The sequence below is a fragment of the Hydrogenophaga sp. GW823-FHT04C09 genome (genome assembly GCF_058796355.1).
Genome location: NZ_JBXAIO010000005.1, coordinates 275082 through 462446, shown reverse-complemented (window position 1 = coordinate 462446; position 187365 = coordinate 275082). Strand labels below are relative to the sequence as shown.

General features: G+C 64.8%; 168 protein-coding genes and 3 pseudogenes (1 of these 171 cut by a window edge). 77 read left to right on the top strand and 94 right to left on the bottom strand.

The window, feature by feature from the left end; genetic code table 11:
• The 10 genes and pseudogenes from AC1Q9M_RS16990 to AC1Q9M_RS16945 form a co-directional block, all read right to left on the bottom strand.
• A pseudogene (locus tag AC1Q9M_RS16990) lies at positions 1-74 on the bottom strand (GTP-binding protein); the annotation flags it as partial.
• 150 nt (positions 75-224) lie between these two features.
• The gene (fusA, locus tag AC1Q9M_RS16985; RefSeq protein WP_291116159.1) at positions 225-2327 is read right to left on the bottom strand and encodes an elongation factor G; all 2103 of its coding nucleotides are present in this window, start codon (positions 2325-2327) and stop codon (positions 225-227) included.
• 91 nt (positions 2328-2418) lie between these two features.
• Complete coding sequence (gene rpsG / locus AC1Q9M_RS16980) at positions 2419-2889, bottom strand: 30S ribosomal protein S7 (RefSeq protein ID WP_137918320.1); 471 nt, start codon at positions 2887-2889, stop codon at positions 2419-2421.
• A gap of 157 nt (positions 2890-3046) precedes the next feature.
• Positions 3047-3424, bottom strand: coding sequence for a 30S ribosomal protein S12 (gene rpsL, locus AC1Q9M_RS16975; protein WP_068169701.1), 378 nt, complete (start codon positions 3422-3424; stop codon positions 3047-3049).
• 133 nt (positions 3425-3557) lie between these two features.
• On the bottom strand, positions 3558-4685 hold the full coding sequence (locus AC1Q9M_RS16970; RefSeq protein WP_444688143.1) for a D-alanyl-D-alanine carboxypeptidase family protein: 1128 nt from the start codon (positions 4683-4685) through the stop codon (positions 3558-3560).
• 94 nt (positions 4686-4779) lie between these two features.
• Positions 4780-5403 (bottom strand): alpha/beta hydrolase, encoded by a 624-nt coding sequence (locus tag AC1Q9M_RS16965; RefSeq protein ID WP_382322839.1) that lies wholly within the window; start codon positions 5401-5403, stop codon positions 4780-4782.
• A 6-nt stretch (positions 5404-5409) separates the two neighbouring features.
• Positions 5410-5748, bottom strand: coding sequence for a (2Fe-2S) ferredoxin domain-containing protein (locus AC1Q9M_RS16960; protein WP_382163155.1), 339 nt, complete (start codon positions 5746-5748; stop codon positions 5410-5412).
• The gene (locus AC1Q9M_RS16955; protein WP_382322838.1) at positions 5745-6866 is read right to left on the bottom strand and encodes a VanZ family protein; all 1122 of its coding nucleotides are present in this window, start codon (positions 6864-6866) and stop codon (positions 5745-5747) included. Before AC1Q9M_RS16955 ends, AC1Q9M_RS16960 begins: the two co-directional genes overlap by 4 nt.
• A 4-nt stretch (positions 6867-6870) precedes the next feature.
• Positions 6871-7299, bottom strand: coding sequence for a CopD family protein (locus AC1Q9M_RS16950; protein ID WP_382325839.1), 429 nt, complete (start codon positions 7297-7299; stop codon positions 6871-6873).
• Between the two features lie 267 nt (positions 7300-7566).
• Positions 7567-8691, bottom strand: a complete 1125-nt coding sequence (locus tag AC1Q9M_RS16945; protein WP_492434732.1) for a hypothetical protein — start codon at positions 8689-8691, stop codon at positions 7567-7569.
• 246 nt (positions 8692-8937) lie between these two features.
• Here AC1Q9M_RS16945 and hemB point away from each other — a divergent pair, with 246 nt between their 5' ends.
• Together hemB and AC1Q9M_RS16935 are read left to right on the top strand one after the other, a co-directional pair.
• Entirely contained in the window at positions 8938-9939 is a 1002-nt protein-coding gene (gene hemB / locus AC1Q9M_RS16940) for a porphobilinogen synthase (RefSeq protein WP_492434730.1), read from the top strand.
• A gap of 20 nt (positions 9940-9959) precedes the next feature.
• Positions 9960-11069 carry a magnesium transporter CorA family protein gene (locus AC1Q9M_RS16935; protein WP_382322835.1) on the top strand — a complete coding sequence of 370 codons (1110 nt, stop codon included), beginning with the start codon at positions 9960-9962 and terminating at the stop codon, positions 11067-11069.
• Positions 11070-11073: 4 nt separating this feature from the next.
• Here AC1Q9M_RS16935 and AC1Q9M_RS16930 read toward each other — a convergent pair whose 3' ends face one another.
• Genes AC1Q9M_RS16930 through AC1Q9M_RS16915 form a run of 4 tightly spaced genes read right to left on the bottom strand, consistent with a single transcriptional unit; the run spans position 11074 to position 13953 of the window.
• Positions 11074-11724, bottom strand: coding sequence for a glutathione S-transferase family protein (locus AC1Q9M_RS16930; protein WP_382322834.1), 651 nt, complete (start codon positions 11722-11724; stop codon positions 11074-11076).
• A 5-nt stretch (positions 11725-11729) separates the two neighbouring features.
• A complete protein-coding gene (locus AC1Q9M_RS16925; protein WP_382322833.1) occupies positions 11730-12635 on the bottom strand; it encodes an amidohydrolase family protein in 906 nt (301 codons plus the stop codon).
• A gap of 4 nt (positions 12636-12639) precedes the next feature.
• A complete protein-coding gene (locus AC1Q9M_RS16920) occupies positions 12640-13323 on the bottom strand; it encodes a dienelactone hydrolase family protein (RefSeq protein WP_492434729.1) in 684 nt (227 codons plus the stop codon).
• Between the two features lie 30 nt (positions 13324-13353).
• Positions 13354-13953 carry a 2-hydroxychromene-2-carboxylate isomerase gene (locus AC1Q9M_RS16915; RefSeq protein ID WP_492434727.1) on the bottom strand — a complete coding sequence of 200 codons (600 nt, stop codon included), beginning with the start codon at positions 13951-13953 and terminating at the stop codon, positions 13354-13356.
• A gap of 96 nt (positions 13954-14049) precedes the next feature.
• On the opposite strand from AC1Q9M_RS16915, the gene AC1Q9M_RS16910 reads away from it, so the two are divergent.
• The 3 genes from AC1Q9M_RS16910 to AC1Q9M_RS16900 are packed head-to-tail and all read left to right on the top strand — an operon-like array spanning position 14050 to position 15942.
• Positions 14050-14799: an SDR family oxidoreductase gene (locus tag AC1Q9M_RS16910; RefSeq protein WP_492434749.1), complete on the top strand. Its 750-nt coding sequence runs from the start codon at positions 14050-14052 to the stop codon at positions 14797-14799.
• A 1-nt stretch (position 14800) separates the two neighbouring features.
• A complete protein-coding gene (locus tag AC1Q9M_RS16905) occupies positions 14801-15292 on the top strand; it encodes a MaoC family dehydratase (protein ID WP_444687974.1) in 492 nt (163 codons plus the stop codon).
• Positions 15293-15321: 29 nt separating this feature from the next.
• The gene (locus tag AC1Q9M_RS16900; RefSeq protein ID WP_382163174.1) at positions 15322-15942 is read left to right on the top strand and encodes a MarC family protein; all 621 of its coding nucleotides are present in this window, start codon (positions 15322-15324) and stop codon (positions 15940-15942) included.
• Here AC1Q9M_RS16900 and AC1Q9M_RS16895 read toward each other — a convergent pair.
• From AC1Q9M_RS16895 to hpaR, 10 genes are all read right to left on the bottom strand, one after another.
• Positions 15931-16938, bottom strand: a complete 1008-nt coding sequence (locus AC1Q9M_RS16895; protein ID WP_492434724.1) for a 2-dehydropantoate 2-reductase — start codon at positions 16936-16938, stop codon at positions 15931-15933. The two genes, AC1Q9M_RS16900 and AC1Q9M_RS16895, sit on opposite strands and share 12 nt — an antisense overlap.
• 4 nt (positions 16939-16942) lie before the next feature.
• Positions 16943-17737: a class II aldolase/adducin family protein gene (locus AC1Q9M_RS16890; protein WP_492434722.1), complete on the bottom strand. Its 795-nt coding sequence runs from the start codon at positions 17735-17737 to the stop codon at positions 16943-16945.
• A 12-nt stretch (positions 17738-17749) separates the two neighbouring features.
• Complete coding sequence (locus tag AC1Q9M_RS16885) at positions 17750-18568, bottom strand: aldolase/citrate lyase family protein (protein WP_492434720.1); 819 nt, start codon at positions 18566-18568, stop codon at positions 17750-17752.
• 17 nt (positions 18569-18585) lie between these two features.
• Positions 18586-19413: a 2-oxo-hept-4-ene-1,7-dioate hydratase gene (gene hpaH, locus AC1Q9M_RS16880; protein WP_492434718.1), complete on the bottom strand. Its 828-nt coding sequence runs from the start codon at positions 19411-19413 to the stop codon at positions 18586-18588.
• Positions 19414-19417: 4 nt separating this feature from the next.
• Positions 19418-19864: a 5-carboxymethyl-2-hydroxymuconate isomerase gene (locus AC1Q9M_RS16875; RefSeq protein WP_382163184.1), complete on the bottom strand. Its 447-nt coding sequence runs from the start codon at positions 19862-19864 to the stop codon at positions 19418-19420.
• A gap of 11 nt (positions 19865-19875) precedes the next feature.
• Positions 19876-20799: a 3,4-dihydroxyphenylacetate 2,3-dioxygenase gene (hpaD, locus tag AC1Q9M_RS16870; RefSeq protein WP_382322824.1), complete on the bottom strand. Its 924-nt coding sequence runs from the start codon at positions 20797-20799 to the stop codon at positions 19876-19878.
• A gap of 312 nt (positions 20800-21111) precedes the next feature.
• Positions 21112-22587: a 5-carboxymethyl-2-hydroxymuconate semialdehyde dehydrogenase gene (hpaE, locus tag AC1Q9M_RS16865; RefSeq protein ID WP_492434715.1), complete on the bottom strand. Its 1476-nt coding sequence runs from the start codon at positions 22585-22587 to the stop codon at positions 21112-21114.
• An 8-nt stretch (positions 22588-22595) separates the two neighbouring features.
• Positions 22596-23369, bottom strand: a complete 774-nt coding sequence (locus tag AC1Q9M_RS16860; protein ID WP_492434713.1) for a fumarylacetoacetate hydrolase family protein — start codon at positions 23367-23369, stop codon at positions 22596-22598.
• Entirely contained in the window at positions 23366-24016 is a 651-nt protein-coding gene (locus tag AC1Q9M_RS16855; RefSeq protein WP_492434711.1) for a fumarylacetoacetate hydrolase family protein, read from the bottom strand. The genes AC1Q9M_RS16860 and AC1Q9M_RS16855 overlap by 4 nt, the downstream gene beginning before the upstream one ends.
• The gene (gene hpaR / locus AC1Q9M_RS16850; protein WP_382322820.1) at positions 24013-24504 is read right to left on the bottom strand and encodes a homoprotocatechuate degradation operon regulator HpaR; all 492 of its coding nucleotides are present in this window, start codon (positions 24502-24504) and stop codon (positions 24013-24015) included. Before hpaR ends, AC1Q9M_RS16855 begins: the two co-directional genes overlap by 4 nt.
• Before the next feature lie 78 nt (positions 24505-24582).
• Here hpaR and AC1Q9M_RS16845 point away from each other — a divergent pair, with 78 nt between their 5' ends.
• Positions 24583-25644: an NAD(P)H-dependent flavin oxidoreductase gene (locus AC1Q9M_RS16845; protein ID WP_492434709.1), complete on the top strand. Its 1062-nt coding sequence runs from the start codon at positions 24583-24585 to the stop codon at positions 25642-25644.
• Here the strand turns inward: AC1Q9M_RS16845 and AC1Q9M_RS16840 are convergent.
• The gene (locus AC1Q9M_RS16840; RefSeq protein WP_492434707.1) at positions 25619-26698 is read right to left on the bottom strand and encodes a hypothetical protein; all 1080 of its coding nucleotides are present in this window, start codon (positions 26696-26698) and stop codon (positions 25619-25621) included. The two genes, AC1Q9M_RS16845 and AC1Q9M_RS16840, sit on opposite strands and share 26 nt — an antisense overlap.
• Positions 26699-26727: 29 nt before the next feature.
• On the opposite strand from AC1Q9M_RS16840, the gene radA reads away from it, so the two are divergent.
• The 9 genes from radA to rfbC all read left to right on the top strand — a co-directional run bounded on the left by radA (position 26728) and on the right by rfbC (position 34321).
• Positions 26728-28104 (top strand): DNA repair protein RadA, encoded by a 1377-nt coding sequence (gene radA / locus AC1Q9M_RS16835; RefSeq protein WP_492434705.1) that lies wholly within the window; start codon positions 26728-26730, stop codon positions 28102-28104.
• Between the two features lie 60 nt (positions 28105-28164).
• Positions 28165-28599: a glycerate kinase gene (locus tag AC1Q9M_RS16830; protein ID WP_492434703.1), complete on the top strand. Its 435-nt coding sequence runs from the start codon at positions 28165-28167 to the stop codon at positions 28597-28599.
• Positions 28600-28651: 52 nt separating this feature from the next.
• Positions 28652-29602, top strand: coding sequence for a branched-chain amino acid transaminase (locus AC1Q9M_RS16825; protein ID WP_291116073.1), 951 nt, complete (start codon positions 28652-28654; stop codon positions 29600-29602).
• Between the two features lie 10 nt (positions 29603-29612).
• Positions 29613-29819, top strand: a complete 207-nt coding sequence (locus AC1Q9M_RS16820) for a zinc-finger domain-containing protein (protein ID WP_382322817.1) — start codon at positions 29613-29615, stop codon at positions 29817-29819.
• Between the two features lie 108 nt (positions 29820-29927).
• Positions 29928-31001 carry a dTDP-glucose 4,6-dehydratase gene (gene rfbB / locus AC1Q9M_RS16815; RefSeq protein WP_492434701.1) on the top strand — a complete coding sequence of 358 codons (1074 nt, stop codon included), beginning with the start codon at positions 29928-29930 and terminating at the stop codon, positions 30999-31001.
• Positions 31002-31081: 80 nt separating this feature from the next.
• A complete protein-coding gene (locus tag AC1Q9M_RS16810) occupies positions 31082-31936 on the top strand; it encodes a Wzz/FepE/Etk N-terminal domain-containing protein (RefSeq protein WP_492434699.1) in 855 nt (284 codons plus the stop codon).
• A gap of 14 nt (positions 31937-31950) precedes the next feature.
• Complete coding sequence (rfbD, locus tag AC1Q9M_RS16805; RefSeq protein WP_492434697.1) at positions 31951-32865, top strand: dTDP-4-dehydrorhamnose reductase; 915 nt, start codon at positions 31951-31953, stop codon at positions 32863-32865.
• Complete coding sequence (gene rfbA, locus AC1Q9M_RS16800) at positions 32862-33761, top strand: glucose-1-phosphate thymidylyltransferase RfbA (protein WP_492434695.1); 900 nt, start codon at positions 32862-32864, stop codon at positions 33759-33761. Before rfbD ends, rfbA begins: the two co-directional genes overlap by 4 nt.
• 2 nt (positions 33762-33763) lie before the next feature.
• Positions 33764-34321, top strand: a complete 558-nt coding sequence (rfbC, locus tag AC1Q9M_RS16795) for a dTDP-4-dehydrorhamnose 3,5-epimerase (RefSeq protein WP_492434747.1) — start codon at positions 33764-33766, stop codon at positions 34319-34321.
• Here the strand turns inward: rfbC and AC1Q9M_RS16790 are convergent.
• The 14 genes from AC1Q9M_RS16790 to AC1Q9M_RS16725 form a co-directional block, all read right to left on the bottom strand.
• Positions 34301-34966, bottom strand: a complete 666-nt coding sequence (locus AC1Q9M_RS16790) for a CatB-related O-acetyltransferase (protein ID WP_492434693.1) — start codon at positions 34964-34966, stop codon at positions 34301-34303. The genes rfbC and AC1Q9M_RS16790 overlap by 21 nt on opposite strands.
• 11 nt (positions 34967-34977) lie before the next feature.
• The gene (locus AC1Q9M_RS16785) at positions 34978-36249 is read right to left on the bottom strand and encodes a hypothetical protein (protein ID WP_492434691.1); all 1272 of its coding nucleotides are present in this window, start codon (positions 36247-36249) and stop codon (positions 34978-34980) included.
• Between the two features lie 35 nt (positions 36250-36284).
• Complete coding sequence (locus AC1Q9M_RS16780) at positions 36285-37574, bottom strand: hypothetical protein (protein ID WP_492434689.1); 1290 nt, start codon at positions 37572-37574, stop codon at positions 36285-36287.
• A complete protein-coding gene (locus tag AC1Q9M_RS16775) occupies positions 37571-38833 on the bottom strand; it encodes a lipopolysaccharide biosynthesis protein (protein ID WP_492434687.1) in 1263 nt (420 codons plus the stop codon). Before AC1Q9M_RS16775 ends, AC1Q9M_RS16780 begins: the two co-directional genes overlap by 4 nt.
• Positions 38830-39486, bottom strand: a complete 657-nt coding sequence (gene hisH, locus AC1Q9M_RS16770) for an imidazole glycerol phosphate synthase subunit HisH (RefSeq protein ID WP_492434685.1) — start codon at positions 39484-39486, stop codon at positions 38830-38832. The genes AC1Q9M_RS16775 and hisH (AC1Q9M_RS16770) overlap by 4 nt, the downstream gene beginning before the upstream one ends.
• Complete coding sequence (gene hisF, locus AC1Q9M_RS16765; RefSeq protein WP_492434683.1) at positions 39486-40250, bottom strand: imidazole glycerol phosphate synthase subunit HisF; 765 nt, start codon at positions 40248-40250, stop codon at positions 39486-39488. Before hisF ends, hisH (AC1Q9M_RS16770) begins: the two co-directional genes overlap by 1 nt.
• A gap of 4 nt (positions 40251-40254) precedes the next feature.
• Positions 40255-41004, bottom strand: coding sequence for an acylneuraminate cytidylyltransferase family protein (locus AC1Q9M_RS16760; protein WP_492434681.1), 750 nt, complete (start codon positions 41002-41004; stop codon positions 40255-40257).
• Positions 41005-41036: 32 nt separating this feature from the next.
• A complete protein-coding gene (locus AC1Q9M_RS16755; RefSeq protein WP_492434679.1) occupies positions 41037-42329 on the bottom strand; it encodes an N-acetyl sugar amidotransferase in 1293 nt (430 codons plus the stop codon).
• Between the two features lie 79 nt (positions 42330-42408).
• Positions 42409-43464 (bottom strand): nucleotidyltransferase family protein, encoded by a 1056-nt coding sequence (locus AC1Q9M_RS16750; RefSeq protein ID WP_492434677.1) that lies wholly within the window; start codon positions 43462-43464, stop codon positions 42409-42411.
• A 17-nt stretch (positions 43465-43481) separates the two neighbouring features.
• Positions 43482-44147 carry an acetyltransferase gene (locus AC1Q9M_RS16745; protein WP_492434674.1) on the bottom strand — a complete coding sequence of 222 codons (666 nt, stop codon included), beginning with the start codon at positions 44145-44147 and terminating at the stop codon, positions 43482-43484.
• Complete coding sequence (gene neuB / locus AC1Q9M_RS16740; RefSeq protein ID WP_492434672.1) at positions 44144-45223, bottom strand: N-acetylneuraminate synthase; 1080 nt, start codon at positions 45221-45223, stop codon at positions 44144-44146. The genes AC1Q9M_RS16745 and neuB overlap by 4 nt, the downstream gene beginning before the upstream one ends.
• Positions 45220-46383, bottom strand: a complete 1164-nt coding sequence (gene neuC, locus AC1Q9M_RS16735; protein ID WP_492434670.1) for a UDP-N-acetylglucosamine 2-epimerase — start codon at positions 46381-46383, stop codon at positions 45220-45222. The genes neuB and neuC overlap by 4 nt, the downstream gene beginning before the upstream one ends.
• A complete protein-coding gene (locus tag AC1Q9M_RS16730; protein ID WP_492434668.1) occupies positions 46380-47531 on the bottom strand; it encodes a LegC family aminotransferase in 1152 nt (383 codons plus the stop codon). The genes neuC and AC1Q9M_RS16730 overlap by 4 nt, the downstream gene beginning before the upstream one ends.
• 5 nt (positions 47532-47536) lie before the next feature.
• On the bottom strand, positions 47537-48517 hold the full coding sequence (locus tag AC1Q9M_RS16725; protein ID WP_492434666.1) for an NAD-dependent 4,6-dehydratase LegB: 981 nt from the start codon (positions 48515-48517) through the stop codon (positions 47537-47539).
• Between the two features lie 590 nt (positions 48518-49107).
• Here AC1Q9M_RS16725 and AC1Q9M_RS16720 point away from each other — a divergent pair.
• Genes AC1Q9M_RS16720 through AC1Q9M_RS16680 form a run of 9 tightly spaced genes read left to right on the top strand, consistent with a single transcriptional unit; the run spans position 49108 to position 60130 of the window.
• A complete protein-coding gene (locus AC1Q9M_RS16720) occupies positions 49108-50265 on the top strand; it encodes an N-acetyl sugar amidotransferase (RefSeq protein ID WP_492434664.1) in 1158 nt (385 codons plus the stop codon).
• A complete protein-coding gene (hisH, locus tag AC1Q9M_RS16715) occupies positions 50262-50876 on the top strand; it encodes an imidazole glycerol phosphate synthase subunit HisH (RefSeq protein WP_492434663.1) in 615 nt (204 codons plus the stop codon). Before AC1Q9M_RS16720 ends, hisH (AC1Q9M_RS16715) begins: the two co-directional genes overlap by 4 nt.
• 4 nt (positions 50877-50880) lie before the next feature.
• Positions 50881-51657 carry an AglZ/HisF2 family acetamidino modification protein gene (locus AC1Q9M_RS16710; protein WP_492434662.1) on the top strand — a complete coding sequence of 259 codons (777 nt, stop codon included), beginning with the start codon at positions 50881-50883 and terminating at the stop codon, positions 51655-51657.
• A complete protein-coding gene (locus AC1Q9M_RS16705; protein ID WP_492434661.1) occupies positions 51654-53807 on the top strand; it encodes a bi-domain-containing oxidoreductase in 2154 nt (717 codons plus the stop codon). Before AC1Q9M_RS16710 ends, AC1Q9M_RS16705 begins: the two co-directional genes overlap by 4 nt.
• 1 nt (position 53808) lies before the next feature.
• On the top strand, positions 53809-55455 hold the full coding sequence (locus AC1Q9M_RS16700) for a heparinase II/III family protein (RefSeq protein WP_492434660.1): 1647 nt from the start codon (positions 53809-53811) through the stop codon (positions 55453-55455).
• Complete coding sequence (locus AC1Q9M_RS16695; protein ID WP_492434659.1) at positions 55452-56648, top strand: glycosyltransferase family 4 protein; 1197 nt, start codon at positions 55452-55454, stop codon at positions 56646-56648. Before AC1Q9M_RS16700 ends, AC1Q9M_RS16695 begins: the two co-directional genes overlap by 4 nt.
• Positions 56645-57607, top strand: coding sequence for a UDP-glucose 4-epimerase family protein (locus AC1Q9M_RS16690; protein WP_492434658.1), 963 nt, complete (start codon positions 56645-56647; stop codon positions 57605-57607). The genes AC1Q9M_RS16695 and AC1Q9M_RS16690 overlap by 4 nt, the downstream gene beginning before the upstream one ends.
• Positions 57604-58164 (top strand): sugar transferase, encoded by a 561-nt coding sequence (locus AC1Q9M_RS16685; RefSeq protein WP_492434657.1) that lies wholly within the window; start codon positions 57604-57606, stop codon positions 58162-58164. The genes AC1Q9M_RS16690 and AC1Q9M_RS16685 overlap by 4 nt, the downstream gene beginning before the upstream one ends.
• A 52-nt stretch (positions 58165-58216) precedes the next feature.
• Positions 58217-60130, top strand: coding sequence for a polysaccharide biosynthesis protein (locus AC1Q9M_RS16680; protein ID WP_382322790.1), 1914 nt, complete (start codon positions 58217-58219; stop codon positions 60128-60130).
• A gap of 316 nt (positions 60131-60446) precedes the next feature.
• Here the strand turns inward: AC1Q9M_RS16680 and AC1Q9M_RS16675 are convergent, their stop codons facing one another.
• Entirely contained in the window at positions 60447-61700 is a 1254-nt protein-coding gene (locus AC1Q9M_RS16675) for a HAMP domain-containing sensor histidine kinase (protein WP_382163266.1), read from the bottom strand.
• Positions 61697-62416 carry a response regulator transcription factor gene (locus tag AC1Q9M_RS16670; RefSeq protein ID WP_382163268.1) on the bottom strand — a complete coding sequence of 240 codons (720 nt, stop codon included), beginning with the start codon at positions 62414-62416 and terminating at the stop codon, positions 61697-61699. Before AC1Q9M_RS16670 ends, AC1Q9M_RS16675 begins: the two co-directional genes overlap by 4 nt.
• Before the next feature lie 87 nt (positions 62417-62503).
• Here AC1Q9M_RS16670 and AC1Q9M_RS16665 point away from each other — a divergent pair, with 87 nt between their 5' ends.
• On the top strand, positions 62504-64033 hold the full coding sequence (locus AC1Q9M_RS16665; RefSeq protein WP_492434656.1) for a class I adenylate-forming enzyme family protein: 1530 nt from the start codon (positions 62504-62506) through the stop codon (positions 64031-64033).
• A gap of 3 nt (positions 64034-64036) precedes the next feature.
• On the opposite strand, the gene AC1Q9M_RS16660 is transcribed toward AC1Q9M_RS16665, so the two are convergent.
• Positions 64037-65419 carry an AmpG family muropeptide MFS transporter gene (locus AC1Q9M_RS16660; protein WP_492434655.1) on the bottom strand — a complete coding sequence of 461 codons (1383 nt, stop codon included), beginning with the start codon at positions 65417-65419 and terminating at the stop codon, positions 64037-64039.
• A 62-nt stretch (positions 65420-65481) separates the two neighbouring features.
• Between AC1Q9M_RS16660 and AC1Q9M_RS16655 the strand changes: the two genes are divergently transcribed.
• Complete coding sequence (locus AC1Q9M_RS16655) at positions 65482-66348, top strand: M48 family metallopeptidase (protein WP_382322788.1); 867 nt, start codon at positions 65482-65484, stop codon at positions 66346-66348.
• Between the two features lie 2 nt (positions 66349-66350).
• Here the strand turns inward: AC1Q9M_RS16655 and AC1Q9M_RS16650 are convergent, their stop codons facing one another.
• The 8 genes from AC1Q9M_RS16650 to AC1Q9M_RS16615 form a co-directional block, all read right to left on the bottom strand.
• Positions 66351-66989 carry an MBL fold metallo-hydrolase gene (locus tag AC1Q9M_RS16650; RefSeq protein ID WP_382322787.1) on the bottom strand — a complete coding sequence of 213 codons (639 nt, stop codon included), beginning with the start codon at positions 66987-66989 and terminating at the stop codon, positions 66351-66353.
• Between the two features lie 101 nt (positions 66990-67090).
• The gene (locus tag AC1Q9M_RS16645; protein ID WP_382322786.1) at positions 67091-68026 is read right to left on the bottom strand and encodes a PDR/VanB family oxidoreductase; all 936 of its coding nucleotides are present in this window, start codon (positions 68024-68026) and stop codon (positions 67091-67093) included.
• A 32-nt stretch (positions 68027-68058) separates the two neighbouring features.
• Positions 68059-68805 carry an ABC transporter ATP-binding protein gene (locus AC1Q9M_RS16640; protein WP_492434654.1) on the bottom strand — a complete coding sequence of 249 codons (747 nt, stop codon included), beginning with the start codon at positions 68803-68805 and terminating at the stop codon, positions 68059-68061.
• The gene (locus AC1Q9M_RS16635) at positions 68802-69563 is read right to left on the bottom strand and encodes an ABC transporter ATP-binding protein (protein WP_382322784.1); all 762 of its coding nucleotides are present in this window, start codon (positions 69561-69563) and stop codon (positions 68802-68804) included. Before AC1Q9M_RS16635 ends, AC1Q9M_RS16640 begins: the two co-directional genes overlap by 4 nt.
• A complete protein-coding gene (locus AC1Q9M_RS16630; protein ID WP_382322783.1) occupies positions 69560-70582 on the bottom strand; it encodes a branched-chain amino acid ABC transporter permease in 1023 nt (340 codons plus the stop codon). Before AC1Q9M_RS16630 ends, AC1Q9M_RS16635 begins: the two co-directional genes overlap by 4 nt.
• On the bottom strand, positions 70579-71454 hold the full coding sequence (locus tag AC1Q9M_RS16625; RefSeq protein ID WP_382322782.1) for a branched-chain amino acid ABC transporter permease: 876 nt from the start codon (positions 71452-71454) through the stop codon (positions 70579-70581). The genes AC1Q9M_RS16630 and AC1Q9M_RS16625 overlap by 4 nt, the downstream gene beginning before the upstream one ends.
• A gap of 6 nt (positions 71455-71460) precedes the next feature.
• Positions 71461-72549, bottom strand: a complete 1089-nt coding sequence (locus AC1Q9M_RS16620; RefSeq protein WP_492434653.1) for a Rieske 2Fe-2S domain-containing protein — start codon at positions 72547-72549, stop codon at positions 71461-71463.
• Between the two features lie 15 nt (positions 72550-72564).
• Positions 72565-73743, bottom strand: a complete 1179-nt coding sequence (locus AC1Q9M_RS16615; RefSeq protein ID WP_382322780.1) for an ABC transporter substrate-binding protein — start codon at positions 73741-73743, stop codon at positions 72565-72567.
• A gap of 123 nt (positions 73744-73866) precedes the next feature.
• Between AC1Q9M_RS16615 and AC1Q9M_RS16610 the strand changes: the two genes are divergently transcribed.
• Positions 73867-74346: a MarR family winged helix-turn-helix transcriptional regulator gene (locus tag AC1Q9M_RS16610; RefSeq protein WP_382322779.1), complete on the top strand. Its 480-nt coding sequence runs from the start codon at positions 73867-73869 to the stop codon at positions 74344-74346.
• A gap of 23 nt (positions 74347-74369) precedes the next feature.
• Here the strand turns inward: AC1Q9M_RS16610 and AC1Q9M_RS16605 are convergent, their stop codons facing one another.
• Positions 74370-75005, bottom strand: coding sequence for a LysE family translocator (locus tag AC1Q9M_RS16605; protein ID WP_382322778.1), 636 nt, complete (start codon positions 75003-75005; stop codon positions 74370-74372).
• 15 nt (positions 75006-75020) lie between these two features.
• Positions 75021-75812, bottom strand: coding sequence for an exodeoxyribonuclease III (locus AC1Q9M_RS16600; RefSeq protein ID WP_382163282.1), 792 nt, complete (start codon positions 75810-75812; stop codon positions 75021-75023).
• A gap of 10 nt (positions 75813-75822) precedes the next feature.
• Here AC1Q9M_RS16600 and pyrE point away from each other — a divergent pair, with 10 nt between their 5' ends.
• A complete protein-coding gene (gene pyrE / locus AC1Q9M_RS16595) occupies positions 75823-76539 on the top strand; it encodes an orotate phosphoribosyltransferase (protein ID WP_382163284.1) in 717 nt (238 codons plus the stop codon).
• Between the two features lie 13 nt (positions 76540-76552).
• Positions 76553-77254, top strand: coding sequence for a DUF4124 domain-containing protein (locus tag AC1Q9M_RS16590; protein WP_382322777.1), 702 nt, complete (start codon positions 76553-76555; stop codon positions 77252-77254).
• Positions 77255-77257: 3 nt separating this feature from the next.
• Here the strand turns inward: AC1Q9M_RS16590 and gatB are convergent, their stop codons facing one another.
• Genes gatB through gatC form a run of 3 tightly spaced genes read right to left on the bottom strand, consistent with a single transcriptional unit; the run spans position 77258 to position 80500 of the window.
• The gene (gene gatB, locus AC1Q9M_RS16585; RefSeq protein ID WP_492434652.1) at positions 77258-78712 is read right to left on the bottom strand and encodes an Asp-tRNA(Asn)/Glu-tRNA(Gln) amidotransferase subunit GatB; all 1455 of its coding nucleotides are present in this window, start codon (positions 78710-78712) and stop codon (positions 77258-77260) included.
• Position 78713: 1 nt separating this feature from the next.
• A complete protein-coding gene (gene gatA / locus AC1Q9M_RS16580) occupies positions 78714-80204 on the bottom strand; it encodes an Asp-tRNA(Asn)/Glu-tRNA(Gln) amidotransferase subunit GatA (protein WP_492434651.1) in 1491 nt (496 codons plus the stop codon).
• The gene (gene gatC, locus AC1Q9M_RS16575; protein ID WP_444687950.1) at positions 80201-80500 is read right to left on the bottom strand and encodes an Asp-tRNA(Asn)/Glu-tRNA(Gln) amidotransferase subunit GatC; all 300 of its coding nucleotides are present in this window, start codon (positions 80498-80500) and stop codon (positions 80201-80203) included. The genes gatA and gatC overlap by 4 nt, the downstream gene beginning before the upstream one ends.
• A gap of 269 nt (positions 80501-80769) precedes the next feature.
• On the opposite strand from gatC, the gene AC1Q9M_RS16570 reads away from it, so the two are divergent.
• The 4 genes from AC1Q9M_RS16570 to mrdA all read left to right on the top strand — a co-directional run bounded on the left by AC1Q9M_RS16570 (position 80770) and on the right by mrdA (position 85441).
• A complete protein-coding gene (locus tag AC1Q9M_RS16570) occupies positions 80770-81813 on the top strand; it encodes a rod shape-determining protein (RefSeq protein ID WP_066269288.1) in 1044 nt (347 codons plus the stop codon).
• Between the two features lie 60 nt (positions 81814-81873).
• Positions 81874-82818 (top strand): rod shape-determining protein MreC, encoded by a 945-nt coding sequence (mreC, locus tag AC1Q9M_RS16565; protein ID WP_492434650.1) that lies wholly within the window; start codon positions 81874-81876, stop codon positions 82816-82818.
• The gene (gene mreD, locus AC1Q9M_RS16560) at positions 82815-83345 is read left to right on the top strand and encodes a rod shape-determining protein MreD (RefSeq protein WP_291118056.1); all 531 of its coding nucleotides are present in this window, start codon (positions 82815-82817) and stop codon (positions 83343-83345) included. The genes mreC and mreD overlap by 4 nt, the downstream gene beginning before the upstream one ends.
• A gap of 134 nt (positions 83346-83479) precedes the next feature.
• Positions 83480-85441: a penicillin-binding protein 2 gene (mrdA, locus tag AC1Q9M_RS16555; protein WP_382322772.1), complete on the top strand. Its 1962-nt coding sequence runs from the start codon at positions 83480-83482 to the stop codon at positions 85439-85441.
• A gap of 9 nt (positions 85442-85450) precedes the next feature.
• On the opposite strand, the gene AC1Q9M_RS16550 is transcribed toward mrdA, so the two are convergent.
• Both AC1Q9M_RS16550 and AC1Q9M_RS16545 read right to left on the bottom strand, forming a co-directional pair.
• Positions 85451-85945, bottom strand: a complete 495-nt coding sequence (locus tag AC1Q9M_RS16550) for a TspO/MBR family protein (protein ID WP_444687949.1) — start codon at positions 85943-85945, stop codon at positions 85451-85453.
• Positions 85946-85968: 23 nt separating this feature from the next.
• Entirely contained in the window at positions 85969-86730 is a 762-nt protein-coding gene (locus tag AC1Q9M_RS16545) for a sulfite exporter TauE/SafE family protein (protein WP_444687948.1), read from the bottom strand.
• Positions 86731-87006: 276 nt separating this feature from the next.
• On the opposite strand from AC1Q9M_RS16545, the gene AC1Q9M_RS16540 reads away from it, so the two are divergent.
• Together AC1Q9M_RS16540 and AC1Q9M_RS16535 are read left to right on the top strand one after the other, a co-directional pair.
• Positions 87007-88371, top strand: a complete 1365-nt coding sequence (locus AC1Q9M_RS16540; RefSeq protein ID WP_492434649.1) for an ammonium transporter — start codon at positions 87007-87009, stop codon at positions 88369-88371.
• 17 nt (positions 88372-88388) lie between these two features.
• Positions 88389-88694, top strand: a complete 306-nt coding sequence (locus AC1Q9M_RS16535) for a hypothetical protein (protein WP_382163301.1) — start codon at positions 88389-88391, stop codon at positions 88692-88694.
• 91 nt (positions 88695-88785) lie between these two features.
• Here AC1Q9M_RS16535 and AC1Q9M_RS16530 read toward each other — a convergent pair whose 3' ends face one another.
• Complete coding sequence (locus AC1Q9M_RS16530) at positions 88786-90444, bottom strand: GMC family oxidoreductase (protein WP_444687945.1); 1659 nt, start codon at positions 90442-90444, stop codon at positions 88786-88788.
• 129 nt (positions 90445-90573) lie between these two features.
• Positions 90574-92091, bottom strand: coding sequence for a CoA-acylating methylmalonate-semialdehyde dehydrogenase (locus AC1Q9M_RS16525; RefSeq protein WP_382163304.1), 1518 nt, complete (start codon positions 92089-92091; stop codon positions 90574-90576).
• A 112-nt stretch (positions 92092-92203) separates the two neighbouring features.
• Between AC1Q9M_RS16525 and AC1Q9M_RS16520 the strand changes: the two genes are divergently transcribed.
• Positions 92204-93154: a LysR family transcriptional regulator gene (locus AC1Q9M_RS16520; protein WP_291118037.1), complete on the top strand. Its 951-nt coding sequence runs from the start codon at positions 92204-92206 to the stop codon at positions 93152-93154.
• A gap of 4 nt (positions 93155-93158) precedes the next feature.
• Here AC1Q9M_RS16520 and AC1Q9M_RS16515 read toward each other — a convergent pair whose 3' ends face one another.
• The 4 genes from AC1Q9M_RS16515 to AC1Q9M_RS16500 form a co-directional block, all read right to left on the bottom strand.
• Positions 93159-94223: an OmpA family protein gene (locus tag AC1Q9M_RS16515; protein ID WP_492434648.1), complete on the bottom strand. Its 1065-nt coding sequence runs from the start codon at positions 94221-94223 to the stop codon at positions 93159-93161.
• A gap of 20 nt (positions 94224-94243) precedes the next feature.
• Positions 94244-97351: a hypothetical protein gene (locus AC1Q9M_RS16510; protein ID WP_492434647.1), complete on the bottom strand. Its 3108-nt coding sequence runs from the start codon at positions 97349-97351 to the stop codon at positions 94244-94246.
• 14 nt (positions 97352-97365) lie between these two features.
• On the bottom strand, positions 97366-105798 hold the full coding sequence (locus tag AC1Q9M_RS16505; protein ID WP_492434646.1) for a DUF7933 domain-containing protein: 8433 nt from the start codon (positions 105796-105798) through the stop codon (positions 97366-97368).
• A 511-nt stretch (positions 105799-106309) separates the two neighbouring features.
• On the bottom strand, positions 106310-107227 hold the full coding sequence (locus AC1Q9M_RS16500; RefSeq protein ID WP_382163321.1) for a LysR family transcriptional regulator: 918 nt from the start codon (positions 107225-107227) through the stop codon (positions 106310-106312).
• Between the two features lie 83 nt (positions 107228-107310).
• Between AC1Q9M_RS16500 and AC1Q9M_RS16495 the strand changes: the two genes are divergently transcribed.
• Complete coding sequence (locus tag AC1Q9M_RS16495; protein ID WP_492434645.1) at positions 107311-108051, top strand: sulfite exporter TauE/SafE family protein; 741 nt, start codon at positions 107311-107313, stop codon at positions 108049-108051.
• A gap of 58 nt (positions 108052-108109) precedes the next feature.
• On the opposite strand, the gene AC1Q9M_RS16490 is transcribed toward AC1Q9M_RS16495, so the two are convergent.
• Genes AC1Q9M_RS16490 through AC1Q9M_RS16480 form a run of 3 tightly spaced genes read right to left on the bottom strand, consistent with a single transcriptional unit; the run spans position 108110 to position 110344 of the window.
• A complete protein-coding gene (locus AC1Q9M_RS16490) occupies positions 108110-108790 on the bottom strand; it encodes a hypothetical protein (RefSeq protein WP_492434644.1) in 681 nt (226 codons plus the stop codon).
• Positions 108787-109884, bottom strand: coding sequence for an extracellular catalytic domain type 1 short-chain-length polyhydroxyalkanoate depolymerase (locus tag AC1Q9M_RS16485; protein ID WP_382322761.1), 1098 nt, complete (start codon positions 109882-109884; stop codon positions 108787-108789). The genes AC1Q9M_RS16490 and AC1Q9M_RS16485 overlap by 4 nt, the downstream gene beginning before the upstream one ends.
• Before the next feature lie 40 nt (positions 109885-109924).
• A complete protein-coding gene (locus tag AC1Q9M_RS16480; RefSeq protein WP_382322760.1) occupies positions 109925-110344 on the bottom strand; it encodes a CopG family transcriptional regulator in 420 nt (139 codons plus the stop codon).
• A 170-nt stretch (positions 110345-110514) separates the two neighbouring features.
• On the opposite strand from AC1Q9M_RS16480, the gene AC1Q9M_RS16475 reads away from it, so the two are divergent.
• The 3 genes from AC1Q9M_RS16475 to AC1Q9M_RS16465 are packed head-to-tail and all read left to right on the top strand — an operon-like array spanning position 110515 to position 112524.
• Positions 110515-111660: an AI-2E family transporter gene (locus AC1Q9M_RS16475; RefSeq protein WP_382325822.1), complete on the top strand. Its 1146-nt coding sequence runs from the start codon at positions 110515-110517 to the stop codon at positions 111658-111660.
• Between the two features lie 11 nt (positions 111661-111671).
• Positions 111672-111881: a hypothetical protein gene (locus AC1Q9M_RS16470; protein WP_492434643.1), complete on the top strand. Its 210-nt coding sequence runs from the start codon at positions 111672-111674 to the stop codon at positions 111879-111881.
• A 1-nt stretch (position 111882) separates the two neighbouring features.
• Positions 111883-112524, top strand: a complete 642-nt coding sequence (locus AC1Q9M_RS16465) for a Pr6Pr family membrane protein (RefSeq protein WP_492434642.1) — start codon at positions 111883-111885, stop codon at positions 112522-112524.
• Here the strand turns inward: AC1Q9M_RS16465 and AC1Q9M_RS16460 are convergent.
• Positions 112505-113392, bottom strand: a complete 888-nt coding sequence (locus AC1Q9M_RS16460; protein ID WP_492434641.1) for a LysR family transcriptional regulator — start codon at positions 113390-113392, stop codon at positions 112505-112507. The two genes, AC1Q9M_RS16465 and AC1Q9M_RS16460, sit on opposite strands and share 20 nt — an antisense overlap.
• A gap of 101 nt (positions 113393-113493) precedes the next feature.
• Between AC1Q9M_RS16460 and AC1Q9M_RS16455 the strand changes: the two genes are divergently transcribed.
• The 5 genes from AC1Q9M_RS16455 to AC1Q9M_RS16435 all read left to right on the top strand — a co-directional run bounded on the left by AC1Q9M_RS16455 (position 113494) and on the right by AC1Q9M_RS16435 (position 117856).
• Positions 113494-113922 (top strand): tellurite resistance TerB family protein, encoded by a 429-nt coding sequence (locus AC1Q9M_RS16455; protein WP_382322755.1) that lies wholly within the window; start codon positions 113494-113496, stop codon positions 113920-113922.
• Positions 113919-114311, top strand: a complete 393-nt coding sequence (locus AC1Q9M_RS16450) for a hypothetical protein (RefSeq protein WP_382322754.1) — start codon at positions 113919-113921, stop codon at positions 114309-114311. Before AC1Q9M_RS16455 ends, AC1Q9M_RS16450 begins: the two co-directional genes overlap by 4 nt.
• Before the next feature lie 132 nt (positions 114312-114443).
• Positions 114444-115916, top strand: a complete 1473-nt coding sequence (locus tag AC1Q9M_RS16445; protein WP_444687933.1) for a UbiA family prenyltransferase — start codon at positions 114444-114446, stop codon at positions 115914-115916.
• A 19-nt stretch (positions 115917-115935) separates the two neighbouring features.
• Entirely contained in the window at positions 115936-116298 is a 363-nt protein-coding gene (locus AC1Q9M_RS16440; RefSeq protein ID WP_382163338.1) for an SMR family transporter, read from the top strand.
• A gap of 10 nt (positions 116299-116308) precedes the next feature.
• Positions 116309-117856, top strand: a complete 1548-nt coding sequence (locus AC1Q9M_RS16435) for an ArnT family glycosyltransferase (protein WP_492434640.1) — start codon at positions 116309-116311, stop codon at positions 117854-117856.
• A gap of 107 nt (positions 117857-117963) precedes the next feature.
• On the opposite strand, the gene alr is transcribed toward AC1Q9M_RS16435, so the two are convergent.
• Positions 117964-119079 carry an alanine racemase gene (gene alr, locus AC1Q9M_RS16430; RefSeq protein ID WP_382322751.1) on the bottom strand — a complete coding sequence of 372 codons (1116 nt, stop codon included), beginning with the start codon at positions 119077-119079 and terminating at the stop codon, positions 117964-117966.
• A 212-nt stretch (positions 119080-119291) separates the two neighbouring features.
• Here alr and lplT point away from each other — a divergent pair, with 212 nt between their 5' ends.
• Positions 119292-120563, top strand: a complete 1272-nt coding sequence (lplT, locus tag AC1Q9M_RS16425; RefSeq protein ID WP_382163344.1) for a lysophospholipid transporter LplT — start codon at positions 119292-119294, stop codon at positions 120561-120563.
• 110 nt (positions 120564-120673) lie between these two features.
• Here the strand turns inward: lplT and AC1Q9M_RS16420 are convergent, their stop codons facing one another.
• Positions 120674-121870: a hypothetical protein gene (locus AC1Q9M_RS16420; protein WP_382163345.1), complete on the bottom strand. Its 1197-nt coding sequence runs from the start codon at positions 121868-121870 to the stop codon at positions 120674-120676.
• 170 nt (positions 121871-122040) lie between these two features.
• On the opposite strand from AC1Q9M_RS16420, the gene AC1Q9M_RS16415 reads away from it, so the two are divergent.
• Positions 122041-122526 carry a glutathione peroxidase gene (locus AC1Q9M_RS16415; protein WP_382163347.1) on the top strand — a complete coding sequence of 162 codons (486 nt, stop codon included), beginning with the start codon at positions 122041-122043 and terminating at the stop codon, positions 122524-122526.
• On the opposite strand, the gene AC1Q9M_RS16410 is transcribed toward AC1Q9M_RS16415, so the two are convergent.
• A complete protein-coding gene (locus AC1Q9M_RS16410; RefSeq protein WP_492434639.1) occupies positions 122456-123649 on the bottom strand; it encodes an acyltransferase family protein in 1194 nt (397 codons plus the stop codon). The two genes, AC1Q9M_RS16415 and AC1Q9M_RS16410, sit on opposite strands and share 71 nt — an antisense overlap.
• 150 nt (positions 123650-123799) lie before the next feature.
• Here AC1Q9M_RS16410 and AC1Q9M_RS16405 point away from each other — a divergent pair, with 150 nt between their 5' ends.
• Positions 123800-124699 (top strand): LytTR family DNA-binding domain-containing protein, encoded by a 900-nt coding sequence (locus tag AC1Q9M_RS16405; RefSeq protein ID WP_382322748.1) that lies wholly within the window; start codon positions 123800-123802, stop codon positions 124697-124699.
• 394 nt (positions 124700-125093) lie between these two features.
• Here AC1Q9M_RS16405 and glcF read toward each other — a convergent pair whose 3' ends face one another.
• The 4 genes from glcF to AC1Q9M_RS16385 form a co-directional block, all read right to left on the bottom strand.
• Entirely contained in the window at positions 125094-126326 is a 1233-nt protein-coding gene (gene glcF / locus AC1Q9M_RS16400) for a glycolate oxidase subunit GlcF (RefSeq protein ID WP_382322747.1), read from the bottom strand.
• Positions 126327-126342: 16 nt separating this feature from the next.
• Positions 126343-127443, bottom strand: coding sequence for a glycolate oxidase subunit GlcE (gene glcE, locus AC1Q9M_RS16395; protein ID WP_444687927.1), 1101 nt, complete (start codon positions 127441-127443; stop codon positions 126343-126345).
• 74 nt (positions 127444-127517) lie between these two features.
• Positions 127518-127742, bottom strand: coding sequence for a hypothetical protein (locus AC1Q9M_RS16390; RefSeq protein ID WP_382163356.1), 225 nt, complete (start codon positions 127740-127742; stop codon positions 127518-127520).
• 59 nt (positions 127743-127801) lie between these two features.
• Positions 127802-128590: an IclR family transcriptional regulator gene (locus AC1Q9M_RS16385; RefSeq protein ID WP_492434638.1), complete on the bottom strand. Its 789-nt coding sequence runs from the start codon at positions 128588-128590 to the stop codon at positions 127802-127804.
• 115 nt (positions 128591-128705) lie between these two features.
• Between AC1Q9M_RS16385 and AC1Q9M_RS16380 the strand changes: the two genes are divergently transcribed.
• On the top strand, positions 128706-130130 hold the full coding sequence (locus AC1Q9M_RS16380) for an FAD-dependent oxidoreductase (RefSeq protein ID WP_492434637.1): 1425 nt from the start codon (positions 128706-128708) through the stop codon (positions 130128-130130).
• Between the two features lie 35 nt (positions 130131-130165).
• On the top strand, positions 130166-131125 hold the full coding sequence (locus AC1Q9M_RS16375) for a Bug family tripartite tricarboxylate transporter substrate binding protein (protein WP_444687925.1): 960 nt from the start codon (positions 130166-130168) through the stop codon (positions 131123-131125).
• On the opposite strand, the gene AC1Q9M_RS16370 is transcribed toward AC1Q9M_RS16375, so the two are convergent.
• Complete coding sequence (locus tag AC1Q9M_RS16370; protein WP_492434636.1) at positions 131122-131643, bottom strand: DinB family protein; 522 nt, start codon at positions 131641-131643, stop codon at positions 131122-131124. The genes AC1Q9M_RS16375 and AC1Q9M_RS16370 overlap by 4 nt on opposite strands.
• 58 nt (positions 131644-131701) lie before the next feature.
• Here AC1Q9M_RS16370 and AC1Q9M_RS16365 point away from each other — a divergent pair, with 58 nt between their 5' ends.
• The gene (locus AC1Q9M_RS16365; protein WP_492434635.1) at positions 131702-132340 is read left to right on the top strand and encodes a TetR/AcrR family transcriptional regulator; all 639 of its coding nucleotides are present in this window, start codon (positions 131702-131704) and stop codon (positions 132338-132340) included.
• Between the two features lie 69 nt (positions 132341-132409).
• Here the strand turns inward: AC1Q9M_RS16365 and amt are convergent, their stop codons facing one another.
• On the bottom strand, positions 132410-133828 hold the full coding sequence (gene amt / locus AC1Q9M_RS16360; RefSeq protein WP_444687923.1) for an ammonium transporter: 1419 nt from the start codon (positions 133826-133828) through the stop codon (positions 132410-132412).
• Between the two features lie 32 nt (positions 133829-133860).
• On the bottom strand, positions 133861-134199 hold the full coding sequence (locus AC1Q9M_RS16355) for a P-II family nitrogen regulator (RefSeq protein ID WP_291124926.1): 339 nt from the start codon (positions 134197-134199) through the stop codon (positions 133861-133863).
• 333 nt (positions 134200-134532) lie between these two features.
• Here AC1Q9M_RS16355 and AC1Q9M_RS16350 point away from each other — a divergent pair.
• Positions 134533-134760: pseudogene (locus tag AC1Q9M_RS16350) on the top strand (magnesium chelatase domain-containing protein); the annotation flags it as partial.
• A 221-nt stretch (positions 134761-134981) separates the two neighbouring features.
• Here the strand turns inward: AC1Q9M_RS16350 and gmtX are convergent.
• The 7 genes from gmtX to AC1Q9M_RS16315 form a co-directional block, all read right to left on the bottom strand.
• Positions 134982-135656 carry a gamma-mobile-trio protein GmtX gene (gene gmtX, locus AC1Q9M_RS16345; RefSeq protein ID WP_492434634.1) on the bottom strand — a complete coding sequence of 225 codons (675 nt, stop codon included), beginning with the start codon at positions 135654-135656 and terminating at the stop codon, positions 134982-134984.
• Positions 135657-139004, bottom strand: coding sequence for a gamma-mobile-trio integrase GmtZ (gene gmtZ, locus AC1Q9M_RS16340; protein WP_492434633.1), 3348 nt, complete (start codon positions 139002-139004; stop codon positions 135657-135659).
• Positions 139005-139039: 35 nt separating this feature from the next.
• On the bottom strand, positions 139040-140515 hold the full coding sequence (gene gmtY, locus AC1Q9M_RS16335; protein WP_492434632.1) for a gamma-mobile-trio recombinase GmtY: 1476 nt from the start codon (positions 140513-140515) through the stop codon (positions 139040-139042).
• On the bottom strand, positions 140512-140874 hold the full coding sequence (locus AC1Q9M_RS16330) for a hypothetical protein (protein WP_492434631.1): 363 nt from the start codon (positions 140872-140874) through the stop codon (positions 140512-140514). Before AC1Q9M_RS16330 ends, gmtY begins: the two co-directional genes overlap by 4 nt.
• Positions 140875-141130: 256 nt before the next feature.
• The gene (locus tag AC1Q9M_RS16325) at positions 141131-141685 is read right to left on the bottom strand and encodes a hypothetical protein (protein ID WP_492434630.1); all 555 of its coding nucleotides are present in this window, start codon (positions 141683-141685) and stop codon (positions 141131-141133) included.
• Positions 141686-142165: 480 nt separating this feature from the next.
• Positions 142166-142756 carry a hypothetical protein gene (locus AC1Q9M_RS16320; RefSeq protein ID WP_492434629.1) on the bottom strand — a complete coding sequence of 197 codons (591 nt, stop codon included), beginning with the start codon at positions 142754-142756 and terminating at the stop codon, positions 142166-142168.
• A 160-nt stretch (positions 142757-142916) separates the two neighbouring features.
• Positions 142917-144293 (bottom strand): DNA cytosine methyltransferase, encoded by a 1377-nt coding sequence (locus tag AC1Q9M_RS16315; protein ID WP_492434628.1) that lies wholly within the window; start codon positions 144291-144293, stop codon positions 142917-142919.
• A 404-nt stretch (positions 144294-144697) separates the two neighbouring features.
• Here AC1Q9M_RS16315 and AC1Q9M_RS16310 point away from each other — a divergent pair.
• Together AC1Q9M_RS16310 and AC1Q9M_RS16305 are read left to right on the top strand one after the other, a co-directional pair.
• Positions 144698-145845 (top strand): IS3 family transposase gene (locus tag AC1Q9M_RS16310; RefSeq protein WP_492434627.1). Its coding sequence is split into 2 segments (ribosomal slippage): positions 144698-144959 and positions 144959-145845, totalling 1149 coding nucleotides; the frame shifts between segments, so codons are not numbered across the junction.
• Positions 145846-148078: 2233 nt separating this feature from the next.
• The gene (locus AC1Q9M_RS16305) at positions 148079-148690 is read left to right on the top strand and encodes a hypothetical protein (protein WP_492434626.1); all 612 of its coding nucleotides are present in this window, start codon (positions 148079-148081) and stop codon (positions 148688-148690) included.
• A gap of 122 nt (positions 148691-148812) precedes the next feature.
• Here the strand turns inward: AC1Q9M_RS16305 and AC1Q9M_RS16300 are convergent, their stop codons facing one another.
• Positions 148813-149352 carry an HAD domain-containing protein gene (locus tag AC1Q9M_RS16300; RefSeq protein WP_492434625.1) on the bottom strand — a complete coding sequence of 180 codons (540 nt, stop codon included), beginning with the start codon at positions 149350-149352 and terminating at the stop codon, positions 148813-148815.
• Positions 149353-150073: 721 nt separating this feature from the next.
• On the opposite strand from AC1Q9M_RS16300, the gene AC1Q9M_RS16295 reads away from it, so the two are divergent.
• Positions 150074-150484 (top strand): hypothetical protein, encoded by a 411-nt coding sequence (locus tag AC1Q9M_RS16295; protein ID WP_492434624.1) that lies wholly within the window; start codon positions 150074-150076, stop codon positions 150482-150484.
• Positions 150485-150805: 321 nt separating this feature from the next.
• Here AC1Q9M_RS16295 and AC1Q9M_RS16290 read toward each other — a convergent pair whose 3' ends face one another.
• Complete coding sequence (locus AC1Q9M_RS16290) at positions 150806-152167, bottom strand: S8 family peptidase (RefSeq protein ID WP_492434623.1); 1362 nt, start codon at positions 152165-152167, stop codon at positions 150806-150808.
• A 298-nt stretch (positions 152168-152465) separates the two neighbouring features.
• Positions 152466-153290: a DNA/RNA non-specific endonuclease gene (locus AC1Q9M_RS16285; protein ID WP_492434622.1), complete on the bottom strand. Its 825-nt coding sequence runs from the start codon at positions 153288-153290 to the stop codon at positions 152466-152468.
• 969 nt (positions 153291-154259) lie between these two features.
• Between AC1Q9M_RS16285 and AC1Q9M_RS16280 the strand changes: the two genes are divergently transcribed.
• Positions 154260-155249, top strand: a complete 990-nt coding sequence (locus AC1Q9M_RS16280) for a hypothetical protein (protein WP_492434621.1) — start codon at positions 154260-154262, stop codon at positions 155247-155249.
• Positions 155250-155321: 72 nt separating this feature from the next.
• Positions 155322-155507: a hypothetical protein gene (locus AC1Q9M_RS16275; RefSeq protein ID WP_492434620.1), complete on the top strand. Its 186-nt coding sequence runs from the start codon at positions 155322-155324 to the stop codon at positions 155505-155507.
• 2 nt (positions 155508-155509) lie between these two features.
• Here the strand turns inward: AC1Q9M_RS16275 and AC1Q9M_RS16270 are convergent, their stop codons facing one another.
• On the bottom strand, positions 155510-156055 hold the full coding sequence (locus AC1Q9M_RS16270) for an ImmA/IrrE family metallo-endopeptidase (RefSeq protein WP_492434619.1): 546 nt from the start codon (positions 156053-156055) through the stop codon (positions 155510-155512).
• Positions 156052-156474 carry a helix-turn-helix domain-containing protein gene (locus tag AC1Q9M_RS16265; protein WP_492434618.1) on the bottom strand — a complete coding sequence of 141 codons (423 nt, stop codon included), beginning with the start codon at positions 156472-156474 and terminating at the stop codon, positions 156052-156054. Before AC1Q9M_RS16265 ends, AC1Q9M_RS16270 begins: the two co-directional genes overlap by 4 nt.
• A 159-nt stretch (positions 156475-156633) precedes the next feature.
• On the opposite strand from AC1Q9M_RS16265, the gene AC1Q9M_RS16260 reads away from it, so the two are divergent.
• Genes AC1Q9M_RS16260 through AC1Q9M_RS16250 form a run of 3 tightly spaced genes read left to right on the top strand, consistent with a single transcriptional unit; the run spans position 156634 to position 159510 of the window.
• Positions 156634-157758, top strand: coding sequence for a multiubiquitin domain-containing protein (locus AC1Q9M_RS16260; RefSeq protein WP_492434617.1), 1125 nt, complete (start codon positions 156634-156636; stop codon positions 157756-157758).
• Positions 157755-159128 (top strand): ThiF family adenylyltransferase, encoded by a 1374-nt coding sequence (locus tag AC1Q9M_RS16255; RefSeq protein WP_492434616.1) that lies wholly within the window; start codon positions 157755-157757, stop codon positions 159126-159128. Before AC1Q9M_RS16260 ends, AC1Q9M_RS16255 begins: the two co-directional genes overlap by 4 nt.
• Positions 159129-159132: 4 nt before the next feature.
• Complete coding sequence (locus AC1Q9M_RS16250) at positions 159133-159510, top strand: ubiquitination-like system serine protease family protein (protein WP_492434615.1); 378 nt, start codon at positions 159133-159135, stop codon at positions 159508-159510.
• Between the two features lie 279 nt (positions 159511-159789).
• On the opposite strand, the gene AC1Q9M_RS16245 is transcribed toward AC1Q9M_RS16250, so the two are convergent.
• Positions 159790-161337 (bottom strand): tetratricopeptide repeat protein, encoded by a 1548-nt coding sequence (locus AC1Q9M_RS16245; RefSeq protein WP_492434614.1) that lies wholly within the window; start codon positions 161335-161337, stop codon positions 159790-159792.
• Between the two features lie 713 nt (positions 161338-162050).
• Here AC1Q9M_RS16245 and AC1Q9M_RS16240 point away from each other — a divergent pair.
• The 5 genes from AC1Q9M_RS16240 to AC1Q9M_RS16220 all read left to right on the top strand — a co-directional run bounded on the left by AC1Q9M_RS16240 (position 162051) and on the right by AC1Q9M_RS16220 (position 168510).
• A complete protein-coding gene (locus AC1Q9M_RS16240) occupies positions 162051-163934 on the top strand; it encodes an LTA synthase family protein (protein ID WP_492434613.1) in 1884 nt (627 codons plus the stop codon).
• A gap of 564 nt (positions 163935-164498) precedes the next feature.
• Positions 164499-165533: a porin gene (locus AC1Q9M_RS16235; protein WP_492434612.1), complete on the top strand. Its 1035-nt coding sequence runs from the start codon at positions 164499-164501 to the stop codon at positions 165531-165533.
• Between the two features lie 58 nt (positions 165534-165591).
• A complete protein-coding gene (locus tag AC1Q9M_RS16230; RefSeq protein WP_492434611.1) occupies positions 165592-166122 on the top strand; it encodes a CzcE family metal-binding protein in 531 nt (176 codons plus the stop codon).
• 318 nt (positions 166123-166440) lie between these two features.
• Complete coding sequence (locus AC1Q9M_RS16225; protein ID WP_444687897.1) at positions 166441-167121, top strand: heavy metal response regulator transcription factor; 681 nt, start codon at positions 166441-166443, stop codon at positions 167119-167121.
• A 15-nt stretch (positions 167122-167136) separates the two neighbouring features.
• Positions 167137-168510: a heavy metal sensor histidine kinase gene (locus AC1Q9M_RS16220; protein WP_492434610.1), complete on the top strand. Its 1374-nt coding sequence runs from the start codon at positions 167137-167139 to the stop codon at positions 168508-168510.
• Between the two features lie 11 nt (positions 168511-168521).
• Here AC1Q9M_RS16220 and AC1Q9M_RS16215 read toward each other — a convergent pair whose 3' ends face one another.
• Together AC1Q9M_RS16215 and AC1Q9M_RS16210 are read right to left on the bottom strand one after the other, a co-directional pair.
• Positions 168522-168806 (bottom strand): CopK family periplasmic copper-binding protein, encoded by a 285-nt coding sequence (locus tag AC1Q9M_RS16215; RefSeq protein ID WP_492434609.1) that lies wholly within the window; start codon positions 168804-168806, stop codon positions 168522-168524.
• Positions 168807-168933: 127 nt separating this feature from the next.
• The gene (locus AC1Q9M_RS16210; protein WP_492434608.1) at positions 168934-170286 is read right to left on the bottom strand and encodes a tetratricopeptide repeat protein; all 1353 of its coding nucleotides are present in this window, start codon (positions 170284-170286) and stop codon (positions 168934-168936) included.
• Positions 170287-170901: 615 nt separating this feature from the next.
• On the opposite strand from AC1Q9M_RS16210, the gene AC1Q9M_RS16205 reads away from it, so the two are divergent.
• The 4 genes from AC1Q9M_RS16205 (at position 170902) to AC1Q9M_RS16190 (ending at position 174771) form a co-directional block, all read left to right on the top strand.
• Positions 170902-171891, top strand: a complete 990-nt coding sequence (locus AC1Q9M_RS16205) for a porin (RefSeq protein ID WP_492434607.1) — start codon at positions 170902-170904, stop codon at positions 171889-171891.
• 294 nt (positions 171892-172185) lie between these two features.
• On the top strand, positions 172186-172872 hold the full coding sequence (locus AC1Q9M_RS16200; protein WP_492434606.1) for a heavy metal response regulator transcription factor: 687 nt from the start codon (positions 172186-172188) through the stop codon (positions 172870-172872).
• Positions 172869-174203 carry a heavy metal sensor histidine kinase gene (locus AC1Q9M_RS16195; RefSeq protein WP_492434605.1) on the top strand — a complete coding sequence of 445 codons (1335 nt, stop codon included), beginning with the start codon at positions 172869-172871 and terminating at the stop codon, positions 174201-174203. Before AC1Q9M_RS16200 ends, AC1Q9M_RS16195 begins: the two co-directional genes overlap by 4 nt.
• A gap of 223 nt (positions 174204-174426) precedes the next feature.
• Positions 174427-174771, top strand: a complete 345-nt coding sequence (locus tag AC1Q9M_RS16190; RefSeq protein ID WP_159597256.1) for a CzcE family metal-binding protein — start codon at positions 174427-174429, stop codon at positions 174769-174771.
• Positions 174772-174874: 103 nt separating this feature from the next.
• Here AC1Q9M_RS16190 and AC1Q9M_RS16185 read toward each other — a convergent pair whose 3' ends face one another.
• The gene (locus AC1Q9M_RS16185; RefSeq protein WP_492434604.1) at positions 174875-177349 is read right to left on the bottom strand and encodes a heavy metal translocating P-type ATPase; all 2475 of its coding nucleotides are present in this window, start codon (positions 177347-177349) and stop codon (positions 174875-174877) included.
• A 333-nt stretch (positions 177350-177682) separates the two neighbouring features.
• On the opposite strand from AC1Q9M_RS16185, the gene AC1Q9M_RS16180 reads away from it, so the two are divergent.
• Positions 177683-178738 (top strand): porin, encoded by a 1056-nt coding sequence (locus AC1Q9M_RS16180; RefSeq protein ID WP_492434603.1) that lies wholly within the window; start codon positions 177683-177685, stop codon positions 178736-178738.
• Between the two features lie 159 nt (positions 178739-178897).
• On the opposite strand, the gene AC1Q9M_RS16175 is transcribed toward AC1Q9M_RS16180, so the two are convergent.
• Positions 178898-179650 carry a TorF family putative porin gene (locus AC1Q9M_RS16175; RefSeq protein ID WP_382160179.1) on the bottom strand — a complete coding sequence of 251 codons (753 nt, stop codon included), beginning with the start codon at positions 179648-179650 and terminating at the stop codon, positions 178898-178900.
• 557 nt (positions 179651-180207) lie between these two features.
• On the opposite strand from AC1Q9M_RS16175, the gene AC1Q9M_RS16170 reads away from it, so the two are divergent.
• The 7 genes and pseudogenes from AC1Q9M_RS16170 to AC1Q9M_RS16140 form a co-directional block, all read left to right on the top strand.
• The gene (locus tag AC1Q9M_RS16170) at positions 180208-180882 is read left to right on the top strand and encodes a YkgJ family cysteine cluster protein (protein WP_492434602.1); all 675 of its coding nucleotides are present in this window, start codon (positions 180208-180210) and stop codon (positions 180880-180882) included.
• Positions 180883-180918: 36 nt separating this feature from the next.
• Positions 180919-180987: pseudogene (locus AC1Q9M_RS16165) on the top strand (SEC-C metal-binding domain-containing protein); the annotation flags it as partial.
• A gap of 60 nt (positions 180988-181047) precedes the next feature.
• A complete protein-coding gene (locus AC1Q9M_RS16160) occupies positions 181048-182991 on the top strand; it encodes a methyltransferase domain-containing protein (protein ID WP_492434744.1) in 1944 nt (647 codons plus the stop codon).
• Between the two features lie 393 nt (positions 182992-183384).
• Entirely contained in the window at positions 183385-183726 is a 342-nt protein-coding gene (locus tag AC1Q9M_RS16155; RefSeq protein WP_492434601.1) for a CzcE family metal-binding protein, read from the top strand.
• Positions 183727-183977: 251 nt separating this feature from the next.
• Positions 183978-185237, top strand: a complete 1260-nt coding sequence (locus AC1Q9M_RS16150) for a TolC family protein (RefSeq protein WP_492434600.1) — start codon at positions 183978-183980, stop codon at positions 185235-185237.
• Between the two features lie 7 nt (positions 185238-185244).
• Positions 185245-186549 (top strand): efflux RND transporter periplasmic adaptor subunit, encoded by a 1305-nt coding sequence (locus AC1Q9M_RS16145; protein ID WP_492434599.1) that lies wholly within the window; start codon positions 185245-185247, stop codon positions 186547-186549.
• A gap of 10 nt (positions 186550-186559) precedes the next feature.
• On the top strand, positions 186560-187365 hold the 5' portion of the coding sequence (locus tag AC1Q9M_RS16140) for an efflux RND transporter permease subunit (protein ID WP_492434598.1). It continues 2392 nt past the right edge of the window; only the first 806 of its 3198 coding nucleotides appear in the window; it begins with the start codon at positions 186560-186562; the stop codon falls past the right edge of the window.

The following is a 187365-nucleotide window of genomic DNA, read 5'->3' as shown; positions in this document are numbered from 1 at the left end:
TTGCCATGGTCCACGTGACCAATCGTGCCCACGTTCACGTGCGGCTTGGTCCGCTCAAATTTCTCTTTTGCCATTTTCAATTCCTAAAGAACAAACCCGTGTCACGGTTTAAGGTCTGCACCACACTGCTGGATCGCCCCGCACGGGAACAGGGCGGCGCATGGTCGCAGACCGGCTGATCAATTGGGGACAGCGCGCCCGAAAGCGCCCCACCCCCAAGGTATTTACTTCGCGCGTGCAGCCACGATGGCTTCGGACACGTTGCGCGGCGCTTCGGAGTAATGCTTGAACTCCATCGTGTACGTGGCACGGCCTTGCGACATCGAGCGCAGCGTGGTCGAGTAGCCGAACATTTCGGACAGGGGCACTTCGGCCTTGATGGCCTTGCCGCCGCCCACCATGTCTTCCATGCCCTGCACCATGCCGCGACGGCTGGACAGATCGCCCATCACGTTGCCGGCGTAGTCTTCAGGCGTTTCCACTTCCACGGCCATCATGGGTTCCAGGATGACCGGGCTGGCCTTCTTGCAACCTTCCTTGAAGCCGAAGATGGCGGCCATCTTGAACGCCATTTCGGACGAGTCCACGTCGTGGTACGAACCGAAGTGCAGCGTGACCTTGACGTCCACGACGGGGAAGCCCGCCAGCACACCGGCGTTGAGCGCCTCGATCACGCCCTTTTCCACCGCCGGGATGTACTCGCGCGGCACCACGCCGCCCTTGATGGCGTCCACGAATTCGAAGCCCTTGCCGGCTTCGTTGGGTTCGATCTTGAACACCACGTGGCCGTACTGACCCTTACCGCCCGACTGGCGCACGAACTTGCCTTCGGCTTCGTCCACGCTCTTGCGGATGGTTTCGCGGTAAGCCACCTGGGGCTTGCCGACGTTGGCTTCCACGCCGAACTCGCGCTTCATGCGGTCGACAATGATTTCCAGGTGCAACTCGCCCATGCCAGAGATGATGGTCTGGCCGGACTCTTCGTCGGTCTTGACGCGGAACGAAGGATCTTCGGAAGCCAGGCGTTGCAGCGCAATGCCCATCTTTTCCTGGTCGGCCTTGGTCTTGGGTTCCACGGCCTGCGCAATCACGGGCTCGGGGAAGACCATGCGCTCGAGCATGATGATGGCGTCCGGATCGCACAGGGTCTCACCCGTCGTCACGTCCTTGAGGCCCACGCAGGCAGCGATGTCGCCGGCGCGGATTTCTTCCACTTCCAGGCGGTTGTTCGCGTGCATCTGCACGATACGACCGATGCGCTCCTTCTTGCCCTTGACCGGGTTGTAGACCGAGTCGCCCTTCTTGAGCACGCCGGAGTACACGCGCACGAACGTGAGCTGGCCCACGTACGGGTCGGTCATCAGCTTGAACGCCAGGGCGGACAGCTTCTCGTCGTCGGACGCCTTGCGCGAGGTGGGCTCCTCGTTGTCATCGGTGCCGCCCACGGGAGGAATGTCCACTGGCGAGGGCAGGAAGTCGATCACGGCGTCGAGCATGCGCTGCACGCCCTTGTTCTTGAACGCGGTGCCGCACAGCATCGGCTGGATTTCGGTGGCCAGCGTGCGCGCACGGATGCCTTGCTTGATCTCGGCTTCCGTCAGGTTGCCTTCCTCAAGGTACTTGTTCATCAGCTCTTCGCTGGATTCGGCGGCGGCCTCGATCATTTTCTCGCGCCATTCTTCGGCTTGCGCCTGCAGTTCGGCCGGGATGTCCTGGAACTCGAACTTCATGCCTTGGGACGCCTCGTCCCAGATGATCGCCTTCATCTTGATGAGGTCGACCACGCCCTTGAAGTTGTCTTCGGCACCGATCGGGATCACGATCGGCACCGGGTTGGCCTTCAGGCGCAGACGCATCTGGTCATAGACCTTGAAGAAGTTGGCGCCGGTGCGGTCCATCTTGTTGACGAACGCGAGGCGGGGCACCTTGTACTTGTTGGCCTGACGCCAGACGGTTTCCGACTGCGGCTGCACGCCGCCCACGGCGCAGTACACCATGCAGGCGCCGTCCAGCACGCGCATGGAACGCTCCACCTCGATGGTGAAGTCCACGTGGCCGGGGGTGTCGATGATGTTGAAGCGGTGCTCGGGGTAGGACAGGTCCATGCCCTTCCAGAAGCAGGTGGTGGCAGCCGAGGTGATCGTGATGCCACGCTCCTGCTCCTGCTCCATCCAGTCCATGGTGGCGGCGCCATCATGAACTTCGCCGATCTTGTGGTTCACACCGGTGTAGAACAGGATGCGTTCGGTGGTGGTGGTCTTGCCGGCATCGATGTGCGCGGAAATACCGATGTTGCGATAACGCTCAAGGGGCGTGGTGCGGGACATGGAAATACTCCGAAAAGGGGACGAGCCCGCTCCCCTGATTCAGGGAATGCGGGCTCTCGGTTCTGGATGCTCTACTGGACGGCAGCCCGGATCAGAAGCGGAAGTGGCTGAAGGCCTTGTTGGCTTCGGCCATGCGGTGCACTTCATCACGCCGCTTCATGGCGCCGCCACGGCCTTCGGTGGCCTCGATCAGCTCGTTGGCCAGGCGCAGGGCCATGGACTTCTCGCTGCGCTTGCGGGCAGCCTCTTTGATCCAGCGCATGGACAGGGCCAGACGACGCACGGGCCGGACTTCGACCGGCACCTGGTAGTTGGCACCGCCCACGCGGCGGGACTTCACTTCCACCATGGGCTTGACGTTGTTGATGGCGACCGAGAAGATTTCGACCGGATCTTTGCCGCTCTTCTTCTCGATCTGCTCCAGCGCACCGTAAATGATGCGCTCGGCGACTGCCTTCTTGCCGCCTTCCATGATCACGTTCATGAACTTGGAGAGCTCGACATTGCCGAACTTGGGATCCGGCAGGATTTCACGTTTAGGGACTTCGCGACGACGTGGCATTTTTTCACCTCATATTGCTTCAGTTGGCACCTTTTCAGGGGCCGCGAGAGTCATGCAAAAACTCTCACTTACTCGACCCGCACGGACCATTCCGTGTTGTGGGCCACTGCGCTTGAACCACCTGCCAGGCGGAACAAACACCGGAAATTTCGAACGATCAGGCCTTCTTGGGGCGCTTGGCACCGTACTTGGAGCGCGACTGCTTGCGGTCTTTCACGCCTTGCAGATCGAGCGAGCCGCGCACGATGTGGTAACGCACACCGGGCAAGTCCTTGACACGACCGCCACGGACCAGCACGACGCTGTGTTCCTGGAGGTTGTGGCCTTCACCGCCGATGTAGGAGATCACCTCAAAACCGTTGGTCAGGCGCACCTTGGCAACCTTGCGCAGAGCGGAGTTGGGCTTCTTGGGGGTCGTGGTGTACACACGGGTGCACACACCGCGACGCTGCGGAGAGTTTTCCATGGCCGGGCTCTTGGATTTGGTCTTTTCGACCTCCCGGCCGTGGCGCACGAGTTGATTGATGGTTGGCATTAAAACGTCCCTAAACGTTTGAAAAAAGCGAAAACGAAAACTCCTCGGAAGATTCCGAAAAGCCCTCTACTGTAGCACGTGGCCGATTTTCTGACAACGCGAGCCCTTCAGAAGGGCCGTGGAGCTCGAAGCGTCACTGGATCCAGAGGCGGATCGCGTCCCACGCGCGGCCGAAGATGCCGCTTTCCTCGACCGTCTCGAGCACGGTCAACGGGATTTCAGCCACCGTGGCGCCGCTGGCGGTGGTCACGCGCAGCGTGCCGACGGACTGCCCTTTCATCAGGGGCGCCACCAGCGGATCGGGGCGGACCACCTCGGACTTGAGCTTGGCGCCCTCGCCCGCGGGCACCGACACAACCACGCCTTCGGCCCGGCCCAGGCGGACCTGATCGGCCTTGCCCTTCCAGATGCGGGGCGTCGCCACCGGCTGACCAACGGGGATCAGGCGCACGGCGTCGAACGCGGTGTAGCCCCAGTTGAGCAGTTTCTGGCTTTCGGCGGCGCGGGCGTTTTCGCTGGATGCACCCAGCAGCACGCTGATCAGGCGCCGCTGCCCTTGGGCACCCTCACCCAGGCCTGGCACCTGCCGGCGCGCGGTGGCGACCAGGCAATAGCCGGCCGCGTTGGTGTGCCCGGTTTTTAGGCCGTCCACGCTCGGGTCGCGGAACAGCAGCAGGTTGCGGTTGGTGTCGTTGGCGGCGGGCGTGCCCGGGTAGCGGTAGCGCTGGATGGCGTAGTACGGCACGTACTGGGGGAAGTCGGCCATCAGGCGCGTGGCCAGCGTGGCCAAGTCGCGCGCGGTGGTGGTATGACCGGCTTCGGTGAGGCCTTCCACGTTGCGGTAGGTGGTGGACGCCATGCCCAGGGCCTTGGCCTGTTCGTTCATGAGCTGCACGAAGCGTTCGACCGACCCGGCCACGCCCTCGGCGAGCGCCACCGTCGCGTCGTTGCCCGACTGCACGATCATGCCCTTGATCAGATCCTCCACCGGCACCTGCATCTTGGGGTCGATGAACATGCGCGATCCGGGCATCTTCCAGGCGCGCTCGCTCACGCCAAAGGTCTGGGTGAGGCTGATCTTGCCGGCCTTGAGCGCGTCAAACACCAGGTAGGCAGTCATGAGCTTGGTCAGCGACGCGGGCTCGACCGCCTGGTCCGGGTCCTTGGAGGCGAGCACTTGGCCGGAGGTCGCGTCCAGCAGCAGGTAGGCGCGCGCGGCCACCTCGGGCGGGGCGGGCATCTGCGCCAGCGCGGGCACCATCACACCGAGGGACAGGCACAACAGAAAACGGGAAAAGAGACGACGCAACAAAATCCGGTCCTTCAAAGGGGAAAACAAGAGAACCCGCGAGCGGTCAGGCCCGCAGGTGACGCAGCACCAGATCCCGCAACAACGGGAGCTGGCCGTGGAAGAAATGGCCGCCACCGGGCACCACCAGCACCGGCAGCGATTGGGGGCGGGCCCAGTCCATGACGGACGACAAGGGCACCGTGTCGTCCTGCTCGCCATGAACGACCAGCGTGCGGGCATGAAGTTCCGCCGCCACCGGCGCCACCTCGAAACGGCTGGCCGCGGTCCCGATCAGCACCAGGTGCTGAATGTCCCGCGAGTCGTGCAGCCGGGCGGCGGCATGGCTGGTCACGAAAGAGCCGAACGAAAAGCCGGCCAGGCACAGCGGGCCGCTTGGCGCCTGCGCCTCGATCACCGCCATCAGATCGTCGAGCTCGCCGCGCCCTTCGTCGTAGACACCCTCGCTCTGGCCGACTCCGCGAAAGTTGAAGCGCACCGCGGTCCAGCCGGCTTGCACGCAGGCCCGCGCCAGCGTCTGGACCACCTTGTTGGTCAGCGTGCCACCGTGCAAGGGATGGGGGTGGGCAATCACGGCGGTGCCTCGCGCCGCTTCCGTGGGGCGGTCGATCGCCAGCTCCAGCTGGCCCGCGGGGCCAACGATCGACAGAAACTCGGTTTGTGCGTTCATCGCGCCTCAGCGCCCCACGTCCGGTGGCGTCAGCAGGCGTTGCACCACCACACCGTCGCGCAGGTGCGATTGCACGATTTCATCGATGTCGTGCTCATCCACGTAGCTGTACCAGACCGCCTCCGGGTACACGACGGCGATCGGGCCGCCGGCACAGCGGTCCAGGCATCCTGCCTTGTTGACGCGCACCTTGCCCGCGCCCGACAGGCCCAGCGCCTTGGCCTGCGACTTGCAGCGATCGAATGCGGCCTGCGCCCGGTGCTGGGCGCACGAGGCTTCGCCGCCTTCTCGCTGATTGAGGCAGAAGAAGATGTGCCGCTCGTAGTAGGACTTGTTTTCGCTCATGGCGGAATTTTAGTGGTCCGCTCCGAGGCCAGCGGTGCACGCGCGACCACGCGCAGGCCGAAGATCAGGGCGGCGAAGGGCCACAGCCAGCCCAGCCACTGCGAAATTCCGTGGAAACGGATGAAGCGCCCCTGCTCCCAGACTTCCAGCGACTGCGCGAAGTAGGGGCTGTCGGGCGCGAGGTTGAGGAGCGTCAGCGACACCGCCAGGGTCAGCAGCATCACCACGTTGCACAACCGGCGCGGGAGCCCCAGCATCGCCAGGCCCAGCAGCACCGCCATGACCAGGCCCATGGTGGCCTGCGGACTGACCCACGCCCAGGCATGGGATGGCCCATAGGTGAGGGCGGCCGACAGGCCCGCCGCGCCCGCCGCGGCCAGAAAGAACATCAGCAGGAAGAAGACCCGGCGCAGCACCGATCGCATTTCGGCAAACCCCATCAGCAAAGGCGACAGCAAGCACAGCGAAATGCAAAAGGCCTCGGCCAGCGGGCTGAGCGGGTCGGGAGCTTCCAGGCGCACGGGCACCCAGGTCAGAAAAGGGGTGTCCTCCAGCAAGAGCACCAGGCCAGCCTCCAGCCGATCCCAGACCTGACCCAGACCAAACGGCACCGACAGCGGGTAGAGCAGCGCAAACGGCCAGAGCGCCAGCAGCACCAGGCTGCCGTGGGCCGAGGGCTCGAACCAGTTGGCGCGAAACTGGCTCCAGTGGCGCAGCACCCCCAGGCGCTCCAAGCCCCAGGCACAGGCGGCGCCGAGGGCCGCGCCAGCGCTGTTGAGCACGAAGTCGACATTGGACGGCACCCGCATCGGCAGGTAATTCTGCAGAGTCTCCACCGCCAGGGACAACAAGGCCGACACCCCGAACGCCAACCACCAGGACCACCGCCCCCAGCCCGATCGCAGCATCGCCAGGCTCAACAAAAAACCCAGGGGGGCATAGCCCAGCAGGTTGGAGGCCACATCAAAACCGGTCCAGTACTGCGGCAGCGGCGCCCACAGGAAGGCCAACGGCGACACGCCCTGCACACGCCATCCCGTGAAGGGGTACAGGCTGGCGTACACCACCACACCAGCAAACAACAGTGCCAGCGGCCAGGCGGAGGAGCGGGTTTTCAAAGCGTCAGAAGGGCTTGACCACCACCAGCACCACCACGGCCACCAGCAGGATCACAGGCACTTCGTTGAACCAGCGGTACCAGACGTGGCTGCGCCGCTGGGTACCTTTCACGAACCGGCGCAACAGCAGGCCGCAGGCATGGTGATAGCCCAGGATGAGGACGACCGCGGCAAGCTTGGCGTGCATCCAGCCGTTGCCCGCCCCCCGGCCAATGCCGTAGCCCAGCCAGAGCCACAGCCCCAGGGCCAGGGCCGGCACCGCCAGAATGGTGGTGAAACGCATCAGCTTGCGCGCCATCAGAAGCAGGCGCTCACGCTCCGCGACGCTCTCGGGAGGCACCATCGCCAGGTTCACGAAGATGCGCGGCAGGTAGAACAAGCCGGCAAACCAGCTGGCCACGAAAACGATGTGGAAGGACTTGACCCAGAGCATCCGGGCAGTGTAGCCCCGGGGCTTCAGGGAACGGGTCGAGGCGGGCAAATCGCCAGAATTGACAGGGCAAAAAAAACCCGGCCTTTCGGGCCGGGTCAGGAAGCCTTTTTGCTGTCACACACTAAGGCACCCGCTCAGGGAGGAAAAGCGGGGAGCCGACCTTTCGGCAAGCTCGACAGAAATATTACACCAAGAAGGGGCGGAAACCAAGAGGACCTGTCAGTTCTGACATTGTTCTGTTCGATTTTTTGTTGTAGGCGGAACAGGTCACATCATTTTGGCGAGTTCAAACATCACCGCCGTGCCCAGGGCTTCGCGGATGTTACCCCGCCCCACCTTGGCCATGGAGAACTCACCAAAGCCCGACATGTCGAACGATCTGTCGTCCGGCGAGATCTCGACGAAGGGGAACTCCAACACTTCGCGCAGCAGTTCGCGGCGGAACTGATCGAAGCCTTCGTCCTTGATCCCGGCATCCACGACGATGAGGTTGGGCATGCGGGAGAGGATCGCCTCGCGCGCCTGCCGGAAGTCGACCACGCTGTCCGAACCGATGCCGATCTCGCGCAAGGCGTCGCGCACATCGGCGCGGATCTGCAACGTGGGCGAGATGGTCAGCACATACACGCCGGACAGCGATTTGAACATCGAGGAATGGTCGTCCGAGAGGTCCACGGCCGAGATGCCGTCCACCGCCTGCACCGTGCGGCTGAACAGGGCGGTGAAGTTCACGCCATCGTCGGTGACCTGGCGGTCGATTTCGATGCCGCCGGCCGCGAGCGCGATCTGGCGCACCAGCAGCCAGCTCAGGCTGTCCGCCGACGCGTGGCTCGACGGGGGTGCGCCGTCGTTGGAGACGCGCAACTGCAACCGGGCGTGCCGCGGCCAGGCATTGGTGTCCATGCGAACGTCCATGCGACTGCCGAACGGCAGCCCCCAGTCAAGCACGGCGTTGACGAAGGTGTGGGCCACGGTCGGGTCCACCAGCACCTCGACCGGCTTGAGCTTGCGCCGCATCTCGATGCCCAGCACGGCAAATTCCTTCTTGCGCTCCTGCAGCACGCCTTCCACGAGGTCGGCCATGCCCACCTTTTCATGCGATTGCCGGATGCGCCCGCCATAGAAGCGGTGGATCTGCTGCGCGCTGACGCCGGACTGCTTGATGCGCTCGGCCGGGATGCTCAGCGCCCGGTGCTCCTGCCGGCTGATGGTGCCCTTGCTCAGCAGGAGATCGATGGTGTTCTGCAGTGCACTCACCCCTTCCGTGACCTGATCGGCCAAGCCGGACAACAGGGTCGGCCAATGCTCGTCCAGCGACCACGACTCGGGCTCACTGGCGCTGGGCTTGGTGTTGGCAAAGCTGTGCGAAGAGGGCTTTTTGGTGGTCAACATGGGCGGACTGGTGGTGCGCAGGGTCTCCCGCGGATCAGTAACAAGATGTGTTGACTGAAGAATAGCGGCTGACACGCCGGATGGTGAGCACTCGGAGACCAGTATTTTCTTCTTACCGTGGAGTTCACCACACCTGCGGCGCATTTTCGGGCGCCCAGCCCCCTGTCAACTTTCCCAGTTCAGCCGGGCAAGCCGCGTCGCGGCGGCCTTCACACGGCGAAAAGGGGCGTTTGCCACAATACGCGCATGCACGCCCCCGCCCCCTACCCCCACAGCCGCCCCCGCCGCCTGCGCCGGGATGCCTTTTCCCGCGACCTGGTGCGTGAGCACCGCCTCAGCCCGGCCGACCTGATCTACCCGGTGTTCGTGCTGGATGGCCAGAACCGGCGCGAAGCCGTGGCCTCGATGCCGGACGTGGAGCGCCTGAGCCTGGACCTGCTGTTGCCAGTGGCCGAGGACTGCGTGGCGCTGGGCATCCCGGCCATGGCGCTGTTCCCGGTGATCGACCAGTCGCTCAAGACGCCGGACGGCCAGGAGGCCCTGAATCCGGACGGGCTGGTGCCGCGCGTGGTGCGTGAGCTGAAGAAGCGTTTCCCGCAGCTCGGTGTGATGACCGACGTGGCGCTGGACCCCTACACCAGCCACGGACAGGACGGCGTGCTCGACGAGCACAACTACATCCTGAACGACCCCACGGTGGAGATCCTGGTGAAGCAGGCCCTGACGCAGGCGCAGGCGGGCGTGGACATGGTCGCCCCCAGCGACATGATGGACGGGCGCATCGGCGCCATCCGCACCGCGCTCGAGGCCAACGGCCTGGTGCACACGCGCATCATGGCCTACAGCGCCAAGTACGCCAGCGCCTTCTACGGCCCTTTCCGCGACGCGGTCGGCTCCGCCACCAACCTGGGCAAGGCCGACAAGAAGGTTTACCAGATGGACCCGGGCAACTCCAACGAAGCCCTGCGCGAGGTGGCGCTGGACCTGGCCGAAGGCGCCGACATGGTGATGGTCAAACCCGGCATGCCCTACCTGGACATCGTGCGCCGGGTCAAGGACGAGTTCGGCGTGCCGACCTTCGCCTACCAGGTCAGCGGCGAGTACGCCATGCTCAAGGCCGCCGCCCTCAACGGCTGGCTGGACCACGACGCGGTGATGATGGAAAGCCTGCTGGCCTTCAAGCGCGCGGGCGCCGACGGCGTGCTCACCTACTTCGCGCGCGACGCGGCGCGCCTGCTGCGCGGCTGACACCAGGCACCCACCCCACCATGCGCATCTTCCACGTCCTGCCCGGCTCGGTGAACGAATCCGGCGCCCTGCCCATGGTGTTGCCGGAGAAAGGCTACATCTGGATCGCCTGCGGGCGGCGCGAGTTCGAGCTGGAACAGGGCGCGGTGCAGTCCACCCTGCAGGTGCTGTGCGGCATGACCCTGGTGGACCTGCACATCGCCGACCTGCTGAACAACCAGCTGCCCTCGCACTACGACTACACCTCGCAGTACGACATCCTGGTGTTCCGCCGGCTGGCCGCCGGCCACAGCGAGACCGACCTCGCCCACCCCGGCGAGGTGCTCACCCAGTCCGTCAAACGCGGCGGCCCGCCCGTGCTGCGGCGCATCGACACCAGCCCGGTGGGCTTCGCGGTGTTCGACCGCGTGCTGCTCACGGTGCACCCCGTCGGCTGCCAGGCGCTGGAACAGTACGCCACGCGGCTGCTCTCGGCCGCCACCGCCGCTTCGCGCGCGGCCGGCGTGCACCTGCCGCCCAGCCCGGCCGACCTGATGCTGCGCATCGTCAACCAGATGGTCGACGGCTACCTCGCGCTGCGCCGCGAGCTCACGCGCCAGCTCGACCACTGGCAGACCGAACTGCTGATGCCCAAGGCCCGCTTCAGCAACTGGGGCTCGCTGCTGGACGCGCGCATCTCGCTGCACCAGCTCGACGAGATCTGCGAGGACCAGCGTTCCGCCATCCAGGACTGGAACGAGAACCTCGCCACCTGGGAGCCGACCGACGCGATCGGCGGGCAACGCGGGCTGGAGCTGCTCAAGGTGCGTTCGCGCGATGTGCTCGAGCACATCGAGCGCGTGGTGCACCACGTGCGCCGGCTGGAGCAGAACGCGGAAACCGCGGTGCAGATGCACTTCTCGGCGCAGAGCAACCGCACCAACGACATCATGCGCACGCTCACCGCACTGACCGCCATCTTCCTGCCGCTGAACCTGATCGCGGGCATCTTCGGCATGAACTTCCAGTTCATCCCGCTGCTGCACCAGCAGACCGGCTTCTGGTGGGCCATCGGCTCCATGGCACTGACCGCCGTGGTGCTCGGCGTGCTGTTCTGGCGCAAGCGCTACCTGGTGCGCACAAGCCGCTGAAGCCTCACACGTAAGGCGGCGCCAGGCCCTCATTGGCCAGCACCCGCTGCACCGATGGCCTTGCCAGCATGCGCTGCAGGTACGGGCCCAGGTGCTGACGGTCCCGCGCCGGCGCGCTGGGGAAGTTGCGCGTCCAGCGGCACAGCGTGAACACGTAGGCATCGAGCAGCGTGAACTGCTCGCCCATGAACCATGGACCGCCACGGCGTTCGATTTCGGCATCCAGCTGGTTGAGCAGCGGCCCCACGCGGGCCTGGGCGTTGCGCTGCACTTCCGCGGCGACCTCGGTGTGCCCGGTATCGGCCCAGCGCTCGGGGTAGAAGTAGACGATGAGCGTGGCCTGCAGCGTGTTGGTCAGCCACATGAGCCACTTGTAGGCATGGGCACGGTCGCGCGTGTCCATGGGTGGCATCAACGCGGCCTTCGGGTGAGTGTCGCTCAGGTGCAGGCAGATCGCGGCCGTTTCATACAGCACCAGATCACCGTCGACCAGCACCGGGATCAGGCCGTTCGGGTTGAGCGCGAGGTAGGCCGGCGTCTTGTGCCCACCGTTCTGTTTGTCGACCAGCACGCGCTCGTAGGGCACGCCGATTTCTTCGAGCAGGATGTGCGGCACCATGGCGGCGCTGCTGGGGGCGAAGTGCAGTTGGATCATGGGATTCAAGGGGTGGGTGGGGGCACGCCAAAGAGCTTCGCGCCATTGTCCCAGGCGATGCGCCGCGCCACGTCGGCCGGCAGCCCGCCCAGCCAGGTGCGGTAGCCCTTCATGAGCTCGTCGTAGTACAACCAGCGCTGGTTGATCCAGGTGTCCGAGCCGATCAGGAAACGGTCCGGGTACTTGAGCAGCAGCGCGCGCCATTCGGGACAGAGCTGGCCGTCGGCGCAGGTCAGGCCGGGGCGGTACGACAGCTCGCCCACCAGGCGCGGGTAACGCGCGAAGAGTTCGTCCACCCGCGCCACCGGCGTGCCACCGATGCCGGTGTGGGCCCAGATCAGGAGCGACCTGCGGCCCTTGGAAGGCGTGTTGGCCATCAGCAAGTCGATCGCCGCATCGTCCACGTGCGCGAGGATGGCAAGGTCCTTCTCTTCGGCCAGGGCCATGAGCTGTTTGGCCACCGGGCCATTGGCGTTGGCGCTGTCGTACAGGTGGAATTCGCCCAGGCCGCGGTAGGGCCCGGCGGGCGTGCCGCGCTGGAGTTCGGCGTTGACCATTTCGACGATGGTGGGGTCGCGGAACCAGTTGTTGTAGTCGGCGCGGTCGCGGTACAGGCGCACGAAGGGCACGACCGCGACACCGGCCTTGCGCGTCTGCTCGCGCGCGCTGGCCAGCGCCTTGGTGCCGTCGTTGGGCCGCGAGTTGGCGACGATGGCGCGCACCCCGTTGCGCTGCATGCGGTCGAGCACATCGGCCATGGGGTGCGGGCAGCCCGGGGCCGGTGTGTCGTGCGTGCAGGCTTCGTTGTTGTAGTGCAGGTGCGCGTCGAACAGCGGGCCGCTGTAGTCGGCGGCCGCCACGCCCGCGCAGGCCCCGATCAGCAGCCCCAGCGATGCCGCGGCGCGCCACACGGTGTCAGCCCAGGTGTTGCGCGAAGAAAGCCAGCGTGCGCTCGCGCGCCAGCTTGGCCGCCGCCTCGTTGTACGAGCCGCGCTGGTCGCAGTTGAAGCCGTGGTTGGCGTCGTACACGTGCACCGTCACGCCGGGCTGGGCCTTCTTGAAGGCCTCCACCGTGTCGAGCGGAACCCAGTGGTCCTGCGCGCCGAAATGCACCATCACCGGTACGGTGGGCCGGCGCTCGAGCTCCGCACCCACCGTCATGCCGCCACCGTAGTACGGCGCGGCGGCGGACAGTCCCTGCAGCGCGCTGGCCGAACGCCAGGTGAGCAGGCCGCCCCAGCAGTAGCCGAGGATGCCGACCTTGCCGGCCTGCGCCGCGTGCTGGATCGCGGCCTGGATGTCGGGCATCACGCCCGGCGCCGGCAGGCCTTCCACGGCGGCCTTGAGCTCCATGCCGGCCTTCATGTCGGCCTCGGTGTAGCCGAGTTCCACACCGGGCTTGGCGCGGTGGAAGGTGTGCGGCGCGACCACGAAGTACCCATCGGCCGCGTAGCCGTCGGCCACCGAGCGGATGTGCGAGTTCAAGCCGAAGATTTCCTGCAGCAGCACCAGGCCGCCCTTGGCCTTGCCGCTGGGCTGGGCCACGTAGGCCGGGCATTTGAAGCCGTCGGCGGAGGTGAGTTCGATCGTCTGACCCATGGTGTTTCTCCTGTTGTCGGGTTGAAAAAGTCAGGCGCGCAGCCGGCGCGCCACGAAGTCGAGGCGGTCCTGGCCCCAGAACAGTTCACCGTCGATGACGTAGCTGGGCGCGCCGAACACGCTGAGGTCGATGGCGGCCTGCGTGTGCCCGTCGTAGCGCGCCTGCACCTCGGGCTGCCGGGATTGCGCCAGCCGCGCGGCATCCAGACCGGTCTCGGCCAGCAGGGCCGCCAGCGTGGCGTCGTCGGCGATGTCGCGCTGCTGTGCCCAGACGGCGGCCAGCACCGCGCCGGTCAGGCGCATCGCGGCCTCGTCGCCGTCGTGCTGGGCCGCGGCGGTGATCAGCCGCGCGGCGGGGTCGCCCGCCACGGGAAAGAAGCGGGGCTCGGGGTGGAGCGGGATGTCCAGCGCCTCGCTGAAGCGGCGCAGCTCGAGCAGGCGGTAGGCCTGGCGCTGCGGCGCGCGCTTCTGCAGGGGCAGCCCGCCGGACAGCGGGAAGATCTTGCCCAGGTCCATGGGCCGCACGCGCACGGCCGTGCCGGTCTCGCGCAGCAAGGCCGCAAAACGCGCGTGGCCCAGGTAGGCCCAGGGGCTTTGCGGGACGAAGTAATAGTCGACTGTGCGACGCATGTCGGTCTCCTGTCGCTGTTGTAATGGCAAGCTCGGTGGCGAGCCCGTGTTGTACGCGATGCCACCACATTCTGCAGGAGACGGGTTATGGCTGAGATGACAGGCCGGGCGCTGCTGGTCACCGGGGGCGGGCGCGGCATCGGCGCGGCCACCGCCCGGCTGGCCGCGCGGCAGGGCTGGGCGGTGGCGGTGAACTACACCGCGAACTCGCTCTCGGCCGACGAGGTGGTGCGCGCGATCCGCGCCGAGGGCGGCACGGCCATGAGCGTGCAGGCCGATGTGGCGGACGAAGAGCAGGTGCTCGCGATGTTCGCGAAGATCGACGCCAAGCTCGGCCGCCTGCACGGCCTGGTGAACAACGCGGGCGTGGTCGACGTGACGGCCCGCGTGGACGAGATGAGCGTGGCGCGCTGGCGCCGCATGTTCGACATCAACGTGATCGGCTCGATGCTGTGCGCGCGCGAGGCGGTGCGCCGCATGAGCACGAAACACGGCGGCGAAGGCGGGTCCATCGTGAACCTCTCCAGCGCGGCCTCGCGCCTGGGCTCGGCCGGCCAGTACGTGGACTACGCGGCGGCCAAGGGCGCGATCGACGCCTTCACCATCGGCCTGGCGCGGGAAGTGGCCAGCGAGGGCGTGCGCGTCAACGCGGTGCGCCCGGGGCTGATCGAGACCGGGATCCACGCCTCGGGCGGCCTGCCCGACCGGGTGCGCGACCTCAAGCACCAGGTGCCCATGCAGCGCGGCGGCCGGGCCGAGGAGGTGGCGCAGGCCATCGTCTGGCTGCTGTCCGACGCCGCGAGCTACACCACCATGACCCTGATGGACGTCTCCGGAGGACGCTGACATGACCACGACACACACGAACACATCGCACATCAAGTACTGGTGGGAAGACCTGCAGGTCGGCGAGACGCGCGACCTGGGCACCATCACGCCGACCGAAGAGGAGACGGTGGCCTTCGCGCGCCAGTTCGACCCCCAACCCTTCCACCTCGACGCCGAGGCCGCCAAAGCCTCGGTGTTCGGCGCGCTCAGCGCCAGCGGCTGGCACACCTGCGCCATGGCGATGCGGCTGATGGTGACCAACTTCCTCAACGAAAGCTCCAGCCTGGGCTCGCCCGGCCTGGAGAGCGTGAAGTGGCTCAAGCCGGTGTTCCCGGGCGACACGCTGCGGTTGCAGCACACGATCCTGGAAAAACGCCCCATGAGCAAGCGCCTGGACGTGGGCTTGGTGCGCACCACCTGGGAGATGTTCAACCAGCACGGCGACAAGGTGCTGTACATGGAGGGCTACGGCATGTTCCGGCGACGCGAGCCTGGCCAGCCGGCCGCCTGATCAGGCGGCCATGCCCCACAATCCTGGGCATGGATTTCAAGCCACTCATCACCCTGCTGGCGATCGTCAACCCGCTGGCGATCGTGCCCTTCTTCATCCACTACACGCAGGGCTTCTCGCGCCAGCAGCGGCAGCGCACGGTGATGATCTCGGCCTTCAGCGCCTTCGCGGTGATCGCCACCTGCGCCGTCATCGGCCTGCAGATCCTGGAGTTCTTCAGCATCTCGCTGGCGAGTTTCCAGGTCGGCGGCGGCATGCTGCTGCTGACCTCGGCACTGTCCATGCTCAACGCGCGGCCGGCGGAAGCCAAGGCCACCGACCAGGAACTGAGCGACACTTCGGCACGCACCTCCATCGCGGTGGTGCCGCTGACCATCCCGCTGCTCACCGGGCCGGCCACCATGTCCACCGTGGTGATCTACGCCGACCAGGCCAAGACCTTCTTCCAGCACGCCGCGCTGGTGGGGTATGGCGTGGTGATCGCCCTGGCCACCGCCATCTGCTTCACCCTGGCCGAGCCGATCGCGCGCTTCCTGGGCCAGACCGGCATCAATGTGATGACGCGTCTGATGGGCCTGATCCTGGCGGCGCTGTCGGTCGAGGTGATGGCGACCGGCCTGGTGAAGCTGTTTCCGGCGCTACTGGGCTGAGGGGTAGAGGTCCAGCGTCTGAGCCTGCAGGCGCGAGAGGCCCAGCAGCGCGTCGGTGAACGGTGTGGGCACGCCGGTGAGCTGGCCGAGTTCGCGCACCACGGTCACCAGGGCGTCGAGCTCCACTGGCTTGTGCGCCTGCACGTCCTGCAGCATCGAGGTCTTGAACGCGCCGAGCTTGAGCGTGACGGCATGGCGGTCTTCGGGCTGCTGGTCGATCGGAATGCCGATGCGCGCACCGATGTCCTTGGCCTCCAGCATCACGCGGCTGATGAAGTCGCGCACCAGTGGGTCGCCGAGGATGCGGTCGGTGGTGGCGCCGGTGAGCGCGCTCACGGGGTTCACCGTCATGTTGCCCCAGAGCTTGTACCAGACGTCTTTCTGGATCTGCGGCGACACCGTTGCGTTGAGCCCGGCGCGCCGCAGCAGCTCGGCCAGGGCCGCCACCCGCTCGCTGGACTCGCCCGAAGGCTCGCCAAGAATGAGGCCGTTGCCGAAATGGTGGCGGATCACGCCGGGCGCGTCCACCGAGCAGCTGGCGTGCACCACGCCGCCGATGACGTGGCGCGCCGGGATGCAACGTTCGATCTCGCCCTCGGGGTCCACCGTTTTCAGGCGCGTGCCGGCGCGCTCGCCGCCAAAGCCGTTGAAGAACCACCAGGGCACGCCGTTCATGGCGGTGAGCACCACGGTGTGGCGGCCGATCAGCGGCGCGATGCCGCGCGCGAGGTCGGGCAGCGAGGGCGCCTTCACGGCCACGATCACGAGGTCCTGCACGCCCAGGGTCACGGCGCTGGCGGCGGCCTGCACCGGCGCGCCCTGCAGCTGGCCGTCCTGGTGCAGCTGCAGGCCATCGCGCTGCAGGGCCGCGAGCGTCTCGCCGCGCGCCAGCGCGCTCACGATGCAACCGGTGTGCGAGAGCCGCACGCCGAGCCAGCCGCCGATGGCGCCCGCGCCGACGATGGCCACGCGCTGAAAGTCAGGGGAAGAGGTCAAGGGCTCACTCCAGGTAGCTGCGGTCCAGGCGGTTCACCTGCCGGACCAGCGCGTCGAACACGTCACGGCCGGCGCCGTGGTGGGGGTTGAACTGCAGCGCGTCGCGCGTGCATTTTTCGGCAACGGCCTCGGGCACCGGCAGGGCCGCCTGCGCACCGCCCATCGAGAACGTGGCCATCTGGATTTCGCAGGCGCGCTGCAGCGTCCAGAGGATGGCGAAGGTCTGCGGCACGGTGGCGCCCCAGGCCAGCAGGCCGTGGTTGCGCAGGATCACGGCCGGGCGGTCGCCAATGCTCTTGAGCAGGCGCGGTGCTTCGTCGGCGTGGATGGTGATGCCTTCGAAGGTGTGGTACGCCACCATGCCGTGCAGCTGCGCGGTGTAGAAGTTGGTCTGCTGCAGGCCGTCCTTCAAGCAGGCGACGGCCACGCCGGCGGTGGTGTGGGTGTGCATCACGCAGTGCGCACCGGGCAGGCCGTCGTGGATGGCGGCATGCACCGTGAAACCGGCCGGGTTGACCGGGTGCGGCGAACCGTCGAGCACGTCGCCCTGCAGGTTGATCTTCACCAGGTTGCGCGCGGTGACCTCGCTGTAGTGCAGGCCGAAGGGGTTGATCAGGAACTGCTTGTCCTCACCGCAGACGCTGGCGGGTAGGCGCAGCGTGATGTGGTTGTAGATCATCTCGGTCCAGCCCAGCATGGCGAAGACGCGGTAGCAGGCGGCGAGCTCGACGCGCGCGGCCCATTCGTCCAGGTGCATGCCGGCGGGCGTGGTAGTGGTGGTGGGCAGGGCGGCGTTCATGGGGGTGGTCTCCTAGTACACACTGCCCTTGGCCCGGGCAGGCACGGCGGGCGCATCGGTCTTGAAGCGCGCGGCCAGGGCGCTGGTCTGGCGCGCGAGGATCTGGGTGTCCAGCCCCACGGCCACGAACACCGCGCCCAGCGCGAGGTAGTGGCGCGCCTGGGCCTCGTCGGTGGTCAGGATGCCGGGCGCCTTGCCGGCGCGCAGGATGCGCGCGATGGCGTCCTCGATCGCGGCCTGCACCTCGGGGTGGCCCGGGTCGCCCACGTGGCCGAGCGAGGCGGAGAGGTCGGCCGGGCCGATGAAGACGCCGTCCACCCCGGGCGTGGCCGCGATGGCGTCGAGCTGCTGCAGGGCCTCGCGTGTCTCCGCCTGCACCAGCAGGCAGACCTGGGCGTTGGCCTCTTTCGCGTAGTTCGGGTAACGGCCCCAGCGCGAGGCCCGGGCGCCGGCCATGCCGCGCACGCCGCCCTGGCCGTCGTTCTGCGGGTAGCGGCAGGCGCGCACCAGCTGGGCCGCCTGCTCGGGCGTGTCCACCATGGGCACCAGCAGGGTCTGCAGGCCGACGTCGAGGTACTGCTTGATGATCGCCGCATCGCCCACGGGCACGCGCGCGATGGCGTGCGAGCCCGGGTAGGCGGCGATGGCCTGGGCCTGCGACAGCAGGTCCTGCAGGTCGTTGGGCGAATGCTCGCCGTCGATCAGCAGCCAGTCGAAGCCGGCACCGGCGCAGATTTCCGCGCTGTAGGGGTTGGCCAGGCCGAGCCAGAAGCCGATTTGCGCGCGGCGCTCGGCGAGCGCCTGTTTGAACGGGTTGACGGGGGTTTGCATGGGGTGGGGAGAGAAATTCAGACGAACTGGAAACGAAGGCTGCCGAGCGGGCCGTAGTCGGCCTCGAACAGGTCGCCCTGGCGGGCCGCGACCGGCCGCGTGAACGAGCCGGCCAGCACGATCTGACCGGGCTGAAGCGATTCGCCCCAGGGCGCGAGCTTGTGCGCGAGCCACGCGATGCCGACCGCCGGGTGGCCCTGCACGCCGGCGGCCAGCCCGGTTTCTTCCACCACGCCGTTCTGCCGAAGGATGGCACCGCACCAGGGCAGGTCGAGGGTGAAGGGGTCGGCGCGGTAACGCAGGTCCCCGTCGCCGATCACGATGCCGGCGTTGGCCGCGTTGTCGCTGATGGTGTCGAACACCTTGCGCATGACCTTGGTGTGGCGGTCGAACTGCTCGATGCGCGCATCGATGATCTCGATGGCGGGCGTCACGTACTCGGTGGCCGCGAGCACGTCTTCCACCGTCACGTCCTTGCCCTGCAGGGGCGACTTGAGCACGAAGGCGAGCTCCACCTCCACGCGCGGCGCGATGAAGCGCGACGTCGGGATCTGCAGCACCTCGCCCGCCGAGGCGGTGAAGCGCATGCTGTCGAGCAGGGTGCCGTAGTCGGGCTCGTCGATCTGGCTGGAGATCTGCATGGCGCGGCTGGTGAGGCCGATCTTGTGGCCGATCACCTGCTTGCCAGCGGCCACCTGCAGGCCCACCCAGGCCCGGCCGACGCGGTAGCCGTCGTCGACCGTCATGCCGGGAAAGCGTTTGGAGAAGTGCTCCAGCGGCACGCGGCTGCGTTCCGAAGCGTCGAGCTCGGCCGCGAGCTGCTGGATGAGGGTGTCGTCGAGCATGGGGTCAGCTCCGGTTGAACAGCGGGTGCAGGGAACTGGTCTTGGCGTCGAACACCTCGTGGCCCTCGTCCACCTGCACGGTGATGCCGATGGCGCGCGTGGCGAGCTGCACGGCGAAATGCGCCTTCACCACGGCCTGCAGCGCCTCGCCCACGCGCTGGTGGGTGACGGCGCTGCGGCCCTGGGCCATGCGCACGTTCATGTAGACGAAGGCGTAGTCGCCCCCCAGGCCGGCGGCGATGCCGGCCGCGCCGCCGTCCGAGATGGCGCTGTGCGCCGCCGGGTAGGCCAGCACGCGCGTGCCACCGGTGGGGAAGACCTGCTTGTCGGCCTCGTCGCGCACCGCGAGCATGGCGTCGCACAGCTCGCGGCAGAGCGCGCCCATGTCGGTGCCGCCTTCGCTGGCGGGCTTGTCGAGGTTGGGGGTGTAGAGGATGACGAGGTGCGGCATGGGTGGCGTTCTCAGAGTCGGGAGACGGCCTGGTATCCCTTGGCCGACGAGGCCTGTGCGGCGGGGATGGCCGCGCCGGTCTGCGGCGTGACGGGGAAGACGGCGTTGATCTGGCCGGTGCCGGAGGCGCCGAAGTACGGGGTGATGACCTCGGCCTGGCCGTCGTAGTCGCTCCAGCCGAGGGCGCCGAGCATCATGGCGGTGTCGTGCATGAAGCCTTCGCCGTGGCCCTTGGCGGCGTACTCGGGCAGCATTTCGCAGAAGGCTTTCCACTCGCCCTGCTCCCACATCTCGACGACGCGGCGGTCGAGCGTTTCGAGGAAGGGGGTCCAGATCTTGAAGGCGAAGTCGGGCGCGAGGCCGTTCTGCGCGAAGCGGTGGCTGAGGGAGCCGCTGGCGAAGAAGGCGACGGTGCCGTCGTAGTGGTCTTCGACGGCCTTGCGCATGGCCCAGCCGAGGCGCGCGCTGTCGTTGAGGTAGTGCGACTGGCACAGCGCCGAGACCGAGACGGCCTTGAAGTGCTGGTCGGCGTTCATGTAGCGCATGGGCACGAGGGTGCCGTATTCGGGGCCGAGGGTGGTGGCGTCGTGGGCCAGGGTTTCGACACCGTGTTGGTTGCACACCTTGGCGAGCAGCTGGCCGAGTTCGGGGTTGCCCGGGATCTCGAACGGCATGTTGCTGATGAAGTGGGGCAGCTCGTTGCTGGTGTAGGTGCCCTGGAAGTGGGGCGCGCAGTTGAGGTGGTAGCTGGCGTTGACGAGCCAGTGGGTGTCGAAGACGACGATGGTGTCGACACCGAGTTCGCGGCAGCGGCGGCTGATTTCCACGTGGCCGTCGATGGCGTCCTGCCTCGTGCCCTTTCTCGGGCCGTCGAGTTCGCTCAGGTACATCGACGGGACGTGGGTGATCTTTGCGACGAGTGCTAGTTTGCCCATGATCGGTCCTCTGGTTTTTTGTAGATGCTCCGTGGGTTTGCCAGTGGGGGTGGCCGCCTCCGCTCATGTCCTCCGGTCTGGGCTGCGCCCAGCCCTCCCCCTTTACTTCGCTGCGGCGGCCACCCCCACTGGCAAACCCACTGCGGACCGCGCGCTCGACGGAGCTTGTGTGCCAGCGCCGTTTCGGATCGGGCGGGCAGGGCGTTCTGCGCAGCGGGGTAAAGGAGGAGACGGCACCAGCCGTCGGGGGACACCCGCGGAGCAGAGCGCCCTGCTCGTTCGATCCCGCCCACCCGTTGGAGCGAAAGCATTTCAGACACCCCAGTGGGGAATGTGATGAGACCCGAGGGACACAGCGACGTTCTTGGGCTCCAGGAACACCTCATAACTCCAGGTACCCCCTTCGCGCCCCGTGCCGCTCGCCTTGGTGCCACCAAACGGCTGGCGCAGATCCCGCACGTTCTGCGAGTTGACGAAACACATGCCCGCCTCCACGGCCGCCGCCACCCGGTGCGCACGCCCCAGGTTCTCCGTCCACACATAGCTCGAAAGACCGTACTGGATGTCGTTCGCCAGCTCGATCGCATGCGCCTCGTCGCGGAACGGAATCAGGCATGCCACCGGGCCGAAGATTTCCTCCTGCGCGATGCGCATGCGGTTGTCCACGTCCGCGAACACCGTCGGCCACACGTAGTTGCCCTTGGCCACGCGCGAGGACAGCTCCGGCGCGTACGACGGCCGGTCCAAGCCGCCGCACAACATCGTGGCGCCCTCCTTCGGGCCCAGCTCGATGTAGCTGCGCACCTTGGCCAGGTGCGCCTGGCTGATCATGGGACCGACGATGGTCTTCTCGTCCAGCGGATCGCCCACCGTGATGCGCTTGGCGCGCTCCACGAACTTCGCCACGAAGTCGGCGTAGATGCTCTGCTGCACCAGGATGCGGCTGCCCGCCGTGCAGCGCTCGCCGTTGTTGCTGAAGATCATGAACACCGCCGCGTCCAGCGCACGGTCCAGGTCCGCGTCGTCGAAGATCACGAATGGGCTCTTGCCGCCCAGCTCCATGCTGAACTTCTTCAAGCCCGCGCTCTGCACGATGCGGTTGCCCGTGGCCGTGGAGCCAGTGAAGGAGATCGCGCGCACGTCCGGGTGCGCGCACAGCGGCTCGCCCGCGTCCTTGCCGTAACCGTGCACCACGTTGAGCACACCCGCCGGAATGCCGGCCTCCAGCGCCAGCTCGCCCAGGCGCGCGGCCGTCATGGGCGACAGCTCGCTCATCTTCAGCACCGCCGTGTTGCCGAACGCCAGGCAGGGCGCGACCTTCCAGGTCGAGGTCATGAAGGGCACGTTCCACGGGCTGATGAGCGCGCACACGCCCACCGGGTGGAACAGCGTGTAGTTCAGGTGCGTGGGCGTGGGGTAGGTGTGGCCATCCACCCGCGTGCACATCTCGGCGAAGTAGTGGAAGTTGTCGGCCGAGCGCGGCACCAGCTGCTTGCCGGTCTGCGCGATCACCTGGCCACAGTCGTTGGTTTCGGTCTGCGCGATCTCGGGCACGTTCGCCGCGATCAGCTCGCCCAGCTTGCGCATGAGCTTCGCGCGCTCGGTGGCCGGCAGGCCAGCCCATTTCGGGAACGCGTCCTTCGCGGCCTGCACGGCGGCGTTGATTTCCGCCGCGCCGCCCGCGCTGACCTCGGCCAGCACGTCCTGCGTGGCGGGGTTGAGGGTCTCGAAGCTCGCGGCGCTGGCCACGGCCTTGCCGTTGATGAGGTGCTGGATCGTCGTCGTCATGCTGCGGTTCAGGGGTGTTGGGTGATGGTGTTGACGAGGTCGCCGATGCCTTCGATGGACGTGACGATCACGTCGCCGGGCCGGCAGTCGACCACGCCGTCGGGCGTGCCGGTGAGGATGAGGTCGCCGGGTTGCAGCGTCATGAAGGCGCTGAAGTACTCGATCAGCGTGGGCACGTCGAAGATCATGTCGCGCGTGCTGCCCTGTTGCGTCACCTCGCCGTTGACGGTGGTGCGCAGCGCGAGGTTCATCGGATCGGGCACGTCGGCCGCGTCCACCAGCCAGGGGCCGATGGGCGTGCAGGTGTCGCGGTTCTTGGCGCGCAGGTTGGGTCGGTACCAGTTTTCCAGCACGTCGCGGATGACGTAGTCGTTCGCCACCGTGTAGCCGCCCACGAAGTCCAGGGCGTCGGCCCTCTTCACCCGCTTGGCGGTGCGCCCGATCACCACCGCGAGCTCGCACTCGTAGTGCATGAAATCCACGCCGGGCGGGCGCCGCGTGAAGCCGCGGTGGCCGGTGAGCGAGGCCTCGCCCTTGACGAAGGCCAGCGGTTCCTCGGGCGCCTTGAAGGCCAGTTCCTTCGCGTGGTCGGCGTAGTTCAGGCCGAGCGCGAGCACGGTGCGCGGGCGCTGCGGCGGCAGGGGCTGCAACGGTGGCAGCCAGACCACGTCGTCAAAGGCCACGCGGCGGCCTTTCAGGGCCGGTGTGAGCAGTTCGAGCTGGCCGTCGGACTCGATGGCGTCGTGGACCGCGCCGGCCCAGGCGATGCGGGCGCTCTTCATGCGGCCACCTCCTGTGTGAAGCTGTGCAAGGTGGGCGCGAAGCCCGGGGCGGTGATCTCCACCGTGTCGCCCGGGTGCACCAGCGGGCGCGTGCCGTCGGCCAGGCAGTCGGAGCCCAGCATCAGCACGTCGCCCGGCCGCAGGGTCATGAACTCGCTCACGTCGGCCAGCAAGGTGGCGGCGTCGCGCAGCAGTTCGGCCAGGACCGTGGTCTGGCGGTGCACGCCGTTGATGTGCAGTTCGATCTGCAGATCGACCAGCCCGGCCAGGCCTCCGAGCTGTGCGATGGGCACGCACTCGGCGCCCACGCCGAGGAAACCGTCGACGCAGCGCGCCTTGACGGGCGGGCGGTAGTAGCTCTCGTGCGCGATGGCCACGTCGTTGAACAGCACCGCGCCGAGCACGCTGCCCTCGCCCATCACCAGGCCGAGCGAGGCCGCCACCTGCACCGCCGCACCGGCGGGCAGCGCGATGGCCTGGCCATGGGGCGTGAAGGTGTTGGCGGTCTTGACGTAGAGCACCGGCGCTTTCGGCGGCGCCTTGTAGGGCGCCTCGTGCATGCGCGGCGCCCACAGCGCGTGTTCGCGCTGGAAGTTGAGCAGGGTGCCGTAGACCGTGCCGGCCGGCATCCAGGGAATCGGGTTCATGCGGCGTCGTCCTCCAGGCCATCGGCCTCTTCGGTGTTCAGGGGTTGTTCGAGCGCGATCACCTCGTCGAGCAGGGCGTAGAGCTGCGCCAGCCGGGCCTTGCCCAGGCGCTGCTCCATCCAGGCGTAGTGCGCCTCGATGGTGCTGGAGAGGCCCTTCACCAGCTTGAGCCCCGCTGGCGTGGCGCGCACCACGGTGCGCCGCGCGTCCTGCGGGCAGCGGCTGCGCGCGATCAGGCCGTCGCGCTCCATGCGGGTGAGCACGCCGGTGAGGCTGGGGCCGAGCAGAAAGGCCTCGCGCGCCACGCGCCCGGTCTCCACCCCGCCAGGCAGCTGCGCGTGTTCGCCCAGCACGCGCAGCACGCGCCACTGCTGGTCGGACAGGCCGTACTGGCGCAGGCTGGGCCGGGTGTGCAGCATCACGGCCTCGCGCGCTTCGAGCAGCAGGCGCGGCAGGTTGCGGTGGATGAAAGGGGTGGTGTCGTCCATTTATTTAATATATTAAATGATTATTCTGGAAACAAATCAAGGGTTTACCCGGAACGGCGGCGCGGTGAGAATGCGCGCATGAACGCACTCACTGCCCTGCTCGGTACGGAATACCCCTTGATCCAGGCGCCGATGGCGGGCGTGCAGGGCGCGGCCCTGGCGGTGGCGGTGAGCAACGCGGGCGCGCTGGGCTCCCTGCCCTGCGCCATGCTTTCGCCCGAGGCGATGGACCGCGAGCTGACGGCACTGGCCTCCGGCACCGAGCGGCCGTTCAATGTCAACTTCTTCTGCCACGCGCCGCCCGAGGCCGAAGAAGCGCGCGAAGCGGCGTGGCGCGCCTGGCTGGGCACCTACTACCGCGAAGCGGGGCTGGACATCGATGCCGTGCCGACCGGGCCGGGCCGCGTGCCATTCAACCGCGCGGCGGCCGACATCCTCGAACGCTTCCGGCCCAAGGTGGTGAGCTTCCATTTCGGCTTGCCCGACCTGGACCTGCTGGACCGCGTGAAGGGCTGGGGCAGCGTGGTGCTGTCCTCAGCCACCACGGTGGAAGAGGCGCGCTGGCTGGAGGCCTTCGGCGTGGACGCCATCATTGCCCAGGGCGTCGAGGCCGGCGGCCACCGGGGCATGTTCCTCACCGACGACCTCACGACGCAGGCCGGCACTTTCGCGCTGCTGCCGCAGATCGTGGCGGCCGTGGGCGTGCCGGTGATCGCGGCCGGCGGCATTGCCGATGCGGCGGGCGTGGCCGCGGCCATGGCGCTGGGCGCCTCGGGCGCGCAGGTGGGCACGGCTTTTCTGTGCTGCCCCGAGGCCACCACCAGCGCGCTGCACCGCGCGGCGCTGCAGAGCGAGGCGGCGCACCACACCGCCCTCACCCACCTGTTCACCGGTCGCCCGGCGCGCGGCATCGTCAACCGCGTGATGCGTGAGCTCGGCCCCATGAACCCGGTCGCGCCGGCCTTCCCGCTGGCCACGGCGGCCATGGCGCCGCTGCGCGCGCATTGGGAGGCCAAGGGCAGCGGCGACTTCTCACCGCTGTGGTCGGGTCAGAACGCGAGTGGCTGCCGGGAGGTGCCTGCGGCGGAGCTCGTGCAGGAACTGATTCAGGGGTTCACGCCAGATCGCGCTGCGCGTTGAGCCAGCGCTTGAGCCGCGCGGGATCCTCCGCCTGCTCGAGGTCGCGCGCCAGCTGAGCCAGGGCGCCCTCCAGCGCGCGCGTCTCATCGATCCGGCTCTGCAACAAGGTGTTGGCGTTGGTTGACACGCCCTCTGGCAGATCGAACTCGTCCGACAGCGCGCTCTGCCGCGCGGCGCGCTCGCGCTCCAATGCCGCCACCTGGGCCTTGAGCAAAAGCGTGAGCGAGGCCAGGCGCTCGTCGGACAGCTGCTGCCCGGCAGCGGGGTCGGCGAGCTCGGCGCGGGCCTGGATCTGCAGCAGCGCGACCAGGTCGCGTTGTTCGTAGGCGGCGTTGGCCTCGCTCATCAAGGCCGTCTTTCGCAACCGCGCCTGCGGGTCGGTCTCGCGGTCGGGGTGCAGGGCACTGGCGAGCTGGCGGAACAGGCGGCGCAACAAGGTGTCGGCATCGTGCTGCCCGGTCTGGCGCGCCGCGGCGCCAGGCTTCTTGCGTTCGCGCCGGGCTTGCGCGGCCCCCCGGCGCTGCTGCTGCGCATCCGCCTGAGAACGCCGCAGGCGCTCCATGCCGGCGTGCAGCAGTTCTTCGGCGCTGAGGTTCTGGCCCTCGTCGTCCAGTGGCTCGCCCAGCACCGCCTCCAGGCGCTGGCGCAGCGCATCGGCCGAGTCCTGTTGGAGTTGCGCCAGGGTGCGTGGGCTGTGGCGGTCGTGCAGTTCACGCATCGCGGCGTCCCCCGCTTCGGCCAGGGGGCGCACCAGGCGGCGCAGCAGCGCGCGCGCGGTGTCGGCCTGCACGCGGCTCAGCAGCTTGCCTTGCAGTTGACCGTCCAGCGCCAGGGCCAGCGCGCGCTGGTCCCGGGCCAGCTGCCGGCGCAGTGGGTCGACCGCCTGGTGGCGTTCCTGGCGGTGCTGCTGCGCGAGCGCATCCATCTCGGCCAGCTGGCGCTTGAGTTTGTCGATGCGGGTGAGTTGCAGGTTGTAGGCGCGCGCGGCGGCCGACAGCGCTTGCGCGCCGGGAGGCAGCACTTGCAGGGCGGCGGCGGGAACAGGTGGGGACATGAGGGTGTCGACTATATTTGCCCGGCACCATGGCCAAAGACAAAACCCAATACATCTGCAACGAATGCGGCGGCACCAGCCCCAAGTGGCTGGGCAAATGCCCGCACTGCAACGCCTGGAACACCCTGGTCGAATCGGTCGCGGAATCGACCGCCCCGGCCAAGAACCGCTTCGCTTCGCTGGCGAAGACGGCCGAGGTCACCACCCTGGCCGACATCGAGGCCACCGACGTGCAGCGCACGCCCACCGGCCACGACGAGCTGGACCGCGTGCTGGGCGGCGGCATCGTGGAGGGTGGCGTGGTGCTGATCGGCGGCGACCCGGGCATCGGCAAGTCCACGCTGCTGCTGCAGGCGCTGGACTCGCTGCAGCGCACCGGCCTGAAGACGCTCTACGTGACCGGCGAGGAAAGCGGCGCCCAGGTGGCCCTGCGTTCGCGCCGGCTCGGGCTGGACGGCTCGCAGGTCAGCGTGCTGGCCGAGATCCAGCTCGAGAAGATCCTGGCCACGCTGGACGCAACGCGGCCCGCCATCGCGGTGATCGACTCGATCCAGACCGTGTACTCCGAGCAGCTCACCTCGGCCCCGGGCTCGGTGGCGCAGGTGCGCGAGTGCGCGGCCCACCTCACGCGCGCGGCCAAGGCCAGCGGCACGGCCATCGTGCTGGTCGGCCACGTGACCAAGGAAGGCGCCCTCGCCGGCCCGCGCGTGCTCGAGCACATGGTGGACACGGTGCTGTATTTCGAAGGCGACACCCACAGCAGCTTCCGCCTGATCCGCGCGATCAAGAACCGCTTCGGCGCGGTGAACGAGATCGGCGTGTTCGCGATGACGGAAAAAGGCCTCAAGGGCGTGAGCAACCCGAGCGCGATCTTTCTCTCGCAGCATTCCGAGCCGGTGCCCGGCAGCTGCGTGATGGTGACGCTGGAGGGCACGCGGCCCATGCTGGTGGAGATCCAGGCACTGGTGGACAGCGGCGGCCCCAGCCCCCGGCGCCTCTCGGTCGGCCTGGACCGCGACCGCTTGGCCATGCTGCTGGCGGTGCTGCACCGCCACGCGGGCGTGGCCTGCATGGACCAGGACGTGTTCGTCAACGCGGTCGGCGGCGTGCGCATCAGCGAGCCGGCGGCCGACCTGGCGGTGATGCTGGCCATCACCTCCAGTCTGCGCGGCAAACCGCTGCCCAAGGGCTTCCTGGCCTTCGGCGAGGTGGGCCTGGCGGGCGAGGTGCGCCCCGCGCCACGCGGCCAGGACCGGCTCAAGGAAGCCGCCAAGCTGGGTTTCAGCGTGGCCGTGGTGCCCAAGGCCAACCTGCCGCGCAAGAACGACAAGGCCTTCGAGGGCCTCACGGTGCACGGCGTGGACCGGATCGAGGAAGCCATGGAACTGGCGCGCAGCCTGGCCTGAGCCGGGCCCTCCGTACTTGCCGCAAACGGCCCGCCCCGGCCAGCAACGACAATCCCCTTTATGCGATTCCAGAAACTGCTTTACCTCGCGGCCGGCCTGGGCCTGCTGTATTTGTCGCACCGCACCTACGGCTGGCCCGGGGTGGCCGCCGTCGGCGGCGGCCTGACCATGTGGCTGCTGCTGCACTTCACCCGCCTCATGACGGTGCTCAAGCGCGCGTCCGACCGCCCCATCGGCTACGTGGACAGCGCGGTGATGCTCAACGCCAAGCTCAAGCCCGGCGTCACCCTGATGCACGTGATAGCCATGACCCGCTCGCTGGGCGAGCGGTTGTCCGAAGAAAGTGTGCAACCCGAGGTCTACCGCTGGCGCGACAACGGCGACTCGACCGTGACGGCGGAATTCCTCAACGGCAAGCTGCAGGGCTGGAAGCTGCACCGCCCCGCCACGGATGAGGCCCCGGCGGCACCGGAGGGTGGCAGCCCGACACCGTAAAATCATGGGTTTGGCAGCCGGACTGCCCCACGAACAACCCAAGGACCCCCACATGAGCCCCATCGTTCCCTCGATGTCCGACCGCGACGGCAAGATCTGGATGGACGGCCAGATGGTGGATTGGCGCGACGCCAAGATCCACGTGCTGACCCACACCCTGCACTACGGCTGTGGCGCCTTCGAGGGCGTGCGCGCCTACAACACCCAGGGTGGCACCGCGATCTTCCGGCTCGAGGAACACACCGAGCGCCTGTTCAACAGCGCCAAGATCCTGCGCATGAAGATCCCGTTCACGCAGGACGAGGTGAACGAGGCCCAGAAGGCCGTGGTGCGCGAGAACAAGCTCGAGAGCTGCTACCTGCGCCCGCTGACCTGGATCGGCGACAAGAAGCTGGGCGTGTCGCCCAAGGGCAACACCATCCACCTGATGGTCGCGGCCTGGGCCTGGGGCGCCTACCTGGGCGACGAAGGCCTCAAGCGCGGCATCCGCGTGAAGACCAGCAGCTACACCCGCCACCACGTCAACATCACCATGACGCAGGCCAAGGCGGTGAGCAACTACAGCAACTCCATCCTGGCCAACATGGAGGCCACCGACGAGGGCTACGACGAGGCCCTGCTGCTGGACTCCAGCGGCTTCGTGAGCGAAGGCGCCGGCGAAAACATCTTCGTGGTGAAAAACGGCGTGATCTACACGCCCGACCTCTCGGCCGGCGCGCTCAACGGCATCACCCGCAACACGGTGTTCCACATCGCCAAGGACCTGGGCCTGGAGATCGTGCAGAAGCGCATCACCCGCGACGAGGTCTACATCGCCGACGAGGCCTTCTTCACCGGCACCGCGGCCGAAGTCACCCCGATTCGCGAACTCGACCGCATCGAGCTGGGCAAGGGCGACTACGTGGGCAGCCGCGGCCCCATCACCGAGAAGATCCAGAGCGCGTTCTTCGACATCGTCAACGGCCGCAACCCCAAGTACGCCCACTGGCTGGCCAAGGTCTGAGGAACACGCCATGAGCAAAGCAGCCGTCGAACTCAAGGCCTCCGACCTCAACGCCCATGGAGGCGTGTTCTGCCCCAGCCCGCTGGCCGACATGAAGCTGTGGAACAGCCACCCCAAGGTCTACCTGGACGTGGCCGTCACGGGCGAGGCGAAGTGCCCCTACTGCGGCACGGTGTACCGCCTGAAGGCGGGCGAGACCGTTTCACACGGTCACTAAACGAACACGGCGGCCGCCCGGAAGCCCCGGGAGACCGAAGATAATGCGGTGGGCCAGGCACCCTTGACGGGCGCTTGAAGACCAACCCCCAAGGGACAGGGACAACCGATGATTCTGGTCACTGGTGGCGCCGGCTTCATCGGCGCCAACTTCGTGCTCGACTGGCTGGCGCTCCACGATGAGCCGGTCATCAACCTCGACAAGCTCACCTATGCCGGCAACCTGGAAACCCTGGCCAGCCTGCAGGGCGACGCACGCCACGTGTTCGTCCAGGGTGACATCGGTGACCACGCCCTGCTGACCCGCCTGCTGGCCGACCACCGGCCGCGCGCCGTGATCCACTTCGCTGCCGAGAGCCATGTGGACCGCTCCATCCACGGCGCGGAAGACTTCATCCAGACCAATGTGGTGGGCACGTTCCGCCTGCTCGAAGCGGTGCGTGCCCATTGGAGCGGCCTGCCCGAGGCCGACCGGTCGGCCTTCCGTTTCCTGCACGTGAGCACCGACGAGGTGTATGGCAGCCTGGCGCCCGGCGCGCCCGCCTTCACCGAAACCCACGCCTATGAACCCAACAGCCCCTACTCGGCCAGCAAGGCCGCCAGCGACCACCTGGTGCGCGCCTGGCACCACACGCACGGCCTGCCGGTGCTGACCACGAACTGCAGCAACAACTACGGGCCCTTTCACTTCCCCGAAAAGCTGATCCCGCTGATGATCGTGAACGCGCTGGCGGGCAAGCCCCTGCCGGTGTACGGCGACGGCCTGCAGGTGCGCGACTGGCTGTATGTGAAAGACCACTGCAGCGCGATCCGCCGCGTGCTCGACGCCGGCACGCCGGGCCAGACCTACAACGTGGGTGGCTGGAACGAGAAGCCCAACATCGAGATCGTGCACACCATCTGCGCCCTGCTCGACGAACTGCGCCCTCGCGCCGGCGGTGGCTCGTACACCGCGCAGATCACGCACGTGAAGGACCGCCCCGGGCACGACCGCCGCTATGCCATCGACGCGCGCAAACTGGAAGCGGAACTCGGCTGGAAGCCCGCTGAGACTTTCGAGACCGGCATCCGCAAGACCGTGCAGTGGTACCTGGACCACGCCGACTGGGTGGCGCACGTGCAGAGCGGGGCTTATCGGCAGTGGGTGCAGACGCAATATGGCGCAGCGGCCACGCCAAGCTGAGCCGGTTCGTCGCAGAATTGACGCCCGCCCCCCATCCACAACAACAACTCCGAACCACGCAGCATCCCGCAATGAACCGTGTGAACACCCCCATTCAGCCCCCCGACAGAGATTCCATCGATCTGGCCGACATTCTTCTGACGCTTGCCGAAAACGCGAGGTTGCTGGTGATTGGCCCCATCGTGGTGGGAGCCCTGGCGTTTGGACTGGCGCATCTGTTGCCGCAGAAGTTCGAGAGCACCGCCATTCTGAAAGCCGAACCTGCCGTTGCCACCTACATGACCTCGGCGTCAGTGCTGGACTCTGCGCTGCGCAAACTGGGTTATTTGAAGGATTTGGACGAAGACGAAGCCGAGGATGCTCGCATTCGATTGATGGGTCGGGTGTCCGCCCAGGCGGGCAGAAATGACCAGATGATCACGCTGAGGGTCACGGGAACATCGCCCGAAGCTGCTCAGCGCATGGCCAGTGAAATCCTCAATCAGACGTTCGAAGGCTCCAAACCCCGGGAGAACGAACTCAAGCGGCTCACGGCTGAAAAGGACATCCTCTCCCAGCAGGTGGTGGAACTGGTAGCCACCAGCAAGGCGGCTCAAAGGATCCTGGAAAAGGGCACCGCAACGGACAACCTGGGCTCGGTAGCGGCATCGATTGCCGCCATTTCGAGCAACCTGATCCGGGTTCAGGAGGGCATTCACAAGGTGGAGCAAAAAATGACGGGCCTGACCTCGGATGATCTGATCCAGTCACCAACCCTCCCCAGAAAGCCTTACGCGCCCCGCAAGCCACTGGTGGCGGTGCTTGCCCTCCTGGCCTCGGGCCTGTTTCTGCTGATTTTCGTCTTCATTCGGCAGAGCTGGAGAACGTCTCCGTCCATGGACCAGCATGCAGCGCGCTTGAACGCCATCAAGCGCAAGTACCGACTCGGGCGATAGCACCCAACAGGGCCATGGGAACCGTTCTTCTGCTGGGAGCCCATGGCCAGGTGGGCTGGGAACTGCAACGCAGCCTGGCTCCATTGGGGGACGTGGTGGCGCTCGGTCGTCACGGCCGCGAAGGCCTCTGTGGCGATCTTCTGGACTTGGAAGGTCTGCGCCAATCCATCGATGCACTGCGCCCCACCATCATCGTCAACGCCGCAGCCTACACAGCCGTGGACAAGGCCGAGCAGGAGCCCGAATTCGCCCACGCCGTCAATGCACGCGCACCGGGTGTGTTGGCCGCAGCGGCACAGGAGGTCGGCGCGTTGCTGGTGCACTTTTCCACCGACTATGTGTTCGATGGCAGCGGCCAGACGCCCTGGACCGAAAACGCGCCTGCCCAGCCGCTGAGCACCTATGGGCAAACGAAACTGGAGGGCGAGCAGTGCATCCGGGCGAACTGCGAACGCCATCTGATCTTCCGCACCAGTTGGGTCCACTCCGCGCGTGGCAACAATTTCGCCAAGACCATGCTGCGCCTGGCCCAGGAACGCGAGCAACTGCGGGTCATTGACGATCAAATCGGTGCGCCCACTGGGGCCGAGTTGATCGCCGACGTAACCGCTCACGCGGTCCGGCAAGCCTTGCAGGACACCCAGCTCACGGGCCTCTACCATCTAGCCGCAGCGGGGGAAGTGTCCTGGCACGGTTATGCCCGCTTCGTGCTGGACACCGCACGCGAACTTCAACCCACGCTCGCCCTGCGCGTGCGGGAGATGGTGCCGATTCCCACCAGCGCCTATCCCACACCCGCACGCCGCCCGCTCAATTCGCGCCTGGACACGAGCCACTTGCGCCGAACTTTCGGTCTGAGCTTGCCCCCCTGGCAGGCGGGTGTCCGACGTATGCTCGCGCAAACCCTCGCACCCACGACCCACCCATGAATCAGCAGCGCAAAGGCATCATCCTCGCCGGTGGATCCGGCACCCGCCTGCACCCGGCCACGTTGGCACTCAGCAAGCAATTGCTGCCGGTGTACGACAAACCGATGATCTACTACCCGTTGACCACACTGATGCTGGCAGGGATCCGTGAGGTTCTGGTCATCAGCACACCACAGGACATCCCCCGCTTTCAACAGCTGCTTGGCGATGGCCAGGCATGGGGCATGAGCCTGCAGTACGCCGTCCAGCCGCGCCCTGAAGGATTGGCACAGGCGTTCGTCATCGGTGCTGCCTTCCTTGGGAACAGCCCCAGTGCACTGGTGCTGGGCGACAACATCTTCTATGGCCATGACTTCGGCTCACTGCTGAAGAAAGCCCATGAACAAGCGGAGGGGGCCACTGTCTTCGCCTACCACGTGAATGACCCCGAGCGGTACGGCGTGGTCGCTTTCGATGCCGAGGGCCGGGCCCGGAGCATCGAAGAAAAACCGGCAAAGCCCCAAAGCAACTACGCCGTCACCGGCCTGTATTTCTATGATGCCCAGGTCGTGGAGATCGCCCGAGCGGTCACCCCCAGCGCCCGGGGAGAGCTGGAAATCACCGCCGTGAACCAGGCCTACCTCGAACGCGGCAAGCTCAATGTGCAGATCATGCAACGGGGGTACGCATGGCTCGACACAGGTACGCACGACAGCCTGCTGGAGGCGGGGCAGTTCATCGCCACCCTGGAACACCGCCAGGGTCTCAAGATCGCCTGCCCGGAAGAAATCGCCTGGCGAGCGGGCTGGATCGACGACGCGCAACTGCATCGCCTGGCCACCTCGCTGCAAAAGAGTGGTTATGGACACTACCTGGGCAGGCTCCTCAGCGACCGGGTGTTCGGGGGCCGCGCATGAGCCTGAAGGTCACGACCACTGACATCGACGGCGTGTTGTTGCTGGAACCACGGGTGTTCGGCGACGAGCGGGGCTTCTTCCTGGAGAGCTTCAACCAAGGCGCATTCAACGCGGCCACTGGCCAGGACGTGCAATTCGTTCAGGACAATCATTCGCGAAGCGGCAGGGGCGTGTTGCGCGGCCTGCACCACCAGCTGCCGCCACAGGCGCAAGGAAAGCTGGTTCGCGTGGTGCACGGCAGCGTGTTCGATGTCGCCGTCGACATCCGCCGAGGCTCTCCCACCCACGGCCGCTGGGTCGGCGTGGAGCTCAGCGCCGACAACCATCGGCAATTGTGGATTCCGCCTGGCCTGGCCCACGGGTTCCTGGTCGTCAGCGAGTCTGCCGACTTTCTCTACAAGACAACGGCTTACTACGCGCCCGCCCAGGAAAGATCCATTGCCTGGAACGACCCGGATCTGGCCATTGCATGGCCGGATCTGGGGCAGGATTTCATCATTTCCGACAAGGACCGGGCCGCACCGACAATGCGCCAGCGATCAGGCAACATCGACGGCTGAAGGCGCTGGCCGCTTCTCGGCGGCTTCGAGAAACGCCGGCACGTCGTTGGAGAGGTGCCCGAGCGAACGCAGCGCCTCTTCCGGCCATGCCCACCACCGGGTCGCCTCGAGCCGTCGTACCGTGTCCTCATCAAAACGGTAGCGCAGCACCCGCGCTGGGTTGCCGGCCACAATGGCATACGGCGGCACGGATCTGGTCACGATCGCTCCCGCGCCGATCACGGCGCCATTGCCCACCTGCACCCCGGGCAATACGATGGCCGAATGCCCGATCCACACATCGTGGCCGATCACGACCCGCTTCACCGACTCGCGCGTGTGCTCGGAAAACTTGGCCTTCACGCTGTCGCGTCCAGCATAGAACACGGGCGACATACCCACCCATTCCATCGGATGGCGACCGCCCCCGATCACGACGCGGTTGGCGATGGAGCTGAAGCCTCCGATGTCGGCATGCTGGATATCGCAGTCGTAGCCGCAGAAACTGTGGCGATCCATCGTGGCGTGATAGAAAAGCGTGCCGGACTCGAGTTTTGAGGTCGGATGGACCGACCCCGACTGGACAGCCCGGAACCTCAGCTTCTTGAGCAGCTTGTAGAGCAACCGTTCCACCTTCACGACGCCCTGCGACCACGGATTCGCCATCGGGTGCCTCCCTACGAAGAAGAAGCCGTGGCCGACAGGCGCACGGGCTGTTGGGCCGTCGATTCAAACAGGGGGCGGTCCAGCAGCCAGATGTAGGTGGCCACCATCCAGAAAAAGTAGTTCGTCACGATAGCGCCCGACTGCGAAAGCCCCAGCAACGGAAAGGAAAGAATCGCCATGATCTTCAATCGCTGGTTGGAGGTATTCTGCCGCCCGAACATCCTCATCCAGGCCCAGCACAAGGCCCAGGCATACCAGATCAGGACAGGGTAGCCGAAGTCCACGACGAACTGCAGAATGGCATTGTGAGGACTTTCCGCGCCACCGAGACGGTACTCGGGCAGCGAAAGCACGAGCCAGGAACCTCCAGCACCCAGGCCGAGCCCCCCGGAACGAAAATACTCCATCAGGACAAAGATGGTCGCGTCCGTCCGGTTGCTGATAGACCCCCACATCTCGGAGGAAGCCTCGAGCGAAAAGATCCGACCCAGGGGGGCGAACACAAGATCGTCCAGGGTGTAGAACTCGTTGGAGAAGCTGAGTGGCACGTCCCTCACGGCATGCAGCAGCAGCGCGCCGGCGATGGCCAGCAGGGAAAAGAAAGCGGCCCAGACAAACCTCGGCACCCGCGTCCTTCGCACCACGCCGAACATCACGAACACGGGCAGGGACACCAACACGAACGACATCAAAGCCGCCTTGGAATCGTTGATGTACAGGATCAGAACCACGAAGCCCACCATCGCGATGCGCAGCCACGGCGACCAGCGTTCCCTCACGAGCGCAAACCAGCCCATCATGCACAGCACCACCGCCAGATCGTTCTGGTTCCAGAAGAAGGCGCGCACCGAGCCATCGCCGCTCTCGTCCAGGTACAGATTCGGATAGAAGTTGCCCCACGCCATCTCGACCAGCAGATTGGCCACCACAAACCCGAAGAACACCACGATGAAGCGTTCGAACCGCCACTCGAATCTATCGTCGATCTTGCGCAGGAAAATCACCAGGGCGACCAGGTTGAAGATGTAGAAGAAATGAACGAGCGACGGATAGAGCTGCGAGAAGTCAGCGCGGTATGCCGATGCCAGGGCATAGGAGTGAACCGCAAAAAGGACGAACGCGGCGATGACCATGCCCGCCAACCTGGGCGCCATCAGGATCACCAACAACAACCCGACGGGCGCCATCAGGCGGTAGAGCGTCCAGGGGTTGCCCAATTCAGGTCGCAGCACGGCATTGCCGATACCCGCCAGCAGCACCATATAAATGAATACGCGCATCATGGTTGTGAAGGTTCGTTGGGCTGATGCAGGGCGCTTCAAGGCATGGCTTCGCTCGCCCGGTCCCCGAGGAAGCAGACCAGCCCGTCGAGATTCAGAATCGTCTCGTCCGCGTCGAAGGCGATTTCAGGATGGATGCGCTCGCCCCGGATGAGCAGCTTGCGCCCCTTGAAGGTGGGGTCTATCTGGCTGGTGGAAAAGAAGGAGCCATAGACCGTGCCCGGCAAGCCGTTCACGTCCTCCAGACGCGCCAGCGCGACGAAGCCGCGCGGCGCCCCCTGCTTGTCGCTGTTGGGATGGCGGCGATAGAGCAGGGTCACCCGCGGGTCATTCGCATAGGCATCGGCCAGGCGTTGGACCACGGTGGCCTCGTTGCTGGCGATGATGTCGCTGATGCCGACAAACACCTGGCTGAGAAAGACGAAGCGGACACCGGGCACCGGTGTGCCGTCCTGGCTCGGCGCTTCGACCGGCCGCTGCGCAGATGTCTTGTCATTCAGGCGGCGCAGGCGGTACTCACAGGGACGCGTTGCCAGGTAGTACTGCTGCTGGCGCAGCGTCAGCACATCGAAGGTCTGGTAGGCGTGTGCGGGGTAGTACTTTCCCACGCCGTGCGCGCTGTTGACCACCTTCACGGGATAGCGCGCAAGCATGCGGCAGAAATCCAGGCTACCGATATCGAATTCATCGGACAGCTGCACCAGGCGCACACCCAGGCCGACGATGCCCTGGGCATGCCGCAACTGGGCCCGCGACTCCAGCCTGAGCAGGGACATCATGTCGCGACGCACCAGCAGCCGCCACACATCCCCCGGCAGGTAGGGGTTGCCATCCAGCTTGAACCTGCGGCCCGTGTGGCGGAGCTGCCGGAGGTAACGCAACTGCCTGCGCAGGTTCAGGGGGAAGGGGTGAATGCCACGAAGGACGCCCGGCTCATCGGGGTCGAATACCAGTTCGATGTCATCCACGTATCCTTTCCGGTAGATCCGGATATCGCCACGGCGAATGCCCCCGTTGGCCAGGAGGCCCAACCAATGAAAGAGCCAATGGGCCGACACCTTGAGAAGGGCCTGCACGACCTGCCGAGGGCTCAGCCTCTGGGCCAGCACGTCTTCCAGGGACTCGGGCAGCGGCAGCCGATCCTCCAGATACCCAGCGGAATCCGCATGAAAGCGTGCGGCCTCGCCCTCATAGAACGTGGAAGCGTAGCGATAGGACCAGTTGATTCGACGATGGAACCGGTAGCGAGACTCCGCAAAGCCGCGGCAGGCTTGAATCAGACGGTGCGCGAAGACCGAGGACTCGCGCAACAAGGGGATTTCGGTCATTTCTTGATGCTTCCCGCAAGACGCCAGGGCATGGGCACGGCCCGTGACGCCACCAGCCAGACCAAAAGAAACATGATGAGGTTGTTGATGAGGAAAGAGGCTCCGGCACCCTGCAAACCGTAGGCTCGCGTCAAGGCGAAAGATACCAGCACGCCGCCCACCGCGGTTGCCCCCGTCACCATGGAAAGGCGACCGGTCCGCTCCACGAAGAACAGGTAGTTGACCTGGGTGTAATACATGCCCTGGCACACGAACCCGGCGACCATCCAGGGAATCAGCGTCCTGGCGTCGGCGTACTCGGGCGCGACCAGATGATCAAAGAGAAGGTGGGCGGCGAGCGCCAGAAGCGCGCCACACACCACCAGCAGCAGGAAGATCTGGTAGGTCCGTCGGACGATCATTCGGCGGACCCCTTCATCGTTGCGGGCGAGCTGCTGGAACAGCCAGGGGGCCAGCGCCTTGTTCAAAGGTTCGATCAAAGCAATCATCGCCATACCGAACTGCATTGCCACCATATAGATGCCCAGGCGCTCCGTTCCCAACATCGAGGTGACCACCAGACGATCCATGTAGGTGATGGCAGTGCCCGCCACGATGTGCGGCACCAACGGGCCGCCGAAGCGCAGCATGTCGCGAACCCACGCCCTTTCAACCCTCGCGCCCACCCTTCCCTGCGCAGCGCAGTACGCCCATCCCATCAGGGCACTGGCCGCAAGGGCAATGGTGTAGGAATAGGTGCGCGCGCTGGCATCGGCGGCGACCAGGAACAACAAGGCCAGGCACAGGCCCAGTTCGATCGACCCCTGCAACACCCGGGATTGAAGGTAGCGCCAGGGCTGGGAAGAGGACTGGAAGATCGCCAGAAAGACGAAGTTCAGATTGAGAAACAGAGCGGCCACGACCGCCAGGAGCACCTCAGGCAGCGACAGCCCGAGCGAGCGCTCGAGCAAGGGATGGGCAAGGCCGACCACCGCGAACGCCGCCACATGCAGCACACCCAGCGTGCCAATGACACTGGACACGGCGGTCTTGAATCGGTCCGCCGCGGTCTTGAAGAACCTGACGGCCACGAATCCATGGGCGCTCAAACCCACGAGATTGCCCAGCAGCGCGGCCAGGATCAAGAAGGAAGTCACCTCGCCGAACTGGGTCGGCGTGAGCTGCTTGGTCAGCAGCGGCAACAGCAAAAAGGGCGTGACGCCGGCCACCGCGAACGCGCAGGCATAGATGACCAACGCCCGGCGCACGGGTTGCGTCATACGCCGTTGTTCTGCTGAAGGAATGCCCTCATGATGGCCATGCCGGCCTCGCCGCTCTTCTCGGGATGGAACTGCAAGCCCGTGATGTTGTCCTTGCGGATGGCTGCGGTGATGCGGTGGCCGGCGAAGCCGTAGCTGGCCAGCAGGTGATGCGGATCACGAGGCACCACGTGGTAGGAGTGCACCAGATAAACCGCGCGCTCCCCCAGGTCTGCCAGACAGCTCCCGGCATGGGCTTGCGGATCCGGATATTGAAGTTGCGCCCATCCGATGAAAGGCACCTTCAGGGCATCGCCATTCACGGCGGTCCTGGGAATGGCCGCGACGTCGCCAGGAATCAGGTCGAGCCCGGGATGGTGGCCGAATTCATCGCTGGCCGTGGCCAGCATCTGCATGCCGAGGCAGATGCCGAGCAGAGGCTTGCCCGATCGGGCAAAGGCCAGCAAGGGCTCGACCAAGCCTCGCTCCTGCAGGCCTCTCATGCCGTCCTGGAAAGCCCCCACGCCGGGCAGGATCACACGATCGGCACGGGCCAGATCGGCCGGATCGCCGCTGATGAGGATGTCCTCACCGCCATTGACTTCCACCGCGCGCTGCACGCTGTAGAGATTGCCGACACCGTAGTCGATCACCATGATGCGGTTGCTGCTCATCACGCCTCCCTCACGGGGATGTCGAGTTCCCCGGCCATGGTCCTTAGATCGGCAAGCGTCGCCCGCCCATAGTGCAAGGCATCGGCAAACGCCACCGCATCGGCACCCGCCTGCACGACTTCACCCAAATGGGACTTCTGCCCATATCCGCCACTGGCGATCACCGGCACGTCGACGGCCTGCGAGACCGCCTCCACCAGCTGGTTGTCAAACCCCTTTCGCGTCCCCTCGCAATCGATGGAGGTCAAGAGAATCTCACCCGCCCCCAGCTCCACGCCCCGGCGGGCCCAATCGACGGCACTCAAGCCCGTCTTCTCGCGGCCACAATCGGTGTACACCTCCCATTGGCCGGCCGACTGCCGTTTCGCCTCGATGGACAGCACCATGCATTGGGAGCCAAAACGACGCGCCACCTCCTGGATGAGCTCCGGGCGCTTGACTGCCGCCGTATTGATGGCCACCTTGTCCGCGCCAGCGCGCAGCAAATCCCGCACATCGTCGATGCTGCGAATGCCACCACCCACGGTCATGGGCACGAAGACATCGTGCGCCGTGCGGCGCACGATGTCGGTGAGTTTGGAACGACCGTAAAGGCTGGCGACGATGTCCATGTAGATCAGTTCGTCGGCACCTTGTTCGTAGTAGCGGCGCGCATACGCCTGCGGATCGCCGATCACCCGAAGGCCTTCAAGGTGAACGCCCTTGATCAGGTTCTCTCCCTTGACGTCGAGTCGGGCGATCAGCCGAATCAGTTTTTTGTCCATCGGTTCAATTGCTCAAAGATTGACTGCTGCCATGAGGAGAAGCGCCGGTGATGGTGGCATCCTCCACTTGGCGGCGAAAGGCCTGAAAATCGTCGGCCGTGTCGATGTCGATGGAGCGGTCACGTGGCATCTGGTAGCCCACCGTTCCCTCCCCCACAAAGCTGCCCTGAGCCAGCAGCCAGTCCACGCGCGCCAGGTAAATGGCGCCATTGAGGGCATGGACCACGGGCAGGTCCTGGCGCCGGCTGACACCTTCCGGTGGAGAGATCAGACCAACCAGCTGGTCATTGTCTCCGACACGGTACATCCAGTAAGGCGACTGCTCGACCTCCGAGACCGACACACAGCTGGGCGCCTGGCGCGACTGCATGAGGTCGAACGCGGCATCGATGTCCGCGCCGGTGCGCAGGGGCGAGGTCGGCTGAAGCAAGGCGACATGCTCGTATCCGGGCAACGCTGCCAAGGCGTGGCGCACCACGTCCATGGAGGAGGCCTGATCCGTGGCGAACTCGGCGGGCCGCTTGAACGGGACCTCGCATCCCCACGTCCGGGCAACCTCCATGATCTCCTCGTCATCGGAAGAGAGCACGACCCGATCCACCGCACGGGCGGCCCGGGCCGCCGCAATCGTCCAGGCGATCAACGGGCGCCCGCCGGCCATCAGGACGTTCTTGCGGGGCAGGCCTTTGGAGCCGCCACGCGCCACGACGAGCGCGAGCAAACGGTGGCCGGAAGAAGATGCAGAAGTGCTCATGGGAGGCCGCGACCGTCACGCCGCATCCAATCTCATTCCGGTTTGAAACGAAGCGCCCATTCTCCATCCACCACCTGCCACAGGTGAGGCGAGCGGAAACGATCGCAGGTCGCCAGGAATTCCTCGCGCGTCATGCCGATGTACTCCAGGAACTCCTTCTCGTACCGCAACGGGTACTCGCCCTCGTAACGGTTCATCAGCGCGATACCTTCTTCCTTGGTGATGTGATGGTTGCGGATCTCCTGAGCCGAATCCATCATCGCGCGCCCGACACCGAACTTGATCCAACGGGTGTAATAGAAGAAGCCGTCGACCTTGTCATCCAGGCTGTTGTACTTGGAGTACGTGCCTTCGGTGCGCACCGGATTGGCCTCGAAGCCGGTGTTTTCGACGGCATAGTAATACGCCTCCTGAGGCACCCATTTCTTGTAATAGCCCAGGTACTTGAAGTCGATGCTCTTGCGGCGCAACACGTCGGGATCCATGGGCAGGTAGCTCATCAGGTCCACCAGGGGGGTGCCTTCATCCAGGTACGCGCCGATCTGCTTGCCGCCGAGGAACACGTCGCGGATGTCCGTGCTGCCCAGGTAGTCCAGCGAATAGCCTTCGCTCTCCACCTTGCTGTCACTGGCCGCGTAGGACGAGGTCTTGTGCGACACCTGCTCGCCGTACTCGCCGGGCATTTCACCGTAAAAGATGAGGGGGATGTTCAGCCTGGCCGCCATCTTCGCCACGAAGGTCTTCTGCCCGAGGATGAAGGGCTGGAACGGATGCAGCAAGTTGATGGTGGCGTTGCGTGTCAGCAGACGGTGCGTCTTGCCATTGGGCGTGTAGAGAAAATTGTCGAAACCACCCACGTGCAACCAGTTCTGGAAGTTCTTCCAGCCGATGTCGGTGTACAGGTGCGGCGCCCAGGTCACCGTCAGCGGATTCATGCCGTACTTGTACTTCAGCAGGTGGGACTGCATCGCGCTGTCCTTGCCGCCACTGCCCCCCACGATGCAGTCGTAGCTGCCGTCGCTCTTGCGGTACTGGTTGCACAGTTCGATCAGTTCTTGCTCACGCTCGGCCCAATCGATCTCGCCGGTCTCCTTGAGGGCGTTGAAATTGCAAGCGTGGCACACCCCATGTTCGTCAAATGCCAGTGTCGTCTTCTTCGAGTCCTTGTTGTGCGCGTACTCGTTGCTCGACATGGGTTGCTGGTTGGAGATGTTGCACTTCTTGCAAAAATGCACGTAGCGCGGCAACGCGTACAAGACCTCGAGTTCTTCCTGAGGCTTGTCGAAGCGAGAGAGGTCAACGGAACTGCTGGGGCCGATTTTCATGTGATTGCCTTCGGGGGTTCGATCTGAGAGTCAGAAGTGGGTTGCCGTGGATGGGCTTGATGGTGCGTGAGGCAGCGCGTCAGGACTGCTGTTTCCTGGCCAGCGCGAGGTCATCGATGCGACCGACATCCAGCCAGGGTTCGTGCATCGGGTAGACGATGGTACGGCCTTGGCGATCCTGCACTCGCGTGAACAGCGTGGGCATGTCGCAGTGCTCGGCCTGCTCGAGCACATCCAGTGCTTCGGGGTCGAGCACGTAGATGCCGGCATTGATGTGGTTGCGGTAGATCGGCTTTTCTTCGAAGCCGACGATCTCCACGCCATCGGTCTTGACCACGCCGAACGGGTTCTGCAGTTCGTGCTGGCGCACCGCCATCGTCGCGGTAGCGTGGTGGCGGGCGTGAAACTCGAGAATCTCACCGTAGTGCACATCGGTCAGCACGTCACCATTGGTGACAATGAAGGGGTGCTGCGGCCTGCGGGACATCAAACTCAAGGCCCCTGCGGTCCCCAAGGGCGTCTCCTCCCTGAGGTACTCGATGCTCACACCCCATCGACGGCCGTCACCGAAATACGCCTCGACCATTTCGCCGAGGTAGTGGATGGCCAGGATGAAATTGACGAATCCATCGCTCTTGGCCCGTTCGATGATGTGGGCCAGCATGGGCTTGCCCCCCACCTCCAACATGGGTTTGGGGCAGTTCTCGGTGTGCGGCCGCAGCCGCGTTCCCTTGCCACCGGCCATGATCACCATCGTGTTCTCGCGTGCGGACGGCGCCAGGATTTCGTCCCACAGATGCAAGCCCACGACGCGGCGCTCCGCATCCACCACCGGAAGCTGGTGAATCCGGTTCGCCTGCATGAGCTGCAGCACCATGTCCCGCCCCATCTCCGGCGGCGATACCAACGGATTGACGTAGGCAATGTCGACGACACGGTCGTCCAGACTCAGTTCTTTCAACAGGGCGCGGCGGATGTCGCCATCGGTGACGGTACCGAGCAAGCGCCCTTCATCGGATACCACCAGCGCAATTTGAAGGCCGGAATCGTCCAGGCACTTGATGGCCTGGCGCATCGTGGCATCCTCTGCCAGCAGCGCCTTGCGCCAGCCTTCCGTTTCGTGATGGATGGTCATGTTGAAAACAAGTGGGTTCAGGAGCGTGGCCTTGCGCGAGCGCCCGCGCCCAGAACGACGGCGCCGGCTTCGACGCTGCGCACGCACGTGGTACCGGCGCCAACGATGGCCTCGGCCCCCACGCGCAGGCCCTGGATGATAGTGGCGCCCGCGCCGATGTATGCCCCGTGGGCGACGCTCACGCCTCCGCAGAGCGTGGCACCCGGGGCAATGTGCACATGGGCCTCGACCCTGCAATCGTGATCCACGCTGGCACGGGTGTTGATGGTGGTGTTGGCGCCGATGGTGCAGTCAGGCTGAATGACGGCCCCAGCCATCACCTGCACCCCATCGGCCAAGTCCACGCTGGCGTCCACCCAGGAAAAGGGGTGAACCAGCGCGGGAAAAACGAAACCCATCTCACGATGCCGTTCATACAGCCGGCGCCGGGCATCCCGGCCGGGCAGAGGGCCGATGGCATTGACCAGGGCATGGCTCTGCGGATTCATGGCTTCCAGCGCCTCATCTCCGCCCAGGACGGGTATCCCGCACCACATGCCGACCCGCTCCCTCTGCAGTGCGGGATCGCAGACGCCGACCACGACGTGCCCCGCGGCACGGGCCAGCCCGAGCAGGACCTTGGCATGCCCCCCTGCACCCAGCAAGACCAATGGCAACGCCGCCGCGTGACCCGATGCGCTCATGGTTCGATCGCCTCACCCGCGGCATACCCTCGGGTGGCCGCCTGACCGACCAGCTCCCAGAGCCCGGAAGCGAGCCGCCCTCCACCGCATCGAGCCGTGCCAAGGTCATCGCGCGCGAACACCGCGCCCGCCGGGATCGCCCGCGCGGCCACCACCTGCTGGCGCGCGGCGCGGCGCGTGTCCCATTCACTGGCCTGAGGCGCCTTGGTGCCATCGCCCAACGCCAGCGAGAGCGCTCGAATCTCCCGCACCATCTGACTCAATTGCGCCGGCTCCAGCGACGCTTGGTGATCCGGACCGGGCAGGGTCCGATCCAGCGTGAAGTGCTTTTCGATCAAACGTGCGCCCCGGGCCACGGCTGCCACGGGAATCAGAATGCCCTCCGTGTGATCCGAGTACCCGACGGGCAGATGAAAGGCCTCAGCCAGGGTATCCATGGCGCGGAGATTGACCTCCAACATCGGGGTGGGGTACTGCGAAGTGCAATGCAGCAAGGTCACGCGGGACTGCAGGCTCTGCCGCCAGGCCGGCTGGCTCCAGCCGCGCCAGACCTCGTCCATGTCGCGCGGCTCGTCGGCGGCATTGAAAGCGTGCGCCACCACCGCAAGCCCCTGCTCGACCTCGGACAGCGTGGCCATGCCCGTGGAAATCACGAGCGGCTTGCCGGTGCGCGCAAAACGCCAGAGCAAGGGCGCGTTGGTCAGTTCCCCTGAAGGCACCTTGAACAGAGGCATGCCGAGCTCAACGAGAAAATCAAGGCTGTCGGGATCGAAGGCGGTGGACAGGAACTCGATGCCGCTGGCGCGGGCATGGGCCTGAAGTTCCGCATGCCACTCGCGCGACAACTCGAGCTTGCGCAGCATGTCCAGCTGACTTTCCTGCTGATCCGTGACGTTCTTCTGGTACGCGGCCTTGGGTGCCGATTGCGCGGCCAGTTTGGTGGCATCGAAGGTCTGGAACTTGACCGCGTCGGCCCCGGCCTGCGCTGCGGCATCCACCAACGCAAAGGCCAGATCGCGCTGGCCGTTGTGGTTCACACCCGCTTCAGCAATGACGTACACAGGACTGGCGTTCATGAGGGCTCCTTCAGGTCCACGAACCGCTTTCCAATGCCGAAGTCGTGACGCTCCAGCTCCCGCACGATCTGGGGGGCAGCCTGACCTTGCCCATACGGATGGGTGGAGAGGTCAATCTGCCTGATGAACGCCGGGTCGATGACCCGAGCGACCGCTTGCCGGATCGCGCCGCCATCGGGCAAGCACGTCAACACCGAGTTCGCGGACAAACGGCCGCGCTGACGGATGCCGATGTTCACCGTCGGCACGCCGAACGCGGGCGCTTCGATGATGCCGCTGGAGGAGTTCCCGATCATCGCAGCGGCACCTCGCAGGGCCCCCAGATAACGCCGGAATCCAAGGGAGGGCGTGGCCAGCACGCGGCCCGGGTGGTTGCGTGCGTACGCCTCCAGCAAGGGGATGATGGCCCGGCCTCCGTTGTCGGCATTGGGGTAGGTCAACAACACCTGATGCTCTGGGAACCCATCCAGGGCCTCCAGCATGGCGTTCGTGGTCCGAACAGGATCTTCGTCGCCCAGCGTCACCGGGTGGTAGGTCACCAGGAAATAGGGCTTTCGCAAGGCAAAACCCAGGCTGGCGGAGAGGGCCTCGAAATCCATGGGCGTCTCGTGCATGAGGTGGTCCAGGCCCAGGGCTCCCACATCGAACACCGTCTCCGGCGGCTCCCCCATCTGCATCACCCGCTGGCGGTGCGCCTCGCACGATGTGAAATGCAGGCTGGCCATCTTGGTGATGGCATGGCGAAAGGCGTCGTCGTACGCCCCTTCCGTGATCTCGCCCCCATGCAGATGCACCACGGGTATGCGCATCACCAGCGCCGCCTGTGCCACCGCGAGGGCCTCAAAGCGATCCCCCAGCACCACCAGCACGTCGGGGCGCAGCCGGTCCAAGGCATCGGCGAATCCGATCAGGCCCACACCCATGGACTTCACCACGCCCACCGCGGAGTCCGACGAAAGCAGCATTTCGACCTTGGCATCGATCGGGAAACCATCCGCCTCGATCTGCTTCCAGGTGGCGCCAAACTCGGGCGACAGATGCATGGCGCTCACGATCGTCTGCAGCGTCAGCAGTTCGCTGGCCGCAATGCCCTTCATCAACCAGTACAGCAAGCCATATTCAGCGCGGGTACCGGTGAACACGGCGACCTTGCGACTCATGCCGGCATCTCCGGCAACACACTGCTGGGCAAATTGACCACCCTGGCCTCCAGCCATTCGGCATGGGTCAGATCACCCTTGCGGCATTGCTGGTACATGGGCAGGTGGTTCATGAGCGCCCAGACCGGGCGCGTCATCACGCCATTCTCGTTGGTCGCCTTGAGCAAGGCATTGCGATGATCGCGGTCCTCGCAGAGGACCACATTGAGCCAGTAGTTGGAGCGGCAATGCTCGGGCTCGGTGAAGAACGCGAAGCTCGATCCCTTGAGCTGTTCTTCATAGCGGCGCGCCAGCTCGCGCTTGCGTTCGATGAACGCCTCCAGCTGTTCCAGCTGCGCACATCCAAGCGCCGCGTTCAGGTTGGGCAAGCGGTAGTTGAAACCCAGCTCGTCATGGACATACTCATAGGAGTGCGGCCGTTTCGCGGTGGTGGTGATGTGTTTCGCGCGTGCGCCCAGGACTTCGTCCGCCAACACCATGCCGCCGCCGCCGGTGGTCAGGATCTTGTTGCCATTGAAACTCAAGGTACCGAGTTGGCCGAAGGTTCCTGTGTGCCGGCCCTTGTAGAAACTGCCCAGCGATTCCGCCGCGTCCTCCACCAGGATCAGCCCCCAACGCGAACACACCTCGACCAGGCCATCCAGATCAGCAGGGTGCCCGAAGGTGTGCATCGGCAGACAGGCACGGATCACCTTGTCGTCCTGGCGCGTGCGGCACAGGCCATCGGCACCAACCTGGGCGTGCTCGCCCAGCCAGGCGTCCATGGCAGCAGGCGACAGCCCCATCGTGTGGCGATCCACATCAATGAAAACAGGTTCAGCCATGCAATAGGCAATGGCGTTGCAAGTCGCCACGAAGGTCAGCGGCTGCGTGATCACCAGCTCGCCTGGCAACACCCCGGCAAGTCGCAAGGCCGCGTGAAGGGCGGCGGTGCCATTGACGGCAGCGATCGCTCGAGGGCTTCCCGTGTAAGCCGCCATGTCGCGCTCGAAGCGGTCCACGAACGCACCCACGCTCGACACGAAGGTCGAGTCGATCGTCTCCATCACGTATTCCTTTTCACGCCCTCCAAAAACCGGCGCGTGCAGCGGAATGAACTCGTTGGTGCGGTACTGCTCCCGCACGAAGCGGATCAAGGGGTCAAACATGCGGGTCAGATGTTGTAGATGTCGGCCTTGTACTTGGCCAGATTTTTCGGCTGCACGAACCAGTCCACGGTGGCCTTCAACCCCTCGCGGATGCTGTAGGCAGGCTCGTAGCCCGTCAAAGCCTTGATCTTCGTGTTGTCACACCACAGGCGGAACACCTCGGACTTCTCGGGGCGCATGCGTTGACTGTCGGTCAGAAACTCCACTTCGCTGTTCATCAGCTCGCGGATGAGGTGAAGCGTGTCCTCGACGGTAATCTCGTGGTTCGAACCGATGTTGACCGTTTCGCCAATGGTCGCGTCGGACCCGGCCAGGGCCAGGAAACCTCGGCAGGTGTCTTCCACATAATTGAAATCGCGCGTCGGCGTCACGTCCCCGAGCTTGATCTGCTTCATGCCGCTTGCGATTTGGCTGATGATGGTCGGGATAACAGCACGGGCCGACTGCCGCGGCCCGTAGGTGTTGAAAGGACGGGCAATTGTCAAGGGCAGATCGAACGCATTGAAAAAGCTCATCGCCATGGCATCGGCGCCGATCTTCGAGGCGCTGTAGGGCGATTGAGGCTGGACTGGATGCTTCTCGTCGATTGGAACGTACTGGGCCGTGCCGTACACCTCGCTCGTCGAGGTGTGGATGACGCGGCTCACGCCGTTCTCCAGTGCCGCCTGGCAGATGTTGAGCGTGCCCTTGATATTGGTGTCCACGTAGCTGTCAGGCGCAACGTAGGAATACGGGATCGCGATCAGCGCCGCAAGGTGGAATACCGTGTCCACGCCTTTGGTAATGTGCTTGCAATAGTGCGGATCGCGCACGTCTCCACTGACAATCTCGATCGATTGCCGGCAATCCACATCCTCCAGCCAGCCCCAGTAATTGAAAGAGTTGTATTGGGACAGCGCCCGGACCTCAAAGCCTTGCTTTACCAGCATTTCCGTCAGGTGCGACCCAATGAATCCATCCGCACCGGTCACGAGAACTTGTTTCATCTTTTACGAATTACCTTATTTCAAGATTGGTGTTCGGTATCCGCTGCGCCGAACCCGGTGACGGTCGACAGACGTCCGAAATCCATGCCGATCGGTGTGTGATGCGACGACCGTGCACGTTCTCAGGGAGGGCGTTGATAGGGCGTGAGCATCGAAGTCCCGCCCTTGTCGGGAGCTGGTGCTGCACGGCCAGCGCCACCCTAGATTCTAGGCGGACTTCAGGCGTCCCTACCGCCCGGACCTGCCGACCTGGCGGCGTCCGCTACAATGCCCGGCTGCATCTTCGAGACGAATCGATGAATTGCGGGGACGAATTGCGGAGACATCGGGCAGCGCGAATGAGGTCTTATTTCAACCATCCTCCCTCGATATACCGAAAGATTCACAGCCATTGCCGGCTGAACTCCCCGTCCGCTCCGAGTACGTCCTGCTCGAGCCAAAGCCCGCGCAGGACAATGCCCGATGCAATCCACCCGCTCTTCAGCCGCCAGCAGATGCCACACAGGTGAAGCACTCGCCGACCTGCGCCGCCTGGCGGATGCATTCACAACGGCCCCCGCTCGCGTCCCTGAGCCTCAGCACCTGATCCCATGCTTCAAGAAGTGAATCCACCGATCGCACCCTCTCATCGAATCTGCGTCCGATGCGTCATGGACACGTCCGACAGCCAAATCACGTTCGACGACCAAGGCGTCTGCGACCATTGCCGCACCTACGAGCGCGATGTCCTGCCCAACTGGCACACGGACGAACGCGGCCACAGGGCGCTGCAGGAACTCATCACCGAGATCAAGACACGAGGCAAGGGCAAGGATTTCGACTGCATCATCGGCCTGAGCGGCGGCATCGACAGCTCGTACCTGACGCACGTCGCGACGGAGTACGGCCTGCGGCCGCTCGTCTTTCACGTGGACGCTGGCTGGAACTCCCAGATCGCCGTCAACAACATCGAGAAGCTGGTTGACAAGCTGGGGCTGGATCTCTACACCGAGGTGATCGACTGGGAGGAAATGCGCGACCTGCAGCTCGCGTTCTTCAAGTCGGGCGTGCCCCACATCGACACGCCGCAGGACCATGCGTTCTTCGCGACGATGTACAAGTTTGCCGAGGAGCACGATGTCAAGTACATCCTGACCGGTGCGAACTACTCGACCGAGTGCATCCGCAATCCGATCGAATGGATGTATTACCAGTCCGATGCCATCCAGCTCAAGGACATCCACCGGCAGTTCGGCACGCGCCCCCTGGTCAACTACCCCACCACCTCGATCCTGCGCCACAAGATCTGGCTGCCCTACATCAAAGGCATCAAGGTTGTCCGCCCCCTGAACTCCGTGCCGTACGACAAGGCCAAGGCGATGCAGCTGCTGGCCGACGTGTATGGCTGGCAGCCCTATCCCCAGAAGCATTTTGAATCCCGCTTCACGCGCTTCTACGAGGGCTACTGGCTGCCGCGCAAGTTCGGCTACGACACGCGCAAAGTCCAGTTTTCCAGCCTGATCGTGACCGGGCAGATGACGCGCGAGGAAGCGCTGCGACAGCTGGAGCAGCCCGCGCTGGACGACGCGACGATCCGGCAAGAGTTCGAGTACGTGGCCACCAAGCTGGGCATCCCGACCGAGGAGTTGCAAGGCTACTTCGATGCGCCGAACAAGACATTCCGGGACTACCGCTCGCAGGAAAGCATCTACAACTTCGGCGCACGCGTGATGAAGATGCTGGGACTGGAGCGCGGGGGCAAGCGTTGATCGCCATCGTCGACTACGGCCTGGGCAACGTGCATGCCATCGCCAACATCTACAAGCGCCTGGATCTGCCATGCCGCCTGGCCCGGCAAGCTGAGGATTTCGCCGATGCGGACCACATCGTGCTACCGGGCGTGGGCGCCTTCGACTGGGCCATGGCCAGGCTCAACAGCTCCGGCATGCGCGAAGCGCTGGACGACGCCGTGATCCACCGCAGGAAACCTGTGCTGGGCATCTGCGTGGGCATGCAGATGCTGGCCCACCGAAGCGACGAGGGCTCCACGGCGGGTCTTGGATGGATCGATGGGGAGGTGAAACACCTTGACCCGGGCCCCGCGCACGCGCCGAGGCAACTGCCTCACATGGGATGGAACGACGTCAAACCGCTGGACGCGCGAGGGCTGTTCGCCGGATTCGACGAAAGCGCCCGGTTCTACTTCCTGCACTCCTACTATTTCGTGCCGCACGATTCGGCCGATCGACTCGCCGAATCCGACTACGGCGCGCCCTTCGCCTGCGCGGTGCGCCATGGCCATGTCCACGGCGTGCAGTTCCACCCCGAAAAGAGCCATGCGTGGGGCATCCAGCTTCTGAAGAACTTTGCCGCTCTCTGATTCCATGCTCAGACCACGCATCATCCCCTGCCTGCTGGTCCACAAGGGTGGACTCGTCAAAACCATCGGCTTTGAACAGCCCAAGTACGTCGGCGACCCCCTGAATGCCGTGCGCATCTTCAACGAGAAGGAAGTCGACGAGCTGGTGGTGCTGGACATCGACGCCACCCGCGAAGGCCGGGAGCCCGACTACCGGCTGATCGGCAGCCTCGCCGCCGAATGCCGAATGCCGCTGGCATATGGCGGCGGTGTGCGCACGATCGATCAGTTCGAGCGGTTGGTGAGCCTCGGTGTCGAAAAGGTGTCGGTCGGGGCGGCCGCCGTTCGCACGCCCGAACTGATCACGGAGGCGGCTCGCCGCGTCGGCAGCCAGAGCGTGGTCGTCGTGATCGACGTGAAACAGGCCAACGGCCAGCACAAGGCCTGGACCCACAACGGCACCCAGCCTGTGGCCGCGTCGCCGGTCGAACTGGCCCGCATGGCCCAGGCCAACGGTGCGGGCGAGATCGTGCTCAATTCCATCGACCGCGACGGACGCATGCAGGGCTACGACCTGGACCTGCTGCGCCACGTGCGCGCAGCGGTGTCGCTGCCCATCACCTGCCTGGGCGGTGCGGGATCCTTGAATGACCTGTCGGGTCTGATACAGGAGTTCGGCGTGATCGGCGCGGCGGCGGGCAGCCTGTTCGTCTTCAAGGGCAAATACAGGGCGGTGCTGATCAACTACCCCTCACGGGCGGACAAGGATGCGTTGGTGAAGACCGCAAGAGGAACCGCATGAAGCAGGTGCTGCAAGACCTGTCCAATGGACAGACGACCGTGGTGGAAGCCCCCACACCCCAGCCGGGCCGGGGCCAGTTGCTGCTGAGGACCACGCGCACGCTCGTCTCGGCGGGCACCGAACGCATGCTGGTCGACTTCGGCCGCGCCTCCTACATCGACAAGGCGCGCCAGCAACCCGAAAAAGTCAGGCAAGTGCTCGACAAGGTGCGCACCGATGGCCTGCTCACCACGGTGGAGGCCGTGCGATCCAAGCTCGGTCAGCCCATCCCGCTGGGCTACTGCCATGTGGGCGTCGTGCACGCGATCGGGCCAGGCGTCGAGGGTTTCCAGGTGGGGGACCGTGTGGTCTCCAACGGGCCTCACGCCGACATGGTCCTGGTGCCCAAGAACCTGTGTGCCCGGGTCCCCGACGCGGTGAATGACGACCAGGCCGCTTTCGTGGTGCTGTCGAGCATCGGGCTGCAAGGCATCCGGCTGGCGCAACCCACGCTGGGCGAGTCGGTGGCCGTGATCGGTGCCGGCCTGATTGGCCTCATGACCATCCAGTTGCTGGTGGCTCAGGGTTGCCGGGTATTGGCCATCGACCTCGACGACAGCAAGTTGGCCCTGGCGCGCCAGTTGGGCGCCGAAACCTGCCATGCGGGCGCGGGCGAAGATCCGATCGCGGCAGGCCAGGCGTTCAGCCGCGGACAGGGCATGGACGCCGTCCTGATCACGGCGTCCACCTCGTCGAGCGATCCGGTGACGCAGGCGGCGCGCATGAGCCGCAAGCGTGGGCGCATCGTGCTCGTGGGCGTGACCGGGCTTGAACTCAACCGGGCGGATTTCTACGACAAGGAACTGAGTTTCCAGGTCAGTTGCTCCTATGGTCCGGGACGCTACGACCCGGTCTACGAACAACAGGGGCATGACTATCCCCTGCCGTTCGTGCGATGGACGGAGCAACGGAATTTTCAGGCCGTGCTGGACCTGATGGCCAGCCACCGACTTTCCGTCGAACCGCTGATTTCGCACCGCTTTGCCTTCGAGGACGCGCCAGCCGCCTACACGGCCCTCACGGACGATCGCACGGTGCTGGGCATGCTGCTGGACTACCGTTCGGAGCCCGCCTCGCGGCTTTCTACCCGGATCGAAGTCAAACGGACCGTTGCTCCGCCCCAACCTGGCGAACCCGTGATCGGCTTCATCGGCGCCGGCAACTACGGCGCCCGCGTGCTGATCCCGGCCTTCCGGGCCGCCAACGCCCGCCTGCATACCATCTGTTCCTCGGGTGGGGTGAGCGCCGTGGTTCAGGGTGGCAAGTCGGGTTTCGAAGTGGCGTCCACCGACGTGCAGGCCATACTGGAGGACCCCGCCATCAACACCGTCGTCATCGCTTCGCGCCATGACAGCCATGCGTCCCTGGTGGCGCGCGCCCTGCAGGCAGGCAAGTCGGTGTTCGTCGAAAAACCGCTGTGTCTGACGCTGGCCGAATTGCAGGACATCGAAAGTGCTCTCGAATCGCGCGCCGATGGGGCCCGTGGCGTGTTGATGGTCGGCTTCAATCGCCGGTTCTCACCCCATGTGACGAAGCTCAAAGCGTTGCTCGACACGGTGCACGAACCCAAATCGTTCATGGTCACGGTCAATGCCGGGCGCATTCCCGCCGAGCACTGGACGCAGGATCCTGCCGTGGGTGGTGGCCGCCTGATCGGCGAAGCCTGCCACTTCATCGATTTGCTGCGCTTCCTGGCGGGATCCCCGATCACCGAGATCCGTGCCACGGGCATGGGCGTGCGCGCCGGCAAGGCCACCACGCGGGACACCTTCACCATCACCCTCGAGTTCGAGGACGGCTCGCTGGGCTCCATCGCCTACCTGGCCAATGGGTCGGCGGCCTTTCCCAAGGAACGCATCGAGGCCTTCGCCGCCGGCCGCGTGCTGCAGATCGACAATTTCCGTGCCCTGAAAGGCTATGGTTGGCCGGGCTTCGGCTCGACGAAGAGCTGGCGCCAGGACAAGGGCCAGAACCAGGCCGTTGCCCGCTTCCTGGCCTCGGTGCGTGGTGGTGAGGCGCCGATCCCGCAGGACGAGATCCTCGAGGTGGCCAGGCGGACCATCGAAGCCGCTGGGCAGATACAAGGCGGCGGAGCCTCTTACCCAGGCTGACATGCCAGTCCTCCGAAAAGTCCGACGCTACTGGGAAACGCTGCGCCATCTGCGATCACCGCAGATCTGGGGCCGCCTGGTGCACCGCTGGCACTCACCCAGCCCGCCGCCGGCGGCACCGGCGCCGCCGCGCGCGCAGCCGGGAACCTGGGTGGCGCCCGCGCGCCGCCTGCCCAGCCTCACCGCTGCGGGCCACTTCGTCTTTCTCCATGCCGAGGGTGATCTGGAGAAGGACGGATGGGACGGCTCCGGGCAGGAAAAGCTGTGGCGCTACAACCAGCACTACTTCGACGACCTCAATGCCCACGGGGCGGCATCGCGCGCACCCTGGCACCAGGCGTTGCTGACGGACTGGATCCGCCGCAACCCACCTGCCAGCGGCACGGGCTGGGAGTCGTACCCGACCTCGCTGCGCATCGTGAACTGGATCAAATGGTCACTGGCGGGCGGCGCGGCGGACGCGGCCTTTCTCGACAGCCTGGCCACACAGACCCGCTGGCTGTCCCGCCGACTGGAAACGCACCTGCTGGGCAACCACCTTTTTGTGAACGCGAAAGCCCTGGTGTTCGCCGGCCACTATTTCTCGGGTGACGAAGCAGCTCGCTGGCGACGCACCGGTCACGAGCTGTTGCGGCGTGAGATCCCGGAGCAGATATTGCCGGATGGTGGTCAGTTCGAGCGTTCGCCCATGTACCACGCGCTGGCGTACGAGGACATGCTGGACCTGTACAACATCGAGCGGTGTTTTGCCACCGGCGCCGGCGGGCCGGATGGCCACCAGCGGTTGGTGCGCATGGCCTCCTGGCTTCACGCCATGAGCCACCCCAACGGCGAACTGGCGCTGTTCAACGACACGGCCGAAGGTATTGCACCTTCGGTGCAGGAGCTCGACGCCTACGCACAGCGACTCGGCCTGGAACCGCCACCTGACCCGCACACCGTCCATCTCGACGACAGCGGTTATATCCGGCTGCAGGAGGGGCGTGCGGTCGCGCTGTTCGACGTGGGCCCTGTGGGGCCCGACTACCTGCCGGCCCACGCGCACGCCGACACCCTGAGCCTGGAACTGTCCCTGGGCAGCACACGCGTGCTGGTCAATTCAGGGACGTCCCTCTACGCCGAAGGCCCGGAACGCTCGCGCCAGCGCGGAACGGCGGCACACAACACCGTCTTGGTCGATGGGCAGGATTCCAGCGAAGTGTGGAGCAGCTTTCGCGTTGCCCGCCGCGCCCGCCCTCTCAACGTGCGCCTCGAACAGCAGGCGGATGTGCAGCGCGCCAGTGCCGCCCACGATGGTTATGCGCGGCTGCCGGGCAAGCCCGTGCATGTGCGCAACCTGACCCTCACCCCAGGCGGCTGCGTGGTGGAGGACCGCCTGGAAGGCGGGTTCCGGCATGCGCAGTCCCGTTTTCATTTCCACCCCGACGTGGTGGTGTCCGCCGATGCGCAAGGCCATCAAGGCCTCTGCCGGCTCCCCGACGGCGACGCGGTGCGCTGGCGCAGCCAGGGCGCGAGCTCTGCCAGGGTGGAGGCGTCCACCTGGCATCCCGTGTTCGGCGCCGCGATCCCCAACCAATGCCTCATCCTCGACTGGAGCGATCGGCAATGCACCGTTGAGTTCCACTGGGATGGCGCCAGCGGCGGATGATCACCATGCATGTGCTGTTGTTGAGTTTCTACTTTCCGCCCGACCTGTCTGCGGGTTCGTTTCGCATGGAAGCGCTGGTCAAGGCCCTGCGCGCCCGGCTGCCCGAGGGCGTCCGGATCACGGTGATCACCACGCGGCCGAACCGTTACGACAGCTTCGGCGCCCAGGCTCCCGCCCTGGAAAGCGTGGGCTCACTCACCGTACACCGCATCGACCTGCCGCCGCATCGCAGCGGCATGCTCGATCAGGCCAGGGCGTTTGCCACCTTTGCCTGGCTGGCAAGGGCACTGGTGGCGAGGGAGCGCCCGGACATCGTGGTCGCCACCACCTCACGGCTCATGACGGGCCTGCTGGGCGCCTGGGCGGCGCGGCACCATGCGGTGCCCTTGTACCTGGACATCCGCGACATCTTCGTCGACACCATCGGCGATGTGCTGCCGCGCCGTCTCTCGTGGTTGCTCAAGCCGGTGTTCTCGGCGCTGGAGCGCTGGGCGGTCCGCTCGGCCACCCGCGTCAACCTGGTGTCGCCGGGGTTCTTGCCGTATTTCCAACCGCGCTATCCCGACCGCTCGTTCTCGTTGCTGAGCAACGGTGTGGACGATGCCTTTCTGGAACACCGCTACGACCAGGCCCCGCCAGCGGCATCACCACGGCCCATCCGTGTGCTGTACGCGGGCAACCTGGGAGAAGGCCAGGGCCTCCATCACATCCTGCCGGAGCTCACCCGGGCGCTCGGCGACGAGGTGCACTTCACCGTGGTGGGCGACGGCGGCCGCCGCATGCAACTGGTGTCCGCGCTCGACGCCCTGCCCCAGCACTGGGTGACCTTTCTCAAACCGGTCAAGCGCTCCGAGCTGGTCATGCTGTATGGGCAGGCCGACGTGCTGTTCGTGCACCTCAACGACCTGCCCGCGTTCGAAAAGGTGTTGCCGTCCAAATTGTTCGAATATGCCGCCACCGGAAAGCCCATCTGGGCCGGTCTGGCGGGGTTCCCCGCCTGTTTCGCGCAGGAAGAGGTCGAGAACACGGCCGTCTTCCCGCCGTGCGATGCACAAGCAGCCATTGCGGCGTTCCGCGCATTGCGTCTGCAGACCTGTGATCGCAGCGGTTTCGTTGACCGTTACCGCCGCACCCACATCATGGACCGCATGGCCGATGAAATCGCGCAACTGGGATCGGGCCCGTCGTCATGAGCACACCCCGCATTCTGTTGACGGGTGGCACGGGCTGGGTGGGCAGCGCCTTGACCCGGACCCTTCTCGCCCGTTCCTGCGACACGGTCCTGGGTGTGCGCAGCGAGGCACCGCTGCCCCTGGCTGGCACCCGAACGGCACGGCTTGGCCCGCTGGGCGCTTCGCTGCAATGGCCGGTGGAACTGCGCGATCGCCAGGTCGTGGTCCACCTCGCGGCCCGTGTGCACGTGATGAACGAGCGTGCCGCCAACCCGTTGCAGGCGTTTCGTGAGGCCAACACCGTCGGCACCCTGCAACTGGCCCGCTTGGCCGCCCAGGCGGGCGTGCGCCGTTTCGTCTTCGTGAGTTCGGTCAAGGTCAACGGCGAGTCCACGACAGCGGGAGTGCCCTTCACCGCCAACGATGTCCCGGCACCGCAGGACCCCTACGGCATCTCCAAGGCCGAAGCCGAAACAGGCCTGCGACAGATCGGCCAGGAGACGGGCATGGAGGTGGTCATCGTCAGGCCGCCCCTGGTCTATGGCCCGGGTGTCAAGGCCAACTTCGCCAGCCTCCTGCGGGTGTTAGGGCGAGGCGTGCCCTTGCCCTTGGGCCTGGCGACAAACAACCGCCGCAGCCTCGTGGCGCTGGACAACCTGGTCGATCTGCTCATCACCTGCATCGACCACCCGGCCGCAGCGAACCAGACCTTTCTGGTCAGCGATGGCGAAGACCTGTCCACCACGGCCCTGCTTCGTCGCATGGGCCAAGCCATGGGCAGACCCGCACGGCTGCTGCCAGTGCCACCGGCGCTGCTGAGATGGGGTGCCGCGGCCGTCGGCAAGCGCGATGTGGCGCAACGCCTTTTCGGCAACCTGCAGGTCGACATCACCCACACACGAGAGACACTCGGCTGGACACCACCCATCAGCGTCGATGAAGGTCTGCGGCGGGCCGCGGCAGGCAGGGAGCAAGGATGAAGCGCCTCTTCGATCTGCTGCTGGCGCTGTGCGCCGCCACCGTTCTTCTCGTGCCCGTGGTGCTGGTGGCTCTGGCCGTGCGGCTCACATCCCCCGGGCCCGCGCTCTACTGGTCCAACCGCGTCGGCCGCCACAACCGCATCTTCCGCATGCCCAAGTTCCGCAGCATGCGCACCGACACGCCTGCGGTGGCGACCCACCTGCTGACCGATCCGGCCAAGTACCTCACACCCATCGGCCCGTTCCTGCGCAAGAGCAGCCTGGACGAGCTGCCCCAACTCTGGAGCATTCTCAGGGGCGACATGAGCTTCGTGGGCCCTCGCCCCGCGCTGTTCAACCAGGACGACCTGATCGCCCTGCGCACGCAGCAGGGTGTGCACGAGCTGGTCCCTGGCTTGACAGGCTGGGCCCAGGTGAATGGCCGCGACGAGCTGCCGATTCCTCAGAAGGTGGCGCTGGATGCAGAATACCTGCAGCGCCAGAGCTTGGGATTCGACCTGCAGATACTCTGGATGACGTTTGTCAAAGTGCTGCGCCGGGATGGTGTGGCCCACTAAAAGAATGAAAAACAGGGACCATCGAAGCCAAGCCGCCGCCACGCTTCTGCACATGCCACGGGCCGCCAAGCGCCTGTCCGCGGTGCTGGTGGACATTGCATTGTGTGCGCTCACCGTCTGGCTCGCGCTTTGCCTGCGGCTGGAGCACTGGGTGCAACTGACCCCCGCGCATGTGCTGGCCATCATGGGAGCGGTGCTGATCGCCCTGCCCCTGTTCATCCGCTTCGGCCTGTACCGCGCCATCTTCCGCTACGCCGGATGGAATGCCATGGTCAGCCTGGCGCAGGCCATGGTGCTGTACAGCTTGTTCTATGCCACGGTGTTCACCGTGATCGGCATTCCAGGCGTGCCCCGCACCGTGGGCGTGATCCAGCCCCTGCTGCTGCTCGTCACCATCGGATTCAGCCGCCTGGTGGTGCGCTACTGGCTGGGCGGCCTGTACCGCACCATGCTGCAGCGCGAGCATCTGCCAGGCATCCTGATCTACGGCGCCGGCGTGGCGGGACGGCAGCTCGCGGCAGCGCTCTCGCGCGGCAGCGAACAGCGCCTGCTCGGTTTCATCGACGACGACGACCAGCTGCAGGGCAACAGCCTCGATGGCCGCACGGTGCACGACCCGGCCGAGCTGGTGCGGCTGATCCCCAATCTGGGCGTGACGGACGTGCTGCTCGCGCTGCCCTCGATCACGCGCCAGCGCCGTCTGGACATCCTCGACACCCTGCGCCACCTGCCCGTGCACGTGCGAACCCTGCCCGGCATGTCCGACCTCGCGGCGGGCCGGGTGACGATGAGCGACGTGCGCGAGCTCGACATCGAAGACCTGCTGGGCCGCGATCCGGTCACGCCCAACACCGCGCTGCTCCACAGCCTGATCCAGGACAAGGTGGTGGCGGTCACGGGTGCGGGCGGCAGCATCGGCAGCGAGCTGTGCCGGCAGATCGCTGCCTGCGGGCCGCACATCCTGCTGCTGGTGGAGAACAGCGAATTTGCCCTCTACCAGATCCACCGCGAACTGGAAGCGCTGTTCGACAACGAGGCCTCCGCGCCAGGCGTGCAACTGGTGCCTTTGCTGGCCTCGGTGCAGGACGAAGCCCGCATCGCGCAGATCATGCAGGCTTGGCGGCCCGACACGGTGTACCACGCCGCGGCCTACAAACACGTGCCGCTGGTGGAGCACAACCCGGTGCAAGGCCTGCGCAACAACGTCTGGGGCACCTGGGTGTGCGCGCGCGCCGCGCAGGCCGCCGGCGCCGCCAACTTCGTGCTGATCAGCACCGACAAGGCGGTGCGCCCCACCAACGTCATGGGCGCGAGCAAGCGCCTGGCCGAAATGGTGTTGCAGGCGATGGCCGCCGAGCCCGGTGGCGCCACCACGTTCGCCATGGTGCGCTTCGGCAACGTGCTGGGCTCCAGCGGTTCGGTGGTGCCCTTGTTCCGCGAGCAGATCAAGAACGGTGGGCCGATCACGCTGACCCACCCGGACATCACGCGCTACTTCATGACCATTCCCGAAGCCGCTCAGCTGGTGATCCAGGCCGGCGCCATGGCGCATGGCGGCGACGTGTTCGTGCTGGACATGGGCGAGCCCGTGCGCATCATCGACCTGGCCCGGCGCATGGTCGAACTCTCGGGCCTGCAGGTGAAGAGCGAGCAGAACCCCACTGGCGACATCGAGATCCAGATCACCGGGCTGCGACCGGGCGAGAAGCTGTACGAGGAGCTGCTGATCGGCGACAACCCTCAACCCACGCAACACGCTCGCATCATGAAGGCACAGGAAGACATGCTGCCCTGGAGCGAGCTGCAGGCCTTGCTGAAGTCGCTGGAAGAGGCCATGGAGTCGAACGACGTGACCACCTTGCGGGCCCTGTTGCAGGCTTGCGTGCAGGGCTACCAACCCACCGGAGAGGTCGTTGACTGGCTGCACTCCTCTCCGGGGAGCAGCCTGGAATCCACCCGCGTCTGAACAAAAAAAAGCCACCGCAGGGTGGCTTTTGAAAGTCCTTGAAGGGACGTCGTTGGGAGACCAGATTCAAACGTTTTTCATGACGTGTGGTGTTTGCCGGATCCGTTGTTCTGATGTTGTGACAGCATCGATGCGAATTGTGCGCTGAGGCTCTGTTTTCGGCCATCCCCCATTTGTGGGAACCGGGCCGTTTTCTTGGTGAATAAAACCCGAAAATCCCCTCGGAATCCAAGAACGGCCTCGTGACCGACATCCGGGCGCGCGAAATCTCCGCCAGCTCAGCAGACCAGCGGCAGCTGGCCTGCCTCGCCATCCGTCAGACCGGCAGGTCCACCACGAAGCGCGCGCCGCCGCCGGGACGGTCCTCGCAGCGCACGCGGCCCCCGTGGCGCTCGATGATCGTCTTCACCAGCGACAGGCCCAGGCCCACCCCGCCTTCGCGTTCGCTGGCGCCGGGCAGGCGGTAAAAGGGCTCGAAGATGCGCGCGCGCTGATCGGCGGGCACCCCGGGGCCCCGATCCTCCACCCAGAGTGTCACGCGCGGTGCGCCCTGCCCCGGGGCAGACGTGGGCGCAAAGATGCTCAGGCGCACCTGCGAATCGGCCGACGCGCCGACATGGCCATAGCGGCGCGCGTTTTCCAGCAGATTGCGCAACACCCTGCGCAGCAGGCGGGCCTGGCCGTGCACCAGCACGGGCGTGGCACCGGCCGCGATCTCCAGGTCGGCACCGGTGCGCGCGCATTCTTCGGCCGCCAGGCCCACCAGGTCGACCTCTTCCGTGGGGCCGAGCGCGCTCGCGTCGCGCGCGTCGATCAGGTCCAGCCGGCTCGCCAACAGGATCTCGTCGATCAGCTGGTCGAGTTCTTCGATGCTGCGGGCGATCTCGGCGCGCTGCGGCGCCCTTGCGTTGTCCTTGTCGAGCAGCTCCAAGCCCATGCGGATGCGGGCCAATGGCGAACGCAGTTCGTGCGAGGCATTGGCCAGCAAGGCCTTGTGCGATTGCAGCAGTGTCTGCACCCGTTCGGCCGCGGCGTTGAAACGGGTGGCCAGAAACGCGACCTCGTCCTGCCCCTGCATGGGCAACCGGGTGGAGAGGTCACCGTCGCCCCAGCGCTCCACGCCCTTCTGCAGCGCTTCGAGGCGCTTGGTCAGGCGCCGCACGATGGGGTAGGCGCCCAGGGCCACGGCGAAAGCCACCAGGCCGAGCAGCCAGGCAAACCCGGTCGGTGTCTGGAACCACTCGGGCGCGCGGCGCCCCGGGTTGTTGCCCCCGGACGGGCGGGGCGGGCGCGGCAGCAGCACGTACAGGGTCTGCCCATCCTTCATCACCACCTCGAATTCCCAGCCCTCGCCGGGAATGCTGACCGCCCGCGCAGGCGCCTGCCCCACGATTTCGCGCGCGCCATCGCGCACGATGATCGTGCGGGTCACCCGCGCCTCACGCTCGGCGCGGTCTTCGTCCAGCGCCTGCTGCCACAGCCAACCCGTGACCAACGTCAGCACCGTGACCGCGGCGACCACCGCCAGCCAGATGCGGACGTACAGCCGGGAGCCGAAGAGCGAACTCATTCCTGCTGCTTCGCGAACACGTAGCCCACGCCGCGCACCGTGAGGATGCGCTTGGGGTCCTTGCTGTCGGCCTCGATGGCGTTGCGGATGCGCCCGATGTGCACGTCGATCGAACGGTCGAAGGCTTCGAGCTCGCGGCCGCGCACCGCTTCCATGATCTGGTCGCGCGTGAGCACCCGGCCCGCGCGCTCGGCCATGGCGACCAGAAGATCGAACTGGTAGGAGGTCAGCTCGCAGGGCTGGCCGGCCACCTGCACGGTGCGGGCGTCGCGGTCGATGTCGAGCGAACCGAAACGCAGCACCGGCGTGGAGCGCGACACGGCCGCGCTGCCGGTGGGCTCGCCACGGCGGCGCAGCACGGCGCGCACGCGCGCGAGCAGCTCGCGCGGTTCGAAGGGTTTGGGCAGGTAGTCGTCGGCGCCGAGTTCCAGGCCGATGATGCGGTCCATGGGGTCGCCCTTGGCCGTGAGCATGAGCACCGGCACGCGCGCGGCTTCACCCGGCATCGAACGGATGCGCCGGCAGACCTCCAGCCCATCGATGCCGGGCATCATCAGGTCCAGGATCACCAGCTGCGGCTGAATGAGCTGCAACTGCTCCAGGCCGGCTTCGCCATCGCTGGCGTGGGTCACCTCGAAACCCGACTGGCCCAGGTACTCCACCACCATCTGCGCGAGGCGGCCGTCGTCTTCAATCATCAGCAGGGGAGCGTTCATGGTTTTCAGTGTAGCGGCGGGCGCCGGAGCCCATCATCGTGTCAGCGCTGTGTGAAGCGGGCTTTCGGGTCACGTAAAGTCATGTAAATGGCACCGCCCACCCCGCCCCCCGCCCTGCCTGCCGGTTCGCTGGCCGCTCTGCTGCGCCAGCAGGCCCAGGCAAGACCGCAGGCGGCGGCGCTGCGCTGGCGCGAGCCGGGCCGGGCCAGCCCCGACCCGCGCTGGGGCCAGCTGTCGTTTGCCGAACTGGCCCGGCACGCGGACGCGCTGGCGCAGGGGCTCGCGCGCACCCACGGCGTGCGCGAGGGCGACCGCGTGGCCTGGCTGGGTTTGAACCACCCGGCGCAGATCGCCCTGCTTTTCGCGCTGGCGCGCCTGGGCGCGGTGCTGGTGCCGCTGAACCACCGCCTCTCGCCCGCCGAGTGGGCCGCGCTGCTGCAGGATTGCGGCCCCACCCTGCTGGTGCACGACACGGCGCTGGCCGACGCGGCCCGATCGCTCGCCCACCCCGCCACGCTCCACCTGGACGGCCTGCCGGTCGATCCCGTGGCCAACGGCGCAGGCGAGCAGGGCAGCGCCGACCACCCGGCGCTGCTGGTCTACACCTCGGGCACCACAGGCGCGCCCAAGGGTGCGGTGCACACCCAGGGCAACCTGCTGGCCAACATGGCGATCGCCGCACAAGTGCAGGGCCTGAGCGAACACGACACGGTGCTCGCCGTGCTGCCGCTGTTCCATGTCGGTGGCCTGTGCATCCAGACCCTGCCGGCGCTCTCCGTGGGCGCGCAGGTGCTGCTGCACAGCCGATTCGACGCCGGCACCACCTTGCGCAGTCTGCACGACGACCGTCCCACTCTCACGCTGCAGGTGCCCGCCACGCTGCAGGCGCTCACCACGCACGCCGACTGGTCCGGCACCCACCTGGGCAGCCTGCGCGCCATCTGGGCCGGCTCCAGCCTGCTGCCCGCCCCGCTCATCGAAGCCTGCCACGCACGCGGCGTGCCGGTGTGCAATGTGTACGGCAGCACCGAGACCGGCCCGTTCTCCATCGCCCTGCCGCCCGCCCATGCGGCCAGCCACCTGGGCGCCTGCGGCTGGCCCGCGCCCGGCGTGCAGGTGACGCTGCGCGACCCCGCAGGCCAGCCGGTGGGCGCCGGCCAGGTCGGCGAGCTGTGGCTGCGTGGGCCCAATGTGGTGCAACGCTACTGGCCCGACCAGCCGGCCTGCGACGCCGAAGGCTTCTTCCACAGCGGCGACCTCGCGCAACAGGCGGCCGACGGCAGCTTCACCGTGGTCGGCCGCGCCAAGGACATGCTGATCTCGGGCGGCGAGAACATCTACCCCGCCGAAATCGAGAACCTGCTGGTGCAGCACCCCTGGGTGGTCGAATGTGCGGTGGTCGGCCAGGCCGACCCGCGCTGGGGCGAGGCGGTGGTGGCCGTGGTGGTGCTGCGCGACGGCGCGGCCGAAGATTGGGCGGCCGCGCTGCAGGGCTTTCTGGACGGCCGGCTGGCGCGCTACAAGTGGCCGCGCCGATGGCACCGCGTGGCGGCCTTGCCCAAGACCGCGCTGGGCAAGGTGCAGAAGCCGGCCGTCAAGGCCCTGCTGGAAGCTTGAGCCTCAGGCCTTGGGCTCGACCGGTGCCAGGCGCGTCGCCAGCCAGATCAGCAGCAGCACCGGCACACCCAGGCAGGCCGTGGCGATGAAGAAGGTCGGGTAGTCGTAGGCATCCACGAAAGCGCCCGAGTAGCCCGCCAGCCACTTGGGCGCGAGCAGCATCATCGAACTGAACAGCGCGTACTGCGTGGCCGAGTAGCGCACATTGGTCAGGCCCGAGAGGTAGGCGATGAACGCCGCCGAGGCCACCCCGGCGCTGAGGTTGTCGGCGGAAATCACCAGGATCAGCGCCGTCACGTCGTGCCCATGCCCCGCCAGCCAGGCGAACAGCAGGTTGCTCGCGGCCGAGAGCACGGCGCCCAGCATGAGCACCCGCATCACGCCCAGGCGCAGCGACAGCGCACCACCGATGAAGGCGCCGACCAGCGTCATGATGACGCCGAACACCTTGGTCACGGCCGCCACCTCGTCCTTGGTGTAGCCCATGTCCACATAGAAGGGGTTGGCCATGATGCCCATCACCACGTCGCTGATGCGGTAGACACCGATCAGCGCCAGGATCAGCAGCGCCTGCTTGCCGTAGCGCCGCAGAAAGTCGGCAAAGGGCTCGACCAGCGCGCCGCGCAGCCAGTCGGCGGCGTTCTTCGCTGGCGGCAAGGCCACGCGCGCGGGTTCGCGCGAAAACAGCACCGTGAGCACCCCCACGAGCATGCTCGCGGCCATCACCAGGTAGGCGGTGGTCCAGGCCGCCTGCTGGTAGAGCGCGCCGGGTGCGGTGGCCCCGGCGGCGGGGGCGATTTCCGCGCGGGCGGCGATCCACAGCACGCCCGCCCCGGCCCAGATCATGGCCAGCCGGTAACCGGTCTGATAGGTGGCGGCCAGCGCGCCCTGGTGGCGCACGTCGGCCGATTCGATGCGGAAGGCGTCCAGTGCGATGTCCTGCGTGGCCGAGGCAAACGCCACGGCCAGGGCGCACCACACGACCAGCTGGAGCTCGGTGCGCGGATCGGCCAGCGCCATGCCCACCAGCGAGGCCATGATCAACGCCTGAGACAGCAGCAACCAGCTGCGCCGCCGGCCGAGCCAGCGCGTGAGCAGCGGAATGGGCAGGCGGTCCACCAAAGGCGCCCAGCACCATTTGAAGCCGTAGGCCAGGCCGACCCAGCTCAGGTAGCCGATCGTGGTGCGGTCCAGCCCGGCCTCGCGCAGGCGAAAGCTCAACGTGCCCAGCACCAGCAGCAGCGGCAGGCCGGCGGAGAACCCGAGCGCGAACATGCGCAGGCTGGCCGGCTCCAGGTACACCCGCAAGGTCTCGCCCCAGGTGGGTCGGGCGGTGGTGTCAGCGTCCGTGGGGGCAGTCTGCGGCAAGGTGGGGGGCACGGACATGGAAGTGGATAAAAGGAAAAAAGGTGCAGGCACAAATGCCCGGCTTTGTCTATTATTCACGCATGTGCCTGCTCTGCGACCTGAAGTCCCCCGCCCCTGAGACCCCTCGGCCCGAACACGTGTGGTCGGCCCGCCGCGCCTTCGTGCTGGCGGGCACCGCCGCCGCCGCGGCGTCGGCCCTGCCGGCCGTCGCGCAGGTGAACGTGGGCGAGGGCTCCACGCTGCGCAAGCTGGTGCCGGCCGATGAGCTGGAAAACGCCGCCGGCCAGCAGTACGGCCAGATGATGGCCGAGGCCAACGCCAAGAAGGTGCTGATGCCCGACGGCCACCCGCAGGTGCAGCGCCTGCGCACCATCGCGCGCCGCATCATTCCCCACTCGGCGCAATGGAACAAGCGCGCCACGCAGTGGAAGTGGGAAGTCAACCTGATCCAGAGCACGCAGATCAACGCCTTCTGCATGCCGGGCGGCAAGATCGCGTTCTACACCGGCATCCTGGAAAAGCTCGGCCTCACCGACGACGAGACCGCGATGATCATGGGCCACGAAATGGCGCATGCGCTGCGCGAGCACGCCCGCTCGCGCGTGGCCAAGAGCAACGCCACCGGGATCGGCCTGTCGATTGCGGCACAACTGCTGGGCCTGGGCCAGCTGGGCGACGTGGCCGCCAACCTCGGCACGCAGCTGCTCACCCTCAAGTTCAGCCGCGAGGACGAGACCGAGGCCGACCTGGTGGGCCTGGAACTCGCGGCCCGCTCGGGCTACCAGCCGCGCGCCAGCGTGAGCCTGTGGCAGAAGATGGCCGCCAACGGCGGGGGCTCGGGCGCAAGCTTCCTCTCCACCCACCCCAGCGGCCCTGATCGCATCCGCGAACTGGAAGCCAACGTGCCCAAGGTGCAGAGCCTCTACGAACAGGCCCGCAAGGGCTGAGCTCAGGTCCCGCGCACGTACGGGTTGCTCTGGCGCTCCCGGCCGAAGGTGCTCTCCGGCCCATGGCCGGGAATGAACACCGTGTCGTCTCCCATGGGCCAGAGGCGGCCCGTGATGCTGTCGATCAGCTGCTGGTGATTGCCCTGCGGGAAATCGGTGCGACCGATGCTGCCGGCGAACAGCACATCGCCCACGAAGGCGCGCTTGGCCTGCGGCGAATGAAACACCACGTGGCCCGGCGTGTGCCCCGGGCAGTGCCGCACGTTCAACGTGCAATGGCCGATCTGCACCGTGTCGCCATCGGCCAGCCAGCGCGTGGGCGTGAAGGCCTCGGCCGGTGGAAAACCGAACATCGCGCCCTGCTGCGGCAGGCCCGAAATCCAGAACTGGTCGCCCGGGTGCGGGCCGATGATGGGCAGGCTCAGGCGGCGCGCGAGTTCGGCCGTGCCACCCGCGTGGTCGATGTGCGCATGGGTCTGCCAGATGGCCTTGAGCTTCAGGCCCAGCCGCTGCACCTCGGCCAACAGGCGCTCCAGGTCACCGCCGGGATCGATGACCGCCGCGTCCATGGTGTCGTCGCACCAGACGAGGGAGCAGTTCTGCGCGAACGCGGTGACGGGAACGGTGTGGTAGCGGAGCATGGATCGGGACTGGTCTTTGCGAATCAGGATGGAACGCCGTCGAACGGGCGACCGTACTTTAAACGCCAGGCATCTGACGATTCGAAGGCCGCCCGGGATCGTCAGAGGTCCAGAACCAGACGGGCCGATTTGGCCCGAGAGCAGCAAGGCAGGAACTGGCTGTTGGAGGCCTGCTCCTGCGGTGAGAGGTACAGGTCGCGGTGATCCGGTTCGCCCGCCACGACGCGCGTCAGGCAGGTGCCGCACACACCCTGCTCGCAGGAGGTCGGCACAGGCACGCCCGCCGCGGCCAGCGCGGCGGTCACGGATTGGTCCGCCGGCACGTGGATCACGCGACCCGAGCTGGCCAACTGAACCTCGAAGCCGCCGTCATCGCTCTTCTGGACCGGCCGGGCGTTGAAAAACTCATGGTGCAGCCGGTCCTCGGGCCAGCCGGCCTGGCGGGCCGTGGACAGCACGGCATCCATGAAGCCTTGCGGGCCGCAGGTGTACAGGTGAACGCCGCGCCGAGGGTCCCGCAGCAGCTCGCCGATGTCCAGCCGCTGATCAGAGGCGCCATCGTCAAAGTGGAACGCCACCCTGTCCGCGTAGCCAGAACGGCCGATGCGGTCCCGGAAGGCCATTCGCTCCACGGAGCGCGCGCAGTAGTGCATCTCGAAGGGGTGCTGCAGGGCCGAAAGCCGGTCGGCCATGCACAGGAGCGGCGTGATGCCGATGCCGCCGGCCAGCAGCAGCGACGAGTCGGCCGCGTGCGCCAGGGGAAAGTGGTTCTTCGGTGCGCTGATGGAGATCACATCGCCGGTTTGCACGGACTCGTGCATGGCCCGGGATCCCCCACGGCCATGGGGATCCTTGAGCACCGCGATCTGGTACCGGTGCGCCTCGGCAGGATCGTTGCACAGCGAGTACTGGCGGGTGAGGCCATTGGGAAGAAAGACATCGATGTGCGAGCCGGCGGCGAACGCCGGCAGCACCGAAGCCCCCTCGGCCCTCAATTCGAACAGGGCGATGTCGCGCGCCAGGGGTTCTTTGCGCATCACGCGAACGCGCAGGGGATTGGAACAGGCGGTCATCGTTGAGGCTCTCGCGCGGGACGGGCCGAACCGGACGCGCCCTGGGACAGACCGATCAAGGCGTCGAGCCGGGTCCGGTCGTTCAGCAGTTCCTCCGCGTGGCCATCGAAACGCACCGCGCCTTGATCGAGCACGACGGCCTGGTCGCTGATCCGCAGGATGGCCTGGGGGTGCTGCTCGACGATGATGGCGCAGATGCCTTCGTCGCGCGTGATGCGCCGGATGGCCCGCAGGAGCTCTTCCACGATGATGGGAGCGAGGCCTTCCAGCGGCTCGTCCAGCAGCAGCAGCCTCGGATTGAGCACCAGCGCCCGTCCCACCGCCAGCATCTGCTGTTCCCCTCCGGACAGTTGCGTGCCCAGGTTGGACTTGCGTTCCGCCAGCCGGGGAAACATCTCGTAGACGCGAGTCGGCGTCCAATGCCCCGGGCGGGCCACCGAGCTCAGGTTCTCGTGGACCGTCAGCGATCTGAAGATGTTGCGCTCCTGTGGCACCCAGCCGATGCCCGATGCGGCGCGCTGGTGCGAGGCCAGGCCCTGCAGCGATCGGCCCGCCAACCGGATGTGGCCGGCATGTTGGCGGGTCGCCCCCGCCAGGGTGTCGATCAGCGTCGTTTTCCCGACGCCGTTGCGGCCCAGCAGCGCCAGGGTGGCGCCTTCGTTCAAGGCAAACGACACGTGATGCAGCACAACGGCCTCGCCGTACCCCGCCGACACGTTCTCCAGTTGAAGCAGCGCGCTCATGCAGGGACCTCCTGTCCATGGCCGAGGTACACCTCGGCCACGCGCGGATCGCGGGCGATCTCATCGGGCGTTCCTTCGGTGAGGACGCACCCGTTCACCAGAACGGTCATGCTGCGGGCGAAGCTGAAGACGAGGTCCATGTCGTGTTCAATCAGGAGCACCGACACGTCGTCCGGCAACGAGGCGACCGTTCGGAGAATCTCTTCCCGCTCCCCCGCCGGCACGCCGGCCACGGGCTCGTCGAGCAGCAGCACCCGGGGGCGGCAAGCCAGGCCCATCGCGATCTCGAGAAGGCGGCGCTTGCCATACGGCAACCGTTCCGTCGGCACATCGGCCACCGGCTCCAGATGGAACTGTTCGAGCAGGCGATCGGCCTCGCGCGCCACTTGCTCGCTGCGCCCCAAAGGGCGCCAGAACGACGCGCCGTCTCCCGCGCGCTGGGCGATCACGAGCGCCAGCGTCTCCAGAGGCGTCATGGATGGAAACAACTGGTTGATCTGGAAGGTGCGCACCAGGCCGCGCTTGACGCGTTCGTGCGGGGACAGCCCCGTGATGTCCTTCCCCTCGAGCACGATGCGCCCTTTCGTGGGATCCAGCACACCCGTCAGCAGGTTGACCAGCGTCGTCTTGCCGGCGCCATTGGGGCCGATCAGCGCATGCCGCGCGCCGCGTTCGATGCCCAGCGTCACGTTGCCGGTGGCGGTGATGCCGCCGAACTGCTTGACCAGCCCCTCGGCGGCCAGAACCACGTCCTTCATGCTTCACCTCCCACCTTGGTCGCGATCCCCTGTTGTCGTCGGGTCACTTTCCGCCAGGGCCCGAACCAGCGCCAGGGGCGCACCAGGCGATCGCGGCCGACCAGCACCAGCACCACCAGGAACAGGCCCAGCCAGAAGGTCCAGTACTGGGGTGTGAGGCCGGAAACCACTCCGTGCAGGGACTTGAAGACAATGGCCCCGATCACACCGCCGTACAGCCAGCCCGCGCCGCCAATGACGAGGATCAGGAGCACATCGGCCGAGCGGTGGAAGTCAAAGACATCCAGCGAGGCGAACGCAGAGGTCTGCGCCAGCAGCGCGCCCGACACGCCGGCGAGCGCCGCGCCGAGGGTGTACACGGCGGTCAGCCGCGAGTTGACCGGGATGCCGATGGCGGTGGCGCGCAGGCGGTTGTCGCGGATCGCTTTCATGGACATGCCAAAGGGGGAGTTCATCACCCGACGCACGACCAGGAAGCACACCAGCAAGACGGACAGCGCGTAGTAGGCGGCCGTGCGGCCCACCAGGTCGAATTCGAAGCGCCCGAGCACCGGCGCCATCGCGACACCTTGCAAGCCATCCGCCCCGCCGGTGAGCCAGTCCAGCTTGTTCGCCGCCTCGAGCAGGATCAACGAGGTGCCCAGGGTCACCATCACGCGGGTGAGATCGGTTCCCCGATGAACCGTGAAACTGGCCACAAAACCCAGCAGCGCCGCGGGCAACACCCCCATCACCAGCCCCAGCAAGGGGTCGGGATGCACATGCTTGGCGAACAACGCCGCCGCGTAGGCGCTCAGACCGAAGAAGGCCGCATGCCCCAGCGACACGATGCCGGCGTAGCCCAGAACCAGGTCCAGCGAGATGGCGAACAGCGCGACGATGGCGATCTCGCCGATGGCGTGTGCGTGCTGGGGCAGCAGGATCGGCGATGCGAAGGCCGCCACCCACAGCACGGGCTCCCACCAGCGCCATTGCGCGGCGCCCAGCAGCTTGCGCTGCGAGATGCAGATGGGGTTCATGCGCGCCTCCCTTGACGGACGAACAGGCCATGGGGGCGCCAGAGCAGGATGGCGATCATCAGGACGTAAACGATGAACGCGCCCATTTTGGGGATGTAGTACTTGCCCGCGACATCCGCCACGCCCAGCAGGATGGCAGCGATCAGCGGTCCGGTGACGGAGGAGGTTCCACCGACGGCCACCACGATCAGGAAATAGATCATGAACTTGAGCGGGAAGGTCGGGTCCAGCCCGAGGACTTCCGCGCCGAGCGCGCCCCCCAGGCCCGCAAGGCCGGAGCCGAACGCAAAGGTGGACAGGAACACCACATTCACGTTGATGCCCAGACCGGCGGCCACGCGCTGATCGTCCACGGAGGCGCGCAGGCGGGCACCAAAGCGCGTGGACGCCAGGATCCATTGCAGGACCAGCGTGACGGCGGCACACACGCCGATGATGAACAGGCGGTAGTGGCCCATGGCCAGCGTCAGATCGCCCGAACCGATCTCGGTGCGCCCCATCAGCCACTGGGGCAGCAGCACGTTTTGCGGCGAGGAGCCGAAGTGGTAGTCAAAGCCCGCCACCGCCATGAAGACCAGGCCGATCGAGAACAGCACGTGGTCCAGGTGGGAACGCTGGTACAGGCGCCGGTAGAGCGTGCCCTCCAGCACCGCGCCCAGGGCGGCCGCGACGAGGAAGGCGATGGGCAGACACAACAGGAAGGGCATCTCGGCCCGCTGCAGGAGCAGCACCGTCGTGTACCCCCCGACCATGGCGAAAGCGCCGTGCGCGAGGTTGATGAAGTTCATCAAGCCCATGGTCACCGAGAGACCCACCGCCAGGACGAACAGCAGCATGCCGTAGGCGATGCCATCGAACAGGATCGTCAACATGCTCTGTCACACCATCGCCAACTCGGGCGTGGTGTCTTCCATCATCAGTTGCGGCCGGTAGACGAAGTTCGGGTCCTCGTTTTCCTTCCTCACCAGCGCCTCGAGCAGGCGGCGCGCCCGGATCGGCGCCTCGTCCACCTTCAGGGCCACGCGCGGTACGGCGCCCCCGTGCCTGCTCACCTGCGACTGCTGGATCTTGAGCACCAGGGCATCCTCGTCGAAAGTCTGCTCGATCGCCCGGCAGACCGCCTGCGTCAGGCCCTCGTCGTCCAGGCGCCGGTTGCGGGCGACCGACCAGAAATAGTGGGTGGTCTTCTCGCTCTCCGGTGTGAGCAGGTGCAGGACATGGCTTCTGTAGGCGTGGTCCGCGGAGGTGCCCACCGGGTACACGCCGAAATCGGTCATGCAGATCGAGGGCGCCAGGCTGACGGCGGTCTGCCAGCGGTTGATCTTGCCCTGGTGATCCAGCACCATCGCGAAGAACGGCGGCGCGTCGATGTTGGGCATCTCGCGGTGCGCGTGCAGCAGGCCTTCGCCCTTGACCGTCACCTTGACGGGATAGCTGGGAATCGCTTCCTCGTCCTCCTGGCCGATGGTGCGCAGGTGCACCCAGCTTTCGTGTCCGAGATCCATCAGGTTGTCGACCGACAACTGGAAGCCCGCCTCCACATGGTGGTAACCACGCGACGGCGTCCATTCCGGGTGGTCGTTCCAGCGGATGTCGGGAACGAGGTCGGCGTCGGCGAGATCGGGCCTCCCCATCCAGATCCAGAGCAGCCCATGGCGTTGCGCCAACGGGTAGTTGCGCACACAGGCCTGCGCCGGGATGTGCGACTGACCCGGTGCCAGCGTGCACACACCTGTCACACCGAAGCGCATGCCGTGGTAGCCGCACTCGAGCTCGTCGCCGATGCGCTTGCCGGCGGACAAGGGCATGAGCCGGTGAGGACACATGTCCTCCAGCGCGGCAACGCGCCCATCGGAGTGCCGCAGCATCACCACGGGCGTTCCCAGAAAGGTGCGGGCAACGACCTTGCCGCCATCCAGTTCGTTCTGAAAGCCTGCGACGTACCAGGCGTTTTTCAACCAAGCCATTGAGATCTCCTGGAATCAGTTGCCGCGCCCGGGATCGCGCACGGCTTTCATGACATCGAACTCCACGTTGTAGAGCTCGCCCTCCTTGCGTTCGACGCGCCGGATGTAGACGTTCTGCACGATGTCTCGCGTCTGCGGATCGATCTGCACAGGCCCGCGCGGGCTGTCGAAGGATTGCCCTTTCATCGCGTTCAACAGCGGCTCGCCCCCCTTGCCGCCCGTGGACTTCAACGCGTTCGAGAGCACGCGCATGCCGTCGTACCCAGCCACGGCCATGTAGTTCGGCCGCTTGCCACCATTGGCCTTCTTGAAGGCCTCCACAAACGCCTGGTTTTCAGGCGAGGGGTGCGCGGCGGAGTAGTGGTGAGACGTGACCACCCCCAGGGCGACGTCGCCCATGTCGTTGAGGATGTCGTCTTCGGTCACGTCACCCGTGCCGATCAGCCGGATGCCGGCCTTGTCCAAGCCACGCGAGGCAAATTGCTTCATGAACTGGGTTCCCACACCGGCGGGCAGGAAGACGAACACGGCGTCGGGCTTTTCGTCCCGGACCTTCTGCAGGAAGGGCGAAAAGTCGGGATTTCGCACCGGCACCCGGATGGCCTCCTTCACCGCGCCGCCACTGGCTTCGAAGCGCTTCTTGAAGGACAGCTCGGCGTCGATGCCCGGGCCGTAGTCGCTGACCAGCGTCACCACGCTCTTGATGCCGTTGCGGGGCGCCCACTCGGCCACGCCGACCGAGTTCTGCGGCAGGGTGAAGCTCACCCGCACAAAGAACGGGGACGCGTCGATGACGCTGGAGGTGCCCGCCGACATGACGATGGCCGGCGTCTTGCTCTGGGAGGCCACGGGCGCGACCGCAAGCGCCAGCGGCGTGAGCACGAAGCCCCCCAGCACATCCACCTTGTCGTTGACGACCATTTCCTGCGCGATGCGTTTGGCCTGGTCCGGCAAGCCGCCATCGTCCTTGACGACGAACTCGATCTTGCGGCCCGCCATCGTGTCGCCATGGCGGGTGAGGTAGAGCCTGGCGCCGGCTTCGATCTGCTTGCCGGTGGCGGCAAAGGGGCCGGTCAGCGAAAGGACCAGCCCGACCTTGACGGGCCCGGTCTGGGCGTGCGCGGGAGCCCCCGTGGCAAGGACCAGGAGGCCGGCGATGGCCACCAGCCCGTGGAGTCGGTATCGGAAGTTCATGAGGCGTCTCCTGCTGTCGATGGGTGAGAATGGAGTAGGACGCATACTGATATTCAGCATGCTGAATTTCAGTTTAGTGAATTCCATTTCTCGTAAAATTGGGGCTAACCCTAGGGACACGTCATGAAGAGCCAACAACACCTCGAGGTCGACCTCAACGATTTGCCCGGGCACTACGCGCGCCGCATTCACCAGATCGTGGTGGCGTTGTTCGTGCAGGAGATGGGCGACATCAATGTCACGCCCGTGCAGTACTCGTCGCTGCAGACGATCTGCAAGTCGCCGGGCATCGATCAAGGCACGCTGGCCCGGACCATCGGCTTTGACACGTCGACCATCGGCAACGTGATTGACCGCCTGGAATCCAGAGGGCTGGTCAAACGCGAGGTGTCACCGACGGACAAGCGGGTCCGTCAGGTCACGGCGACGTCAGAGGGTGAGCAATTGCTGGCCAAGGTGGTCCCCCCCATGCTGCGCTCGCAGGACCTGTTTCTTGAGCCGCTCCCGCCCAAGGACCGCAAGGAGTTCATGCGGCTGATGCACGAGCTGATCGAAGCGCATGCATCGAAGGGGCGCGGCTACAGCCTGCCCCCGTCGGACTGAGCCGCCCGCCCGGCCCCGGAGGGTTACAACGCGCTGCGCTGCTTGAGCGACAGCACCGACAGGCCGGCGGCGATGAAGGTCAGGCCCGCGCCCACGTTCACGCCGCGCACCATGCGCGGTCGCGCCTGCAGCCAGCCCGCCAGGCGGGACGCGAAGCCGCCCATGAGCGCGAAGATCACCGCCGTCATCAGCGCGAAGATCGCGCCGTAGACCAGCATCTGCACCACCACCGGGCCGCGCCCCGCGCTCACGAACTGCGGCAGGAAGGCCAGCACGAACAGGCCCGGCTTGGGGTTGAGCACGTTGGACAACACGCCCGTGAGCAGCACCTTGCGCAGCGGCACGCGCGCCGAGGGCTGGAACGAGATCAGGTCACCGGCGACCAGCGCCTTGTAACCCAGCCACAGCAGGTACAACGCGCCCACCACCTTCACGGCCCAGAACGCCTCGGGCGAGCCCTGGATGATGAGCGACAGGCCGAAGGTGGCCGCGAGCGTGTGGAACAGGATGCCCAGTCCCGCGCCGAAGGCCGAGAGCGCGGCGGCCAGTGGGCCCTGGCTCAGGCCCCGGCCGATGGCCAGGATGTTGTCGGGCCCGGGCGACACCACCACCAAGGTGCAGGCGGCCACATAGGCCAGCAGGATCTCCGTCGGGAACATGGGCCGCTCCTTCGCTCAGTGTTGGAAGTCGTATTCGATCGTCAGCGGCGCGTGGTCGGAAAACTTCTCGCCCTTGTAGATGGACTCACTGCGCGCGAGCGCTGCCATGGCCGGCGTGGCGAGGTGGTAGTCCAGCCGCCACCCGACGTTGTTCGCGTAGGCCTGGCCCCGGTTGCTCCACCACGTGTAGCAGGTGTCGGTGGTGTCGGGCTGCAGCCGGCGGTAGACGTCCACCAGCCCGGCCTCGTCGAGCAGCTTGGTCATCCAGGCGCGCTCCTCGGGCAGGAAGCCGCTGTTCTTCTGGTTGCTGCGCCAGTTCTTCAGGTCTTTCTGCTGGTGGGCGATGTTCACGTCGCCGCACAGGATGAACTCGCGCCCGCCCTTGAGCGCCTGCAGGTGGGGGTAGAAGCCATCGAGAAAGCGGTACTTGGCTTCCTGCCGCTCGGGGCCCGAGGAGCCGCTGGGGAAATAGACGCTCAGGATGGAGAGCTTGCGCTGGGGCGTGTCGAAGCGCAGCTCGGTGAAGCGGCCCTCGGCGTCGAACTCGGTTGAACCGTAGCCGATGATCACGTCGCTCGGCTCGTGGCGGGTGTACACCGCCGTGCCCGAGTAACCCTTTTTCTGGGCGTAGTGGAAGTGCCCCTTGAGGCCGGCGATTTCTTCAAAGCGGCCGCTCACATCGGCGGCCTGGGCCTTGACCTCCTGCACACAAATACAATCGGGCCGGTGCGCGGCGAGCCATTTCTCCAGCCCCTTGGTGGTGGCGGAACGGATGCCGTTGAGGTTGAGGCTGGTCAGTTTGAACAAGGATGTCTCCATGGTGTTGGATACAGGCGCGGCGAAGGCCGGCGCGCCCGATGCTGCGCTCGCGCAGGAATTCGTGCAGTTTTGCGTCGATGCCGGCGTGTTGCGCTTTGGTGAATTCAAGACCAAGGCCGGGCGCATGAGCCCGTATTTCTTCAACGCCGGTCTGTTCGACGACGGCGCCAAGCTGGGCCGGCTCGCACAATTCTATGCAAAAGCCCTGGTCGCCAGCGGCATCGAGTTCGACATGATCTTCGGCCCGGCCTACAAGGGCATTCCACTGGGCGCGGCGGTGTCCATCGAGCTCGCGCGACTGGGCCGCAATGTGCCCTTCGCCTACAACCGCAAGGAAGCCAAGGACCATGGCGAAGGCGGCACCCTGGTCGGCGCGCCGCTCAAGGGCCGCGTGCTGATCGTCGACGACGTGATGTCCGCCGGCACCGCGGCGCGCGAATCCATCGCGCTGATCCGCGCCGCCGGCGCCACGCCGCACGCCATCGCGATCGCACTGGACCGCCAGGAAAAGGCCACCGAGGTCGGCGCCGACGGCCAGGTGCGCGACGTGGACCACAGCGCCGTGCAATATGTCCAGCGCGAGCTGGGCATGCAGGTCTGCACGATTGCGAGGCTGGCCGATTTGCTGCACTATTTGACCGCCCGCTCTGGCGGCGAGTTCGATTCGCACCGCGAACGGGTGCTGGCTTACCGGCAACGCTACGGCGTGTCCTGACCCTTCTTCCACGATGACCCTGCACCACCCCCTGTTCTCCGTTCTCTCCCGCCGCCTGTGGCTGGCCGGTGGCGCGCTGTTGCTCGGCGGGGGCCTGTGGGACACGGCACACGCGCAGGCGGGCATGTACACCTGCAAGGATGCCAAGGGCAACACCATCGTTCGAGACCGCCCCATCGTCGAATGCCTGGACCGTGAGCAGCAGCAGCTGGGCAACAGCGGCACCGTGCGCAAGACGCTGCCGCCGAGCTACACCGCCGACGAGCGCGCCAGGCTCGACGCCCAGCGCAAACAGGAAGAGGAACAGCGCAGCCGCCTGCAGGAAGAAAAGCGCCGCGAACGCGCCCTGATGATCCGCTACCCCAACCAGGGGGTGCACGACAAGGAGCGGGCCGACGCCCTGGCGCAGATCGACGAGGTCATCGGCGCGGTGAACAAGCGCGAGCTGGCGCTGGTGGCGCAACGCAAGGACATCAACGTCGAGCTGGAGTTCTACCAGAACGACGTCAGCAAGGCGCCCAACTGGCTCAAGCGCAAGATCGAAGACAACGAGAAGCAGATGGTGGTGCAGAAGCGCTTCCTGGACGAGCAGGTCCAGGAAAAACAGCGCATCAACGCCCGCTTCGACGAAGAGCTGGCCAAGCTGCGCCAGCTCTGGACGGCCGCGGGCGGCAACCGCACCGGCGTCGGCAGCCCGGCATCCGCCGGGCGCTGACCCTCAACCGAGTTTCTGGCGCAGCAGGTCGTTGACCTGTTGCGGGTTGGCCTTGCCCTTGCTCGCTTTCATGGCCTGGCCGACCAGGGCGTTGAAGGCTTTGTCCTTGCCGGCGCGGAACTGCTCGACCATCTCGGCGTTGGCGGCCATCACCTCGTCGATGATCTTCTCCAGCGCGCTGCTGTCGTTCATCTGCTTGAGGCCCTTGGCCTCGATGACGGCGTCGACCTCGCGGCCCTCGCCGGTCCACAGGGCGTCAAAGACCTGCTTGGCGGCGTTGTTCGACACCGTGCCGTCGGCGATGCGCCCGATCACGGCCGCCAGTTGCGCCGCGCTCACCGGCACGCCGGCGATGTCGCGTTCCTCGGCGTTGAGCCGGCGCGAGACCTCGCCCATGATCCAGTTGCTGACCAGCTTGGCCTGGCCGCTGGCCTGGGCCGCCGTCTCGAAGTAGGTGGCCATCGCCGGGCTTTGCGTGAGCGTGGTGGCGTCGTACTCGGGCAGGCCGTAGTCGCGCACCAGGCGTTCGGCCATCGCGCGCGGCAGCTCGGGCATGGCGGCCTTCACCTGGTCCACCCAGTCGCGCGCGATCACCAGCGGCGGCAGGTCCGGGTCGGGGAAGTAGCGGTAATCGGCCGCGTCTTCCTTGGTGCGCATGGCACGCGTCTCGCCGGTGTCGGGATCGAACAGCACGGTGGCCTGCTGGATCGCGTGGCCGTCCTCGATCTGCTCGATCTGCCAGCGCACCTCGTAGTCGATGGCCTGCTGCATGAACTTGAAGCTGTTCAGGTTCTTGATCTCGCGGCGCGTGCCCAGCGGCGCGCCGGGCTTGCGCACCGAGACGTTGGCGTCGCAGCGGAACGAGCCTTCCTGCATGTTGCCGTCGCAGATGCCGATCCAGGTGACGATCTTGTGCAGCTCCTTCGCGTAGGCCACGGCCTCGGCGCTGGAGCGGATGTCGGGCTCGGTCACGATCTCAAGCAGCGGCGTGCCGGCGCGGTTGAGGTCGATGCCGCTCTGGCCGATGAAGTCCTCGTGCAGGCTCTTGCCCGCGTCTTCTTCCAGGTGCGCGCGCACCAGGCGCACGGTCTTCTTCTCGTCACCGAGGAAGAACGAGACCTCGCCGCCCTGCACCACCGGGATCTCGAACTGGCTGATCTGGTAGCCCTTGGGCAGGTCGGGGTAGAAGTAGTTCTTGCGCGCGAACACGCTCTGCTCGGCGATGTGCGAACCGAGCGCGAGCCCGAGGCGGATCGCGAGTTCGACGGCCGCGCGGTTCATGACCGGCAGCGTGCCGGGCAAAGCCAGGTCCACCGCGCAGGCCTGCGTGTTGGGCTCGGCGCCGAAGGCCGTGGGCGCGCGGCTGAAGATCTTGGATTGCGTGGCGAGCTGGGCGTGGGTCTCGAAACCGATCACCACCTCGTAGCCGCCGACCAGAAGGGATTTGCTGGAACTCATGTCAATAGCCTTGCGGAGCGCGGGTGTGCCAGTCGGTCGCCTGCTGGAAGGCGTGCGCGGCCTGCAGCAGCGGGCCTTCCTGGAAATGGTTGCCCACAAGCTGCAGGCCCACCGGCAGGCCACCCGCGCCGAAGCCGGCGGGCACGCTCATGCCGGGCAGGCCGGCGAGGCTGGTGGAGAGGGTGTAGATGTCGGCCAGGTAGTTGGCCACCGGGTCGTTGCTCTTTTCGCCGAGCTTCCAGGCCACGGTGGGCGCCACCGGGCCGGCGATCAGGTCGCACTGCGCGAACGCGGCCTGGAAGTCCTGCGCGATCAGGCGGCGGATCTTCTGCGCCTGCAGGTAGTAGGCGTCGTAGTAGCCGTGGCTGAGCACGTAGGTGCCGATCATGATGCGGCGCTGCACCTCGGGCCCGAAGCCTTCGCTGCGCGACTTCTTGTACATGTCGGTCAGGTCCCCGTACTGCGCGGCGCGGTGGCCGAACTTCACACCGTCGAAACGGCTGAGGTTGGAGCTGGCCTCGGCCGGCGCAATGATGTAGTAGACCGGGATGGAGAGCTCGGTGCGCGGCAGCGAGACCTCGACCAGCGTGGCGCCGAGCTTTTCATACTCCGCCAGTGCGGCGCGCACGGTGGCGAGCACGTCGGGCGCGCAGCCTTCGCCGAAGAATTCTTTGGGCAGACCGATGCGCAGGCCCTTGAGCGGCTGAGCGGCGGTGGCGCCTTCGCGCGGCTGGCCGAGCAGCGCGGTGTAGTCCTCGGCCGGGTGGTCCAGGCTGGTGGAATCGCGGTCGATGTCGGGGCCGGCCATGGCGCTGAGCAGCACCGCGCAGTCGGCGGCGCTGCGCGCCATCGGGCCGGCCTGGTCCAGGCTGGAGGCGAAGGCCACCATGCCGTAGCGCGAGCAGCGGCCGTAGGTGGGCTTGATGCCGGTGATGCCGCAGAAGCTCGCCGGCTGGCGGATCGAGCCGCCGGTGTCGGTGCCGGTGACGGCGGGTGCCAGGCGCGCGGCGACGGCCACGGCGGAGCCGCCCGAGGAGCCGCCCGGCACGCGCGTGGTGTCCCAGGGGTTGTGCACCGCGCCAAAGGCCGAGTTCTCGTTGCTGCCGCCCATGGCGAACTCGTCGCAGTTGAGCTTGCCCAGCGTCACCGCGCCCTGCGCGGCCAGGCGCCGCACCACGGTCGCGTCGAACGGGCTCTGGTAGCCCGCCAGCATCTTCGAGCCGGCGGTGGTGGCGAAGTCCTTGGTGACGAAGATGTCCTTGTGCGCCAGCGGCACGCCCAGCAGCGGCGTGCGTTCGCCGGCGGCGATGCGCGCGTCGGCCGCGCGGGCCTGGGCCAGCGTGGCCTCTTCATTGAAGGAAAGGTAAGCGCCGAGCGTGCTGTGCTGCTTCGCGCGCGCCAGCAGGTGCTGGGCGGCCTCGACGCTGCTGGTTTTCTTGTCGGCGATGGCGGCGGCCAGCTCGCTCACGCCCAGGATGTGCAGATCGTTCATTCGATCACCTTGGGCACGAGGAACAGGCCGCGCTCGACCGCCGGGGCGCTCTTCTGGTTGGCTTCGCGGTCGTTGGGCTCGCTCGCCACGTCCGGGCGCAGGCGCAGCGAGACGTGGTCGATCACCGCCGTGGGATGGGCCAGGGGCTCCACGCCGGTGGTGTCCACCGCGTTCATCTGCTCGACGATGTCGAAGAAGCCATTGAGCTGGGTGCGCATGGTCTCGCTCTGCGCGCCGGAGAGCTCCAGGCGCGCGAGGTTGGCGATGCGCCCGATGTCGGACGGGGTCAGGGACATGGCAAAAGAGGGTTCCGGATGGGGAAGAGACGCACCGTCTGCGGGTTTTCCGCCCTGAAACGGCTTGTAACTGGACAAAATGCACCCTGTTTGCGCGCAGTTGTACACAGGGGATACGGTATTATCCAAGGTTTAACGGCAGCGCCCGTGCCGTTGCGGTTTTCGCCTAGGAATCAACCACTTAGCACCGATGCCCGGCCAACGACCCGGCCCCATACCCGGCGACGAGCGCGCACAGCCGCGCCCGTGCCCCACAGGACCCATGCACCATGTTTGAAGCTTTCCGTCGGCAATTTTCGACCGACCTGGCCATCGACCTCGGCACCGCCAACACCCTCATCTACGTTCGCAACAAGGGCATCGTGCTCGACGAGCCCTCCGTCGTGTCCATCCGCCACGAAGGCGGCCCCCAGGGCAAGAAGACCATCCAGGCGGTCGGCCACGAGGCCAAGGCCATGCTGGGCAAGGTGCCCGGCAACATCGAGGCCATCCGCCCCATGAAGGACGGCGTGATCGCCGACTTCACCGTCACCGAGCAGATGCTCAAGCAGTTCATCAAGATGGTGCACCCGCGCTCGATGTTCAAGCCGAGCCCGCGCATCATCATCTGCGTGCCCTGCGGCTCGACCCAGGTCGAGCGCCGCGCCATCCGCGAATCGGCCCTGGGCGCCGGCGCGTCCGAGGTTTACCTGATCGAGGAACCCATGGCCGCGGCCATCGGCGCCGGCCTGCCGGTGTCGGACGCCTCCGGCTCCATGGTGGTCGACATCGGCGGCGGCACCACCGAGGTGGGCGTCATCAGCCTGGGCGGCATGGTCTACAAGGGCAGCGTGCGCGTGGGCGGTGACCGCTTCGACGACGCCATCATTGCCTACATCCGCCGCAACTACGGCATGCTGATCGGCGAGCCCACGGCCGAAGCGATCAAGAAGCAGATCGGCTCGGCCTTCCCCGGCAGCGAAGTCAAGGAAATGGAAGTCAAGGGCCGCAACCTCTCCGAGGGCGTGCCGCGCAGCTTCACCATCTCCAGCAACGAGATCCTCGAAGCCCTGACCGATCCGCTCAACAACATCGTCACGGCCGTGAAGATGGCGCTGGAGCACACGCCGCCCGAACTGGGCGCCGACATCGCCGAGCGCGGCATGATGCTCACCGGCGGCGGTGCGCTGCTGCGCGACCTCGACCGCCTGCTGGCCGAAGAAACCGGCCTGCCGGTGCTGGTGGCCGAAGAGCCGCTCACCTGCGTGGTGCGCGGTTGCGGCATGGCCCTGGAGCGCATGGAGCGCCTGGGCACGATCTTCACCAGCGAATAAACCCCGGCCGCCGCCCGGCGGCCGCGCCTCCCCACCACCGACCAGACCCCTCCGAGCGCCATGCCACTGGGCACCCTGGACCGCACCCCGCCCCCGTTCTTCAAGCAGGGTCCGTCGGCCCTGTCCAAGCTGGTGGTGTTCAGCGCCCTGGCGCTGTTCCTGATGGTGGCCGACCTGCGCTTTCGGCTCACCGAGCCGATCCGCACCGCCATGGCCGTGGTGCTCTACCCCGTGCAATGGGCGGTGCTGCAGCCGGTGCAGCTGGCCTCCATGGCGGGCGGTTACTTCACCTCGTTGCACGCCGCGCAGAAGAGCGAAGGCCAGGCGCTGCAGCGCCTGGCGGTGCAGGCCGAGCGCAGCCTGCAGCTGGAGCAGATCACCCTGGAAAACCAGCGCCTGCGCGAACTGCTGGCCATGCGCGAGCGCATCGGCACCCAGGCCATCGGCGCCCAGGTGCTGTACGACGCGGCCGACCCCTACTCGCGCAAGATCGTGATCGACCGCGGCCAGACGCACGGCATCGAGGCAGGTTCCCCGGTGGTCGATGAAAGCGGCGTGCTGGGCCAGGTCACGCGGGTCTACCCGCTGGTGGCCGAGGTCACGCTGCTGATCGACCGCGACCAGGCCATTCCCGTGCTCAACACGCGCACCGGCGTGCGCAGCGTGGCCTACGGCCAGCCGTCCACCAGCGGCGACGGCCTGGAGCTGCGCTACACCCTGGCCAGCGCCGACATCGCCGAAGGCGACCTGCTCTCCACCAGCGGCGTGGACGGCGTCTACCCCGCCGGCCTGCCGGTGGCGCGCGTGACCCTGGTCGAGCGCCAGGCCGAGTCGTCCTTCGCGCGCATCCAGTGCGAGCCCCTGGCCCGCGTGCAGGGCACGCTGCACGTGCTGGTGCTGGGCTCCATCGCGGCCTCGGTTCCGCCCTCCCCCCTGGCCGAAGCCGCCGACACCCCCCGCCCGGCGCGCGCCAACCGCCCGGGTGTCCGGAGCACCGCGCCATGATCATGCGTCCCGGCCAGCAGCTGCTGCTGCCCGCCAACCCCGGCTTCATCTGGTTCAGCCTGCTGGCCGCGCTGGTGTTCAACATGCTGATGAACATGGGCCTGTTCGGCCGCGCCGCCTGGGTGCCCGATCTGCTGGCCGTGGTGCTGGTGTTCTGGAGCGTGCACCAGCCGCTGCGCATCGGTGTGGGCGTGGCCTTTGCCTTTGGCCTGGCCATGGACGTGCACCAGGGCGCCCTGCTCGGCCAGCACGCGCTGGCCTACACCGCGCTGGGCTTCCTCGGCATTTCCATGCACCGGCGCCTGCTCTGGTTCAGCGTGCCCAACCAGTCGGTGCAGGTGCTGCCGCTGTTCGTGGCCGCGCACGTGCTCGAACTGCTGGTGCGCATGGCCGCCGGTGGCAGCTTCCCCGGCGTGTTCTACCTGCTGGCCCCGGTGATCGAGGCCGCGCTCTGGCCGGTGGTGAGCGTGCTGCTGCTGGCGCCGCAGCGCCGCGCGCCCAACCCCGACGACAACAGACCTCTATGAGCACCCCCCGCGCCGCCTTCGGCGTCACCCCCCAAGGGGCGCCAGCTGCGGCCCGGCAAAGCCGGTTCCGCGCTGGCACTGGCCGCGGGTCGGCAAACTCACGCGGTCTTTGCCATCTCGGATAAAACACGGTCATGACGGAAATCCGCAACGTCGAAGCCGATCTGGCGCAGTTCCGCACCCGGGCGCTGCTGATCGGCCTCACGGTGGTGTTCGCGTTCGGGCTGATCGCCTCTCGCATGGTCTACCTGCAGGTGATCCGCCACGAGGACCTGGCGGCGCAGGCCGAGAGCAACCGCACGGCCGTGCTGCCGGTGGTGCCCAACCGCGGGCAGATCCTGGACCGCAAGGGCCGCATCCTGGCCACCAACTACTCGGCCTACACGCTGGAGATCACGCCCTCGCGCGTGGAGGACATGGACGCCACCATCGCCGGCCTGAGCGAGCTGGTGGAGGTCACGCCGCGCGACCAGCGCCGCTTTCGCAAGCTGCTGGAGGAGTCGCACCGCTTCGACTCGCTGCCGCTGCGCACCCGCCTGACCGACGTGGAGGTCGCGCGCTTCACGGCGCAGCGCTACCGCTTCCCCGGCGTGGACGTGCGCGCGCGCCTGCTGCGCCAGTACCCCAACGGCGAGGTGGCGAGCCACGTGATCGGCTACATCGGGCGCATCAACCAGCGCGAGACCGAGCTCATCGCCGACTGGCCGGAAGAGGACCAGGCCAACTACCGCGGCACCGAATACATCGGCAAGCTCGGCGCGGAGCAGAGCTACGAGCGCGAGCTGCACGGCATCACCGGCTTCCAGCGCGTGGAGACCTCGGCCGGCGGGCGTGCCGTGCGCTCGCTGGCCAACACGCCGGCCACGCCGGGCAACGCCGTGGTGCTGTCGATCGACATCCAGCTGCAGAAGCTGGTGGAGGACATGTTCGGCGAGCGGCGCGGCGCGCTGGTGGCGATCGACCCGCGCTCGGGCGAGGTGCTGGCCTTCGTGAGCAAGCCCACCTTCGACCCCAACCTGTTCGTCGAGGGCATCGACGTGGAGAACTGGCGCGCGCTCAACGAGTCGATGGACAAGCCTTTGCTGAACCGGGCCCTGCGCGGCACCTACCCGCCCGGCTCCACCTACAAGCCCTTCATGGCGCTGGCCGCGCTCGAAACCGGCTCGCGCAGCGCGAGCCTGGTGATGAACGACCCCGGCTACTGGATGTTCGGCGGCCACCGCTTCCGCAGCCACGGCGACGGCCTGGGCGCGGTCGACATGCACCGCGCCATCGTCAAGTCCAGCAACACGTATTTCTATTCGCTGGCCAACGACATGGGCGTGGACACCATGCACGACTTCATGAAGCCGCTGGGCTTCGGCCAGATCACCGGCATCGACCTCAAGGGCGAGGTGCGCGGCGTGCTGCCCAGCCAGGCCTGGAAGCGCAACACCTACAAGCGGCCCGAGCAGCAGCGCTGGTACGCGGGCGAGACCATCTCGCTGGGCATCGGCCAGGGCTACAACAACTTCACCATGCTGCAGATCGCGCACGCCATGGCGACGCTGGCCAACGGCGGCATCAAGTACAAGCCGCACCTGACCATGGCGACCGAGAACGTGATCACGCGCGAGCGCGTGCCGCTGCCCGGCCCGCCGCCCGAAAACCTCGGCTTCAAGCCCGAGAACGTGCGCATCGTGCTCAACGCCATGCAGGCCGTGACCACCGAAGGCACCTCCACCCGCGTGTTCGCCGGCGCGGGCTACGCCAGCGGCGGCAAGACCGGCACGGCGCAGGCCGTGACCATCGGGCAGAAGGAGCGCTACGACGCGCGCCGGCTCGAAGAGCACCAGCGCGACCACTCGCTGTACCTGGCCTTCGCGCCGGTGGACCAGCCGCGCGTGGCGCTGGCGGTGATCGTGGAGAACGCCGGCTTCGGCGCGGCACACGCCGCCCCGATCGCGCGCCGCGTGTTCGACTACCTGCTGATGGACCAGTACCCCAACCCGCAGGATTTGGCCGCCGTGCGCGTGGGCCAGGCCAGCGCCCCCATCGGCACGCCGCTCAAGGCCAGCAGCCTGCCCTGGCCGCCCGACGCCCCGGTCGCGCCCTGAGGGCCCGCGCTACAGCACGCCCGGGTTGGCCCGCCACACCGCCCAGGTGAGCGCGCTCGCGAAAGCCACCCAGGCCAGGTAGGGCCACAGCAGCCACGCGGCCAGCGGGCGCACGCGCCGGAACAGCGCGATCGCCGTGGCGATCAGCACCAGCAGCAACAGCACATCGGCCAACGCCCAGGCCCCCCGGTGCCAGGCAAAGAACAGCCACGACCACAGCGCGTTGACCGCCAGTTGCAACACGAAGACCACCAAAGCCGGTGCCCGCGACGGCTGGGCCGGCTCGCGCCAGACCAGCCACGCGGCCACCGCCATCAGCCCATACAGCAGCGACCACACCGGTCCGAACACGCCCGCCGGTGGCGCCCAGCCGGGCCGGTTCAGCTGCACATAGAACGACGCGGCCTCCACCGACGCCAGGGCACCCAGACCCCCCGCCAGCAGCACCAGCGCCAGCCAGCCCATAAAACCCAGGGTCTGTGCACGGATGGAGCGAGACGGCATAAGGGCCTCCTTGGAAGTGGGTGTCAGCTTCGGATCCAGGCGTCGTACGTGGTCTTGAGGATCAGCGCGCTCACCACGAAGATGAACACGATGCGCACGAAGCCGCTGCCGTGTTTCAGGGCAAGCCGCGTGCCCAGCAGGCTGCCGACCACGTTGGCGATGGCCATGGCGAGCACGAAATGCCACCACACATGGCCCTTCCAGGCGAACAGCGCCAGCGCGGCCAGGTTCGTGGCGGTGTTGAGCAGCTTGGCGCTGGCGCTGGCGTGCAGGAAGTCGTAACCCAGCCAGCGCACGAACAGAAAGACGAAGAAGCTGCCCGTTCCAGGGCCGAAGAAGCCGTCATAGAAGCCGATGACGGCACCGAGCAGGCTTGCGGCCAGCATTTCCTGGCGGCCGCTGAAGCGCGGCGTGTGGTGCCGACCCAGCTCTTTGCGCGCCAGGGTGTAGCCCAGCACCAGCAGCAGCACCAGCGGCAGGGCACGGCGCAGGAAGTCGGGCGAGATCACAGTGACCGTCCAGGCCCCCGCCATGGAGCCGGCAAAACCCACCGCCGCCGCCGGCAGCAGCGCATGCCAGGGCATCTCGACCCGGCGCGCGTACTGCAGCGTGGCCGCCGCCGTGCCCCAGACCGAGGCGCCCTTGTTCACACCGAACAGCGTGGCCGGGTGGGTGGTGGGAAACATCGCGAACAGCGCCGGCACCAGGATGAGGCCGCCGCCACCCACGATCGAATCGACAAAACCGGCGAACAGCGACGCCAGCGAGACCAGAAGCAGTTCCATCCCAGGATTGTCGCCGGGCGGCCCCGGGCAAAAAAAAGCCGACCCTTGTGGGGTCGGCTCGAGGAATCTGGCATCTCTGGAGGACGCTGAAACCGTTGTTCGAATTGGACTGGGTTGTCTCCTCGGTCCCCCGCGGTCACCAGCGCTGGGCGCTGTTGGCGAGTGCATGCACTGTAGCGGCCCGCACCAGGGCTGTGCATCCGGGCTTTCCCTTGCTTTTTGGCGGTTTGGCACAGGAAATGCAACGGTCTGTTCGTCGTTGGAAGAGAGCCATTCATGCACCAATACCGCTATTTCGTTCGGCGGGGCCTGCTCCTGCCCACCTTGCTCTGGCCACTTTTGGCCGCCTCGCAAGGCGAAACCACAGAAGCCGTGACAAAAGTCACGCTCGATGCACCAGGCCTGGTCGCGGCCAGCGCCATCCGGGGGGCCGACACGGCCTGGCTCATGGTCAGCACCGCGCTGGTGCTGCTCATGACGCTGCCGGGCATCGCCCTGTTTTATGGCGGCATGGTGCGCCGCCTGAACGTGATCAACACCATGGCGAGCGTGGTCGGCATCGCCGCCGTGGTCAGCGTGCTGTGGTTCGCGCTGGCCTATTCGCTGGCCTTCACCCCCGGCGGCGCGCTGGGCGGCTTCATCGGCGGTCTTGGCCGCATGGGCTTCTCGGGCATGGACTACCTGGGAACCACCGGCCAGGTGGCGGTGAGCCACATCGCGCAGCACGTGCCGGAATCGGTGTTCGCGATGTTCCAGCTCACCTTCGCCATCATCACCTGCGCGCTGGTGGTGGGCGCGCTGGTCGAGCGCATGCACTTCGGCGCGCTGCTGCTGTTCGCCGGCCTGTGGCTGCTGTTGGTGTACGCGCCGGTCGCGCACTGGGTGTGGGAGCCGGGCGGCTGGCTCGCGCAGCTGGGTGCGCTGGATTTCGCCGGCGGCGCGGTGGTGCACATCAACGCCGGCGCCGCCGCCCTGGTCTGCGCCTACGCTCTGGGCCCACGCTCGGGCTACGGGCAGGAGCCCTTCGTGCCGTTCAACCTGGGCCTGACCATGGCCGGCACCGGCCTGCTGTGGGTGGGCTGGTTCGGTTTCAACGCCGGCTCGGCCCTGGCCGCCGACGGCCGCGCGGGCCTGGCCCTGCTGGTCACGCACGTGGCGGCCGCCTCGGGCGCGCTCGCCTGGATGGCCGCCGAGTGGCTGGCGCGCAAGCGCGCCTCGCTGCTGGGCCTGTGTTCGGGCGTGGTCGCCGGGCTGGTGGCGATCACGCCGGCGGCCGGTTTCGTCACGCCGCGCGGCGCGCTCCTCATCGGCCTGGTGGCCGGCGTGGCCTGCTACTGGGGCGCGACCGCGCTCAAGCGCCAGCTGCGCGCGGACGACTCGCTCGATGTGTTCGGCGTGCACGGCGTGGGCGGCCTGGTGGGCGCGCTGCTCACCGGCGTGCTGGCCGACCCGGCCATATCAGGCGTGCAGGCCAGCCTGTTGGCACAGCTGATCGCCTGCGTGGCGGTGCTGGCCTACAGCCTGGTGATGACGGCGGTCGTGCTGTGGATCACCTCGCGCTTCACCACCTTGCGCGTGCGCGAGGGCGTGGAGCGCGCCGGGCTGGATGTGTCCCTGCACAACGAACAGCTCGGCCACTGAGCAGCGGCACCCCCCCCATGAGCACCGCGCCCGACCCCTTCGCCATCGCCGCCCACCTGCACGTGCTGCTGCGGCGCAAGACCGGCCGGGTGACGGACACGGAGTGGATGGCGACCAACGCCGACTACGCGCGCGAGATCGTGCGCCATGCGCGCGAAAAAGCCGCGAGCGACGGGCACGAGGAGCTGCTGCCCTGGGCCGAGAAGCTGGAGGCGGCCATTCCCGCCATGGGCGTGCCGCCGCGCAAGACCCTGCTCGACGTCGCCACCGAGGCGCTGCGCGGCAAAGGTGACGGAAACCAGTACGTCGGCCGGTTGAGGTAATCGCATCCAGAGACACCGAGGGTCCGGCTCCGCCGGCCCCAGGGGTCGTCCCCCCTCTCAGGGGGGAAGCCGCGTCAGCGGCGCAGGGGGGTCACTCTCCTGCCACGATCCAGGTCGCGGCCTTCTCCGCGATCATGAGCGTGGGGCTGTTGGTGTTGCCGCTGGTGATGGTGGGCATCACGCCCGCGTCCACCACGCGCAGCCCGGCCACGCCGCGCACGCGCAGGTGGCTGTCGACGACGGCCATGGGGTCGTCGGCGCGGCCCATTTTGGTGGTGCCCACCGGGTGGAAGATGGTGGTGGCGATGTCGCCGGCCAGGCGCGCGAGCTCCTCGTCGGTCTGGTACTGCAGGCCGGGCTTGAACTCCTCGGGCTGGTACTTGGCCAGCGCCGGTTGCGCGACGATCCTGCGCGTTACGCGCAGGCTGTCGGCCGCGACCTGCCGGTCTTCGGGCGTGCTCAGGTAGTTCGGCGCGATCAGCGGCGCGTCCTCGAAGTTCGCGCTGCGGATGTTGACCGTGCCCCGGCTCGTGGGGTTGAGGTTGCACACGCTGGCGGTGAACGCCGGGAAGCTGTGCAGCGGCTCGCCGAAGGCATCGAGCGAGAGCGGTTGCACGTGGTATTCGAGGTTGGCGTAGGGCTGGGCCGGGTCGCTGCGCGTGAAGGCGCCCAGCTGCGACGGCGCCATGCTCATCGGCCCGCTGCGCTTGAACAGGTATTCCAGCCCGATGCGCGCCTTGCCCATCCACGAGGAGGACAGCACGTTGAGCGTGGGCGCGCCGTTGACGGTGTAGACCGAGCGGATCTGCAGGTGGTCCTGCAGGTTCGCGCCCACGCCAGGCAGGTCCACCACCACGTCGATGCCGTGCTGGCGCAGCAGCGCGGCCGGGCCGATGCCCGAGAGCTGCAGGATCTGCGGCGAGCCGATGGCGCCGGCGCAGAGCACCACCTCGCTGGTGGCCTCGGCGGTCACGTGCGCCACGCCGTCCCACACCTCCACCCCGGTGCAGCGCAGCTCGCCGTCGGCGCCGCGCTGCGTCACCAGGCGCGTGACCTGCGCGCTGTTCCACAGCTCGAAGTTGGGTCGGCCATAACAGGTCGGGCGCAGGAAGGCGCGCGCGGTGTTCCAGCGCAGGCCCTCCTTCTGGTTCACCTGGAAATAGCCCACGCCTTCGTTGTCGCCGCGGTTGAAGTCGATGCTGTGCGGGATGCCGGCCTGCTGCGCGGCTTCGGCGAACGCGTCGAGCACGTCCCAGCGCAGGCGCTGCTTCTCCACCCGCCATTCGCCGCCGTGGCCGTGGTACGCGCGGAAGTTCGGGTCGCGCTGGGCGGCGTTCTGCTCGTCGCCCAGGTAGTGGTTCTCGTGGCGCTTGAAATCGGGCAGCGCGTTCTCCCAGCGCCAGGCGTCGTCGCCGGTGAGCGTGGCCCACTGGTCGTAGTCGCGCGACTGGCCGCGCATGTAGATCATGCCGTTGATGCTGGAGCTGCCGCCCAGCGTCTTGCCGCGCGGGTAGCGCAGCGCACGGCCGTTGAGCCCGGCCTCGGCCTCGGTCTGGTAGAGCCAGTCGGTGCGCGGGTTGCCGATGCAGTACAGGTAACCCACGGGAATGTGGATCCAGTGGTAGTCGTCCTTGCGGCCGGCCTCGATCAGCAGCACCCGCTTGCTCCGGTCGGCGGACAGCCGGTTGGCCATCAGGCAACCGGCGGTGCCGCCACCGATCACGATGTAGTCGAAGGTCGTCTCACTCATGCTTGTCCCAATGTTGTTGTCGTTGTGATGTCGCCGGCGAAGATACCAGGGCTGTCAAGGGTCCGGCTCCGCCGGCCCAAGACAGCGACCCCCCACCGGGGGGAAGCGCCGAAGGCGCGCAGGGGGAACCTACTTTGCCGTGGGCATGATGAACTCCGCACCTTTCCCGATACTTTCAGGCCAGCGCTGCATGATGGACTTCTGCTTGGTGTAGAAGCGCACGCCTTCCTCGCCGTAGGCGTGCATGTCGCCGAACAGGCTCTTCTTCCAGCCGCCGAAGCCGTGCCAGGCCATGGGCACCGGGATCGGCACGTTGATGCCGACCATGCCGACCTGGATGCGCCGCGCGAACTCGCGCGCCACGTGGCCATCGCGTGTGAAGCAGCTCACCCCGTTGCCGAACTCGTGGTCGTTGATGATCTGCACGGCGTTGGCGAAGTCGGGCACGCGCACGCAGCTGAGCACCGGGCCGAAGATCTCTTCCTTGTAGATCTTCATGTCGGTGGTCACGTGGTCGAACAGCGTGCCGCCCATCCAGAAGCCGTGGTCGCAGCCCTCGCCCGCGTCGCCGCCCTGGAAGCCCCGGCCGTCCACCCGCAGGGTGGCGCCCTCTTTCGCGCCGGCCTCGATGTAGCCCGCGATGCGCGTGTGCGCGGCCGCCGTGACGATGGGCCCCATCTCGGCCGCGAGGTTGGTGCCGTTGAGCACCTTGAGCGCCTGGGTGCGCTCGACCAGCTTGGGCATGATGCGCTCGGCCACGTCGCCCACCAGCACCGCCACGCTGATGGCCATGCAGCGCTCGCCGGCCGAGCCATAGGCCGAGCCGATCAGCGCGTCCACCGCCTGGTCCAGGTCGGCGTCGGGCATCACCACCATGTGGTTCTTCGCGCCGCCCAGGGCCTGCACGCGCTTGCCGTGGTGCGCGCCGGTCTCGTAGATGTAGTTGGCGATCGGCGTGGAGCCGACGAAGCTGATGGCCTTCACGTCCGGGTGCACCAGCAGCGCGTCCACCGCCTCCTTGTCGCCCTGCACCACGTTGAACACGCCATCGGGCAGGCCGGCCTGCTTGAGCAGCTCGGCCATGAACAGCGAGGCCGAGGGGTCGATCGGGCTGGGCTTGAGGATGAAGGTGTTGCCCGCGGCGATCGCCACCGGGAACATCCACATGGGCACCATCACCGGGAAGTTGAACGGCGTGATGCCGGCGACCACGCCCAGCGGCTGGCGCAGGGTCCAGTTGTCCATGCCGGTGGACACCTGGTCGGTGAAGTCGCCCTTGAGCAGCTGCGGGATGCCGCAGGCGAACTCGATGATGTCGATGCCGCGCGAGACCTCGCCCTGCGCGTCGGTGAACACCTTGCCGTGCTCGGCGGTGATCAGGCGGGCCAAGTCGTCCTTGTGCAGGTTCACCAGTTCGAGGAACTTGAACATCACGCGCGCGCGGCGGATCGGTGGCGTGTCGGCCCAGGCGGGAAACGCGGCCTGCGCGGCGGCCACGGCCGCGCCCACGTCGGCCGCGTTCGCCAGCGCGACCTTGCCACTCACCGCGCCGGTGGCGGGGTTGTACACGTCCTGGCGGCGCGGCGAGCTGCCGGCGTTCACGGCGCCGTGGATGAAGTGATCGATGGAATGGGGGGTGGTGGCCATGGCGGTCTCGCGGGAGGGTGTCGAAGGAAAGAGGGCCAGTTTAGGCAGCGGAAAACCCCTCGCCTAGTGGCAGGACCTGAATTGATTGTTTGCCATGGTGAACAATAGGACCATGAATGACAAAAAAGTGGAAGACCTCTGGATGCACCTGCACTGGCTCACGGTGCTGGCGCAGCAGGGCAGCTACACCGCCTCGGCGCAGCGCCTGGGCGTGAGCAAGGCCGCCATGAGCCAGCGCATCAGCGAGCTGGAGCGCGCCGCCGGCCTGCCCTTGGTGCAGCGCACCACGCGCAGCGTGCGCCTGACCGAGGCCGGCCAGCGCCTGGTGGACGGCCTGCGCGACCCGTTCGAGCGCATCGCGCAGAGTTTTTCCAGCGTGCGCGACCTGGCCGACGAACCGGCCGGTCTGGTGCGGGTCACGGCGCCGGTGGCGTTCGCGCGCCAGCAGCTGGTGCCCCGCATCGCGGCCTTCGCGCGCGAGCACCCCAAGGTGCGGCTGGAGCTGGACCTGTCGGACCGCCTGAGTTCGCTGGCCACCGAGGGCTTCGACCTCGCGATCCGCCACACCGCCGCGCCGCCGGACACGCACGTGGCCTGGCCGCTGTGCGCCACGCGCTCGGTGCTGGTGGCCAGCCGCGACTACCTGCGGCGCCACGGGCACCCGGCCGCGCCGCCCGACCTCGCGCAGCACGCCTGCCTGCACTACCCGCGCGCGCAGGACACGCCGGCCTGGCATTTTCTGCCGCCCGAAGGCCGGCGCAAGGCGCCGCGCCAGCGGATCACGGTGCCGGTGTCGGGCCCGTTCTGCGCCAACAACAGCGAGGCCCTGCGCGACGCCGCCATCGCGGGTCTGGGCATCGCGCTGGTGCCGGACTTCAGCGCGCAGGCGGCGCTGCGCTCGGGCCAGCTGGTGGAGGTGCTGGAGGACTGGGCCTCGGTGGGCAGCTTCAGCCCGCAGATCTACGCGATCCGGCCCTACGCCAGCCACGTGCCGCGCGCGGTGTCGGCCTTCGTGGTCTGGCTGCGCGGGGCCTTGGCGGAAGGCTTCGACGCGCGGGCCTGAGGCCTCAGCGCGCGGGGTTCACCACCCGCCCGCGGATCTCCACCTCCACGCGCCGGTTGTCGCGCAGGCAGGCGATGAGCGCGCTGCGCGCCAGGCCGTCGCTGCAGGTCTTCACCGGCTCGGCGCTGCCCTTGCCTTCCACCGTGAACAGCGCGGCATCGAGCCCGCGCGCCACGAGGTGGTCGCGCACGGCGGTGGCGCGCTGCAGCGAGAGCGGCTGGTTGTGCGCGTCGCTGCCCAGGCGGTCGGTGTGGCCGATCAGCACGATGCGTTCGATGCCTTGCAGGCCCTTGGCGCGATCGGCCAGCACGTCCAGGCGGGCGCGGCCGGCCGCGCCGATGTCGTTCAGGCCCGAGCGGTCGAACTCGAACACCGCGTCGGTGGCCAGCACCAGGCGTTCGATGATCCGCTCGACCACCACCGGTGCGGGTGCCGGCGCGGGCGCGGCGGCCACGCCCGGGCCGGCGCAGGCGGCCTGGGCGGTCTCCAGTCGCGCGGCCATGGTTTCGGCCATGCCGATGTAGGGGTTGGCATGGCGCCAGCCGCCTTCGGCGTACTCGTGGCCCATCCACACCAGCTGCACGTCCAGGCACGCGGCCTGGGCCGCCACGCAGGCCGCACCCGCGCCGGTGCGCCCGCGTTCGGCGCGCGCCCACAGGTCTTCGCGCAGGCGCACGGCGCCGCCGATCAGGGGGTTGGTGACCGCCGGCGTGGTGCCCTTCTCCAGCGCCTCCACCAGCTTGACCGACTCGGCCAGCGCCTCGCCGATCACCGGGCCCCGGTCGTTCTCGTGGTAGTTCTGGCGCGCCATGTCGAGCCAGCACTGCGCCTTGGCCCAGGGGTAGCTGGTCTGGGGCACGCGGCCGTCTTTCTGCAGCGCGGCCAGGCGGTCCTGCACCGATTGCAGGGTGCGGTGGTCGGCGCGCTGCGCCTCGTCGGTGAAGCGCGTGGCTTCGGCGAAGGGCGGCACGGCGCCGGGCGCGCGGTCGGTGGCGCGCGGGTCGGTCACGGCGCAGCCGCTCAGGGCCGCCAGCGCCAGCAGGGACAGAAGAAAGGATTTGGAAGTCATGGCAAGGGCCTCTCAACAGATCAGGGACGGGCGGCCGAAGCCAGCGGGCTCAGGGCGCGGTTGGTGGCGGGATCGCTGCCCCGGAACAGGGTCTCGTCGAACTTGAAGCGCAGCCGCAGGTACACGCCCTTGCGGGTGTAGGCCGCGCCGGTCAGTTCGTCGTCGCGGAAGCCGCGCAGGTTCACGCCGAAGGACAGCCAGAGGTTGGCCTTGACGAGGTAACCCGCTTCGACGCCAAAGGAGTCCTGGCGTGTGTTGCCCTGCGGGCTCCACATCAGGTGGTGCTGCAGGCCCACGTCCCAGCGCTCGGACAAGTCCCAGGTGATGCTGCCCCCGACCAGCCAGGCGGTGTAGTTGGAGCGCATGCCGCCGAGGAAGCGCTCGGACACGCGCTTGCCGGCCAGGCGCCCGGTGAGCCACCAGGGCCGGCTGGGGTGGTAGTCGGCGTGCAGCGAGACCGCGTGCGAGGTGCGGCGGTAGTCCACGCCGGGGTTTTCGTCGTTCTCGGCGCGCAGCTCGTACAGGCCGAGCGCGTTGACGCGGTTGAGGTCGGTCTGGCGGTAGGCCGCGCCGATCTGGAAGCGGTCCTGCCACTGGTCGTAGGCGCCCGCGTGGCGCGCGTTCTGCAGCGAGAGCGTGTTGCGCGCGAGCAAAGACCAGTCGCGGTCGATCTTCACCGTGGTGCCCAGGGTGGAGAGCCAGGCGTCGTGGTTGCGGTCGCGGCGCCACTCCAGGCGGCCGGTGGCGCGCCAGGTCGGGTCGTAGGCCAGGTCGATGCCGCCGGTGAGCGCGGTCGCGGACGAGGCATCGCCCGCGATCGCCTTCTGGTGTTCGACGCTGGCGCTGTAGCGCACGCCCTCGGCCACGCGGAAGGTCTGGCGCAGGCCGATGGCGTTGACCGCGTCCTCGCCCGAGATCGCGTCGCGCAGGCGGTACTCGTTGAAGACTTCGCCGTCGCGGAAGGTCTCGCTGGAGAGGCCTGCCACGAGCGCGGTCTCGCGCCCATCGGTGGCCAGGCCGTTGACGCCACCCAGGCCCTTGGACACCTCGGCGCGACCGTAGGCGCGGAACTGCTCGCTCAGCCGGTAGTCGGCGCCGAGCGTGATGCGCTGGCCGCGCGCGTTCTCCACGTCCTGCTCGAGTTCGCCGAGCACGGTGAGGCGGTCGCTCAGCTGGCCTTGCGCGCTCAGCGAGAGCGCGGTGAAGCTGCGCGTCTGGCCCGGCGCGGCGGAGAACAGCGGCGCGTTGATCTGGAAGGGCGTGAAGCCCGAGGTCTGCGGGATGTTCACGCCCCAGGCGGAGGCCGCGTTGGGCACGCCGCCTTCGTCGCGGCCATGGCGCAGGCCCACGCCCACGGTCCACTTGGGCGTGAGGCGGTACTGCACGCCGGCGTAGGCCGTCTCGCGCACCGCTTCCACCGCCTTGTCCTCGGAGCGCATGGCGTCCACGCGCAGCGACCAGTCCTCGTTGATCTGGTAGCTCGCCACCGCGCCGGCCTCGGCGCGCCCGCCGTTGTACGAGGACGAGAGGTTGGAGAACTCGCGGTCGGTCTCGCCGGCCCACAGGCGCGCGTCGAGCCGCTCGCCCTGGTGGCGCACTTCCACGCGCGCGCCGTCGCCCTTGCCCCGCTCGCCCAGGGCCTCGCGGTCGGAGCGCGCCAGCTCCACCAGCGCCCAGCTCTGCTCGCCCAGGCGCAGCGTGGCGTTCACGCCGCTGAGCTTGTAGGGGTCGGACGGGTCCTGCGATTCCACGTGGCTGGCGCCGATCTCGAGCGCGGGCGTGATGCGCCACGAGCCGTCCACGCCACCGAGCCAGTACTTGGGCCCGCCCTGCTCCACCTCGTAGGTGATGCGCACCGACATCGGGTTCATGTTCGCGTCCACCGAGGGCACGGGTGCGCGGAACACCACGCTGCCGGCGAAGGGCTCGAACTCGTAGTCCACGAAGCGCACCATGGGCTCGGCGCGCAGGATGATGGAGGGCTGGTTGCGGTCGCGCGTGAGGATCTCGACCTTCTCGGAGCCCGAGATGCCCTCGCTGCTGGAGAGCCGGTAGGGGCCGGAGACGCCGCGCGCGGGCTGTTCGTCCACCACCTGCGCGACGTTGTCGCGCACCACCCAGGCGTTGGCCTCGAAGGTCTCGCCCTCGTGGTGCAGCTGCAGGCCGGAGACCGAGCGGTTGAGGCGGCTGAGCTCGCGCGCGGGCCCGCCGGTGCCGGTGTTGAAGTCGCCGAACAGCACGAAGGAGCGGCCCTGGTCGACCCGCACGTACAGGCGCTGGCGCGACTGCGCGTCGAAGCCGCGCAGCGAGGAGTCGCCGTAGATCGGGTAGTACTGGTCGGGCTGGATGTCGCGGAACAGCCGGCCCCGGCTTTCCTTCTCGGAGTCGTAGGCCAGGGTGAGCAGGGTCTCGCCTTTCACCACGCCCTTGAGGAAGAACGCGGTGCGCGCGCCGAGCGAGCCCTTGCCGTTGTCGAAGCCGTTGGCGTGGCGCTGGATCTCGAGCTCGAAGCCGTCGTTCTCGCGCGCCGGGCTGACCTGCGAGGCCTTGAGGCGGCTGAGGTCGAGCGTGCCTTCGATGACGCCGACGGCGATCATGGGCCGGCGCTCGGTCACCATGCCCACGCGCCCGTGCACCACCACGTTGCCGGACTGCACCTGCAGCTCGGCATCGCCCGGCTCATAGGACGCGACGAGCTCGACCACGGCCTCGCCCCCGCGCACCGTGAGGCGCAGGTTCTGGCGCGGCGGTTCGTCCACGGCGGCATCGGGCAGGCGCACGCGCCCCCGGGTGGTGGCCACGGTCACGTCGATGGGCGTGGTCACCTTCTGGCCGTCGCGGTCGAACAGGCGCAGGGTGAGCAGCACGACCGAGCGGCCGTCGGCGGCGACCTGGTCCTGCGCGGCCTCGAGCACCAGCTGGCCGTGGTCGGCCAGGCTGGTGGCGCGCCAGTTCGCGGCCAGCGGCAGCGCGGTGGTGGGCGCGGGCAGCGCGGTCTCACCCGGGCCCCGGGCCGGGTCGCTGCCCGGGGCCAGGGGCGTGAAACGCGGGGCCAGAGGCGCGGTGGTCTGCGCGAGCGCCAGGCCCAGGGGCAGGAGCAGCACGGCCGAGGTCAGAGCGGATCGCATGGGAAGACGGGCTTTCATTTCGCACCTCCCACGCGGGCCGGCGGGCCGGAGCGGAAGACGCGCGGGGTGGGTGTCGGTGGGTCGACCAGCGGGGCGACGATCTGGCCGAGGCGGCGGCGGTTTTCCACCTGCTCGAGCACGGCGGGCGAGCAGCTGCCTTCGATGAAGTCGGCGCGGTGCAGCTCGCCGAACTTGAGGTCGAGGAACAGGCTGCCGGCGTCCAGCGCGTTGCGGTTGCTGCTGGTCACGAGCTGGCTGCCGGCGGGCAGCGTGGTCGGGTCCACGCGCAGCACCGAGGTGCGCGCGGGCAGGCCGCAGATGCTGTACTTGCCTTCGCTGTCGGAGACCAGGTGCGTGCCGTCCTGCAGGTACAGGCGCACGCCGGGGATGCCGACTTCCTCGGCGTCCTGGATGCGGTTGCGGTTGCAGTCCATGAACACCTTGCCCATCACGCAGGCTTCCTGGAAGAACACGCCGCCGGTGATGCGGATGCGGGCCTGCGCGCGGTTGGAGGTGACGGGCACGCCCCCCACCACACCCGCGGCCTGGGCGCGGTTGATGCCATCGCCCTGCTGGGCGCCGACACCGACGCGCACGCGGTAGGTCACGGTGACCGGCGTGTTGGCGGCGAAGTTGCCCAGCGCGAAGTTCAGCACCGGGCCGGGCGAGCCGGCCGGATCGGCCACGACCACGCCGTCCTGCGCCACCGTGCCCGGGATCAGGCGCAGGCCGGCCGGCAGGCTGTCGGTGATGACCACGTTGCTCGCCGCGCCGTTGGGGCTCTGCACGCGCAGCGTGTACTGCACCGAGTCACCGATCTCGACCACGTCGCGCAGCACCTGCTTCTGCAGGAACAGGCCGGCGCCGTTGAAGGGCTCCAGCGGGATGTGGTTGTGGATCAGGTCGGGCATGCCCGGCGCCAGGTTCAGGCGCAGGTAGTAGGTGGTGGGCTGGCCGATCGGCGGCGGGCCGGCCTGGGCCTGCACCAGGTAGGGCGAGGCGCCCGAGGGCGTGAACACGCCAGGGGCCGGCGGGATCGAGGCGATCGGCGTGGGCGCGTAGTTGGGCGCCGAGGCGCTCAGCGTGTACTCGCCGGTGGGCGCGCCCGGGGCCAGCAGGAACTGGTAGAAGCCCAGCGGCCCGGTGGTCATCTGCGCGCAGTTGCCCACGGCCACGTAGCTCGCGCCACCCACCAGCATGGTGGCGGGGTTGAAGCCGGCCGGGCCGCAGAAGCGCACCAGCGAGGCGTCGACCGGCGCGCGGGTGTTGGCGTCGTAGACCACGCCCGAGGGGTCGAGCGGCAGGTCCTGCTGCTGCAGGTTGGCGCCGGGCTGCAGCGAGACGGCCAGGTGGTCGCGCTCGCGGGCCAGGCGCGAGTTCGTGTCGGCGCCGCTGTTCTGCGGCGTGCCGTAGATGACGTTGTTGGCCGGGTCGCGGAAGTACACCTTGTAGTCGCCGGGCACCAGGCCGATCACGCCGTAGTCGCCGTCGGCCCCGGTGCGGAACAGGCTGCGGCCGTCGGGCATGCTCACGCAGCCTTGCGCGCTGTTGGACGGCACCAGGCGGCAGGCCACGGCCTGGCCGTCGCTGCCGACCACCTCCACCGCCCAGTCGGGGATGGGCGTGTCATTGCCGTCGCGGCGGCGGTCGCCGTTGTTGTCGCGCCAGACGAAGCCCGAGAGCGCGGCGGGCAGCGAGGACAGCGGCACGCCGGTGGCGTCCAGGCCCGGGGTCTGGTACGGCGTCTGCGGCACGCTGCCCGGTGGGATCACGCCCGAGGGCGGCTGGCCCGGCCCGCCAGTGGGCGTGCCGTTGTCCACCGCGTCGGTGCGGATGCCGGTGGGGCCGGCCGTGGCCTGGTTGAAGCGCGTGGTGGTGGCGCCGGCCGTGACGATCACCGGGATGTCGACCGACACCCAGGCGCCTGCGGGCAGGTTCGCCGAGCCCAGCAGGTCACCGCCCGCGGTGCCGGTGAAGCCGGCGTTGGGCGTGAACACGCCGCCGTTGCCGCCGCCATGGGTGATGGCGGGCGCGCCGGCGCGGGTCATGAAGTCGGGCAGCGTGTCGCGCACGTCCACCGTGACCGGGTAGGCGCTGTCGTTCTGGTAGATCACCTGCCAGACCACCTCGGCACCGGGCGAGACGCCCAGGGCGGCGGCCGGCGAGACGATGCGGGCGGACTTGTAGCCGCGCACGCCCTCGCCCTGCGTTTCACCGAAGTTCACCTGCAGCGCCGCGCCGGGCGTGGCGACGAAGCGCAGCGCGATGGTCTCCACGGCGCCACCGAGCGGACCCACGGTGCCGGCGCTGCCACCGGTCACGGGGCCGGGCGTGTTGGCCACGCTGGTGTAGCCCAGCGGCTGGGTCTGGCGCACGGTGTAGTTGCCCGGCGCCAGGCCGGTGAAGCTGTACTGGCCGCTGGCGTTGGTGGTGGTGTAGCGCGTGATGGGGTTGCCGAACGCGTCGGTGCCGACCAGGCCCAGGGTGCCGCCGGGCAGGCCCACGTCGGTGCCGCCGAACTGGCCGTCGAAGTCGCGGTCTTCGTAGACGCGGCCGGCGATCTGGATGTTGGCGACCAGCGGGAAGTTGTGGTGCGCCGTGCTCTGGTTCGCGGCCACGGCGATGTTGGCGATGGACGCGGGCGCCGCGCCCGGCGCGCTGGGCGTGCCGTTGGGCGCGCCCGCCAGCGTGCCGGCGCTGGTGATGCCGTGGGTGGTGCCCGTCGGCAGCGCCGGCATGAGCACGCGGTAGTTGCCCACCGGCAGGCCGCTGAAGCTGTAGGCGCCGCTGGCGTCGGTGGTGGTGGTGGCGATCAGCGCGTTGCTCGCCTGGTCGCGCAGCTCCAGGGTGCGGCCCGGCACCGGCTGGTCGTCGGGCGTGAACACGCCGCCGCTGTTGTCGGGGTCGAAGTAGACGACGCCCGAGATCTGGCTGCCCGGCAGGGTCTTGGTGAAGTGGTTGTCCACCGAGGCGGTCTTCACGCCGCTGAGGTCGATGCCGGTGATCGCGGGCACGGCCTGGGTGCCGCCGGCCGTGCCGCCGGTGCTGCCCGGCCAGGCCAGCGGCGCGGTGCTGTTGAGGAAGCCGGCCGGGGGCGCGCAGGTGGTGCAGGTGACCGTGTAGCTGGTGCCCGGCGGCACGCCGGTGAAGTTGTATTGGCCGCTGGCGTCGGTGGTGGTGGTGATCGACACCGGGTTGCCGTTGAGGTCGTTGCCGGTGAGCGTCAGCGTCTGCGGCACGTTGTTCGCGCCGCCCGCGCCGCTGCCCACGCCGGCATCGCTGCCGTTGAAGGCGCCGTCGCCGTTGCCGTCGGTGAAGATGCGGCCGCTGATGCTGCGGTCGTTGCCGATCTCGCCGAAGTTGTTGCCGGCCGAGCGCGCGTTGGGCGGCAGCACGATGCCGGCGATGCGGCTGGTGCCGGCCGGGATGCTGTAGGCCGGTGCGCCGTGGCTGATGGCGGGCGCGTTGTTCGAGGCCGTGCCGGCGGTGCCGGTGGCGCCGCCCGAGCCCAGGTCGTTGACCGTGCCGGCCGTGGGAATGCCGTTGACCGTGCCGGCGGGCTGCGCGCCCTGCGTGACCACGTAGCCCGGGCAGGTCGGGGCCGCCAGCGGGCTGCAGCTGGGCCGCAGGTCGGTGAAGCGGTAGCGGCCGCTGGCGTCGGTGGTGGTGGTCAGCGAGACCGGGTTGCCCCGGTCGTCCACGCCCACCAGCGTGATCTGCACGCCCGGCAGGCCGGGCTCGGTGCCGTTGGGCACGCCGTTGTGGTTGTCGTCGCGGTAGACCTGGCCAGCGATCTCGGACGCGCGCAGTTCACCGAAGTGGTTGCCCACCGAGCTGGCCACGTTGCCGCCGGCCGCGTCGAGCCGGATGCCGCTGCGCAGCGAGACCGCGTTGCTGCCGTCCACGCTGGGCGTGGCCACCTGGCCGGTGCCGCCCACCAGGCTGGCTTCGGCCGCGGTCGCGGCGGTCACGCGGGCCTGGTAACTGCGGCTCGAGGCGTTGAGCGCGCTCGACGGCGCGAGCGCGCTGCCGCCCACCGAGTCGCTGCCCGAGCGCAGGTAGCGCACGGTGTAGGCCGAGCCCAGGGTGGCGGAATCCACCAGGCCGCTGAACACGTAGAAGCCGCCCGCGTCGGTGGTGGTCTTCTGCAGCACCTGGCCGTCGCTGGCGCGCAGCAGGCTCACGGCTTGGCCGGCCAGCGGCGCTTCACCGGCGGTGAAGGCGCCGTCGTTGTTGGCATCGAGGTAGACGCGGCCGGAAATGGAACCCAGCGGGCTGACCACCAGCGGGGCCTCGGCCGGCGTGGGGTTGCTGCCCGCGTCGGTGCGCAGCGCGCCGGCCAGGATGCGGTTGGGGTAGGTGCCGGCCACGCTGGCCGTGACGTTCACCGAGATCGTGCAGCCGCCGGGCGGGATGCTCGCGCCGCTGGCGTAGCGCACCAGCGCCGTGCCGGCCGCGGCCGTGACCGAGCCGGTGCTGCAGGTGCCGCCGATGGCGGGCGTGGGCGCGACCAGCACGCCGGCCGGCAGCGTGTCGTCCAGCGCCTGCGCCAGCGTCTGGGCCGCCGGGTTGGCGTTGCCCAGCGTGATGGTCAGGCGGGACACGCCGTTGGGCGAGATGCTCGGCGGCACGAAGGCCTTCACCACCGTGGGCGGCTCCAGCACGCGCACCGGCGCGCTCGCCGGGTCGGGGTTGCTGACCCCCTCGTTGCTGGTGATCGCACCGGCGGGGATGGTGTTGGTGTACAGGCCCGGCACGTTGGAGACGGTGTCGAAGGCGAAGCTGCACGAGCCCCCGGCCGGCACGGTGGCGCCGGCGATCTGGGCGCTGTCGGCCGAGGCGACGGCGCTCACCGTGCCCCCCGCGCAGGTGGTCGAGGCGTTGGGCACCTGGGCCACGAACAGGCCGGTGGGCAGCGGATCGCGCAGCACGACACCGGTCAGGGCCTGGGCGGCGTTGGGGTTGCTGATGGTCACCGTGAGGCGGTTGGCCACGCCGGGTGCCACGGTGCCCTGCGCGAACGCCTTGGCGATGGTGGGTGGCTGCAGCACGTGCAGCGTGGCGCTGGGGCCGGGCTGCGGGTTGGTCACCGCGCCGTCGTTGGCGATCACGGTGCCGCCCGGCATGGTGTTGACGTAGGCGCCCGCGACCGGCACGACCACGTTGACGCGCACCTCGCAGACGCTGGGGCCGACGGGCAGCTGCGCGCCCCGGAACGAGACCTTGTCACCGACGGCGGTGATCACCGCGCCCGCGCAGGTGGTGCTGACATTGGCCGGGCTGGCCACGACCATGCCGGCGGGCAGGTGGTCGGTGGTGGAGATGTTGGTGAGCGGCTGCGGCAGCGAGTTGCGCACCTGGATCACCAGGCGCGCGGGCTGGCCGGCCGCCACGGCGGAGGGCTCGAAGTGTTTCTCCACGCCCATGCCCGCGAGCGCGCCGAGGTTGGCGGTGAAGGGGCTGGCGTTGGTCACGCCCTGGGTGTTGGTGATGGCCCCGGCCGGCAGGGTGTTGTTGAGCGTGCCGACGACGCTGGAGGTGATGTCCGCCGAGACCGTGCAGCTCGCGTTGCCCGCGAGCGTGCCGCCGCTCAGGCGCACCACGCGCGTGCCGGTCACGGCCTCCACGCGGCCGCCCGGGCAGGTGGTGGCGGCGTTGGGCACCACGCCGACCACCATGCCGGCGGGCATGTTGTCGGCCACCGCGAGCTCGGTCAGCGCGGTGGCGGTGGTGTTGTCGATGACGATGGTCAGGCGCGAGACGCTGCCAGGCCCGGCGATGGAGGTGGGCGCGAAGCTCTTGGTCAGGTTCACGCGGCTGGTGACCTTGTTGAGCGTGGCCGTGGTGGTGCCGGTGCTGGCCACGCCGCCGTCGGCCGTGACGGCGCCGGGCGCGAGCGTGTTCACCGACGGTGTGCCGCTGGTGCTCAGCACGTCGAACAGGAAGTCGCAGCTGGTGCCGCCGGCGATGGTGGCGCCGCTGATCGAGGCGGTGCTGCCGCCGTCGGGCGCGTTGAGCACCACCGGGCCGGCGCAGGTCGTGCTGGCCTTGGCCGGGGTCGCGAGCGTGAGGCCGGTGCCGGCCAGCGGGTCGGTGGCGCGCACGCCGGTGAGCTGGCCGTTGCCGGTGTTGCCCAGCGTGATGCGCACGCGGCTGGTGCCACCCACCTGCACCGGGTTGGTCAGGAAGGTCTTGGCCACGGTCAGCGCGGGCAGGTACTCCAGCGTGGCGGAGGTGGCGTTGAGGTTGCGCACCGTGGTGCCGGGCACGTTCGCCACCGTGCCGGTGGCGCTGACGGTGGCGGACGCGTTGCTGCCGTTGTAGGCCGGGATGCTGTTGGTGTGCACGCCGATCGTGCCGCCGACCACGTTCACGCGCACGCTGCACTGGCCGGGCGAGAAGGGGCTGGTGCCCGCGCGCGCCGGCAGGCTGCCGCCGCTGAGCGAGAAGGACGTGTCGCCCGGGTTGGCGCTGACGCTGCCGCCGCAGGTGGTGGTGGCGTTGGCCGGCTCGGCCACGCGCAGACCGGCGGGCAGGCTGTCGCTGAAGGCGAGGCCGGCGAGCGCCGAAAAGTTGTTGTTGGTCAGCTCGATCTGCGCCACCGAGGGCGCGCCCTGGAAACGCTGGCGCGCGGTCACGCCGTCGAAGGTCTTGGTGACCACCAGCGGGTTGACCGCCGTGAGGCTCACCGCGCCCGAGCTGCCCGTGACCGTGCCGTTGCCGGCGCTGAAGCTGCTGTTGGTGAGCGTGGCGCCCGGCACGGCGTTGGCCGGCACGCGCGCGGTGAAGCTCACCACGCAGGTGGTGCCGCCCGGTGCGGCGCCGGGGAAGTTGAAGCTGAAGCCCGGCGTGGTGGCCAGCGGCGTGGGCATGGGCACGCCGGCGGCGAAGCTGCAGCCGCCGCTGATGACGGGCGTGATGCCGCCGGTGGTGGCGTCCACATAGACCATGCCCGAGGGCAGGGTGTCGGTGAAGTTCACGCTGGTCTGCGGCGTGAGGCTGAACGAGGTGACCGCCACCGAGAACAGCGCCACGTCGCCGGGCGCCACGGTGGTCGGGGTGATCGACTTGGCGACCGTGAGCGCGTTGTCGCGCACCTCGATCGGCGCCGAGCTCGCGGGCGAGGTGAAGCCCTGGGTGTTGCTCACCGCGCCGCTGGGCAGCGCGTTGGTGTGGGTGCCGGTGGTGGTCGAGGTGACGTTGAACTGGACGCGGCATTCGCCGCCGGCGGCGATCTCGGCGCCCGCGAGCACGAAGCCCTGGCCCCCGGGCCCGGCGACCAGGCTCGCGCCCGCGCCGCAGCCGCTGAGCTGGGCCGCGCCGATGGCGCCCGAGTTGGTCAGCGCGGCCGGCCAGCGCGCGCCCACGGTGGTGTCGCTCAGGCCGACGCCGGTGAGCGCGGCGGCGCTGTTGTTGCCGATGCGCACGGTCATCAGCGAGTCGGCGCCCGCCGTCAGCGGCGTGACCGAGAAGCCCTTGGCCACCGTGATCGGGCTGTTGACGGTGATGTTGGTGGTGTCCGCGGGCGAGGTCAGGCCACGCGTGTTGCCCACGGCGCCGGCGGGCAGGCTGTTGACGTCGGCCAGCGAGGCGGTGGCGGCCGGCAGCACGCCGCGCACGGTGAATTGCAGCTGACAGGTGCCGGGCGAGCCGGCGGGAATCGCGCCGCCGGTGAGGGTGACGCTGCTGGCCGTGAAACCCGCCGTGCTGCCGCAGGTGTTGGAGACCACGCCGGTGACCTGCAGGTTGGAAGGCAGGTTGTCGGTGAAGCTGGTCAGCGGGATGTTGTACGCGCTGTTGGGGTTGCTCAGCGTGATGGTCGCGGTGCGCGAGAGGCCCTGGGTGAGCGTGGCGCCGCCCAGGTTCTTGGACACCGTGGGGTTCCTGAGTTCGGTGACCGACACGCTTTGCGTCGCCGCCGAGACCGCCGCGGGCGAGAGGTCGCCGGGGTTGATGACGTTGTCCCAGATGTCTCCGCCGTCGTAGGAGGTGAGGTCCACCGAGATTGTGCAGCTGCCGTCCACGCCGCCGACGTGGGGCGGGATGGTGAAGCCGCTGACCTGGAGCCGGTCGACGCCGCCGGGGCCCGCGCCGAGGTTGATCGACGCGCCGGCGCAGGTGCTCGTGGGGGCCACGTAGCCCGGATGGCCGGCGGGATAGAACCGCAGTTGCGGCGGCAGGGTGTTGGTCAGCGCGGCGTTGTCTTCCTGCGTGTCGCTGTTGCTGATGGTGATGGTCAGTCGCGTGCGGTCGCCCACCGCGATCGTGCTGGCGCTCACCGCCTGGCTCACCACCAGGGTGGCCTGGGCCGCGCCCACCGAGAACACCGTGGCCGCCGCCCACAGGCCGAGCGCGCGAACGGGCCGGCCGAACGCGCGCAGGAAGGCTGGCGAACGCGCAGGCGCGCCCTCACCCGTGGCCTGGCCACGTGCAAAAAATCGAAGCATGTTTTTTCCCTCTGAGTGGCACGCGAACGACCGTCGCGTGTCCCTTGGGGCGCCCGGCCCGGTGGACCTGAAACGCCATCGCACGGCGGCGCACGGACCGGGGCCCAGGCACTTCAATGCATTTGGTTACAGGTGCGCACTGTATCGGGGCGTGCAGCTTGTTACAAATTCACGACTGAATTAGTGCGTTAAAAGTCATGAATTTGAAAAAGTGCTGTAGGAAAAAACATGCCTGAGCATGAATTCAATTGTTAAAAGATTGTTGTTTTTATTCTATTTTTTGAAATACCATCAGAATTTTGGACAATTTTTCAGCTCTATATTCGATAGCAGCCGCGAGCACTCACTCACTTATATTGACTAACAATTAGTTAAAAGATTGTTAAAAATCAATCCGACGAACGGTTGGGAGGGGTTGGACGGCGTTTCGCCATGAAAAAAGCGCCGAGAGACCCTCACGGCGCCTCGGCGCGGCCACCCACTGGCGTGGGCCTCGGCGCGGCGGCCGGCCCTAGGCCTCGCTGTGCCGGGCGAGGAAGGCGTGCAGGGCCGCCGCCCCCGCGCCGGGCGGCGCATCGCCCGCCGTGCAGAGCAGCAGGCGCCGCGTGGCCCAGGCATCGCCGAGCGGGCGCACCACCACGCGCTCGTTCGCCAGGCGCAGCGCCGTGGCCTGCGGCACCACCGCCACGCCCACGCCCTCGCCCACCAGCTGCATCACCGCGTCCAGCCCGCGCACCCGCACCCGGTGGTGCAGGCCCCGGCCATGCTGCAAGGCCTGGTCGTGCAGCAGGCGGCTCAGGCCGCTCTCCACCGGCAGCCCGACGAAGGGGCGGTCCAGCAAGTCCACGAAAGGCAGCGGTCGGCGCGTGGCGCGCGCGCCCTGCCGGGGCAGCACCGCCACCAGCCGGTCTTCGCGGAAGACCCGGGTGGCCAGGCCTTCGGTGCCCACGTGGTCGGACACGATGCCGATGTCGGCCTGCTCCTGGCGCATGCCGAGCAGCGCGTCGAGGCTGCTGAGTTCGCGCAGGTCGACGTCGATGTCCGGGTGCTCGACCAGGAAGCGGCCGAGCAGCCCCGGCAGGTGCTCGGTCATGGCGGCGGTGTTGCAGATCACTCGCACCGTGCTGCGCACGCCGTGGGCATGGGCCGCCATGTCGGCGTGCAGCGCTTCCATGCCGCGCTGCAGGCGCGCCGCGTGCAGCAGCAAGGTGCGGCCGGCGTCGGTGGTGCGCACGCCCTGTTTGGAGCGCCGCAGCAGGGTGGCGCCGAGCGCGTGCTCCAGCTGCTGCAGCCGCGTGCTCGCTGCGGCCAGCGAGAGGTGGATGTGGCGCGCCCCGGCGGTGATGGAGCCGTGCTCCACGACGGCGGCGAACAGGCGCAGGTCGAACGGGTCGACGCGGTAGGTGGGCGCGGCGCGGGGGGCGGTCATGGGCGATCCTCCGGAATCGGCGAAGGATACCTCTGGCGATGCGCGATGGACAGACCGGGCCCCGGACCGCACCATGCCGCCCCATGGACCTCTCGCTGCTCGGGCTGATCGCCGTCGTTTTTCTGGCCGCTGGCGCGGTCAAGGGCATTTCCGGCATGGGCCTGCCGACCTTCTCCGTCGCGCTGCTCGGCCTGTTCATGCCCACCGCCGCCGCGGCCACGCTGATGCTGCTGCCTTCGCTGTTGACGAACATCGCCCAATGCATCGGGCCGCACGCCCGTGCCCTGGCGCGCCGCCTGTGGCCCATGTGGCTGATGCTGGCGGCGGCCACGGTGTTCAGCCCGCTGCCCGATCTGGGCAGCGCCGGCGCGGGCGCGCGCCTCACCCTGGGCACGGTGCTGGTGGCCTACGGCCTGTGGGGCCTGGCCAGGGCGGCCCTGCCCGATCCAGGCCGCTTCGCGCGCCCGCTGGGCGGCGTGGCGGGCGCGCTCTCGGGCCTGCTCACCGCCGCCACCGGGGTGTTCGTGATGCCCATGGTGCCGTACCTGCAGTCGCTGCGGCTGGAGAAGGAGGTGATGATCCAGGCCCTGGGCCTGAGTTTCCTGGTGGCCACGCTGGCCCTGGCGTTGCGGCTCGGGCCACTGGCCGTGCTCAGCGGCGCGGCGGTGCCGCTGGCGGGCCACGCCATCGCGCTGGGGGCGGCCTTCACCGGGCTCTGGCTCGGCTCGGTGCTGCGCCGGCGCCTGCCGCTGCTGGTGTTCCAGCGCGCGCTCTACAGCGTGTTCATCGCCCTGGGTGCGCTGATGCTGGCGCGCGCCCTGTAGGGACCCCCATGCCGCCCGGCCCCGACGCGCTGGCCCTGGCCGAGGCCCTGGAGCGGGCCTACCGGCTGGCGCTGGCGGTGGAGGCGCTCGCGGCCGGGCCGACGGCCTCGGAAGGCCAGGCGATCTCGGTGATGGCCACGGAATTGCTCGGCCTGCTGGACCAGGCCCGGGCGTCGATGCTGCGGCCCAGCACCAGCAGCCGCACCGGCTGGTGAAAGCCCGCGCTGTTCGCGGCCAGGGTCTGCACGGCCTCGCTCAGCGCGGCCCCGTCCACCCCCTCCTCCTCGGCCACCATCAGGGTGGCGCGGCGCGGCCGGAACGCGCGCAGGGCCTGCGGTTCGCCGATCAGGTAACCGGCGTCCCAGGGGTCCGAGGGTTGGCGTTGGCGCCACCACATCGCGTCCTGGCCCTTCACGCGCAGGCGCAGCAGCAGGCCCGCGAGCGCACCACCGGCGGCGGCGAGCTGGTCGCTGCCGTCGAGCCGACGCGAGAACGCCTCGACCAGCCCGGCCCGCTCGGCCGCTGGCCCCTGCGCCAGCGTGGCCAGCGCAAAGCGCTCGTCTGTGAAGCACCACGCCTGCAGGGCCGCCCAGGTGGCGGGGGCCAAGGCACGGCGAGCCCCAGACCCCTCGGCGATGGGCCGGGTGGACTCGACGCGCATCACCGCGCCGTCGAAACGGGCCAGCAGCAGGCCGGCGCGCGCGGCCAGCGATGCGGAAAAGGAGCGTGGCGGCGTCATGGCGCGGGCGACTGGGCCAGGAAGAAGCGCAGCATCTCGGCCGAGGCGTCGGGGCCGCTGCCGTCGGTGTACGAACCCGACGCATGCCCGCCCGACCAGGCATGGCCGGCGCCGTGCAGGGTCCACCACTCCACCCAGGGCCGGCCCGCCGCGTCGGCGTGCACGGTGCGGGTGTAGCGCCGGCCACCGGGCACGGTGGCCGTCTCGGTGTGGACGTGCAGGCCTTGCGGGCCGTGGGCCTGGGCGGCGTGTTCGACGACGCGCTCGCCATTGCGCGCCTGCACGGTGTGGTCGCGGTCGCCATGGAAGACGATGGTGGGCACGGCCCGCCCGGTGGGCGGCGGCGCGGCCGCGCCCCGCCCCTTCATCGCGGCCAGCGCCGAGGGGATGTCGCTCGCGCTGCGGTAGGGCAGGCCCGAATGCACGCCCACGGCGGCGAACAGATCGGGGTGCGTCTCGCCCAGGATCACCGCCATTGCCGCGCCGGCCGAGAGGCCGGCCACGAAGATGCGGCGCGGGTCCACCGCGTGCTCGGCCGCCACGGCCCGCACGATGCCCGCGATGAGCGCGGGCTCGCCGCCCTCGCGCCCCTGGTCCTCGGCGCGGAACCAGTTCCAGCAGCGCGATGGGTTGGCGCCCGCGGGCTGCTCGGGGTAGACCACCAGACAACCTTGGGCGTCGGCCAGGCGGTTCATCTGCGTGCCGGCGGCGAAGTCGTCCGCCGACTGCGTGCAGCCATGCAGCATCACCACCAGCGGCAGGGGCGCGGCGCTGGCCGCGCCGGCGCGCGCGGCGGGCAGGTAGAGCTTGTAGTCGCGCGACCCGGTGGGATGGGTGAAGCGGCGGCGCAGGAACTGGCCCTCGCCCGGGTCGCGTGCGACGACGTCAATGACCTCGGCGCCCCCAGCGGCCGTGGGGGACGGGGCCGGGCGGCGCGGCGCGAACACGTCGGCCAGACCGGCGCCCGCCAGCGCTTGGCGGATGGTGTCGGTGACCCCCTGCAACGGGCCCGGGCGACCGTCCAGCCCGGCGCGGGCCAGGGCCTGCTCAATGGTGTGCTGCACGCTCACCGGGATCGTGGGATGGGGGGTCATGGGCGCTTTCGAAGGAGGAAGACAGAGGAAAAAAACCGGTTCAGACGGTGCGGTCGGCCAGCGCGCGGCGCACCGCGGCGCTGGCGTGGAAGGCGCCGAGCACCGAGACCGACTCGATCGCGGCGCGCGCGAGCTCGGGCGTGACGTCGTCGTCGATGCGCGCCAGGCCCACGACCTGCACGCGCAGGCGCTCGCCCGCCGCCACGGCGCGCTCGAGATCGGCCCGGCCGAGGTGCTGCAGGCCCAAAGTGAGGGTGCGGCGCGCGACGGTCTGCCGCAAGGTGTCGCCGTGCTGGGTCAGCAGGTTGCGCACCGCCGTGCGGACCAGGTCGGACCGGTTCGAATAGAAACCTTCCTGCACCAGCAGGTCCACCTGGCCAAGATCGACCACGCCGAGGTTCACGGTCATCTTTTCGGAGTCCCCGATGCGGGGCTTGGGTTCGAGGGTTCGGTCGGTCATTTCACCATCCATATGGATTCCATATGGATGGCATTTAAACAGCTTTCCAAGGGTGGCGCAATCGGCCCCATACTTTGAGCACCCTTTTTCTCCCCTCAGCGCCCATGCCACCTTCCAACGAAGCGCCACCGGCCCAGACGCCCGAGCCGCCCCGCCCCAGCCCGCCGTCCATGTCGCCGGTCTCCGGTTCGCTCATGCTGCGCGTGCTGCTGGGGGCGGTGACGGTCGCCTTCATCTGGATCCTGCTGCCCTTCTACGGCACCATCCTCTGGGGCGCGATCATCGCGCTGCTGTTCGCCCCGCTGAACCGCTGGCTGCTGCCGCGCCTGGGCCAGCGCCGCAACCTCGCGGCGCTGACCACCATGCTGGCCGCCGTGGTGATCGTGGTGCTGCCCACGGTGCTGGTGGCCGCCTCGCTGACGCGCGAGGCCAGCCAGCTCTACGCCCGCATAGAGTCGGGCGAGATCAAGCCCGCGCAGTGGCTGCGCGGCGTGTTCAACGCCCTGCCCGACTGGCTCACCGACCTGCTCGCGCGCTTCGGCCTGGGCAATTTCGACCTGATCCAGCGCAAGCTCACGCAGGCGCTCACGCAGGGCAGCCAGTTCATCGCCACGCAGACCTTCAACCTGGGGCAGGACATGCTGGGCCTGGTGATCGGCCTGTTCATCGCGCTCTACCTGGCCTTCTTCCTGGTGCGCGACGGCGGCTCCCTCGTGCGCTCGATCCGCCTGGCGATCCCCCTGCCGCCCGACGACAAGCAGGAGCTGCTGGAGCAGTTCGGCACCGTGCTGCGCGCCACCGTGAAGGGCAACCTCGTGGTCGCGCTGGTGCAGGGCGCGCTGGGTGGCCTGGCGTTCTGGGTGCTGGGCGTGAACGCCGCGCTGCTGTGGGCGGTGCTGATGGCGGTGCTCTCGCTGCTGCCGGCGGTGGGCGCGGGCCTGGTCTGGGGCCCGGTGGCGATCTGGCTGTTCGCCACCGGCGAGGTCTGGCAGGCCGTGGGCCTGGCGCTGTACGGCGTGCTGGTGATCGGCCTGGTCGACAACGTGCTGCGCCCGCTGCTGGTCGGCAAGGACACCGGCATGCCGGACTACCTGGTGCTGATCAGCACGGTGGGCGGCATCGCGGTCATGGGCATCAACGGTTTCGTGATCGGTCCGGTGATCGCCGCGATGTTCGTGGCGGTCTGGGACATCCAGACCGCGACCCGGGTGCGCGCGCGCGCGGCCGCCTTCGGCATCGACACCACGGAGCCCGCCGCCCCACCCGCCATCGCGCCGCCCGCCCCGCCCATTGACACCGGCGGCGAACCGCGCTGACCATGCAGACCATGAACAAAAAACTCGCGCTCTGCATCGCCACGCTGCTGCCGTGGCTGGCCGCCTGCTCCACCACCACGCTCACACCGCCCGCGAGCGAGCGCTCACCCATCATGTGCACGCAGGATGTGCTGCAGTGCCCCGACGGCCGCTTCGTCGGCCGCACACCGCCGGGATGCGTCTTCGTCTGCGCCGCCAACACGGCCCCGGCCGCGCGCTGACATGCCCTGGCGCCACCCGCGCCTGAGCCTTCTGGTGGCCGCACTCGCCTGGTTCGGCCTGGGCCTGCAGCTGTGGCTCTCGCTGCGGCTGGTCGTCGCGCAAGGTGGCACGCCCCTGGGCGGACTGGTGGTCTACCTCGGTTATTTCACGGTGCTCACCAACCTGCTGGTGGCCGTGAGCCTGAGCCTGGCGCTTTGGCGGCCGGGCAACGCCGCCGGGCGCTGGTTCCGGCGGCCCGGGGTCGCCACGGCGGTGGCCGTGAACATCGCGCTGGTGGGCCTCACCTACCACCTGCTGCTGCGCCACGTGTGGGATCCGCAGGGCCTGCAGAAGCTGGCCGACATCACCCTGCACTACGCCGTGCCGCTGCTGAGCGTGCTGCACTGGTGGCTGGCGGTGCCGCCCGCCCACATGGCCTGGCGCGCGCCGCTGGCCTGGGCCGCCTGGCCGCTGGCCTACCTGGGCTTCGCGCTGCTGCGCGGCCTCTGGCTCGGAACCTACCCCTACCCGTTCATCGACGTGGCCACGCTGGGTTACCCACGCACCCTGCTGAACGCGCTGGGCCTGCTGGTGGTGTTCCTGCTGGTGGGTCTGGCCTTCGTGGCGGTCGCCCGCGGGCGGCTCAGGCGATCGCCGCGCTGAGCAGGCACTGCACCAGCGGGTGCTGCACCTTGCGCGCGGTGCCGATCGCATAAAAATGCTCCTGCACCCCGTCGCAGGGCGCGACCCAGGCCAGGCCATAGGCCTGCGCGAGCTGCTCGCGCATGCGCTCGGCGGCCGGCAGCACGCCCATGCCCGAGGCGCCGAAGGTGGCCAACAGCGCGCTGTCCTCGAACTCGCCCACCACGCGCGGCGCCACCCGCTGGCGCTCGAACCACTGGTCGATGCGCAGGCGCACCGAGGACTGCGCCGTGGGCAGCAGCACCGGCACCTGCGACAGGCCGCGCGGAAAGTCGCTCCGCGCCTGGGCCAGCAGGGCCGGGGGGGCGTACCAGCCCAGGGGCGAGGCGCCCAGCGCGTGGCTGTACAGCTTGAGGTTGGGGTTGGCCGGCGCGGGCCGGTCGGACAGCACCACGTCGAGCCGGTGCAGCGCGAGCGCGGCCAGCAGGTCGTCGAAGCTGTCCTCGTGGCAGAGCAGGCGCAGGTTCGCTTCGGTCAGCACCGGCGCGAGCAGCTCGCGCACCGCCAGTTTGGGCAGGCCGTCGGAGATGCCTACCACCAGGCGCACCCGCTGCTGGCTGGCGGCATCGCTCACCGCGCCGCGCAGCTGTTCGCCGAGCGAGAAGATCTGCTCGGCCAGCGCCAGCGCGGTCTGCCCGGCCTCGGTGAGCGCCAGGCCGCGCCCGGCCGGCTTGAACAGCGCGTGGCCGAGCGACTGCTCCAGCTGGCGCACCTGCGCGCTCACGGTCTGCACCGCCATGCCCAGGCGGGCCGCCGCGTGCGACATGCCACCCTCCTTGGCCGTGACCCAGAAGTAATACAGGTGCTTGTAGTTGAGTTCCGGGTCCATGCTTCGCATTTTTAGGATATTGCTTCTCTGATTTGCTGCTTTTTGCGAAGTTCAAAACTGCGTATCGTCGAGGTTTTCCCCCTCCAAGGACATCGACGCCCATGCGCACCTATCCCACCAACAGCCCGCAGGCGGCCGCGCGCCTGCTGGCCATGGCCCTGGTGGCCGACGGCAACTACTCGTTGACCGAAATCCGCGCGCTCGACCGCATCCGCGCCTCGCGCCGGCTGGGCCTGAGCGCCAGAGCCCTCAAGACCGTGCTCGACCACTTCTGCGAGGACCTGCTGGCCGCCGCCCAGGGCCGCTGGAGCGGCTCGGCCGACATGGACGACGCCCTGCGCCAGCAGCTGCTGGACGAGGTGCGCGACCCCGCCCTGCGCACGCTGGTGGTGGACCTGTGCCAGGCCATCGTGCAGGCCGACGGCCACGAGGCCGATGGCGAAGCCGCCCTGCTGGACACCTTCACCCGGGCCTGGCGGCAGCAGCCGGCGACCCGCCGGGTCGCCTGGTCGGTGGGAGCCCTGTCATGAAGCCGCTCATCTGGGGGGTGTTCGGCCTGCTGGCCCTGTGCTGGACCGGCCTGGCTGCGGCCTCGGTGCAGATCACCGAATGGCTGCTAACCCTGGTGGGCACGGGCCAAGCGACCGACCTGGCCACCGCCGCGGGCCAATGGCCGGTGCCCGACTGGCTGGCCCTGTGGGTCGATCCGGCCTGGGTGAAAACCATGCAGGGCGCGTGGCTGGGCCTGGTGCAGTGGCTGGGCCAGGTTCTGCCCTCGGGCAGCGGCCTGATGGCCTGGGTCACGCCCCTGGTGTGGATCGCCTGGGCGCTGGGCCTGTTGTGCCTGCTGGTGCCGGCGATCGCGCTGCACTGGCTGGCCGGCCGCCTGAAGCTGCCGCCGCGACCCGTCAGGGGCTGAGCCCCCGGGCGCGGCGCGCCGAAACCACCGCAGCGTGCGCAATGCACGGACCGGGGAGAAACGGGCCGGCGCGTCACGAGGGAAGTGAGGACCGACCCCTAAAATCGGCCCACACTTCCCTGGACGCACACCTTGACGCCCAACACCACCCCCGCGCCGACCGATGCCTGCCCGCTCTATGTGGACCTGGACGGCACGCTCACGCGCAGCGACACCCTGCACGAATCGGCCATGCTGTTCGTGCGCGCCAACCCGCTGAACCTGCTGCGCATGCTCACCTGGCTCCCGCTGGGCAAGGCCGGCTTCAAGCAGCGGCTGGCCAGCGCGGTGCGGCCCGACCCCGCGCGCCTGCCCTACAACGAGCCCTTCGTTCAGTACCTGCGCGACGAACACGCGCGCGGCCGGCCCCTGGTGCTCGCCAGCGCGGCCGACGCGCGCATCGTGCAGGACGTGGCCTCGCACCTGGCCGTGTTCGACGACAGCCTGGGCACCAACGCGCAGGCCGACGGCATCAACCTAAGCCGCGGCAACAAGCGCGCGGCGATCGACGCCCACGCCCGCGCCCAGGGGCACGGCAGCTGGGCCTACGCCGGCAACAGCCGCGACGACCTCGACGTGTGGGCCGGCAGCGCCGAGGCGGTGGCGGTGAACGCCCCGAGCGGCGTGGTGGCCTCGCTGCAGCGCACGCACCCGCAGGCGCGGGTGTTCGAACGCGAGCCGCTGAGCCTCAAGACCGTGCTGCGCGCGATCCGGCTCAAGCAATGGTCCAAGAACGGCCTGCTGTTCATCCCGCTGCTGGCCGCGCACTCGCTGGACCCGGCGCTCTGGGGCGCGGTCTTCCTCGCCTTCATCGCCTTCGGCCTGTGCGCCTCGGCCACCTACCTGGTCAACGACCTGCTGGACCTGCCCAACGACCGCGCGCACCGCATCAAGCGCAACCGCCCGCTGGCCTCGGGGGCCATCGGCATCACCACCGCCGTGGGGCTGGGCGCGGTCATGCTGGTGCTGGCCTTCGTGCTGGCCTTCGCGGTCTCGATCGGCTTTGCCGTGATGCTGCTGGCCTACACCGTGACCACGCTCGCCTACTCGATGTACCTCAAGCGGCTGGCGCTGATCGACGTGCTGGTGCTCTCGGGCCTGTACACGCTGCGCATCGGCGCGGGCGCGGTGGCCTCGGGGGTGGATCTGTCCAACTGGCTGCTGGCGATCTCGATCTTCCTGTTCCTGAGCCTGGCGCTGGTCAAGCGCTGCGCCGAGCTCGAAGAGCTGGCGGACGACCGCAGCACGCTCGCGCCCGGCCGGGGCTACCAGCCGCGCGACCTGGCCTCGCTGCGCGCCATGGGCATGTCCAGCGGCTTCATGGCGGTGCTGGTGCTCACGCTCTACATCGACAGCCAGAACAGCCAGAAGCTCTACGCCCACGCCGACTGGCTGTGGGCCGCCGCGCCCGTGCTGCTGCTGTGGGTCATGCGCATCTGGCTCAAGACCGGGCGGCGCGAGCTGCACGGCGAGGACCCGCTGCAGTTCGCGCTGAAAGACCCGTTCAGCTGGGCCACGCTGCTCGTGATGGGCGGCATCGGCTTCGTGGCCACCGTCGGTTTCTGAACCCAGGACACCCCCTCCCATGAAATCCATCGCCCTGGGCCTGGCCCTGTTCTGCGTGCTGCTGTCTTCGGCCGCGCAAATCGCCATGAAGCGCGGCATGGGCGCGCCCAGCGCCGCCGCCGACGTCGGCGGCACCTACCTGCAGGCGCTCAGCAGCCCGCTGGTGTGGGTCGGCCTGATGCTCTACGGCGCCAGCGCCGTGCTCTGGCTGTGGGTGCTCTCGCGGCTGGACGTGAGCGTGGCCTACCCGCTGGTGAGCCTGGGCTTCGTGGTCACGCTCGCGCTGGGCGTGCTCTGGCTCGGCGAACCCTTCTCGTGGCTGCGCGTGGCCGGCTGCACGCTGATCGTGGTGGGCGTGAGCCTGCTCGCCCTGGACGCCTGATTCCCTGACCATGCACGCCTCCGAGTTTTCCGCCCACACCTCGCGCCAGATCTTCTGGGTCGCGTTCGCCGCCACCCTGCTGCTCAAGCTGGTCATCGCCGCCGGTTTCCCCATCACCGGCGACGAGGCCTTCTTCTACCAGTGGGGCGTGTTCCCGTCCTGGGGCTACTCCGACCACCCGCCCATGGTGGGCTGGCTGATCGCGGCGCTGCGCCAGATCAGCGACCACCCGCTGGCGCTGCGCAGCTTCACGCTGCTGCTCACCAGCCTCATCGCGCTCGGCGTGGTGGACCTGCTGCGCCGCCTCCTGCCCGAAGACCGCGAGGCCAGCGCCTGGCTGGCGGGCGCGGTCTACCTGGCGATGCCCTGGTCGTGGATGTTCGTGCTGGTGACCACCGACACGCCGCTGATCTTCTTCATGGTGCTCTCGGCCTGGTGCTACCTGCGCGCCGACACCAGCGCGCAGCGCGCCAGCGTGCCCTGGTACGCGCTGGCCGGCGCCTTCCTCGGCCTGGCCTTCCTCTCCAAGTACTTCGCGGCGCTGCTGGGCTTCGCCTACGCGGCGCACTGCTTCGGCTGGCGGCGCGAACGCTGGTGGGCCCCGTTCCTCATCTTCGTGCTCGCCCTGCCCTCGATCGCGCTCAACATCGCCTTCAACGCCACGCACGGCTGGAGCAACGTGATGTTCAACGTGTTCAACCGCAACGAGGGCTCGGCCTGGTCGTTCGAGACCTTCGGCGTGTACCTCGCGATGGCGCTCTACCTGCTCACGCCCTGGCTGCTGTGGCGCGCGCTGACCGCGCGCGGCGCGGCCTCCGGCGTCTCGCCCACCACGAGCCGCACGCTGGCCGTGCTGTGGCTGTTCCCGCTGATCCTGTTCGCGCTGCTGAGCACGCGCCGCACCATCGGCCTGCACTGGGTGCTGGGCTTCGTGCCGCTGTTCGTGGTCTGGGCCGGCCTGCGGCTGGACCCGCGCGCGCTGCGCCGTTGCCTGACCTGGACCGTGGCGCTCTCGGTGCCCCACCTGCTCGTGGTCGCCGCCATCGCCTGGGCACCGCTCGCCTGGTGGCAGCCCTTCAAGATCTACGACCGCGCGGTCTTCCTGCGCGAAACCGCCGCCGTGGTCGCCGCGCTGGAGAAAGACCTGCCGGCGGGCGCCACCCTCATGGGCCGCACCTACAACCCGGCGGCCATGCTCGCCTTCCACCACAAGCAATACGTGCCCGTCTTCGGCGTGGGCAAACACCATGCGCGGCAGGACGACCAGATCATCGACTTCCGCCGGTACGACGGCCAGCCCATCCGCGTGTTCCTCTACGACGAACCCCAGCTGGCGGACTTCGAACCCTACTTCGAGCGCGTGAGCGCCAAACGTTTCGAGGTGGACGGCGTCGCCTTCTACGCCGTCGACGGCCAAGGCTTCAAATACCAGCCCTTCCACGACACCGTGCTCGCCGAAGTCGCGCGCGAATTCCACGACATCCCGACATGGCTGCCCATCCTCGGCAGCCCCTTCTGCGAGCGCTACGGGTTCGCACACTGTTCGCCGGGACGCTGAAGCAACAGAACGAATGAGGGGGAGCCCGCCCCCGATCCCGAATCCGATCCCGCCTGTGCCGTGTGGCCGGGCCGAGACCCGGCTCGCCACGAAAGAAAAACCTTACATCAGGAGAGCGCAAACGGAACCCGAGGCGCCACCGCGCACATCAACTCATAGCTGATGGTGCCCGCGGAAGAAGCCACCTCATCGATCGGCAGCACCTCGCCGGAAGACGACGAGGCCCGCCCCCACAACACCACCTCCGCCCCGATCCCCGCGGACGGAACGGAAGAAAGATCCACCGTGATCATGTCCATGCTCACCCGCCCGATCAGGCGCGTGCGCACTCCATCCACCAGCACCGGCGTGCCCGTGGGCGCGTGCCGCGGATAACCATCCGCATAACCACAGGCCACCACCCCGATGCGCATCGGCCCCTCGGCCGTGAACGTCGAGCCGTAGCCCACGGTATCGCCGGCCTGCAGCGTCTGCGTGCCGATCACCCGGCTGGACAGCGTCATGGCCGGTTGCAGGTCCCAATCGCTCACCCGCTTTTCGGGGAAATCGGGCGCGCTGCCGTACAGCGCGATGCCCTCGCGCACCCAGTCGGCCGACAGGCTCTGCGCCCCGCGCAGCGCCAGCTTCGCGTGGCGCAGGATGGCCGCGCTGTTGCACAGCGTGCGCTCGCCGGGCAGGTCGGCGGTGGCGGCCTCGAACGCGGCCACCTGGTGCGCGATGCCGCGCGCGCCGTCGGCGTCGCTGAAGTGCGTCATGAGCGAGATCTCGTCCACCTGCGGCAGCGCGTTGAGCCGCGCCCAGGCGCTGCGGAAGGCCGCGGGCGTGAACCCCAGGCGGTTCATGCCGCTGTTGAGCTTGAGAAAAATGCGGTGCGGCACCTGCGTCTTGTGCGCGGCCAGCCAGTCGACCTGCTCGGTGCAGTGCACCGTGTGCCACAGGTGCAGGCGCGAGCACAGCTCCAGGTCGCGCGGCTCGAACACGCCTTCGAGCAAATGGATGGGGCCGCGCCAGTCGAGCGCGCGCAGGCGCTCGGCCTCGGCCAGGTCCAGCAGGGCAAAACCGTCGGCGCTGCGCAGCGCGTCGAAGCAGCGCTCGATGCCATGGCCGTAGGCATTGGCCTTGACCACGGCCCACACGCGCGCATCGGGCGCGAAGTGGCGCGCGCGCGCCAGGTTGTGCTGCAGGGCGTCGGCATGGACGGTGGCAAGGATGGGACGGGGCATGGCGGCAGGGTGCGGTCTTCGTCGAGGGAGCGTGCGGGAAGTCGCGGGTTGGACTGCCGGGTGAAAACCCGGTGGAACCCGCCCCGGTATTTTCAGGGTGGCGTGCTATAACCCGGCATCGTCTGGAGACCCGTCAACTGTCGCACAAAAAAGGCCGGTGCATCGGCTCAGCTCCCCCTGGCTGAAGCGCCCCGGCACACAAAATCATCTCCATGAAGCGCGGCTTCTACACCATCATGACGGCGCAGTTCTTCAGTTCGCTGGCGGACAACGCGCTGTTCGTGGCCGCGATCGAACTGCTTCGCACGCGCGGCGCACCCGAGTGGCAGAGCGCCGCCCTGGTGCCGCTCTTCGCCCTGTTCTACGTGGTGCTCGCGCCCTTCGTCGGCGCCTTCGCGGACGCCAGGCCCAAGGGCCAGGTCATGTTCATCAGCAACGCCATCAAGGTCGCGGGCTGTCTGCTGATGCTCGCGGGCGTGCACCCGCTGCTGGCCTACACCCTGGTGGGCCTGGGCGCGGCGGCCTACTCGCCGGCCAAGTACGGCATCCTCACCGAGCTGCTGCCGCCCTCGCAGCTGGTCAAGGCCAACGGCTGGATCGAGGGCCTCACGATCGCCTCCATCATCCTGGGCGTGCTGCTCGGCGGCCAGCTGGTGAGCCCCTGGATCTCGGCCCGGCTGCTGGCCCTCGACCTGCCCGGCATCCACCATGCGGCCGAAGCGGCGGTGGCCGCGCTCGTGGTGGTGTACGCGCTGGCGGCCTGGTTCAACACGCGCATTCCGCTCACCGGCGTGACGCCGCGGCCCATGCCGAAGAACCCGCTGGCCCTGCTGCCCGATTTCTGGCGCTGCAACAGCCGCCTGTGGCGCGACCGCCTGGGCCAGATCTCGCTGGCCACCACCACGCTGTTCTGGGGCGTCTCGGGCAACCTGCGCTACATCGTGCTGGCCTGGGCCGGCGCCGCGCTGGGCTATGGCACCACCCAGGCCTCGTCGCTGGTGGGCGTGGTGGCGCTGGGCACCGCCGTGGGCGCGGTGGTCGCGTCGATGCGCATGCGGCTGGACCAGGCCACGCGCGTGATGCCGCTGGGCATCGCCATGGGGGTGCTGGTGATCCTGATGAACTTCATCGACAACGTCTGGGTGGCCGCGCCCTTCCTGGTGCTGCTGGGCGGCCTGGGCGGTTTCCTGGTGGTGCCGATGAACGCGCTGCTGCAGCACCGGGGCCACAACCTGATGGGCGCGGGCCGCTCGATCGCGGTGCAGAACTTCAACGAGCAGGCCTGCATCCTGAGCCTGGGCGCGCTTTACAGCTTCTCCACCGGCATGGGCTGGTCGGCGTTCGCGGCCATCACGGCGTTCGGCGTGCTGGTGGCTGGCTGCATGGCGCTGATCGCGCTGTGGCACCGCCACAACCAGCGCACGCACCCGCACGAGCTGGAACGCCTGCTGGAAATCGCCCGCCGCGACGACCTGCACGGTTGAGGCGCAACGCGCGAAGTGACGCCCGTCCAGAAACACCGCGGAACCGGCTTTGCCGGGCCGCTGGTGTTGCCCCCTGGAGGGGGTCGCGCGAAGCGCGGCGGGGGTGCTTCCTAAAACCCGACGTTGGTGGGCGCGAAACCGTTGAGGCTCACCAGGCGGTGCTGGGCCAGCACCTTGTAGAGCTCGGCCTCGCCCACGGAGCGTGAGAGGTAGGCGTCGCTGCCGGCCAGACCGGCTTTCATGCGGTCCATGCTGCCCGCGGTGGGCGCGAACATGATCACCACCGGTGCGCCCTTGGGGCCCTTGGTCTGCTTGGCGGCGCGGCAGATGTGGTTGGCGTCGGGCTCACCCTTGAGGCGGTCGATCGCCACCACGCGGTAGGCATGGGCCTTGAGCATCACCAGCGCCTGCGCGCCTTCGCGCGACCAGTCCACCGTCAGGCCGTACTTCTTGAAGCGCTTGAGCAGGATGCGCCCTTCCACCAGGCTCTCGGCGACCAGCAGCATGTCGCCGCGCGGCACGTCGGGCGCGGGCGCGGCCTTGTCGGCGCTGAGGCGGGACTTGGGTGAGCGGGTGCGGGGCGCGGCCGGCGCGGGCAGGTCTTCGAGGCTGCCGAAGTCGGTCATGCGCATCACGCCAGGGCGTGCGGCCGGCGCGGGCGCTGGCACGGCGCTGCCGCGCGCGGGAGCAGCAGCAACCACCTCGCCGCGCACCAGCGGCCGCGTGGGCGGAAACTCGGTGTCGGGCGAGCGGCGCCGGCCGACGCGCGCGGCCGGCGCCACGGCGGGCAGCGGCAGCAAGGCCCCATAGGGCTGGGTGAGAGCAAAACCCCGGTCGGCACCCGCGCCGGGCGCGACCTGGGGCGGGTGCTGGGGGGTGGGCATCGCGCGCCCGCTGGCCAGCTGCATGCTCGCGTCCAGGCCCTGGAACTGGGACGGCTGGAAGGGCTCGCCGCCGTTCGCGGCATCGGGCGCGCGGCGCCGCGCGGGCGGGGGCCGGGTGGCGCCCACGATCTCGTCGAGCGCGGCCAGCATGGCCACCAGCTTGACGGGCTTGCGCTGCAGCGGCCAGCCGGTGCCGCCGTCGGAGCTGCCCACCAGCATCACCCGGCCGGGCAGCTCGGCGTCGCGCACCAGCACCACGGCCTGCACGTTGTCGGCGTTGACGATCAGGATCTGCGCGTCCATGACCTCGTCCTGCACCAGGTAGCCCGGCGGCCGGCGCGAGGCCAGGCGAAAGAACGATTCGAATGTGGACGACTCGGTCTGGGAGAACCCCACCAGCGCCACGGTGTATGCAGCCACCATCTCCAGCCCCAGATTCGTTATTGGATGTTGCGGGTCAGTATGCCCGCACCGCCCAGGGCGGGGGAAGGGGGAAGCGTTACGCCAGCGCCCGCGAATGCACCTTTCGTCGTACATGCCCGCTGCGGCGCACAATCCGTCACACTGCACCCACCCCCGTCCCAGGAGCCCGCATGAGCAGCATCTACGACTTCGAAGCCCAGTCCATCGACGGCAAGCCCGTGCCTTTGCGGCAGTTCGAGGGCAAGCCTTTGCTGATCGTCAACACCGCGAGCGCCTGCGGGTTCACGCCGCAGTTCGGCGGGCTGGAGAAACTGCACCAGGCGTATGGCGCGCGCGGCCTGGTGGTGCTGGGTTTTCCGAGCAACCAGTTCGGCGGCCAGGACCCGGGCAGCAACGACGAGATCGCCAGCTTCTGCCAGCTCAACTACGGCGTGAGTTTTCCCATGATGGGCAAGATCGACGTCAACGGCGCGAACGCGCACCCGCTCTACCAGTGGCTCACGGCCGAGGCCCCGGGCCTGCTGGGCAGCAAGGCCATCAAGTGGAACTTCACCAAGTTCCTCGTGGGCAAGGACGGCCGCGTGCTCAAGCGCTACGCGCCGCAGGACGCGCCGGAGAAGCTGGCGAAGGACATCGAGGCCGCGCTCGCGGGCTGAGGCCGAAGAGCGGGCGCAGCCACGCCGAGCGGCGCACCAGGCCATCGGTGAGCACCCAGCAGCCCAGCACCGTGCCCAGCAGCAGCACGGCCGGCTCCGCCACCGGCCCGAGCGCCAGCGGCGCGAGCAGCACGGCCAGCGCCAGGATCAGCGTCTGGTGCAGCACGTACCAGGGGTACACCGATTCGTTGGCCCAACCCAGCCAGGGCCAGGGCCGGTTGAGCCGGTGGTGGGCCCAGCCCAGCACCGCCACCAGGCTGGTCCACAGGTAGGCGTCGGCCGCGAGCCGCGCCGCCAGGCGCCAGGCGGGGGCCCCACCCACCGCCGCGGTGCGCAGGCCCACGTGCAGCGCGAACCAGCCCAGCGCCAGCGCCAGGGCGATCCAGCGCAGGCGGCGCAGCGAGGCCCAGAGCCCCGCGTCCACCCCGATCCAGTACCCGTACACGAACAGCGTGAAGTACACCGCGTGCAGCCAGGCGTCGTGGATCAGGTCGTGGGTGGGTGGAAAGCGCGGCCAGAGGGTGAACGAGTACAGGGCCAGCGGCACCACGGGCAACAGCAGCAGCGCCGGGCCGCGCAGCCGGGTGAACGCTATGCGCAGGCGCTGGCCCGCGGCCGAGTCCAGCACCGGCGTGAGCAGCGCCAGCACCCCCGTGTACACCCACAGGTAGGCGAGGTACCAGAGGTGGTTCCAGGTGACACCGGCCTCCCAGCCGTCGAAGGCGCCGCGCGGCCAGGGGCCGCCGGTGAAGTAACGCGCCAGGAAGGCCAGGAAACCCGGCCCGATGCTGCCGTTGTCGACCACCTGCACATACACCTGGTAAGGCACGACCACGGCCATGCCGAACGCCAGCGGCACCCCCAGGCGCAGGCTGCGCCGCCCGATCAGCCTCAGCGGCGCGTGGCCCTGCCGCAGGAACCCGAAGGCCACGCCGGAGATCAGGAACACCAGGTCCATGCGCCAGAGGTTGAGCGCGCGCATCGGCCACTGCAGCCAGTCGGCGGCATGCGGGCTTTTCAGATGCCAATGCCAGTCGGCGACGTAGTACATGGCCACGTGGTACAGGATGACCAGGCCAAAGGCCAGGGCGCGCAGGGCATCGATGTCGTGTCGGCGGTTCATGAAGGGCCCCTCGGTCGGACGGGAAAGGCGTCGATTCTTGGCCCGGCGCGCGCTCCCACGCAGCGCTTTGGGACGACCCGTGGGCCGGCTGTGACGGGTGGCTCACCGCAGGGATGGGCGGGGCGGCCCCTCGGGCCTAGACTGGCGGCCATGGCCTATGCACCCGACTGGTTTGCGCGCTACCCGGCGATCCGCCGCCGGGTCGAAGTGGCGTTCTGGGTGGGGGTGCTGGCGCTGCAGGCGGCCTTCAACACCCTGGTGGCCTGGGTGGACCTGCCGCGGGTCGCCGCGTGGCAGCCGGTGGTGTGGGAGGTCTCCAGCGCCCTGGCCACCGGCCTGCTGATCCCGGCGATCGTGGTGTTCGAGCGCGGCGTGCCGCTGCGCTGGGAGACGCTGCGCACCGCCCTGCCGCTGCATCTGGTGGCCAGCGTGGTGTTCTGCGTCCTGCATGTGGCGGGCATGGTGTTGCTGCGCCAGGCCGCCTACGCGCTCGTGGGCGCGCGCTATGGCTTCGGCGATTGGCCGCTGCAGCTGGCTTACGAGTACCTGAAGGACGTGCGCAGTTACGCCCTGATCGTCGCGGCGCTGATGAGCTACCGCTTTCTGATGCTGCGGCTCACCGGCGAGGCGAAGCTGCTCGATGCCCCGGAGCCGGCCCCTGGCGGCGCCGACGCGGCGCCCTTGCCCGCGCCGCGTCCGGCGCGTTTTCTGGTGCGCAAGCTGCGCCGCGAGTTCCTGGTGGCCGCGTCGGACATCGAGTGGGTGCAGGCCCAGGGCAATTACGTGGGGTTGCACGTCAATGGGCACGACTACCTGCTGCGCTCGACGTTCACCGAGTTCCTGCAGCAGCTGGACCCGGAGCGTTTCGTGCGCGTGCACCGCAGCCACGCGGTGAACCTCGACCATGTCGCCGAGATCGAGCCGCTGGACAGTGGCGATGCGCGCCTGACCATGCGCGATGGCTCCACGGTGCCCTGCAGCCGCCGCCATCGGGATGCGATCGGCCAGCGCGGCCGCGTCTCACCCGGCTCAGCGGCGGCGGCGCGCTGAAGGCCCTGGCGGGAGACCTCGCGTCAGGACAGTGGCGGGATCCGACTGCTCCGGCCCTGCTCGCGGGCGTCTGCCCGGGCGCGCAAACGTCACTTCATCAACACCACGGTTGGCGCGCACCCTCTGTGGCAACCGCGAATGGGGGCCTGCGCATTCGGACGCCGCCACTGTCCTGCAAGAAGCGTGGGCACACCCAGCTTGGCACGCCTACTTTTGTCGTGGGGCGGGTGGTCCGGGCAGGAGGGCGCCGGCCCCATTCGCGGTTGCCACAAAAGCAGGTGTGCCAGCCCAGTATTGACGAAGTGATGTGGGCGGACCCGGGCAGACACCCGCGAGCGGCCGGCGCCAGCCTGCCCGGACCACCCGACCTCGCCAACCCGGTGGAGCGGAAAACTCAGAACCCCAAAGCCTCGTCTAGCACCTCGACCCAGTGCCGCACCGGCGTGGCCGTGCCGCTCTGCAGGTGCGTGATGCAACCGATGTTGGCGCTGGCGATCACCGCCGGCCGCAGCTCATCCAGGTGGCCGAGCTTGCGGTCGCGCAGGGTGTGCGCGATCTCGGGGTTGAGCACCGAGTAGGTGCCGGCCGAACCGCAGCACAGATGCGCCTCGTTGTTCGCCACCTGCACCGTGAAACCCAAGGCACCCAGGTGCTGCTCCACACCGCCCTTGAGTTGCTGGCCGTGCTGCAGCGTGCAGGGCGGGTGGAAGGCCACCACGCGCGCCGCGTCCGGCGCCTGCTTCAACAAGGGCCGCAGCACCGGCACCAGCGCGGGCAGCAGCTCGCTCAGGTCGCGCGTGAGTTCGCTCACGCGCGCGGCCTTGGCCGCATAGGCCGGGTCGCCCTGAAGGATGTGCCCGTACGCCTTCACCGTCACACCACAACCCGAGGCGTTCATCACGATGGCCTCGACGCCGCCTTCGATCAGCGGCCACCACGCATCGATGTTGGCGCGCATCTGGGCGCGCCCGCCGTCCTGGTCGTTCAGGTGGAACTTCACCGCGCCGCAGCACCCGGCCTCGGGCGCGAGCACCCCCTGGATGCCGGCCGCATCGAGCACGCGCACCGTGGCGGCGTGGATGCTGGGCATCATGGCCGGCTGCACGCAGCCCGCGAGCAAGAGCACGCGGCGCGCGTGCGTGCGCGTGGGCAAGGCGCCGGCCGCGCGCGGCGCGGGCACCTTGTCCTTGAGCAGGCCGGGCAGCAGCGGTCGCACCATCTGGCCGAGCTTCATGGCCGGCGCGAACAGCGGCGAGGTCAGGCCCTCCTTGAGCAACCAGCGCACGGCCTTTTCACCCATCGGGCGCGGCACCTTTTCGTCCACGATCTGGCGGCCGATGTCGACCAGGTGGCCGTAGTCCACCCCGCTCGGGCAGGTGCTTTCGCAGTTGCGGCAGGTGAGGCAGCGGTCCAGGTGCAGCTGGGTCTTGCGCGTGGGCTCGGCGCCTTCGAGCACCTGCTTCATCAGGTAGATGCGCCCGCGTGGGCCGTCGAGTTCGTCGCCGAGCAGCTGGTAGGTGGGGCAGGTGGCGGTGCAGAAGCCGCAGTGCACGCACTTGCGCAGGATGGCCTCGGCCGCGCGGCCATCGGCGCGCTGCTGGTATTCGGGAGAGAGCTGGGTTTGCATGGTCGCTCGGTTCCGGTCAGCCCATGCGGCCCGGGGTGAAGATGCCCGCCGGGTCGAACTCGGCGCGCAGGCGTTGCGTGATGGTCTGGATGGCGGTGGCCGCCGGGTGGAAGCGCGGCACGCCGGGCGCGCCGTCGGCCCCGGCGCGGAACAGCGTGGCGTGGCCGTTCACGGCCGCGGTGGCCGCGCGGATCTGGCCGGCCGCGCCCGCGGGCGCCCACAGCCAGCGCTGCGCGCCCTGCCATTCGATCAGCGGGGCCCAGGGCAGGTCCAGCACCGGCGCGGTCTGCGGCACCGACAGGCGCCACAGGCCCAGGTCGGCCGCCGGTGCCTCGAAGAACGGCAGGCGCTGGTCGCGGGCGTCGGCCCAGTCGCGGCCGGCCTGCGCGGGGTCCAGGCGGGTGCCGCCGGCCTCGCGCGCCAGGCGCTCGCAGGCGGCCTCCACCGCCGCGACGGCACCGCGCAGGCGCACGGTGAGGCGGTCCGCGGTCCAGCGGCTGGCGTTGACCGGCAGTGGCTGGCCGCCCCAGCGGTGCACTTGCTCCAGCGCCTCGTGCTGGCCGAGTGCAAACACGAGCGTGGCCTCGGCCGGCGCCACCGGCAGCACCTTGAGGCTGACCTCGGTGATCACGCCCAGCGTGCCCAGGGAGCCCGCGAGCACGCGGCTCACGTCGTAGCCGGCCACGTTCTTCATGACCTGGCCACCGAAGGTGAGCAGCTCGCCGCGCCCGTTGATGAAGCGCGCGCCGAGCACGTAGTCGCGCACCGCGCCGGCGCTGGCGCGCGCCGGGCCGGCCAGGCCCGCGGCGACCATGCCGCCCACAGTGCCGCCAGGGCCGAAGTGCGGTGGTTCGAACGGGAAACACTGGCCGCGCTCGGCCAGCACCGCCTCCAGCTCGGCCAGTGGCGTGCCCGCGCGCACCGTGACCACCAGCTCGGTCGGCTCGTAGCTGACGATGCCCGACCAGCTGGTGGTGGACAGGGTGTCGCCCGCGACGGCCTCGCCGTAGAAGGCCTTGGTGCGGCCTCCGGCGATGTGCAGGGGTGCGTGCGCGGCCGCGGCGGCGCGGACCCGGTCGATCAGTTCGCCGGGGGTCTCATGGGGCGGGAAAGACATGGCGACGATGGTAGTCGCCCGACCTCTTTCCGGCTTTGAATTTTCTGCACGCCGCGATGCAATCGCGGCGCGCTCTACCGGGTGTAGCCCATGCACATGCCGGCGTTGGGCCGGCCCTGGCACTCGCGCTTGAGGCGCTTGTCGCGCGCGGCCGGCGCTTCTTCCGACGGCGCCTTGTGGAACGTGACCTTGGACGGTGCTTTTCGCTGACCGCCGCTGGCGGCCTGCCCCGGCAGGCTGCTCAGGCCCAGGCTGGCGAACAGAACGAGGGCGACAAGGCGCGGTGGTGCACGGAACATGGGACTCCTCCTGAATGTGGGTGTCGGGCGCGCATCATAGGCGCGGCCGGCAGGCGATATCAGGGGGGGTATCGCAGCGGCGCCAGCTGCGCGGCGATGCGCTCGGCCTCGGCACGCAGCAAGGTCAGCAGGCGCGGCTGGCGGGCCGCCAGGTCGGCCCCGGTCGCGGCCAGGCTCAGCGAGGCCACCGGCGCCCCCGACGGGCTGCGGATCGCCACGCCCAGGGCGGCGATGCCCGGGATGATGTCCTCCTGGTTGAAGCCATAACCGAGCCGGCGCGAGCGCTGCACCATGCGCCGCACCGCCGTCTGGCGCGCCTCGCCCCGGCGCACGATGGCCTGCAGGTTCAGCGCTTCCAGCCGCGTCTGCTCGGCGCGGGGCAGCGCGATCAGCATGGCGACCCCACCGGCCGAGAGGCTCAATGGGCGGCGCGTGCCCACGTCCACGGTGTAGGCCTTGAGCGCCTTGCGGCCCTCGAAGCGCGCCACGCACACCGACTCGGCGCCGCTGCGCACGTTCAGGAACACGATGTCGCGCGTTTCGGCGGCCAGCCGCGCCAGCCCGGGCGCGGCCAGGCGTTCGATCGCGAAGTGCGGCGCGGCGGCCACGCCGAACTCGTGGGCCAGCGGCCCCAGCGAGTAGCGCCGCGTGCCCGGCACCCGCACGGCCAGCCCCTCGTCGAGCAGGCAGGCCAGCATGCGGTGCACGGTGGAATGCTCCAGCGCGGCCTCCTGCGCGAGGTCGCTCAGCCGCCAGCCGGTGGCGGTGCGCATGGACAGCAGGCGCAGCAGGCCGATGGCGCGGTGCAGGCTGCGGGTCCCATCGGGCGAAGAAGCGGTGGAAGACATTTTGTCCACTATACGGAAAAACCGGGCGCACCCACGCCCCTGCCATCGACCGCGCTCGGAATAATTTCCCCAGGGCCGATCACGGGATCGGCACACCAACGGAAAGTGGGACACGATGCAGACATTCGAGGATTTCGCGGTCACGCGCCAGGCGATGGACAGCGATGTGGTGGTGCTGGGCGCCGGCGCGGCGGGCGTGGCGGCGGCCCTGGCCGCGGCGCGCGGCGGCGCGCGCGTCACGCTGGTGGAGGCCGGCGCCCTGCCCGGCGGCGAGCTGGTCAGCGGCATGGCGATCGACGGCGCGCTCAACGCGCGCGGCGAATGGATCCTGGGCGGCACGGGCCGCGAGCTGCTGGCCGAGTGCGAGCGGCTGGGTGGCTACATCGGGCCGCTCAACGACTGGCGGCTGATCTGGTACGTGTGCCTGGACCCGGAGGTGATGAAGCTCGCGGTGGCGCGCTGCCTGGCGCGCGCCGGGGTGCAGCTGCTGCTGCACACCACCGCCACCGGCGTGGTGCGCGACGGCGGCACGGTGCACGCGCTGCAGGTGCGCAACAAGGAGGGCCTGACCGAGATCCGCGCGCCGCTGTTCATCGACTGCTCGGGCGACGCCGACATCGTGCGCGCCGCGGGCGGCCAGGCGCTGCACGGCGGCAGCCAGGGCGAGATGCAGCCGGTCTCCATGATGTTCCGCATGGCCGGCGTGCGCACCGCGCCGCTGCTCGAGTTCCTGCACGCGCACCCCGAGCACTTCGCGCTGGGCGAGAGCGAGGCGATCCGCCAGGGCCGCACCGACCAGGCCCTGGCCCGGGCCGCGCAGGCCCAGGGCGAGCCCACGGTGTTCCTCAAGGGCGATGGCCCGCTGGTGGCGGGCGCGATCGAACGCGGCGAGCTCTACCCCACCGCGCTCATCATGGTCCAGCCCACCTCGCGCCAGCGCGGCGAGGTCTGCCTCAACAGCACGCGCGTGGGCGGCATCGACGGCACCCGCACGCAGGCCCTCAGCGCCACGCTGGCCACGCTGTCCGACCAGGTCTGGCAATGCAGCGCGTTCATGCAGCGCCATGTGCCGGGCTTCGAGCAGGCCGGTTTCAGCGGCATCGCCACCCGCGTGGGCGTGCGCGAGACGCGCCGCATCGTCGGCCACGACAGCCTGTCGGAAGACGACGTGCTGAGCGCGCGCAAGCGCGACGACGGCATCGCCAAGGGCTCGCACCACGTGGACATCCACCAGTCGGGCACCGGTCAGATCCGCATTCCGGTGCGCGATGGGGGTTCCTACGACATTCCCTGGGGCTGCCTGCTGCCGCAGGGCGTGCGCAACGTGGTGGCGGCCGGGCGCATCTTTTCCTCGGACCGGGGCGCCAACGGCTCGGCGCGCGTGATGGGCCCCTGCCTGGCCATGGGCCAGGCCGCGGGCACCGCCGCGGCCCTGCTGCTCGACAGCGGCGCCGGTGTTGCCGACTTCGCCACCTTGCCCGTGCAGGCGCTGCGCTCGCGCCTGCAGGCCGACGGCGCCATCCTGGACGGCACGCACTGATCCCGACTTCCCCCACCACAATGAGGAGACACACCATGAAAAAAACCATCACCGCCCTGCTGCTGGCCGCCTGCGGCCTCACCGCGCACGGCGCGAGCGACTACCCCAGCGCTCCCGTGCGCATCGTGGTGCCGTTCCAGGCTGGTGGCCTGACCGACATCCTGGCGCGCGCGATCGCGCAGCACGCCAGCCCGCGCCTGGGCCAGCCCTTCGTGGTGGAGAACAAGCCCGGGGCCAGCGGCAACATCGGCGCCGACACCGTGGCCAAGAGCAAGCCCGACGGTCTGACGCTGCTGATGGGCTCGATCGGCACCAACGCGGTGAACGCCCACCTGTTCTCGCGCATGCCCTACGACACGCTCAAGGACTTCACGCCCATCAGCCTGGTGGCCAGCGGCACGCTGATGCTGGTGACCAACCCGGCCGTGCCGGCCACCGACATGCGCTCGCTGCTGGCCTATGCGCGCGCCAACCCCGGCAAGCTGACCTACGCGTCCGGCGGCGCGGGGGCCTCGCAGCACCTCGCGGGCGAGTTGCTCAAGACGATGGCGAACGTGGACATCGTGCACGTGCCCTACAAGGGCGTGGTGCAGGGCGTGACCGACGTGGTGGCCGGTCAGGTGAACATGACCTTCGACCTGGCCACGGTGGAGCCGCACATCCGCGCCGGCAAGCTGCGCCCGATCGCGGTGGCCAACGCGCGGCGTTCGTCCGCCTTCCCCGAGGTGCCCACCATCGCCGAGTCCGGCGTGCCCGGCTACGAGGTCAGCGCCTGGTACGGCCTGTTCGCGCCGGCCGGCACGCCGCCGGCCATCGTGCAGCGGCTGCAGGCCGAGGTGGTGAGCGCGCTGAAAGACCCGGCCCTGCTGCAGCGCCTGAGCGCACTGGGCGCCGAGCCCGCCGGCAGCACGCCCGAGGAGCTGTCGCGCTTCGTGCGCAGCGAGTACGACAAGTGGGGCAAGGTGGTCCGGCAGGCCGGCATCCGGCTCGACTAGAGAACCCCCGCCGGTGCGGCCCGCCGCTGAGGCTCGCGGCCATGCAGGTGGACCGCGAAGGTGTCCCAGGGCAGTGGCGCGCCGGCCTGGCGAAGCAGGCGCCCCACCTCGCCCCGGTGGTAGCTGCCGTGCACGATCACGTGCAGCAGCATTTCCTCGCGCGTCATGCACCCTCGGTCTCCATCGGTGAAGGCGAAAGGCCAGGGCTCGGCCAGCGCCTCGGGGCTCAGGCCGCGCAGGTGGTCCAGGTACCAGCGGTCCGAGCTGCGCAGGTCATGCTTCAAGGCCTCCAGCGTCGGCGTGTCCGGCGCGTGGTCCGCCGTGAAGCCGTGCGGCTGGTGGGTCAGGTGGGCCATGAAGATCCGGTTGACGGTCAGGACGTGGTTGAGCAGCCGCAGCGCGTCGTGCCGCGCCGGGGCGTGGCCCCCGGCATCGAGCCCTTGGAGTGCGTCGACGAGTTCGCCGTGCGCCCAGGCCTGGTAGCGGAACAGGCTTTGCAGCGATGCCAGAGAGCCCATGGTCCATCTCCTTCAGAATGTGAGTCAATGGCTCACATCCTCTGACCTGGGAGGCCGCATGTCTACTCGCATTCCCGCCGTGTCCGCGCCCATGCGCAAACAACCTCGCCAGGCCCGCTCGCGCACGACGGTGGACGCGATCGTCCAGGCGGGGGCTCGCATTCTGGGCCAGCGCGGCTGGGCGGGGTTCACGACCAACGCGGTCGCGGAAGCGGCCGGCGTGAGCATCGGATCGCTCTACCAGTACTTTCCCGACAAGCACGCGCTGATCGACGCGATCCGCCGCCAGCACCTGGACGATTGCCTGTCGGCGGTGCAAAAGCCGGCCGCCGGGAAAAGCCTGAGGCGGTACGTCGAAGCACTCGTCGACGACATGATCGCGGTGCACGCCGGGAACCCTGGCCTGCACCAGGTCCTGCTCGACGAGGTCCTGGCCGCCGAAGGCCTGCGCGACCCGCACAGCGCCTTCGAAAAAACCTACCTGGGCTGCCACGCCAGCGCCGTCGCCCACTACCGCGGCGAGGCGACCGCGGCGGCCGCGGACGCGCTCGCGGGCACCCTCGTGTCCGACGCGCTGGATGGCGTCATCCACAACGCCATCCGCCGCGGCGAGCTGGCGTCGACGGCGGTCCGCTCGGAACTGGTGCGCCTGCTGCTGTACCTGAGGGACGTCGCCCGCCGCCGAGCCCCGGCATGAAAAAAGCCCGCGGGCCTTTCGGCTCGCGGGCTGGACCTCCCACCAGGGGGAGATCGATCCCAGGAGAACTCAGCGGTTGTAGGCCGTCTCGCCGTGCGAGGTGATGTCCAGGCCTTCGCGCTCGGCTTCTTCGCTGACGCGCAGGCCGACCATCATGTCCACGATTTTGTAGGCCACGAACGACACCACGCCGGACCAGACGATGGTCACAAGCACGCTCTTGATCTGCACCCAGAGCTGGGCGCCGATGGCGTAGTCGTCGGCCTTGACGCCGCCCAGGCTGGAGGCGGCGAACACCGCCGTCAGGATGGCGCCGACGATGCCGCCGACACCGTGCACGCCGAACACGTCGAACGCGTCGTCGGCACCCAGCATCTTCTTGAGGCCACCCACGCCCCACAGGCAGACCAGGCCGGCGATCAGACCGAGGGCGATGGAGCCCATCGGGCCGATGAAGCCAGCGGCCGGCGTGACCGCCACCAGGCCGGCGACGGCACCCGAAGCGGCACCCAGCATGGAGCCCTTGCCCTTGTGCAGCGCTTCACCCGCGATCCAGGACAGCGTGGCCGCGCCGGTGGCGAGGATGGTGTTGATGAAGGCCAGACCGGCCACGCCGTTGGCGGCACCCGCCGAGCCGGCGTTGAAGCCGAACCAGCCGACCCACAGCAGCGAGGCACCGACCATGGTCAGCGTCAGGCTGTGCGGGGTGAGCGCTTCCTTGCCGTAGCCGATGCGCTTGCCCACCACGTAGGCACCCACCAGACCGGCGATACCGGCGTTGATGTGCACCACGGTGCCGCCAGCGAAGTCCAGCGCGCCGTCGGCGCCCAGCAGACCACCGCCCCAGACCATGTGGGCCATCGGGATGTAGCTGAAGGTGAACCAGATCACGGAGAACAGCAGCACGGCCGAGAACTTGATGCGCTCGGCGAACGAGCCCACGATCAGCGCGCAGGTGATGGCCGCGAAGGTCGACTGGAAGGCCACGAAGACGAACTCGGGGATCGTCGGCAGCAGGCCCGAGAGCGTGTCGGCCGTGATGCCCTTGAGGAAGACCTTGTCGAAGCCGCCCACGAACTTGCCTTCGCCCACGAAGGTCAGGCTGTAGCCGTAGACGCACCAGAGGATGGTGATCAGCGAGAAGATGACGAACACGTGCATCAGCACCGACAGCATGTTCTTCGAACGGGCCAGGCCGCCGTAGAACAGGGCCAGGCCCGGGATGGTCATCAGGATGACCAGCATGGTGGAGGTCAGCATCCAGGCGGTGTCGCCGGTGTCCAGCGCGGGCGCGGCGGCAGCGGCCGGCGCGGCTTCGGCGGCGGCAGCGGGGGCTGCTTCAGCCGCAGCGGGGGCCGCGGCCGGCGCGGCTTCGGCAGGGGCGGCGGCCGCGGGGGCCTCCGCGGGCGCGGCGGTCTGCGCCATGGCGTTCAGGCCACCGAAGGCCAGGCCCATGCCCAGGAACAGGGTTGCGATGAGTTTTTTCATGTCCGTGATCTTTCTTGTTCAGGGGGCGGCGATCAGAGCGCTTCCTTGCCGGTCTCGCCGGTCCGGATGCGCACCACCTGTTCCAGGGAAGTGACGAAAATCTTGCCGTCGCCGATCTTGCCGGTGCGCGCGGCACCTTCGATGGCTTCGATCACGCGCTCGACGAGCTCGTCGGACACGGCGGCCTCGATCTTGACCTTGGGCAGAAAGTCGACCACGTACTCCGCGCCGCGGTACAGCTCGGTGTGGCCCTTCTGGCGGCCGAAGCCCTTGACTTCGGTGACGGTGATGCCTTGCACGCCCATGCCGGAAAGTGCTTCGCGCACTTCGTCCAGCTTGAACGGCTTGATGATGGCTGAAACCATTTTCATGCTGTGATTCCTCTTCTAGAACGGAAGGGTGCTCAGACCGGAGGGCCGACACCGCGGTTTGCGGAGGGACCATGGAACTCCACGGCCCGGATTCAATCGCTTACACCCCCAAGCATGGACCGTGCCAACGGCCCCCGCCCGCGTACCCCCCCGGGTTCGGGTCCTGGCGGCCACCTACAGTTGGGCCGCGCGCCCGGATTTTTCAGGCGCCACCGCCGCCCCGATCGCCCACGGCCACACCAAAGCTGTGCGCACCAATTGGGTGCGGCCCACGGGGCGCCTTTTGCCCCAGCGGGTGGCCTGGGCGCGCACCGAAACAGGGAGAAACCACACATGAGTCTGTCATTGGTGCACAGCCGCGCGCTGCTCGGCCTGGAAGCCCGCCCGGTCTGCGTCGAGGTCCACCTCGCCAACGGCCTGCCCAGTTTCACGCTGGTCGGCCTGGCCGACACCGGCGTGAAGGAAGCGCGCGAGCGCGTGCGCTCGGCCATCGCCAACGCGGGGCTGGAGTTCCCGTCGAACAAGCGCATCACCGTGAACCTGGCGCCGGCCGACCTGCCCAATGCGTTTCCTGATAGCTCCTATCCATCGAAGTGGCCAGATGGCAGGACTCTCCCTGGTGTGTTTCAAGAAACATCAATGGACTTCTTCGGTGGAACATCTATGGCGCGATAGATGCCCCCCAAAAGGGGGAATACTGCATCGGAGGCGCACTTCCGTGCTTGCTCTGGGCATCAGTGCCCATCGAGGACTCAGCAGCGCGGCTCATGTCTGTGCGCTGACTAAGTCCTCTTGCGCGGGCTTGCTTCACCTTCTGGCTGGCCGCAAACCCGTCGAAGTGCGCTCAAGAACCCCTTGGGGAAAATTCTGCGTCCGCTTTCAACGTCGCATATTTCGCCTTGGCTACCCTCCACCCATCCCTCGTCCGCCAGAAATCTTGGCTCGAGAACTTGCATGAGCGCGGAAAGCTCTGAGCCAGTCAGTGCGCGATTGCTCAGGCTCTCCGCGTGACTCCCTCCTCTAGCGTCCTGACCTCTGTCTACATACAGCGTCGTTGCAGCTTTAAGGAGGTTCAACTGATTTTGTAGTTTGTCTCTTTCTGCCAGACCTGACTGAACCAAGAAGCGCAGCGCAGGGTCTGGAATTGAAGTGAGCCTGCTTTGAATAGCAGAGCGCGCCACGTCGGGCGGACTCACCTTGTCCCGCCCAACGAAGTTTGCCCAAGCCTCTATCAAGGTCACAAGAGGCGCCGAACTTTTATTCGATAGCGTCTTCTTCTTTAGTACCTGCATCGCCTCCGCCATCTTGCCGATTGTGGCGACGCTAAGGTCTTGGACAGAGCCTTTGGCCTGTCCTTCGCATATCGCATGGAGCTTGCGCAGAACGGCTTGCCGTTCGGGTCGATGAGTAGCTGCGAGCAACTCTTCAAGAACCACCTGAGGATGTACTTTTTCCATCTACTGAAGGGCGATGTTTTTCGCTACGTAAGGAGGCGGCGTCTGTGGAATGAGGGACTTCACATCCAAATGAAGATGGGTTGAAAGGCACTTTCGGGCGTCGACAATTTCAACGACCTTCCTACGACCAAGAGCTGGATTGGCAGGATTGCAGGCGTGAGCCATTTGTTGGATAAATCGATTGCCAAGCCTAAGTTGGTCTTCGGCATTCAGCGTGAAGAAGATGGGTTGAGCCCCCTCCAAGGCAAGTGCCGCATCCATCAACTGAGAGCGACGCAAGATTGCGGTTGGCGCCTGAGCCTCAGGATAGATTTCCAACGACTCGCACACGAGGTCCAGTTGCTCGAACTCAGAACCAACGTCTCGCAATGCAACTTCGATGTCCGACTTACTACCCACTGCAAGCAGCTTGCGACTTTCTGCTGCCGCATCTGAGCTCTCGGCCAACATCAGGCGACACCTCTCGATGAGACGCATAGATGCCACGACGTCCTCCGCCCTATCGCTGAGTCTTTGAGCACTGACATCAACCTTCGCACGCGCGTTCTTCAACTCAACCGCCGTCGGTCCAGCCCCATTAACCGCTTCTTGAGAAATCTGCTCAGCTACGAGGTCTTGGTACATGCGGTCAGCGAGAAGAAGTGAATTTTTCGCCTCGTCGAAGTGGAAAAGAGCTAAGTTGCACCGGTCCACAAGCGCTGGCAGATAGTGCGCAGCTGTCACCAACCACCTGCAGCGGACACAGTTCCTTGCTCCCCCGGGGACAGGCGAAAACTTTGGCTTAGACGCGGTGCCTAGATTGGGCCCACCGTTGTAGCAACCGCCACAGTTCTTTTCGCCCCCCTCCATCGGTGACACATTGCCTCCTGCGATACACAGGCCAAGGCTCAGTGGCATCCACCCTACGGGGTTGCGTGCGGCCGGATTCTTAGCAATTGCGCCAAGTAAGGAGTCTGCATCGTTCCCAATGACACTCTCCATCAGCTTCGTGTGTGCATTGTTCCTCAGCCAGTTTGTCAAGAGGGCCGCGCCTTTAGCCTCCAAGGTATTGACGGCAACTTCAAGATGCATAGCCATTCCGACCTGCCCGCGTTTGCGGTAGTAGATGGTCATCGCAAGTCGACTATGTCCCAACACACGCATGATGACGGTGAGTGGTGCACCTGCATCCGCCAGTGCAGTGGCGATGGATACACGGACGCTATGTGGAGGGAACAGCGTACGCTTTGCTCTTCGATTCTCTGAGACAACGAGCTGAATCGCAGAGCCGTCCGTGTTCTTCACGCCTTTCAGTCGGAGGCGCCTCTCCAGCTCTTCAAGTGTCGAGAACCAAGTGTGGTCGAGCATGCCATCGGCGAGAGGCAAGTAAGCATTCCCACCACGCTCTTCAGGGAGTCGAAACAGAAAGCAAGTGTCGGGGAAGCCAGCAAGTTGAACATCGCTCTTTCTCGGAATGTGCCGAGAATCCAACTGCTTCCAAGATGTGGGGTGCGCTAACGGGTTGTACTTCTCTTGCCAGTTTCGAAGCTTGTGAAGCCAGTAGAAGACATCGTTTTCGATGCCCTTGCCAGACACCCAGGGAAACGAGTATCCCTTTTGTGCGCCGCTCTTCTTTGCGTCAGCCGTTTTATTGGTATTGACGTACACAACCGCATTCGACCATCCACTGGGCAACTTGACATCGCGGTCAAGCAAATCTGCTCCAGGTCGTCGAAATACTCCTTGCTGCAGCGGTTTGCCCTGTGTGCCTCGACGCAGGTGGGTGGTATTGAGCGTCCACTCGCCTGCGCCGTTGACGAGGTTGTATCGCCAGGTGTCAGCTTCTCCTGAGTCTAGGAGCCTCACCTGAAGTGTTCGCGTCGGAAGATTGCACCTCATCAACTGCGCAACCCACCTTACAGGAGACCACATTTCATATCGCGCACCGCCAGCCGCGCGACTTCGAACGTGACGCCTCCACACACAATCTGGGTCTTCCATGTCAATTAGAGAGAACGGCACTTCAAACCACTCTGGGGGACCACCCCCTTGTCGACCTTCTTCAACGCCAAGTTGCGTTCGTGCCCAGAGCCAGTCGCGGAAATTCGGGCCTTGTGCAATGATTCTCCGGCACTCGACGAGGAACTCGTAAGGAAGCGCTGAGTATCGACTTTCACTATCGAAAGAATCTCCTTTGAACGACTTTTTCGTCAATGGATTTCGAAACAATGCGTCAATGTGGACGCGTCCTTGCTCATCTCGTTCGCTGAAGTGCGTTCGCAGGACCCACTCAAGGAACTCGGACGAGTAGTTCAGACAGACTTTTCCATGCCGAGTGCTGGGGAACGCCGGATCGGTAGGTGGAGCTTCGTAGAAGCGCGAAAGAAGCTCTTCTGGTTGAGTCGTGAGCCGCTGCTTGAGGATGTAGTCTTGGAACAGCTTTGTCAGAGAAGTCAAACGCGCCGGCAAGGCGTCTTTGTGTGCGGCAAGCCATTCTTCCGCGAGAACACGCCATCCCTCCATGTGCGAGTTGGTCCGCGTGAGCCATCGCATGTGAACATCCCAGGCTTTGCCTTGACCAACCTGCTGTGGAGGTCGAACCCCTTCAGCCTTTGCCCATTTTCTAAGTAGCGGACGCTCAACATCGTGCAAACGCGACGCCGCCAGATACCCCTCGGTCTCAACTACGTGCAGTGCTGCCTTCTTACTTTCTGCAGAGTATGACTTGGAAGTCCTCTTGACCGACTTAACCACTCTGCCACTAACAGGGCCAAGTTGTACTTTGGCCTGCCAATGGCGCACGCTGCCCTCGGATATTCCCAATTGTTCAGCGGCCAGAATCACCCCTATACGACCTGCTAGAGCTACTGCCTCGGCAACCTGCTCTTTGGTGAAACTTCGCCTCATGACGCGGCTCTGAATTGGCTGGCTTTCTCGAATCCAACTGCCCAAGGTGCTCTTGCTAATCTTCAGTTCTTGTGCTGCTTGCTTGGTTGAAGTAGACCTCGCTCTAGCCACCGCCTGCTTCCGGAAGTCATCCGAGTAGGTGTTGACCGTCCTCCTCTTATCGGGTTTGCTCACCCAACGAATGAGCGTTTGATAGGGAATTCCTGTCTTCTCGGCGGCCTCTCTAGCTCCGAACTTTTGAGCAAGGGCTACCGTCTTGGAGCGAGTCTTGTTGTCATACTGAGTGCGACGGACTTTGTCCGCATTGGTCTCCGGCAATGTCCTCCTCCAACCTCTCAATGTCGGTTCGGGAATTCCAAGTTCTCGCGCCGCCTGCACGACTCCAACCACGTCGGCCCGGGATATAGCCGTTTGCCTCTCGAAATCAGAGCGAGGAACGCCCCTACCTCGATGTTCAGACATTTTCGTCATAGTCCGTAGCGTCCGTTGGGTCCCGACTACATCCGCTGCAAGCGGTACTCAACCTCATCGACGAACGAGTCCCATTTTCGGGCTTCCGCCGTGCTAGACAGGCGAGCAGCGGCTGCATCCAACGACTTGAGGACCTCGGCCTCCTTAGCACGCGTGTAGACCTCATGGCTTCCGTAGGAGCGGTGATGCATGTAATGCTGGATGTCATCCCCTGGGACACCCGCCGCAGCGAGCCGTCGTCCGTATGCATGCCGATGTCCATGACGGTGGGTCCCATCAGACATAGAAGGCGTTAGACCGATGCGCCGGACTGCGGCTGCGTGAGCTTGACGGAATGCCGACATCTTGTATTCCTCTCCAACATGACCACGCAACATGTTGGCAAAGGCAAAGGGGTGATTTCTAGGAATCGACACCAGGTCAACGAGATATCGCTTCCAGATCTTCATAAACAGACGACCCATCTGTGGCACGAACCAATAGACGCGAAAGGCAAGAGTTCCATAGTCTTTAGAGAGCGCTGCGCCCTTCCATCCGGCATGCTTACTGCCAAGCTGCAGCGTGCGCGGCTCTATCCCCCAGCGCATCTTTAAGTAGGTCCGCCTATTGCCTGTCTCGAGCTCTCCAAAGCCATTTACCCAGTCTTCTGGCGCGGCTCCTTCGAGAGGATGGTGCATTAGCACAACAGGCATGTCATGGTCTTCGCCGTCTTCGTGGACGTCCGTGACGTACATGTGGAAGGGCTCGGATGGCCTCACTCCTCCGGCATCCAGAAGCAAGGTTATGAGCATGTCTCTAAACGAGTACCGTCCGCCAACGCACCAGCCCTTGAGAAGCAGGTCCATGAACCTGTCCTCCGGAAAGCCCGCTGGTTCCCCCCTTCGTCCACCGAGAGGTTTTGGCATATACGCGGACGTTCTTACCGCGCCGCTAGGCTCCACCTCAGTTTGCTCTGGATCAATCGGCCACGTATGACCAAGAAACGCATGCTCGCGGGCAGTCGCATACGCGGCTCGGTCCACGAGTTGGTCGAACGGCGTTGTAGGGGCTTGCAACTTCTTTCGCAGCTCTTCGAACTCATTAAAGAATGTCAAGAGCTGGGAGAGCATCCTTCGCACAGTAGGACGACTAATGGGTGTCCAGCACAGCCCAGAAGGGTCCACTCCAAGCGAACCATCAAACGTCCCTGTTAGCAGTCGGTTTCCAAAGCTCTTCAGCAAGTAGATGTCGCTCATGCTTCGATTCGCTGCGGCAAACTCGATGAATAGTACGCAAGCGCTGCAAAGTTTTTTCAACCAATCAAGGCTGCGCTTCTCTTTGTTGTCGCAGCAGAAATCCAACAACGGCTGAATAACTCCTCTGTTTGTGAGGACGGCGGGTACGTCCACATGGAGTCCCGTGCCGACGACCGGGACTCTCGCGCGCACCACGACGGCAACGACCTCGCCGACGGGAAGTGCATCCACGATGTTTACAAGCTCATCGACAACTTTCGCCATCATCTCTTCAGACCTGCAGAGTTGCTGGTCGGTTCTTGTCGGACGCTCTGCTGAGCACTGCGTGGAAGAAAACCTACCTCGCCAAGCGCAGGATGGTGAACGTCGCCTACGTTCGACATCAAGAAATGCACTCGGCTCTCTGCTGTAGAGCTGATGCAACTTCGAACGTCGACTAGCGTTCTAGAAATCTGGCTAGTCAGCTTCAATTTCTCTCCCTGGATGCCGAAGGTTTTCGTTGCCAAAATGCTACGGAAACAGCTCACGTTGAGCATCGAAAGCAGCGACGACTGCCAGTTAGCGCGCTGGTCTTCCATCGCCTCTAGGGAAGCGTCAATGTCTTCAAATTCGGCCAACACTGCCAAGAGGTGTCTAGGCAGTCGGTCTCCAACAACTCTACGTTCCGACTGAACCGAGAACGAGGCGCACATGTCACGGAATTCCTCTGAGCTCATATCGTTGTTACTCGTTAATTTGGTCATGTTTCAACCAGACTGCCGCTCCCCGTAAAGGAAGTCAACCGGCGAGCCGCCTCTAGGAAGCCTAGAAACGTGGATAGTTCGACTAGCCAAATGGCTAGATTTCCCCTTTTGGCCGCGAGTGGAGATGCCTGACTACTCTCTAGTCGAGCCGGTACTCCACTGCGATGCCGCCGTGAAACGTGCACACAGGCGCCCAGTTCACTGCAAAGCGCCGAAGGCTGTGCGTTACGTCGTAGCGCATAAACAGCCAAGGTCGCTCGCCATACTTTTCTGCTTTTGACTGGGCGCGATTCCATTGGTCGTCGCGCGGCTCGTACGTCCAGGCATCGGCGCTTTCGATAGCGGCGTCAACGCGCTCCAGGCGCTTCATGTCAAAGGCCCAATGACTGGGAACAGCCTTTGAGCCTGCGACCATGAGCACGGGCAAGTGGAAGTTTTGGGGCCTCGCCTCAGCGTTGAGTGTCTCGCCGAGCACGTCTTTCGCCCGAACCCACACAGTCATTGGCAAAGCAGCGCCTTGCGGAGGAAGGGACAGAGAAAGGTAAACCTCGCGCTTTCGAAAACCGACAATCTCATGTGTGCGAAGCTGAAGTTGGGCTGAAGACAGGGTTTGCAGGTTCGCCTCAAAGTCGCTTGGAAGAAATAGCACCAAGGCCGACCCATGGTGGCCGTCAAAGAGAATAGGAGCGTCCAACGTGTCGCTTGCGATGAGTGCTCCATGCGCAGGCGGGCACAGAGTGAGATGGCGAGTTGGCCATTGTCTCGTGAGCGCACCCCGGGTTAGGGCACGGATGCGAGAGAGGCCAGGGATTTCACTGGTAGATATAGGTGCGCCTAGTTGTTCGAGGGGGACGTTTGATGCGGTCGTGTTCATTTCTGATGCTCTGCGGTAGTGTTGAGTTGATGCCAGCGAGCTGACATCTCAGTAGAGCAACCGCATTTATCCCTTCACTCACTTGCGTCGCTTTGCGCAGGGTCTGGGCTGAGCACAGTAAAAAAAGGGAGGCGTCGTGCCTCCCTTGGGTGAAATTTCAATCTTCTAAAGACTGACGCACAAGACCGTACGTCTGTCATCGCCGACGACTACCTTGCTACCGATGTGGCGATTCCAGGACCTCTACGTAGTCTCGCGACCATGGAAAGAATCTGGTGACCAGCGGCTGTGACTCTCTTCTCAATTCCTGGAGGCCTCAGGTAGACCTGGGTGGGAATACTGAGTTGTGAGAAAGCCCGCTCGCACGCTCTTGTACTGCCTCATCGTTCGCATCGCTACGAACGACTCCATAACACCTGGTTGAAGCAGAGTCCGAAATCGGTCTTGAACATCATCAAGATGATTTCTCGCACCTTGTGTGTCCTTGAAAGCCTTCTCCAGAATCGGCTCCAGAGTGAATGCGTCACGTCCGATTTGGTTGAAGCCGTCGGAGCCTTTCAGGCGGACTCTCATGAACCCTGCCGTATCCCACTGCTGCATTGCTTGGTACACAGCGGGGTCGGCGGGATTGGCAACGTTGCAGTAGTAGTTGTCGCCCATCTCCACGTCGAAGAACAGAAGGTCGCACTTGTCTATTGCCATAAGAGAAATGCGAAACCGTGGAGGTCGAACAGGCTCATCAAGATGGATATCCAGAATGGGCAGGCGAGGTGCCACGGTCAAACCGCGACGAGTCGGTTTATCCAACTTCTGAGGATTCAGAAGTGACACTCGACTGACAAATCGTTCGATGTCGAGTGTGAGTACGGTCTGTGAGTTTTGGTTGTTCATAAAAGAGGTTCCTTGAAAAGTCTGCAGCAAGAAGCGTGTGCTGCAAGTCGTCTAGGAACCTCTCTTAAATTTTCGAGTGCAACCGGGAAAATTTCTTTCGGAGCTGCGTGCCATCTGCTGAGCAGGAGAGCTGTCTGCTCATGCAAACGGGCCAACATTCTCAACTCTCTCGTTCACATCTGGCTGCTGCGAGTGAAGCTCCGATTCTCTGTACGACGCCTGTCACCAAAGCGTTGCCCATAAAAAATGCGCGCTTGGTGTCTGAGACGCCTTCATGCGCAGTAAATCCTCGTGGGAAACCGTTGAGAGTCTCGAGCTCTTCGGGTAGGAGTCGACGGAGTCGGCCATCACTTGCCTGAACAACATGTTTGAATCGCGACGCGGCGCTACCTCCCTCCGCAGTGATGATGGTCCGCGCCGGCCTGCTCAAGGGGTCAGGGAAAGACATTGCACCTTCGGAGTACGTGTACTCATGGCCGGTTCGTGACGTGCGCTTTAGAGACTTTCCGCCTTTGAGAAAGGACCACTTGGAAATCTCCTCAGATGCAATGAAGTACTCAGTGGGTATGCAACTTTCGTCAGTGGCCTTCACTACATCACCCAGGTTGAGAGGAGCGTGCGCGCACTGGTCGTTCGTAGCATCAGGCATCTGAGCAGTCGTCTCCAAAGTCGCCACTTCGCCTTTGATGTAAACCCCCGACGTCAAAAATCGGCTACTCCCGCTCCCGAGGCAGGTGTAGTAGGCCTGAGCTTCAAGAGGGTCAGCAGGCAGACGAAATGCTGTCATTGCACTTTTCGCCTTCCACGGTAGAGCGGCCTTGAGCACGCTTTCGGCAAGGTCCCGGGGCACGTGCTCGCCCAGCTGAAACGAGGAGCTGTCAACATTGGCTTCCGCGATAGTCTTGTACACGCCGGTGCTGTTGTGATGCGCCACGATGAAAACCCGGCGGCGGCGCTGTGGAAAGCCGTAGTCTGCGGCGTTGACGACCTGCCACTCGACGGCATACCCCAGTTGCCCGAGGGAGGCCAAAATGATGGCGAAATCTCGGCCCCGGCATGCGGTGGGACTCTTGAGCAGTCGGTCCACGTTCTCCAATATGACGTGCTTGATAGGCTGTCCTGCCTCCAAATGCCGCCGAAGAGTCTCATGGATTGACCACCAAAGCACCCCCTTCTTTCCCTCGATTCCGGCGGCGGCACTGGCTGATTTCGCTACGGAATAGTCTTGACAAGGAAAGCCACCGACGAGCACATCCGCGTTGGTGGCAAGGACTTGCGAGAATTTCTCTGAGCTCGCAAGCACTTGGTTGATGTCCTCATTGGAGTGACCTGCAGAGCCCCAACGTGCGGCGTACACCTCTGAAGCGTGTTGCCGCTTGGTGGCCGGCTCAAACTGATTCGACCAGACGACTTGAAACTGCCGCTGCCCAGAACTTGCCTCGACAAGACCAGGAAATCCCTCAAGACCACCACGGAAACCACCTACACCCGCAAAGAACTCGAGCACCCGCAGAGGTGCAGAAACTGACTGTCGCAAAACCGACTCCGCACGGGTCGGTCATGCGAAGTCGCACGGTTCAAACCTCCCGTGCAGCGGTTCAGCGAATGGGGTTTAGCCTTTCAGAACGCCTAGGCGCGTCCACGGCATTTAGTAAAGGTTGAGGCTCGCCCCTAAGCAAGCCTCTCAGCTCCTCATCCTGGTGGTCATAGAGTCGCGTCGGATGGGCGAGAGAAAAACCAGGCTGCTGCTCAACAACCTCTCCAGATTGCGGCAAGACCATGAGAGGTCAGTTTGGACCGTTTGGACATCCAGTCCTTGTGCTTCGTTAGCGCTCCTGTCAAGTGAGCCTGGACTGAACTTAGACTCAGCTCATGATGAATGGGCTGCTGCCGGTTTCAAAGACACCTTGTTAAGGTGGAAGATGAAACCGGAGGTGGTTCATGGAGAGAAGAAGGACATTCAGCCGAGAGTTCAAGCTCGAGGCGGTCAGGCTGGTCACTGAGCGTGGGGTGGCTGTGGCCCAGGCGGCCAAGGACCTGAACGTTCACGAGAACGTGCTGCGCAAGTGGGTGCGTGAGCTGCGAGAGGAGCCCCAGGAGGCGTTCCCTGGCAACGGCAAGCAAAAGGCCCAGGACATCGAGATAGCGCGGCTGCGCAAGGAGGTTGCCAAGCTCAAGATGGAGCGCGACATCCTGAAAAAAGCCGCGGCCTACTTCGCGAAGGAGTCGATGTGAAGTTCGGCTTCGTGGCGAAACACCGGGGGGCCTGGCCGGTCAATCTGATGTGCGAGGCGCTCGGTGTCTCGCGAGGCGGCTTCTACGCGTGGCTCACGCGGCCCAGGAGCCAACGCAGCCTCAGCGATGAAGTGCTGGGCGCTCAGGTCCACCAGAGCTTCGTGCGCAGCGACCGCACCTACGGCGCACGCCGTGTGTGGCACGACGTGCTGGAGCAAGGTCAGGCTTGTGGTCTGCACCGCATTGAGCGGCTCATGCGAGAGCAGGCACTGCGTGCTCGACCCCGTCGTCGTGGACTGCCCAAGGACCGGGGCGCGCGCAGCGCGGTGGCTGACAACGTGCTGGACCGCCAGTTCCAGGCCGATGGCCCGAACCAGAAGTGGGTGGCCGACTTCACCTACATCTGGACAGCAGAAGGTTGGCTGTACGTGGCTGCGGTGCTGGACCTGTACTCCCGTCGCATCGTGGGCTGGTCGATGCAGGAGAGCATGACCTCCCAGCTCGTGGTGGACGCGCTGATGATGGCCGTGTGGCGCCGGGGCAGACCCGTGGCCTTGCTGCACCACTCCGACCAGGGTAGCCAGTACACCAGCGAGCACCTCCAGAAGCTGCTGGACGAACAGGGCATCACCTGCAGCATGAGCAGGGCCGGCGAGGTCTGGGACAACTCAGCCATGGAGAGCTTCTTCAGCTCCCTCAAGACCGAGCGCACGGCCAGGAAGGTGTATCGAACGCGAGGGCAGGCCCGTTCAGACGTGTTCGATTACATCGAGTGCTTCTACAACCCGACGCGTCGGCATTCGACGCTCGGCTATCTCAGTCCCGTACAGTTCGAGCGAGCTCAAGAAGCTTAGGTCGGTGTCAACGGAACCGGCAGCAGCCCAGAAAGCACTAGCCTCGTTCGAATGGTTGCTTGAGGCAAGCGAACACTCCATCAAGTGTCCAACGATGCTTCTCGAGTCATGGCATGACGGTAGTTCTCCTATTTTTGAAGGCTCGGGGCGACTCACGCTGAATTCGTCGGAGTCCATACTCTTTGAGATGGACGCGAGTGCGTGTGAAGAGAGTCAGAGCGAACTGGCACTTCTGCGATGTGGGAAGGAAGTAGACGACAACACTACGGCCATGCGCCTGATAGCCACTGATGAGCACGGGCGCAAATGGAACGCAGGATGGGTGAGACCCGAGCTAGGTGATGTCCTAGGTAAGCGCTATCAATTCTTCGGTGAATGCGCTTCTCTCCTCACAAGCACACGTCATGACGAAGAAGTGAGCGGTGTTGAGTTGGCATTCTCTTCTGCTCCAAAGGTGCCTTTTACCGAGCTTATGACTAACACGGCCAGCTTGGGTGGGGCCAGATTGGGCTGGAGTAGGCTGGGCGGTCGACATCGCATGGATGTTCTGGGAGCTGAAATTACAGCTTGGGCACGACCGCAGCGCAATGAGTTATGCATTACGGCACGGACAAGCGAGAGGCTCAATCATCCATATCTTGAGAACTGGCTGTCTGAGCCTTTGCGAGCGCTTCGCGGTCAACTAATCTATCCACGGCTAGTAGCCCGCAATTTTGCTGATGGCACTTCTACTGTTTGGGTAAGGCCTGCTCCAGTCCTTCGTGAAACTTTTGGCGGCTGCGTTGCTGAGCTGAGTAGCCAGACTGGGGCAGAGTTCTGGAGGTTCTACGCTGACTACCTGACATATGTCGCCATGCACAGAAGTGCTGACGGGCATCCTGGGTTTGAGGCCAACCAACTCACACGTCTTCACCACGAGGTGATACAAGCTCGCCAATCGGGTTCACACTGGGTAATCGCGCTCTCCGTAGCTAGCGCCATCGAGGGTCTGGCAAAGCTCGACCCAGTGTTCGCCTCTTCCCCTGCGGAGTTCGCGCAAGAGGACCTAGGCCCCCTTAGAACGCTAGTCCTATCTATGCCGGAGGGGCCTCTTCGTAGTCGACTGAGTGGATGGCTTCAAACCTTGAATAAACCTTCAGCCGCCAGGTACTTAGCTCGGCTTGAAAACTCAGGTCGCATCACACGCGCGCAAATGGCAGCTTGGCGAAAGGTTCGAAACCAAGTTGCACATGGAAACTTGTTCGAGCCGTGGGGCACACCAGAGGAGCACGAGCAGCTAGTGCTGCTAGTAAAACTCTTTTACCGACTCACTGCTCTTCGCGTTGGATACTCAAAGTAGGGCTGCGATAGTACGGTGCGTGACACGTTAGAAATGGTGGACGTATGATTCTGTATCCTCATTTTCTGTCCAGGCATGCTGGCATGTCGCGTCGGATTTTTTGCCAAAATGGAATCTTTTGAACGCCCTTACAAGAGAGTTTCCCGCGTCAAGGCGCTGCTGCTCTTCTGCTTCAGACCGGCAAAATTCATTCAGTACTCCGTTGAGCATGACATCGCTTGGGAGCTGTCTACTTCTCCAGACCTCCGCGCAAGCTATCTGAGCGGAGCGTACGTACCGAACTTCGAAGAGCACCTTACGAACGCTCGTCTCCGGTCTTTAGGATTACGCAGGTCCCTATGTAAATCGGCCTTGGCTGTTCTCGTCGCGGCGTTGACGGGCATGCTGGCTGGCTGCGCTCTAAAGTCGCTGGTAGGCACAATTTCTAGTTTACCTAGCAATCTTCTTCAGGCAGTGGCTGTTGGCGTCATTCTCTGGGCTACTCTCTGGCAGCTCACTCGTGATCTTCAGAGCTTCGGTGGAGGCACTCTTGCAGAGCGTGTCCATAGTTGGATCTTCAATTCTCTTTACACGCTTGGCACATTCATCTTGTTTGTGATTTATGGGTGGCAGGCCGAACTGTGGAACAGCTAGCCAAACCGCGCTTGTACAGCAAAGGGAGTGCAGCCTATGACGGCAATAGCCATTTGGTGCAATCACGAGGACCCCAGCAATCCTTCGCTGTGGATTGCTGCAGACAGTCGTGTGAGCAGTAGCAACGGTGCAGTCTTGATTGAGGACGGGGCCAAGATGTTTGGCTTACCAGTTGTGTGTAGGTCGCCTGGCCCCAACGGATTGTTCTCGCGGGTTTACTACGCACATAGCTATGGTTACTGCTTCGCAGGAAGTACCTTGATGGGGCAAAACAGCCTGCTGAACATAGCGCCCCTGTTGAACGATCTGATATCACCCCATTCATACATCCCTTCGCTCGCTGAAGTCGCTCAGCATGCTTTGGCGCTCTTCAGCAATACGTTCGATGAATACAAACAGAGAGTCGGCCCGCAATCGGTCTTTGAGGCGGCCATCTTCGGGTATTGCCACAAAGAAGAGTGTCTGTCTGCATTCCACTTCGCTCCGCAACTCGGAGCTGATGGCATTGCACGTCTCGTCCTAAGCGCTCACCGCGACATGGGGGACAAGCAGTTCCTCTACCTTGGTGACGAAAGGGATGCTATGCGCTCCAAAATACAGGAAGCGTTTTCCCGAGAGTCCGTTCCGGGTCGACCCCTCAGCCGGATACCGCGCTACGTCATTCAAGACAAGATTGACGATGCTTCGTCAAAAAGCATCGGCGGCGATATTCAGCTGGCAATGGCTGACAAGTTTGGCTTTCAGCCGTTCACCCTCTGTAAGCCGCGAGTGCTGGGACAACCTGCGGCGTATATGAGCTATTTGGGCCGCGAGTTGACACCAGACATAGCGCATGTTGGAGAAGCAAGGGTTGGCATGATGGGGATGACGTAGTAGTTTTCACCATATGCTTCTGTCACGCTCTCATGCCTTCGGCATCGCGCGTCTCCAGGGTCGAAAATCGTGTCGAGTTTTTGCCTTCGCTTGGCTCGCTAGCACGCGAGAATTCTTGGGTATCAGATTTTTCTTAGAGCCCGATTGATAGCTGCAACGTGACCTGCATGCAAACCCACATTGACGTCGCAAAAAACCAGGCGCCTCATGTGGTCGATTCGGGAGCCTGCCAATCCCGTCCCTGACAACGTGTCGTCCAAGACCACGAATGGCTCGTCTCTATGATGATTGAGGAGCCAGCGCTCTATAGCTTCCAGCCGAGTTTCACCCCTGTTCTGCGGAGCGTCCCATTGTTCATGGAGGTTCTGAGCGACTACTCCGAGTCCCGTCGCTTGAAAGACACCCTCGAAGCCTTGCCTATCCAGCAGACGAAGCCAGCTTGTCGTCAGTACCACGCGCGGTCGATGTTCTTCAATGGCTGTCAGCAGGATGTCAACTGCGCCTTGCGCGAACAACTTTGCCCAGAGGTCCTCAGGACGAGGGGTAACAACGACGTCGTAGCCTCCGTAGGGTGAGTTTAGGCAAAGCACGTCGTCAAGGTCTAAGAACAGCAGCGGTCGGGACGATGGAGTTTGCGGGGACGCGTTTTCGTTCTTTGACATGCTTCAGCGGATAGCGACGGGTTGGGACGCGTTGAGATGCATTCGACTCTACGTTCATCGTTTGCGAGCGACCGAGCCTGCCTCGTCTTGCACGCTCAGTCAACTAGCCAGTATCCTAAGTTCGGTGCCTGCACCAGACGACTACGTTTCCAATCCGAGCCGCGCAAGTTCTAGGCCTCGACAGCGCGCGTCTCGATAGCAAAAGCAACCACCTCCCGAGCTGCATGTGAGGCTGCGTAAGCGTTTCTGGGGCGAGCATCTCAAAACTGATTCACTGCCGGGTAGGTTGTATTGCCGGCTGTTGAATTCTCGTTGGGACTGCGTTTTAGACCTGCCAAGAAATCCGTCAAAACATTCGCCAAACACGTCACCACCGTCGCCGTGGCGGCAGCGAATGTGTTTTGAAATCAATGGCTTGAGAGCGCACATACGCCCGCGTGGTTTTCGCCAGAAAACCCGCCAAGTGACGTGCCAAACTAGCCCCGTGAGCCTCCGTCAAACGCTTTGAGGACACGCGAACTACATGGGGAGATGGGTGGCGTGTTCGGATTTGTGAGCACGGCGCCCGGCTGTTGTCTTGAAGGCAGGAAAGACCGCGACAGTGAGGAAGTGGTTGCCGCGAATCGCTTGGGCAACCCTTTGGCAACCAGGAGATGATGAGTGCTGTGCCAGCGGACCATCTCTATGATGTGGGCTTCTTGCTGAAGGCGTGACCTAAACCATGAAGACCGACACATCAAACATGAGTGCAGTAGAGCTGCGGGAACTTGCGGCCTCTTTGATACGGCAAGCTGAGGAGCAGAGCACTAAGGAGTTCGAGAGCACCATGAGTTTTCTCTCGGACAAGCTTAAGCATATGGGCCGGACAAAGAAGGACGCGGTCATCCACCTGCTAAAGATGATGCGTAGCTCTGAGATGGAGGACACGCTGGCAGACCTGGTCGGAGGTACGCGACGCACCCCGAAGAAGGAGCGTTCCGATTTGGACAGTGACGGCAATGCTCCTGAAGTTGGCGTGACCTACAGGCTTCCTTCAGGAGACACGTGGACGCGCAAAGGCAAGACGGGTGCTACGAAGCGCGAGTTCGCCGCGCATGCAAAGACCACGACTTGGTCAAATATGAAGGGTTAGCCCGCAGCTTAGAAATTGTGCGTAGTTGCCTAGCCGGCTAACTTGTGCTCTTCTTGGCGGTGCCAACAAGCACGCGTCGATGTGGTTGTTCCTTTTTCTCAGGAATCGTCGTTGCGCTACGTTGAGGGACGACTTCCCACTCTCCACCGGGCATCTTTTTAGCCGCAGCTTTGACCTTTGCTGACTGTCCAGTCACCAAGATAGCACCCGACTTCGCGGAGTGCACGGTCAAGCCCAACCCCTTGGCCAGAGTTGAAGCTTGCTGCGTGAGCGACGCGTCAGGGGAAGGGTTGAAGATGACATACGTGGTCATAAACACAATTATCGCGCTAGTCCAAAGCCTTGCATATCGACTGGTAACCTCAATGAGAGTGCGTGTTTGCGGGCAAGGTTCACGATGGCCTCAGACCGCTTGGCGTTCGGTTCCATAGCGTGGAGCGAATTCGCTGCTATCCGTGCAGCCAGAACACCGGTAGCGACTGGAGCGGCCATGCTTGTACCGGACATAACGCCGTATCGGTCTCCTGGGAGTGTGGAAACAATGGCAGACCCAGGTGCGGTGAAGCTGATTTCTTGGCCGTAGTTTGAGAAACCGGTGAGAAAGACGCGTTTGCCGTTAATCAGTTTGCCGCGAGCTGGGGCATCTACTGTCTCAAGGGCGCATGTCGTCCCGGTTGGCCATGAGCCCTCCAACCCGAAGGCTGAAATGGCCAAGACATTGGGATAACGAGCCGGAACATCTACTGCCGCTGCTCCGTCATTGCCGGCCGCTGCGACGCAGACGGAACCAAGGCTCCAGGCGGTTTGAACTGCCACTTCAATCAAACGGTCCCACGGGCCGCCGCCTAGAGAGAGATTGATAAGACAACAACCTTTTTGGGCCGCATCCACGATAGCGTCGCGAATGGACAAGTTGTTGGCGTACTTGGCGTCCTTCTCGAATACTCGATACGCGAGCAATTCGACTTGAGAGGCCTCACCACGGCGCCACCCTTCAGCGCGACTTGCGATGACGCCTGCCACATGCGTTCCATGGCCATCCCAGTCGCCGAATCTGTTTTCAGGCTCCAGGCCCGTGGTATTGAGTCCATCGGCAATCCTGATCGCGTGATGAGGGCCAACTCCACTGTCGACGACCGCAACTTTTACGCCTGCGCCACTCGCTGCAGGCTTGCCATACACCAAGTTTCGAGTGTCTTCGTATTGCTCATTCAACGCTGGCACGTCGAACTTGAGCGTAGCGCCGGTGAGCTCCATATCGTCGAAGTAGACAGGCCAGGCTGAGTGCTGCGGGTCAATGTATACACGCCTGATAGTCTTCGCAGTCGCCGCAACTTTGAACCGTGCGATACCCGACTTCGTGGTCGTCGCCTGAAGCTGTTGGCGTCCAATAAGCAACGTCACGGGTACGTCTGCAAGTGCTGTTGTGCCGCCCACTGTGACCTTGATGCTTATGGTTTTCGCGCCACTCCCGGATGCAGGCTTGTCACGCTGCCGTCCCGTTCGCAGCAGCCAAGGTGAGCCGGATCTCTCTAAGCGATACCAGTGCTCTTCGAAAACATCAGAGCCTGGTGGAAGCGCGTTGAGCACCTCGTCGAGCGTCTTTCCGTGAGGTTCCACAAGCAGCGAGCCATCAACCTTTGAAGTGTCGACGACACGGACGGAGGCTGGTAGCGTCGTCACGTCTGCTGGCGGGGCGGCAGCCCGCGTTGACATTGGGCCACTTCTGGGCTTTGTGTCTAGGAGGCGGCCAGAGGCTCTAAGCCTTGCCATGGCTTGATTCGACGTGTGGGCGGCCCGCCGGACCATCAAGACGCTTGAGGGCGAGGTACTAGCAGGCGGCACGACGATAAGTCGCTTGGTTTGAGGGGCCTCTTCGTATCGCGACATGCATGTGCTCCGGTCTGGTTTTACTTGTTTGTAGATGGTGATTCGGCTGCGAGAAGCGAAGCGTTCTGCAGCTGCAAGAGGCGCGAAAAGGCTACTCAATCATGATGTCTCGCACGTCACGAAGGCGCGCTGCAAACGTGGCAGACGCTCCGCTCAGCACGTCTATTGGTCTCAGCACAGGAAAGCGTAGTCCAGAGACTTTCTCGATGTATGTGATTGGGCGTTGAGTGTTCTCCACATCCCCAAAAACTGCGGACACTTGCAAGCCCTCCACTTCGGTTGCTTGTGATGACACGTAGCCGGTGGCTGCAAGCATCCCTGTGTTTGGATTGACGAAGGCCACCACTTTCCAGAACTGGAGGGGTATTGGTAGCCCGTGGATGATTGGATCTGACTTGCGAAATATCGGGCCTGTCATGACGCATATTCTTCTCGCGCCACGCGTGTTCTTGAGAATGTAGTCCTCGATTTTTCCCCATACGCCGGCATTAAAGGATTGAACCTGAGGGGCCGCATTCGTCGCATGGTAGGTGTCTTCGTCGGCTTGATTGGCAATCTTCGGCACGTCCCAACCTGGGTCTACTCTTCGTGTCATGTGTCCACGACTAAAGAAGCCATTGCTCTGAACCCCGTAGACTTGGTCAACTAGCTGTATTGATGTGGGAATCCTTGGGTCGGGGCGCCATGTCTTATGAGATTTGGTGGACTTTTGGAGATTTTTGCCGTCGATGTTCACAGCACTCAGGATTGGGAGCTTGCGAACCCGTGAGTGAATCGTTGAAAAGTGTGTGTAGTCGAGTACTTCACAGGCCTTCCCTTTCCACTTAAAGGTCTGCACCGTGGACTTAACTGCTTTGGTCAGCGTCGGCAACGGGACGCAAAGATGCGGCTCGGACGGATCTACAAATCCTTCCATGTAGCCTATGCGGTTTTCATAGTTCTCAATCGGGTCTGGGGTCTTGCGAATGCCCAGAAGAGTCGCGGCTCCTCCTGCGCGTACAGGAGCAAACGTAAGCCTCGGCCGCATGCTAGCTACCATAATTCATCCCTCCAATATTTGGAGTTTGGCATTCGCTTCACCAGTAGTCAACGTTGATTCTGATTTCGTATTTCCGCAGTGGAGCGCACTGGCTGTGATTGGCGGCATCCCAAATTTGTGGGACGGGGTAATGGGTAATTTTGCAGAGATCTTCAGTACCTCCGTGCACCCGTAACGCCTCCGCGTGGACAGGTGATTGCGTGCTTATAGTCACGCTCTACAGCAGCGCGCCCCTTCGGTGGCAATTGCACTCGAACATTTGCAATAGACTGCACTCGGAGCTCGCGAAGAACTGGCTTGAGGTGCTTTTAAGCCCTGAAGTCCGTCTCAATTACTACACACTGGGGACCAGGAGAGATGTATCAATGGTTGGACGTTCGGGAGTCCGAAGACTACGCACAACTTTCGCTGCTCATTGACCCGCAAGAGTATGGCGTACACGAAGTGGCCTCTTGGCTAGAAGAGCATTTGAGCTCGGTGGTAGGGGGGGTGTTGGTTGAGTTTCCATACATTGATAAGGACTACCGGAGCACCTTCTACCACTACTACTCTAAGAAGGGCGCGAGTTACAGCCCTCATTGCGTACGACTTCACTTTTTCAAAAGTGGCTGGTCTCTCAGAACTGACCCAGTTGCGTTGTCCTTCAACGCTTCCGAAGACGTTGAGGAGAATGAAGTCGCGAATGGGTATCTAGGTTACATGGTCCTACGTCCCACCAGGATTCAAACGATAGGCAGATCACTTTTGAGCCCTGCGATGATTCGGGATTGCAAGGGCCAGCTAATTGAACATCGGCATAAATGTCATGTCATGGGCTACCGCGTGCACGTGCAAGGATTTCCCTTCATGCAACAGCACAGCGACATCGCCGTATGTGCCCATACCGCATGCTGGACCATCTTGAGGCACTACAGCGAGCGCTATTCACACTACCCCGAAGTGCTGGTCCACGACGTCTCGCTGACGGGTAGAGAGTTCGAACCAGGAGGTCTCTTACCTTCACTGGGTATCACTGCAAGAGATGCAGAACGAATCTTCGCAGCGTCCGGCACCTACCCGCTGCTAGTGCACGGTGAGGAGCCAGTCGCAGGGGCTGACCCAGACATTCGCTTTTTTGACGAGATGCTCGCCTACCTCGAATCGGGGTTTCCGCTATTTGGTGTTCAGAGCAAACGAGGCCACGCAGTGGCACTGGTCGGCTTCAGGTGTTCGCAGCACGTTCAGTCTGTGGGTACCAAGAACAAGTCGAGGGCGTGGGACTACGTGTCTCATCTTCTGGTTGTTGATGACAACTTTCATCCTTACCTTGCAATCGAGAGAACCGGTCGAGGCGAGCCATACTTCGTCGATGAGTTCGACGGCTTCATTGTTCCTCTGCCAGAGAAGATATTCCTTCCGGCGCGTCCGGTTCTCGACTTTGCGGCGGAAGTCTTGCGCGGCCCCCCTGAAGGGTTCGAGCGACTCGCCGGGCGTACAGACCTCATCACCCGCTGTTTCGTCACTACCACCGCATCGTGGCATCGCTTTCTACGTCAGCAAGCTCGCGCGCTTCCCGCTGAGTTCGTTTCTGCCGCACTTGAACTAGCCATGCCGCAGTTCATCTGGGTTGTCGAAATCGCGACGGAGGCCCAGAGAAATGCCGGAGAGGTCACTGCGCGCTTTATTCTCGATGCGACTGCAGGAGCGCACGACTCATTTCCTGCGTTCTTGCTGCACGACGACCAAGGTTCGTTGTGGTTGGATCGCTCGAACCGCAGGCCCATGCAATACCAACCATTCATCGAAGAAGTGACTTCTCTAAAGGAGATTGCGGGTAATTTAAGGACCTATCGCTAAAATTGTGGGTTTCTTCGATGGGTTGTTCATCAGTGTTGGGCGACATAGCCCATTTCCCGCTTGGAGAAAATCATGAAGACGACACCCAAAGCAATGAATTCACCGTTGGACCGAATCTCAAATCTTCGGCCCGTAGCGGACCGCAAGCTTGCCGAGCTTGAGCAGCGTATGCGCGGCACTTATGTGGCGCGCACTGCGGACTACCTGCGCGAGGCGCGGCTACGCGCAGACAAGATTCGCGATAAGTCTCTGTACTGAGTTCAGAGGGTTGCTGCGCGCTTAGCGGCTCCTGTGACATTCATCCGAAATCTGAGCATCTCTGGACTCAGTAGGTAGTGGTCGAGAGCCTTGGACAAGCTCCAGCCCGAATCCACGATGGTGCGCGCCTGGCTTGCGGTGAGCATCATCACACCGCTGAGCCACGCAGCTTCCTTTTCGTGAAGCTTGTGCTGCGACGATGACAGCCCCGCGTCATCTGGAGGATGACCCAGTAGGGCATGCGCCAGCTCGTGCGCCATATCGGATCTGTGGCGTGGTGGTGGATGCTCATCGTTGAAGAGGATGGTCCGATGGCTGCCCACAAAATACGTGAGCGCGGACACATGGCCGTAAATCTCGTCCAGGTGAAGCGCTGATCGGTTGAGGCCGGCCAACTCCACGTACCTCGAGAGAGAGAAAACAGGGATCTCAAGGTGCTTCGCCACCTCACCCATGTCCAGTGGCATGAATGGCGGAAGAGTGAGCTCCTCGCGCAGTTGTGCGACGAGGCGCTCACAGTCTGACTTGAATCCCTTTGCAAACGTCATTCGCTGTCCTTACTTCTATCCTCGCCCTCTTTGGTGTCCTCAAGCTTGTTGGACTGCTCTGAGGGGATGTCCTTGAGTGCGAGGTAGGCTGAAGTCACGATGGACTCGAGCTGATTCCGGGCGCCATCACTAAGCTGTGCGTCCTGACGGAACAAGAGCGCAACGCGCTCCATAGTGTTTCCCATCGGTCTGTGGTGCAGCTTCTTGGGAACATAGTTGGCTGGGTTTATCCCTGCCCATGCAGATAGCACAGCCATGCTTGCGGCGTCCGGTCGACGACCTTGGCCCATGCGGGTCAAAGTTGTTTGGCTGACACCGGTTTCTCTGCTTACATCTTTCCAGCTGACTTGCCGAGTTTTGACCGACCTTTCGAGGGCTGCGAAAAACCCGGCCGCGTCGAACTCCTGCTTGGTCGTCATGCACACGCTCCTTCTGTTACAAATGGTTGCTAATTGCTCTGAAGCAATAACTTGCTTAAGGGCACTTCGTTGGGTATAGTCACTTCGCAAGTTGCTTTATAGCAATCGACGGGCGTCGAAGCAAGTAACTTGACCTATTCCAGATGAAAGGAGCTGGACATGGAACACCTCAACAACACTCAACCTTCCCAGGCCAGCAATGGCCACCCTGTCTCTCGAATCGAGGTGGCAGACACAGAATTGGTCTTCCGACCAGTTGACTTGAGCGATGACACTCCCACGGGCTCGCAGATCGCTGCTGCTGCAGGCTTCAAGCCCGGACAGCGCGCCATCGTCTTGCACTTCCTGGACAGTGGCGAACTTGAGGACCTTCGCCCTCAAGAGATCGCCAAGCTGAAGCCTGATGCCATCAATCGCTTCATCGTCGTCGAAAGCGACCGCAGCTATCGACTGACGATTGATGGCGTTGCGCTGGAGTGGCCGTGCAGCATCATCTCCGGTGCTCAAATTCGTCGACTGGGCTCAATTGCTCCGTCCAAGGCAGTCCTTTTGGAGCGCCAGGAAGATGCAGACATGGAGGTCGCAGACGGCCAACTTGTGAGCCTTGATGCCAAAGGTGTAGAGGCCTTCTACGCAAAGGAGCGTAAGTGGACTCTGAAGGTCCAGGACATTGACCTTGAGTACACGCAGCCCCACGCTGTCGTGCGCGACGCCATCCAGCGCGCAGGATTCGACGCGAATCAGGAGTGGCACATCTTCCTCAAGGTGGTTGGCCAACCGAAGAAGTCCGTGACCCTGGATTACGTCATTGACCTGCGAACCAAGGGCATTGAGAAGCTGCGCCTGACGCCCAAGGACATCAACAACGGTGAGGCACCTCCCGAGGGCCGGCGTGCGTTTGCCCTTCAGCCCGTGGATGAATCTTTCCTCAATCGCGTCTACTGTGCGTGGGAGGCGGTCCGAGATGGCGCAAACCAGTGGCTCCTCATCCACAACTATCCGGTGCCGGCCGGGTACAACCGAGCGAGAGTAACTCTTGCGCTGCAAGTGCCCGCAAACTATCCTGCGGCACAGATTGACATGTTCTTTGTCAATGAGCCGCTGGCGCTTCTGAATGGCGTTGAGCTTGCCGCTACACAGCATCACGAGCTCATTCTCGGAAAAAACTTTCAACGGTGGTCGCGTCATCGCGCAGGAGCCACTCAATGGAAGCCCATGACCGACAACGTCATCACGCACCTGGCTCTCGTGGACGACTGCCTCGCACGCGAGGTGGGCGAATGACGGCAGCTGCGAGCCTGACCCTAACGCTCGAGTTGCATGACCGCCTCAAGGCTCACTTGTTCCCGGGCGATGGCCTGGAGGCAGCTGCAATCATCTTATGCACGCGCGCACCAGGACCTCGCCTACGGTTGCTGGCAGCTGATGTGCTACTTGTTCCCTACGAAGTCTGCAAGGTCCGGAAGGCCGACTACCTGACTTGGCCTGGCGATGCGATAGAAGACGCAATCGACAAGGCTGAAGCCAAGAGTATGACTATCGTCTTGATTCACTCCCATCCGGGCAATCTGTTCGAATTCTCACGGATGGACGACGAGAGCGACAAGGCAGTAGTGCCAAGCTTGCATGCAGCCATCGAACGCCCTCATGGCACAGCAATCATGGTGCCGAATGGAGCAGTGCGGGCAAGGCTGTACGACAGTTCGATGCGAAGGTCAGATATCGAGTTGGTCACGGTTGTCGGCCACGACGTTCGCCGCTGGTGGTCAGACAAGCCTGCCGCTCACCACCCATTCACTTTCGGGACAGAGATGCGCGAAGAAATGGGGCGGCTCAGTGCCGCCGTCATTGGCGTCTCCGGCACTGGGTCGGTCGTGGCCGAACAACTAGCCAGAATGGGAATAGGAAAGCTACTACTCGTGGACCATGACCGTGTTGAAGCGAAGAACCTCAACCGCATCCTGCACTCCACCCGCAAGGATGCTGAAGACAAGAGACGGAAGGTCGAGATGTTTTCAGCGGCAGTAGCAGGATATCGAGACGACGAGATTGCTCAGCCGATTTTCATGTCAATCCTCGAGCGAGAAGCAGTCGAACTGGTCGCGCAGTGCGACGTAGTGTTCAGCTGTGTGGACAGATTGGACGCACGTCTCTTTGCAGACCTGATGTCGTCTTGCTTCTTGCAAGCGCTCTTTGACGTAGGCGTCTCCATACCAACCAGAACTGTAAATGGCGCATCAGTTATCAGCGAGGTGTGTACCCGAGTCGACTACGTTCGACCTGGTGGACCGATGCTGCGTGATAGGGGTGTGTACACGCCCGAAAAGTTGCGCGCGGAAGAGCTCAAAGATGCAGACCCTATTGCTTACGAAAAGCAACTAAAGGACGGTTACATCAAAGGGCGGCGCGAGCAAGCGCCTGATGTAATTGCCCTAAACATGCGAGCTGCATCAGACTGTTCCCTGGAGTTTTTAGCTCGCTTCTTTGGCTACCGTCACGATTCCAACGAAGGCTATTCAAGGACGGTAACCCAACTTGCAGCCGGCGATGCAGATGTATCCGGCGAAGATGCGTTCTTGATGGATGACAACCCCTGGCTGGCAATGGGAGATGGAGAGCCTTTGCTCGGCCTTCCGCGCCTGAGTCGACGGTGATCGAATGAAGCTGAACCTAAGTGGACTTCGGCAGGAGTTTGTTCGAGCTCTCTGGAGACTTAGGGAGACGTACGGACCTGCGAGGAGGCTGGTAATCGTCGAGAGTGATTCGCTACCTACGAGAATGCCAAAGCGCGACTTGGTTCTAACACGCGACGGTGTCGAAAACTGGTCCGTGGGTATGCGCTGTCCCTGCGGCTGTTCACGAGTTGTTGAGTTGCTATTGGTGAAAGAAGCGTCCCCACGATGGAGCTTAAGCGTCGAGCCAAATGGACTACCTTCTCTAACCCCGTCAGTCTTCCTGAAGCAGGGATGCTGCTCACATTATTTCGTGCGGCACGGTCGGGTGATCTGGTGCAAGCCTTCCACACGGCACCACTAACATGAGTTGGTCTCCCGAAGGGCTTCAAGCTTACTCTTAAGCTCCCTTTCTCTTGATTCGACCAATCTCACTCTCAACGGAATCCCTCAAGAAGCCCTTTTTATCTGTAGTCTGGGCGCCTGTTTAGTAGTCACACGAGGGAGCTCGACGCAACAAGCATTCTCCTGCTCCAAGCCGGCCCTCCGGAACAGATTTCAAACCGTCCACCTTGTTACGACAAGCATCTGCGCCAATCTGAAATTTCGGTGTGCGAACGATGCCCAACAGGGTCCACGCCACCTAGTTGGCCAATGCAGTGCGCAGTGTTTTCTTAACGCTGTGCGCCCAACTCGCACCTTGACGAAGTGCTGCGATAGTGGCGGTCGGAACCTGTGCGAAGAAAAGTGACTCGTCAAAGTCGCACAGTTCAAGGACGTACTTGAGCCTGTGTTCTCTCAGTCGTCGGTCACTCCGTGTGACCGAGCCGATTTCACCCGTGTGTCTAAAAAACTCAGTAGCCTCGCGCACATGGTCTAAGAACCTAGTTTCAAGAGCGGGAATCGCGCGACTGAATCGAGAGCGGAGTCTCTCATCAGCAGCATCCTTAGAGACAACGAATCCCCATGGTCTCGAGCCAGAGACAATGTCAACGCATATGGCCTCTGTTCGAGTGAGTCCAAAGTCTCTTGCAATGCGGAGACGATGAGCTACACCGGGATCCAGACGAGCGATTGTGTCTATCGCCTCGAAAGCTCTCTTCCTCTCTCCGCGAACTGGAAGCACGAACGTGCCCAAAAGATTCCTGGCAATCGCATCACCTTGATACGCTGCCAGCGTCATCCAATGCATGCCAGCCTCGAACGCATCGATGTCCAGCGCTGACTTCAGTATCGAGGCTCCAAGTTGACGCTGTGCGCATGGGTCTCCACTTGAAGCAGCCTTCTCCAGGAAAAATCTGGCAGCTTGTGGATTGGCCACAGACCCCTGACCATACGCGTGTACCCGATAGAGGAGCAACCACGCCTCCTCAATCCCAGCGTCTGCAGCGCGAAACAGAAGGGCTGTTCCGCCACGTACGTTCCGCTTTGGAGTCAAACTGGCAGACCACGCAAACACCGAATCAATGCCGCATAGGGCACGACCCAGGACAAAGGCTGCCGATGAGTTTCCACGTTTCACACAGTCCTCGAGCATCGACTGAAGCCGGGCACTGTCCATCTGCGGTAGCGCCATGCGGTGGCTCTGGGTTGTGACCAGCGCTGCGCACATGGCGTCACACAGTTCCGGGGTCTGCTCGACGTCCATCGCTACCGCGTAACCCATGACGCGAACTGCAATCTCAAGGTCACCACTGTTCACGGCTGACGACAGTGCTTGAGTCAGCGTCCCACTCGCGTCAATCTCAGGAAGTGAGGCCAGAGCGGACATGGCGACTCTCATGGAGTCCTCTTGGCCGCTCGATAGCGCCGTTATTGCCGTCCTTGAATGTACGCAACCGCCTGCGCTAGCTTGAGCCCAGAGCCGGTGAACAGAAACCACATCCCTGTACATCAACGCGCGCCAGAAACCCAGCTTTAGACGAGCCGATGCAGAGTCACCGTTCGCCGCTGATGTCAAAACCATCATGAGACCTCGTCGGACCAGTTCGCTGAGCGGCAGTGCGTCAGCGATGATTTTTGCCGACACCTCAGAGTTCGCCAACGAGGGATGCGAGAGGTACTTGAGTCCGAGGTCGATGTACTTCGAGAACCCTTCACTACCCAGCAAGTAACGTTGCCCTAGTTCGCAAAGAGCATCGCGGTCGCCTTGTCTCGCAAGTGCAAGCAGCTGTACGTCTTGTCGTCGCATTCTTTCCCGTGAAGTTAGATGGTCTCGCTTTCTCATGTCGCACCATTGCGGACACTCTTGACCATTCACGGGAAAATTTATCTGCGAGGTGGTTTCCAAACCGTGGCGTGCTCATTACGCATGCGTCACGAGGCTGTTACGTGACGCGCGTCGTGTTGGTCTGAGCATCAATGTCCCGCTGCAGCTCATACCTTGACGTCGTCAAGATCTCTGTCGAGATTCTTGTGACGCTGACTACCGTGATATGCAGGTGAAGATTTCTAACGACAAGGTGACTTCGTTTTAACCAAGACGCAAGCATCTAGAAACTTGTCCCTCAGTAGATTCCTCTCGCGACGTTGCGCACCTTCGAGCGGAGACGCCAGGATGTACCACGTCCGCTAAAGAACGGACTTGCCTTGCGCGAGATGACTCGCCGTGATTGGCCGTTTGCTCTACGTCGCCCCCCCTTGCGAACACGACCTTCTTATCAACCACCTTATTAATGCTTCCTTGGCTACGGAGGAAGGTGTTGAGCTTGAGGGCGTCGCAGAGTTCGACTATGCGATGAGGCCAGCATGCCGCTTTGGAATTCGAAGAAATCTCAATCTAAATTGAAGACAAGTGCCGCTTCTAGCCGCCGGCTAGGGAGCGCTCTGACGAGTCATCGCGAGTTGGAAGCACATTCAACTTTGCAAAGCCTCATGGTCGTGTTACGACCGTTGCTCATTCCCATGGCATGCATGCTGGCTTTGTTGTGGGTGTCCCGTTTCGCCATGTCTTTCTGGCAGGCGAGTCGTATTTCGGAGGCTGACGCGTGGGGGCAACTCCTGCTTGAGGGTCTCCGATTCGACCTGGTTCTTGTTGGCATGATTTGGGTGTTTCCCGCAGCTGCAACACCTTGGATGGCGCTGTATCGTGGCAGCCGTCTTTGGTGGTCGACCTTTCTGCGCTGCTACGGCGGAGTGGCAGTGCTGATGGTGGCTTTCATGGAGCTGGCCACACCAGCCTTCATTGGTCAGTACGACAGCCGCCCCAACTACCTTTTTGTCGAGTACCTCGGCTATGGAAAGGAAGTGGGTGGCACGCTGTTAAAGGACTATTGGCCACATCTGCTTTTCACCGCAGTCCTTCTCCCCCTTCTGGCATTGGCCTACTGGCGGATGAGCAAACCCGTACGTGCCTCCGCTCAGCTGCGTCTATGGCAAGCGCCGTTGCTCTCGGTCTTGCTCTTTGCGGTGTTGGCGGTAAGCGCTCGGGGAGCCCTCGGCCACCGAGCGGCCAACCCGGCGAGTGCTGCAGTGACGACCGACCACCTGGTCAACGAGCTTCCACTGAGCTCCCTTTACACAGTCGGCTATGCAATTTATCAGTCAAGAAAGGCTGAAGAAGGTGGCATCACGTACGCGGAGATTCCCGAGTCAAAGGTCGTAGAAATCGTTCGCCGTGAAACAGGCCTTCCCTCGACTGCATTTCGAGATCCTTCGGTGCCGTTGCGCCATCAGATAGCGAGCTTGCAGCCGCGAGCGCGGCCACTAAACCTCGTGCTTATCCTGGAGGAGAGCCTCGGTGCCGAGTTCGTAGGGCGGCTTGGAGGTCTTCCCCTCACTCCCAACCTTGACCGCCTAGCGGATGAGGGCATTTGGTTTGAAAACCTTTACGCAACAGGAACTCGCTCAGTGCGGGGGATTGAAGCAGTGGTGGCTGGCTTCCCACCGACGGCTGCGGTAAGCACCGTGAAGTTGGCAAAGTCCCAACGTGACTTCTTTACCCTCGCCGGATTCTTGAAGCCGCATGGCTACACGTCGACGTTCTTCTACGGTGGCGAGTCCCATTTTGACAATATGCGAAGCTACTTCATGGGCAACGGCTTTGACCGTGTAGTAGAGCAAAAGGACATGCCGAAGAGCGCATTTATAGGTACTTGGGGCGCATCCGATGGTGACCTGTTCGAACTCGCTCACCAGCAATTCACTCAGCAGCCTAAGGACAAGCCATTCTTCGGTCTGGTGCTCACCTCCTCAAATCACTCGCCATTCGAGTTTCCGGACGGCAACTTCGACTTGTATGAGCAACCAAGAAGCACGGTCAACAACGCTGTGAAGTATGCGGACCATGCACTTGGACGCTTCTTCGAGAAGGCCAAGTCGTCTGAGTACTGGAAAAACACACTCTTCCTCGTGGTGGCTGACCACAACTCGAGAGTGTATGGACCGTCCGTGATACCGGTCGAACGCTTCCACATCCCAGGTCTCATTCTTGGAGGCGCGATTCGCTCGCCGGAACGCATCGCGTCCATCGCAAGTCAGATAGACCTTGCACCTACCCTGGTGTCGTTGATGGGTCTGAGCGGGGAGAGTCCCTGGATGGGCCGGGATATGAGTGACCCAGCTCAACGCGCGCGAGTGGGTCGAGCCATTCTGCAGTTCGACAAGATTCAGGCATACATGGAGGGCGACCGCCTGGCAGTGTTGCAGCCTGACCGCCCGGCCAGGGTCATGCGCTACGCCAAAGGGGTGTTGAGGGATTTGCCGGAAGGCGACCCAGGACTGGTGGAGACCGCACAAGCGCATGCTCGATACGCCCAATGGGCATATCAACTTCAATGGCATCGCTGAGTCGAGGTGGAGACGTCTCGCGGATATGCTGAATCTGCGGGGCGAATCAAGCGTCGTTCGAAAAGCACGGTATGGCGCACTCGTCGCCACTCATCGACTGACTTGACTATCAGTAGTACCACGTGAAGCCCCTCGGGCGCATCGGCCCATTGCTCTCCTTCGGAGTTCGCGCCTGTTCTCCGATGCGATGCCTAAGGCGCTTCTCTTTCAGACGCGAGCCTTCAGCTTGAGCTGCGCACACCTGATTGCTCCGGTCTTCAACAGAACTCTCCGCCTCAAGAACGTGTGCCGCCTTGACATCTTTTTATGGCTAGAGCGCTGCACTCCCGTCCATAGATTTCGTGGCTGTGATGAGCGCGAGTGCGGCGAGCCCGTGGACGCCAGCATACAGATGGCGCCTCCTGTAGGAGAAATCACTTGCGATTGTTTCTGCAACTCGATGCCGACCTGCTTCATTCCTTGTTGTACCCATAGCCTACGTATCGCACCAAGTTTTCATGCAGTCCATGACCGTGTCGAGAACAGTTGGAGGTGCGTACCAAACCCAAACTAGGAGCAATCAATATGAACAGAAAAATGCTGACGCTCGCTGCGCTGGCAGCCGTGTCCACCGTCGCAAGCGCACAATCCTCGGTGACGCTGTTTGGCGTTGTCGACGCTGCGGTGCGCTCGGTGAAGAACGGCTCTGCCGGATCGCTAACTCAACTCGCTTCTGGCGACAACATGACCAGTCGCTGGGGTCTGCGAGGCGTGGAAGACCTCGGGGGTGGCCTCAAAGCCAGCTTCCACCTCGAATCACAGATTGCCGTGGACACTGGTACAGCGGACCCAGCCAAGTTTTTCGGCCGTCGTTCGACGGTGAGCCTGAGCGGCGGCTTCGGTGAAGTCCGACTCGGTCGCGACTACACCCCCACTTTCATCAACGGTCTGGGCGACGAGTTTGGAATCGTGGGTATTGGCTCACGCGGCATCTTCCTCTATGGAGCAGGCTCGAACCTGGGCAGCGTGGCCAGCACGGTTCTCCGCGCGGACAATGCAATCAGTTACCTGCTGCCCGCCATGGGTGGCGTGTATGGCCAGATTCAGGTCGCCCCAAGCGAAGGAATTCTGGGTAACCGCTATACGGGTGGTGGTCTCGGCTACAAGAACTCGGCGATGGACGTTGGTGTGGCATACGGCGTCACAGATGTTGGAACGCCTTCTGACTTCAAACACTACAACGTCAAGTTCAACTACATGTTTGGCTTTGCGACGTTGCACACGCTGTATGACGTGAAGACCTGGGGTGATCGCAAGACGCAGGACATCTCCATCGGCGCCAGCGTTCCTGTTGCCACCGGCACTATCCGCGTTGGCTACACGCGCGCCAATCGTTCTGGTGGTCCAGTGGGTTCTGGCTATGCAGACGGTGACGACAGCAGTCGTCTGGCAATCGGCTACGTGCATGACCTGTCGAAGCGTACGGCACTCTACACCACGTATAGCCGCATCAGCAACGACGGCGCTGCCCGTAGTTCTGTCCTCGGAACGCCTCCTGCCGGCATGCTGGGAGGTGAAAACTCCTCCGGCTTCGAAGTGGGTCTGCGCCACACCTTCTAAGAAGATACCCCGGTTCTCGGGGTGACCTCGGTTTCTTCTCGCACGCGGATTGGTCGGTATGGCACGTCTGCGTGCTTTTTCGTGTGCGCGTAGCGATGAGCTAGCTTTTCTCCTGAGCAACATGACGGATTTGTCATTCTTCAATCTCAATCTTGTAGGAGCCTCATTTTTAAAGTTGATGTCGGTTCTTGAGGGCAACCCTGCCCAGCTCAAGGGTCAGTTCCATTCATTATTGAGGTTCCAAATGAAAGCACGTTCAACACTCCGTATCGCAGCAATCGCAGTCGCATTCACCAGCACTCTGGGTGCAGTGTCTGCAGCTGAAACGTTCCGCAATGGTCAGTCGGTCCAAGGCCAGTCGGCCAGCACGGATGCTGGCTCGAGAATCGTGGACGTTGAAGCAACCAAGTACGCCAACGTCAAGTATGGGGAAACGGTCTCTTTTGTGGGCTCAGGCGGCAAGAAATTTTCGTGGACCTTCAACGGTCTGGATGGTCGCTCCTGGGATCTTGCCCAGTTCGCTCCTGCCGGCTTCACGAGCAAAGACTATCGTGCTTACGTGACCAAGAGTCCGATGTATCGCCGTTGATTGGGGGCAATCAGTGCCTGGCTGGTGGGCCAATAGCTCCGGCTCATGTTCGCACCACAGTGAGATGGGGTGGCGGTGAAGGTTGCATGAGCGACCAATCACCGCCTTCCACAGGCTCCGCTCTGGACTTGGACCCTAGCAGGCGATTTATCGCCCAAAAGCGCATCGCCTTGCGGGTCCGGGCCCGACTCCCTGTCGAAAGGACGCCGTTTAACCCCGGAGTGCAACAGCCCTCTGTCAGCCGAATTACATGTTCGTCACATTCCAGATTGAAGAACTTCACGTGCCAAACTGCCGGCCCTTGGAGACGGTCGCCGTATGAAAATTCTTATCGTGGAAGACGAAGCCCATACGGGCGAGTACCTCAAGCAAGGTCTGAGAGAGGCGGGGTACTACACCGAGCTGATGCGGGATGGTGTCGACGGATTGCACGAGGCTACGGAGGGCGACTACGACCTGGTGCTGCTGGATGTGAATTTGCCTGGAATTGACGGATGGTCGGTGCTTCGCTCATTGCGGAGAAAGAAGCCTCATCTGCCGGTTCTATACCTTACGGCAAGGGACAGTATTGAAGACCGCGTCAAAGGCCTTGAGTTGGGAGCAGATGACTACCTTATCAAGCCGTTCTCGTTCTCCGAGCTTCTGGCACGCATAAAGACGGTGCTGCGCAGAGGTACCCAGTCGCAGGAGTCAACAACGCTCCAAGTGGCCGATCTTCAGCTTGACCTCGTGAGAAGACGGGCCAGCAGGGCGGGTCGTCGCCTGGACCTGACAGCGAAAGAGTTCGGACTACTCGAGCTGTTCATGCGGCGTCGAGGAGAAGTTCTCCCACGCACCTTGATAGCCTCGCTGATGTGGGACATCAATTTTGACAGTGAGAGCAATGTGATTGTTGTCGCAGTGGGGCGGCTCCGGTCAAAAATTGATGACGCGTTCGACGCCAAGCTGCTTAGAACAGTGCGTGGCATGGGCTACGTGCTTGACGAACCCGAGCCCTGAAAGTGTTTGAGAACTATGTCGTTGACCGCTCGATTGACGATTCTGTTCGCCTGCGTGCTGGCGGTTGTCTTAGCCGGGTTCTCATGGCTGGTCTTTCGGGAGACAAGCAGCCGATTTCACGAGTTGGACGAACTGCTCCTGCAGGGCAAAGTCCAGCTCGTAACTGAAGCGGCGCGAAACAGCCGGACGGAAGATGAGCTGAGGAGTTGGCTTGCGACAAGCATGCCCGGGCATGCTGGCCTCTACATCAAAGTGCTCAGCGACTCGGGGGACTTGTTTGAGCATCGAGATTTGCAGTTGCCAACCGGCCTGGCAGAAGAGCTTTCGGGCTCTGGGGAGACCAAAGACTGGCGAAGGACAGTCCACAGCTTTCATGCCAAACGCTTCGAGGTCAGTCTTGGTGGGAACGTCTCAAAGAAGCTCTCCGTGATTGCCGCAGTAGACACGCGCCAGCACACAGACTTTCTTGACGCGTTGTCCATGAAGACTCTGGGGTATGTGTGCTTCGCGGTAATAGTGGGCACCATGCTCGGCTGGCTAGCAAGCCGAGGCGGCCTACAGCCGCTTATTACGATGAGAGCAAGAGCCGAGCAAATAAACGCCAATAGGCTATCGGAGCGCATATCGGCACGGAGCTGGCCAAAGGAGATGCGCGAACTTGCTAACTCACTGAATGGCTTGCTGGATCGCCTCCAAAGCGACTTTGACCGCCTGAGCGCGTTCTCGGCAAATCTGGCGCATGAAATGCGAACGCCAGTCAGCAACCTTCTGACCGTCGCCCAAGTCACACTGGCTCAATCACGCACTAGTGACGAGTATCGAAGCACGATTGAGACGATATCGGAAGAACTGCAAGACCAAGCGCGAACCATCTCTGACATGCTCTTCCTGGCGCGAACGGAGAACATGCACGCTCTGCCATCGGTCCAACTCGTCGAGCTCGACGTAGAGTCTCAATCGTTGGTTGATTTCTATGACGTCACTGCAAGCGAAAAGGCGCTGAACTTTGCAGTCAGGGGCTCTGCTCGAGTGCAAGGTGACCGCCTGATGATTCGTCGAGCAATCAGCAATCTTCTGTCAAATGCTGTGAAGTATGCGCAGCCCGCATCCACCATCGATATCAGCATCAACACAGCTGAAGGTAAGGCCAGTCTGGCGATTACCAACAGAGGAGAGGAGATTCCTGTTGCCTCTCAAGCATCGCTGTTTGACCGCTTTGTACGACTCTCTTCGCCGAGCGTAAAAGATGCTGGAGGTCTTGGCCTAGGCCTTGCTATCACCAAAGCCATCATGAGAGCCCACCACGGTCAAGTCAAGCTGAAGTCCCTAGCAGGGGCCAACACCTTTGTCCTCGAATTTGAGAAGGTGGTGGTGTCCCCGTCGCACTAGGTGAACTCGATTCAGTTGTTGCTGTGGTCTTTGTTCAGGAGATAGTCCATGCGAGCCACTTCGTTGCTCGTGACAGGGATTGAGCGACCATCTACGGCCGCCAGAACTTCGCCCTTCTTCAAATACACGGCGGTACCTACCCGGCTCTCCTTGCCCATCTTTCCATCTGGGAAGATGTAGAGACTGCCTCCATCCTTCAGCGGGATGATTTCCTTGGCGGCTTCGACGGCGGCGTGCCCAGCGAAGACAGAGGTGGAGGCAAGAGCAAGAGCCGCGATGGCAAGTTTCGTTTTCATATGTGTTCCTTCTGTGATTGTCCGAACAGCACTATTGCTTCGGAGTACCTGCGTACCCCCCTAAGCTATCCAGTTGGCCGTGACGAGAGCGCTGCCTGAGCATTACTTTTTTGTCAGGACAGGGCGTTCAGTTGGCAATCGCGGTTCGCAAAGTTTGTCGTACCCCTTGCGCCCAGCTGGGTCCCTGTCGCAGTGAGGTGAGAGTCGACGTAGGGACTTGTGCGAAAAACATGGACTCATCGACGCCGCTGCGGTCAAGTCGATATCGAAGCTTCTGCGAACGCTGTCTTTGCTCGGCATTGGACAGCACAGGGCCCTCACCTGCGAGCCGGAAGAACTCGGCGGACTCTCGTAAGCTGTCGACAAACTGACCCTTTAGCGCCGGTATGGCGCGGCCAAACCTTGTTCGCTGGTTGCGGTCTGCAGCTCCGCTTGAAACAACAAGGCCCCAAGACCGCACGCCGGACACAACGTCTACGCACGTTGCTTCAGCCTTGGTCAATCCGAAATGCCTCGAGACGCGCAAACGATGTGCGACCCAAGGGTCGATTTTCTCCAGTTCCTCAATGACATGTAGAGCGTCGTCGTCACTTCCTTGCACGGGAAGAACGAACGACTGCAGAAGGCTTTTCGCAATGACGTCATCTTGGGCTGCAGCTTGCGACATCCAGTGAAGCCCCAGCTCCTGCTCTGCAATTCCAGTAGCTGATTTGAGAATCATGGCGCCAAGCTGACGTTGAGCATTGGCGTTGCCACTGGCGGCAGCTTTCTCAAGAAAGAAAAGCGCTGCCTGAGGATTTGCCACGGAGCCATGGCCATCGGAGTGGACTCGGTAGAGCAGCAACCAGGCCTCACTCAAACCTGCATCCGCCGCACGAAGTAGTAGCGCGGTACCTCCTCGAAGATTTCGCCTGGGCACAAGACTTTCAGAGGACGCAAATGCGGTGTCTATGCCGCAAAATGCGCGACCCAAAAGCAGCGCTGCTTCGGCGTTCCTTCGGCCCACGCAGTCCTCCAGGATGGAATGAAGCGTCGTACTGTCAAGTTCGGGAAGAGACACCTGAACGCTTTGCAGGAAGACAAGGGCGCCGCAAACGGCATCGCACAGCTCTGAGCCTCGCTCCGAAGGCAGCGCAATTGCGAACTTGAGCAGTCGAATGACGAGTGCAGAGTTTGCAGATTGTGTGGCCTCGGAGAGCGCGTGCGCTACAGTGCCTTCGGCAGCCACGTCGGGCTCCTCGACAAGAGTTTTCAATGCCGACAAGAGACGGCTTTCCTCGGAGTTCTTGTAAGCAATTAGAGCGTTTGAGGCTGTCGCACTACCCAAGGTTTCGGCTCTCTCCCATAGCTCAAGAGCAAGCTCATCGTCCAGTTGCGTCAAACCACGCCATACCCCCAGCTTGAGGCAAGCGGCTGACGAACCAGCATTTGCTGCGCAAACCAGTACTGGGACCAGGTCGCGCCGGACGAGGTCGCTCAACGAAAGGCTTTCCGCAATGATTCTGGCGGAGCGCTCCGAAGTGGCAAGTGCTGGGTGGGATAGGTATTTAAGACCTAGGTCGGTGTACTGTGGAAAGCCCTGTATACCCTGCAAGTAGCGTTGCCCAACCTCGCATAGCGCATCCAAGTCGCCTTGTCTCGCAAGGGCCAGCAGTTGAACGTCTTGACGTCGCATGTTCTCCAGAACTTCGATAGAAACCTGTCGGGGAATCTATCGAGTTGCTGGTTTCCACGAGCTTTCGCTCTGATGACGATGTCGTCACAAAATTGTTATTTTCATGAACGGGAGTTCCCGTACGTAGTGACGGAAAAACACAACGCCAGAAGGATGGTCTGGCTTGGTGCGTACGACGAGAGCAACGAATTTCGCCTGTTTTAAGGTAAATCACTAGCGAATTTTCCAGAACTAGATGCGGGGGGAGCGTTGACGCGTAGACGTGAACATAGTCACGGGTACGCACCGTCGTCATGTGCTTGGTCAGACAGCCATCATGTTTGGTTGTTCGTCTTCAGTGACATTTTGGCCAACATACGAGGTGCGATTCGTCCCCCCAAACTAGTCTCTGAATAGAGCTATCAGCGTAAAGGAAATCTCATGAACAAGACGAATCGTTCGGCACTGGCTGTGCTCGCCCTCCTCGGGACCACTGCCGCCTTTGCCCAAAGCAGCGTGACGCTGTACGGCCGTGTGAACACCACGGTGGAACGCCAAGATGTGGGTGGCGTGAAGACCACGGTTATGGCCAACAACAACTCGCGCTTTGGTTTCAAGGGCGTTGAGGATCTCGGTGGCGGTCTGACTGCTGGCTTCCAGCTGGAAAGCGGTTTCCAGTCGGACACCGGCGTTGGCAGTGGTGCGCTCTTCGGTCGCCACAGCGAAGTGAACCTGTCGGGCGGATTTGGTACCGTTCGCTTGGGCAACTTCTTCCCTGCCTCGTACTTCGCGTCTGCCGACTATGTCAGCATGCACAACCACGACACGGGGTCCTCGTCTGACGCCCTGTACTACGACCCGGTGTGGTTCGGCGGTCCAGGCACCGGCAACAAGATTGCCTACCGTACCCCCAGCATCGGCGGGTTCACTGCGGAAGGTTCTGTTGTGCTGCATGAGCAAGCACCCGGTACCGGTGGCAAGAACGGCTATGACTTTGCTGCCAACTACGCCATGGGCGCACTGGACCTTGGCGCAGGCTACAGTGCCATTGACAGCAACAAGCAGTTCTCCTTGCGCGCTTTGTATTCCTTTGGCCAATTTACCGTTGGTGGCTACTATCAGCGCAACAAGGACGCAAACCAGCTGCTAGCTTCGGGAGCCGGAACGCGCAACAATCTGCGTCTGGCTGCTGCCTACAGCGTTGGTGCCTCTGAGTTTCACGTGAACGTGGGTCGCGCAGGCGAATACGAGAACATCGCCGACAGCGACGCTACGCAATACACACTGGGCTACAACTACAACCTGAGCAAGCGCACGAAGGTCTACGGTTACTACACCCGCGTGAACAACAGCACCAACGCGACCTATATGACTGGCACCGCTGGTGCTGATTTCAGCTCCGTTGCAGTGGGTATTCGCCACAACTTCTAAGCTGCTCCTGCTTTCGGCAGCCTCGCTGTCCGAGAGTTAGCATTCGAAGAAAGAGGCCTCGCGTTCCTTCAAGGGATGCGAGGCCTTGTGTCTTTTGGCCTCACAGCCACACGTTGCGTGAGGGATTCCATAAGTGAATAGCATCGCCTTCCTGGACGGTAGCGCGAAGTCCCAAGGGCGTTTCCCAACAAGGCCTGACCATTTCAGGTTGGGGCGCCGCTCGAAGTGCGGCATTTAAAGTCGCACCAGCAGGCGCGCGCCATCCACGACCACCATTTTGGGGATTCGAGGCACATGAAGTTGTTGGTGATTGAGGATGAAGTGAAACTGGCGGAGTACCTTCGGAAGGGTCTCCAGGAAGCTGGTTTCGTCGTGGACCTTGCGCACAATGGCATCGATGGCTTGCATCTCGCAATGGAGTCCGACTACGACCTTATCGTGCTAGACGGCATGCTTCCCGGCATTGACGGGCTTGGCTTGTTGGCCGCCTTGCGTCAAAGCAAGCGCACGAGGGTCTTGATGCTGACTGCGAGAATAAAGGTAGAAGACCGAGTGCGCGGCCTGAACACAGGTGCAGATGACTACATGGTCAAGCCGTTTGCATTTTCCGAACTCGTTGCCCGGGTTCAGGCGTTGCTGAGAAGAGATCAGACGGGAGCAGGAGCTGAGCAGCCCACGGTCCTTAGTGTGGCTGACCTAGAGGTTGACCTGGTCGGTCGCAAGGTGTCTCGCCGAGGGCAAAAGATTCTCCTAACATCGCAAGAGTTCAGCCTTCTTTCCTTGCTCCTGCGACGACAGGGCCAAGTACTTTCGAGAACCGAAATTGCCTCGCAAGTGTGGGACATGAACTTCGACAGCAACACAAATGTGGTGGACGCTGCGGTCCGACGCTTGCGCACCAAAGTGGATGTGCCGTTTGACCGCCCGTTGATTCACACGGTTCGCGGCGTTGGCTACATCCTGGAACCCCGACAAGAATGAATCGGAATAGCGCAAATTCGCTAGGACGACGGCTGTCGGCCTGGCTTGCGTGGCAAAGCTTGGGTGGGCTGCTAATCGTGTGTGCAACGGTGTACGGAGCCACACACTACGCGTTCAAGGCGCGGCAGCTTGATGAGTTGGACCAGAAGCGGGCGCTGCTGACATATCTTGCCTCCGAGGCCGCGCGCAACGGCAATGAAGTCAAGCTCAAGCATGAGCTCGACGATTTCATGGTTGGCCATCCCCAACTCGGGCTTTCTGTCGCACAGACAGATGGAGCAATTTTTCACCAAAAACTGCTGCCACCGTCGAGGCATGAGCGACGAACGATTCAGTTCAACCTCGACTCCCCGACACCTGGTCAGCAAATGCTTCGCACGGAGTTGTCGCTGGATGTAGGTGGCGATACGCTGGTGTTGCGACGCATCGCCTGGATTCTCTTTGGGGCAGCAGTGGGAGGCGTACTGCTGATTTCCTTCGGCGGATTTCTCCTGGTGTGGCTTGTATTGCGGCCTTTGCGCGAGCTCTCGGCACAGGTGAAAGTGCTCACAGCAGGGACGCTGCACATCCGACTGGATGGTTCGCGACAGCCCGACGAGCTCGCTCCGTTGATTGCGCAATTCAACGATTTGTTGGCCCGACTCGACCAGTCTTATGAACAAATGGAGGGCTTCAACGCTGACGTCGCCCACGAGTTGTTGACGCCGCTGACTACATTGATGAGCGGTGCTGAACTGGCGATGAACTCATCCAAGAGCCTGGAAGAGATACGTGAGTTGCTCGGTTCGAATCTGGAGGATCTGCAGCGCATCGCTGGAATAGTGCACGACATGCTGTTTCTCTCGCAAGCAGATAGGGGGGCGGCTGCGCGTCGCACATCAACTCCCAGCCTCGCAGCAGTCGTACGGCGCGTTGCCGAGTACCACGAAGCTACCCTCGATGATGCTGGACTATCCCTTGAGGTGAAGGGGGACGTTGATGGCGAGTTCGACCTGCAGCTGTTGCAGCGCGCGTTCTCTAACCTGGTGGGCAATGCCACTCGCTACGCCACAAAGGGCTCGAGCATAGTAGTGAGGATTGAACCCGATGCTTTTGAGCAGGTGACGGTTCTTGTCGAAAATCGCGGGGCCCCGGTTGACACCCAGACCCTCTCTAGGATGTTTGACCGGTTCTTTCGAGCCGATGCATCACGCAGCGGAGCTAGCAAGAATCACGGCCTCGGTCTCTCAATTGTTGCGGCCATTGCGCGTATGCATGGCGGCACGACCATGGCTGCATCGAGCCACGGAGTCACCAGCGTGGGCATCCGTCTGAAGCGGTTCGCTAAGTAGGTCGACAACCGATTTTCCACATCGGTGTGGGCAATCTCACGAGCGAGTTTGCCCGGCAACCTGTACTGCGCACTCGCGTTTCAGCCTAGCTTTCAAATATGACTGATTTGTCATTTTGATGACTTCATGTTGTTGAGGACCAACTCATACAGTGCTTCTCAGTGCCGAAACGGCAGCTGTTGCCTCACACGAGAGGCTTTCCAAATCACCTATGAGGTCCTACATGTCCAAAATCCATACCTTCCGACAAGCCGCCTTCGCAGTCTCAATTGCAGCCACCCTGGCCAGCGCCTCCGCTGCAGGCGTTTCCAGCAAGGAGCAGGCGCTGATTGGCCAACCCGCTCCTGCCACGGCATCGGCACGTGTCATCGACCTGAGTGCGTCCAGCTACGCGAACGTTTCCTACGGTGAGACAGTCGTCTTTCGCGGCAATGGAGGCAACCAGTTCACATGGACGTTCAACGGTGTTGGTGGGCGTTCCTGGGACCTTGCCAAGATTGCCCCAGCCGGCTTCTCCGACAAGCAGTTCCGAGTGTTCGTGAGTCGTAATCCGCTGTATCGCAGCTGAGCCTTCATCGCTCGTAGTGGGCGAATCCGCGCTGCCGGGACGGGGATTGCCACGACAGGCTCCTGGAGTACACGGGCTACTCACGTATGGTGTGTGGCCCGTTTTACTTCTTGTCGCCGCCCTTGTATGCCAGGAGGCGCAGTGCGTTAAAGACGACCAAGAGCGTCGAACCCTCATGAACGGCAACGGCTGCTCCAATGCCAAGACCCATGATGGTCGCGGGGACCAAAACCGCCACAATGCCAAGACTCACGAAGACGTTCTGACGAATCACCGAACGCGTGTGACGGCTCAAACCTACGGCGAAAGGAAGGTTTCTCAAGTCGTCGGCCATTAGCGCCACGTCGGCTGTCTCCAGTGCAACATCTGAGCCTGCAGCACCCATGGCGATGCCTACGGTCGCGTTGGCCATAGCGGGCGCGTCATTGACGCCATCGCCCACCATTGCCACTTTCGTTTCCTCGCGAAGCTTGCGAATCGCTTCGACCTTGTCCTCGGGCATTAAGTCACCCCAGGCCTCATCGAGACCTACCTCACTGGCAACTGCTTCTGCCACCTTCTTGTGGTCCCCGGAAATCATAATCATGCGGGTGATGCCGAGCTCTCGAAGCTGCTTCAGTGCATCACGTGCGCCTTCGCGTGGGGTATCGAGAAGTCCGATGGCGCCGAGATCTCGCTCACCCTTGCGCACAACCATGGAGGTGCGGCCTGCTTCACGCAGACTTTCAATGGCTGACGCGGCCGAAGCACCCAGGGGGGCGATGCCATCGCTTCCAAAGAGTTCTGCCTTGCCAATCCAGACGGTCTCCCCGTCCACAGTGGCAGTCACCCCGCGTCCAATCAAGTTTTCGAGATTGCTTGCGGTTGGGATGGGTTGCTGCCCCAAGCGTTCACGACCATCCTTCGCTATCGCAGCAGCAAGCGGGTGGTCGCTCAAGGACTCGACTGCAACCGCTACAGCGAGCAGTTCCGTTTCGGTGACACCTTCCGCTGTCACCACGTCGGTGATTCGCGGTCGGCCTTCCGTCAGTGTGCCGGTCTTGTCAAATGCCATTGCGTTGAGGGAGCCGAGCTCTTCAAGAGGAGCGCCACCCTTTATCAGAACGCCGCCTCGTGCTGCGCGAGCAATACCTGAAAGAACAGCGCTGGGCGTCGCAATGGCCAAGGCACATGGGCTGGCAGCCACAAGAACCGCCATGGCGCGATAAAAGCTATCGCGGAACGGCTCGTCCACGACTACCCAAGCGAACAAGAGCAGGAACGCCAGCAACAGAACAGCGGGCACAAAAATGCGTTCGAACTGGTCCGTGAATCGCTGCGTTGGAGACTTGCGCGTCTCTGCTTCGCTGACCATCTTGACCACTCGGGCCAGGGTCGAATCGGTGGAGCGTCGCGTCACCTCAATTTCGATGGCATGTGCCCCGTTGATGGTGCCCGAGAAAACGCGGGAGGCTGCTTCGATGGCATCGGGTCTCGAGCGAGCGAGGGCCGCATCATCAACCGGCCGCTTATCGACAGGCATGCTCTCGCCAGTGACAGGCGCCTGGTTGATGCTTGTTGTGCCAACCAGAATAAATCCATCGGCGGAAAGGCGCTCATTTGGCCTCACCAAAACGACGTCACCGACCACGAGTTCTTCCACCGCAATCTCAGATGTCTGCCCATCGCGGCGAACGGTGGCCGTGTCTGGCGCTAGTTCTGCCAGTGCCTCAATGGCGCGCTTTGCCCGACCCATGGCATAGCTTTCAAGTGCATGGCCCAGGCTGAACAGAAACAGAAGAAGCGCGCCCTCTGCCCATGACCCGAGAGCAGCTGCGCCGGCAGCTGCGACCAACATCAGGGTGTCAATCTCGAATCGCTTGCGTCGAAGGTTATCGATGGCTTCTCGCAACGTATAGAAGCCGCCAAAGAAGTACGCAGCGACGTAACAAGCAAGTGGAAGCCAGGATGGCGCGCCCGTGATTAGCTTCTCCGTGGCGGCTCCCGCACCGAGCAGCGCTCCGCAGATCAGCGCAAAGATCATTTCGCTGTTCGCGCCGAACACGCCACCATGCTGGTGCCCTTCGTGGCCGCCGGAAGCATGTTTGTGGTCACCGTGGTCGTGGCTATGCGCGCTATGGTCTTCCTCCGCCTCGCGCGGATTCGTTCCAAGGCTTGAGAGTTCGGCACGTATTGCTTCTTCCGAAGTCTTCTCGCGGTCGAACTCGATGTGCAGGAGCCCTGAAGCATTGGTGTTAGCTTCAAGAACCCCCTCCATCTTCTGCAGACGGTCGGCCACGGACCCGGCCTTCCTTTGATGGTTAACCCCGTCAAGTTGCCACTGCAGGTGGCCGAAGCGGCTAGAGATTTCTGCGCCTGCTGCTTTCGCAACTTCACGAATGCGCGTTAACGAAAGCTGGTCGGGGTCATAGTGAATGCATAGCTGCGGTGGCTTTTCTGCGGCGCCAGGCCGCACATGCACTTCGTCAACGCCTGGCCGATTGCGAAGCAACTGTTGCAGCCGCTCAACGCAGGCATCTGCTTCGCCAGGAATGCTCGGCAGAAGAACAGGGAGGTCGAGGCGAAGCTTTTCAGACATGACGTGATGGTCGCTCTATACGACTGAGTTGAAGAGAAAAGAGCTGAACTTTGCTCGCAGAAGGTGTGCGAAGAAGCTCGTGAACGCCTGATTCTTGAACGGCTGACACGCGCACCGAAAACATATCGCAAAAGTCATGTTCACGTCACATTCACGTTAGATAATTTTTATCCATGGTGCAGAGCTCGCCAGAGGTGTTTTCGTCCTCGTTTTGTCACATTGCGTCGGTCTAATCATTTGTGTCAGCCCGACTTGGGTTGTCGTTCCACCGAGTCCTTGCGATGTAGGTCGCATCGGAACACGGTCCAACTCAACTGCACAGCAATAGACGACATGAAACACTCTCTCATCGCCCTTTCGATTCTCGCGACCACAGCAGGGGCGTCTGCGCAAAGCAGCACCACTCTCTTCGGTGTTGTCGACGCATCTGTGACACGACTGTCCAGCGACAGCGCGAGCGTCACGGGACTCTCCAGTGGTGAACAATCTAGCAGCCGTCTGGGTTTTCGTGGACTGGAAGACCTCGGCGGAGGTCTCAAGGCCAGCTTCTGGCTTGAAGGCAGCGTTGCCGTTGACAACGGCGGTACAACATTTCGCTTTGACCGTCGTTCCACTGTTGGCTTGATTGGCGGGTTTGGCGAGGTTCGACTTGGCCGGGACAAGCTCGCGTCCTATCTGAACGTAGAGACCTTTGACCCGTTCGGCGACATTGGAGTGGCTGGAAACGGCGCTAACAACATGCTCGGCAACGCAACGGTCGCCGCTGGCACGCAAGAGGGTAGCCACTCCAAGCGCGCAAGCAATATCGTCTCGTATCTGACGCCTAAGATGGGTGGCTTCCACGGCCAGGTGCAATACGGCTTCGGCGAGCGAGCCAGCAGCGAGCCGAACAACAGCCGAGGCAATTTCGTCTCCGCACGCGTGGGATATCAATCGAACCCGCTCGACATCGCGTTGGGCTATGCACAGTTGAAGGGTGGCACTGCTATCCAGGAAGTGACCTACAAAGCGGTCAACTTGGGCGCTTCGTACGACCTCGGATTCGTGAAGCCGATGGTGCTGATTGCGACCGAACGTGGCGCCGGGCGCGGTGTCAACGCGTATACCTTGGGCGCGTCGGCCCCCGTCGGACAGGCGGGTGAGTTCCGTGTCGGCTATACACGCTTCAGCACCCGCAACCAGGTCGAGGCCGATTCCTCGAAGTTGGGTCTCGGCTACATCCACAAGCTGTCCAAGCGCACTGTGGTCTACGGCCTGCTCGCACGAGTGAGCAACGACAGCAACGCGAATCGCGGCTTCGCAGTCTCCTCGTCTTCCCTGGCGTCTCCGCGCATCGCCGCCGGCGACAGCGCAACCGGATACTCCATCGGCGTGCGTCACTCGTTCTGACAAAAAGAGCCGCAGCACGGATGTGGTGTCTGTGCTGCGGCGTATAAAGTGCTCCCCGTGGAATTGGCCCAAGAGCTTTGCGGTTCTTGGGCCTTTTTTCGTTGGGGATTCCGTGAAGGTTTGGTTGCGGCCTACTAACGCGCAATCAACTCCTGAAAGTTACATCTTCTTCGTGAACATCATGACCAGCGTGTTTGCGTTCACAGATTTTCCATCTGCCTTTCCGAGGAATGAGTTCTTCTTGGTTGCACCGACCATGGCGCCTGACACTGAGAAACCATCGCCAAGGTCATAGACAGCGCCAACGCTGTAGTCGACATAGTTGGGCAGGGTAATGTCGCTGCTGTACGAGGTGTAGCCCAGCGATGCCTTCAAGGTCCACTTGGGATGGATCTCTTGAGCGTAGGCCACGTTCAGATACCCAGTGCCTTTGCCTTTCAAACCCGACCCGAGCGCGGAGCCCGCAGCGTTGAAGTAGTCGTCAGATACGGTGTGGTAGTACTTGGCGCTCAGAGGACCCCAACCCACACCGAGGTACAGCTCAGTTGTGTTTACAGCGCTGGCGCCCGTGTAGTGATAGCGCAGAACACCGGCGTCCCAGCTGAGCTCGCCGGTTGCAAAGATGTAGCCAGCGTAGAGATCGCTTTCCAGATTTGCGGTCGGGCCCGTAGCACTCGTCTGGAAGTTGACGGTCGAGTTCCAGTTTCCAGCATAGAAGCCACTTGCGTGGGAGTAGTCGAAACCGCCTTGCAGCGCAGGCCGCAGCTGTCCTTCTCGCACATCCTGGTCTTGGCCGCGAGTCTTGTAGTTGGTGACGAGACTGACGTTCGCGCTCAGTTGGGCGCTGGCGAGCATGGGAAGCGCTGCCAATGTGAGGACGGCCAGGGTCTTGGGGGAGATGATTGTTTTCATGAGTGAGCTTTCAAGTGGTGATGAACAGATAAAAGCCGAGTCGGAGCTTTTGACCCCCACCCTCAATTGCAGGCAATGAGGGCACGGGACTCGACGTAGACAGCTTGCTATGGCATAGCGTTTCACCAAGAGAAAACTTCGTGGCATTCATTGAAACCCTAGTGAATTTGGCGCTTCAAGCGCAATTCAGCAACTTGAAAGCAACTGCCCTCGTGCAACTCCCCATTGCATGTTTGGCTGCTTCTCAGTTCAACCCGGGCGCCCACTGCTGGCACGAACCGATTCCTCCGGTCAGAGCTAGGCTGAACGCGACTTTGCTCTTCCGACACATAAGCAAAAAGTGACGCATTTGTCATCGCTCGGATGTCGGTTTGTGTCGGTGCGCTCTCTAAATTAAGTCCAACAGATGACGGCTCCCGCTGGCAACCGCGTAGCGATCCGACGGACCGCCAAGTCTGCAGACGTTCACTCGGCCCATGTCCACTGTGATGCCAGGTCGATGGCTTTGTTCTCGAATGCGGTTAGAGGCCGCGCCCTCATTCCCAGGACAACTATCCGTGGAGTTTCTTTCCCAGGAGCGTCAAGCCGAAGTCAAAGCCATCGCCGAAAGGCAGCAGAAGACTTACCGCCAGATGCTTTCGGCAAACAAAAACAAGACGTTCGCCATCCATGCGATTCACAACCTGCATCGACAGATAGACGAACTAGTGACAAGGGTCCAGGCACGACCTGATGTGCGCTTCGACTGCAAACCGGGGTGCTCGCATTGCTGCAACTTCCGCATTGAGGTCTTCCCGCCCGAGGTGTTTGTTCTGGCTCGAAGGCTGCGGGCGCTGCCAGGCGACCAACTAAACCTTGTGATTGAACGGCTTCGTCTTCATGTTCAAAGGTCACAAGGAGTCCCTAGAGCGCAGCACTGGATGAACTGCCCATTGCTGAATGACGACCGTTGCTCCGTCTACGAAGACAGACCGTCGACTTGCAGGAAGTACCTGTCCTTAGATGTTGAGGAGTGCAAGCGACCAGGAGTCAGCGCGCTAGAGGACGGCGAGTTGGCGCTGAAGTCATTGGCGCTCGTCAGTGGCGTTCGAGAGGCCTATTCAAAGGCCAAGAGTCCCCTCTCCATCCACGAGCTGAGCGAGGCGCTACTCATGGCGCTTACCGACCCAACCTGCGAGGAACGTTGGTTCAAGGGTGAGGTTGTCTTTCCGCTAATGGCTGCGGACGACTGAATTCATGACGCCAGTCTTCTTATGTAGAGGGGAGCTGTGAGCGCAGTTGGGCGTAACGAACCATGTCCATGCTACAGCGGGAAGAAGTACAAGCATTGCTGCATGACGCGTAGTTCGACCCCGTTGGCGGCGGGTGAAGCGACCAGCCCAGTCGATGCACTTAACGTGGCATGGAGCTTCTTCGAGTCGGGCCAAGCAACCGAGGCGGCGAATCTGTGTCGAACAGTTCTTCGTTCAGATGCGACGCAGCCGGATGCGCTGTACTTGCTGGGCGTCTTGGCTTGTGAAAGCGGAAATTGCTGGGATGCTCTGGATCTCTTCCGGAAAGCTGCACTGGCGCGCCCGCAGTTTCCTGAAGCGCACTACTACCTCGGGCTTATTCATATGAGGCAAGCCCAGCATGAGCAGGCTGTATCGCACTACCGCCAAGCAATCGCCTCTGCGCCTGGATTCGTCGAAGCACATTGCAACCTGGGCGTTGTGCTTAACCGCTTGGGTCAGCCGCTTCAGGCCTTGTCCAGCTACCAGGAGGCACTGGCCATTCGTGAGGCGACAGAAGTGAAGATTGGCCTCGCCGAGTGCTTGCAGCGCCTCCGCGTCTCGCCAGGCGTGAGCCACTTGCGCCCCCTGCTCACGCGCGCAATCGCTGAAGCCTGGCGCCGGCCTGAAGAGCTCGCGCCCGCCGCCATCGCCTTCCTAAAGTGCGAAGCAGGATTCGAAGAAGCATTGGCGAAAGGAGTTGGGCGAGAGAGATTGCTTGCCGACTGGTGCGAAAACAGACTTCTTCTTGCGTTGCTTGAGAACGCGACGATTTGCGATGTCGAGCTCGAGCGCTTGTTGACAGCGGTCCGCGAGATGCTTCTGGATGACGCTCTGAGGTTCGATGTGGAAGATGATGAGCTGCTGAGCTTGCGTTCCGCCCTAGCACAGCAGTGCTTTGTGAACGAATACTCTTGGCTCGTGCACCCAGAAGAAAGCGAGAAGGTCGAAGAGCTACTGAAGCATGCGAGTCTCGCTATCGAATCGGGTCGAGTGCCGTTGCCACAAGTCATGCTCGCGCTTGCTAGCTATCTACCTCTGTGCAATCTGCCATTTGTAGGCGCTCTGAGGGAACATTCCTGGTCTGATTCGCTGCGTTCGGTGATGCGTCAGCAAATTGATGAAGTGAGGCAGGAGTTCAATTGGCGCTCGGTCCTTCCAAAAATGACAGCGATAGACCAAGACTCGTCGAGCAAGGTTCAGCAACAGTACGAAGAGAACCCTTACCCGCGCTGGGTCCGCTCCTCTTTGTTTCCCGCCCCACTCACGTTGGAAGACCGGCTGCGCATGCAGATTCCGCACGCGCGTTTTCAACCAATGAGCAGAATCGGTACTGTCGACGTTCTTATTGCGGGATGCGGAAGCGGTCGTCACTCAACTGAGAGCGCAAGCGCATATAGAGACTCGCGAGTTCTTGCGATTGACTTAAGTGCGAGCAGCCTCGCCTATGCGATGCGCAAGTCTCATGAGCTCGGTCAATGCAACGTCGAGTACGCCCAAGCCGACATTCTGCAGCTATCGTCGCTCAACCGACGCTTCGACCTCATCGAGGCCGTAGGTGTGCTTCATCATTTGTCTGACCCAGCGGCGGGATGGCGAGCACTACTCCAAATGCTACGTCCAGGCGGACTCATGTTGCTCGGCCTGTACAGCGAAGCAGCGCGCGCTCCAGTAGTCGCCGCGCGGCAATTCATTGCTCATCATGGCTATCTCGCTACTGCACAAGGTATTCGAGAATGTCGCGCGGCAATCATGGGGGCAGATTGTCCGGAGGCACTGAGTCACCTCACCGCGTTCGGCGACTTCTACGGCTTGAGTGCATGCCGCGACTTGCTATTCCATACGCAAGAGCACCGCACAAACTTACTCGCTATAGATGCGCTGCTGAATGAGCTGTCGCTCGACCTCGTAGGCATGCATGTTGAGCCAGAGGTACTTCGAAAATTCCAAGCACGGTTTCCTGATGATGACTCTGTTCACGACTTGGGAATGTGGCACCAATTCGAAACAGAAAATCCCCAAACCTTTGTTGGGATGTATCAATTCTGGGTGCAGAAGCGACGCGCATAACTGGGTGGACCATGGGTACTCGGTCAATCCGCCGCGACTGCGGTCGTGTGAGCTTTGCTGCACTCGACATCCAATCTTTGAGTAGCTTGCAAGCCACTAGAGAATCAGCGCATGAGCCAGTTGCCACTGCTCAAAAAGAGCAATAGCTAGCAGCTAGCAAGGCCGTCAGGGGAAGATCGAAGGTCTGCTCACATGCCCCCTGTGATTGCATCTTTGGCAGCAGTCTCATGGCTGCTCCTGAAGAGTCTCACGAGCTCTTCGGTCGCCGGTGCACACCCAATATGACTGATTTGTCATTTACCGGTTTTCGAACTGTGGAGATGGCAGTTCTACAGTTCCGTCAGTGCCAAAAAGAGAACTTTGGCTCCTGCTTCGACCGACTCTAAGGCCCTGATGAAAACACTTCAAGTCGTGCTTACGGCGTTAGCCCTTGCATCGTCTTCTCTTCTCACAACTGCTGCTTCGGCAGACACGCTTCGTAGTGGCGAGTCCCCTTATGGACAACTTGCTGTGGAAGCAAAGAACGCACGCGTGGTGGATGTGATGTCCACGAAGTCCGCCAGTGTCACATATGGCGAAACCATCTTATTTCAGGGTGCAGGCGGGAAGACGTTTGCTTGGACCTTCAACGGCCTTGATGGTCGGTCTTGGAACCTGAAGCAGTTTTCTCCTTCCGGTTTCGTCGCCAAGGAATACCGCGTTTACGTGGCTAGAAACCAGCTTTATCGCCGGTAGCAGGTCTTCTTGGCCAAGCGACGTGCTCAGACCACTTCAAGGCTGAGCTGTCAAAAAAAACTTGCTCCGAAGAAGCGGTACCCCACCGCTCGAGCAGCTTAGGCCAGTTGAGCACCAGGACCGAGATTCCATCTGATGGCCACCACGACTTTGCGTCACTCGCTTGTGCAAATAGCAGAGCACTGCCGTGCTGCCTCGATTCGTTCATTGATATTTAGGTCAACGGGAGAAGCCAAATGACCAGGAAACCCATGTCGCTCGCCCTGGGGCTTGCGATGCTCGTCGGATTTGGAGCGAACGCGCAGCAAGTCGCTCCCACTAGCGCCCCATCAGTAGGAGTAGCGTCCTCCACGCAAGCGTCTCAGCCGCTGACTTTGGGTGCGGCACTGCAGGCCGCAATCGACAACAGCCCTACGTTATCCGCTGCCAGACGTGAGATAGATGCTGCTCAAGGCGCGCTCACGCAGGCGGGGGTCTATCAAAACCCGTCGCTTGACCTGGAGGTGGAGGACCTCCGCTCCGGTATGCGCAGCACAACAGTTACCTTGAGCCAGCCTTTGGAGCTTGGGGGAAAACGCTCAGCGAGAGTTGCTGCGGCGGAGCGCGCACTGGAAGCAATTCGCGTTAAGAGCGAGGCGACTGAAGCTCAATTGAAGGCAGACATCACGGCCGCATTCCTATCTGCGCTTCTATCGCAGGAGCGTGTGAGGTTGGCGCAAGAGTCTCTGAACATCGCTCGTTCTGGCAGCCAGGCTGCGTCCAAGCGCGTCCAGGCTGGGAAGGTGTCTCCTCTGGAGGAGACGCGCTCGAAGGTCGCAGAGGCTAACGTACGCCTCGAGCTTGTCCAGGCGCAGGGTGAGCTGGCAGCGCAGCTTCAAGAGTTGCGTGCGCTGTTGGCTGGTGGGGTGCCTTTCGACGCGTTAGACGGAAACGCCTTGCTTCTTCCGACACTCCCTCCAATCGACGTTCTGCAGGCTCGCGTGGAGAACTCACCGACGATGCGACAAGCTCGACTTGAGACCAGCCGACTGTCAGCACTTGCAGACCTTGAACAGGCAAAGAGGAAGCCAGACATAGCCGTAAGCCTCGGCATGCAGCGTTCTCAGCAGGACGGTCGCTCGACGGCCATCGTTGGGGTTTCGATTCCACTGCCCGTGTTTGACACCAATCGCGGAAACATCATCCAGTCGCTGCGACTGAAGGACAAGTCGGAAGACGACGCGAGGGCACTTGAGTTGCGGTTGCGAGCGGATCTCGCGATTGCAAGGCAGCGAATGGAAATCGCCTCACAAGAGGTGGCCGCCGTCAGTGCGGAAATCCTTCCCAGTGCACAACTCGCATTCGACGCCGCCGCGCAAGGTTTTGAGCTCGGAAAGTTCGAATACCTCGACGTTCTCGATGCACAACGTACTTTGCTCCAGGCTCGGTCCCAGTACCTGCGCTCGCTAGGCGAATCTCATCGAGCGGCAGCAGATGTCGCTCGGCTTCTTGGAAACAACACTCTGAACTGAATCTGCCATGGCCACCAAATCACCTATGAATGCAAGACCTGAGAAAAAGCAGCTCATCATCATCGCCATCATCCTGGTGCTGGGCGCAATCGGGGGAGCTCTAATCCTGCGAGGTGGAGAGAGCCACGGCGAAAGCGATGGCCATGGCCATGGAGAAGAAAGCTCACACGTCGAAGAGGGTGCTAGCAAAGTAGGAGTCAAGGAAACTGGCTCCAGCACCTCTGCCGAGCAGGGCAAGTCACCGTCCGGAGCAAGCGAAGATGCGCACAAGGAGGATGAGGAAAAGGTGGCTCTGACGGACGAGCAGGTGAAGGCAGCCGGTATCGTGATTAAGGAAAGTGGTGCTGCTGTGATTCGCACCACGCTGCAGCTCCCTGGAGAGATTCGATTTAACGAGGACCGAACCGCGCACATCGTTCCGCGAGCAGCGGGGGTCGTTGAAAGTGTGAGCGCAAATCTCGGGCAGAAGGTGTCTCGAGGCCAAGTCTTGGCGGTGATTTCTAGTTCTGCCGTTTCGGAGGTTAGGTCTGAGCTCCAAGCGGCAACGAAGCGTCGTGAGCTTGCACAGACGACATACGAACGCGAAAACACACTTTGGCAGCAGAAGATTTCGCCGGAACAGGATGTCCTGCAAGCCCGACAAGCCTTGCGTGAAGCAGAGATTGCAGTGGCAAATGCCACTCAGAAGTTGCGGACACTTGGGGCATCAGCAGGTTCCGGTGCTCTAGGTCGAGTTGAGCTGCGGGCGCCGTTCGATGCGATGGTCGTGGAAAAGCACATCGCTATCGGCGAGGCCGTACGCGAGGACGCAAACGTATTTACCTTGTCCGACCTTTCAACGGTGTGGGCTGAGATGAGCGTGGGTGCAAGTGACCTTGCCAAAGTTCGAGTCGGGGAGCGTGTACGAGTAAAAGCTGACGCCGCAGATGTTGTTGCGGATGGAAAGATTGCGTTTGTTGGCTCGCTGATTGGTGCTCAAACTCGAACGGCACCTGCTCGTGTTGAACTGAGCAACCCGCAGGGCGCTTGGCGGCCTGGGCTCTTCGTAACCGTCGAGGTGCTTACGAATGACAATGACAAGGCATCGGCGATAACAGTCGATGCAAACGCGCTTCAAACTGTGGAGGACAAGACTTCGGTCTTCACCAAGGTTGAAGGCGGCTTTGTCGCGAAAGCTGTGCGTGTCGGACGCACTGATGGTCAGCGGGTTGAGATTCTGGATGGCCTGAAGGCTGGTGAGTCTTATGCCGCAGACGGCAGCTTCGTCGTCAAGTCTGAGCAGGGCAAGAGCTCGGCGACGCACGCGCACTAAGGTCCCCACTATGTTTGAACGCATCATCCGCTTCGCCATCGAACAACGATGGCTGGTTATGTTGGCCGTGCTCGGAATGGTTGGGCTCGGCGTGTACAACTTCCAAAGGTTGTCCATTGATGCCGTGCCGGACATCACCAATGTCCAAGTGCAAATCAACACGGCCGCACCTGGCTACTCGCCTCTTGAGACAGAGCAGCGCGTCACGTTCCCGATTGAGACCGTCATGGCCGGGCTGCCTGGCCTTCAACAAACACGGTCCATCTCGCGCTATGGCATATCTCAGGTCACCGTGGTCTTTAAGGACGGCACCGACATCTACTTCGCGCGCCAGTTGGTGAACGAGAGAATGCAGGGTGCGGTCAGCTCTCTGCCTGAAGGCGTTCACCCAGCTGTGGGGCCAATATCTAGCGGCCTGGGTGAAATCTTCCTCTGGACCGTGGAGGCTGAAGAAGGGGCGAAGAATTCGGACGGTAAGCCGTATACGCCGACCGACCTTCGTGTGATTCAGGACTGGATCATCAAACCGCAACTCCGCAATGTGCCGGGTGTGACTGAGATTAACTCTATCGGCGGCTTTGAGAGACAGTTCCAGGTTGCTCCGATACCGGAGCGCTTGTTGGCCTACGGGTTGACGTTGCCGGACGTCGTTCAAGCTCTCGAGCGAAACAACGCCAACGTGGGCGCCGGCTACATCGAGAGACGTGGCGAGCAGTATCTGATTCGGGCTCCTGGCCAAGTCGGCAGCCTTGAGGATTTACGCAATGTCGTTTTGGCGAACAACAGTGGAACTCCGGTTCGAATCCGCGACGTTGC

Excerpts from the sequence above, each read along its gene's own strand:
- fusA (WP_291116159.1), bottom strand. The coding sequence starts at position 2,327 with ATGTCCCGCACCACGCCCCTTGAGCGTTATCGCAACATCGGTATTTCC.
- rpsG (WP_137918320.1), bottom strand. The coding sequence starts at position 2,889 with ATGCCACGTCGTCGCGAAGTCCCTAAACGTGAAATCCTGCCGGATCCC.
- rpsL (WP_068169701.1), bottom strand. The coding sequence starts at position 3,424 with ATGCCAACCATCAATCAACTCGTGCGCCACGGCCGGGAGGTCGAAAAG.
- AC1Q9M_RS16970 (WP_444688143.1), bottom strand. The coding sequence starts at position 4,685 with ATGGTGCCCGCGCTGGCGCAGATGCCCGCCCCGCCCGAGGTGGCCGCG.
- AC1Q9M_RS16965 (WP_382322839.1), bottom strand. The coding sequence starts at position 5,403 with ATGAACGCACAAACCGAGTTTCTGTCGATCGTTGGCCCCGCGGGCCAG.
- AC1Q9M_RS16960 (WP_382163155.1), bottom strand. The coding sequence starts at position 5,748 with ATGAGCGAAAACAAGTCCTACTACGAGCGGCACATCTTCTTCTGCCTC.
- AC1Q9M_RS16950 (WP_382325839.1), bottom strand. The coding sequence starts at position 7,299 with ATGCTCTGGGTCAAGTCCTTCCACATCGTTTTCGTGGCCAGCTGGTTT.
- AC1Q9M_RS16945 (WP_492434732.1), bottom strand. The coding sequence starts at position 8,691 with ATGTTGACCACCAAAAAGCCCTCTTCGCACAGCTTTGCCAACACCAAG.
- hemB (WP_492434730.1), top strand. The coding sequence starts at position 8,938 with ATGCACGCCCCCGCCCCCTACCCCCACAGCCGCCCCCGCCGCCTGCGC.
- AC1Q9M_RS16935 (WP_382322835.1), top strand. The coding sequence starts at position 9,960 with ATGCGCATCTTCCACGTCCTGCCCGGCTCGGTGAACGAATCCGGCGCC.
- AC1Q9M_RS16930 (WP_382322834.1), bottom strand. The coding sequence starts at position 11,724 with ATGATCCAACTGCACTTCGCCCCCAGCAGCGCCGCCATGGTGCCGCAC.
- AC1Q9M_RS16920 (WP_492434729.1), bottom strand. The coding sequence starts at position 13,323 with ATGGGTCAGACGATCGAACTCACCTCCGCCGACGGCTTCAAATGCCCG.
- AC1Q9M_RS16915 (WP_492434727.1), bottom strand. The coding sequence starts at position 13,953 with ATGCGTCGCACAGTCGACTATTACTTCGTCCCGCAAAGCCCCTGGGCC.
- AC1Q9M_RS16910 (WP_492434749.1), top strand. The coding sequence starts at position 14,050 with ATGACAGGCCGGGCGCTGCTGGTCACCGGGGGCGGGCGCGGCATCGGC.
- AC1Q9M_RS16905 (WP_444687974.1), top strand. The coding sequence starts at position 14,801 with ATGACCACGACACACACGAACACATCGCACATCAAGTACTGGTGGGAA.
- AC1Q9M_RS16900 (WP_382163174.1), top strand. The coding sequence starts at position 15,322 with ATGGATTTCAAGCCACTCATCACCCTGCTGGCGATCGTCAACCCGCTG.
- AC1Q9M_RS16890 (WP_492434722.1), bottom strand. The coding sequence starts at position 17,737 with ATGAACGCCGCCCTGCCCACCACCACTACCACGCCCGCCGGCATGCAC.
- AC1Q9M_RS16885 (WP_492434720.1), bottom strand. The coding sequence starts at position 18,568 with ATGCAAACCCCCGTCAACCCGTTCAAACAGGCGCTCGCCGAGCGCCGC.
- hpaH (WP_492434718.1), bottom strand. The coding sequence starts at position 19,413 with ATGCTCGACGACACCCTCATCCAGCAGCTCGCGGCCGAGCTCGACGCT.
- AC1Q9M_RS16875 (WP_382163184.1), bottom strand. The coding sequence starts at position 19,864 with ATGCCGCACCTCGTCATCCTCTACACCCCCAACCTCGACAAGCCCGCC.
- hpaD (WP_382322824.1), bottom strand. The coding sequence starts at position 20,799 with ATGGGCAAACTAGCACTCGTCGCAAAGATCACCCACGTCCCGTCGATG.
- hpaE (WP_492434715.1), bottom strand. The coding sequence starts at position 22,587 with ATGACGACGACGATCCAGCACCTCATCAACGGCAAGGCCGTGGCCAGC.
- AC1Q9M_RS16860 (WP_492434713.1), bottom strand. The coding sequence starts at position 23,369 with ATGAAGAGCGCCCGCATCGCCTGGGCCGGCGCGGTCCACGACGCCATC.
- AC1Q9M_RS16855 (WP_492434711.1), bottom strand. The coding sequence starts at position 24,016 with ATGAACCCGATTCCCTGGATGCCGGCCGGCACGGTCTACGGCACCCTG.
- hpaR (WP_382322820.1), bottom strand. The coding sequence starts at position 24,504 with ATGGACGACACCACCCCTTTCATCCACCGCAACCTGCCGCGCCTGCTG.
- AC1Q9M_RS16845 (WP_492434709.1), top strand. The coding sequence starts at position 24,583 with ATGAACGCACTCACTGCCCTGCTCGGTACGGAATACCCCTTGATCCAG.
- AC1Q9M_RS16840 (WP_492434707.1), bottom strand. The coding sequence starts at position 26,698 with ATGTCCCCACCTGTTCCCGCCGCCGCCCTGCAAGTGCTGCCTCCCGGC.
- radA (WP_492434705.1), top strand. The coding sequence starts at position 26,728 with ATGGCCAAAGACAAAACCCAATACATCTGCAACGAATGCGGCGGCACC.
- AC1Q9M_RS16830 (WP_492434703.1), top strand. The coding sequence starts at position 28,165 with ATGCGATTCCAGAAACTGCTTTACCTCGCGGCCGGCCTGGGCCTGCTG.
- AC1Q9M_RS16825 (WP_291116073.1), top strand. The coding sequence starts at position 28,652 with ATGAGCCCCATCGTTCCCTCGATGTCCGACCGCGACGGCAAGATCTGG.
- AC1Q9M_RS16820 (WP_382322817.1), top strand. The coding sequence starts at position 29,613 with ATGAGCAAAGCAGCCGTCGAACTCAAGGCCTCCGACCTCAACGCCCAT.
- rfbB (WP_492434701.1), top strand. The coding sequence starts at position 29,928 with ATGATTCTGGTCACTGGTGGCGCCGGCTTCATCGGCGCCAACTTCGTG.
- rfbD (WP_492434697.1), top strand. The coding sequence starts at position 31,951 with ATGGGAACCGTTCTTCTGCTGGGAGCCCATGGCCAGGTGGGCTGGGAA.
- rfbA (WP_492434695.1), top strand. The coding sequence starts at position 32,862 with ATGAATCAGCAGCGCAAAGGCATCATCCTCGCCGGTGGATCCGGCACC.
- AC1Q9M_RS16790 (WP_492434693.1), bottom strand. The coding sequence starts at position 34,966 with ATGGCGAATCCGTGGTCGCAGGGCGTCGTGAAGGTGGAACGGTTGCTC.
- AC1Q9M_RS16785 (WP_492434691.1), bottom strand. The coding sequence starts at position 36,249 with ATGATGCGCGTATTCATTTATATGGTGCTGCTGGCGGGTATCGGCAAT.
- AC1Q9M_RS16780 (WP_492434689.1), bottom strand. The coding sequence starts at position 37,574 with ATGACCGAAATCCCCTTGTTGCGCGAGTCCTCGGTCTTCGCGCACCGT.
- AC1Q9M_RS16775 (WP_492434687.1), bottom strand. The coding sequence starts at position 38,833 with ATGACGCAACCCGTGCGCCGGGCGTTGGTCATCTATGCCTGCGCGTTC.
- hisH (WP_492434685.1), bottom strand. The coding sequence starts at position 39,486 with ATGAGCAGCAACCGCATCATGGTGATCGACTACGGTGTCGGCAATCTC.
- hisF (WP_492434683.1), bottom strand. The coding sequence starts at position 40,250 with ATGGACAAAAAACTGATTCGGCTGATCGCCCGACTCGACGTCAAGGGA.
- AC1Q9M_RS16760 (WP_492434681.1), bottom strand. The coding sequence starts at position 41,004 with ATGAGCACTTCTGCATCTTCTTCCGGCCACCGTTTGCTCGCGCTCGTC.
- AC1Q9M_RS16755 (WP_492434679.1), bottom strand. The coding sequence starts at position 42,329 with ATGAAAATCGGCCCCAGCAGTTCCGTTGACCTCTCTCGCTTCGACAAG.
- AC1Q9M_RS16750 (WP_492434677.1), bottom strand. The coding sequence starts at position 43,464 with ATGACCATCCATCACGAAACGGAAGGCTGGCGCAAGGCGCTGCTGGCA.
- AC1Q9M_RS16745 (WP_492434674.1), bottom strand. The coding sequence starts at position 44,147 with ATGAGCGCATCGGGTCACGCGGCGGCGTTGCCATTGGTCTTGCTGGGT.
- neuB (WP_492434672.1), bottom strand. The coding sequence starts at position 45,223 with ATGAACGCCAGTCCTGTGTACGTCATTGCTGAAGCGGGTGTGAACCAC.
- neuC (WP_492434670.1), bottom strand. The coding sequence starts at position 46,383 with ATGAGTCGCAAGGTCGCCGTGTTCACCGGTACCCGCGCTGAATATGGC.
- AC1Q9M_RS16730 (WP_492434668.1), bottom strand. The coding sequence starts at position 47,531 with ATGTTTGACCCCTTGATCCGCTTCGTGCGGGAGCAGTACCGCACCAAC.
- AC1Q9M_RS16725 (WP_492434666.1), bottom strand. The coding sequence starts at position 48,517 with ATGAAACAAGTTCTCGTGACCGGTGCGGATGGATTCATTGGGTCGCAC.
- AC1Q9M_RS16720 (WP_492434664.1), top strand. The coding sequence starts at position 49,108 with ATGCTTCAAGAAGTGAATCCACCGATCGCACCCTCTCATCGAATCTGC.
- AC1Q9M_RS16710 (WP_492434662.1), top strand. The coding sequence starts at position 50,881 with ATGCTCAGACCACGCATCATCCCCTGCCTGCTGGTCCACAAGGGTGGA.
- AC1Q9M_RS16705 (WP_492434661.1), top strand. The coding sequence starts at position 51,654 with ATGAAGCAGGTGCTGCAAGACCTGTCCAATGGACAGACGACCGTGGTG.
- AC1Q9M_RS16700 (WP_492434660.1), top strand. The coding sequence starts at position 53,809 with ATGCCAGTCCTCCGAAAAGTCCGACGCTACTGGGAAACGCTGCGCCAT.
- AC1Q9M_RS16695 (WP_492434659.1), top strand. The coding sequence starts at position 55,452 with ATGATCACCATGCATGTGCTGTTGTTGAGTTTCTACTTTCCGCCCGAC.
- AC1Q9M_RS16690 (WP_492434658.1), top strand. The coding sequence starts at position 56,645 with ATGAGCACACCCCGCATTCTGTTGACGGGTGGCACGGGCTGGGTGGGC.
- AC1Q9M_RS16685 (WP_492434657.1), top strand. The coding sequence starts at position 57,604 with ATGAAGCGCCTCTTCGATCTGCTGCTGGCGCTGTGCGCCGCCACCGTT.
- AC1Q9M_RS16680 (WP_382322790.1), top strand. The coding sequence starts at position 58,217 with ATGCCACGGGCCGCCAAGCGCCTGTCCGCGGTGCTGGTGGACATTGCA.
- AC1Q9M_RS16675 (WP_382163266.1), bottom strand. The coding sequence starts at position 61,700 with ATGAGTTCGCTCTTCGGCTCCCGGCTGTACGTCCGCATCTGGCTGGCG.
- AC1Q9M_RS16670 (WP_382163268.1), bottom strand. The coding sequence starts at position 62,416 with ATGAACGCTCCCCTGCTGATGATTGAAGACGACGGCCGCCTCGCGCAG.
- AC1Q9M_RS16665 (WP_492434656.1), top strand. The coding sequence starts at position 62,504 with ATGGCACCGCCCACCCCGCCCCCCGCCCTGCCTGCCGGTTCGCTGGCC.
- AC1Q9M_RS16660 (WP_492434655.1), bottom strand. The coding sequence starts at position 65,419 with ATGTCCGTGCCCCCCACCTTGCCGCAGACTGCCCCCACGGACGCTGAC.
- AC1Q9M_RS16655 (WP_382322788.1), top strand. The coding sequence starts at position 65,482 with ATGTGCCTGCTCTGCGACCTGAAGTCCCCCGCCCCTGAGACCCCTCGG.
- AC1Q9M_RS16650 (WP_382322787.1), bottom strand. The coding sequence starts at position 66,989 with ATGCTCCGCTACCACACCGTTCCCGTCACCGCGTTCGCGCAGAACTGC.
- AC1Q9M_RS16645 (WP_382322786.1), bottom strand. The coding sequence starts at position 68,026 with ATGCGCAAAGAACCCCTGGCGCGCGACATCGCCCTGTTCGAATTGAGG.
- AC1Q9M_RS16640 (WP_492434654.1), bottom strand. The coding sequence starts at position 68,805 with ATGAGCGCGCTGCTTCAACTGGAGAACGTGTCGGCGGGGTACGGCGAG.
- AC1Q9M_RS16635 (WP_382322784.1), bottom strand. The coding sequence starts at position 69,563 with ATGAAGGACGTGGTTCTGGCCGCCGAGGGGCTGGTCAAGCAGTTCGGC.
- AC1Q9M_RS16630 (WP_382322783.1), bottom strand. The coding sequence starts at position 70,582 with ATGAACCCCATCTGCATCTCGCAGCGCAAGCTGCTGGGCGCCGCGCAA.
- AC1Q9M_RS16625 (WP_382322782.1), bottom strand. The coding sequence starts at position 71,454 with ATGTTGACGATCCTGTTCGATGGCATCGCCTACGGCATGCTGCTGTTC.
- AC1Q9M_RS16620 (WP_492434653.1), bottom strand. The coding sequence starts at position 72,549 with ATGGCTTGGTTGAAAAACGCCTGGTACGTCGCAGGCTTTCAGAACGAA.
- AC1Q9M_RS16615 (WP_382322780.1), bottom strand. The coding sequence starts at position 73,743 with ATGAACTTCCGATACCGACTCCACGGGCTGGTGGCCATCGCCGGCCTC.
- AC1Q9M_RS16610 (WP_382322779.1), top strand. The coding sequence starts at position 73,867 with ATGAAGAGCCAACAACACCTCGAGGTCGACCTCAACGATTTGCCCGGG.
- AC1Q9M_RS16605 (WP_382322778.1), bottom strand. The coding sequence starts at position 75,005 with ATGTTCCCGACGGAGATCCTGCTGGCCTATGTGGCCGCCTGCACCTTG.
- pyrE (WP_382163284.1), top strand. The coding sequence starts at position 75,823 with ATGGTGTTGGATACAGGCGCGGCGAAGGCCGGCGCGCCCGATGCTGCG.
- AC1Q9M_RS16590 (WP_382322777.1), top strand. The coding sequence starts at position 76,553 with ATGACCCTGCACCACCCCCTGTTCTCCGTTCTCTCCCGCCGCCTGTGG.
- gatB (WP_492434652.1), bottom strand. The coding sequence starts at position 78,712 with ATGAGTTCCAGCAAATCCCTTCTGGTCGGCGGCTACGAGGTGGTGATC.
- gatA (WP_492434651.1), bottom strand. The coding sequence starts at position 80,204 with ATGAACGATCTGCACATCCTGGGCGTGAGCGAGCTGGCCGCCGCCATC.
- gatC (WP_444687950.1), bottom strand. The coding sequence starts at position 80,500 with ATGTCCCTGACCCCGTCCGACATCGGGCGCATCGCCAACCTCGCGCGC.
- AC1Q9M_RS16570 (WP_066269288.1), top strand. The coding sequence starts at position 80,770 with ATGTTTGAAGCTTTCCGTCGGCAATTTTCGACCGACCTGGCCATCGAC.
- mreC (WP_492434650.1), top strand. The coding sequence starts at position 81,874 with ATGCCACTGGGCACCCTGGACCGCACCCCGCCCCCGTTCTTCAAGCAG.
- mreD (WP_291118056.1), top strand. The coding sequence starts at position 82,815 with ATGATCATGCGTCCCGGCCAGCAGCTGCTGCTGCCCGCCAACCCCGGC.
- mrdA (WP_382322772.1), top strand. The coding sequence starts at position 83,480 with ATGACGGAAATCCGCAACGTCGAAGCCGATCTGGCGCAGTTCCGCACC.
- AC1Q9M_RS16550 (WP_444687949.1), bottom strand. The coding sequence starts at position 85,945 with ATGCCGTCTCGCTCCATCCGTGCACAGACCCTGGGTTTTATGGGCTGG.
- AC1Q9M_RS16545 (WP_444687948.1), bottom strand. The coding sequence starts at position 86,730 with ATGGAACTGCTTCTGGTCTCGCTGGCGTCGCTGTTCGCCGGTTTTGTC.
- AC1Q9M_RS16540 (WP_492434649.1), top strand. The coding sequence starts at position 87,007 with ATGCACCAATACCGCTATTTCGTTCGGCGGGGCCTGCTCCTGCCCACC.
- AC1Q9M_RS16535 (WP_382163301.1), top strand. The coding sequence starts at position 88,389 with ATGAGCACCGCGCCCGACCCCTTCGCCATCGCCGCCCACCTGCACGTG.
- AC1Q9M_RS16530 (WP_444687945.1), bottom strand. The coding sequence starts at position 90,444 with ATGAGTGAGACGACCTTCGACTACATCGTGATCGGTGGCGGCACCGCC.
- AC1Q9M_RS16525 (WP_382163304.1), bottom strand. The coding sequence starts at position 92,091 with ATGGCCACCACCCCCCATTCCATCGATCACTTCATCCACGGCGCCGTG.
- AC1Q9M_RS16520 (WP_291118037.1), top strand. The coding sequence starts at position 92,204 with ATGAATGACAAAAAAGTGGAAGACCTCTGGATGCACCTGCACTGGCTC.
- AC1Q9M_RS16515 (WP_492434648.1), bottom strand. The coding sequence starts at position 94,223 with ATGACTTCCAAATCCTTTCTTCTGTCCCTGCTGGCGCTGGCGGCCCTG.
- AC1Q9M_RS16510 (WP_492434647.1), bottom strand. The coding sequence starts at position 97,351 with ATGCGATCCGCTCTGACCTCGGCCGTGCTGCTCCTGCCCCTGGGCCTG.
- AC1Q9M_RS16505 (WP_492434646.1), bottom strand. The coding sequence starts at position 105,798 with ATGCTTCGATTTTTTGCACGTGGCCAGGCCACGGGTGAGGGCGCGCCT.
- AC1Q9M_RS16500 (WP_382163321.1), bottom strand. The coding sequence starts at position 107,227 with ATGACCGCCCCCCGCGCCGCGCCCACCTACCGCGTCGACCCGTTCGAC.
- AC1Q9M_RS16495 (WP_492434645.1), top strand. The coding sequence starts at position 107,311 with ATGGACCTCTCGCTGCTCGGGCTGATCGCCGTCGTTTTTCTGGCCGCT.
- AC1Q9M_RS16490 (WP_492434644.1), bottom strand. The coding sequence starts at position 108,790 with ATGACGCCGCCACGCTCCTTTTCCGCATCGCTGGCCGCGCGCGCCGGC.
- AC1Q9M_RS16485 (WP_382322761.1), bottom strand. The coding sequence starts at position 109,884 with ATGACCCCCCATCCCACGATCCCGGTGAGCGTGCAGCACACCATTGAG.
- AC1Q9M_RS16480 (WP_382322760.1), bottom strand. The coding sequence starts at position 110,344 with ATGACCGACCGAACCCTCGAACCCAAGCCCCGCATCGGGGACTCCGAA.
- AC1Q9M_RS16475 (WP_382325822.1), top strand. The coding sequence starts at position 110,515 with ATGTCGCCGGTCTCCGGTTCGCTCATGCTGCGCGTGCTGCTGGGGGCG.
- AC1Q9M_RS16470 (WP_492434643.1), top strand. The coding sequence starts at position 111,672 with ATGAACAAAAAACTCGCGCTCTGCATCGCCACGCTGCTGCCGTGGCTG.
- AC1Q9M_RS16465 (WP_492434642.1), top strand. The coding sequence starts at position 111,883 with ATGCCCTGGCGCCACCCGCGCCTGAGCCTTCTGGTGGCCGCACTCGCC.
- AC1Q9M_RS16460 (WP_492434641.1), bottom strand. The coding sequence starts at position 113,392 with ATGGACCCGGAACTCAACTACAAGCACCTGTATTACTTCTGGGTCACG.
- AC1Q9M_RS16455 (WP_382322755.1), top strand. The coding sequence starts at position 113,494 with ATGCGCACCTATCCCACCAACAGCCCGCAGGCGGCCGCGCGCCTGCTG.
- AC1Q9M_RS16450 (WP_382322754.1), top strand. The coding sequence starts at position 113,919 with ATGAAGCCGCTCATCTGGGGGGTGTTCGGCCTGCTGGCCCTGTGCTGG.
- AC1Q9M_RS16440 (WP_382163338.1), top strand. The coding sequence starts at position 115,936 with ATGAAATCCATCGCCCTGGGCCTGGCCCTGTTCTGCGTGCTGCTGTCT.
- AC1Q9M_RS16435 (WP_492434640.1), top strand. The coding sequence starts at position 116,309 with ATGCACGCCTCCGAGTTTTCCGCCCACACCTCGCGCCAGATCTTCTGG.
- alr (WP_382322751.1), bottom strand. The coding sequence starts at position 119,079 with ATGCCCCGTCCCATCCTTGCCACCGTCCATGCCGACGCCCTGCAGCAC.
- lplT (WP_382163344.1), top strand. The coding sequence starts at position 119,292 with ATGAAGCGCGGCTTCTACACCATCATGACGGCGCAGTTCTTCAGTTCG.
- AC1Q9M_RS16420 (WP_382163345.1), bottom strand. The coding sequence starts at position 121,870 with ATGGTGGCTGCATACACCGTGGCGCTGGTGGGGTTCTCCCAGACCGAG.
- AC1Q9M_RS16415 (WP_382163347.1), top strand. The coding sequence starts at position 122,041 with ATGAGCAGCATCTACGACTTCGAAGCCCAGTCCATCGACGGCAAGCCC.
- AC1Q9M_RS16410 (WP_492434639.1), bottom strand. The coding sequence starts at position 123,649 with ATGAACCGCCGACACGACATCGATGCCCTGCGCGCCCTGGCCTTTGGC.
- AC1Q9M_RS16405 (WP_382322748.1), top strand. The coding sequence starts at position 123,800 with ATGGCCTATGCACCCGACTGGTTTGCGCGCTACCCGGCGATCCGCCGC.
- glcF (WP_382322747.1), bottom strand. The coding sequence starts at position 126,326 with ATGCAAACCCAGCTCTCTCCCGAATACCAGCAGCGCGCCGATGGCCGC.
- glcE (WP_444687927.1), bottom strand. The coding sequence starts at position 127,443 with ATGTCTTTCCCGCCCCATGAGACCCCCGGCGAACTGATCGACCGGGTC.
- AC1Q9M_RS16390 (WP_382163356.1), bottom strand. The coding sequence starts at position 127,742 with ATGTTCCGTGCACCACCGCGCCTTGTCGCCCTCGTTCTGTTCGCCAGC.
- AC1Q9M_RS16385 (WP_492434638.1), bottom strand. The coding sequence starts at position 128,590 with ATGTCTTCCACCGCTTCTTCGCCCGATGGGACCCGCAGCCTGCACCGC.
- AC1Q9M_RS16380 (WP_492434637.1), top strand. The coding sequence starts at position 128,706 with ATGCAGACATTCGAGGATTTCGCGGTCACGCGCCAGGCGATGGACAGC.
- AC1Q9M_RS16375 (WP_444687925.1), top strand. The coding sequence starts at position 130,166 with ATGAAAAAAACCATCACCGCCCTGCTGCTGGCCGCCTGCGGCCTCACC.
- AC1Q9M_RS16370 (WP_492434636.1), bottom strand. The coding sequence starts at position 131,643 with ATGGGCTCTCTGGCATCGCTGCAAAGCCTGTTCCGCTACCAGGCCTGG.
- AC1Q9M_RS16365 (WP_492434635.1), top strand. The coding sequence starts at position 131,702 with ATGTCTACTCGCATTCCCGCCGTGTCCGCGCCCATGCGCAAACAACCT.
- amt (WP_444687923.1), bottom strand. The coding sequence starts at position 133,828 with ATGAAAAAACTCATCGCAACCCTGTTCCTGGGCATGGGCCTGGCCTTC.
- AC1Q9M_RS16355 (WP_291124926.1), bottom strand. The coding sequence starts at position 134,199 with ATGAAAATGGTTTCAGCCATCATCAAGCCGTTCAAGCTGGACGAAGTG.
- gmtX (WP_492434634.1), bottom strand. The coding sequence starts at position 135,656 with ATGGAAAAAGTACATCCTCAGGTGGTTCTTGAAGAGTTGCTCGCAGCT.
- gmtZ (WP_492434633.1), bottom strand. The coding sequence starts at position 139,004 with ATGTCTGAACATCGAGGTAGGGGCGTTCCTCGCTCTGATTTCGAGAGG.
- gmtY (WP_492434632.1), bottom strand. The coding sequence starts at position 140,515 with ATGATGGCGAAAGTTGTCGATGAGCTTGTAAACATCGTGGATGCACTT.
- AC1Q9M_RS16320 (WP_492434629.1), bottom strand. The coding sequence starts at position 142,756 with ATGAACAACCAAAACTCACAGACCGTACTCACACTCGACATCGAACGA.
- AC1Q9M_RS16305 (WP_492434626.1), top strand. The coding sequence starts at position 148,079 with ATGGGGCAAAACAGCCTGCTGAACATAGCGCCCCTGTTGAACGATCTG.
- AC1Q9M_RS16300 (WP_492434625.1), bottom strand. The coding sequence starts at position 149,352 with ATGTCAAAGAACGAAAACGCGTCCCCGCAAACTCCATCGTCCCGACCG.
- AC1Q9M_RS16295 (WP_492434624.1), top strand. The coding sequence starts at position 150,074 with ATGAAGACCGACACATCAAACATGAGTGCAGTAGAGCTGCGGGAACTT.
- AC1Q9M_RS16285 (WP_492434622.1), bottom strand. The coding sequence starts at position 153,290 with ATGGAAGGATTTGTAGATCCGTCCGAGCCGCATCTTTGCGTCCCGTTG.
- AC1Q9M_RS16280 (WP_492434621.1), top strand. The coding sequence starts at position 154,260 with ATGCAACAGCACAGCGACATCGCCGTATGTGCCCATACCGCATGCTGG.
- AC1Q9M_RS16275 (WP_492434620.1), top strand. The coding sequence starts at position 155,322 with ATGAAGACGACACCCAAAGCAATGAATTCACCGTTGGACCGAATCTCA.
- AC1Q9M_RS16270 (WP_492434619.1), bottom strand. The coding sequence starts at position 156,055 with ATGACGTTTGCAAAGGGATTCAAGTCAGACTGTGAGCGCCTCGTCGCA.
- AC1Q9M_RS16265 (WP_492434618.1), bottom strand. The coding sequence starts at position 156,474 with ATGACGACCAAGCAGGAGTTCGACGCGGCCGGGTTTTTCGCAGCCCTC.
- AC1Q9M_RS16260 (WP_492434617.1), top strand. The coding sequence starts at position 156,634 with ATGGAACACCTCAACAACACTCAACCTTCCCAGGCCAGCAATGGCCAC.
- AC1Q9M_RS16255 (WP_492434616.1), top strand. The coding sequence starts at position 157,755 with ATGACGGCAGCTGCGAGCCTGACCCTAACGCTCGAGTTGCATGACCGC.
- AC1Q9M_RS16250 (WP_492434615.1), top strand. The coding sequence starts at position 159,133 with ATGAAGCTGAACCTAAGTGGACTTCGGCAGGAGTTTGTTCGAGCTCTC.
- AC1Q9M_RS16245 (WP_492434614.1), bottom strand. The coding sequence starts at position 161,337 with ATGCGACGACAAGACGTACAGCTGCTTGCACTTGCGAGACAAGGCGAC.
- AC1Q9M_RS16240 (WP_492434613.1), top strand. The coding sequence starts at position 162,051 with ATGGCATGCATGCTGGCTTTGTTGTGGGTGTCCCGTTTCGCCATGTCT.
- AC1Q9M_RS16235 (WP_492434612.1), top strand. The coding sequence starts at position 164,499 with ATGAACAGAAAAATGCTGACGCTCGCTGCGCTGGCAGCCGTGTCCACC.
- AC1Q9M_RS16230 (WP_492434611.1), top strand. The coding sequence starts at position 165,592 with ATGGCACGTCTGCGTGCTTTTTCGTGTGCGCGTAGCGATGAGCTAGCT.
- AC1Q9M_RS16225 (WP_444687897.1), top strand. The coding sequence starts at position 166,441 with ATGAAAATTCTTATCGTGGAAGACGAAGCCCATACGGGCGAGTACCTC.
- AC1Q9M_RS16220 (WP_492434610.1), top strand. The coding sequence starts at position 167,137 with ATGTCGTTGACCGCTCGATTGACGATTCTGTTCGCCTGCGTGCTGGCG.
- AC1Q9M_RS16215 (WP_492434609.1), bottom strand. The coding sequence starts at position 168,806 with ATGAAAACGAAACTTGCCATCGCGGCTCTTGCTCTTGCCTCCACCTCT.
- AC1Q9M_RS16205 (WP_492434607.1), top strand. The coding sequence starts at position 170,902 with ATGAACAAGACGAATCGTTCGGCACTGGCTGTGCTCGCCCTCCTCGGG.
- AC1Q9M_RS16200 (WP_492434606.1), top strand. The coding sequence starts at position 172,186 with ATGAAGTTGTTGGTGATTGAGGATGAAGTGAAACTGGCGGAGTACCTT.
- AC1Q9M_RS16195 (WP_492434605.1), top strand. The coding sequence starts at position 172,869 with ATGAATCGGAATAGCGCAAATTCGCTAGGACGACGGCTGTCGGCCTGG.
- AC1Q9M_RS16190 (WP_159597256.1), top strand. The coding sequence starts at position 174,427 with ATGTCCAAAATCCATACCTTCCGACAAGCCGCCTTCGCAGTCTCAATT.
- AC1Q9M_RS16185 (WP_492434604.1), bottom strand. The coding sequence starts at position 177,349 with ATGTCTGAAAAGCTTCGCCTCGACCTCCCTGTTCTTCTGCCGAGCATT.
- AC1Q9M_RS16180 (WP_492434603.1), top strand. The coding sequence starts at position 177,683 with ATGAAACACTCTCTCATCGCCCTTTCGATTCTCGCGACCACAGCAGGG.
- AC1Q9M_RS16175 (WP_382160179.1), bottom strand. The coding sequence starts at position 179,650 with ATGAAAACAATCATCTCCCCCAAGACCCTGGCCGTCCTCACATTGGCA.
- AC1Q9M_RS16155 (WP_492434601.1), top strand. The coding sequence starts at position 183,385 with ATGAAAACACTTCAAGTCGTGCTTACGGCGTTAGCCCTTGCATCGTCT.
- AC1Q9M_RS16150 (WP_492434600.1), top strand. The coding sequence starts at position 183,978 with ATGTCGCTCGCCCTGGGGCTTGCGATGCTCGTCGGATTTGGAGCGAAC.
- AC1Q9M_RS16145 (WP_492434599.1), top strand. The coding sequence starts at position 185,245 with ATGGCCACCAAATCACCTATGAATGCAAGACCTGAGAAAAAGCAGCTC.